183 protein-coding genes and 3 tRNA genes are annotated in these 230,686 nt (G+C 68.3%); 88 read left to right on the forward strand and 98 right to left on the reverse strand.

Annotated features, from left to right (window positions below; all coding sequences use genetic code 11):
- Positions 1–75 precede the first annotated feature (75 nt).
- Together LRA89_RS04830 and LRA89_RS04835 are read right to left on the reverse strand one after the other, a co-directional pair.
- Positions 76–2,397, reverse strand: coding sequence for a TonB-dependent receptor (locus tag LRA89_RS04830; protein ID WP_329958504.1), 2,322 nt, complete (start codon positions 2,395–2,397; stop codon positions 76–78).
- Between the two features lie 3 nt (positions 2,398–2,400).
- The gene (locus LRA89_RS04835) at positions 2,401–2,643 is read right to left on the reverse strand and encodes a hypothetical protein (RefSeq protein ID WP_230769234.1); all 243 of its coding nucleotides are present in this window, start codon (positions 2,641–2,643) and stop codon (positions 2,401–2,403) included.
- Between the two features lie 295 nt (positions 2,644–2,938).
- Here LRA89_RS04835 and LRA89_RS04840 point away from each other — a divergent pair, with 295 nt between their 5' ends.
- Positions 2,939–4,027 (forward strand): helix-turn-helix domain-containing protein, encoded by a 1,089-nt coding sequence (locus LRA89_RS04840; RefSeq protein ID WP_055762762.1) that lies wholly within the window; start codon positions 2,939–2,941, stop codon positions 4,025–4,027.
- Here LRA89_RS04840 and LRA89_RS04845 read toward each other — a convergent pair.
- From LRA89_RS04845 to LRA89_RS04860, 4 genes are read right to left on the reverse strand one after another with little or no spacing between them, the layout of a single operon-like run.
- Positions 4,018–5,262 carry a TolC family protein gene (locus tag LRA89_RS04845; protein WP_230769235.1) on the reverse strand — a complete coding sequence of 415 codons (1,245 nt, stop codon included), beginning with the start codon at positions 5,260–5,262 and terminating at the stop codon, positions 4,018–4,020. The genes LRA89_RS04840 and LRA89_RS04845 overlap by 10 nt on opposite strands.
- Positions 5,255–7,684, reverse strand: coding sequence for an ABC transporter permease (locus tag LRA89_RS04850; protein WP_230769236.1), 2,430 nt, complete (start codon positions 7,682–7,684; stop codon positions 5,255–5,257). Before LRA89_RS04850 ends, LRA89_RS04845 begins: the two co-directional genes overlap by 8 nt.
- Positions 7,685–7,700: 16 nt before the next feature.
- Positions 7,701–8,378: an ABC transporter ATP-binding protein gene (locus tag LRA89_RS04855; protein ID WP_230769237.1), complete on the reverse strand. Its 678-nt coding sequence runs from the start codon at positions 8,376–8,378 to the stop codon at positions 7,701–7,703.
- An 11-nt stretch (positions 8,379–8,389) separates the two neighbouring features.
- Positions 8,390–9,670: an efflux RND transporter periplasmic adaptor subunit gene (locus LRA89_RS04860; protein ID WP_230769238.1), complete on the reverse strand. Its 1,281-nt coding sequence runs from the start codon at positions 9,668–9,670 to the stop codon at positions 8,390–8,392.
- A gap of 141 nt (positions 9,671–9,811) precedes the next feature.
- Here LRA89_RS04860 and LRA89_RS04865 point away from each other — a divergent pair, with 141 nt between their 5' ends.
- The 4 genes from LRA89_RS04865 (at position 9,812) to LRA89_RS04880 (ending at position 13,659) form a co-directional block, all read left to right on the forward strand.
- The gene (locus LRA89_RS04865) at positions 9,812–10,999 is read left to right on the forward strand and encodes a sigma-54-dependent transcriptional regulator (protein WP_230769239.1); all 1,188 of its coding nucleotides are present in this window, start codon (positions 9,812–9,814) and stop codon (positions 10,997–10,999) included.
- 145 nt (positions 11,000–11,144) lie between these two features.
- Complete coding sequence (locus LRA89_RS04870) at positions 11,145–12,269, forward strand: sensor histidine kinase (RefSeq protein WP_230769240.1); 1,125 nt, start codon at positions 11,145–11,147, stop codon at positions 12,267–12,269.
- Positions 12,270–12,279: 10 nt separating this feature from the next.
- Complete coding sequence (locus LRA89_RS04875) at positions 12,280–13,116, forward strand: toxic anion resistance protein (protein ID WP_230769241.1); 837 nt, start codon at positions 12,280–12,282, stop codon at positions 13,114–13,116.
- Positions 13,117–13,182: 66 nt separating this feature from the next.
- Positions 13,183–13,659 carry a hypothetical protein gene (locus LRA89_RS04880; RefSeq protein ID WP_230769242.1) on the forward strand — a complete coding sequence of 159 codons (477 nt, stop codon included), beginning with the start codon at positions 13,183–13,185 and terminating at the stop codon, positions 13,657–13,659.
- A 110-nt stretch (positions 13,660–13,769) separates the two neighbouring features.
- On the opposite strand, the gene LRA89_RS04885 is transcribed toward LRA89_RS04880, so the two are convergent.
- From LRA89_RS04885 to LRA89_RS04935, 11 genes are all read right to left on the reverse strand, one after another.
- A complete protein-coding gene (locus tag LRA89_RS04885) occupies positions 13,770–14,561 on the reverse strand; it encodes an AIM24 family protein (protein ID WP_055762782.1) in 792 nt (263 codons plus the stop codon).
- Positions 14,558–15,496, reverse strand: a complete 939-nt coding sequence (locus tag LRA89_RS04890; protein ID WP_055762784.1) for an HpcH/HpaI aldolase/citrate lyase family protein — start codon at positions 15,494–15,496, stop codon at positions 14,558–14,560. The genes LRA89_RS04885 and LRA89_RS04890 overlap by 4 nt, the downstream gene beginning before the upstream one ends.
- Complete coding sequence (locus tag LRA89_RS04895; RefSeq protein WP_230769243.1) at positions 15,493–16,599, reverse strand: cysteine protease StiP family protein; 1,107 nt, start codon at positions 16,597–16,599, stop codon at positions 15,493–15,495. The genes LRA89_RS04890 and LRA89_RS04895 overlap by 4 nt, the downstream gene beginning before the upstream one ends.
- Positions 16,589–17,338 carry a hypothetical protein gene (locus LRA89_RS04900; protein ID WP_230769244.1) on the reverse strand — a complete coding sequence of 250 codons (750 nt, stop codon included), beginning with the start codon at positions 17,336–17,338 and terminating at the stop codon, positions 16,589–16,591. The genes LRA89_RS04895 and LRA89_RS04900 overlap by 11 nt, the downstream gene beginning before the upstream one ends.
- Positions 17,335–18,438, reverse strand: a complete 1,104-nt coding sequence (locus LRA89_RS04905) for a phosphoribosyltransferase domain-containing protein (RefSeq protein ID WP_230769245.1) — start codon at positions 18,436–18,438, stop codon at positions 17,335–17,337. The genes LRA89_RS04900 and LRA89_RS04905 overlap by 4 nt, the downstream gene beginning before the upstream one ends.
- Positions 18,432–19,571, reverse strand: coding sequence for a trypsin-like peptidase domain-containing protein (locus LRA89_RS04910; protein ID WP_230769246.1), 1,140 nt, complete (start codon positions 19,569–19,571; stop codon positions 18,432–18,434). Before LRA89_RS04910 ends, LRA89_RS04905 begins: the two co-directional genes overlap by 7 nt.
- Positions 19,572–19,590: 19 nt before the next feature.
- Positions 19,591–20,166: a TerD family protein gene (locus LRA89_RS04915; RefSeq protein WP_230769247.1), complete on the reverse strand. Its 576-nt coding sequence runs from the start codon at positions 20,164–20,166 to the stop codon at positions 19,591–19,593.
- A gap of 29 nt (positions 20,167–20,195) precedes the next feature.
- Positions 20,196–20,774, reverse strand: a complete 579-nt coding sequence (locus LRA89_RS04920) for a TerD family protein (protein ID WP_230769248.1) — start codon at positions 20,772–20,774, stop codon at positions 20,196–20,198.
- 19 nt (positions 20,775–20,793) lie between these two features.
- Positions 20,794–21,987 (reverse strand): TerD family protein, encoded by a 1,194-nt coding sequence (locus LRA89_RS04925; protein ID WP_230769249.1) that lies wholly within the window; start codon positions 21,985–21,987, stop codon positions 20,794–20,796.
- Between the two features lie 40 nt (positions 21,988–22,027).
- Positions 22,028–22,612 carry a TerD family protein gene (locus LRA89_RS04930; protein ID WP_230769250.1) on the reverse strand — a complete coding sequence of 195 codons (585 nt, stop codon included), beginning with the start codon at positions 22,610–22,612 and terminating at the stop codon, positions 22,028–22,030.
- A 110-nt stretch (positions 22,613–22,722) separates the two neighbouring features.
- On the reverse strand, positions 22,723–23,757 hold the full coding sequence (locus LRA89_RS04935; protein ID WP_230769251.1) for an ATP-grasp domain-containing protein: 1,035 nt from the start codon (positions 23,755–23,757) through the stop codon (positions 22,723–22,725).
- Positions 23,758–23,917: 160 nt separating this feature from the next.
- Between LRA89_RS04935 and LRA89_RS04940 the strand changes: the two genes are divergently transcribed.
- Complete coding sequence (locus tag LRA89_RS04940; protein WP_230769252.1) at positions 23,918–25,015, forward strand: DUF5694 domain-containing protein; 1,098 nt, start codon at positions 23,918–23,920, stop codon at positions 25,013–25,015.
- A 186-nt stretch (positions 25,016–25,201) separates the two neighbouring features.
- On the opposite strand, the gene LRA89_RS04945 is transcribed toward LRA89_RS04940, so the two are convergent.
- The 9 genes from LRA89_RS04945 to LRA89_RS04985 all read right to left on the reverse strand — a co-directional run bounded on the left by LRA89_RS04945 (position 25,202) and on the right by LRA89_RS04985 (position 33,696).
- Positions 25,202–26,134, reverse strand: coding sequence for a right-handed parallel beta-helix repeat-containing protein (locus tag LRA89_RS04945; RefSeq protein ID WP_230769253.1), 933 nt, complete (start codon positions 26,132–26,134; stop codon positions 25,202–25,204).
- 227 nt (positions 26,135–26,361) lie between these two features.
- Positions 26,362–27,237, reverse strand: a complete 876-nt coding sequence (gene mmsB / locus LRA89_RS04950; RefSeq protein ID WP_230769254.1) for a 3-hydroxyisobutyrate dehydrogenase — start codon at positions 27,235–27,237, stop codon at positions 26,362–26,364.
- 56 nt (positions 27,238–27,293) lie between these two features.
- A complete protein-coding gene (locus tag LRA89_RS04955) occupies positions 27,294–28,070 on the reverse strand; it encodes an enoyl-CoA hydratase (RefSeq protein ID WP_230769255.1) in 777 nt (258 codons plus the stop codon).
- Positions 28,071–28,193: 123 nt separating this feature from the next.
- The gene (locus tag LRA89_RS04960; RefSeq protein WP_055762820.1) at positions 28,194–29,231 is read right to left on the reverse strand and encodes an enoyl-CoA hydratase/isomerase family protein; all 1,038 of its coding nucleotides are present in this window, start codon (positions 29,229–29,231) and stop codon (positions 28,194–28,196) included.
- Positions 29,228–30,367 (reverse strand): acyl-CoA dehydrogenase family protein, encoded by a 1,140-nt coding sequence (locus LRA89_RS04965; RefSeq protein ID WP_230769256.1) that lies wholly within the window; start codon positions 30,365–30,367, stop codon positions 29,228–29,230. Before LRA89_RS04965 ends, LRA89_RS04960 begins: the two co-directional genes overlap by 4 nt.
- Positions 30,364–30,753: a RidA family protein gene (locus LRA89_RS04970; protein WP_230769257.1), complete on the reverse strand. Its 390-nt coding sequence runs from the start codon at positions 30,751–30,753 to the stop codon at positions 30,364–30,366. The genes LRA89_RS04965 and LRA89_RS04970 overlap by 4 nt, the downstream gene beginning before the upstream one ends.
- A complete protein-coding gene (locus tag LRA89_RS04975; RefSeq protein WP_230769258.1) occupies positions 30,750–31,685 on the reverse strand; it encodes a polysaccharide deacetylase family protein in 936 nt (311 codons plus the stop codon). Before LRA89_RS04975 ends, LRA89_RS04970 begins: the two co-directional genes overlap by 4 nt.
- Positions 31,682–32,152 (reverse strand): hypothetical protein, encoded by a 471-nt coding sequence (locus tag LRA89_RS04980; protein WP_230769259.1) that lies wholly within the window; start codon positions 32,150–32,152, stop codon positions 31,682–31,684. Before LRA89_RS04980 ends, LRA89_RS04975 begins: the two co-directional genes overlap by 4 nt.
- Positions 32,153–32,157: 5 nt before the next feature.
- Positions 32,158–33,696: a CoA-acylating methylmalonate-semialdehyde dehydrogenase gene (locus LRA89_RS04985; protein WP_230769260.1), complete on the reverse strand. Its 1,539-nt coding sequence runs from the start codon at positions 33,694–33,696 to the stop codon at positions 32,158–32,160.
- A gap of 172 nt (positions 33,697–33,868) precedes the next feature.
- Here LRA89_RS04985 and LRA89_RS04990 point away from each other — a divergent pair, with 172 nt between their 5' ends.
- On the forward strand, positions 33,869–34,147 hold the full coding sequence (locus tag LRA89_RS04990) for a DUF2798 domain-containing protein (protein WP_230769261.1): 279 nt from the start codon (positions 33,869–33,871) through the stop codon (positions 34,145–34,147).
- Positions 34,148–34,151: 4 nt separating this feature from the next.
- On the opposite strand, the gene LRA89_RS04995 is transcribed toward LRA89_RS04990, so the two are convergent.
- Together LRA89_RS04995 and uvrB are read right to left on the reverse strand one after the other, a co-directional pair.
- Positions 34,152–35,174 carry a glycoside hydrolase family 5 protein gene (locus LRA89_RS04995; protein ID WP_230769262.1) on the reverse strand — a complete coding sequence of 341 codons (1,023 nt, stop codon included), beginning with the start codon at positions 35,172–35,174 and terminating at the stop codon, positions 34,152–34,154.
- Positions 35,175–35,429: 255 nt separating this feature from the next.
- On the reverse strand, positions 35,430–37,634 hold the full coding sequence (gene uvrB, locus LRA89_RS05000) for an excinuclease ABC subunit UvrB (protein ID WP_230769263.1): 2,205 nt from the start codon (positions 37,632–37,634) through the stop codon (positions 35,430–35,432).
- A gap of 440 nt (positions 37,635–38,074) precedes the next feature.
- On the opposite strand from uvrB, the gene LRA89_RS05005 reads away from it, so the two are divergent.
- Positions 38,075–39,406, forward strand: coding sequence for an amidohydrolase (locus LRA89_RS05005; RefSeq protein ID WP_230769264.1), 1,332 nt, complete (start codon positions 38,075–38,077; stop codon positions 39,404–39,406).
- 6 nt (positions 39,407–39,412) lie between these two features.
- Here the strand turns inward: LRA89_RS05005 and glsA are convergent, their stop codons facing one another.
- The 5 genes from glsA to gspL form a co-directional block, all read right to left on the reverse strand.
- Positions 39,413–40,324 (reverse strand): glutaminase A, encoded by a 912-nt coding sequence (gene glsA, locus LRA89_RS05010; protein ID WP_230769265.1) that lies wholly within the window; start codon positions 40,322–40,324, stop codon positions 39,413–39,415.
- Between the two features lie 228 nt (positions 40,325–40,552).
- Positions 40,553–41,779: a type II secretion system F family protein gene (locus LRA89_RS05015; RefSeq protein WP_055762847.1), complete on the reverse strand. Its 1,227-nt coding sequence runs from the start codon at positions 41,777–41,779 to the stop codon at positions 40,553–40,555.
- Between the two features lie 127 nt (positions 41,780–41,906).
- A complete protein-coding gene (locus LRA89_RS05020) occupies positions 41,907–43,388 on the reverse strand; it encodes a GspE/PulE family protein (RefSeq protein WP_055762850.1) in 1,482 nt (493 codons plus the stop codon).
- The gene (gene gspM, locus LRA89_RS05025; RefSeq protein ID WP_230769266.1) at positions 43,385–43,879 is read right to left on the reverse strand and encodes a type II secretion system protein GspM; all 495 of its coding nucleotides are present in this window, start codon (positions 43,877–43,879) and stop codon (positions 43,385–43,387) included. Before gspM ends, LRA89_RS05020 begins: the two co-directional genes overlap by 4 nt.
- On the reverse strand, positions 43,876–44,958 hold the full coding sequence (gspL, locus tag LRA89_RS05030; RefSeq protein WP_230769267.1) for a type II secretion system protein GspL: 1,083 nt from the start codon (positions 44,956–44,958) through the stop codon (positions 43,876–43,878). The genes gspM and gspL overlap by 4 nt, the downstream gene beginning before the upstream one ends.
- Before the next feature lie 34 nt (positions 44,959–44,992).
- On the opposite strand from gspL, the gene gspG reads away from it, so the two are divergent.
- The 5 genes from gspG (at position 44,993) to gspD (ending at position 49,349) form a co-directional block, all read left to right on the forward strand.
- Positions 44,993–45,478: a type II secretion system major pseudopilin GspG gene (gene gspG / locus LRA89_RS05035; RefSeq protein ID WP_268934894.1), complete on the forward strand. Its 486-nt coding sequence runs from the start codon at positions 44,993–44,995 to the stop codon at positions 45,476–45,478.
- A 74-nt stretch (positions 45,479–45,552) separates the two neighbouring features.
- Positions 45,553–46,053, forward strand: coding sequence for a prepilin-type N-terminal cleavage/methylation domain-containing protein (locus tag LRA89_RS05040; protein WP_230769268.1), 501 nt, complete (start codon positions 45,553–45,555; stop codon positions 46,051–46,053).
- Complete coding sequence (gene gspI / locus LRA89_RS05045) at positions 46,050–46,535, forward strand: type II secretion system minor pseudopilin GspI (RefSeq protein WP_268934895.1); 486 nt, start codon at positions 46,050–46,052, stop codon at positions 46,533–46,535. The genes LRA89_RS05040 and gspI overlap by 4 nt, the downstream gene beginning before the upstream one ends.
- 2 nt (positions 46,536–46,537) lie before the next feature.
- On the forward strand, positions 46,538–47,299 hold the full coding sequence (locus tag LRA89_RS05050) for a type II secretion system protein N (RefSeq protein WP_230769270.1): 762 nt from the start codon (positions 46,538–46,540) through the stop codon (positions 47,297–47,299).
- A gap of 10 nt (positions 47,300–47,309) precedes the next feature.
- The gene (gspD, locus tag LRA89_RS05055; RefSeq protein WP_230769271.1) at positions 47,310–49,349 is read left to right on the forward strand and encodes a type II secretion system secretin GspD; all 2,040 of its coding nucleotides are present in this window, start codon (positions 47,310–47,312) and stop codon (positions 49,347–49,349) included.
- Between the two features lie 677 nt (positions 49,350–50,026).
- On the opposite strand, the gene LRA89_RS05060 is transcribed toward gspD, so the two are convergent.
- Positions 50,027–52,519: a PhoX family protein gene (locus LRA89_RS05060; protein WP_230769272.1), complete on the reverse strand. Its 2,493-nt coding sequence runs from the start codon at positions 52,517–52,519 to the stop codon at positions 50,027–50,029.
- Positions 52,520–52,689: 170 nt separating this feature from the next.
- Here LRA89_RS05060 and LRA89_RS05065 point away from each other — a divergent pair, with 170 nt between their 5' ends.
- From LRA89_RS05065 to LRA89_RS05075, 3 genes are read left to right on the forward strand one after another with little or no spacing between them, the layout of a single operon-like run.
- Positions 52,690–53,250 (forward strand): hypothetical protein, encoded by a 561-nt coding sequence (locus tag LRA89_RS05065; RefSeq protein ID WP_230769273.1) that lies wholly within the window; start codon positions 52,690–52,692, stop codon positions 53,248–53,250.
- Positions 53,247–53,699: a hypothetical protein gene (locus LRA89_RS05070; RefSeq protein ID WP_230769274.1), complete on the forward strand. Its 453-nt coding sequence runs from the start codon at positions 53,247–53,249 to the stop codon at positions 53,697–53,699. The genes LRA89_RS05065 and LRA89_RS05070 overlap by 4 nt, the downstream gene beginning before the upstream one ends.
- Complete coding sequence (locus LRA89_RS05075) at positions 53,687–54,109, forward strand: hypothetical protein (RefSeq protein ID WP_230769275.1); 423 nt, start codon at positions 53,687–53,689, stop codon at positions 54,107–54,109. The genes LRA89_RS05070 and LRA89_RS05075 overlap by 13 nt, the downstream gene beginning before the upstream one ends.
- On the opposite strand, the gene LRA89_RS05080 is transcribed toward LRA89_RS05075, so the two are convergent.
- The 6 genes from LRA89_RS05080 to lepA form a co-directional block, all read right to left on the reverse strand.
- Complete coding sequence (locus LRA89_RS05080; RefSeq protein ID WP_230769276.1) at positions 54,100–54,795, reverse strand: hypothetical protein; 696 nt, start codon at positions 54,793–54,795, stop codon at positions 54,100–54,102. The two genes, LRA89_RS05075 and LRA89_RS05080, sit on opposite strands and share 10 nt — an antisense overlap.
- 58 nt (positions 54,796–54,853) lie before the next feature.
- Positions 54,854–55,474 (reverse strand): ATP-binding cassette domain-containing protein, encoded by a 621-nt coding sequence (locus LRA89_RS05085; RefSeq protein WP_230769277.1) that lies wholly within the window; start codon positions 55,472–55,474, stop codon positions 54,854–54,856.
- Positions 55,464–56,153 (reverse strand): molybdate ABC transporter permease subunit, encoded by a 690-nt coding sequence (gene modB / locus LRA89_RS05090; RefSeq protein ID WP_230769278.1) that lies wholly within the window; start codon positions 56,151–56,153, stop codon positions 55,464–55,466. The genes LRA89_RS05085 and modB overlap by 11 nt, the downstream gene beginning before the upstream one ends.
- Entirely contained in the window at positions 56,153–56,911 is a 759-nt protein-coding gene (modA, locus tag LRA89_RS05095) for a molybdate ABC transporter substrate-binding protein (protein ID WP_230769476.1), read from the reverse strand. The genes modB and modA overlap by 1 nt, the downstream gene beginning before the upstream one ends.
- Before the next feature lie 67 nt (positions 56,912–56,978).
- The gene (locus LRA89_RS05100) at positions 56,979–57,320 is read right to left on the reverse strand and encodes a phasin family protein (RefSeq protein WP_230769279.1); all 342 of its coding nucleotides are present in this window, start codon (positions 57,318–57,320) and stop codon (positions 56,979–56,981) included.
- A 471-nt stretch (positions 57,321–57,791) separates the two neighbouring features.
- Positions 57,792–59,600: a translation elongation factor 4 gene (gene lepA, locus LRA89_RS05105; protein ID WP_230769477.1), complete on the reverse strand. Its 1,809-nt coding sequence runs from the start codon at positions 59,598–59,600 to the stop codon at positions 57,792–57,794.
- A gap of 164 nt (positions 59,601–59,764) precedes the next feature.
- Between lepA and LRA89_RS05110 the strand changes: the two genes are divergently transcribed.
- Positions 59,765–59,841 (forward strand) — tRNA-Pro (locus LRA89_RS05110).
- Positions 59,842–60,010: 169 nt separating this feature from the next.
- Entirely contained in the window at positions 60,011–61,108 is a 1,098-nt protein-coding gene (locus tag LRA89_RS05115) for an extracellular catalytic domain type 1 short-chain-length polyhydroxyalkanoate depolymerase (RefSeq protein ID WP_230769280.1), read from the forward strand.
- Between the two features lie 162 nt (positions 61,109–61,270).
- On the opposite strand, the gene LRA89_RS05120 is transcribed toward LRA89_RS05115, so the two are convergent.
- From LRA89_RS05120 to LRA89_RS05130, 3 genes are all read right to left on the reverse strand, one after another.
- Complete coding sequence (locus tag LRA89_RS05120; protein WP_230769281.1) at positions 61,271–62,299, reverse strand: phytase; 1,029 nt, start codon at positions 62,297–62,299, stop codon at positions 61,271–61,273.
- Positions 62,299–65,073, reverse strand: a complete 2,775-nt coding sequence (locus LRA89_RS05125) for a TonB-dependent receptor (protein ID WP_230769282.1) — start codon at positions 65,071–65,073, stop codon at positions 62,299–62,301. The genes LRA89_RS05120 and LRA89_RS05125 overlap by 1 nt, the downstream gene beginning before the upstream one ends.
- A gap of 205 nt (positions 65,074–65,278) precedes the next feature.
- On the reverse strand, positions 65,279–67,678 hold the full coding sequence (locus LRA89_RS05130; RefSeq protein ID WP_230769283.1) for a TonB-dependent receptor: 2,400 nt from the start codon (positions 67,676–67,678) through the stop codon (positions 65,279–65,281).
- A 124-nt stretch (positions 67,679–67,802) separates the two neighbouring features.
- Here LRA89_RS05130 and LRA89_RS05135 point away from each other — a divergent pair, with 124 nt between their 5' ends.
- Positions 67,803–69,455 carry an alkaline phosphatase D family protein gene (locus LRA89_RS05135; RefSeq protein WP_230769284.1) on the forward strand — a complete coding sequence of 551 codons (1,653 nt, stop codon included), beginning with the start codon at positions 67,803–67,805 and terminating at the stop codon, positions 69,453–69,455.
- A 409-nt stretch (positions 69,456–69,864) separates the two neighbouring features.
- On the opposite strand, the gene LRA89_RS05140 is transcribed toward LRA89_RS05135, so the two are convergent.
- Complete coding sequence (locus LRA89_RS05140; protein ID WP_230769285.1) at positions 69,865–70,740, reverse strand: NmrA family NAD(P)-binding protein; 876 nt, start codon at positions 70,738–70,740, stop codon at positions 69,865–69,867.
- Positions 70,741–70,823: 83 nt separating this feature from the next.
- On the opposite strand from LRA89_RS05140, the gene LRA89_RS05145 reads away from it, so the two are divergent.
- Positions 70,824–71,702, forward strand: coding sequence for a hypothetical protein (locus LRA89_RS05145; protein ID WP_230769286.1), 879 nt, complete (start codon positions 70,824–70,826; stop codon positions 71,700–71,702).
- Here LRA89_RS05145 and LRA89_RS05150 read toward each other — a convergent pair.
- Entirely contained in the window at positions 71,624–72,844 is a 1,221-nt protein-coding gene (locus LRA89_RS05150; RefSeq protein ID WP_230769287.1) for a glycosyltransferase family 4 protein, read from the reverse strand. The two genes, LRA89_RS05145 and LRA89_RS05150, sit on opposite strands and share 79 nt — an antisense overlap.
- The gene (locus LRA89_RS05155; RefSeq protein ID WP_230769288.1) at positions 72,841–73,890 is read right to left on the reverse strand and encodes a glycosyltransferase family 4 protein; all 1,050 of its coding nucleotides are present in this window, start codon (positions 73,888–73,890) and stop codon (positions 72,841–72,843) included. Before LRA89_RS05155 ends, LRA89_RS05150 begins: the two co-directional genes overlap by 4 nt.
- Before the next feature lie 82 nt (positions 73,891–73,972).
- Here LRA89_RS05155 and LRA89_RS05160 point away from each other — a divergent pair, with 82 nt between their 5' ends.
- The 3 genes from LRA89_RS05160 (at position 73,973) to LRA89_RS05170 (ending at position 77,730) form a co-directional block, all read left to right on the forward strand.
- Positions 73,973–76,042, forward strand: coding sequence for an HAD-IIB family hydrolase (locus LRA89_RS05160; RefSeq protein WP_230769289.1), 2,070 nt, complete (start codon positions 73,973–73,975; stop codon positions 76,040–76,042).
- Entirely contained in the window at positions 76,039–76,884 is an 846-nt protein-coding gene (locus LRA89_RS05165; protein WP_230769290.1) for a glycosyltransferase family 2 protein, read from the forward strand. The genes LRA89_RS05160 and LRA89_RS05165 overlap by 4 nt, the downstream gene beginning before the upstream one ends.
- A gap of 276 nt (positions 76,885–77,160) precedes the next feature.
- On the forward strand, positions 77,161–77,730 hold the full coding sequence (locus LRA89_RS05170) for a hypothetical protein (protein ID WP_230769291.1): 570 nt from the start codon (positions 77,161–77,163) through the stop codon (positions 77,728–77,730).
- Here the strand turns inward: LRA89_RS05170 and LRA89_RS05175 are convergent.
- The gene (locus tag LRA89_RS05175; RefSeq protein ID WP_230769292.1) at positions 77,691–78,728 is read right to left on the reverse strand and encodes a glycosyltransferase; all 1,038 of its coding nucleotides are present in this window, start codon (positions 78,726–78,728) and stop codon (positions 77,691–77,693) included. The genes LRA89_RS05170 and LRA89_RS05175 overlap by 40 nt on opposite strands.
- Positions 78,729–78,933: 205 nt before the next feature.
- Here LRA89_RS05175 and LRA89_RS05180 point away from each other — a divergent pair, with 205 nt between their 5' ends.
- Complete coding sequence (locus tag LRA89_RS05180; protein WP_230769293.1) at positions 78,934–79,704, forward strand: hypothetical protein; 771 nt, start codon at positions 78,934–78,936, stop codon at positions 79,702–79,704.
- Positions 79,705–79,708: 4 nt separating this feature from the next.
- Here the strand turns inward: LRA89_RS05180 and LRA89_RS05185 are convergent, their stop codons facing one another.
- The 3 genes from LRA89_RS05185 to galB form a co-directional block, all read right to left on the reverse strand.
- Complete coding sequence (locus LRA89_RS05185; protein WP_230769294.1) at positions 79,709–81,139, reverse strand: hypothetical protein; 1,431 nt, start codon at positions 81,137–81,139, stop codon at positions 79,709–79,711.
- Positions 81,140–81,164: 25 nt separating this feature from the next.
- On the reverse strand, positions 81,165–82,775 hold the full coding sequence (locus tag LRA89_RS05190; protein WP_230769295.1) for an inorganic phosphate transporter: 1,611 nt from the start codon (positions 82,773–82,775) through the stop codon (positions 81,165–81,167).
- A 163-nt stretch (positions 82,776–82,938) separates the two neighbouring features.
- Entirely contained in the window at positions 82,939–85,623 is a 2,685-nt protein-coding gene (gene galB / locus LRA89_RS05195; RefSeq protein WP_230769296.1) for a beta-galactosidase GalB, read from the reverse strand.
- Positions 85,624–85,922: 299 nt separating this feature from the next.
- On the opposite strand from galB, the gene LRA89_RS05200 reads away from it, so the two are divergent.
- The 3 genes from LRA89_RS05200 to LRA89_RS05210 all read left to right on the forward strand — a co-directional run bounded on the left by LRA89_RS05200 (position 85,923) and on the right by LRA89_RS05210 (position 90,861).
- On the forward strand, positions 85,923–86,945 hold the full coding sequence (locus LRA89_RS05200) for a glycoside hydrolase family 43 protein (protein ID WP_230769478.1): 1,023 nt from the start codon (positions 85,923–85,925) through the stop codon (positions 86,943–86,945).
- 159 nt (positions 86,946–87,104) lie between these two features.
- A complete protein-coding gene (locus LRA89_RS05205; RefSeq protein ID WP_230769297.1) occupies positions 87,105–90,329 on the forward strand; it encodes a TonB-dependent receptor in 3,225 nt (1,074 codons plus the stop codon).
- A 154-nt stretch (positions 90,330–90,483) separates the two neighbouring features.
- Positions 90,484–90,861 (forward strand): hypothetical protein, encoded by a 378-nt coding sequence (locus LRA89_RS05210; protein WP_230769298.1) that lies wholly within the window; start codon positions 90,484–90,486, stop codon positions 90,859–90,861.
- On the opposite strand, the gene LRA89_RS05215 is transcribed toward LRA89_RS05210, so the two are convergent.
- Positions 90,814–91,773, reverse strand: a complete 960-nt coding sequence (locus LRA89_RS05215) for a M48 family metalloprotease (protein WP_230769299.1) — start codon at positions 91,771–91,773, stop codon at positions 90,814–90,816. The two genes, LRA89_RS05210 and LRA89_RS05215, sit on opposite strands and share 48 nt — an antisense overlap.
- Between LRA89_RS05215 and LRA89_RS05220 the strand changes: the two genes are divergently transcribed.
- From LRA89_RS05220 to LRA89_RS05230, 3 genes are all read left to right on the forward strand, one after another.
- The gene (locus LRA89_RS05220; RefSeq protein ID WP_230769300.1) at positions 91,772–94,384 is read left to right on the forward strand and encodes an O-antigen ligase family protein; all 2,613 of its coding nucleotides are present in this window, start codon (positions 91,772–91,774) and stop codon (positions 94,382–94,384) included. The genes LRA89_RS05215 and LRA89_RS05220 overlap by 2 nt on opposite strands.
- 105 nt (positions 94,385–94,489) lie before the next feature.
- Positions 94,490–95,200: a polysaccharide biosynthesis/export family protein gene (locus LRA89_RS05225; protein ID WP_230769301.1), complete on the forward strand. Its 711-nt coding sequence runs from the start codon at positions 94,490–94,492 to the stop codon at positions 95,198–95,200.
- Positions 95,201–95,223: 23 nt separating this feature from the next.
- Positions 95,224–97,446: a GumC family protein gene (locus LRA89_RS05230; protein WP_055760793.1), complete on the forward strand. Its 2,223-nt coding sequence runs from the start codon at positions 95,224–95,226 to the stop codon at positions 97,444–97,446.
- Positions 97,447–97,456: 10 nt separating this feature from the next.
- Here the strand turns inward: LRA89_RS05230 and LRA89_RS05235 are convergent, their stop codons facing one another.
- From LRA89_RS05235 to LRA89_RS05255, 5 genes are all read right to left on the reverse strand, one after another.
- The gene (locus LRA89_RS05235; RefSeq protein WP_230769302.1) at positions 97,457–100,672 is read right to left on the reverse strand and encodes an error-prone DNA polymerase; all 3,216 of its coding nucleotides are present in this window, start codon (positions 100,670–100,672) and stop codon (positions 97,457–97,459) included.
- Positions 100,673–100,912: 240 nt separating this feature from the next.
- The gene (locus tag LRA89_RS05240) at positions 100,913–102,463 is read right to left on the reverse strand and encodes a Y-family DNA polymerase (RefSeq protein WP_230769303.1); all 1,551 of its coding nucleotides are present in this window, start codon (positions 102,461–102,463) and stop codon (positions 100,913–100,915) included.
- A complete protein-coding gene (locus LRA89_RS05245) occupies positions 102,357–103,136 on the reverse strand; it encodes an ImuA family protein (RefSeq protein WP_230769304.1) in 780 nt (259 codons plus the stop codon). The genes LRA89_RS05240 and LRA89_RS05245 overlap by 107 nt, the downstream gene beginning before the upstream one ends.
- A 360-nt stretch (positions 103,137–103,496) precedes the next feature.
- Entirely contained in the window at positions 103,497–104,381 is an 885-nt protein-coding gene (locus LRA89_RS05250; RefSeq protein WP_056496443.1) for a transglutaminase family protein, read from the reverse strand.
- A complete protein-coding gene (locus LRA89_RS05255) occupies positions 104,381–106,867 on the reverse strand; it encodes a circularly permuted type 2 ATP-grasp protein (RefSeq protein WP_230769305.1) in 2,487 nt (828 codons plus the stop codon). Before LRA89_RS05255 ends, LRA89_RS05250 begins: the two co-directional genes overlap by 1 nt.
- Positions 106,868–107,082: 215 nt before the next feature.
- Here LRA89_RS05255 and LRA89_RS05260 point away from each other — a divergent pair, with 215 nt between their 5' ends.
- Positions 107,083–107,613, forward strand: coding sequence for a hypothetical protein (locus LRA89_RS05260; RefSeq protein ID WP_230769306.1), 531 nt, complete (start codon positions 107,083–107,085; stop codon positions 107,611–107,613).
- A gap of 4 nt (positions 107,614–107,617) precedes the next feature.
- Here the strand turns inward: LRA89_RS05260 and LRA89_RS05265 are convergent, their stop codons facing one another.
- Positions 107,618–108,547, reverse strand: coding sequence for an L-threonylcarbamoyladenylate synthase (locus LRA89_RS05265; RefSeq protein ID WP_230769307.1), 930 nt, complete (start codon positions 108,545–108,547; stop codon positions 107,618–107,620).
- A 68-nt stretch (positions 108,548–108,615) separates the two neighbouring features.
- Between LRA89_RS05265 and LRA89_RS05270 the strand changes: the two genes are divergently transcribed.
- Entirely contained in the window at positions 108,616–110,337 is a 1,722-nt protein-coding gene (locus tag LRA89_RS05270) for an acyl-CoA dehydrogenase (RefSeq protein WP_230769308.1), read from the forward strand.
- A 15-nt stretch (positions 110,338–110,352) separates the two neighbouring features.
- Here the strand turns inward: LRA89_RS05270 and LRA89_RS05275 are convergent, their stop codons facing one another.
- The 3 genes from LRA89_RS05275 to LRA89_RS05285 form a co-directional block, all read right to left on the reverse strand.
- A complete protein-coding gene (locus LRA89_RS05275) occupies positions 110,353–110,550 on the reverse strand; it encodes a hypothetical protein (protein ID WP_055760813.1) in 198 nt (65 codons plus the stop codon).
- Between the two features lie 149 nt (positions 110,551–110,699).
- Positions 110,700–111,059 carry a GntR family transcriptional regulator gene (locus LRA89_RS05280; protein WP_055760816.1) on the reverse strand — a complete coding sequence of 120 codons (360 nt, stop codon included), beginning with the start codon at positions 111,057–111,059 and terminating at the stop codon, positions 110,700–110,702.
- Between the two features lie 38 nt (positions 111,060–111,097).
- A complete protein-coding gene (locus LRA89_RS05285) occupies positions 111,098–111,679 on the reverse strand; it encodes a nitroreductase family protein (RefSeq protein ID WP_230769309.1) in 582 nt (193 codons plus the stop codon).
- Positions 111,680–111,820: 141 nt separating this feature from the next.
- Between LRA89_RS05285 and LRA89_RS05290 the strand changes: the two genes are divergently transcribed.
- The 5 genes from LRA89_RS05290 to LRA89_RS05310 all read left to right on the forward strand — a co-directional run bounded on the left by LRA89_RS05290 (position 111,821) and on the right by LRA89_RS05310 (position 120,762).
- Complete coding sequence (locus tag LRA89_RS05290) at positions 111,821–113,452, forward strand: peptide MFS transporter (RefSeq protein ID WP_230769310.1); 1,632 nt, start codon at positions 111,821–111,823, stop codon at positions 113,450–113,452.
- 329 nt (positions 113,453–113,781) lie between these two features.
- Positions 113,782–114,201, forward strand: a complete 420-nt coding sequence (locus tag LRA89_RS05295) for a DUF2147 domain-containing protein (protein ID WP_230769311.1) — start codon at positions 113,782–113,784, stop codon at positions 114,199–114,201.
- Positions 114,194–116,797 (forward strand): bifunctional lysylphosphatidylglycerol flippase/synthetase MprF, encoded by a 2,604-nt coding sequence (mprF, locus tag LRA89_RS05300; RefSeq protein WP_230769312.1) that lies wholly within the window; start codon positions 114,194–114,196, stop codon positions 116,795–116,797. Before LRA89_RS05295 ends, mprF begins: the two co-directional genes overlap by 8 nt.
- On the forward strand, positions 116,794–117,549 hold the full coding sequence (locus LRA89_RS05305) for a virulence factor (RefSeq protein ID WP_230769313.1): 756 nt from the start codon (positions 116,794–116,796) through the stop codon (positions 117,547–117,549). The genes mprF and LRA89_RS05305 overlap by 4 nt, the downstream gene beginning before the upstream one ends.
- A gap of 165 nt (positions 117,550–117,714) precedes the next feature.
- A complete protein-coding gene (locus LRA89_RS05310) occupies positions 117,715–120,762 on the forward strand; it encodes a TonB-dependent receptor plug domain-containing protein (protein ID WP_230769314.1) in 3,048 nt (1,015 codons plus the stop codon).
- A 183-nt stretch (positions 120,763–120,945) separates the two neighbouring features.
- Here LRA89_RS05310 and LRA89_RS05315 read toward each other — a convergent pair whose 3' ends face one another.
- Both LRA89_RS05315 and LRA89_RS20455 read right to left on the reverse strand, forming a co-directional pair.
- The gene (locus LRA89_RS05315; RefSeq protein ID WP_230769315.1) at positions 120,946–121,920 is read right to left on the reverse strand and encodes a glycoside hydrolase family 5 protein; all 975 of its coding nucleotides are present in this window, start codon (positions 121,918–121,920) and stop codon (positions 120,946–120,948) included.
- A 77-nt stretch (positions 121,921–121,997) separates the two neighbouring features.
- Positions 121,998–122,126: a hypothetical protein gene (locus tag LRA89_RS20455; protein WP_268795705.1), complete on the reverse strand. Its 129-nt coding sequence runs from the start codon at positions 122,124–122,126 to the stop codon at positions 121,998–122,000.
- Positions 122,127–122,239: 113 nt separating this feature from the next.
- Here LRA89_RS20455 and LRA89_RS05320 point away from each other — a divergent pair.
- The 5 genes from LRA89_RS05320 to fghA all read left to right on the forward strand — a co-directional run bounded on the left by LRA89_RS05320 (position 122,240) and on the right by fghA (position 127,090).
- Positions 122,240–122,314, forward strand: a tRNA-Thr gene (locus tag LRA89_RS05320).
- A 150-nt stretch (positions 122,315–122,464) separates the two neighbouring features.
- A complete protein-coding gene (paoA, locus tag LRA89_RS05325; RefSeq protein WP_230769316.1) occupies positions 122,465–123,097 on the forward strand; it encodes an aldehyde dehydrogenase iron-sulfur subunit PaoA in 633 nt (210 codons plus the stop codon).
- Positions 123,094–124,053 carry an FAD binding domain-containing protein gene (locus tag LRA89_RS05330; protein ID WP_230769317.1) on the forward strand — a complete coding sequence of 320 codons (960 nt, stop codon included), beginning with the start codon at positions 123,094–123,096 and terminating at the stop codon, positions 124,051–124,053. The genes paoA and LRA89_RS05330 overlap by 4 nt, the downstream gene beginning before the upstream one ends.
- The gene (gene paoC, locus LRA89_RS05335) at positions 124,050–126,251 is read left to right on the forward strand and encodes an aldehyde oxidoreductase molybdenum-binding subunit PaoC (protein WP_230769318.1); all 2,202 of its coding nucleotides are present in this window, start codon (positions 124,050–124,052) and stop codon (positions 126,249–126,251) included. The genes LRA89_RS05330 and paoC overlap by 4 nt, the downstream gene beginning before the upstream one ends.
- Positions 126,251–127,090 carry an S-formylglutathione hydrolase gene (fghA, locus tag LRA89_RS05340; protein WP_230769319.1) on the forward strand — a complete coding sequence of 280 codons (840 nt, stop codon included), beginning with the start codon at positions 126,251–126,253 and terminating at the stop codon, positions 127,088–127,090. Before paoC ends, fghA begins: the two co-directional genes overlap by 1 nt.
- 86 nt (positions 127,091–127,176) lie before the next feature.
- Here the strand turns inward: fghA and LRA89_RS05345 are convergent, their stop codons facing one another.
- Positions 127,177–127,404, reverse strand: a complete 228-nt coding sequence (locus tag LRA89_RS05345) for a hypothetical protein (protein WP_230769320.1) — start codon at positions 127,402–127,404, stop codon at positions 127,177–127,179.
- Between the two features lie 134 nt (positions 127,405–127,538).
- Positions 127,539–128,237 carry a FadR/GntR family transcriptional regulator gene (locus LRA89_RS05350; protein WP_230769321.1) on the reverse strand — a complete coding sequence of 233 codons (699 nt, stop codon included), beginning with the start codon at positions 128,235–128,237 and terminating at the stop codon, positions 127,539–127,541.
- Positions 128,238–128,356: 119 nt separating this feature from the next.
- Here LRA89_RS05350 and LRA89_RS05355 point away from each other — a divergent pair, with 119 nt between their 5' ends.
- Genes LRA89_RS05355 through LRA89_RS05365 form a run of 3 tightly spaced genes read left to right on the forward strand, consistent with a single transcriptional unit; the run spans position 128,357 to position 131,468 of the window.
- Positions 128,357–129,973, forward strand: coding sequence for a sodium/sugar symporter (locus LRA89_RS05355; RefSeq protein ID WP_230769322.1), 1,617 nt, complete (start codon positions 128,357–128,359; stop codon positions 129,971–129,973).
- A complete protein-coding gene (locus LRA89_RS05360; protein WP_230769323.1) occupies positions 129,964–130,833 on the forward strand; it encodes a 2-dehydro-3-deoxygalactonokinase in 870 nt (289 codons plus the stop codon). Before LRA89_RS05355 ends, LRA89_RS05360 begins: the two co-directional genes overlap by 10 nt.
- Positions 130,830–131,468 (forward strand): 2-dehydro-3-deoxy-6-phosphogalactonate aldolase, encoded by a 639-nt coding sequence (locus LRA89_RS05365; RefSeq protein WP_230769324.1) that lies wholly within the window; start codon positions 130,830–130,832, stop codon positions 131,466–131,468. The genes LRA89_RS05360 and LRA89_RS05365 overlap by 4 nt, the downstream gene beginning before the upstream one ends.
- A gap of 137 nt (positions 131,469–131,605) precedes the next feature.
- Here the strand turns inward: LRA89_RS05365 and LRA89_RS05370 are convergent, their stop codons facing one another.
- The 5 genes from LRA89_RS05370 to LRA89_RS05390 all read right to left on the reverse strand — a co-directional run bounded on the left by LRA89_RS05370 (position 131,606) and on the right by LRA89_RS05390 (position 135,543).
- Positions 131,606–131,986, reverse strand: a complete 381-nt coding sequence (locus tag LRA89_RS05370) for a hypothetical protein (RefSeq protein WP_230769479.1) — start codon at positions 131,984–131,986, stop codon at positions 131,606–131,608.
- Positions 131,987–131,991: 5 nt separating this feature from the next.
- Positions 131,992–132,747, reverse strand: a complete 756-nt coding sequence (locus LRA89_RS05375) for an exonuclease domain-containing protein (protein WP_055760862.1) — start codon at positions 132,745–132,747, stop codon at positions 131,992–131,994.
- 64 nt (positions 132,748–132,811) lie between these two features.
- Positions 132,812–134,179 carry a phosphoglucomutase/phosphomannomutase PgmG gene (gene pgmG, locus LRA89_RS05380; protein WP_230769325.1) on the reverse strand — a complete coding sequence of 456 codons (1,368 nt, stop codon included), beginning with the start codon at positions 134,177–134,179 and terminating at the stop codon, positions 132,812–132,814.
- A 301-nt stretch (positions 134,180–134,480) separates the two neighbouring features.
- Positions 134,481–134,735 (reverse strand): J domain-containing protein, encoded by a 255-nt coding sequence (locus LRA89_RS05385; protein WP_056495886.1) that lies wholly within the window; start codon positions 134,733–134,735, stop codon positions 134,481–134,483.
- A 7-nt stretch (positions 134,736–134,742) separates the two neighbouring features.
- Positions 134,743–135,543, reverse strand: a complete 801-nt coding sequence (locus LRA89_RS05390; protein ID WP_230769326.1) for a division plane positioning ATPase MipZ — start codon at positions 135,541–135,543, stop codon at positions 134,743–134,745.
- Positions 135,544–135,623: 80 nt separating this feature from the next.
- Between LRA89_RS05390 and panC the strand changes: the two genes are divergently transcribed.
- Together panC and LRA89_RS05400 are read left to right on the forward strand one after the other, a co-directional pair.
- Positions 135,624–136,463, forward strand: a complete 840-nt coding sequence (gene panC / locus LRA89_RS05395; RefSeq protein WP_230769327.1) for a pantoate--beta-alanine ligase — start codon at positions 135,624–135,626, stop codon at positions 136,461–136,463.
- Between the two features lie 204 nt (positions 136,464–136,667).
- Positions 136,668–138,245 carry a GMC family oxidoreductase gene (locus LRA89_RS05400; RefSeq protein ID WP_230769328.1) on the forward strand — a complete coding sequence of 526 codons (1,578 nt, stop codon included), beginning with the start codon at positions 136,668–136,670 and terminating at the stop codon, positions 138,243–138,245.
- Positions 138,246–138,456: 211 nt separating this feature from the next.
- Here LRA89_RS05400 and LRA89_RS05405 read toward each other — a convergent pair whose 3' ends face one another.
- The 4 genes from LRA89_RS05405 to LRA89_RS05420 all read right to left on the reverse strand — a co-directional run bounded on the left by LRA89_RS05405 (position 138,457) and on the right by LRA89_RS05420 (position 144,547).
- Positions 138,457–138,648: a hypothetical protein gene (locus LRA89_RS05405; RefSeq protein ID WP_156349197.1), complete on the reverse strand. Its 192-nt coding sequence runs from the start codon at positions 138,646–138,648 to the stop codon at positions 138,457–138,459.
- A 10-nt stretch (positions 138,649–138,658) separates the two neighbouring features.
- The gene (gene ppdK / locus LRA89_RS05410; protein WP_230769329.1) at positions 138,659–141,319 is read right to left on the reverse strand and encodes a pyruvate, phosphate dikinase; all 2,661 of its coding nucleotides are present in this window, start codon (positions 141,317–141,319) and stop codon (positions 138,659–138,661) included.
- A 115-nt stretch (positions 141,320–141,434) separates the two neighbouring features.
- Positions 141,435–143,684: a glycine--tRNA ligase subunit beta gene (gene glyS, locus LRA89_RS05415; RefSeq protein WP_230769330.1), complete on the reverse strand. Its 2,250-nt coding sequence runs from the start codon at positions 143,682–143,684 to the stop codon at positions 141,435–141,437.
- Entirely contained in the window at positions 143,681–144,547 is an 867-nt protein-coding gene (locus LRA89_RS05420) for a glycine--tRNA ligase subunit alpha (RefSeq protein WP_230769480.1), read from the reverse strand. Before LRA89_RS05420 ends, glyS begins: the two co-directional genes overlap by 4 nt.
- 217 nt (positions 144,548–144,764) lie before the next feature.
- Between LRA89_RS05420 and LRA89_RS05425 the strand changes: the two genes are divergently transcribed.
- The 7 genes from LRA89_RS05425 (at position 144,765) to pth (ending at position 148,804) form a co-directional block, all read left to right on the forward strand.
- Positions 144,765–144,959 (forward strand): hypothetical protein, encoded by a 195-nt coding sequence (locus tag LRA89_RS05425; RefSeq protein ID WP_055760886.1) that lies wholly within the window; start codon positions 144,765–144,767, stop codon positions 144,957–144,959.
- A 364-nt stretch (positions 144,960–145,323) separates the two neighbouring features.
- Entirely contained in the window at positions 145,324–145,743 is a 420-nt protein-coding gene (locus LRA89_RS05430) for a hypothetical protein (RefSeq protein WP_230769331.1), read from the forward strand.
- Positions 145,740–145,943 (forward strand): helix-turn-helix transcriptional regulator, encoded by a 204-nt coding sequence (locus LRA89_RS05435; protein WP_055760894.1) that lies wholly within the window; start codon positions 145,740–145,742, stop codon positions 145,941–145,943. Before LRA89_RS05430 ends, LRA89_RS05435 begins: the two co-directional genes overlap by 4 nt.
- The gene (locus LRA89_RS05440) at positions 145,933–146,370 is read left to right on the forward strand and encodes a hypothetical protein (protein ID WP_230769332.1); all 438 of its coding nucleotides are present in this window, start codon (positions 145,933–145,935) and stop codon (positions 146,368–146,370) included. Before LRA89_RS05435 ends, LRA89_RS05440 begins: the two co-directional genes overlap by 11 nt.
- Positions 146,367–147,215 carry a TraB/GumN family protein gene (locus tag LRA89_RS05445; protein WP_230769333.1) on the forward strand — a complete coding sequence of 283 codons (849 nt, stop codon included), beginning with the start codon at positions 146,367–146,369 and terminating at the stop codon, positions 147,213–147,215. Before LRA89_RS05440 ends, LRA89_RS05445 begins: the two co-directional genes overlap by 4 nt.
- A gap of 254 nt (positions 147,216–147,469) precedes the next feature.
- A complete protein-coding gene (locus tag LRA89_RS05450) occupies positions 147,470–148,156 on the forward strand; it encodes a 50S ribosomal protein L25/general stress protein Ctc (protein ID WP_055760903.1) in 687 nt (228 codons plus the stop codon).
- An 81-nt stretch (positions 148,157–148,237) separates the two neighbouring features.
- On the forward strand, positions 148,238–148,804 hold the full coding sequence (gene pth, locus LRA89_RS05455; RefSeq protein WP_230769334.1) for an aminoacyl-tRNA hydrolase: 567 nt from the start codon (positions 148,238–148,240) through the stop codon (positions 148,802–148,804).
- Between the two features lie 150 nt (positions 148,805–148,954).
- On the opposite strand, the gene LRA89_RS05460 is transcribed toward pth, so the two are convergent.
- Complete coding sequence (locus LRA89_RS05460; RefSeq protein ID WP_055760908.1) at positions 148,955–149,230, reverse strand: hypothetical protein; 276 nt, start codon at positions 149,228–149,230, stop codon at positions 148,955–148,957.
- A 222-nt stretch (positions 149,231–149,452) separates the two neighbouring features.
- On the reverse strand, positions 149,453–150,172 hold the full coding sequence (locus LRA89_RS05465; RefSeq protein WP_230769335.1) for a metallophosphoesterase family protein: 720 nt from the start codon (positions 150,170–150,172) through the stop codon (positions 149,453–149,455).
- 289 nt (positions 150,173–150,461) lie between these two features.
- On the opposite strand from LRA89_RS05465, the gene LRA89_RS05470 reads away from it, so the two are divergent.
- The 9 genes from LRA89_RS05470 (at position 150,462) to LRA89_RS05510 (ending at position 160,836) form a co-directional block, all read left to right on the forward strand.
- Entirely contained in the window at positions 150,462–150,983 is a 522-nt protein-coding gene (locus tag LRA89_RS05470) for a glycosyltransferase (protein ID WP_230769336.1), read from the forward strand.
- A complete protein-coding gene (locus LRA89_RS05475) occupies positions 150,980–151,501 on the forward strand; it encodes a glycosyltransferase (RefSeq protein WP_230769337.1) in 522 nt (173 codons plus the stop codon). Before LRA89_RS05470 ends, LRA89_RS05475 begins: the two co-directional genes overlap by 4 nt.
- A gap of 204 nt (positions 151,502–151,705) precedes the next feature.
- Complete coding sequence (locus LRA89_RS05480) at positions 151,706–152,275, forward strand: polysaccharide biosynthesis/export family protein (RefSeq protein WP_055761539.1); 570 nt, start codon at positions 151,706–151,708, stop codon at positions 152,273–152,275.
- Positions 152,276–152,397: 122 nt separating this feature from the next.
- Entirely contained in the window at positions 152,398–153,705 is a 1,308-nt protein-coding gene (locus LRA89_RS05485; RefSeq protein WP_230769338.1) for an outer membrane beta-barrel protein, read from the forward strand.
- 77 nt (positions 153,706–153,782) lie between these two features.
- Entirely contained in the window at positions 153,783–155,915 is a 2,133-nt protein-coding gene (locus LRA89_RS05490; protein WP_230769339.1) for a GumC family protein, read from the forward strand.
- 123 nt (positions 155,916–156,038) lie between these two features.
- A complete protein-coding gene (gene cysD / locus LRA89_RS05495) occupies positions 156,039–156,950 on the forward strand; it encodes a sulfate adenylyltransferase subunit CysD (RefSeq protein WP_055760926.1) in 912 nt (303 codons plus the stop codon).
- Positions 156,950–158,872, forward strand: a complete 1,923-nt coding sequence (cysN, locus tag LRA89_RS05500) for a sulfate adenylyltransferase subunit CysN (protein ID WP_230769340.1) — start codon at positions 156,950–156,952, stop codon at positions 158,870–158,872. Before cysD ends, cysN begins: the two co-directional genes overlap by 1 nt.
- Positions 158,869–159,597 carry a 3'(2'),5'-bisphosphate nucleotidase CysQ gene (locus tag LRA89_RS05505; RefSeq protein WP_230769341.1) on the forward strand — a complete coding sequence of 243 codons (729 nt, stop codon included), beginning with the start codon at positions 158,869–158,871 and terminating at the stop codon, positions 159,595–159,597. The genes cysN and LRA89_RS05505 overlap by 4 nt, the downstream gene beginning before the upstream one ends.
- An 84-nt stretch (positions 159,598–159,681) precedes the next feature.
- Complete coding sequence (locus LRA89_RS05510) at positions 159,682–160,836, forward strand: SET domain-containing protein (RefSeq protein ID WP_230769342.1); 1,155 nt, start codon at positions 159,682–159,684, stop codon at positions 160,834–160,836.
- 5 nt (positions 160,837–160,841) lie between these two features.
- Here the strand turns inward: LRA89_RS05510 and LRA89_RS05515 are convergent, their stop codons facing one another.
- Entirely contained in the window at positions 160,842–162,698 is a 1,857-nt protein-coding gene (locus LRA89_RS05515; protein ID WP_055760936.1) for a CHASE4 domain-containing protein, read from the reverse strand.
- Complete coding sequence (locus tag LRA89_RS05520; RefSeq protein WP_230769343.1) at positions 162,695–164,590, reverse strand: putative bifunctional diguanylate cyclase/phosphodiesterase; 1,896 nt, start codon at positions 164,588–164,590, stop codon at positions 162,695–162,697. Before LRA89_RS05520 ends, LRA89_RS05515 begins: the two co-directional genes overlap by 4 nt.
- A 208-nt stretch (positions 164,591–164,798) precedes the next feature.
- On the opposite strand from LRA89_RS05520, the gene LRA89_RS05525 reads away from it, so the two are divergent.
- Positions 164,799–164,872: transfer RNA gene (locus LRA89_RS05525), tRNA-Gly, on the forward strand.
- A gap of 8 nt (positions 164,873–164,880) precedes the next feature.
- Here the strand turns inward: LRA89_RS05525 and LRA89_RS05530 are convergent.
- Together LRA89_RS05530 and LRA89_RS05535 are read right to left on the reverse strand one after the other, a co-directional pair.
- Complete coding sequence (locus LRA89_RS05530) at positions 164,881–165,966, reverse strand: ROK family transcriptional regulator (protein WP_230769344.1); 1,086 nt, start codon at positions 165,964–165,966, stop codon at positions 164,881–164,883.
- A 157-nt stretch (positions 165,967–166,123) separates the two neighbouring features.
- Positions 166,124–167,002, reverse strand: coding sequence for a DUF6528 family protein (locus tag LRA89_RS05535; RefSeq protein ID WP_230769345.1), 879 nt, complete (start codon positions 167,000–167,002; stop codon positions 166,124–166,126).
- A 112-nt stretch (positions 167,003–167,114) separates the two neighbouring features.
- Here LRA89_RS05535 and LRA89_RS05540 point away from each other — a divergent pair, with 112 nt between their 5' ends.
- From LRA89_RS05540 to LRA89_RS05570, 7 genes are all read left to right on the forward strand, one after another.
- Positions 167,115–169,820, forward strand: a complete 2,706-nt coding sequence (locus LRA89_RS05540; protein ID WP_230769346.1) for a TonB-dependent receptor — start codon at positions 167,115–167,117, stop codon at positions 169,818–169,820.
- A complete protein-coding gene (locus LRA89_RS05545; RefSeq protein WP_162236481.1) occupies positions 169,820–171,361 on the forward strand; it encodes a glycerophosphodiester phosphodiesterase family protein in 1,542 nt (513 codons plus the stop codon). The genes LRA89_RS05540 and LRA89_RS05545 overlap by 1 nt, the downstream gene beginning before the upstream one ends.
- Before the next feature lie 191 nt (positions 171,362–171,552).
- Positions 171,553–172,356 (forward strand): hypothetical protein, encoded by an 804-nt coding sequence (locus LRA89_RS05550; protein WP_230769347.1) that lies wholly within the window; start codon positions 171,553–171,555, stop codon positions 172,354–172,356.
- Positions 172,357–172,437: 81 nt separating this feature from the next.
- Positions 172,438–174,450 carry a threonine--tRNA ligase gene (thrS, locus tag LRA89_RS05555; RefSeq protein WP_230769348.1) on the forward strand — a complete coding sequence of 671 codons (2,013 nt, stop codon included), beginning with the start codon at positions 172,438–172,440 and terminating at the stop codon, positions 174,448–174,450.
- 63 nt (positions 174,451–174,513) lie between these two features.
- Complete coding sequence (gene infC, locus LRA89_RS05560; protein WP_055760955.1) at positions 174,514–175,047, forward strand: translation initiation factor IF-3; 534 nt, start codon at positions 174,514–174,516, stop codon at positions 175,045–175,047.
- Positions 175,048–175,347: 300 nt separating this feature from the next.
- Positions 175,348–175,794, forward strand: a complete 447-nt coding sequence (locus LRA89_RS05565) for a DUF1003 domain-containing protein (RefSeq protein WP_230769349.1) — start codon at positions 175,348–175,350, stop codon at positions 175,792–175,794.
- Positions 175,795–175,925: 131 nt separating this feature from the next.
- On the forward strand, positions 175,926–176,717 hold the full coding sequence (locus LRA89_RS05570) for a hypothetical protein (protein WP_230769350.1): 792 nt from the start codon (positions 175,926–175,928) through the stop codon (positions 176,715–176,717).
- Positions 176,718–176,734: 17 nt separating this feature from the next.
- On the opposite strand, the gene LRA89_RS05575 is transcribed toward LRA89_RS05570, so the two are convergent.
- From LRA89_RS05575 to LRA89_RS05595, 5 genes are all read right to left on the reverse strand, one after another.
- Positions 176,735–176,944: a hypothetical protein gene (locus LRA89_RS05575; RefSeq protein WP_230769351.1), complete on the reverse strand. Its 210-nt coding sequence runs from the start codon at positions 176,942–176,944 to the stop codon at positions 176,735–176,737.
- A gap of 39 nt (positions 176,945–176,983) precedes the next feature.
- Positions 176,984–179,740, reverse strand: coding sequence for a [protein-PII] uridylyltransferase (locus LRA89_RS05580; RefSeq protein ID WP_230769481.1), 2,757 nt, complete (start codon positions 179,738–179,740; stop codon positions 176,984–176,986).
- A gap of 20 nt (positions 179,741–179,760) precedes the next feature.
- The gene (gene grpE, locus LRA89_RS05585) at positions 179,761–180,318 is read right to left on the reverse strand and encodes a nucleotide exchange factor GrpE (protein ID WP_055760972.1); all 558 of its coding nucleotides are present in this window, start codon (positions 180,316–180,318) and stop codon (positions 179,761–179,763) included.
- A 19-nt stretch (positions 180,319–180,337) separates the two neighbouring features.
- The gene (gene hrcA / locus LRA89_RS05590; protein ID WP_230769352.1) at positions 180,338–181,378 is read right to left on the reverse strand and encodes a heat-inducible transcriptional repressor HrcA; all 1,041 of its coding nucleotides are present in this window, start codon (positions 181,376–181,378) and stop codon (positions 180,338–180,340) included.
- Between the two features lie 213 nt (positions 181,379–181,591).
- Positions 181,592–182,092 carry a DUF6438 domain-containing protein gene (locus tag LRA89_RS05595; protein ID WP_230769353.1) on the reverse strand — a complete coding sequence of 167 codons (501 nt, stop codon included), beginning with the start codon at positions 182,090–182,092 and terminating at the stop codon, positions 181,592–181,594.
- A gap of 115 nt (positions 182,093–182,207) precedes the next feature.
- Between LRA89_RS05595 and rph the strand changes: the two genes are divergently transcribed.
- The 3 genes from rph to LRA89_RS05610 are packed head-to-tail and all read left to right on the forward strand — an operon-like array spanning position 182,208 to position 183,839.
- Complete coding sequence (rph, locus tag LRA89_RS05600; RefSeq protein WP_056495808.1) at positions 182,208–182,924, forward strand: ribonuclease PH; 717 nt, start codon at positions 182,208–182,210, stop codon at positions 182,922–182,924.
- A complete protein-coding gene (gene rdgB, locus LRA89_RS05605; RefSeq protein WP_230769354.1) occupies positions 182,921–183,550 on the forward strand; it encodes an RdgB/HAM1 family non-canonical purine NTP pyrophosphatase in 630 nt (209 codons plus the stop codon). Before rph ends, rdgB begins: the two co-directional genes overlap by 4 nt.
- Before the next feature lie 55 nt (positions 183,551–183,605).
- On the forward strand, positions 183,606–183,839 hold the full coding sequence (locus LRA89_RS05610; RefSeq protein ID WP_200909810.1) for a hypothetical protein: 234 nt from the start codon (positions 183,606–183,608) through the stop codon (positions 183,837–183,839).
- A 259-nt stretch (positions 183,840–184,098) separates the two neighbouring features.
- Here LRA89_RS05610 and LRA89_RS05615 read toward each other — a convergent pair whose 3' ends face one another.
- Positions 184,099–184,662, reverse strand: coding sequence for a CAP domain-containing protein (locus LRA89_RS05615; protein WP_230769355.1), 564 nt, complete (start codon positions 184,660–184,662; stop codon positions 184,099–184,101).
- Positions 184,663–184,682: 20 nt separating this feature from the next.
- Between LRA89_RS05615 and hemW the strand changes: the two genes are divergently transcribed.
- Positions 184,683–185,831, forward strand: a complete 1,149-nt coding sequence (hemW, locus tag LRA89_RS05620; protein WP_230769356.1) for a radical SAM family heme chaperone HemW — start codon at positions 184,683–184,685, stop codon at positions 185,829–185,831.
- A 121-nt stretch (positions 185,832–185,952) separates the two neighbouring features.
- Here hemW and LRA89_RS05625 read toward each other — a convergent pair whose 3' ends face one another.
- The gene (locus LRA89_RS05625) at positions 185,953–186,348 is read right to left on the reverse strand and encodes a VOC family protein (protein WP_230769357.1); all 396 of its coding nucleotides are present in this window, start codon (positions 186,346–186,348) and stop codon (positions 185,953–185,955) included.
- Between the two features lie 141 nt (positions 186,349–186,489).
- On the opposite strand from LRA89_RS05625, the gene LRA89_RS05630 reads away from it, so the two are divergent.
- Complete coding sequence (locus LRA89_RS05630) at positions 186,490–187,485, forward strand: N(4)-(beta-N-acetylglucosaminyl)-L-asparaginase (RefSeq protein WP_230769358.1); 996 nt, start codon at positions 186,490–186,492, stop codon at positions 187,483–187,485.
- On the opposite strand, the gene nagE is transcribed toward LRA89_RS05630, so the two are convergent.
- The 5 genes from nagE to LRA89_RS05655 form a co-directional block, all read right to left on the reverse strand.
- Entirely contained in the window at positions 187,486–189,168 is a 1,683-nt protein-coding gene (gene nagE, locus LRA89_RS05635; RefSeq protein ID WP_230769359.1) for an N-acetylglucosamine-specific PTS transporter subunit IIBC, read from the reverse strand.
- Positions 189,165–191,672 carry a phosphoenolpyruvate--protein phosphotransferase gene (gene ptsP, locus LRA89_RS05640; RefSeq protein WP_230769360.1) on the reverse strand — a complete coding sequence of 836 codons (2,508 nt, stop codon included), beginning with the start codon at positions 191,670–191,672 and terminating at the stop codon, positions 189,165–189,167. Before ptsP ends, nagE begins: the two co-directional genes overlap by 4 nt.
- Before the next feature lie 76 nt (positions 191,673–191,748).
- Positions 191,749–192,876, reverse strand: a complete 1,128-nt coding sequence (nagA, locus tag LRA89_RS05645; RefSeq protein ID WP_056495791.1) for an N-acetylglucosamine-6-phosphate deacetylase — start codon at positions 192,874–192,876, stop codon at positions 191,749–191,751.
- Positions 192,873–193,934, reverse strand: a complete 1,062-nt coding sequence (locus LRA89_RS05650) for an SIS domain-containing protein (RefSeq protein ID WP_056495788.1) — start codon at positions 193,932–193,934, stop codon at positions 192,873–192,875. Before LRA89_RS05650 ends, nagA begins: the two co-directional genes overlap by 4 nt.
- A 36-nt stretch (positions 193,935–193,970) precedes the next feature.
- The gene (locus LRA89_RS05655) at positions 193,971–194,708 is read right to left on the reverse strand and encodes a GntR family transcriptional regulator (RefSeq protein ID WP_055761552.1); all 738 of its coding nucleotides are present in this window, start codon (positions 194,706–194,708) and stop codon (positions 193,971–193,973) included.
- Positions 194,709–194,909: 201 nt separating this feature from the next.
- Here LRA89_RS05655 and LRA89_RS05660 point away from each other — a divergent pair, with 201 nt between their 5' ends.
- The 7 genes from LRA89_RS05660 (at position 194,910) to LRA89_RS05690 (ending at position 209,926) form a co-directional block, all read left to right on the forward strand.
- Complete coding sequence (locus LRA89_RS05660) at positions 194,910–195,062, forward strand: hypothetical protein (protein WP_230769361.1); 153 nt, start codon at positions 194,910–194,912, stop codon at positions 195,060–195,062.
- Positions 195,063–195,255: 193 nt separating this feature from the next.
- Positions 195,256–198,024 carry a TonB-dependent receptor gene (locus LRA89_RS05665; RefSeq protein WP_230769362.1) on the forward strand — a complete coding sequence of 923 codons (2,769 nt, stop codon included), beginning with the start codon at positions 195,256–195,258 and terminating at the stop codon, positions 198,022–198,024.
- A 131-nt stretch (positions 198,025–198,155) separates the two neighbouring features.
- Positions 198,156–200,819, forward strand: a complete 2,664-nt coding sequence (locus LRA89_RS05670) for a beta-mannosidase (RefSeq protein WP_230769363.1) — start codon at positions 198,156–198,158, stop codon at positions 200,817–200,819.
- A complete protein-coding gene (locus LRA89_RS05675) occupies positions 200,816–203,401 on the forward strand; it encodes a glycoside hydrolase family 3 C-terminal domain-containing protein (protein WP_230769364.1) in 2,586 nt (861 codons plus the stop codon). The genes LRA89_RS05670 and LRA89_RS05675 overlap by 4 nt, the downstream gene beginning before the upstream one ends.
- A complete protein-coding gene (locus LRA89_RS05680; RefSeq protein WP_230769365.1) occupies positions 203,398–205,689 on the forward strand; it encodes a GH92 family glycosyl hydrolase in 2,292 nt (763 codons plus the stop codon). Before LRA89_RS05675 ends, LRA89_RS05680 begins: the two co-directional genes overlap by 4 nt.
- A gap of 35 nt (positions 205,690–205,724) precedes the next feature.
- Positions 205,725–208,034 carry a hypothetical protein gene (locus LRA89_RS05685; RefSeq protein WP_443024940.1) on the forward strand — a complete coding sequence of 770 codons (2,310 nt, stop codon included), beginning with the start codon at positions 205,725–205,727 and terminating at the stop codon, positions 208,032–208,034.
- Positions 208,031–209,926 (forward strand): alpha-L-fucosidase, encoded by a 1,896-nt coding sequence (locus LRA89_RS05690; protein WP_230769367.1) that lies wholly within the window; start codon positions 208,031–208,033, stop codon positions 209,924–209,926. The genes LRA89_RS05685 and LRA89_RS05690 overlap by 4 nt, the downstream gene beginning before the upstream one ends.
- Before the next feature lie 51 nt (positions 209,927–209,977).
- On the opposite strand, the gene galA is transcribed toward LRA89_RS05690, so the two are convergent.
- Both galA and LRA89_RS05700 read right to left on the reverse strand, forming a co-directional pair.
- Positions 209,978–212,881 (reverse strand): beta-galactosidase GalA, encoded by a 2,904-nt coding sequence (gene galA / locus LRA89_RS05695; RefSeq protein ID WP_230769482.1) that lies wholly within the window; start codon positions 212,879–212,881, stop codon positions 209,978–209,980.
- Positions 212,882–212,883: 2 nt separating this feature from the next.
- A complete protein-coding gene (locus LRA89_RS05700) occupies positions 212,884–213,633 on the reverse strand; it encodes a copper homeostasis protein CutC (protein ID WP_230769368.1) in 750 nt (249 codons plus the stop codon).
- Between the two features lie 357 nt (positions 213,634–213,990).
- On the opposite strand from LRA89_RS05700, the gene rplJ reads away from it, so the two are divergent.
- The 3 genes from rplJ (at position 213,991) to LRA89_RS05715 (ending at position 216,219) form a co-directional block, all read left to right on the forward strand.
- Positions 213,991–214,506: a 50S ribosomal protein L10 gene (gene rplJ, locus LRA89_RS05705; protein WP_055761025.1), complete on the forward strand. Its 516-nt coding sequence runs from the start codon at positions 213,991–213,993 to the stop codon at positions 214,504–214,506.
- A gap of 48 nt (positions 214,507–214,554) precedes the next feature.
- On the forward strand, positions 214,555–214,929 hold the full coding sequence (gene rplL / locus LRA89_RS05710; RefSeq protein WP_055761028.1) for a 50S ribosomal protein L7/L12: 375 nt from the start codon (positions 214,555–214,557) through the stop codon (positions 214,927–214,929).
- A 216-nt stretch (positions 214,930–215,145) separates the two neighbouring features.
- Positions 215,146–216,219: a TonB family protein gene (locus LRA89_RS05715; protein ID WP_230769369.1), complete on the forward strand. Its 1,074-nt coding sequence runs from the start codon at positions 215,146–215,148 to the stop codon at positions 216,217–216,219.
- A gap of 239 nt (positions 216,220–216,458) precedes the next feature.
- Here LRA89_RS05715 and LRA89_RS05720 read toward each other — a convergent pair whose 3' ends face one another.
- From LRA89_RS05720 to LRA89_RS05740, 5 genes are read right to left on the reverse strand one after another with little or no spacing between them, the layout of a single operon-like run.
- Complete coding sequence (locus tag LRA89_RS05720) at positions 216,459–217,877, reverse strand: M16 family metallopeptidase (RefSeq protein ID WP_230769370.1); 1,419 nt, start codon at positions 217,875–217,877, stop codon at positions 216,459–216,461.
- 1 nt (position 217,878) lies between these two features.
- Positions 217,879–219,273 carry a M16 family metallopeptidase gene (locus LRA89_RS05725; protein ID WP_230769371.1) on the reverse strand — a complete coding sequence of 465 codons (1,395 nt, stop codon included), beginning with the start codon at positions 219,271–219,273 and terminating at the stop codon, positions 217,879–217,881.
- Between the two features lie 33 nt (positions 219,274–219,306).
- Positions 219,307–219,543: a helix-turn-helix domain-containing protein gene (locus tag LRA89_RS05730; RefSeq protein WP_230769372.1), complete on the reverse strand. Its 237-nt coding sequence runs from the start codon at positions 219,541–219,543 to the stop codon at positions 219,307–219,309.
- A complete protein-coding gene (locus LRA89_RS05735) occupies positions 219,543–220,064 on the reverse strand; it encodes a DUF2975 domain-containing protein (RefSeq protein ID WP_055761043.1) in 522 nt (173 codons plus the stop codon). Before LRA89_RS05735 ends, LRA89_RS05730 begins: the two co-directional genes overlap by 1 nt.
- A 59-nt stretch (positions 220,065–220,123) precedes the next feature.
- The gene (locus tag LRA89_RS05740) at positions 220,124–221,293 is read right to left on the reverse strand and encodes a hypothetical protein (protein ID WP_230769488.1); all 1,170 of its coding nucleotides are present in this window, start codon (positions 221,291–221,293) and stop codon (positions 220,124–220,126) included.
- A 327-nt stretch (positions 221,294–221,620) separates the two neighbouring features.
- Here LRA89_RS05740 and rpoB point away from each other — a divergent pair, with 327 nt between their 5' ends.
- Both rpoB and rpoC read left to right on the forward strand, forming a co-directional pair.
- Positions 221,621–225,766, forward strand: a complete 4,146-nt coding sequence (gene rpoB / locus LRA89_RS05745) for a DNA-directed RNA polymerase subunit beta (protein WP_055761562.1) — start codon at positions 221,621–221,623, stop codon at positions 225,764–225,766.
- 123 nt (positions 225,767–225,889) lie between these two features.
- Positions 225,890–230,170, forward strand: a complete 4,281-nt coding sequence (rpoC, locus tag LRA89_RS05750; protein WP_230769373.1) for a DNA-directed RNA polymerase subunit beta' — start codon at positions 225,890–225,892, stop codon at positions 230,168–230,170.
- Positions 230,171–230,686: the final 516 nt, after the last annotated feature.

Below are 230,686 nucleotides of genomic sequence, written 5' to 3' on the forward strand. Positions count from 1 at the left end.
CTTTTGCAAGCTCAAGGAGTTCAAACGCATCGCCATGCGTGCCTGCAAAACAGATCGCAGCTTCGAGGCCATGATCTACCTCGTCGCAGCCGTCATCAACTCACGTTGAATCCCCACAGGCCCTAGGTTGTAGCTGTGCTTCGACAGTTTTTCGAGCGGCACCTGCTGCGGGATGTTCGTGCCGGGGCTGGCGAACGGGTTCGACACGTTGCTGTCGACATAGGTGTAGTTCGCCTGAAGCCCCAGACCGCTCAGCAGGCCGGGCAGGAAATCGTAGAATTGCTGATAGCCGATTTCCGCGCCCTTGACGGTGCCGTTGCCCGAATTGACCGTGGTGCCGACGTCGTAGGCGACGCCGTTATAGCTCTGCACGACGGTGCCGCCCGCCAGGAAGCCGTTGACCTTCTTGTAGAACACGCCGCCGGTCAACGATCCGGCCGATGCGAAATACCATTCGAGCGTCAGGTCGTAATTGTCCGATTCGATCGGGCGCAGCCGGGGATTGCCCGATCCGGCGCTCGGCCGGCCGGTGATCGGGTTGACCTGATTGGGGTTGTTGAGCGTCAGGTTGGTCGACAACTGGTCGAAGTTCGGCCGGGCCAGCCCCTTGGAAAAGGCGAAACGGGCCTGGAGTTCGTCGGTGAAGCGGGCGCGGACGTTGAAGCTCGGCAGCGCGCGGGTATAGTCGTTCACCACGCTGATCGGGCTGAGCACCTGCCGCGTGCCGCCGCCGGGCACCGCCACCGTCGCGAACTGGGTGCCGATCGAGGTCGCCTCGGTCTTGACCAGCCGGACGCCGACGCCACCGTCGATACGGATGCCGCCCAGTTCGCCGGCATAGTCGGCGACGCCCCAGACGGTGTAGGTCTTTTCGGTCTGTTCGTTCAGGTCGCCCGGGGTGAACGCATCCTTGGTGCGCGCGCCGAACAGCGCATACAGCGCCTTGGTCTGTGCCCAGACGCCGTCACCCGCCGGGAAGGCCGGATAGAGGAGCCCGTTGACCACCGTATTGCCGTCGAACCAGTTCTTGGACGGTCCCGGCATCGCCAGTTGCGGATTGCGGGTCAGCGGGATGAGCGCGGTGCCCGCCGGGGCCGAGCAGGACGGATCGGCGCCAAGCGCGCTCAGGCAGACACCGTTCCACGTACCGCGCAGGTTGATGGTATTGTCGGCATAGCGCGCGCCGCCGCGCAGCTTCGACAGGAAACTGCCCTCCATGTCATATTCGAGGTCGTAGGCGAGCGCCAACTGGTCGGCCTCGTTGCGCTGGAGCGAATCGGCGACGAACGGCGTGGTGTAATTCGCCGCGGTGTTGAGCAGCCCCGGATTGCGCACGTCCCAGCGCGGATATTTGCCGCGCAGGTCGAAGTCGACCGTGGTGGCGTGCGGCGTGGTCAGCGCGGTCTGCCCGGCCTGGGTATAGAGCGACAGGACGTGACCGTTACGGTCGGCGTTGTAATAGGACGTCAGATACTGGGCATCGAACGTCGCCTTCATCCGGTCGTTCACGTCCCATGCGACGTTGAACGTCATATTCTGGGTCGCGCTCCACAATTCCTGATCGAACCGGCCGGTTTCGAACGTCTGGTTGCGGATCGAGCCCGAGGTCGCATAGCCTTCGTCGTTCCAGGTGAAGGTGCCGCCGGGCAACGGATCGGTGACGTTGCGGTTGTTATAGTCGTAATAATAGGCGCCGGTGCGGTTGAACCAGTATTTGGTCCCCTGATACTGCGCCGTTACCAGCACCGCGTCGCTCGCCTGCCACTGGATCGCCGCCGCGACGCCCAGCCGCTTGCGGTCGCCGGTGTCGTCATAGATTTCGAAGCCGAACGGCACCTGCGCATTGGTCGGCGCGCCGGCGATGGTCGTGCCGGTCGGGATCGGCCCGAACGGTCCGGCGAGCAGGCCGTCCTGGCGATACTGGCTCTTGGAATAGACCGCGTTGAACAGCACGCCGATCTCGCCGATGCCGGTGTCATAGCGGTTGCTGTAGAGGCCCGAGATCGATCCGCCGAACTTGTCGACCCGGTCGTAGTAATTGCCCTTGGCGGTCATGCTGACGACCTGTCCCGCCGCATCGAACGGCTTGCGGGTGCGCAGGTTCACTGCGCCGCCGACGCCGCCCTCGATGATGTTCGACGGCGCGTTCTTGTACACGTCGATGCCCGAGAGCAGTTCGGGCGGCACCCCTTCGAGGTCGAGCGCCCGGCCGCCCGACGCCGAATAGCTGGCGCGGCCGTCGATAAAATTCTGCACCTGCGTCAGACCGCGCACGGTGATCGCCGGCTGCGTACGATGGTCGAAGTCGGTAGCACCTTCGCCGTAGCGGCGCTGGATCTGCACGCCGGTGATCCGCTGCAGCGCCTCGACGGTGTTCGCGTCGGGCAGCTTGCCGATGTCCTAGGCATTCACCGAATCGACGATCTGGTCGGCGTTGCGCTTGATCGCCTGTGCCGAGCGCAGACTCTCGCGCACGCCGGTGACGACGATCTCGTCGGCGTTCTCGCCGCGTTCGGCGACCTGCGCGGCGTTGAGCGAACCGCCCGTCGGGGCGTCCTGCGCCAAGGCGGGTTGCGCGAGCCCGGCGATACCGATCGCCGACAGCGATACGCCCAGACGAATGGATTTGGCGAATGCCTTCATCAGTGTCCTCCCCTATGCACCGGGTGGTCGCCGCGCGTGATCGCGCTGTCGCCCCCAGTTATCTGACATATTAATCCACCATCATCTATGTGACAATATATAATATTACATTACGTACGACTTGATTGAAAAACAGTCGCTCACTGGCGGCTTGTGCCGGACGGGACGTCGTGGCAGCGCGACCGGCGGAACCGGGGCTCGACCGCGGATAGCGACAGGGGCGACGCCGATGAATCGTGGAAACACCGCATCCCGTCCGGCCGGCCCGGGCATCCCGGCCGGCCTCGCCTGACCGATGGCCGACAGCGACCCGGTCCGGTGCGACGACCCGGCGATCCGACAGATCCCGCAGTTCGCGATTCCGCGTGACGGCGGGGACGCGAACAGTATCGCCGCCTTCGGGATGGCGGTGCGCGACGTGTTCCATATCGCGCGGGTCGACCCGGCCGATCCGGCCGAGGTCGAGACGTTGGCATGGCATCTGGGCACCGCGATGTTCGGCCGTTTCGCGGGGCCTGCGCTGCGGTTCGACCGGCCGGCCACGCTGGTCGCGAGCAGCGGGCTCGATCATCTGCTGGTGCAATATTACGAGACGGGCGGCTTCACCGGCGATGCCGGCGGCGAACCGGTCGCGGTGCGGGCGGGCGACATCTGCGTGTTCGACCTTGCCGATACGCTGTCGACGACGACCAGCGCGTTCCGCAATCTCAGTCTGCTGCTCCCGCGCGCGTCGATCGCGCCGATCGTCGGCGACATCGCCAGTCTGCACGGCATGGTGGTGCCCGCCGGTTCGGCGGTCGGCGGGTTGCTGTGCGACCATCTCCGTTCGGTCGCGCGACGCCTGCCCGGACTGACGACCGCCGAGGCGACGCTGGCGGCGCACGCCACGGTCACGCTCACGGCCATGGTGCTGGCAAGCGAGCGGCGGCGCGAGGGACGCAGCCGGACGCCGTCCTGCCCGCGATCGGCGTTGCTGCGGATCAACCGGTTGATCGATGCCGAGATCGGCAACCCCGCGCTCGACGCCGAGCGGATCGCGCATGTCGCCGGCGTCTCGCGCGCCGCGCTCTACCGGCTGTTCGCGCCGGCGGGCGGGGTCGCGCGGCACATCCGCCGGCGGCGGCTGAGCGGCGCGGCGCTGGAACTGGCCGATCCATTGCGCCGCGTGCGGGTGGGCGAGGTCGCGCAGCGCTGGGGCTTCGCCACCGATCGCAGCTTCAGCCGCGCGTTCCAGCAGGCGTTCGGCATCGCGCCCAGCGACGCGCGCGAACGCTGCCTTGCCTTCTTCACGCCGGGCAATGGCGCGAGCGAAACCGATCCGCGCGATTTCGCCGGATGGATGCGCTCGCTCCACGCCGCCGGGCCGGCCGGCGATCAGCCATAGGCGGCCGCATCGAGCCGGCCGGTCGCGCGCAGCAGCGCCGCCTGCGCGACCAGCACGTCGGCGCGCGCCGCGGCCACCGCCAGTTGCGCGGCGCGCAAGCTCTGGTCGGCGACGAGGATGTCGATCGTCGAGCGGAGGCCAAAGCCATATTCGGCGCGCACGCCGTTCAGCGCGACGTCGGCCGCCGCCAGCCCCTCGATATTGGCGCGCAGCCGGCCCTGCGCCGCGATCAGCGTCGCCCATGCGGCATCGCTCGCCCGGATCGCCTCGCGTTCGGCGGCATCGGCGTCGAAGCGCTCGGCGCGGTTCAGCGCCTCGGCCTGACGGACGCGCGCCGGCACCAGCCCGCCGGTCAGCAGCGGGATGCGCAGCGACAGGCCGGCGCTGGCGGCGGTGACGCCGCGCAGCCGGTCGTCGCGGTAGAGGCCGCCCGGCCCGACGCTGCCGGTCGCATCGATCGCGGGCGCGCGTTCGGCGCGGGCCTGATCGATCCGCGCCGCCGATGCCGCGACCACCTGCCGCTGGCGCAGCAGCAGCGGGTTGCCCGCCTGCGCCGCGTCGCGCGCGGCGTCGCGGGTCGCGGGCAGCGTGGCCGGGGGTGCGACCTCTGCCGACAGCGTGCCGGCGTCCTGCCCCACCGCCGCGCGGTACGCGGCGGCGGCCTGTGCCAGCGCGCCTTCGGCATCGGCGAGGTTGGCGACGACGCTGGCGCGCTGTGCTTCGAGTTGCGCGACGTCGGTGCGGGTCGCCTGCCCCAGCCCGTAGCGCGAGCGGGCCTCCGCCACCTGCCGGTCGAGCCGTTCGATGCCGACGCGCGCGACCTCGACCGCCTGCTGGTTGTAGAGCAGCGCGGCATAGGCGGTGACGACGCTTTCGAGGATCGCCGCTTCGGCATCGCGCAGGCCCGCCGCGCCCGCCGCCACGTCGCGGTTGGCGGCGCGGATGGCGGCGGCGGCGCGCCCGCCGGTCCAGATCGGTAGCGCGACGCTGGCCACCGCCGCGCCGCTGCCGCCCCCGTTCAGCCGGTCGTATCCGGTGCTGCCGCCCGCCGACACGACCGGCCGGGCGAGCGAACGCGCCTGTTCGGGGGTTTCGGCCAGCGCCGCCTGCCGCGCCTGCGCCGCCGCCAGTTGCGGGTTGGTGGCATAGGCGGCGGCGATCGCCTCGCGCAGCGTCTCGGCCGAGGCCGGCGTGGCGGTGCACAGCGCCAGCGCCGCGATCCACCCCCTATTCATGGCGCAGCGCCCATGCGGGGGCGGCACGGCTGGCGCGCAGCGATTGGCCCAGCACGGTCAGCACCGCGATCGTCGTGGCGAGCAGCGTCGCGCCAAGGAAGTAGAGCGGCGAGAGCGCAATGCGATCCTCGAAGCCGGTCAGCCAGCTTCGCATCGCCAGCCACGCGATCGGCCATGCGATGACGTTGGCGATCAGCACCGGGCGCAGGAACTGCCCGACCAGCAGCCGCACGATGTCGGTCGCCGATGCGCCCAGCGTCTTGCGGATGCCGATCTCCTTCACCCGCCGCTGCATGTTGAACGAGGCGAGGCCCCACAGCCCGACACAGCCGATCAGCACCGCCAGCCCCGCGCCAATCCCGAACAGCCGCGCCGCGCGATCGTCATCCTCATAGAATTGCGCGAGGCGGGTGTCGGCGGTGTCGCCGTTGAACGGCACCTGCGGCGCCATCCGCTGCCACAGCGACCGGACCGAGGCGAGCGCGGTGCGCGGATCGCCCGAGAAGCGGATCGTGGCGACCGTCGTGCCGAGCTTTTCGGGACGACGATAGTAGAGATAATAGGTCGGCGGGGTGGGCGAGCGCGGCGAGCCGAAGCGCAGATCGTCGACGACGCCGATGATGGTGCGCGGATTGCCACCGCCGACGGTCTTGCCGACGGCTTCCTCGGGCGAACGGAACCGCAGGCTGGCGAGCGCGCGGCGGTTGATGACGATGTTGAACCCGTCGGTCACCTTGTGCAGCTCGGCATCGTCCGCGCCGTGCGCATCGTCGAACAGCCGGCCGGCGATCAGCCGCGCGCCGTGCGTCTCGAAGAAGCGCGGACCGACGATGCCCCAGGTGAGCGACGGCCCCGATCCGGCGACGCCGGGCAGCGGTACGTTGTTGTTATTGTCCTCGCCGCTGCCACCGACCGCGAGATTGGCGATCGTCACGTCGCGGACCTGCGGCAAGGCGCGGATCGCGGTGATGATTCCCGGCTTGCTGCTGGCTTCAACCAGTGAATCCGCCAGCGACCGGACCACGAGCAGCCCGTCGCGCTGAAAGCCGAGGTCGGTCTGGCGGACATGACGGGTCTGCGCGAACAGGACGGCGGTGCCGATCATGAACGCGATGGCAAGGCCGAACTGCGCGACGACCAGCAGCTCGCGGATGCGGGTGCCCGCGCGACCGCCACCGGGCGACCGCGCCGACGCCAGCACCGCCGCCGCCGGAAAGCCCGAGAGCAGCAGCGCAGGGTATACCCCCGCCGCCAGCCCGACGATCAGCGTCAGCAGCACCAGCGCCGGTACGACCACCACGTACGGAATGGTGAGCGACAGCCCGCCCGCCGCATTGACCAGCGGCAGTCCGATTTCGGCGAGGATCAGCCCGACGAGCGAGGCGAGCGCGACGGTCAGCACCGCTTCGCCGAGGAACTGGCGCACCAGCGTCGCCCGGTCCGCGCCCAGCACCTTGCGCATCGCGACTTCGCGCGCGCGAAGGCCGGCGCGGGCGGTGGCGAGGTTCACGTAATTGACGATCGCGATCAGCAGGGTCAGGAACCCGACCAGCCCCAGCGTGACGATCGTCGTCTTGCGGCTGGCGCTGTCCTGCCCCTGGGGCACGAGATGGGCATCGGCGAGCGGCAGCAGTTTCAGTTGCTGGACCGCCGACGGCCGCTCGCCGGGGGCGGCCAGTTCCTTGCCGCGCCGGTCGACGAACGCGGTCAGCTTCGATTCGAACGCACGCGCCGCGGTAGAATCGGGAAAGCGCAGATAGGTGGCGAGCGACGCGCTGCCCCAATGATACCAGTTTTCCGACGTCGGGGTCCGAGGCAGCGGGATCAGGATCGTCAGCTTGAAATCGCTGTTATCGGGCAGGTCGCGGAATACGCCGCTCACCCGGTAGTTATTCGGCTGGTCGAACGCGACGACCATCGGCTGGCCGATCGGGTCGGTGGTGCCGAAATATTTGCGGGCGATGCTCTCGCTGATGACGACGTTGCCCGGCTGCGCCAGCACGCTCGCCGGATCGCCCTTCACCAAGGGGATGCGCAGCACCTGGAAAAAGCTCGGGTCGACCTGCGCCACATTCTCGCTGGTGGCACGGCCCGCGCGCAGCACGCTGCCGCCGTTCTCGCCGCCACGGATGCGGGTGCCGATCGTGCCCGGAAAATCCTCGCGCATCTGTTCGAGCAGGCCACCCATCGTATAGGGGTACGCCCCGTTCGCCGGGCTTTCGGGCAGGCTCCACACCGTCTGCACGACATAGGTCTTGTCATGGTCGGGCAGCCATTGCTCGAACCCCGTCTCGAAGCGGACATAGAGGCCGAGGACGAGGAAGACCGCAATGCCGATGGCGAGGCCGCCGATGTTGAGCGCACCATAGCGTTTGTGCCGGGTGAGCGAGCGATAGAGCGAGCGAAGCGCGAAGCCGTTCATGGTTCTCCCTTTCGCGTCAGAGCGCGCGCATGGCGCTGGCGACGATGCGGCCGTCGAGCATGTCGATCCGGCGCTTGGCCATGTCGGCATGGCTCGGCGAGTGCGTGACCATCACGATCGTCGCCCCTTCGTCGTTGAGCCCGGCGAGGATGTTCATCACCTGCTCGCCGTTCGCGGTGTCGAGGTTGCCGGTCGGTTCGTCCGCCAGGATCAGCTTGGGATCGCCGACGATCGCGCGGGCGATGGCGGCGCGCTGCTGCTGCCCGCCCGACAGTTGGTGCGGGAAATGGCGGGCGCGGTGGGCAATGCCGACCTTGTCCATCGCCGCTGCCACGCGCCCGCGTCGGTCGCCGGCATCGTGGCGATAGGCGAGGCCGAGCGCAATATTCTCCTCGATCGTCAGCTCGTCGATCAGGTTGAAGCTCTGGAACACGAAGCCGAGCGTACTGCCGCGAAACTTCGCCAGTTCCTTTTCGTCCATCGCCGCCAGATCGCGGTCGCCGAACAGATACTTGCCCCCCGTCGGCCGGTCGACGGTGCCGAGCGTGTTGAGCAACGTCGACTTGCCGCAACCCGACGGCCCCATGATCGCGACGAACTCGCCCGCCGCGATCGACAGGTCGATGGCGTGGAGCGCGGTCGTCTCGACATCGTCGGAGACATAGCGGCGTTCGATCTTTTCCATGCGGATCATGACAGTGCCTTTCAGCGGAGATTGAGGATGTCGCCCTTCACGGACGCGGTATTGCTGGTGACGATGCGGTCGCCGGGGTTCAGCCCGTCGAGCACCTCGACCTGTTCGGGATTGCGCCGGCCGGTGCGGATCGTCCGGCGGCGGGCATGCGCGCCATCGGCGTCGAGCACGAAGGCGCTGGTGCCGCCGCCCGATTGCAGCCAGCCGCCGACCGGCACGACCAGCGCGGGCGCGGTACTGCCGAGCGTAATGCGCGTGTCGATCGTCTGCCCGCGATTGAGCCCGGCGGGCGGGGGCGAGGCGAACAACAGCTCGACGCGGAAGCGGCCATCGGTGACTTGCGGCAGCACCTTGGCGACGCGCAAGCCCATGCGCTCGGCGCTCGCCGCCTGCCCCACCGCGACCCGGCCGAGATAATATTCGTCGACATCGGCGACGAGCTTCCACGACCCCTCGCTGTCGACCTGTCCCGCCGGATCGCCGGGTTTCAGCGCCTGTCCCGGTTGCAGCGTGAAGTTGGTCAGCCGCCCGCCGGCCGGGGCGCGTACGACCAGCGTGCCCAGCCCGGCGCGGACCGCCGACAGGTTACGTTCGAGCCGGGCGCGGGTGTCGTCGAGCCGCGCGCCTTGCGTCGCGGTGATCCGTGCTTCGGCAGCACCACCGCTCTGGAGCTGCGCCAAGCGCTTCTGCTGATAGGCGACTTCCTCGGCATAGCTTTTGACGCCGGCGTCGGAGACGAAGCCCTTGTCGTGGAGCTGTTCGCGGATCGACAGGTCGCGGCGCGCCTTGATGAGATCATAGTTCGCCTGCGCGATCTGTCCGGCGCGGTCGAGCCGGGTGCGCGCGATGCCGAGATCCTCGCCGGCGATGCCGCCCAACTGGCTGGCGATCTGCGCCTCGCGGGTCAGCACGTCGAGTTGCAGGCTCGGGTTGGCGAGCGTGGCGAGCGGCTGGCCCTCCGCGACCATCGCCCCGTCCTGCACCAGCAGCTTCTCGACCTGTCCGCCCGACAGCACGCCCACCAGCGTGGTCAGGCGCGGCGCGACGCTGGCGCGCACCGGCAGATAATCGGCGAAGGGCGCGCGCTGCGCGGTGCCCGTCTCGATCTGGTCGGCGGCGATGTCGGTCGATCCGCTGGCGGGCAGGAACCGCCACACCAGCACCGCCGCCGCCACCAGCAAAACGCCGGCCAGCAGCGCACGGTGCCGCCACCAGCCTTTGCGCGGTCGTTCGATCCGCCGGTCCATCGCCGCGCCCGGAGCGCCATTGGCATGTGCAGAGTGTTCGCTCATCATGCGGACACTGTCGCTGAAACCCGGGCAAAAACCTAAACCACTATGAACAATGGATTTTCACCGTCATCGCCCATCGGCGACCGTCCGGCGGCGGACGCACCGTCCACGAATGGACAGTCGGCGGACCCGTCAATCCTGTTGATCGACGATAATCCGGCGGTCGCCCGCGCGATGGAAATCGCGTTTCGCATCGCCGGCCACCGGCTCGACACGGTGGCCGGGCCGCAGGAAGCCTATTCGCGGCTGGCGCAGCGGCGCTATGGCGCGATCCTGCTCGACATGAACTTCACGCAAGGGTCGGCCGATGGTGAGGAGGGGCTGGCCTGCCTCAAGCGGATCGTCGCCGACGATCCCGGTGCCTGCGTGGTCGCGGTGACGGCGCACAGCGGCATCCGCATCGCGGTGGCGGCGATGCAGGCGGGCGCGCGCGACTTCGTGATGAAGCCGTGGCGCAACGCCGAACTGATCGCCAAGGTCGCGGCAGCGATGGCGCGCGTGCCGGTGGCGGCACCCGCGACGCCGCGCGGCGGTGGCGTGTCGCCGGCGATGCTGCTCGGCGAACATCCGGCGATGGCGCGGCTGCGCGAGCTGATCCGCCGGGTGGGACCGAGCGGCGCGGGCGTGACCATCACCGGACGGCCGGGCAGCGGACGGATGCTGGCGGCGCGCGCGCTGCACGCCGCGTCGGGCGACAACGGCGAGCCGCTGCGCATCGACCTGCGCGATGGTGCCGCATGGGACCGGCTGGGCGAGGCCGACGCCAGCGTGATCCTGCGCCATCCCGACCGGATCGACGCGGTGGCGCAGGACCGGCTGCTCGACCGGCTACCCGGCGGCGTCCGCCCGATCGCCATCGTTCAGGAGGTCGCGCTGCTCACCCCGGCGCTGCGCCGGCGGCTGGCGACCGTGGAGATCGCGGTGCCGCCGCTGGCCAGCCGGGGCGACGATGTGGTGCTGCTCGCCCGCCATTTCGCGCGCGATGCCGCCGAACGCTTCGGCCGGGGCGAAGTGCGGCTGACCCCGGCGGCCGAAGCGGCGATCCGCGCGGCACCATGGCCCGACGAGGTGCGCGGGCTGGCGCTGACGATCGAACGCGCGGTGCTGTTGAGCGACGACGGCGCGATCGACGCGGCGGCGGTCGTGCCGCCACCGCCGGTCGTCGTGACCGATCCGGGCGCGGAGGCGAATTTCGCGCTGTCCGATGCCGAGCGGGCGATGATCGAGGCGGCGCTGCGCGAACATCGTCACAACGTCACCCATGCCGCGACCGCGCTGGGGTTGAGCCGGGGCGCGCTCTACCGACGGATGGCGCGCTATGGGCTTTAGCAGCAAGGCTCCCCTCCCTGACAAGGGAGGGGTCGGGGATGGGTCGGCCCGCGAGGGAACGGCAGCACCCGCCTCAAGCCTACCCACCCCCGACCCCTCCCTTCTCAGGGAGGGGAGAGCATCAATCATCGGCCTGCGATCGGTCGTGCGCGCAATATTGCTGGTCACGGCGGGCGGGGCCGGTCTGTTTGCATGGCAACAGGGCGCATGGGGGTCGCTCGCTGGGGCGGCGCTGGTCGCGCTGCTGCTGACGCTGTCGGCCGGGTGGCGCGAGGCAGCGGTTTCGAGCGCGGCGGCCCCGGCACAGGGCGATGACGCCGGCAACCGGCTGTTGCTCGATGCCGCGCCGACGCCGATGATCGCGCTACACGACGGGCATGGCCGCGCGCTCAACCGCGCCGCACGGCGGCTGTTCGCGACCGACGACCGGATCGTCGCCCTGCCCCCGGCGCTGGCCGACCCCGAGTTGCGCGATGTCCGTCACGAGGGACGCCATTGGCGGATCGAGCGGGTGACGCTGAGCGACTCGCGGACGATCGCCACACTGATCGACGTCGAACAGGAAGCCCGTCTGGCCGAGGCGCGCGCCACCGCCGAGATGATCCATGTGCTGGGCCATGAACTGCTCAACGGCCTCGCCCCGATCACCTCGCTCGCCGACAGCGCGTTGCAGGCGATCGAGACGCCGGGGACCGATCCGGCGCTGCTGCACGAGATTATCGGCACGCTGGCAAGGCGCGCCGAGGGGCTGGAGCGGTTCACCACCGCCTATCGCACGCTCGCCCGGCTGCCGGTGCCGCAGCCGCGCGGCACCTCGCCCGCCGGACTGGCGGCGGACTGGGCGCGGCTGTTCGCGGGACGCTGGCCGGGGGTGCGGCTCGACCTGTCGGTCGCGGCCGACGCCGACTGGCCGCTCGACCGCGATCAGGTGACGCAGGCGGTCCTCGCGCTGCTCCAGAATGCGGCGGAAGCGGCGGCGGCCGGGCGACAACGGCCCGCATGGGTCGCGCTTGCTCTTTCGATCGAGGCGGCCGGGCTGACGATCGAGATCGCCGACAGCGGCGATGGCGTGGCCCCGGACGATGCCGCGCGCATTTTCCGCCCGTTCCACACCACCAAGGTCGACGGGACCGGGGTGGGGCTCAGCCTCGCGCGGCAGATCGCCCATGCCCATGGCGGCACGCTGGCGCTGGTGCCCGGCCTGCCGACGCGCTTCCATCTGACGCTGCCGCCGCGCGACCGAATTGCGGTCGGGGACGGCGACGTATAGAAATCGGGTCGTGCCCGATGCTTCCCCCACCACCGACGCCCGCGCGCTGCTACGGCAATGGCTGCATGCCGATGAGGACCGGGTGGTGCAGGCGATCGACGCGATCGGCCGGCGCGCGATAACCTCGGCGGCCGATGCCAGCGCGCGGCTGTCACGCGGCGCGATCCATACCGAGAGCGCCAAGACCGGTCTTGCCGAAGTTGAGGCGGTGGCGCAGGCGCTCGACACGCCGCCGCCGCCCTCGGGCTGGCGATCGTTGTTCGCCGCCCCTCCCGCACCGCCCGTGCCGGCGCGGATCGACGCGCTGGTCGAACGGCTGGCGCGCGAGCGCGATGGCGTCGCCCGGTCGATCCTGTCGCTGGAAACCGATCGCGACCGCTTCGCCGCCGCCGTCGCCGCGCTGGACGCGGCGGGCGCGCTGATCGCCGCGCTCCGCCCCGCGCTGGAAGCCGCCGCGCGCGAACTGCGCCACGACCGGCCCGAGCGCGCCGCGTTCCTGCGCGAGACAGCGACCGAAGCGCTGCTGGCGCGCGAACAGGACATCCTGACGCAGTCGGCGGTGACGCGGCAGGGGCTGCTGACGATCGGCATCCTGATCGACAGCCACGCCACGCTGGCGCAGGCGCTGGCCCGCGCGCAGGAAACCAGCGTCGCCGCGCTGCGCACCGCCGCCGCTGCGCGGGGTGCGGTGGCGGGCAGCCGGGCGCTGGCCGATCAGGCTCGGGCACTCGACCGGGCGGCGGCAGCGGCGGACGGCAGCACCCTGTCCGCCCCGGCGGCAAGCCGCGCGCTGGGCGAAGCGGTGATGCAGGCCCGCCGCGCGATCGCCGCGATCGAAGGGAACTAACTGCCTCTAGCGGCATCGTGTCACCATGCACTATCATGCGCGGGCACAGGCAACGGGACGTCGATTGTGACCGGTTTTCTCGACAAGCTCGCGACATGGCTCGGCGGTCCGCTGCCGCCGGCGACCGATGCGCCCGGACCGACGCCCGTGCCCGCCCGCGCCGGCATTCAGCCCGACGATCCGCGCCTGCCCGATACCTCGCGTCCGCTGGTCGCGCGGTTGCTGGGGCTGATCGACGATCTGGAGGCGCGCGCGGGGCGCGATGCGGTGCTGATCGCGACGCTGACCGAAATCCGCCAGATGCGCGACGATCACCTGCCGCGCCTAATCGCCAGCTATGCCGAGATTCCGCCCGCGCACCGCGCCGAAATCTTTCGCCAGACGGGTCGCTCGGCCAGCTACAAGCTGAACCAAGGGATCGAACGGATGGTCGAGCGGTTGCAGACGCTGTCGCGCTCGCTGGCGCAGGACGACCTCGACAGCTTCGCCGACAATCTGCGCTTCATCGAACGGCGCTACGGCGACGACGATCCGGCGCGATAATAGCCTTCGTCATTCCCGCGCAGGCGGGAAGCCATAAACGCCGACGTCGCGGCTTCATCACCAGCGTCAGCGTCTATGGGTCCCCGCCTGCGCGGGGACGACGAACAGGGTCAGCCCAGCCGCATCGTCGGCGTGAGCCACACCGTGCCGCGCCCACGGAACACGAACACCAGCCCCTCGCCGGTGCGCATCGCGTTGCGCAAGCCCCGGACCAGCGGGCGCAGTTCGACCTGCAACGTCGCGGTGTACATCAGCATCAGGTCGCCATCGACGATCAGCTCGTTCTGGCCGTCGAGCTCGATCACCTCGATCTCGTCGACCGGGACCGGCGATTCGATCGCGAACGCCCCCGCCCCGGTCAGCTTGGGCTGCATCAGCCCGTTGCCCGACATGATCCCCGATACCGACCGGTGGACATGGGTCGACACCGCGATGTTGGCGTCGCAGGCGTAAAAGGCTCCGTCGTCGAGGATCAGCGAATCCTGTGGCCCGTCCATCGCCGCGAGGATGAAATGCTTGGTCGTGACTTCGGTCCACACCTCGCCATGCCCGGCATAGCGGGTGGCAAAGGCACTTTCGCCCGAGCCGGCCGAGGTGATCGCGCGCGAGAAGAACCCGCCCGCACCGGCGTTCTTCTGCACGTCGACCTGCAACTTGCCGTGCGCATATTGCAGCGCGCCGGGTTCGAGCAGCGCCGCGCCGCCTTCCAGCACGATGCGGACCTGCCGTGCGCTGACCGGATGCGGCAGGTGGACGTGAATCCCTCCTTCCGCGCCGGCCCCGCCCGCGCCGGCGACCGTCATCGGCTGATGGCCGAGGCCGTGTGCCTTGCGGTTGAACTCATGAACCTCGAAGCGGACGCCGGGGCTCTTCTGTTCGTCGATCTTGCTGCGCGTGGTCATTGGTCCGTTCCTGCTATCAGACGAAGGGAATGGGCGTCGGCCACCCCGAACAGCGCGGCGCGACCGAGAAGCCGTTCGGCCCAGGCGGCATGGGTAGCGGGTTCGCACATCACCCCGTCGCACGCGAACACCGCCGGGGCGTCGTCGGCGAGGATCAGCCGCGCCTCGGCGACCTGTCGTTCGCACGGGGCCAGCGCGGCGTGGATCACCGCCACCTGATCGGGGTGGATCGCGGTCTTGGTGAACAGGCCGTGTTCGATGTCGCGGGCGATCTCGGCACGCAGCAGGTCGGCATCACCGAACTGTTCGAGCACCGGCGCGCTCATCGCGAAGCCCCATGGCACGAAGCTCGTGACCAGCATCGCGATGACCCCGCCCAATGGCCCGTCATAGGCGGTGCGGCCGGGCGTGCGCCGCAGCCCCATCGCGCGCAGCAGGTCGTTGCCGCCGATGCGCAGCGCGAGGATACGGTCCTGCACCGCCAGCAACTGGTCGCGCAACCGGCGGATTTCCTGCGGGTCGAGCGACTCGCGCGTCTCCAGCGTCGGCATCAGCCGGTGGCGATCGTGGAGCGGCAACGCCAGATACGCCGGCATCGATTCGGCATGCGCCTTGGGCACGACGAAGCCGGTCAGCCGCTCGACGCCGGGCATGCACAGGATGTGCCCCAGCATCGCCGCGTCGCGCGGGCGCACGAACAGCAGCGGTTCGGCCGGGCCACCCTCGCGGTTGCCGAGCGTGCGCAGGAAAGCCGCCAGCCGCGACATCGCCAGCGGCAGGTCGCTCTCGCGCACCGCATCCTCAAGGCAGATCACCGCCGAGCGCAGGCCGGCCACCCGGCGGTTGCCGAGCAGCACCTCGACCAGATCGGCACGGGTCGCGGGCAGATACAGCGTCGCGCCGAGTTCGAGCGCGGTGACGGGTCCATGGTTCATTGATCGTCCCCCAGCGAACGGATGATTGCGACCGCGCGATAACGGGAAGCGGCATCCAGCGGTTCGACCGGAATGCCGTGTTCGGTGGCGAGGTGGAGCAGATGCGCGACATCGGGGTCGGCCGCATCGCGCACCAGCAGTCGTTCGGGCATCCGCCGCAACAGCGCGCGTGTCGCCTCGGCGATGCCGGGTTTGATGCGGTTGCGGTCCTGCGTGCCGGCGCGCACCAGCAGGTCGGCCAGCATCGCCTCGCAGGCGTCGACGAGCGCCGGGCGGCGGGCGGCATGGCCATCGATCGGTTGCGGCAGCGCGGCGATGGCCAGCGGCGCCAGCGTATCGACGAACGCCTGCGACCGGTCGGCGGCGGCGAACTGCGGATAGGTGACGCAGGCGTGGAAATCGCCCGGGCCGACCACCGCGTCGTTCAGGATCGATCGGCTGACCAGCCCGGAAACGATGCCGTTGAGCAGGCCCGAGGCGATCAGATAATCATCATCGGTCGCGGCAATATCCGCCTGCCCCGCCGGATCGGCGATCACCGCCAGCGTCGGCGCGAACCCCATCGGCCGGTCGGCCAGAGTCGCGCGCAATTCGCCGCCGATCGCGCCCTTGCCAGTCCAGCCGTCGATGAACACCGCTTGGGTCGGATCGTGCCGCGCGGCGATATGCGCCAGCGCAACCCGGTCGATCCCGCGATCGCGGATGATGCTGACCGAATAATGCACCGCCGGGTGGCCGTGCGCGCGCAGCGTCCGCGCGAGCAGCACCCCGATCGGCGTACCGGCGCGGGCGAGCGATACCAGCACCACCTCACGTCCGTCCGCCCGCTCGGCCAAATGCGCGGCGAGGCTGGCGACATCCTGCGCCAGCCGCGCGCCGTTGCGCGCGAGCGCCGCGTCGTACAGCGCGAGATAGTCGGGACCGGGCACCCGTTCGGGAGCGATCATCTCCGAATAATGGCGCTTGCCCGACTGGATCGCGGCTTCCTTGTCCGCCACCGCCGTGGGGGCGAGCGCCACCGGTTTCATGAGGAAGGTGACGTCGGCGGGGTCATAGCTGCCCGAGAATGGCGCGGGGTCGACCCGGACCGCCTCAGCCGGCATCGAACATGCCCCCGGCAAGCTGCGAGCGCGGCGGCAGCATCGCGAAGTCGCACAGCGCCATGAACGGCGCATCGGTCAGGCTGTCGCCGATGCCGATCACCGGTGCGTCGGGGAAGCGCGCGCGAAGCCCCGGCAGGATGCGCGCCACCGCATGCGCTTTGCCCAGATAGGGCGGCATCAGCGCGACGTTGTTGCCGTTACGATGGTCGGTCCAGCCCGGCGGCAGCGCGGGCACCGCCGCATCGACGACGCCGAACAGCGCGTCGGCATCGGCATCGGCATGTTTGGCGAGCGCATAGAGCGCGAGATCGCCCTCCATCAGCACCCGCGCGTTGATCGGCACGTCGCGCAACGCCGCCTCGGCAGCGATGGCCGCCACCAGTTCGTCCAGCACGGCGCGATGTTCGGCGGCGCGCCCGGCGACGATCGCCGCCCATTCGGCATCGATCTCGCTCTCGTCGTTCAGGATCACCCCGCCATGCGCGCACACCGCCGCCTTGAACGGAATATGCGCGCGGCGCAGCGCGTCGAGGCTGCGCGCCGTCACCGGCACCAGATGCGTCGTCTCCGCCAGCCAGTCGAGGAAACGCATCTGCACCGGCGTCGCATAGCTCAGCGGCGATCCGTCCTTCGCGAAGCCCAGCGGGGTCAGCCGTTCGGGCGGCACCTCGGCCGGGCATTTGCGCAGCGTCTGGAACAGCGTGTCGTCGAGATCGACGAGCGCGATCGCGCGGATCATGCCGCCCATCCGATCAGCTTTGCGTTCAGCGCCGCGACCAGCGCGGGGTCGATCGTCGCCGCCCCCGTCTCGTGCGCGATCCAGTTGGTCCGCCCATCGGCGGGATCGGCGTTGTAGAGATAATTGGGCACGCCGGTTCCATAATTGTCGGTGAAACAAAGTTTGCTGGCCATCGCCCAGCCGATCCGCGCCGGGCTGCGGCTGGTCGCCTGCACGACCACGTCATGGCCCGCGTCGGCAAGCGTTTCCGCCAGACGGAACGGGGGATAGGTGAATTCGCCGGTGCCGATGATCCTGAGCGGGCCGGTGACGGGCGGCAACGGACCGATCGGCGGCGGCGCGGCGGCGCTGGTGATGCCGGTGCGCCCCATGTTGCGATGCGTCGCCAGGGTGCCGAGCGACGCGGCGGCCATGTCGAACGCGGCATCGGCCGGGGCGATGTCGCCCTGCGTCCATTCCAGCCGGCCGTGCAGCAGCGCGGCGATGGCCGTCGGGCGCGGCATCCGCACCTGCCAGTCGCGCCCGACCGACCAGTCGGTCAGCGTCGCGACGACGATCCGCTCGACGCCCGGCCATGCCGTCACCAGCGCCTGCGCCAGATTGGTAAGAGTGGTGCCGGTCGACACCTCGTCATCGACGATCACCAGCGTGCGCGGCGTCGGCAGGTCGGGGCGATAGATCAGATGCGCCGAGGCGTGGCTGTGCGGTTCCTCGAACCGGCACAGCAGCGGATGGTCGATCCGCTGGCGGGTCGAATGGAGGAAGTGAATATCCTCCCGCCCCAGCGCCGCGCGCAGTTCGCCATGGACCGTCTGGCCGAGGCACACCGCCGTTTCGGCGAGGCCGACGACCATCACCGGTCCGGGCAGGTCGGCGGGGATGCGCGCCACCAGATCGCGCACGCTGGCCCGCATCACCTGCGGGCTGGCAGGCAGATGCCGGCCGAGCACGCGCGACACGATCAGGAAGCCGCGTTTGGGGTTCTCACGCGCGGCGAAGGCACACAGGTCGTCCAAGGGCCATGCCGCCTCCTCGACCGCGATGTCGAGACGGCCGGTCGGCAATGCCACGCTGCGATGCGGGTTCGGGGTCGTCAGCACTGGCAGGCGATCCGCGCGATCGCGCTGCGGGTACGGGCCACCACCGCCGTCCGGCCGATCGGGGTCACGTCGTGCGCCATCTGTGGCTCCAATCCGTGAGAATCGAGAAAACTGAGGATCATCGCACCCTTGATGCCGAAGTTGATGTTTTCCGCGCTGGCCCCCGACCGGCGGATCCGGTCGAGGTTGAGCGAGGAGCTGACGAGGCCGATCAAATGGCCCGCCATGTCGAGAATCGGACCGCCACTGTTGCCGCTGGCGATCGGTGCGGTGAACTGAAACACGCTGCTGTCGTTGCCGATCCCGCACAGCGCGGCGATATTTCCCGCACTCGCCTGCGGCCCGGTGCCAAGCAGCCCCTGCAACGGAAAGCCGAGCGCCACGACATCCTCGCCCAGATGGAGTCCGACCTGCGAGCGGAACTGCGCGATCTGCATGAGCGGCGTGTCGACGCGGAGCAGCGCGAGGTCGTTGCGCGGATCGGCGAACACCATCTCCGCCGCCAGCGTCCGCCCGCCGACATGGACGCTGATCGTGCGGACGTCCTCGACGACATGCGCGTTGGTCAGGATGTGATGCGCTTCGATCGCGATGCCGCTGCCGCTTGACTGGCCGGAGCGGTCGCCGCGATCGGGCGTGTCGTCCTGCAACCGGGGGTTGAGCCGGTCGCACCACGCCCGGTCCAGCCCATAGGCGGCGGCGATGGCGGAGAGGCCGACCGCGAACCCCTGCCCGTTGGCGGCGATCCGCCAGCGGCCCTGATGGCGGTACAGCTCGATCAGGATCACCGCCGCCGCGGCCTGCCCGCCCGGATCGACCGCGAAGCGCAGCGTGTCGCTCGCGATGGTCAGCCGGGCGTCGATCGGGCGGTTGGCGGGATCGAACGCGATCAGCAGCAGCCGGTCGATGCCCGCCGGCAGCGCGGCGGGATCGATCCGCAGCCGTGTCGCCTCTTCGAACCCCACCCCGCTGCGCAGTTCGCGGGTGATCGAATCGATCGGCGCGAAGTCGGCCGCCGCCCGCCGGTCCGGCCCCAGCGCCACCAAAGCCAGCGGCGGCGGCGCACCGCCGGCCAGCACGAACGTGGTCGCGCCGGCCGCCGGTGCCCGTTCGCCCGCGATCAGATCACGCATCGCGGGCAGGTCCTTGCGGTCAGACGTTGACGCCGAACGACCGCGCCAGCGGCCCGAGACCCCCGGCGAAGCCCTGACCGATCGCCTTGAACTTCCATTCGCCATTGTGGCGATAGAGTTCGCCGAAGATCATCGCCGTCTCGGTCGAGGCGTCTTCCGACAGGTCGTAGCGCGCGAGTTCGGTGCCGCCATCGGCGTTCAGCACGCGGATGAAGGCGTTCGACACCATGCCGAAATTCTGGCGGCGGCCGTCGGCCTCGTGGATCGTCACCGCGAAGTTCAGCTTCGTGATCTCGGCCGGCACCTGATCGAGCGACACCGCGACCACCTCGTCGTCGCCGCTGCCCTCACCGGTGGTGTTGTCGCCCTGATGAACGACCGAGCCGCCGGCGCCTTCCTTGTTGTTGTAGAACACGAAATCGGCGTCGGAGCGGACCTTGCCGGCCTCGTCGGTCAGGAACACGCTGGCGTCGAGATCGAACGCGCTGCCGTCGGTGACGCGCGTGTCCCAGCCGAGCCCGACGCGAACCGCCTTCAGCCCCGGTGCTTCCTTGCTCAGGCTGACGTTGCCGCCCTTGGAGAGTGATACTGCCATGATGTTGTCCTTAGTTTGAACGCCCGGGGTCAGCCGATGTTGACGCCATAGTTGCGCGCCATCGGGCCGAGCCCGCCTTTATACCCTTGCCCCACCGCGCGGAATTTCCACTCGGCGTTGTGGCGATAGACTTCGCCGAAGATCATCGCGGTTTCGGTCGAGGCATCCTCGGCGAGATCATAACGCGAAATCTCGCGGCCGGTCGCATCGTTGACGATGCGGATGAAGGCGTTGGACACCATGCCGAAGCTCTGCCGCCGGCCCTCGCCCTCATGGATCGTCACCGCGACCGCGATCTTCTGCACATCGGCGGGCAGGCGGGAGAGGTCGACGGTCAGCGCCTCGTCGTCGCCGTCACCCTCGCCGGTGCGGTTGTCGCCGGTATGTTCGACCGACCCGTCGGCCGAACGCAGGTTGTTGTAGAAGATGAAATCGCCGTCGCTGCGCACCTTGTCGCCGACGCCCAGCAGGAACGCGCTGGCGTCGAGGTCGAAATCGGCCCCGTCCGTGACGCGCGTGTCCCAGCCGAGCCCGATCAGGATACGGGTAAGGCCGGGCTCTTCTTTCGACAGGCTGACGTTGCCGCCTTTGGACAGGCTTACCGACATTTGACTCTCCCTTGGTCGATCATTTGCGCCCCGCGACCCAGCGCAGGCCCCAGCCGAGTTGCTCGTCGAGCACCTGCTGGTCGCGGACATAGTCGACGATCCGCGTCACCTTCATCTGGCCACCGATATTCTCGATCAGCACGATGCCGCACAGGCGGCGGTCGTTGCGCCCCTCGGTCATGCGCACCTCGATCGGCGGCTGGTCGGGCATGGTGACGAGGACGACGCCGTCGGTCGCCTGCCAGTTGGGCACGCCTTCGTAGATATTGGCGAAGATGGCGATGCGGCGGATCGCGCTCCACTGGCCGCCGTTCACGCGGATCGTCTCGCCCTGCGACACGTCGCCGGTGCGGTCGTCGCCCGACAGCGCGATGAACGGCAGGCTGTTGTACGACCCGAAGCTGTTGCCGAGCGCCTGCACCACGCCCTTGCGCCCGTCGCTCAGCTCGTAGAGGCAGCCCAGATCGAGATCGATCGCGCTGCCGCCGCCGAAAAATCCCTTCTTGCCGCGCGACCAGTTGAGGTTGATCGTCACCTCGCCGAAGCTGCTCCCGCGCTTTTGCAGGCTGACGGTCTGCCCCTGTTTCTCCAGCGTCACTTTCGACAGGCTGATCGAAGGCGGCGGCGGCGGAGCAGGTGGCGGCGGTGGCGGAGCAGCGGGCGGCGGCGGCGGCGGAGCGGCGGGTTCCTCGGCGACGTCGATGCCGAACGAGCGCGCGAGCGGCCCCAAGCCGCCGTTGAACCCCTGCCCGACCGCGCGGAACTTCCACTGGCCGCCCCGGCGATAGAGTTCGGCCAGCATCATCGCCGCCTCGGTCGCACCTGCCAACGACGGGCGGAACGACAGCGTATCGCCGCCCTGCCCCGCCAGCGTGACGCCCACGCCCTGCAACATCGCCAGCGTCTGCCGCCGCGCGGTCGCCTCGTCGATCGTCACGCAGAATACGATCCGCTCGATGTCGCCCGAGAGCCGCGCCGGATCGATCGTGAACCGCCCGCCCGCGCCGGTCCTTGGCGCGAACCGCACCGAGCCGCCGTCGCCCTCGTTCTGGTTGTAGAAGATCATGTCGGCGTCGCCGCGCACCCGCCCGTTCCCGAGCAGCAGATAGGCCGAGCCATCCGCCTCCACGCCCGCCGGCGCGGTCCAGCCGAGATCGACGGTCAGCGTGCCGGGCGGCACGGCGGCGTTGCCGCCTTGTTGCAGTTCGGTCATGCCGGGTCCTGTTTCCGCGCGGTCCGGGTCATCGTCGGAATCACAGCGCGCCGGTGATCGCGCCCATCATCTCCTGGAACGTCCGGCCCGAGGTCCGCTCGCCCAGCGCCTTCATCTCCCAGCCGTCGCCGCTGCGCACCAGCTTGGCCATGACCTGTCCGGTATGCGACCCCGCCCCGCTGAGATCATAGCGCGCCAGTTCCTTGCTGTTGGTCGCATCGACCAGCCGGCAATAGGCGTTCTCGATCCGGTCGAAGCTGTCGCCGGTGAAGCTGTTGACGGTGAAGATCAGCGTCCGCACGCCCGGGGGCAGGCGCGTCAGATCGACCGCGATCGTCTCGTCGTCGCCATCGCCGGCACCGGTGCGGTTGTCGCCGCTATGGACGATGCTGCCGTCGTCGCTGGTCAGCTTGCGGAACCACACCACGTCGAGCTGCCGGCCCGACGCATCGAAGGCGAGGCACGAGGCGTCGAGATCGACATCGCCGCCCCCGCCGCCGCCGAACAGCCCGAGCAGCCCCTTGGCCTTGCGCACGTCCCAGCCGAGGCCCATCGCGACGCGGGTCAGCATGCCGCCACCCGATTTCTCGAGACGGACGCTCTGACCCTTCTGCAGACTGACCATCGGCTTCTTCCTCTCGTTGCGTCGCGTCACGGCGACCCTTGTGGGCGGGGATTATGACCGGCGCGCGACAGGCCGCAACCCCCGAAAGCGGCCGGAACGACAGGTAAATTTCACTGGCGGGGGTTTGACGGAGTCCCGCTTTTCTGCTGTGCGCGCGGCGTCGCATGGACCACCGCGACAACCTGCGCATCGATCGCTTCGTCGAATGCCTGCGCGGTGCCGGTGACGACATCGATCCATGTCGCGCAGAACGGAATCCCCACCGCATCACCGTAAGACGCCCCGCCGGCCGCGCGGCTGTTGATCTCGAGGATGCGCCACTGGCCCCCGGCGTCCTGCTTGTACTGGACGTTGAGCGCCCCGTGCAGGGCATGGCGCGCGACCAGCATCGTCGCATGGGCGATCAGCGGATGGCGCGTCTCGATCCGCTGGCGATTGGGATCGAGCTTGGTGCGCACCGCCGCCAGCAGCACCCGGCCATGGTCGGCGACGATGTCGACCGACGCCTCCAGCCCCGGCAGATGCTCCATCACCAGCAGCGCGAAGGTTTCCCCTTGCACCTCGGCATGGCGCAGCGCGTCGACGTAAAGTGCGGGCGCGATCCGGCGGGCATCGGGATCGGCGAGATGCGCCAGCGGCGTGGCCCCGTCGAGCGTCCAGTATCCCGCGCCATAGACGCCGCGCACCGGCTTGACGCACGCCGCCCGGCCGCCTCGCGTCAATGTGGCCACCGCCGCGTCGAAGCCGTCGGCGGTCGTTACCGCGATCGACGGGCAGCGATGCGGATCGTCGCCCAGCGACACGGTGAACGCCGCCTTGTCGTCGAGCAGGTCGAGCGTGGCGGCATCGGCCGCGACGTGCAGCGCGATCCCCGCCGCCGCGAACCGCTCGCGCTGCGCGGCGATGCCCGTGCGCCCCCGTCCGGCGACCAGATGCGTCACGCCGCGATCGATCGCGGTGGCGAGCGCCCATTCGACATAATCGGTCGCCCCGCGCGCCGGCTCGACCCAGAAGTCCGGCGCCACGTCGCGCACCGGCGCGTCACCGTCGATCGTGCTGACCGCGATGTCCAGCCCCGGCCGGGCGGCGACCATGTTCGCAATGACGTTGCGAAGCGAAAACGACTGATTGAACCAGATCTTCATCGGAACTTTCGGGGAAACATGCCGCACGATTGCGACGGCCCCCTATCGCGCGAGGATGCGACGGACGTCGAGAGGGGAAAGCACCATGCCAGGCACGCTTGCGTACCATCGCCGGGCACGATAGCGTATTATATTGGCAATACACATTGGGGGTTGATCCATGCCGTCGTTCCTGCCCGCCGCCCTGATCGGCGCGACCCTGTTGCTTGCCCCTGACGTCGCGGCGCAGGAATCGGGGTATCGACCGACCTTCCGCCCCGAAACGCTGAAACGGACCGGCACCGCCAATCCCAATATCGTCATGGTGCTCGGCACGACGCATCTGGCCAACCTGCCCAAAAGCTTCCAGCCGGCGGTGCTTGGCCCCCTGCTCGACCGGCTGGCGGCGTGGAAGCCGACCGCGATCGCGACCGAGGATCTCTCGGGGCTGCAATGCGACGCGCTGCGCCGCTATCCCAGCCGCTATGCCGAGACGGTCGAAACCTATTGCTACGACCCCACCCCCGCCAACACCGCGACCGGGCTGGACGTGCCCGCCGCCAATGCCGAGGGCGAACGGTTGGTCGCGGCGCTCGGCAAGGCACCGACCCCGGCGCAGCGCCGGCGGCTGGCGGCGGTGTGGCTGGCGGCGGGCGAGCGATTTTCGGCGCTGGTCCAGTGGCTACGCCTGCCCCCGCCCGAACGCCGCGCCGGCGACGGCCTCGACGCGCCGCTGGTGGCGATGTTGACCGAACTGGCCGGACGGCGCGGCGAAAGCAGCCAGATTTCCGCCGTCCTCGCCGCGCGCCTGGGGCTCGAGCGGACGTGGAGCGTCGACGACCACTCCGCCGACACGCAGGACGACCCCGATCCGGCGGTGCGCAAGGCGACGGACGACGCGGTCGTGCGGGCATGGGACAATCCCGCCTCGCGCCAGCGCCGTGCCAACGACGAACGGCTGACCGCCGACCTCGGCACGCCGGGCGGGGTGCTGGCGCTCTATCGCTCGATGAACGGACCGGACGCGCCCGCGCTGGTCTATCGGTCCGATTTCGGTGCGGCGCTGGCCGCACCCGCCGGGCTCGGGCGGGGCTATGTCGGCTATTGGGAGACACGCAACCTGCGCATGGTCGCCAACATGCGCGACGTGCTGGGCCGCACTCCCGGCACGCGGATGCTCGCGGTCGTCGGGGCCTCGCACAAAGGCTATTATGAGGCGTATCTGCACCAGATGCACGACGTGACGCTGGCCGACGTGATGCCGTTGCTGCGGGAGTAGGGTTGAGGTCCGACCGACATCCAACGAAATGCCGTCCCAGTCTGCTCCCCTCCCTGATAAGGGAGGGGTTGGGGGTGGGTCGGCCAGTTGTGAAGCGCTTACGTTTCCTCTCGGGCCTACCCACCCCCGGCCCCTCCCTTATCAGGGAGGGGAGCAGTTTTGCCGACGTTCCAGCCGAATTCGGTCCTACCGCGTCTCGAACTTGCGCACCCCCGCCCCCAGCCGGTTAACGCCGACGTTCACCCCGTCGCCAGTATAATCGGCGACGAACGCCGGGCTCTTGTCCACCCCCGGTGCCAGCGTCGCGACATTGTTCTCGACGCGGAGGCCCGTCGCCGGGAAGGTCCGCTTCTCCGCGCCGACGACGATGAAGCCGGTCCAGTTCTCCTTCGCCTTGCCCTGGACGAAGGTGTTGCCCGCGATCCGCCCGGTCGCCCCTTCGGGCAGGTCGATCATGTAGTTGGTCTTGGCCCCCCGGCTGTCGTCGAAGCTGCTGTCGGTGATGTCGATGCGCGGCGCGCGGATTTTCACGTAATGGCCGCCGGTCCCGCGCTCGAAGCGCGACCGGGTGATGGTGATCGACCCGTTGTTCGACAGATAGACCGAATGCGCGCAGTCGGTCGATTCGTCGCATTGGCCCAGACCAGCGAAGGTCGACCGGTCGATCACGATCCGCTGCCGCCCTTCGGGATTGCCGCCCAGAATGCCCTCCTGACTGTCGAGGAAGGTCGAGTTGACGACGGTCAGGTCGCCGATCTCGGTACGGATGCCCGCGCCATTGCCGTCGGGCACGCGGACGCGGCGGAACACGATGCCGTCGACCGTCGATCGCCGGCCGCGCAGCACGAACGTCGCCTTGTCCTCGCACGCCGCACCGTCGAAGATGACGCTGCCGGGGGTCCGCGCGCGATAGGTGATGTCGCCGCCGGTCTGCACCGTGCAGTCGCGGTAGGTGCCCGGCGCGATCAGGATGGTGACGGTGCCGTCGCGCACCGCGCTGACCGCCGCATCGATCGTCGCGAACCCCTGTCCGGTCTGCTCGATAACGAACGGTGCCGGGGTTTGCGCGGGCAGCGGCGCGGCGACGGCAAGCAGGGCGAGGGGCAGCAGACGGCGCATCGGACGGTTCCTGTCGCATAAGTGATCGTCCCGGACATGGGCGTTGCCGGTGGCGGGCGGCAAGGGGCGATCATCGTCTGTCCCTTGCTGGGACGACGCACGCACCAAATCGTCACCCCGGACTTGTTCCAGGGTCCACTTGTCCGCGAGCGCAGCCTTTCGACAGGAAGCACCACCGTCAGCCGCACGGTGAACCCCGGAACGGATCCGGGGTGACGACCTGTGAATCACCGCAGCGTCTGGATGATCCCCGAAAAATCGGTCGCGCCCTGTCCGTCCTCGACGAAGCGGCCGTAAAGTTCGGCCGCCCGCGCGCCCATCGGCGTATCCGCCCCGACGCCGGCGGCGGCCTGCATCGCGAGGCGCAGGTCCTTGAGCATCAGCGCCGCTGCGAACCCGCCCTGAAACCCGCGATCGGCCGGCGTCTCCGGCCCGACGCCCGCCACCGGGCAATAGCTCGTCATCGACCAGCATTGTCCCGAACTGACCGAAGAAATGTCGTAGAAGGTCTGCGCGTCCAGCCCCAGCCGTTCGGCCAGCGCGAACGCCTCGCACGTCGCGATCATCGATGCGCCGAGCAGCATGTTGTTGCACATCTTGGCCGCCTGTCCCGCACCGCTGTCGCCCGCGTGGATCACCGCCTTGCCCATGTCGGACAGGAACGGCTCGGCCTTGGCGAAGGCCGCTTCGCTGCCGCCGACCATGAAGGTCAGCGCGCCGGCATTGGCCGCCGCGATCCCGCCCGACACCGGCGCATCGACCGCGTGCAGCCCCTTCGCGCGCGCCGCCTGCGCCACGGATTTCGCGGTATCGACGTCGATCGTCGAGCAATCGATCAGCACCGCGCCGGTATCGACCGCCTCGAACAGTCCGCCGCCATAGACCTCGGCGACATGGGCACCGGCGGGCAACATGGTGACGACCGCCTGCGCCCCCGCCGCCGCCTCGACCGCACTCACGGCGGGCAGGCAGCCGGCGGCCTTGGCGCGCGCCAATGCGTCGGCCGACAGATCGAACGCGCGCACGTCATGCCCCGCCTTCGCCAGATTGGCGGCCATGCCCCCGCCCATGTTGCCGAGGCCGATGAAGCCGATCCGTGCCATGCTGCTCTCCCGTGTTTTTGTCCGCCTCCCGGCGGAAGGCGGTGCCAGCCCGATCCTTACCGCCCGGTCCAGTTGCCCGGCCGTTTCTCGACGAAGGCGGCCATGCCTTCCTTCTGGTCCGCCGTGCCGAACAGGCCGTGGAACAGGCGACGTTCGAACTGCACGCCCTGCGCCAGAGTCGTGTCGAACGCGGCGTTGACCATTTCCTTGTTCGCCTTGACCGCCAAGGGGGCCATGGCAGCGATGGTCTGCGCGGTCTTGACCGCCTCCTCGACCAGATCGTCGGCGGGAACGATCCGCGCGACCAGACCGCAGCGCTCGGCCTCTTCCGCACCGATCATCCGCCCGGTCAGACACATCTCCATCGCCTTCGCCTTGCCGACCGCGCGCGCGAGGCGCTGCGACCCGCCCATGCCCGGCGTCACGCCCAGCTTGATCTCGGGCTGGCCGAACTTCGCGCTGTCGGCGGCGAGGATGAAGTCGCACATCATCGCCAGCTCGCAGCCGCCGCCCAGCGCGAAGCCGGCGACCGCAGCGATGATCGGCTTGCGGGTGCGGGTGAACGCATCCCAGCCGCTGAAATGATCGCCGCCGTACATCGCGGCGAAGTCCATTTCCTGCATCTCCTTGATGTCGGCCCCGGCGGCGAACGCCTTGGCAGAGCCAGTGACGACCGCGCAGCCCTGCGCCGGGTCGGCATCGAACGCGCGCATCGCGTCCAGCAGTTCGGCCAGCACCTGTGCGTTCAGCGCGTTGAGCGCCTTCGGCCGGTTGAGCGTCACCAGCGTCACGGCACCCCGACGCTCGACAAGGATGGTTTCATACGTAGACATGGTGGCTCCAGTGCAATTCGTCATTCCGGCGCAGGCCGGAATCCATGGACGCGAGACTCCGGCGATAGAGCCGCGGCCGCCCGACACAATGGATTCCGGCCTGCGCCGGAATGACGAAGTGAGTCATCGCGGCTGCCATTCGTCGGCGGCATCCAGCGGCGCGAAGATGCGGTCGATCATGTGATCGCTCACCGCCTCCGGGGTCGCCGGGTCCCAGCGCGGCGCATGATCCTTGTCGACGATCACCGCGCGCACCCCCTCGACGATGTCGGGACGCTGGACGATGCGCGTGGCGACGGCATATTCCTGCCGCATCTCGTCCTCGAACGTCGGCATCGCCCTGCCGTCGAGCAGCAGTTTCAGCGACACCTTGCACGACAGCGGCGCGCGCTGGCGCAGGATGCCGAGTTGCTCGCCCGCCCACTCCCCGCCATCGGCGTCCAGCACGGACAGGATTTCCTCGAAATCGTCGCTGGCGAACAGCCGGTCGATCTCGCCCTGGCGCGACAGGATCGCCGCCTCGCCCGGTTCGCCCGACAATTCGCTCAGGATCGCCTCGGCAGCTTGCGGATCGGCAGCGATGCGGGCGGTGGCCTCCGCCACCCGCTCCGACGCCACGAAATGCGTGGCGAGGCCCAGCGCGAGCATCTCCGCGCCGTCGATCCGCGCGCCGGTCAGCGCCAGATACTGGCCGATCCGGCCGGGCAGGCGCGAGAGATACCAGCCGCCGCCGACATCGGGGAACAGCCCGATCGCGGTTTCAGGCATCGCGAAACGGCTGCGCTCGGTCGCGACACGCAATTTGCACGGCTGCGAAATGCCGACCCCGCCGCCCATCACGATCCCGTCCATGATCGCGATCACCGGCTTGGCATAGGTGAACAGCCGGTGGTTCAGCCGATATTCGGCGGCGAAGAACGCCCGCGCCTCTGCGCCGTCGGCGGCGCTGCTCGCCGCGATCATGCGGATGTCGCCACCCGCGCAGAACCCACGCCCCTCGGCATGGTCGATCGCCACCGCCTCCACCGCCGGATCGCCGCGCCAGTCCTCCAGCGCGGCGAGCATCGTGTCGCACATGCCATGCGTCAGCGCATGCAACGCCTCCGCCCGGTCGAGCCGGAGACGCCCGACCCGGCCGTCGATTTCCACCCGAACGCTCATTTGACCAGATCCCGTCCGACGATCATCCGCATCACCTGATTGGTGCCTTCGAGGATCGAATGGACGCGCAGGTCGCGCCAGAAGCGCTCGACCGGATAGTCCATGAGATAACCGTAGCCGCCATGGAGTTGCAGCGCCTGATCCACCACCTTCGATCCGGTGTCGGTGGCGAAGCGTTTCGCCATCGCGGCGAAGCGCGTCTTGTCGGGGGCGTTCGCGCTCACCTTCGCGGCGGCGGTGTAGAGCAGCGCGCGCGCCGCCTCCAGCTCGGTCGCCATGTCGGCCAGCGTGAACTGCGTGTTCTGGAAATCGGCGACGGGTTTGCCGAACTGCTGGCGCGCCTTGGTATAGGCCACCGCCTCGTCGAGACACCGCTGCGCCCCGCCGAGCGAACACGCCCCGATGTTGAGCCGCCCGCCGTCCAGCCCCTGCATCGCAATCGAAAAGCCCTGCCCCTCGGCACCGACCAGATGGGCGGCGGGAACGCGCACGGAATCGAGGATCACCGCGCGGGTCGGCTGCGAATGCCAGCCGAGCTTGCGTTCGTTCGCGCCGAACGACACGCCGGGCATATCCTTTTCGATGAGCAGGCACGAGATGCCCTTCGGCCCCTCCCCGCCGGTGCGGACCATCACCAGATACACCTCGTTCTCGCCCGCGCCCGAGATGAACTGCTTGGTGCCGGTGACGATATAGTCGTCGCCGTCGCGCACCGCCTTCGTCTTGAGCGCGGCGGCATCCGACCCCGACGACGGCTCGGTCAGGCAATAGCTCGCCAGCCTGTCCATCGTAACGAGGTCGGGAAGGAACCGCGCCTTCAATTCGGCCGAGCCGAAGGCGTCGAGCATCCACGCCGCCATGTTGTGGATCGAGATGAACGCCGAGGTCGACGGACAGCCATAGGCCATCGCCTCCATGATGAGCGCCGATTCCATCCGGCCAAGCCCGATCCCGCCCGACTCCTCCGACACATAGATCGCGGCGAAGCCCAGCTCGGCCGCCGCCTTGATCGTGTCGCGCGGGAAGATGTGCTGCTCGTCCCATTCGGCGGCATGCGGGGTGATCGCGTCGGCGGTGAACCGGCGCGCCAGTTCCTGGATCTCGCGCTGGTCGTCGGTCAGGTCGAACGGGTTCACGCTTCACTCTCCACTATCGCTTCGGCCTCGATCTCGACCCGCCATTCGGGTCTGAGCAGCGCGGCCACCACCAGCATCGTCGCGGCGGGCCGCGCGGTGCCCATCATTCGTCCATGCACCTGCCCGACCGCCCCGGCATCGGCCGGATCGGTCAGATACATCCGCGTGCGGACGACATCGTCGATCCGCCCGCCCAACTCGCCGATCGCCTGCGCGATGATCGCGAAGCATCGTGTCGCCTGCGCGGCGGCATCGCCCGGCGTGCTGCTGCCGTCCGGCTCGACCGGGGCGGTGCCCGACACGAGGATGCGGTCGCCCACCCGCACCGCGCGGGCAAAGCCGATCGCCGCCTCATAGGGCGATGCCGAGGCGGTCCGCGGCCTCACCGCCGCGTCAGCACGCGCGTGTCGAACGCCGCCTGTGCCGCCTTCGCGTCGCCCAGCGGCGGGCTGGCAAGGCCGCCGATGCCGCGGGTCTGCGCGATCTGCCCGGTCAGCGTGCCGTTGGCATGGGCCGGATCGGTCGCGACCCTGCCCAGCGGATCGGCATAGGCGGCATCCGCCGTCGCGATCGTCCAACCCTTCGCCTTCAACGCCTTCACGAAATCCTCGATGAACAGCGCGGCAATATCGGTTTCGTGCATCAGCATGACGTGGATCGGCTGGCGCGTGCCGAACACCTTCTGCGCATTGGCGTAATGCGTCTCGACGCCCTGCATCATCATGTCGACGTAGAGCGTGCGCAAGGCGGCCATGTCCATCGCCCGGCCTGCCTGCTTCGCGGCGATCGTCATCCCCTCCAACTGCCAGTCCGATCCGTCGAGCGTGACATAACCGTTGGCAAGCCCACGCGCCTTCAGCCCCGCGCGCACCGCGTCGCGCTTGACCTTGTCCGCGCCGCCTTCGTCGAGGAACGGATAGCGGAACCACGCGCGATAGCCCTCGCGCCCTTTCAGCCAGCGTTCGGCACGGTCGATGTCCGCCAGATATTGCTCGGGCGTCAGCTTGCTCAGGGCCGGATGGCTGTACGAATGATCGGCCAGCACATGGCCGGCGGCGACATAGTCGGTCAGCCGGTCGACCCCGTCGACGCCGTCCGCCGCATCGGCCAGATTGCCCGGATTGACGAAGAACGCCGCCTGGGTGACGCCCGCGCGGTGCAGCGCGGCGATCAGCTTCACCGTGCGCTGGTCGAGCGTCAGGAACGCGCCGGCCGATCGCGGCGCATCGTCGAACGTCAGCGCGATCCGCTTCTGCGCGGCGGCGGGCATCGCCGCCAGCAGCGCCGCCATCAGCATTCCGATCAACCGCCCTGTCATCCAACGTCTCCCCACGAAAAAACCGTCCGCAGATCGCAGCCCGAAGGCTCCTCGCCCTCCTGAAACAACCGCACCCGATCGATCGCAGCAAGCTGGCCCGGCGTGAAGCGGTTATCGCTGCGAAAATAGCCAGCGCCCCGCCGCCCGTTCCAGATCGCGACGACATGCCCGCGCTTGTCCCGCCGTTCGGCGAAACGGATCGCCCCGCCGCTCGTCCGGGCCGGCAGCGCACGCCCACCGGGACGCGATGCCCAGCCAACGCCGTCGACGGTCATCACGCCCCACGGCCCTTCCCAACGGAAGGTGCCGCCATGAATGCCGCCCTCCAGCGTCACGATGCGTTCGCCCGCCACCAGATCGACGATCGGCGCATAGCCGCAGAACCGCCCCGGCCCGCGCAATTCGCCTGCCGCTACCGGGGCGCTCGCCATCATCGTCGCAACCGTCGTCAGCGCCAGCGCCCGCACCGCCGTCACCCCATCGTCGGGATGACGAACGCATCCTGCGTCCGCGCCGCCGCGCCATCCTCGGCTTGGGTGCCGGACATCGATCCGTCGGGCCAGCGCTGGGTGATCGTCTTGACCCTGGTCCAGAAGCGCACGCCCTCTTCGCCGTGCTGGTTCATGTCGCCGAACGCACTGCGCTTCCACCCGCCGAAGCTGTGATAGGCCACCGGCACCGGGATCGGCACGTTGATGCCGACCATGCCGACGTTGACCCGCGCGGCGAACTCGCGCGCGGCATGGCCGTTGCGGGTGAAGATCGCGACGCCGTTGCCATATTGATGCTCGCTCGGCAGGCGCACCGCGCTCTCGAAATCGGGCGCGCGGACGATTTGCAGGACCGGCCCGAAGATTTCCTCGCGGTATGCCGACATGGCGGGCGTCACATGATCGAATAGCGTCGGCCCGACGAAGAAGCCGCGCTCATGCCCTTGCAGGCGGAACCCGCGCCCGTCGACGACCAGCTCGGCGCCTTCCTCGACCCCCTTGGCGATCCAGCTTTCGACCCGCGCCTTGTGCGCCGCGTTCACCACCGGGCCGTAATGCGCCTCGGGATCGGTCGACACGCCGACGCGCAGCGCGTGGATCGCCGGGATCAGTTTTTCGCGTAAGGCCTCGGCGGTCTTGTCGCCCACCGGCACCACCACCGGCAGCGCCATGCAGCGCTCGCCCGCCGATCCGAACGCCGCGCCCGCCAGATCGGCGACGACCTGATCGAGATCGGCGTCGGGCATGACGATGCCGTGGTTCTTGGCCCCGCCCATCGCCTGCACCCGCTTGCCCGCCGCGACGCCGCGCCGATAGACATAATGCGCGATGTCGCTCGACCCGACGAAGCTGACCGCGCCGATCGCGGGATGATCGAGGATCGCATCGACCACGGTCTTGTCGCCATGGACCACCTGCAAGATGCCCTCGGGCGCGCCCGCCTCGCGCATCAGTTCGGCGAGGCGCACCGGCACCGACGGATCGCGCTCGCTGGGTTTCAGGATGAAGGCGTTGCCGCACGCGATGGCGACGCCGAACATCCACATCGGGATCATCGCCGGGAAATTAAACGGCGTGATCCCCGCGCCGATGCCTACGGCCAACCGCATCGAATAGACGTCGATGCCCGGCCCCGCGCCCTGCGTATGATCGCCCTTCAACAGATGCGGCACGCCGCAGGCGAATTCGATGACGTCCAGCCCGCGCTGGATGTCGCCCTTCGAATCGGCGATGACCTTGCCATGCTCGCTCGACAGCAGTTCGGCGAGCGAATCCATGTTCGCCTCGACCAGTTCCTTGAAGCGGAACAGCACGCGCGCCCGGCGCTGCGGGTTGGTCGCGCCCCACGCCGGCTGCGCGGCAAGCGCGGCGGCGACCGCGCGCTCGACATCGGCGACCGCGCCCAGCCGGACATGCGCCTGCACCTCGCCCCGATTGGGATCGAACACCGCGCCGAAGGGTCCACCCTCGTCGCCCGATACCGCCGTATCGCCCGCGATCACATGATCGATGACCCGCATACACTCTCCTGCGATGGCGGCCCGTCCGGTCTGTCGCCGACTCAATCCCGCGTAATATTATTGCTTGTGACATAGCGGGGCGCGGCTGTCAGCGGGAAAACGAGCCGTGTCGCGCCGCGCCCGTCGGGGACGGACATGGAACCACGGCCACCGATCGACCGCTCTGCCGGCCATGTCGCACGCCACCGCCGCCGAACGCGCCCACGCCACCGTCCAGACCCGATCGCGGCTGCGCTACCGGCTGGTCGCCTCGGCAATCAACGGCGTGATATTTTCCACGCTGATCGGGGCGGTCGGCGCGCTGGTGCGGGTCGGCCCCGACCAGTTCTGGGGAGCATTTGCGCAAGGCGCGCCGATCGGCTTTGCCACCGCCTTTCCGGTGTCGCTGGTGGTCGTGCCGGTCGTCCAGCGGCTGGTCGACCGGCTGTTCGGACTCAATCCGCCCGACTGAGATTTCAGCGCATGATCGGGCTGGCGATCCGGTCGACCGCGGCGTCCAGCCAGCCGGTGTCGTCGCGATAAAGCTGGAACGTATTGGTATAGCCCCATGCGCAGCTCTGGATGCCGGCCGAGGCCCATGCGGTGCTGACGATCGGATAATAGCGCGCGCGCTGGTCCGCCGACCGGCCTTCCCATGCGCCATATTCGCCGACGAACGGCACGCGCCCGGTGCGCTTCACATAGGCCGCGACCTTGGCGATCGCCGCGTCGAGCTGCGCCAGATCCTGTTTGTCGCCATAGGTTTCCTTGACCTTTGGGGTCAGCCAGTCGGCCTTGTCCAACCCGAAGTTCGGCGGGTCATAGAAATGGAATGTCGGCACGACATGGGGATCGTCGGGGAAGGGCGAGGTCAGCATCGCGTCCAGCCCGGCCCATTCGGGACCATCGATCACCACCGGCCGCGTCGGATTGCTCTCGCGCACCGCCTTCAACGCCGGGGTCAGCACCGACAACAGATTGTCGGCACCCAGCTTGTCGTGCGGTTCGTTGATAAGCTCGAAATAGACGCTGTCGGGCGCGGTCCGAAATTCCTGCGCGACCTGTCGCCACAGTGCGGCGAAGCGCGGCGCCTGCCCCTTGGGATCGGTGAACAGTTCCTCATAATGGTGCATGTCGACGATCACCGCGATGCCGTTGGCGGTGGCAAGGTCGACGATATGCCGCACCCGCTGCAGGAAGGCGGGATCGATCGCATAGGGCGGCTTCGCAGCGGCATGCGCCGAGAAACGCACCGGCAGCCGCAGCCCGGTGAAGCCCTTCGCCTTGATCCGGGTCATGTCGTCGTCGCGGAACGCGCGGCCCCATGCGGTTTCGGTCGGTGCCTCCAGCATGTTCGACAGGTTGATGCATTTGCCGAGCTTCAACGCGGCACCCTTCGCGGGCACGGCGGCGGGTGCCGGCGCATAGCGCGGTTTGGGCTGGGCGGCGGCGGCGGTGGCCAGCGTCAGCGCAAGCGTGGCGGCAATGGTGTGGCGCATGAAATCCCCTCCGGTTGTTTTGCGCGGAAGGTGGCGCGGAGGGCGGCGATTGTCCAGCGTTGTCGGAAGTAACGATGATTGGTGGTCACGCTGGACGACCGTCGGCTTCTCCCCTCCCTGACAAGGGAGGGGTTGGGGGTGGGTAGGTCCGCGAGGGAAGGTACGCTTTCCACAACCGGCCGACCCACCCCCAGCCCCTCCCTTGTCAGGGAGGGGAGCAACGCCGCTGGCATTCCGGGCGAACGCCGACCGTTCCTACCGCCCCCGCCCGCCGCTGCCGGCCATGCGCATCGCCTTCTGCTTGCCATAGCGCGTCTTGCGCGTGCCGGGCTTGCCCTCGTTCGAGCGGCCCATGATCGGCGCCTTGTGTTCGGACGCGGGCAGGCCGAGTTCCTCGTTCTCGAGGCTGCGGATTTCGTCGCGCAGCCGCCCCGCCGTCTCGAATTCGAGGTTCGCCGCCGCCTCGCGCATCTGTTTTTCGAGGCTTTCGATATAGCTGCGTAGATTGTGGCCAACCATGTGGCGCGGGCCGTCGTCGTCGATCTCCACCGTCACCTGATCGCGCGAGGCGACGTCGGCGATGATGTCGCCGATCTGGCGCTTGATCGTCGTGGGCGTGATGCCGTGCGCCTCGTTATATTCGCGCTGCTTCTCACGCCGGCGATCGGTTTCGGCGATGGCGCGCTCCATGCTGCCGGTCATGCGATCGGCATAGAGGATCACCCGCCCGTCGACGTTGCGCGCCGCGCGGCCGATCGTCTGGATGAGCGAGGTTTCGCTGCGCAAAAACCCTTCCTTGTCGGCATCAAGGATCGCGACCAACCCGCACTCGGGAATGTCCAATCCCTCGCGCAGCAGGTTGATGCCGACCAGCACATCGTACACGCCCATGCGCAGGTCGCGGATCAGCTCGATCCGCTCCAGCGTCTCGACATCGCTGTGCATGTAGCGGACCTTCAAGCCCGCCTCGTGCATGAACTCGGTCAGATCCTCGGCCATGCGCTTGGTCAGCGTGGTGACGAGCGTGCGATAACCGTTCTTCGCCGTCTCCTTGGCCTCGTGGATCAGATCGTCGACCTGTTCCTCGACCGGGCGGATCGTGATCGGCGGATCGATCAGCCCGGTCGGACGGATGACCTGTTCGCTGAACACGCCGCCGGTCTGCTCCATCTCCCAACTGCCCGGCGTGGCCGAGACGCAGACGGTCTGCGGGCGCATCGCGTCCCATTCGTTGAAGCGCAACGGCCGGTTGTCGATCGCCGAGGGCAGGCGGAAGCCATATTCGGCCAGCGTGATCTTGCGCCGGTGATCGCCGCGCGACATGCCGTTGATCTGGCCGATCGTCTGGTGGCTTTCATCGACGAACAGCAGCGCGCTTTCGGGCAGATATTCGAACAGCGTGGGCGGCGGTTCGCCGGGCAGGCGGCCGGTCAGGAAGCGGCTGTAATTCTCGATCCCCGCGCATGATCCGGTGGCGGCGATCATTTCGAGGTCGAAGTTGGTGCGCTGCTCCAGCCGCTGCGCCTCCAGCAGCTTGCCCTCCATCACCAGTTCCTTGAGCCGCTCGGCCAGCTCGTGCTTGATCGCCTCGCCCGCCTGTTTCAGCGTCGGGCCGGGCGTCACATAGTGCGAATTGGCATAGACCCGGATCGAATTGAGGTTCGCGACCTTCTTGCCGGTCAGCGGATCGAATTCGGTAATCTCCTCGATGTCGTCGCCGAAGAAGGTGATCCGCCACGCGCTATCGTCATAATGCGAAGGGAAGAGTTCGAGGCTGTCGCCGCGCACGCGGAAATTGCCGCGCTGGAACGCGGCGTCGTTGCGCTTGTATTGCAGCGCGACCAGCTTGCGCACGATCTCGCGCTGGTCGACCACGTCACCTTTCTTCAGGTCGAAGATCATCGCCGAATAGGTTTCGACCGATCCGATGCCGTACAGGCACGACACCGACGCGACGATGATGACGTCGTCGCGTTCGAGCAGCGACCGGGTGGCGGAATGGCGCATCCGGTCGATCGCCTCGTTGGTCGAGCTTTCCTTTTCGATATAGGTGTCCGACCGCGCGACATAGGCTTCGGGCTGGTAATAGTCGTAATAGCTGACGAAATATTCGACGGCATTGTCGGGAAAGAACGACTTCATCTCGCCATAGAGCTGCGCGGCGAGGATCTTGTTCGGCGCGAGGATCAGCGCGGGGCGTTGCAATTCCTCGATCGTCTTGGCCATGGTGAAGGTCTTGCCCGAACCGGTGACGCCCAGCAGCACCTGATCGCGCTCCCCCGCCCGCGCCGCCGCGACCAATTCGCGGATCGCGGTCGGCTGGTCGCCGGCGGGTTCGTAGTCGGACTTGATGACGAAGCGCTTGCCGGCGTCGACCTTGACCGGCCGGCTGGGCCGGTGGGGGATGAAGGTCTGTCCGGTTTCGGGCTCGGACAGGTCGGTGCGGATCGTGATCGCCATGCGCCGGAATATGGGTGGCGCGGAACGGGACGGCAACATCTGCCTCGGTGTCGGGAGTGTGTTTCACGCGAAGGCGCAAAGGGCGCGAAGAAGGAGGTTGGGTTCACGCGGAGGCGCGGAGACGCGGAGGGGTTGCGCGATCGGCAAGCATCCGCCCCACCATCATCGTCACCCCAGCGCAGGCTGGGGTCTCCCGGTCGTAGAGCGCGCGCCTCGCCGCGGGAGATGCCAGCCTGCGCTGGCATGACGTTATCCGGCGGAAGACCTTCCACCGGTTCCGAGGCGCGCCGCCGTTCCGCGCATGCAACCTCCTCCGCGTCTCCGCGCCTCCGCGTGAACCCAACCTCCTTCTTCGCGCCCTCCGCGCCTTCGCGTGAACCAAACCCCCTCGACACACGCCCCAAAGCCGATAGCCTGCACGCCATAAGGGGACCCACATCATGCGCAAGCTCATCGCCACCGCCGCCTGCCTGCTCGCCGCCAGCCCAGCGATGGCTGAACCCGACTGGGCACCGGCGGTGCACGCCGATTACAAGACGTCGCTGGGCAGCATGTGGGACTGGTTCCACCGCAACCCCGAACTGTCGTTCAAGGAGGTCAAGACCGCCGAGCGCATGGCGACCGAGCTGCGTGCCGTCCCCGGCATGGTGGTGACGCCCGGTGTCGGCGGCACCGGCGTCGTCGGCGTCTTGAGGAACGGTGCCGGCCCGACCGTGCTGGTCCGCGCCGACATGGACGGCCTGCCGGTCGAGGAGAAATCGGGCCTGCCCAACGCCAGCAAGGCGCGGCAGGTCGGCGTCGACGGGGTCGAGGCGCCGGTGATGCACGCCTGCGGCCACGACACGCACATCACCTCGCTGGTCGGCACCGCCCGCCGGCTGGCCGCGCTGAAGGACCGGTGGAAGGGCACGGTGGTGTTCATCGTCCAGCCCGCCGAAGAGCGCGTCGGCGGCGCGAAGGCGATGCTCGCCGACGGCCTCTACTCGCGCTTCTCCAGGCCCGATTATGCGCTGGCGTTCCACGTCGCCGCCGGCCTGCCGACCGGGAAGGTCTCGGCATCGGAGGGCATCCAGTATTCGTCGTCCGATTCGGTCGACATCACCGTCCCCGGCATCGGCGCGCACGGCGCCAGCCCGCATGCCGGCAAGGACCCGGTGTACATGGCGTCGCAACTGGTGATCGCATTGCAGGGCCTCATCAGCCGCGAACGTCAGCCGCTCGAACCCGGCGTCATCACCGTCGGCTCGTTCCATTCGGGCCTGAAGCACAACATCATCAGCGACGAGGCGAAATTGCAGGTGACGGTGCGCGCCAACGACGAGGCGACGCGCAAGCAGTTGCTCGACGGCATCCGCCGCGTGGCGGCCGGCATCGGCACGCTGAACGGCATGCCCGCCGACAAGATGCCGGTGGTGAAGGTGATCGAGGGTACGCCGACGACGATCAACGACGCCCCGCTCGCCCGGCGGTTGAACGCGGTGATGGCGACGACGCTGGGCGCGGGTAATGTCGTGCCGTTCGAACAGACCGGCATGGGCGCGGAGGATTTCGCCGCCTATGTCCAGCCCGACATGCGCGTGAAGGGCTATTATTTCGCGGTCGGCGGCACGCCGGCCCGCGACATCGTGGCGGCGCAGAACGGCGGGCCGGCGGTGCCCTCGCACCATTCGCCGCTGTTCAAGGTCGCGGCCGAACCGGCGATCGTCACCGGCACGATCGCGATGACCGCGGCGGTGCTCGACCTGTTGGGGCCGGGCGCGGCGGGGCAGTAACGCCGCCTATCCGAACACCGACCAGTCGGCCTTGTCCGCCAGCAGTTCCAGCGCGCGGACGCCGAGGATCGAATTGCCGTGCCGGTCGAGGTTGTTCGACCACACGGCGATCGACGCGACCTGCGGCACGATGGCGAGGATGCCGCCGCCCACCCCGCTCTTGGCGGGCAGGCCGACGCGATAGGCGAAGTCGCCCGATCCGTCATATTGCCCGCTGGTCATCATCAGCGACAGCACGCGCCGCATCCGCTTGGCGCGCGCGTCGTCGCCCTCGTCGCCGGTCCGCGCGGTGCGGCTGAGGAACAGCCCGGCCTTCGCCAGCGCGCGGCAGTCGAGTTCGATCGCGCATTGATGGGCATAGCCTTCCATCACCGTATCAATGGCGCAGCGCAGATTGCCGTGATGTTTGGCGAAGCTCATCATCGCCCGGTTCAGGTCGCCGCTGTCGCGCGCGGTCGCCAGCACGTCGTCGTTCAGCACGACATGCGCCACCCCCGCCTCGCGCCCGATGAAATCGACGACCGTGCGGGGATCGCCGCCGTGATGTTCGGCAAGGATGTCGCACACCACCAGCGCGCCGGCGTTGATGAACGGATTGCGCGGCACGCCCTTGTTGCGTTCGAGGTCGACGATCGAATTGAACGGATCGCCCGACGGCTCGCGCCCGACCCGGTCGAACACCCCGTCGCCAACCGCCTCGAACGCCAGTTCCAGCGCGAAGACCTTGGCGATGCTCTGGAGCGGAAAGCGGATATGCGCATAGCCGCCGTGATGCACCGCACCGTCGGCGGTCGCCACCGCCATGGCGAACCAGTCCGGGCCATAGTCGAGGTCGGGCACGGCGGCCTTTTCGATCTTGGCAGCGTTGGCGGTGATCTCCTCCGTCACCTCGGCGACGATGCGGGCGAGATCGGTCACGGGCAATTCCTTGATGTGAAAGCGGTGAGGCGGCGGTAGCATGTCGCGCGGCGTCACGCGAACGGAGGTGGTGCCACAATCGGCACCCATCGATCCCGTCGCACTCCCGCGCAGGCGGGAGTCCATACACGCTGACCTCACCGATAGAACCGAAACGCCAGCGTTTATGGATCCCGCCTGCGCGGGAATGACGAAGCTTTACCGGACGCGCGCCAATATCGATGGCGCTCAGATCGTCACCAGATTGTTGAGGTTGATGATCGGCAGCAGGATCGCCAGCACCATCATCAGCACCAGCCCGCCCATCAGCAACAGCACCATCGGCTCGACCAGCGCGACCAAAGTCGCGACCAGCGCGTCCAACTCGCGCTCCAGTTCGCCCGACGCGCGGTCGAGCGCGGGGGCCAGCCGCCCCGACGTCTCGCCCGAGGCGACGATCGCGACCAGCATCGACGGAAAGATTTCCGCCTCCGCCATCGCCGCGCGCAAGCTCAGTCCCTCGCGCACCCGCGCGGCGACGGTCAGCGCCTTGTCGCGCACGAAGCGGTTGGGGGTGACGGCGGCGGCGGCGTGCAGCGCCTCGACCAGCGGCACCGCGCTGCCGACCAGCGTCGCGAGACTCCCGGCGAAGCGCGCGGCGTTGTGCTGGCGGCTGAACCGGCGGAACGGCGCGCGCGTCGCCAGCCGCCGGTCGAGCCGCAGCCGGTTGCCCGGCACCTTCCACCAGCGCGCACCGACCAGCACCAGCACCAGCGCGCCGATCGCGACATACAACCCGTAGTTCTGGATGAACGCCGACAGCGCGATCAGCGCCCGCGTCAGGAACGGCAGTTCCGCCCCGCGCGACACGAACACGCGGACGATGTCGGGCACGACATAGACCATCAGCAGCACCATCATGCCGAAGCTGACGGTGGCGAGCAGCGCCGGATACATCAGCGCCAACTGCATCTTCTGGCCATTGGCCTGCCGCGTCTCGACGAAATTGGCGAGGTGACTGAGCACGTCGGGCAACCGCCCCGACTGTTCGCCCGCCGCCACCGACGCGCGATAGAATTCCGGGAACGCCTTGGGGTGCCGCGCCAGCCCTTGTGCGAAACTGCGTCCGTCGAGGATCGCGGCACGCACGTCGAGCAGCAGCGCCTCGACCGCCGCATTGTCGGCCTGTCCGGCGACGATGCGCAGCGATTCCTCGATCGAAATGTCCGACCCGACCAGCGTCGAAATCTGCCGGGTCAATGTCGCCAGCGCCTTGGACGACACGCCGCGTCGGAACAGCCGGGGCAACTGGACGCCGCCCAGCTTCGGTCCCTTCTCCGCCGCTTCCTCGACCGACAGCGGCAATTCGCCGCGTTCGCGCAAGGCCGCGCGGGCGGCGGCGGGGCTCGACGCCTCGATCACGCCCTTGACGGTCGCCCCGCTGCGCGACGCCGCGCGATAGGCATAGGCGGTCATCGCGTGCTCGCCCTCTCGTCATTCCCGCGAAGGCGGGAATCCATAACCGCTACCGTATCGGCTGGAATCGTGACGTCAGCGTGTATGGGCTCCCGCCTGCGCGGGAATGCCGGAACATGCCCCATCGTCACGCCTCGTCGCGCACCACGCGCGCGACCTCCTCGACGGTGGTGATGCCGGCCTTCACCTTGGCGACGCCGTCGTCGAGCAGCGCGGGGTTGGTCAGCCGCGCGGCGCGTTCCAGTTCGGCTTCGGCGACGCCGTTGTGGATCATCGCCTGCAACCGGTCATCGACCGCCACGACTTCATACAGCCCGGCCCGCCCGCGATAGCCCTCGTTATGGCACGCCTCGCAGCCACCCTTGCGCCACAGCTTCTTGCCCGGCTTGATCGCCCCGCCCAGCAACACGCTGTCCGCCTCGGTCGCGCGGTCCTGCCACGCGCATTCGCGGCACAGCCGCCGCACCAGCCGCTGCGCGACCAGCCCGACCAGCATCGGCGCCAGCAGATAGCGTTCGACCCCCATGTCGATCAGCCGCGTGACCGATCCGATCGCGGTGTTGGTGTGGAGCGTCGACAGCACGAAATGCCCGGTCATCGACGATCGCACCGCCGTCTGCGCCGTCTCCTGATCGCGGATCTCGCCGACCATGATGACGTCGGGGTCCTGCCGCAGGATCGCTCGCAGGCCGCGTGCAAAGGTCATGTCGGTGCGCGGATTGACCTGCGTCTGCGCGATCCCGGCCAATTCGTACTCGATCGGGTCCTCGACCGTCATCACGTTGCGGCGGCGATCGTTGAGCCGGGTGAGCGCGGTATAGAGCGTCGTCGTCTTGCCCGAGCCGGTCGGCCCGGTCACGAGCAACAGCCCGTGCGGGCGTTCGAGCAGCCGGCCGAACACCGCCTCGTCACGTTCGGACATGCCGAGGCTGGCGAGGTCGAGCGCCATGCCGCCGCGTTCGAGCAGGCGCAGCACCACCCGCTCGCCATGCTGCGTCGGCATGGTCGAAACGCGCGCATCGACGTCGTGCCCGCCGATGCGCAGCGTGACGCGCCCATCCTGCGGCGTGCGCCGCTCGGCGATGTCCAGCTTGGCCATCACCTTGATCCGGCTGACCAGCAAGGGGGCGAGCGCGCGCGGCGGCTCGACGATGTCGCGCAGCACGCCGTCGATGCGGAAGCGCACGACGAGGCGCTTTTCCTGCGTCTCGACATGCACGTCGGACGCGCCTTCCTTGATCGCTTCCAAGAGCAGCGCGTTGATGAGGCGGATGACCGGCGAATCGTCGCGCGCGTCGAGCAGGTCGTCGACCGCCGCCGCGCTGTCGGCCAGCGCCGCCAGATCGGTTTCGGCCAGTTCGATGTCGGCGGCGGTGGTGGCGCTGCCGCCATAGCTTGCCTGCAATGCGGCATCGAACGCCGCGTCGGCGACCGCGACGAACGGCACGCCGGGTGCCACCCGCTGCACCTCCAGCATCGCATCGAGCGTCGCATCGGCGCGGTGGAGGCACTCCATGCCGGCCGCACCCAGCCGGATCAGCACGCCGCCCTTGCGCGCATAGCCATAGGGCAGCCGCACCGGTTCGGCGCGCAGCAACGTGTCGGTCATGGGCGGAACCCGATGGTGGCGTTGACCCGGCCCGATGCCGATCCGCGCTGCATCGCCACCCGTTCGATCCCGATCGTGCTGGTGCGCGCGACCTCGCTCAGCCACGTCACCACCGCCGGATAGGGCGCGTCGGTCAGCGTCGCGGTGATCCCCGTGGCCCCGAGCGCGATCGCCGGTTGCAGTTGCTGCGCGGCGGCGGCGTTGGTGATGATCGTCTGCGGCGTGCCCGCCGCGACCGTCTGCGGGGCGCTCTCCAGCCGCCCGGCGGCGCGGACCCGCGCCATCAGCGTCTCGGCCTGGCGGATGTCGGCGCGGGCCTGCGCGCGCGCCGCCTGCACCGGCTTCACCACGCCGTAGACCAGCACCGTGCCGGCGATCAGCACCGCCAACGTGCCGACCAGCACCCGCTCACGGCCGGTTAGTCCCTGCCACCAGCCGTCGAACCGCGCCAGCGCCGCCTCGATCCGGGCATTGCGTCGCACCACGATCATGCCCCCCTCGCCACGATGCGCAAGGCCCCGCCGGGGCCGTTCGCGACCTGCGCGGCGATACCGGCGGCCGACAACGCGGCGCGGACCCGGTCGGCCATGCCGGTCTCGGGCGATTCGCACTCGATGGTCAGCGCATTCCCCTCGAACGTCATGCCCCGCACGATCAGCGTCGCGCCGATCGGCGTCAGCGCGCCACCCACCCGCGACAGCAGCGGCACGAAGCGGTTGGTGCCATTGGCGCGCGGCAACAGGTCGGCGACCCGCGTCGCGAAATCGTCGCCGCCAGTCGGCACATTGGGCGCGGTCGTCACAACCAGTTGCTGGAGCGCCGCCTGCCGCCGTTCGGCGATCCGCTGGAGCATCAGCGTATCGGCGATACCGATCACGCCATGCGCCAGCGCGGCGAGCCCAAGGATCATCGCCACCTTGCGCGCGGTGCTGGGCAACGGCCCACGCCGCCGGGCATAGATGCCCTGCCGCAGATCGATCGGCGCGGCCGCGACCCGTTCGGGCAGCGCGGCGGCGGGAAAGGCGCTGCCCTGCCCCGCCATCGCTTCCGGCAGCGGATCGCCGCTCGCCTGCACCGCCGGCTTGCCCGCAGCGCTCCACGCCGCGACCAGCATCGCCTGCCCCATGGCGAAGGCGGTGCCATCGGCCACCCGCACCAGCGCACGGCCGTCGCGCAGATCGACGCTCCACCCCTCGACCGGGGCCGGCAGCACCAGCGCGTCGGGCACGAACGCCGCCCCGCCGATCCCGGCGGCTTCGGCGATGGCGATCCATTCGGCCATCACCGCGTGGCGCACCACCGCGACCAGATAGCGCTTGTCGCCGATCGCCCCGCCCAGCACCAGATGCACGGCGTCGATCGGATCGGCGATGCGGTCCTCGATCGCGAAGGGCAGCGCCGCCAGCCGCTTCGCCCGACTGGGCAGCGGCAGGTCGACGCCGAGCAGCAACACCGACTCGCTCGGCACGAGCAAGGTTGCGGGTCCGGCGGCATCGACTACTATGGCGTGGCCGCCGGCGATCGCCCACACGCCGGCGGCCGGACCGGCGGGGGCGGGTTCGATTGTCACAATGGCTTCATCGTGGGGACGCATTGGGGCGTGGATGCGCATCATATTCCGAAAGTTTCGTGACACCTTGGCCGCGAACCCCGCCGCCCGCAAGGTTTCTGTCCCTGACTGTGAGGCTGGCCTGACGCTGGTCGAGATGATCGTCGTGCTGGCGATCATCGCGCTGGTCGCCGCCCTGATCGTCCCCAACGTCATCAACCGCCCCGATCAGGCGCGGGTGACGACGGCGGGCACCGACATCAAGTCGATCTCCGCCGCGCTGAAAATGTACCGGCTCGACAACGGCGATTACCCGACGACGACGCAGGGGCTGAAGGCGCTGGTCGAAAAGCCTTCGCAGCCGCCGGTCCCCGGTGCCTATCCGCCCGACGGCTATCTGTCGCAGATGCCGCAGGACCCATGGGGCAACCCGTATGTCTATGAATCGACCGGCGGACGCTTCGCGATCAAATCGCTCGGCAAGGACGGCAAGCCCGGCGGCACCGACCTAGACGCCGATATTGACGGGACAACGCGCTGAGCGACGCCCATCGCCTCGTACCCCATGGTCGTCATTCCCGCGCAGGCGGGAATCCATACACGCCGGCGTCGCGCATGAATCGCGACCGTCAGCGGCAATGGACTCCCGCCTGTGCGGGAGTGACGAGGGAGCACGCCCAGAGCGGCATGACGCTCATCGAAATGCTGATCGTCCTCGCGATCATCGGCGTGGCGGCGGGCGCGGTCAGCCTCGGCATCGGCTCGGCCACCCGCGCGCCCAACGTCGAGGCGGAGGCGCGGCGGCTGGCGACGCGGTTGCAGGCGGCGGCCGACGACGCGATGCTCGGCGACCAGTTGATCGCCTTCACCATCGAACCGCACGGCTATGGCTTCGCGCAGATGGGGGCAAAGGGCCTGACCCCACGCACCGACGATGCGCTGGCGTTCCACAAACTGCCCGGCGGCATGGCGATGACGCTGTCGGTCGCCCCGCCGGTGATCCTCGGCGTCGACGGCACCGGCCAGCCGCTGTCGGCGACGATTACCGGCGGCGACCAGACATGGCAGGTCGACTATGACGGCATCACCGCGCATGCGGTGAAGGTGGCGTCGTGACGACTGGTCGCCTCACTCCCCTCCCTGACAAGGGAGGGGCCGGGGGTGGGTCGGCCCGCGAGGGAGCGCCGGCACCCGCCCCAAGCCTACCCACCCCCAACCCCTCCCTTGTCAGGGAGGGGCGGAATGATGACCAGTCCGGCTTTTCTTTGATCGAGGCGATGGTCGCGCTGGCGGTACTGGCGATCGCCACGGTAGGGCTGATCGGCGCGGTCGAGCAGCATATCGATTCGACCCGCGGCGTCGAACGGCGTGCGATCGCGATGTGGGTGGCCGAAAACCGGCTCGCCGATTTGGAAGTAGGGACGCCCGAGGCGAATGGCGAACAGGTGGACATGCTCGGGCGCAACTGGAACGTCGCGGTGAGCCGCGTGGCCACCGCCGATCCCGACCTCGACCGGGTGACGATCACCGTCGCGGCCGCCGGGGAAAGCGCCCCGCTCGCCCGGCTCGACGGCTTCCTGCGCGGGGACGGCGCATGATCGTGATCGAACGCCTCCGCCTGCGCGACACGACCCGCGCGCTCGACATCCTCGCCGGAGTCGCCATCGTCTCGGTCGCGATCGCCTTAGCCGGGCTCGTCTGGCGGATCGCGGGGCACGCCGACAGCGGCGCGATCACCCTGCCGTCCGACGCCCGCGCCCGCGCGGTCGTGGTCGACACCGGCCCGGCCATCGCGTGGAACCCGTTCGGCAGCCCGACCGCCGCCGACGCTACCGCCGCCACCTCGATCCAGGCGGTGTTGAAGGGCGTGGTGTCCGCCCGCCCCGTCGAACTGTCGGTCGCGTTCGTCGCGATCGGCGCCGAACCACCCAAGCCGTACCGCGTCGGCGACGCCGTCGCCGGGGCGGCGATCACCGAAATCCGGCGCGACCGCATCATCCTGAACAACGCCGGCCGGCTCGAATTTCTGGCCTTTCCCGATCCGTTCGGACAGGCGACACCGGCACCCGGCGCGGCACCGGCACAACCCGCGCCCGGATCCCCCGTCGCACCCCCTGCACCTACCGCGCAGGCGGTCCTCTCGCGGCTCAACGCCACCCCGGTCGCCGGCGGCTATGCCATCGGGGCCAACGCCCCGCCCGGCATGCGTAGCGGCGATGTCGTCCAATCGGTCAATGGCGCGGCCATGACCGACCAGTCGGCGGTCAACGCCGCCATCGCCAGCGCCGGTACGTCGGGGCAGGCCCAAGTCACCATCCTGCGCGACGGCAAACCGATCACCGTCACCGTTCCCCTTCGCTAAGGCTATTCCCGTGCGTCACCCGCTCCGTATCGCCATCCTCACCCTCGCCGCGACCAGCCTGTCGCCTGCCCTCGCGCAAGCGCCGCAGGCCGCCGACATCGTCGTCAACATGCGCGGCGTCGAGATCGCCGACGTCGCCGACCAGATCAGCCGCATCACCGGCCGCACGCTGATCCTCGACCCGACGGTCAAGGGGCAGGTGACGGTGACGTCGGCCGAACCGCTCAGCCCGGCGGGCGTGTGGGAGCTGTTCCAGTCGGTGCTGCGCGCCAACGGCTTCGCCGCCGTGCGATCGGGCGCGGCATGGCGGATCATTCCGCAGGCGAACGCGGTGCGCGACGGCGGGGTGCGTGCGCGCGGCGTCAGCGGGCAGGAACTGACGACGCGGATGGTGCGCCTGTCCAACGTCCCCTCGGCCGATGCGGCGCGGATCGTCCGTCCGCTCGTCGCCAGCTTCGGCAGCGTCGAACCGCTGACCCAGCCCAATGCGATCGTCGTCACCGACTATGCCGACAACGTTCGCCGGATCGAGGCGCTGGCCCGCTCCTTGGACGGCGGCGGCGGATCGACCTTCACCACCATCACGCTCCAGAACGGCAACGCCGCCGACATCGCGACGACGATGCAGGGCGTGCTGGGCGAAGGCGGCGCACGGGTCGCGGGCGATGCGCGCAGCAACACCATCCTCGTGCGCGGCACGCCGGCCGCCGTCGCCGAGGCACGCCGCATCGCCCAGTCGCTCGACGCCCGCGGCGGCAGTGCCAGCATGGCGACCCGCGTGTTCCGGCTGAACTATGCCGATTCGGAAAGCGTGACCGAAGTGCTGCGCGGTATCCTCGGCCAGCAGCAATCCGCCTCCAACCCGGTCGCGCGCAGCCTGTCGACCATGTCGCAACGCAACAATGCCGGTGCGGCGCTGTCCGGCCTGATCGCCAACGGCGGGGCGAGCGCCGCCGGGCTGGCAGCGGCGGCGAACGGCGGCGGCACGCTGTCCGGCGGCACCGCCCAGATCGGCCAGAACCAGCCGACCCAGACGGCGCAGGGCTTCACCACCCCCGACATCACCGTCCAGCCCGCGCCCGACATCAACGCGGTCGTCGTGCGCGGCACCCCCACCGCCATCGCCCAGATCGAACGGCTGATCCCGGACCTCGACGTGCGCCGTCCGCAGGTGCTGATCGAGGCCGCGATCGTCGAGATCTCGGGCCGCGACGCCGAACAGCTCGCGGTGCAGATCGGCACCGCCGGCGCGGCGCTCAATCAGGTGAGCGGCGTCGGCACCTCGTTCGGCAACGCCGGCGCGTCGCTTGGCCAGATCCTGAGCCTGCTGGGCGTGCCCGCCGCCGGACTGCTGACCGGCGGGCTGACCGGCAATGTGTCGATCGGCAACGACTTCTCGGTTCTGGTGCAGGCGCTCAGCACCTCGACCAAGGCGAACCTGCTTTCGACCCCGCAGATCACCACGCTCGACAACAAGCTGGGCGAACTGGTGGTGGCGCAGGAAGTGCCGTTCGTGACGGGCTCCATCCTGACCGGCAACGGCACCGCCAATCCGTACACCACCATCGAGCGCAAGGACGTCGGCATCACGCTGCGCGTCATTCCGCGCATCAACGCCGGCGACACGATCCGGCTGGAAGTCAGTCAGGAAGCCTCGGCCTTGTCGGCGACGCAGCTCAGCACCGCCGCCGACCTCATCACCCAGAAGCGCTCGACCACCACGACGGTCCTCGCCGACAACGGCCAGACGATCGTGCTGGGCGGCCTGACCAGCGACGATTACAACCGCGTGCGCAGCCAGGTGCCGGTGCTCGGCAGCATCCCGATCCTCGGCGAACTGTTCAAGGGCCGCAGCGAAATCCGCGAGAAGCGCACGTTGTTCGTGTTCCTCAAACCCACCATCCTGCGCGACGGTGCCGACGCCTCGGCAGCGGCAAGGGCACGCTACGACCGCCTGCGCGGCGAGGAAGTGCTGCAGGGCGAAAAGCGCAGCCTGCTGCTCAACCCGCCCGCCCCGCGCCTGACGCTGGAGATCGACGGGATTTATTGAGGGGGGCGGTCGCTCGCCCCACCCCCGACGTCACCCCGGACCCGTTCCGGGGTCCACTGCTCCGCGAATGCTGTCGATCGAGGCTCAATCGCACCGATCGCCGCGCCGTGGACCCCGGAACGGGTCCGGGGTGACGAGAGAGCCTCGAGCAGCCGATCCATCCCTATCGACCCGCGCGTCATCCCGGCGAAAGCTGGGATCTCCGACAATTGGCGCGCGATAGAAACCGCTGGAGGCCCCTGTCTGCGCCGGAGCGACGTTGTCGGGCAAGATGGATCAACCGCCAGCCGCCTCTGTCCTACACCCCCCGTTCCGGCGCAGAGCAGCGCCTATGAAACGGCCACGCCCCCTGCCCAGCCCGACACCGTCACCCCGGACCCGTTCCGGGGTCCACCGCTCCGCGCACGCCCCCGCCAGCGGTTCCGGCAACGGGTTCGACTCCGCGCAAGCCCTGCGAACCATTCGCAACCCATGCGTCGCAAGTGTAAACTTTGGACGCGCGACAAACCGCGCCACGGGCAAAGCCCGCGACGTCGAACGGCGCTCCCCGCGCCGCCGGCCGCGCGCGCCTAATGCGGCGCTGTGCCGCTTCGCTGCACCTCGCCCGGCGCGCCACAACAAAACGGGCGGCGGCCCCTCGACCCCCGCCCGTCCATTTTCGCCGTATTGGCAGGTACTTACAGCGCGACCACGCCGCCGTCTTTCTTGGTAATCACGACGGTCGCCGACCGCGGACGGCTGCCCGCCGTCGTCGCCGGCCAGATGCTGGTGCTGCGCAACAGGTCGCCGTTCTCGCCGGGGTGCTGGATGTTGACGAACAGCGAGCGGCCATCGGGGGTCGAATCGACCCCGGTGATCTCGCAGCCGACCGGCCCGACCAAGAAGCGGCGCAGCGTCGTGCCCGGTGCCTTGCCGATCCGGGTGGTCGCCGTGCTGGTCGCCGACGCGCCGGTGTTGGTGATCGTGCGCGTGCCGCCATCGCCCACGCTGCCCGGCATCGCCGCCAGCATCATGCAGTTGGTGACGTCGGTATAGGCACCGTCGTCGGTCTGGATCCACAGCACCGGCGTCACCTGGCCCGAGGCGTTCGACGCGCGACCGAACCACAGCCCATCGGGGCTGGAGAAGTCGTTGGTCGCGTCGAGCGACGACAGGTTGATGTTGGTCGCATCAAGGTCCGCGCCGGCACCGAAGGCATAGACGTCCCAGGTGAACGCCGTCGCCTCGGTCGTGTCGCCGCGTTCGCGCAGGCGGACGATATGACCGTTGGCATTGCCGGTCGAGCGCGTGCCGTTGGTGCGCGGATCGATGTACGAGCGCGGGTTGGCGGCATCGACCTGCCCCGGCGCGCGCGACGAGTTGTTGGTCAGCGTGCAGTACATCTCGCCGGTCGCGGGATTGACGGCGGTCCATTCGGGCCGGTCCATCCGCGTCGCGCCGACCGCGTCACCGGCCAGCCGGCAATGGGTCAGCACATCGGCCTGATCGGCAAAGGCATAGAGCGGGTTGGAAGCGTTGAGGCCGTTCTGTCCGAACACCAGCGCGATCCACTCGCCCGACCCGTCGGCATTGAACTTCGCGACATAGAGCGTGCCGGTATCGAGATACTTGTCACCGGTCGCCAGACGGCTGGTCGCCGCCGCATCCGCCGCCGCCCATGGCGTGGCCGATACGAACTTGTAGATATATTCGTTCTGCGCATCGTCGCCCATGTAGAAGGCGGGGCGGACGCCGGCGAAGACCCGGCCCGGCCACACGCCTTCGTGATTCATCCGGCCGAGCGCGGTGCGCTTGCGGGGGGTCGCGGCGGGATCATAGGGATCGATCTCGACGCACCAGCCATATTGGTTCGGCTCGTTGCGGAAGTCGCCGGTGCCGTTGGTCGGCTGGCTCACGTCGAGCGTCGCGTTGAACTTGCGGATCAGCGTCTGCCCCGCGACCTGCTCGGCCGCCGTGGTCCAGCCATAGTTGCCGGCGCGCAAGGCATCGCCGCTGCCGGTGTTCAGTCCATAGCGGGTGAACGCCTGCACCGCCCGGGCGCCCAGCACCGCCGTACGCCGGGCATTGTCGCCCGCATCCCGCCGGAAATAGCCTGCCCAATTCTCCTCGCAGGTCATGTAGGTTTCCCACGGCATATGGCCGTTGGCGCAATTATTGATCGTGCCGCGCCCGGCGGTGCCATCGGTCGAATAGGCGGTATAGAGCAGCGCGCTGCCGCGCACCGGGCCGCTGAAGCTGGTCGGGGTATAGGGGGTGATGCGCCGGTTGAGCGGCGATCCCTGGACATAGCTCCAGCCGCCGGTCGACGCGCGGGTCACTTCGACCACCGATACGCCGTGGCACTCCATCTCCTTGACCACCTCGGCGGTCGGCCGCACGCCGTTCGTCAGCGTGACGCCATTGGGGTGGAGATACTGTTCCGAGATATTCTCGTGGTTCATCACCAGCACGCCGCGCGTCGAGCTGGTCGCATCCTGCGCGGTGCCGCTGGCGGCGAGGCCGAAATAGCTCATGCCGTCATGGTGATCGCCCGCCCGCGCCGAAAAGCCGGTGTCGGTGCCGTTGTTGGCATAGGCTGCGGTCGCGGCGTTCAGCGGATCGCCCAGCCGGTACAGCACGGTCGCGTCATAGCCATCGGGAACGACCAGCGCATCGGCAAGGCTCTTGCCCACGGCGGCGAAGCCCAATGTCGCGGGCGACACGGCGACGGTGATGTCGGTCGTGCTCGCCGCACCCTTCACGTCGGTCGCCGAATAGCGGAAGACGAGGTTGGTCGTCGCGGCGACGGCGGGCGCGATGAAGGTCGCGGTGCCGGTGTTCGCGTTCGCCAGCGCGACCGTCGGGCCGGATACCTGCGTGAACGCTTGGGCAACGATCGCGTTATCGTCGGTCACGATGCCGGTCAGCGTCACGACGCGGCCGCCGCTGGTCGCCCCGCTCGACGAACCGCCGACCACCGGCGGGATGTTGTCGATCCCGTCGCCCTTGTCATCGCACGCGGCGAGCAGCGAGCCGCCGAACACCGCGACCGCCGCCGTCGACGCGCCGTTGCGCAGCGCCTGCCGCCGCGAATAGCGCCGCTCGACCAGATCGTGCAGGCTCGGGCCGGCGCTGGGATTGGTTTCGATGTCGCCGTCGGAATAGCCGACGACCAGATTGGTATCGCTCATGATTTCCCCGCTAAGTCCCGGACCATCGGTCGCGCCGATGCCCTCCATTTTTCAGCGTTGGCGTATTCATGCGACACGACGGTTGCCGATCGAAGGCAGTTGGATGGCGGAATGACGACGGTTTCGTGACGTGCTTGTGCCGCGCCCGGCGGCAGGCGTAGGAGCGGACGATGGCCGCCGACCCCCTGCCCGCCAACGACGACGCTCCCCGCACGCCCAGCCTGTTCGACCGCGCGGTCGCGGCGGCACGGCGGCGGCCAGACGCTGCGCCGGTCGAACCCGCGCCAGCGCCGCGCCGCGCCGTGCCGTTCGATCGGCCGGCGCTGGCAGTCGCCTGCGCGATCGTCATCGCCCCCCTGCTCACCTGGGGCGGGGCGACGTGGCTGGCGGCATCGGCCCGCGCCGATGGCCGCATCGCCGCCGCCCGCGCCGCACCGGCCATCGCCGCGCGCGATGCCCGTAGCGCCGCGCTCGCCACGCTGACGCAGACATGGTCGCGGCAACCGCTCGGCGCGACGATCGAGGGCATCGCCCGCGCGCTGCCCCCCGAAGCCTCGCTCGTCCGCGCCGAAGCCGATGCGGCCGGCCGGCTGTCGCTCGACATCGTCACCCCCGATCCCGACCGGCTGATCGCCGCGCTGCGCCGCGATCCCGCGCTCGCCCGGCTGCGTCCCACCGCGCAGAAGCGCGTCGACGGCCGGATGCAGGTCACGCTGGAGGCGCTGCGATGAACCCCCGCCCGATCCTCGCCGCCGTCGCGCTCGCCGCGGTGCTCGCGCTTCCGGCCGTGCGGGCGCTCGCCGATCTCGATCGGGCCAGAGGGTGGCGCGATACGATGCGGGCGGCGGCCACCGCGCCGCCGCCGCCACCGGTCGCCGTGCCCGCCGCCGCCTTTCCGGCGAACGACGCGGCCGACGCCCGGCGGCGGCTGGCGGCGCGGGTGCAGGCGGCGGCGCGCAGCGGCGGCGTCCTGGTCGAAGCGATCGGCAGCGATGGCCCCCGGCCACCTGCGCTCGCTACGCTGACGCTGCGCGCATCGGGGCCGGAAAAGGCGATGCTGGCGTTCGTCGACACGCTGGAGCGCGGTGAACGGCCGGTGCGGCTGCACCGCTGGCAATTGACCCCGGTGCCCGGCGGCATCCGGCTGATCGGGCGGGTGGTGGCACCATGGCGCGGGTGACCCGGCCACAGGGGATCGCCATCGCGGCGGTCGCGGCGGCGATCCTCGTGCCGCTCTGGCTGTTGCAGCCCTCCGGCGGCAGCCCCGCGCCCGACCGTTTCGAGCAGGAGCCATTCGCCGCGCCGCCAGCGCCCCCGCCGCTGCGCGCGGCCTTCGCCCGTCCGCTGTTCGCCGCCCCGGTCCTCGATGGCGCACCACCGGCCGATGCACCGCAACTGATCGGCATCATCGGACGGCTGGGCCGCGACGCGGTGGCGCTGGTGCGTGGCAGCGACGGCACCCGCACGCTCGCCCCCGGCGACAGCGTCGATGGCTGGCAGTTGCGCAGCCTCGCGATCGACGCCGCCTATTTCACCCGCGGCGGACAAAGCGCGCGGGTGGCGGTGCCGGGCAGCGACGATCAGCGATAGCTGAGTCGTATCCGCGTCTCGTTGCCAAAAGTCCGGTCGGCCAGTGGCGGGCGATAGGATTGTGTGCGCAGCGGCAATGCCACCGGCCCACCCGGCGCATCGGCCACCGCGCTGGCCAGCGGGCGTTCGACACGGTGATAGAAGTTGAAACGGCTGCTGGCGCATCCGCCCGCAAGGTCGAACACGCCGATCAGCGGCAGTGCGAGGATCGACGCCTGCGCCTTGCCCATCGCCACCGCTACCTGGCATTGCGCGCGCAGGTCGCCCAGCCGCCGGTCCTCGATCCCCGTACCCGGCGACAGGACCAGCGGACGCAGCGACAGCGCCTGTGCCGCCGTCCCACCGCGCAGGAACCAACGTCCTTCCGGGATCGCCGGCAGGGCGAAACGGCCGTCGCTGTCGACCGTCACCGGCAGTTGCCGCGTCCCGTCGGTCAGCACCAGTGCAAGATCGTTCGCCGCCACCCGCTGCCCGCCGCGCCACAGTTCGAACCGCAGCGTGGCCGCCGGGGCCAGCGCAGCGCGATCCTTCGCCAGCCGCCGCTGAGCGATGCGCAACAGTTTCGCATCGACCTGCAACGGCTTGCCCGGCGCGGTGACGACGATGTCGGGACCATCGGTTTCCTGTGCCGCCACCGGTGCCGGTGCCGTCATCACCAGTACCACACCCGCCACCATCACCCGCATCGCCGAACTCCCGATCGTTTCGGCGCCGTCATCCTGGCCGATTGCGGCGGGATGATGGTCACATCCGCACGATCCGCGTCGCCAGCCGTTCGGCCTCCGCCAGATCATGGGTGACGTACAGGATCGGCAGGGCGAGCGCATCGCGCAGTCGCTCGATCGTCGCCATCACCTCCTCGCGGCGCGCCCGATCGAGCGAGGACAGCGGCTCGTCCATCAACAGGAACCGCGCGCCCGACAGCAGCGCGCGTCCGATCGCCACCCGCTTCGCCTCGCCGCCCGACAGCGTCGCCGGCCAGCGACGCAGCAGATGCCCCAGCCCCAGCAACGCGACCATATCGTCATAACCGACCGGTGGCGTTCCCCGGCCCATGCCGTAGCGCAAATTGGCGGCGACCCGCCGGTGCGGGAACAGGCGCGGTTCCTGAAACACATAGCCGCAGCGCCGCCGCGCGACCGGCACGTCGATCCCCGCCGCCGCATCGAACAATGTCTCACCGCCGACGCGGACATGGCCCGCCGCCGGTCGCAACAGCCCGGCGACCATGTTCAGCACGCTCGACTTGCCGACCCCCGACGGGCCGAACAACACGGTCAGGCCGGTGTCGCGACCGTCGTCAGGCACGACCGCGCCGACCACTGCCTCACCCAGCCGCACGGTCACGTCGATCTCAAAGGACATGGACCCGCCGCCCCCCGCGTCGCACCAGCCATTCGGACACGATCAGCGCGACCAGCGACAGCGCGACCGACAGGCCCGCCAGCCGCACGACGCTCGCCTCGGCACCCGGCACCTGCAACGCGCTGTAGATCGCCAGCGGCAGCGTCGCCGTTTCGCCCGGCACGTTGGAGACGAAGGTGATCGTCGCGCCGAACTCGCCGAGCGCGCGGGCGAACCCCAGCACCATGCCGGCCAATACGCCGGGCAGGCTGAGCGGCGCGGTGACGCTCCAGAACACCCGCCAGCGCGACGCGCCAAGCGTCCGCGCAACGCTTTCCAGCCGGCGATCGACGCCGTCAAGCGACAGGCGGATCGCCCGGACCATCAGCGGCAGCGCCATCACCCCGGCGGCGATCGCCGCGCCGGTCCAGCGGAACAGCACGCTGGCATCGAACCATGCCAGCAGCCACCGCCCGACCGGTCCCTGCGGCGCGAACGCCAGCAGCAACAGCCACCCGGTCACGACCGGCGGCAGCACCAGCGGCAGGTGGACGATCCCGTCGAGCAGCACCCGCCCCGGAAACCGCCCCCGCGCCAGTGCCCATGCGATCGCATAGGCGACCGGCAAGGTGGCGAGCATCGCCACGCCGCCGATCTTCAACGACAGCGCGACGATCGCCCATTCGCCCGCATCGGGCATCAACGCGCGGCGAAGCCGTAGCGCACGAAGACCGCCTTGCCCGCCCCGCTGACGAGGAACCGGCGAAAGGCTTCTCCCTCGGGATTACGCGACGCCTTCAGCCGCGCGATCGGATAGACGATCGGCGGATGGCTGGCGGCCGGGAACACTGCGACGACCCGCACCCTGGCCGATGCCTTCGCATCGGTCGCATAGACGATGCCGAGCGGCGCCACGCCACGTTCGACCAGCGCCAGCGCCGCGCGGACATTCTCGGCGCGCACCACCAACGGGGCGACATCGTTCCACGCGCCCAGTCGTTCGAGCGCGGCCTTGCCATAACGCCCGGCGGGGACCGCAGCGGGATCGGCCATCGCCAGCCGCCCCTGCCCCAGCGCTTGCCGCAGGTCGACGCCGGGCCGCAGCGCGATCCGCACGGTGCTGGCCCGGGGGGCGACCAGTACCAGTCGGTTGCCGAGCAACGTCACGCGCGTGGCGCTCGCCAGCACGCCACGCGCGGCGAGATAGTCCATCCATTCCATATCGGCCGACACGAACAGATCGGCCGGTGCCCCCGCCGCTGCCTGTCGCGCCAGCGCCGAACTGGCCGCGAACGACAGCACCGGGCGGGGATGCCCGCGTCGTGCCCAGACATCGGCGGCGGCATTCATCGATTCCTGCAGGCTGGCGGCGGCAAGCACCGTCGCCGGACGCCGCTGCGCCATTGCCGGCGTGCCAGCCGTCACGGCCAGCGCCAGCCACGTCAGGAATCGAATCATCATGCCTCCCGTTCCGCCGAACCATAATCCGGCGATCGGGACAACGCACCTCCGACGGTTGCGTTGCTCAGCCCTGGCCGCCTGTCGGGCCGCCCATCTGGCCAACCGCGTTGCGGCCGAACTGGGCGATCAGCTCGCCGACCTCGCGCGCCTGCGCCATCGACCGCTCGCCCTGCGCGCGCAGATACTCGGACTGAATCCGCATCACTTCGTTGATGTCGTTCGCCTGTGCCGCCGCGCGCATCGCGCGGAATGCTTCCTGCGTATTCGATTCGGCTTGCGACAGGATGCGCAGGCTGAACTGCGATCCCTGATCCGCCATCTGGCTGCCCGCCGCGCGCATCCGCTCGCCCGCATCCTGCATCGCGGCCGTCGCGCGATCGGCGGCATTGGTCGTCTGGTCGTTCATCATCCTCTCCTGCTTACTTGGTTAAAGCGACGTTTGAAGATCGGGTTTGTTCCTTTTGTGACATGATTCCATCAGGAAGCCGCGACGGGCGTTCCCGCATTTCCGTAGGGTTCGGTTGCGGTGCAGCATGGAAGTTGCCGTAATATCCATCATCGTAAAAAACGATCATGTTAATTCGAAAGTCGGGTTTGCATTCTACGGTACGATCACCCAATAACGTTGGTAGAGATTAACCAGGACAAAGACGAGGAGCCGAGGATGCACGCGAAATTTTCCGGGCGCACGACTATCGCCACGATCGCCGGGATGACGATCGTGGGCTGGGCCGGCGTGGCGCTGATCGTTCAGGTGGTGATGCACGTCGTCGTCTGACGATGTCGCCAACGCTTGACGCCAGACGGCCCCGGCGCGTGCTCCCTTCGCGCCGGGGCCGTTCTGATTCAGGGTCGGCCTTGATCGGCGGTCAGGCGATCAGTTTTCGTCGCCCATGCGCAGCGCGGCGATGAACGCTTCCTGCGGGATGCTGACCGAGCCGTACTCGCGCATCTTCGCCTTGCCCTTCTTCTGCTTGTCGAGCAGCTTGCGCTTGCGGCTGGCGTCGCCGCCATAGCATTTCGCGGTCACGTCCTTGCGCATCGCGCTGATCGTCTCGCGCGCGATCACCTTACCGCCGATCGCCGCCTGAATCGGGATCTTGAACAGGTGGCGCGGGATCAGTTCCTTCAACCGCTCCACCATGCCGCGTCCGCGCACTTCGGCGGTGCCGCGGTGGACGATCATGCTGAGCGCGTCGACCGGCTCCTCGTTGACGAGGATGCTCATCTTGACGAGGTCGCCCTCACGATAGCCGATCTGTTCGTAATCGAAGCTGGCATAGCCCTTCGACAGCGATTTGAGCCGGTCATAGAAATCGAACACCACTTCGTTGAGCGGCAGTTCATAGGTCGCCTGCGCCCGCCCGCTGACATAGGTCAGGTTGAGCTGGATGCCGCGCCGGTCCTGACACAGTTTCAGGATGCCGCCGAGATATTCGTCGGGGACATAGATCGTCGCCTTGATCCACGGCTCGCTGATCGTCTTGATCTTGTTGACGTCGGGCATGTCGGCGGGATTGTGCAGGTCGATCTGCGTGATGCCGGCCGGATCGGGATGGGTGAATTCGATCTGATACACCACCGACGGCGCGGTGGTGATGAGGTCGAGGTCATATTCGCGGGTCAGCCGCTCCTGGATGATCTCCAGATGCAGCAACCCCAAAAACCCGCAGCGGAAGCCGAAGCCGAGCGCCGCCGAGCTTTCCATCTCGAAGGTGAAGCTGGCGTCGTTCAGGCGCAGCTTGCTGATCGATTCGCGCAGCTTGTCGAAGTCGGCGGCATCGACCGGGAACAGGCCGCAGAACACCACCGACTGGACTTCCTTGAACCCCGGCAGCGCCTCGGCGGTCGGCCGCCGCGCGTCGGTGATCGTGTCGCCGACCATCGTCTGCGCCACTTCCTTGATCTGCGCGGTGATGAAGCCGATCTCGCCGGGGCCGAGGTCGGGCAGTTGCTCGATCTTCGGCCGGAACGCGCCAACGCGGTCGACGAGGTGCGTCGTGTCGGCGTTCATGAACTTGATCTGCTGACCCTTGCGGATCGACCCGTCGATCACCCGGATCAGGATGACGACGCCCAGATACGAGTCGTACCAGCTATCGACCAGCATCGCCTTGAGCGGCGCGCTCGCATCGCCCTTGGGGGCCGGAATCTGGTCGATGATCGCGTCGAGAATCTCGTCGATGCCGATCCCCGCCTTGGCCGACGCCAGCACGGCGCGGCTGGTGTCGAGGCCGATCAGGTCCTCGATCTCGGCCTTGACCTTTTCTGGCTCGGCGGCGGGAAGGTCGATCTTGTTGATGACCGGAATGATCTCGTGATCGTGCTCGATCGACTGGTACACGTTGGCCAGCGTCTGCGCCTCGACGCCCTGCGCCGCGTCGACCACCAGCAGCGCGCCTTCGCACGCCGCCAGTGACCGCGAGACTTCATAAGCGAAGTCGACATGGCCCGGCGTGTCCATCAGGTTGAGGACATGGCCCTTCCACTCAAGTCGCACGGTTTGCGCCTTGATGGTGATGCCGCGTTCCTTCTCGATGTCCATATTGTCGAGCACCTGCGCCGACATCTCACGCTCGGCGAGGCCGCCGGTACGCTGGATCAGCCGGTCGGCGAGCGTCGACTTGCCATGGTCGATATGGGCGATGATCGAGAAATTACGCAGTTTGTCGAGCGGAGTGGCCACGGTCACACAATCGATAAGAGAAAGTCGACCCGCCCCGTAGCAGCTTCGCGCCCAAAGCCAAACAGGTGGACATGCGAATCCCGCTTGCAGCCCCCGCATCCCCCCGCTATAGGCGCGCCTCCAAGCAACGGCAGGCGCCTTTCGACGCCCCGCCGATACTCCGTCGGGGAGTAGCTCAGCCTGGTAGAGCACTGCCTTCGGGAGGCAGGGGCCGGAGGTTCGAATCCTCTCTCCCCGACCATTTGGACCGCCGCGATATGCGGCTCCCTTACAGCATATCGGCAGGCCGGGCGGCAGACGGCTGTCCTGTATCCATCGCATTGCCTATTGTGCAGCGCAGCATGGTCGCCATATCCTTTGGCGAAGGCATCGGTCCCAAGGGTGCCGTGACCTTGTGAGGTAGACGAACCATGCGACCGATTTCCGATACGATCCAGCGACTTGCCAAAATGCAGGCAGGCGGCATGGCGCACGGCACGCCCGACCGGCTGCGCGAGCTGGGACCGTTCCAGCCCAATCCCGGCAATCTGCGCGGGCGGCTGTACGTGCCCGATACGATCGCGCCCGGCGCGGCACTGGTGGTGGCGCTGCACGGCTGTACCCAGACCGCCGCCGCCTACGATCACGGCACCGGCTGGTCGACGCTCGCCGATCGCGAAGGCTTCGTCGTCCTGTTCCCCGAACAACAGCGTGCCAACAACGCCAACCTCTGCTTCAACTGGTTCGAGCCGGCCGATATTGCCCGGTCGGGCGGCGAGGCGGAATCGATCGCGGCGATGATCGATGCGGTGCTCGCGCTGCACCCGATCGACCCCACGCGGGTGTTCGTCACCGGGCTGTCGGCCGGTGGCGCGATGAGCGCGGTGATGCTGGCGACGTGGCCCGACAAGCTGGCCGGCGGCGCGATCATCGGCGGCCTGCCCTATGGCGGGGCGACCGGCGTGCCGCAGGCGCTCGACCGGATGCGCGGGCACGGCGCACCGACCGATGCAGCGGCGACGGCGGCGGTGCGCGCGGCGGCGGCCGGCGTGCCAGGCGCGCCGCGCGTGTCGGTATGGCATGGCAGCGCCGACACGACGGTCGTCGTCGGCAATCTCGACCGGCTGGTCGGGCAATGGCGCGGCGTCCATGACCTGACCGCTGGCCCCGATGCCGTCGCCAAGGGAGCGAACTGGGAACATCGGAGCTGGAACGGCCCCGACGGCACCGCGCTGGTCGAGGAATGGCGCGTGGCGGGCATGGGCCACGGCGTACCGATCGATCCGTCGAGCGGCATCGGCGCGGCGGGACCGTTCATGCTCGACGTCGGCCTGTCGAGCACCGAGGCGATCGCGCAGTCATGGGGTTTGACCGGAACCCCGGCCGCTTCGGCGACGACGGTCGCGACGCCCGCCCCCGCCCCGCGCGTCCGCCGGCTGGAACCGGTGGTCGAGGAACGCCAACCCGTTGCGGGCGGCGTACAGGCCACGATCGAACGCGCGCTGCGGGCTGCCGGGCTGATGCGCTAAGCATCGGATCGGGTTCACGCGGAGGCGCCGAGACGCGGAGGCGGTGCATCCTGCGGCGATAGCCGCCCGTCTTAACCGACGTTTGCAAGAAGGGTGCGGCTATCGCCGCACACGCAACCCCTCCGCGTCTCCGCGCCTTTGCGTGAACCAATCTTCCGACCGTCAGCGCAGCCGCAGCGCCCGCTTCACATCCCGCCACGACACCAGCTTGAAATTCTGCGTTTCGGGCGCATTGTCGCCGTCCTGGGCTACCATCAGCCCTTGGGGAAAGCGCGGCCCGAAATTGCCGGCGATCAACTCGATCCCGTCGGTGTCGCTCGTCCCGTCGATCGTGCCGCCACCGATGCGGAACCGCCCGGCATAGGACAGATCGGGCAGGCGATAGAGGCTATAGGCATTGTCGCCCTGGCTGCTGACGACCAGATAGCCGCCCCGCCGCCCCTCGGGCGCGATCGCCAGCCCTTCGGCATCGGCGACCAGCGTCGTGCCGTCGACCTTCGCGACCGGCGTCGCGGTGGTCGGCGCGGCGGGATCGGCGTCGAACCGCCACAGCCCGACATCCTCCTCGGCGACATAGAGCGTGGCCGTACGGTCATCGACCACGCAGCCCTCGGACTGGCTGCCGAGCTTCATCGACCGCACCGTCCGCACCACCGGCGGCTTGCCCGGCGGCAGGTCGATCGCGACCTGATCGATCCGCCCGTCCTTCATCACGACGAAGCCGAACAGCGCCTTGTCCGCCTTGCGGGTCCACAGGCACATGCCATAGGCCTCGCCCGCACCTACGGGAAAGCGCCCCATCGGCACCAACCGCCGCGCGACCGTGTCGAGCGTGAACAACGCCACATGCGCCTGCGCTTCATCGGCGCGGTCACTGGCCACCGCGATCACCCGGCCGCCGACGTCGCGCAGATCGACGTTGTTGAGTCGCGCGGCGGGCGTGAAGCTCAATCGCTTGCCCGACAGGTCGTAGACGTGGATGCCTGCCTTCTTGTCGGTCCCGATCACCAGACTGGCGGCGGGGTTGCGCCGGTTGCGCCAGATCGCGGGATCGTCGGCGGCATCGGCGGCGGTGTCGACCGGATCGGTTTCCGCTACCGCCGCGACCATCGGTGCTGCGGCGGGCGTCACCACCGGCGGCGGCGTCACCGCACATCCGCCGAGCAGCAGCGCAAGGAATGCGGCGCGCATCAGAACGTCACCCGTACGCCGGCCTGATAGCGCCGGCCAAAGGTTTCATGCTCGATCGTATAGCGGGTGTCGCCAACGTAGCGGCGGCCCGGCCCGTTCAGCAGGTTGCTGAAATTGCCATAGAGTTCGACGTTCTGGTTGATCGCGTAGCGGACCGACGCATCGAGCTCGTTGTCCTTGGCCCAATAGAAATCGCCGCCGTCGACACCGCGCACCACGCCGTTGATCGTCTGGAAATCGCCCAGATCATCGAGCCAGCGCGAGCGGTTCTGATACTGGACCCGTGCCGAGAAGCCGTATTTTTCGTAATAGACGCCGAGGTTGTAGACCGCGTCCGATGCGCCGGGCAGCGGCACGCGGCGGCCATCGGGGGTTTCGGCGCGGCTGCGGTTCAGCGTCGCGTTCATCTGCACGCCGAAGCCACCGACCCAGTCGGGCAGGCCAAGGTCGGCGACGAACGGATCGAGCTGCTGCTGGATTGCGCCTTCGATGCCGAGGATCGATCCGTCGCCGCCGTTGTCGATCGTCGAATAGACATATTGCGAGCGGTCGACACCGTTCGCGTTCAGCACGTCGCTGCCGAACGTTCGCGTCGTATCGAACAACACGTCGCGCAGCCGCTTGTAATAGGCACCGATCGACAGGAAGCCGCGCGGCAGGACATAATATTCGACATAGGCATCGACGCCCATCGCCTTTTCGGGCTTCGCGTCGGGATTGCCGCCCGACACGGTAAGATTGGCGTCGTTGAACGTCAGATTGGGCCGTAACTGGTCGTAATCGGGCCGCGCCGCGCCGGTGTTGAACGACAGCCGCGCCTTCATCCGGTCGTTGACGTCGTAATTGATGTGGAGGCTCGGATAGACGAGCGTGATGTCCCGCTCGACGCTGATCGGGGTGGTGACGCCGGTCGCGCCGTTGATCGTGGCGGCCGACGAATTGTTGCGGATATGCTCGATCCGCGCGCCGCCGATCACATTGCCCCAGTCGGTGGTGACGGTCGCCATGGCATAGGCCGAATAGATGCGCTCGTTCACGTTGTAGAGATTGGCGGTCTGGTCGCGATAGACCCCGACCTTCTTCGCCCGCTCGACGAGGTCGAGGAGCTTGTCGCGCCCGAAATACTGGAAGGTGTAGCCGAGCGGAACCTGACCCTGAAACCCGCCGGGGATCGCGATCTGGTCATAGCCGGTCGGGATGCCCGCCGCGGCGAACTGCGCCGCGTTGTTCAGTTCGAGCAGGCGTTCGTCGACCGACTTGGTGCGATCGTCGAAACGCAGGCCCGCGGCGATCGTCGTGCGGTTGCCGAGCAGGCCGTCGATGTCGTGGCTTACGTCGAGCCGCGCGGTATACGCCTCGGTCGTATCGGCGGCGTAGAGCGAGCGCAGGCGGCTGAGCGTGCGCGGGAAATTCTCGATCGCGCTCACCCGCTCGCCGCGACCCAGCGTGCCATTGGCATTGCGGATGGTGCGGTACAGCTCGACCTTCGCCAGTTGCGGATCGGTCAGGTCATAGGCGACGGTCAGCCGGTTGGCGGCGTTCGCGCCGTTGCTGCCGAACGAAGGGCTGTCGTAGTTGAGCTGCGCCGGCTGGGTCCGGTCGTCGATCGAGCGGGTATAGTTCGCGCGCCACGATACGCGCCACGTATCGAGGTCGTGGTCGCCGCCCAGCGTGTTGGTGAACACCGACTGCTTGTAGGCGCGAACCGTGAAGTTGGAGTTCAGGTCGATGCCATAGACGGTACCACGCAGCGGCGTGTTGCCGGTGCAGACATCGGCATAGCCGGTGGTGCCGGCCGCCGGCGTCGCGTTGACGGCGCAGGACGCGGTCCCGGCCGGGGTGCGCGATTGCTGGTCGTCGAGATCGAAGATATAGTTGTTGCGCTGCTCGTCATCCTGAAACGCCGAATAGATCGTCTCGGCGAAGATGCGGTTGCCCGCCGACGGCTCCCAGTCGAGCCGGGTCGACAGCGAATAATTCTTGCGGACGAGGCGATAGAGCTTGTTCTCGGTCTCGCGCGCCCAGATGCGGTCGCCGAAGCCGGGGCGGGCATCTTCCTTGACCGCTTCCCAATCGGTTTCGAAATTGTCGGTCACCATGCCGCGCCGGTACATCGTCGCCGACGACACGATGCCGAATTCGCCGATGCCGGTCTCGAACCGGTCGGACACGACCAGCGAGCCTTCCCATTCGCGGCGGTCGCCTAGCTCGACATAGCCGACGCCGGCCTTGCCCGCGACGAACAGGCCGTTGTGGTCGAACGCCGAGCGGGTGATGATGTCGACGTTACCCGAAATCGTCTCGCCGACCATGTCCGGCGTCACCGCCTTGCGGACGACGATCTGCTTGGCGATCGCCGAGGGGATCGAATCGAACCGCGCGGCGCGGCCTTCGGGGCTGACGACGTTGACGCCGTCGAACGACAGCGTGGTCCAGCGCTTGGGCGCGCCACGCAGGTTGACGTAGCGCGCCTGCCCCTGATCGCGCTCGACGCCGACACCGGGCAGGCGGCTGATCGCCTGGGCGATATTCTGGTCGGGCAGACGGCCGACCGCGTCCGACGCGATGACCGACACGAGCGCCGGGCTGTTACGCTGGATTTCGAGCGCGGCGGATTCGGATTCGGCGATCGGGCGCGATCCGCGCACAACGATTTCCTGATCCTCCTCGGGCACGGCGGCCGGATCGGCGGCAACCACGACGACCGGCTCGTCGCGCGGTGCGGCGAACGCGCTCACGGGAACGAAAGCGGCACCGGCGAGGAGCGCGCGCACGAAAACGGCCCGACCGGACCGCGACCACATACCAACCATGTCTGTTTCCCCATTCGAGAACGTCGTCGCGCTCTCTCGTTGGGGTGGCCCTGCCCGGCCGGTTTGGCAGAATGGTTACGCGATCGTTGCGTAATCATTACAATCGCGGCTGTTGCCAATCGGCAACAACCGGTGCGGGAAGCAGGCCGCCTCCCGCACCGTGCGATCAGAAACGCGCGCCGACCTCGACGCCATAGAAGCGCGGCTCGCCCCGGATATAGGTGGGCACGCCGAAGCCGCCGCCGGTGTTGCCGCCGTCGATCAGATAGCGCTCGTTGGTCAGGTTGCGGGCGAAGCCGCCGATCAGGAAGCGCCCGTCGCGGCCGATCTCGACGCCGGCACGCGCGTTGACCAGCGTATAGCCGCCCTGCGCGATCGTCGGATTGTTCGGCAGTTCGAAGAACACGCGCGAGCGATAGGTGACGCTCGGCACCGCATACAGCGTCAGCCCGCCCAGCGGCACCCGCAGGTTCGCGCCACCCGAGGCGGTCATGTCGGGCTGGAGACGGAAGCGATTGCCGGCGAACACGCCGTTGGTCGCGTCATTGCCGATGCCGCCGTCGAGATAGGCGAAGGTCCCGAACAGCGACAGGACGCGCCCGATCGCGAGATTGCCTTCCAGCTCGACGCCGAGGTTGTCGGCCGACCCGGCCGAACGGGTGGTCGTCACGCCATTCTCGGTCACGCTGACCTGAAACCCGTCATAGCGTTGGTAGAAGACCGATGCCGCCCCGCTGAACGGCCCGACCCGTCCCTTGATGCCGCCTTCGTAATTCCACACCAGCTCTTCGGGCACGATCTGCAGTGCGGGAACGACGGCGGCGGTCGCTGCCGTGCCGGTTCGCGCGGCGGCCAGTTGCACCACCGGCGAGCGGCGGCCCTTGCTGACCGTCGCGTACAGGTTCACCGCATCGCTCAGGCGGAACAGCGCGTTGAAGCGCGGCAGTACGGCGGCGAAGCTGCGTTCGGCCTCGAACTTCGCACCCCCGGTGCTGGCGGTGCCGAGCAGGCTGGTGAACACCCCCGCCCCGGCAAGGATGCGCGAGAAGGGCTGGACCGAGCTGTACTGCGACTGGCGATTTTCGATCAGCACCCGCGCGCCGGCGGTCAGCTCCAGTTGCGGCAGCGGCAGCCATGTCGCGTCGGCGAACACCGAATAGGTATCGTTGTTGCCGTAATTGGCGAATTCCGACGCATAGGGCAGCACGGTGGCCGCCCCCCGCGTCAGCAGCGCGGTGGCGCGCGTCGCCGGAATGGTGCCGTTGGCGGCGACGCAGCCCGCGCCGGTGGGCACGCCCGCCGCGTTCAGCCCGGCACGGACGCCGGCATAGGCCCCGGCGACCGAACAGGCGAGATAGGTGCCTTCCTCGGTTGAGAAGGGCACGCGCTGAAAGCCGTTTTCGAAAAAGGCGTTCCAGCCGAACGAGGCGCGTGCCTTTTCACCGGTGAAGGCGAAGCGGCCTTCGTGGCTCCACTGGTCGCCTTTCGCGTCCTCGGCGAATTCGAGATACCATGCCGGGCCGCCATCGGCGTCGAACGTTTCGAGGCTGTTGAAGCGGCGATAGCCATTGACGGTGGTAAAGACGACGCCCGGCGCGAGGTCGACCTGCACCGTCAGGTTCGCGTCATACACGTCGCGGTCGAGCCCCAGCTTGCGCTTGCCCAGCACCTCGGCGCTGAGCGGCGACCCAGACAGTTCGGCAGTGCCATAATCGCCGGTCCGCCCGCCGGTCGGCGCGAACGCGCGGCTCTTGAACGCGGTGCCCGGATTGCGCTGCCCGTCATAGGTGAGGACGAGGTCGGCGGTGACGGCGGGGGTCGGCGTCCAGCGCAGCGATCCGCGAATCCCGCGCTGGTCCTGCCCGTTCAGATCGTCCTGATCGACCCGGCCCTGATTCTGGTTCGGGATGGTCGCATCGCCCGCGATGTTGCGGACATAGCCGTCGCGGTACTTATACGCGAACGCCAGCCGCCCGGCGAGCGTGTCGTTGCCCGCGTTGAGAACCCCCGACACCTGCGTCCGGTCGAAATTGCCCCGGGATGCGGCGGCTTCCACCGAGAACCCAGGGCGCGGCCGCGCGGAAATAATCGATACCGCGCCGACGGCGGCGGCGGTGCCGAACAGCGTCGCCTGCGGCCCCTTCACCACCTCGATCCGTTCGAGATCGAACAGGTCCTGATACGCCCCGCGCGACCGGCTGATGTCGACGCCGTTGTAATAGAAGGTGACGCGCGCGCCCTGCTGCGCCGATCCCGAATCCGACGTGATGCCCCGGATCACGAAGCCCGGATTATTGGCGCTCTGCTCCTGGATGACGAGGCCGGGGATATATTGCGCGACATCGGCCAGCGTCGATACGCCGAGGTCGGCCATCCGCTTGCCGGTGATGGCGGTGACGGTGAGGGGTACATCCTCGATCCGCTGCTCCATCTTTTGCGCGGTCACGACGATCTCGGCGGCACTATCGGCATCGTCGGATGTGCGCGGCTGGATATTGGCCTGCGCGAAGGCGGTGGTCGAACAACCAAGCGCGAGCAGCGCGACGAGCGGACGCGAGAACGACATGCAATATCCCCCTAATGATGGCGCCGCCTCTAGGGGGAAGGAATGACAGTCCGGTTACGTCATCGACCTGTCGTATCAGCGACATAGGGGGCGGCTATCCCGTTTCTGCCAAGGTTTGCCGCCCATGACGATCAACCGCCGCACCGCCCTTCGCACCATCGGCGGCAGCGCCGCGCTCGCGCTGCCCGCCGTCACGGCCCGTGCCGCCACCCCGCCCGCGCGGTTCGAGCATGGCGTGGCGAGCGGCGATCCGGCGGCGGACGGCGCGATCCTGTGGACCCGCGCGACGCCGCCCGCCGGCGCGACGGGGGACATTCCGCTCGACTGGCATGTCGCCACCAGCGAGCAGGGCACGCCGGTCGCCAGCGGCCGCGCCACCGCCCGCGCCGCCCGCGATTTCACCGCCAAGGTCGAGGTCACGCGGCTGACCGCCGGGCGCGATTATTGGTACTGGTTCACGTGCGGTGACGGCACCCGTTCGCCGACCGGCCGGTTCCGCACCCTGCCGCGTGGGCGCACCGCCGATGTCGTGCTGGCGGTGGTGTCGTGCCAGTTGTATCCGGGCGGCTATTGGCACGCCTATACCGCGATCGCCGCCGAACCCCGGCTGGACGCGGTGCTGCATCTTGGCGACTATATCTATGAATATGCCCCCGACGGATACGGCGCCGACATCGGCCGCAAGCTGAACCGCCTGCCCGAACCGGCGCACGAGATCGTCACCCTCGCTGATTATCGCACCCGCCATGCGCAGACCAAGCGCGACGCGGCGATGCAGGCGGCGCACGCCCGCGCGGCATTCCTCTGCGTGTGGGACGATCACGAAAGCGCCAACGACGCCTGGGTCGGCGGGGCCGAGAACCACGACCCCGTGACCGAGGGCGACTGGGGCAAGCGCAAGGCGGCGGCGATGCAGGCCTATTTCGAATGGATGCCGATCCGCGATCCCAAGCCGGGCCAGCCATGGGCGGCGATCAACCGCGCGTTCGACTTCGGCGATCTGGCGACGCTGGTGATGGTCGAAACCCGCCTGCTCGCCCGGTCGGAACAGGCCGCGCCCAAGGGGGCCGGCATCGCCCCCGACGATTATGCACGGATGATGGCGATCCGCGCCCGCCCCGACCGCGACCTGCTGGGCAAGGGGCAGCAGGACTGGGTCGAGGCGCAACTGGCCCGGTCGGTCGCGGCGAAGCGGCCATGGCAGCTCCTCGGCAATCAGGTGGTGATGGCGCGCGTCCCCGGCCCCGACATTGCCGCGGCCCTCGGCGATGCCGGCTATGCCGAGTTTCTTGCCAAGGCACCCGCCGCCTATCGCGACCGGATCGCCGAGGGGCAGGCATCGTACAAGGCCGGCCTGCCGTTCAACTTCGATAGCTGGGACGGCTATCCCCCGGCGCGCGAGCGGCTCTATGCCGCGTTCCGCCGGGCGGGGTCGCGGCCGATCGTGCTGTCGGGGGACAGCCATGCTGGCTGGGCGAACGACCTGCACGACGATGCCGGCCGCCTCGTCGCCGCCGAATTCGGCGCGACCGCGATCTCCAGCCCGTCCTATGGCTCGGTCCTGCCCGGCATCGGCACGATCATCGCCGATGGCAGCCCCGAAGTCCGCTACTGCGATCAGGACCGCAAGGGCTATCTCCTGCTCACCCTGACGCCAACGCGCGCGCAGGCGCAGTTCCGCACCGTGTCGAGCGTCACCGAACCGACGTTCACCACCGAAACCACCGCGCGCTGGTCGGTCGCGGCGGGCAGCGTCGCGCCGATCGTCGAGGAGTAGGACTAGGGCCGATCGACATTCAACGAAATGGCTTCCTGATCTGCTCCCCTCCCTGACCAGGGAGGGGCTGGGGGTGGGTCGGCCCGAGAGGAAACGGTAGCGCTCCACAACCGGCCCACCCACCCCCAAACCCCTCCCTTGTCAGGGAGGGGAGCCGCCAAGCGCCATCGTCTGGCTGAATGTCGATCGGCTCTAGGGCCGATCGACATTCCGTCGGCCGTGACGTCAGCAACGACCATTTCCGTCACCCCGGACTGGTTCCGGGGTCCACCGTGCAGCGATTGATGCCGCTCGAGGCACTTGCGACAGCGTGTGCGGCCAAGTGGACCCCGGACCAAGTCCGGGGTGACGAAGGAGGATGGCGTTTTCGACTACCAACTGCACCGGAATAGCGGAATGTCGATCCCCACTAGCCCCGCAACACGTCGCGCAGATCGGTCCACGCGACGGCATAGCGCGCGTTGTCGGTCGGGGCCGATGGCGCGCGCCCGTCGAACATATTGTGGAGATACTGCATCCCCTGCCACGCCGGGAACACCGAGGTGCGATCGGGGAACAGCCGCCGCGTCACTCCGATCAGCCGGGCAAGGCCGTTCAGCGATCCGGCGCGCAGCACGCCATAGCGCTTGCCCGTCACCTCGCCCATCACCCCGGCGAGGTCGCGCGCGCTGACGCTCGCCCCGGCGATGTGCAGGTCGCGTGGTGCTGCGGTATCGAGCGCGGCGGCGGCGGTATAGGCGGCGACATCGTCCTTGGTCGTCAGCGCGAAGCGGGTGTCGGCATCGCCCCAGTACAGCACCCGCCGTACCGGCCGCTGGATCAGCGGCATCTGCCCATTGAGCATATCGGCGAACGCGCCGTTGAAGATCGAGGTGGCGAGAATCGGCGCGGTGTCGAGCCGGGTGCGAAAGGCGCGGCGCAGATCGAAGTTGCGATTCGTGCCGGTCGGCAGCGCGGTATAGTCGATCGAGAAGTCGGATGGCACGAACCGCGCCGCCCCGCCCCCGATCGCGGCATCGAGCAGCCGGGTCTGCGTATCGAGGATCGTCTCGCCCAGACCGTTCAGCGCCGACACCACGCAGCGCGCATCACGGCACGCGCGGACCAGCGCCGCCGCATCGTCATAGTCGACGGCGACGACCTCAGCGCCGGCCGCCGCCAGCACGGCGGCATCGGCCCCCGGCCGGACCAGCGCGCGCACCACCGCACCGCGCGCGAGCCCCGCACGGACGATCCGCCCGCCCAGATCGCCGTTCGCACCGGCGACAACGATCGTTTCTGTCACATCCTTGCGTATCATTGCGGTTAGCGAACCACCCTGCCGTCCGTGCGTTCCCTACGCGCATCACCGCGAAACGGGAACAGCCATTGGACGAAGCGATCACCGGGCCCCGCTGCCCGATCTGCGGCAACGATCGCTGGCATGCCCGCCCGCTGCCCGAATGCACCCACTGCGGCCTCGCCGTCGCCGGTCTGCGCTTCGACGCGGTCGCGCTGCGCGAGGCGATCCGCGCGCATCTGGCGGGGGGACCCATGACCGGCTTCATGCTCGAACCTCATGCCCGGCGCAACGCGGCATGGGCGCTGGGGATGGTGTGGCAGGCGGATGGCTGGCGCCCGGCCACGCCACGCTCGCCCGACGTGACGCTGGGCATCATCGCCCGCGCCAGCGACAGCGACACGGTGGCTGCGATGCTCGCGGCGCTGCGGCCGACGTTCCTCAAGGCGATCGTCGTCCTCGACGGCACGATTGGCGATGCCGCCACTCTCGCCATGCAGGCGCGCGGCGTGCAGGTCATGGCGCATCCGCTGGGCGGCGACTTCGCCGCGCAACGCAACCGGGTGCAGGCGCTGGCGGACGGCTGGGTGCTGCACCTCGACACCGACGAACGGCCCGACGATGCCCTGCTCGGCGCGCTCGGCTGGCTGACGGCGGCGGCCGATCGCGACGGTCTGTGCGCGCTCGGCCTTGCCCGGCGCAATCTGGTCGACGGGGTGCAATCGGCGCTGTGGCCCGACATCCAGTACCGGCTGGTGCGCAGTAACGTCCGCTTCGCCGGCCGGGTCCACGAACGCCCCGAGGTGCCGTTCGAGCGGACCTCGCTGGCGCTGACCGGCGCGATCGATCACCGGCTGGACCGCGCCCGCGTACTCGCACGATCGAAAGTCTATGAGGCGATGTCCGCCGGGGCCGGCCGCCCGGGCGACGAAGCCGCCTTGCTCCGCCCGTTCACCGCGGCGACGTAGGCCGCCGCCGTTTCCGTCGCCAGGCTCGTCCGGGTGAAGCGCCCCGCCGCCACCCGCGCCGCCGCCGACAGGGCGGCGCGCAACCCGCCGTCGCGCAGCATCCGCCGCAACACGTCGCCCAGCGCCACCGCCGTGCAATTCTCCGCCAGCAGCCCCGCGCCGCTCTCACCCACGAACAACCGCGCGCTCGGGTCCTCGCCGCACGCCGCGATCGGCCGGGCGAACATCATCGCCTCCTGATACACCAGCCCGAAACTTTCGTAGCGCGACGGCGCGACCACCATGTCCGCCGCCGCCAGTTGCGCGTGCAGCGTCTCGTCGTCGACCCGGTGAAAGGAGTCGATCCGGCGCAGCGCCGCCGGCGGCAGTCCGTCCAGCTCGTGGCGATGCAGCCCGATCACCGTCAGCCGGAAATCGGGCAGCGCCCCGGCATCGGCCTCCGCCGCCAGCGCGGGCAGTGCGCCGATCAGCGCATCGGTTCCTTTACGCGGTTCGTTGCGTCCGACGAACAGCATCCGCAGCACGTCGTTGCCCGGCGGATAGGATGCCGCCTGCCCCGCCGCGACGATCGCCGGGTCGAGGCTCAGGCCGATCACCGCATGCCCCGGCCCCGGCGGTGCCGTGCGGTACAGCGCGGCGATCTTCGCGCCATGCGCCGCGGTGTTGGAGATGAGCCCCGCCGACGCGCGTGCCGCCATCGCCTCCACCATCACCGCCCCCCGCCGATCGATCCGGTCGCGCAGGGTTACGGGCGGGGCGGCGCTGGTCGCGACCGGCGTGGAATTGCGCGTGACATAGGGCACCGGCCCGGTCAGCGCGATCCATAGCCCCGGCGCATACCAGTTCGTCCCCTCGACCACGTCGAACGGGCGTTCGGCATGCAGCCGCCGCACCGTCCGCGCGATCATCGCCGGGCCGCACAAATGGCCGATGCCGGGCCAGCGCCGGACCCACGCCAGCCAGCCGCCGCCGCCAGCGCCGACCACCTCGACCGCGCCATCTTGCTCACGCCCCGACCGGTCCATCGTGACAACGCGCACGTCATGCCCCGCATCGGCCAGCGCCTGCGCGATCTCGCGCGCGGCGCGCGACAGGCCGCTCTTCTCGGGCGGATAGGCCCAGGTGACGATGCCGATCCTCATCTGAGCGCGATCAACTGGCGGTAGAGTGCGACATAGTCCTCGGCCATCCGCCGGGCGGTGAAACGCGCCTCGAAGCGTTCGCGCACCCGCGCCCGGTCGAGCGTTTCGATCCGCTCCAAGGCGGCGACCGCCTCGTCCTCGCTGCCGACGACGAAGCCGGTAACGCCCTGCTCCACCACCTCACGCGCGCTGCCCCGGTCCCATGCGATCACCGGCGTGCCGCACGCCATCGCCTCGATCATCACCAGCCCGAACGGCTCGGGCCAGTCGATCGGGAACAACAGCGCCGCCGCCTCGCCCAGCAGCGCCTGTTTGGCGCGGTCGTCGACCTCGCCGACATGGACCGCGTCGTCGCCCAGCAACGGCGCGACGCTGTCGGTGAAATAGCGCGGGTTGCCGACGTCGATCCCCCCGGCCAGCCAGATCGGTCGCCCGGCGGCACGCGCGACGCGGATCGCGACGTCGGGCCGTTTCTGGTCGGTCATCCGCCCGATGAAGGCGACGCCGCGCCCGCCCGGCCCGGCGCGGAACCGTTCGGGCGGAATGCCGTGGTGGACGATGCCGGCGTGGTTCGACCGGGGCAGGTCGCGCGCCTGCGCCGCCGAGATCGCCGCGACCGGCAGGTCGGGAAAGCTGCGAAAGAACAACTGCCGGTCCAGCTCGTCCAGCCGCCAGTGGACCGTCGTCAGGCTGCACCCGATCCGGTCGCCTAGCACCGCCGCATGGGCGAACTCGCCGTGGCAATGCACCATGTCGAACCGGTCGAGATAGCGCCGCAGGATGCCCAGTTGCGCCGCCTCCAGCGCGGCGGGAACCCCCGGCGCGACCGTGCCGTGATGTTGTTCCAACGTGCGCAGGCTGGGGTGCGCCGACAAATGCTGCGCGGTGGTGATGCTGTCCGACGGCGCGATCAGCGTCACGTCATGGCCCATCGCCACCAATGTCTCGGTCAGGTCGGACACGACCCGTTCGGTGCCGCCGGTACGGCCCGGCGGGGTGGGGTAGATCACCGGGGCGACCTGCGCGATGCGTAAGGGGGCGGGCATTCCACGGGCGGAACCATCCGCTTGCGCGACGGTTCCGTCAGGGTGGTCCCAACACCACGTATTTAAACGGGAAAGTTCCGTAATGTTCATCCTACATCTTGCGTTGCAGGGCTGTCTTCGTGCGCGCGAGGTGGAATATGGCGTTACGGCCGACACCGGCGGCCACATCCGCTACCTGCTCGATCTGGTCACGGCCGGCGGGCGGCATCCCGACATCGAACGGCAGGAAATCGTTACCCGTGCCTTTCGCGGCGGACCTGCCGGCGAGCGCTATTGGCGCGCGATCGAACCGATCGATGCGACGACCCGCCTCGTCCGCCTGCGCTCGGCGAGCGACGCCTATATGGCCAAGGAGGCATTGTGGGCCGAGCATGAAACCACGGTCGACGCGCTGGTCGCGCATATCGCAACGCTCGACCGCCGGCCCGACCTGATCCATGCCCATTATGCCGATGCCGGCGCGGTGGCGGCGGCGATCCGGGACCGGCTCGGCATCCCCTATCTGTTCACTGCCCATTCGCTCGGCCGGGTCAAGCGGACTGCGTTCGGCACCGATTGCGCCGAGACGCAGGGCATCGACCGCCGCATCGCGATCGAGGACCGCGCGATCGCCGGGGCCGCCGCGATCATCGCCTCCTCGCGCGACGAGGCGGAGGTGCAGTACGCCGGCTATCCGAGCTACGATCCCGGCCGCATCCGCATCATCCCGCCGGGCAGCGATCTCGCGCTGTTCGCCGGCACCTGCACCGATACGCTGGTCGACGCCCGGATCGACCGGTTCCTCGCCGATCCGACCAAGCCCGCGATCCTCGCCATCGCCCGGCCGGTCAGCAAGAAGAACCTCGCCGCCCTCGTCCATGCCTATGGCCGGTGCCCCGCGCTGCAGACCGCCGCGAACCTCGTCATCGTCGCCGGCACCCGCGACGATCCGCGCAGCCTCGAACCCGAACTCGCCGGCAACATGGCCGAACTGTTCGCGCTGATCGACCGCTACGACCTGTATGGATCGGTAGCACTTCCCAAGAGCCACGCGCCGCACGAAGTCCCGGCGATCTATGCCTATGCCCGCGCGCGGCGCGGCGTGTTCGTCAACCCCGCGCTCAACGAACCGTTCGGCCTCACCCTGCTCGAAGCCGCCGCCTCGGGCCTGCCGCTGGTCGCGACCGACAGCGGCGGGCCGAACGACATCATCGAAGGCTGCGGCAACGGCATCCTCGTCGATCCGCGCGATCCGCATGCCATCGGTCAGGCGGTGCTGAAAATCCTGTCCGACGACATGCTGTGGGACCGGTATTCGCAGGCCGGGGCGGTCGCGGCCAGGCTGTACGACTGGGACGGCCATGTCGAACGCTATGTCGAACTGGCGCAGGCGGTCATCGCCCCGCCGGCCCCGGTGATGGAGTCGCCGCGCCTGCTGCTCGTCTCCGACATCGACAACACATTGCTCGGCGAAGCGGAGGCCGCCGCCGCGTTCAACCTGTGGCACGGCGACCAGCGCGACATGGCGTTCGGCATCGCGACGGGGCGCAGCCTGCACAGCGCGCTGGCGATCCTCGCGCAGAACCATGTCGCGCCGCCCGCCGTCATGATTACCTCGGTCGGATCGGAAATCTACCACCACGTCCACGGCGGCGTCTATGCCCGCGACGATGCGTGGACCCGGCGGATCGACGCCGGCTGGGACCGCGCCGCCATCGCGCGGCTGCTCGCCACCGTCGCCGACCTCCGCCCGCAAAGCCCGCTCGAACAGCGCAGCCACAAGCTCAGCTATTTCACCGGCGGCGAGGCGGACATCACCGAACGGGTGCGCGACCTGCTCGCCGCCGCCGGCGTCACCGCCTCGGTGATCCACAGCCACGGCCGCTATCTCGACGTGTTGCCGCTCGCCGCGTCGAAGGGCACGGCGGTCGAATATGTCCGCCAGCACCATGGCCTGCGCCCCGATCAGGTGATCGTCGCGGGCGACAGCGGCAATGATGTCGAGATGCTGCGCGCCTGCGCCCGATCGATCATCGTCGGCAATTATTCGGACGGCCTGGCGCAGCGCGCCGACCTCGCGCACAGCTATGTCGCGCGGACCGGCTATGCGTTCGGCATCATGGAAGGCGTCGCCCATTTTCGCGCGCAGCCCGACCGGCGGCTGATCGCGTGATTTCGGTCTGCACGCTGGTGCGCGGCCGCGAGGGGCATCTTGCGCAGTTGCTCGCTGGCATCGCCCGTCAGACCCGTGCGCCCGACGAAATCGTCATCGCCTATATGCAGGATGCCGCGCCGTCGGGCCTGCCCGATCCCGGCGTACGGTTGCGCGAGATATTCGTCCCCGGCGATCCGATGCCGCTCGCCCGCGCGCGCAACGCCGCCGCTGCCGCCGCACAGGGTGACACGCTGATCTTTCTGGATGTCGACTGCATCCCCTCGCCGACGCTGGTCGAACGCTATGCCGCCGTGCTCGCCGACGCGCCCGGCGTCTGTCTCGGCGAAGTCCGCTATCTGCCGCCCGGCCCGGTCGATCCAGCGACCTTGCCGCACATCGGCGAGCGCCACCCCGCCAAACCGGCGCTCGCCGACGACGAGGTCCGCCCGGTGCCGAGCCATGGCGAACTCTGGGGCCTGTCGTTCGCCCTCCCCCGCCTCGCATGGGATGCGGCGGGCGGCATGGACGAGGGCTATGTCGGCTATGGCGGCGAGGAAACCGACTTCGCGTGGCGGCTCCATGCGGCGGGCGTGCCGATGGCATGGGTCGGCGGCGCGGTCGCATGGCATCAGCATCACGCGGTCCACGTCCCCCCGCTCCACCAGTTCGACCCGATCCTGCGCAACGCCGCCCGCTTCCGCGAACGCTGGGGCCGGTGGTGCATGGACTATTGGCTCGGCCAGTTCGCCGCCGCCGGGCTGATCCGCTGGACCGCCGACGCGACCGCGATCGAACGCCTGCGCGATCCTACCCCCGCCGAAATCGCCGCCAGCCGGCGCGGGGATGCGTTGTTCAGTTAGCTGGGATCGGCATTCAGCCAGACGTTGGCTTTTGGTGGCTCCCCTCCCTGAAAGGGAGGGGTTGGGGGTGGGTCGGCCCGAGAGGAAACGTAAGCGCTCCACAACCGGCCAATCCACCCCCACCCCCTCCCTTTCAGGGAGGGGAGCAGATTGGGAAGCCATTCCGTTAAATGTCGATCCGACCCAGGACCGAATCCACCAAATCTGCATGCCGGCTCGATACCCGCCGCACATCGTCCGCCTATCGTCCGATCGATCACGACGATGGAGGTTCCGATGCGCACGGTCCGGCGACCCACCTTTCCCTGGCGGCTTCTCGGATGGGGCGGCCTCGCCGGTCTGTTGCTGCTGCCATGGGCGGCGGGCGCACCATGGACGCCGGCGGATTACGGCTTCGCCGCCGCGATGTTCGCCGCACTCGGCGGGATGATCGAGCTGGCGGTGCGCACCTCGGGCAACCCTGCCTATCGCGCGGGCGCGATCGTCGCGATCGGCACCGCCTTCCTGCTGCTATGGAGCAACGCCGCGGTCGGCCTGCTCGGCGACGGGGATAATCCGGCCAATGCGGTGTTCCTGATCGTCCTCGCCATCGCCATCCTCGGCGGGCTGTTCGTCCGGTTCGGCAGCGCCGGCATGGTCCGCGTGATGCAGGGCACCGCGCTTGCCCAGTTGCTTGCCGGCACGCTCGGCTGGACCTTGGGCTGGGCCGCGCCGGGCGGGCAGGGCGTGTATGAAGTCACGCTCGGCATCGCCCTGTTCGGCACGCTCTGGCTGGTCGCCGCGGGATGTTTCGCCCGCGCCGCGCGTCACTCCGCCCAGAGCCGTACCGCCAGCCCTTCGATATAATCGGCGGCATGGGCGGCGGCGGCGGGATCGTACAGCGCCGCCAGCGCCGCCGGATCGAGCGCCTTCGCCGCGTCGAGCAGCCCGCGCCAGGGGCTGAGCGACCCCGGCCAGCGGTGTAGCGCCACCGCCGCGCCGACCTCGGCCAGCCGGTCGGCCTTGCGCGTCTGTTCGGCGAAATAGCGCCATTCGGGCGCGCAGATATAGGGCCGGCCGACCCGCGCGATCTCGTGCACCGTATTGTCCCCGGCCGACGCGATGACGACGTCGGCCGCCGCGATATGATCGGTGACGTTCGCGACCCAGCCCTTCTCCACCAGATTGCCGAAGTCGGTTTCATGCCCCTCGCGGTGGACCGGCCCGATCACCAGCCACAGCGCATCCGGCACCGCCCGCGCCGCCATCGTCAGCGGGGCATAGGGCGTCCCCGCCCCGCCCCCGCCGGTCAGCACCAGCACGACCTCACGCGCCGGATCGATCCCGAGCCTTGCCCGCGCCTCGGCTTTCGATGGCACCGGATCGGTCGTGGTACACAGGCCGCCGGTGTAGCAGGTCTTGGCCCGCGCCCAGTCGGGGAAATCATCCTGCTCGATCGCCTGATCGAACGGCGCCAGCAGCCCGACGCACGCCTGATAGGCACCCAGATGCCCCGGATCGGTCCGGTCGCCGTGCATGCGGATCTTGATCGCCGGCACGCTCGCGATCCGCGCCATCAGCGCGATCTCCGCCGACACGTCGACCACGAACAGCGCAGGGCCGACATCGTCGAGATGGTCGAGGATCGTGCGCATCGTCCGCCGCGTCGCATCGACGCCCAAGGGCACGCAGTGCAGCACCTCGGGCGTCGGCTGGTCGAACAGCGCCCGCGTCGGCACCGGCGCACCGATCATGTTGGGCAGTTCGATCAGCTCGACCGGCCGGTCGAACCCGTCGAACAGATCGGGCCGCGCGCACAGGATCGTTACCCGACGTGTCGCCGGCAGTTCGCGGATGATCGCCATCGCGCGATTGGCGTGTCCGCGCCCTTGATGATGGATGAATAAGGTGATCGGCCGTGTCGTCATATATCCCCCGGAAAACCCGACTATCGACAGCGGCGTACGCTGCGTTCCGGCCGGGGAACCCTTGTTCGCACCCGGCGTATCCCGCATAGCTAAGTTATTGCGGTAGCGCAACAATTTCCGATCCGATCGCTAGGAATTACCCATGTCCGAACCCTGGACCAGCCCCCGTCCCGGCCTGTCGCTGCTTCGGCGTGGGCACGCCCCGATCCGGGCGATCCAGGTCTATGGACAACGCTGTTCGGGCACCAACGTGCTGATCCGCTCGATCGAGGCGAACCTCGGGCCCGCCGCCTTTACGGAAAGCTGCGGTTTCAAACACTGGTTCGTCCCCGAACAAGTGTTGTTCCCACGCGACGTGATGGTGCTGGTGATCGCGCGCGATGCCGTAGACTGGGTACGCAGCCTGCACCGCCAGCCATGGCACGCGCATCCCGATCTCAAGGCGCTCGGCTTCTCCGACTTCATCCGCGCGCCGTGGCACAGCTATTGGGACCGGGAATTCTGGGGGGTCGACGCCGATCATCCGGTGCTGGGGCGCGAGATGCTGCACGAACGCTGCCCCATGACCGGCGACCGGTTCGCCAACCCGCTCGCCAAGCGGACCGCGAAGCTGCGCCACTGGAGCGAGCTTGGCGACCGCGCGCACCATGTCGCGCTGCTCGGGCAGGATGCGTTCCTCGCCGACCCGCAGGGGGTGATCGACGCTCTGGCGGCGGCCACCGGCCTCACCCGCAGCGAACCCTTCGTGTCGCACGACAGCTACAAGGGGCAGGGTTTCCGCAAGTTCGTGCCGACCCGCTACGATCGGGTATCGGACGCGGACCTTGCCCATATCCACGCATGGCTCGACCCGGACGTGGAGGCGCGCTTCGGTTTCGACATCCCTGCGGCCCAGGCGCAGGCCGCCGAATAAACGATCAGGCGGGCCGCCGCCGCACGAGCAGCACCAGCACCGCCAGCATCGGACCCGCCACCACCGCCCAGATCGCCAGCCCCTGCCACGGGGTATAGCCCAGCCATTCGTCGGCGACGGTGCGCAGATAGCCCGGATTGAACCGCTCGACGAACACGCCGTCGCGCACCGCGCGCTCGACGCTGCCCGGCGCGGTGATCTCGGCGCTGGCGATGGCCATGTTGAGCACGATCGATCCGGCGAGCAGCGCCGCCACCGCCAGCCGCGACCAGCGCAGCGCTCTCGCCCAGAACATGCCGATGCCGAGGCACAGGAACCCCACGGCGGGCAGCGCATGGCGCGGACCCGTAGCATTGCCGCCGTCCCAGTAATAATAGGAAGCGTTGATGAGGAACGGCAGGACCGCCCCGCCCAGCGCCAGCCATCCGACCGCACGGGTGCGCGCATCGGCGATCAGCATCGCGATACCGAACGGCGCGACGATCAGGATCGGCGCGACCCACAGCATGCCCCGCCGCTCGCCGAAGGTCAGTTGATACAGGACATCGGGCTTGGGATAGGTCAGCCCGAACAGCCCCTCCTGCATGCCCGCAAAATCGGTGACGCCCGAATAGCCGAGGCGAAACACCGTCCCGAACGCGAACCAGTTGTAGCCGACCAGCAGCAACAGCGCGCTCGCCCCCGCCACCAACACGATTCCCGCCGCCCGGCCCTGTTCGGCGCGGTTCCGGTCGCGCAGGCGCCATAGCGCGTACAGCCCGACCGGCAGCCCGGCGATCAGCGCCGAATGCTCGATCAACACCGCCCAGCCCAGCGCCAGCCCGGCAACCAGCGGATAGCGCCACGGGATCGCGGGCGACGCGCTCCCCCGCCACACCGCCCAGCCGGCGATCACCAGCAACGCCGCCACCGGCGCATGGCCGAAGATCGTCGTCGACCATCCCCAGACGGTGGTGCCCAGCCCATAGCTCAGCGCCGCGACCACGCCCGCGCCCGCATCATCCATCAGGCCGCGCACCCAGCCATACAGCAGCATCGCCGCCAGCGCGGTAAGGCCCGCGCAGACCAGCGCCGCGACCAGCCGGATGCGGATTTTCAGGAAGCGGTTGAAGCCGGGGTCCTCGAACGCCGGGGTATAGTCACTCGACTTCACCCCCGACACCCGGTCGGCCACCGCGACGACCGGCAGCGCGAGCAAGGTCATGCCCGGCGCCTTGTCCGAATAATAATGCTCGCCGAACCGTGCCTTGTCGATCGTCATCGGCGCATAGCGATCGATCGTCGCATCGCCCTGTTCGACGATCGCGATCGCGGCGAACATCCGCACCGCGTTGTTCGGATTAAACTCCCAAGACCCGAACCATGCGCACGAAAACCATGTCAGCAGCAGGATCGCCCAGGCGACGGGATCGCGCTGCAACGGCGGGGTCGGCATGGTCCTGCGTTCCCCGCCGCCGAAATCAGAACAGCTTGTTGAGCAGGAAGTACAGCGACCCCGACAGCAGCACCGACACCGGCAGCGTCAGCACCCATGCCATCAGCAGGTTGCGCACCGTCGCCATCTGCAACCCCGACCGGTTGGCCGCCATCGTTCCGGCCACGCCCGACGACAGGACATGCGTGGTCGACACCGGCAGGCCGAGGCTGTCGGCACCGAAGATCGTGCCCATCGCCACCAGTTCGGCCGACGCGCCCTGCGCATAGGTCAGGTGGGTCTTGCCGATCTTCTCGCCGACCGTCACGACGATCCGCTTCCACCCGACCATGGTGCCGAGCCCGAGCGCGAAGGCGACCGCGACCTTCACCCACAGCGGGATGAAGCGCGTGCCCGAATCGAGCGAGCCGCGATATTCGGTCAGCACCTGCTTGTCGGCGTCGGTCAGCGCCAGCGCATTCTCCTTCGACAGCCGCTTGATCGCTTCCGACGTCAGATACATGTCGTTGCGCATGTTGCCGCTGACGGCGGCGGGCACCTTGGCCAGACGGCCATATTCGCGGACCTGCTGGTCGATCGCGCCGATCATCGTCGACACGGCGGGCACGGTGTCGGCGGCGATCTTGTGCGAGGCGATGTAGCTTTGCGCCCGGGTGCGGGCGGCCGCTTCTTCGGGCGCGGCCTGCACCTGCGCACGCGGGCCGAGCACGCGGAGCGCGGCGGCGCTGTTGGTGGCGAACTGCGCCTCATATTGCGCGGGCACCGCGCGGTTGAGCGCATAGGCGGTGGGCACCGTGCCGATCAGGATCAGCATGATGAGCCCCATGCCCTTCTGCCCGTCGTTCGATCCGTGTGCGAAGCTGACGCCGGTGCAGGTGAAGATCAGCAGGCAGCGAATCCATAGCGGCGGCGGCGTATCGGCGACCGGTGCTTCATACAGCGCGCGGTTGCGCACCAGCGTCTTCATCGCAAGGAACAGCAACGCCGCCACGCCGAAACCGATCGCTGGCGATACCAGCAGCGCCTTGCCGATGTCCGCCGCCTTGTCCCAGTCGACGCCGGCCGAACCGCTGCGCCCCTGGATGATCGCATTCGCCACGCCGACGCCGATGATCGATCCGATCAGCGTATGCGACGACGACGACGGAATGCCGAGCGCCCAGGTGGCGAGGTTCCACACGATCGCCGCGATCAGCAACGCGAACACCATCGCGAACCCCGACGCCGAGCCGGCGCCAAGGATCAGCTCGACCGGCAACAGCGAGATGATCCCGAACGCCACCGCCCCCGTCGACAGCAGCACGCCGAGGAAATTGAACACCCCGGACCACACGACGGCGACATGCGCCGGCATCGAATTGGTATAGATCACGGTGGCGACCGCATTGGCGGTGTCGTGGAAACCGTTGACGAATTCGAAGCCGAGCGCGATCACCAGCGCCAGCAACAGCAGCGCGAAGGGCATCAGCGTCAGCGGATCGACGCTGACGGCGGCGGCATCGCGATAGACGTTGTAGAACACGTATCCGAGCGCGGCGATGATTGCCACAACGAACCCAAGGGAACCGGCACGACCGAAATTGTCGTCCAGTTTCGGGCCGGGGCGTCCATCCCGCTCCAGCGCTGCGCTCGTCATCGATATTCCCCTGCCGAATGAACGGGTCGTCCTATCGACGAAGTGTGACAGCTTCACACCGCCCGGGTGTCGGCATCGCGCCGGGCGAGCGGCCCATAGCGGATGGATCAGGCTTTGGCGATATTGTTCGGTCGCATCGCCGGCACCCCGCCGGCGGCCGCGATCAGCCGGGCGGAACCGGCGTGATGACGACCCGCGCCGGGACCAGTCCGTCGGCCTCGGCGATCAGCGTGATCGGCCCGCGCGCGCCTTCGTCGGCGCGGACGATCGCCAGCGCCTTGCCGTTGAAGGCATGCCGCACCGCCGAGGGAAAGGCGGTCAGGTCGGTCGGATCGCCGTTGTCGGTCGCGACCAGCACGCCCGGCCCCTCCACCCGGAAGCGGACCGGCGGCTTGGCCGCCGGCGCGATTCGCTGCGCCGCATCGACCACGTCGAGCGTGACGAAGGCGAGGTCGCGGCCGTCCGCCATGATCCGGTTGCGATCGACGCTGGCCTTCAACGCGGTCGCCGCACCGGTCGTCGCCACGGTTTCGCTCGCCCATGGCTGGCCGTTCTTCCACGTCACGACCTTCACCTCGCCCGGCTGGTACGTCACGAAATCCCAGCGGAAGCGATAGGCATAGGGCGCGCGCTTCACCCGGCCCTGCGACACGCCGTTCACGAACAGCTCCGCCTCGTCCGCCGAGCTGAACACCTGCACCGGCGTCACCTGACCCTCGCGGCCGGGCCAGCTCCAGTGCGGCAGGATATGCGCGAATTTCAGGGTGGGCCGCCAGCGCGCCTGATACAGCCAGTAGCGGTCCTTCGGAAAACCGGCGAGATCGACGATCCCCGAATAGGAGCTGCGCGAGGTATAATAGGGCGTCGGCTCGCCCAGATAATCGAAGCCGGTCCAGACGAACTCGCCCGCGACCCCCGGATTCTGGTCGATCGCCGACCATTCGCGGTCGGGCGTCGATCCGAAATCGGCGGCGTGCAGTTCATACGCGCTCACCTGATGCGTTACCGGATCGCCGCCCGAGCCGGGGCGTACCGGTCCGCTGACGCTGCCCGACACCGGGAACAGATACTCGCCGCGACTGCTCAGCGCCGACGCGCTCTCGCTCTCGAACAATACCTTGGTCGGGAATTTCGCGCGGAAACCGGGATATTGCCCCGGCAACGTGCGGATGCCGCCGCCCTGATAGTTGATGTTGATGACGTCGACTTCGGCCGGAAGCGGCATGTCGGGCTTGGCATAGTTCATCGCGGTCGTCGTCGGCCGCGTATCCTCCTGCCGCACGATCGACACCAGTTCGCGTGCGATCTTCGCCCCCTCCTCGCCGGTATATTGCTCGCCCACCTCGTTGCCGACACTCCACAGCATGATCGACGGGTGGTTGCGGTCGCGCCGCAGCATCGCGCGCAGATCGGCTTCGTGCCAGTCGGGAAAGATCAGGTGGAAATCGAGCGGGGTCTTCTTGCGCTCCCACGAATCGAACACCTCGTCGATCACGAGGAACCCCATGCGATCGGTCAGTTCGAGCAGCCCCGGCGCCGGCGGATTGTGGCTCAGCCGGATCGCGTTGACGCCCATCTCGCGCAGGATTTCCAACTGCCGTTCGGCCGCGCGCATGTTGAACGCCGCGCCGATCGCGCCGAGGTCATGGTGGTTGTTGACGCCGTTCAGCGTCACCGCCTCGCCATTGACCAGAACGCCCCGCGCCCCTTCGAACCGGATGTCGCGCACGCCGAAGCGTGTCTCGTAGCTGTCGACCAGCCGTCCGTTCAGCCGCACCTGCGATACCGCGACATAGCGGTTGGGCGCCTGTGTCGGCGGCGGTCCCCACAGCCGCGGATGGGCGATGGTGGTACGCCCGTCGAACCGGGCGGTCGCCTTTGCCGCCACCGTCTGCCGCACCGGCGCGATCCGCGCCACCGCCTTGCCCGTGCGCGCGCCATTGGCGTCGAGTGCGTAGAGGTCGCTCGTCACCTCGACGGTCGCGGGGGTCGTATCGTCGTTGTCGACGCTCAGCGCCAGCGTGACCTCGGCCGCCTCCTTCGACACGCTGGGCGTCCGCACGACGCTGCCCCATTGCGCGACATGCACTGCCCGGGTCTTTACCAGCCACACGTCGCGGTAGAGGCCGGCGCCGGGATACCAGCGCGCCGATTCGGGCGGATTGTCGAGCCGGATCGACAATTGGTTGCGCTGGCCCGGCACGACATAGGGCGTCAGGTCGAGCCGCCAGCTATTATAGCCATAGGGCCAGCCGCCGACGAGATGCCCGTTCAGCCAGACGGTGGCATAGGCCATCGCCCCCTCGACATCGAGGAACACCGATTTGCCGCGATCGGCGGCGGCGATGTCGATCGTCCGGCGATACCATGCCGGCCCCCAGGTCCTGAGCCGCCCCATGCCGCCATAGGGGCCGTCCTTCAGAAACGGTCCGGCGATCGCCCAGTCGTGCGGCAACTGCACCCGCTGCCACGCGGCATCGTCGAAGGTCGCACGGACATAGGGGACGTCGCTGCCCGGATCGCCCGCCGGCCGGACATGGCGCTTCGCCGGATCGGCGATGAAGGCATTGGCGCTGGGCAGGATCCACGGTTTCAACACCCGCTGGTTCGCCGCGTCGACCACGACCGCCGCATCGGGCATGGCGTCGGCGACCTTGCCGTCGGCGCTGCGCTCGACCACCGGCCGCACGTCGTACCGCAGGTCGACGGTGTTCCCCGCCGGATCGCCTTGCTGGAACCGCCACTCGTCCAGCCGGATGCGTTGCGTCTGGGCCTCGGCGACCGGACTGACCAATATTGTCAGCGCGATCGCGCAGGCGGCGTACCGATGATCGGGATACCGCGGCATTGTCTCTCCTTGGGCCGGATTATTTCTCGTTACCGCTATCATCCCCGGCGATCGACCGATCGTCAACCTGCCATATGCCGTCCGTGGTTTGGCATCCGCCCGTTATATTGTAAGACCAATGACCACGCCATCCCAGGCGAACGCGACCTTGCCCAACCGGCGGTGATAGCGCTAACGATCGGCCTGACCACCGGCGATGGCGGCGATCAGGAGAGACGATGACCAGAATGACTTGGGCGGCGACCATGTCCGCCGCGATGCTCGCGTCGTGTACCACCACGGCCCCGACCCCGCCCGTAATGGCCAGTGCCGCCGCCCCCGCCGCGCGGTCCGATCCGGCGCGCTATCTGTCGCAGCCGCTGGTTAGCGAAATCTACACCGCCGACCCCTCGGCACATGTGTGGAACGGCAAGATCTACGTCTATCCCAGCCACGACATCGACGGGCCGACCCCCGAGGACGATCTGGGCGCGCATTTCGAGATGCGCGACTATCGCGTGATGAGCATGGACCGCGTCGGCGGGCCGGTCACGCTGCATCCGGTCGCGCTCGACGTGGCGCAGGTGCCATGGGCCGCCAGCCAGATGTGGGCGCCCGATGCCGCGAAGAAGGGCGATACCTATTATCTCTATTTCCCGGCCAAGGACCGGCAGGGCGCGTTCCGCATCGGCGTCGCCACCTCGAAATCGCCGACCGGCCCGTTCGTGCCCAACCCCCAGCCGATCAAGGGCAGCTTCTCGATTGATCCGGCGGTGTTCACCGACGACGATGGCCGCAGCTATATGTATTTCGGCGGAATCTGGGGCGGACAGTTGCAGCGCAACACCACCGGCACCTACGACCCGAACGGCTCCAAGACCGACCTGAGGGCCGACGACAAGCCGGCCCTCATGCCCAAGGTCGCCGCGCTCGACGGCAGCATGACCGAATTCGCCGAGGCCCCGCGCGACGTCGTGATCCTCGATCCGCAGGGCAAGCCGCTGCTCGGCGGCGATCACGACCGGCGTTTCTTCGAAGCGTCGTGGATGCACAAATATAACGGCAAATATTATTTCAGCTATTCCACCGGCAACACGCACTACATCAACTATGCGATCGGCACCTCGCCCTACGGACCGTTCACCTATACCGGCCGCATCCTCGATCCGGTCGAGGGCTGGACGACGCACCATTCGATCGTGAAGGCGAACGGCAAATGGTGGCTGTTCTATGCCGACACGCAATTGTCGGGACAGACGCGGCTGCGCAACGTCAAGGTGACGGAACTGACCTATAATCCCGACGGCACGATCGTGACGATCGACCCGATGCGCCGTCGCTGACCCGGCCGGCTGCCGCCCGGTTTCGGCCGGGCGGCACGCCAGACCGGTTGCGGCAAGACGATTCATACAATTGGTCTAGCCAGTTGACGCAACCCATCTGATAGCGCTACCACCTTTCCATCAGACCGCGAATCCGCGGCGTCATTGGGGAGAGGTTTCATGGCCACCACGGGTTTGTTGCGTCGCGCGGGTTCGCTCTCGATGCTGTTGCTGGGCACCACCGCCTGGCCGGTGCTGGCGCAGACCACCACCCCGCCGACCGCTACCGTCGTCACCGAAACCACCGCCGCCGAGGCGCAGGCACAGGATGGTGCCGGCGCGACCCAGCCGACCGCGATCGATTCGACCGCGCAGGCCCCGGCCGACCCGTCCACCACCGGCAATGACGACATCGTCGTCACCGGCTACCGCGCGTCGCTGACCAGCCAGACCAACGCCAAGCGCAACTCGATCGGCTTCACCGACACGATCTTCGCCGAGGACATCGGCAAGTTCCCCGACACCAACATCGCCGAATCGGTCAACCGCATCCCCGGCGTGACCATCAGCCGCGAAGTGACCGGCGAAGGCGCCAACGTCGCGATCCGCGGCCTTGGCACCAACTTCACCCGCGTGCTGCTGAACGGCGCGCCGGCGGCGATCGCCTCGGTCCGCTTCGATGCGCAGAGCACCAACCGCGAAGTCGACCTCGACCTGATCCCGACCGAGCTGTTCACCCAGTTGACCGTCAGCAAGTCCCCGACCGCCAGCCAGATCGAAGGGGGTGCCGCCGGCACCGTCAACCTGCGTTCGGCACGGCCGTTCGACAATCCCAAGCCCTATATCAGCTATGGCCTTCAGGGTTCGAAGGTCAGCACCGCCGACAAATGGGGCTATCGCGGCCATGTGCTGGCCAGCGCGACCTTCGGCGACTTCGGCATTCTCGTCGGCGGCGCGGCGGTCAAGAACCAGTTCCGCGTCGACGGGTTCGAGACGGTCGGCTGGACCAACCCCAATCTGACCGCCGCACAGAGCAGCTCGGCGACCCGCAACGCGACCGGCGGCGGCAACTTCACCATTCCGACGACCGTCCCCGCCAATGCCGGCAACGGCCTGATCGCCGGTACGGTGATCGATCAGGCGTTCCTGCTGCGCAACAATCCGGGTGCGACGATCGACCAGATCGACAACGGCATCCTGCCGCGCCTCGGCCGTCCGCGCACCGAAATCGGCGAACGCACCCGCTACAACGGTCTCGTCAGCCTCGAATGGCGGCCGAGCGACGCGCTGCACTTCTATGTCGATGGCATGTACGCCAAGCGCGATACCGAATTCACCCGCACCGCGATGAACTGGGCGGTGCGCAACGGCGCGGCGATCCCGCTCAACACCACCTATGACAAGACCGACTGTTCGGCCGGTTGCACCGTCACCGGCGGCACCTATGCCAATGCGCAGTTCTTCCTCGAATATCGCCCCTACAAGGACACGCAGGACTATTGGGGCGTGAACCCCGGTGCCGAGTTCGTCGTCAACGATTTCATCAAGGGCGACCTGCAGGCCAACTACACGCAGAGCAACTTCCGCCGCGAAAGCCCGACCTTCCTCGTCATCACCCCGCCGAGCAGCGGAACGACCGTCACCTACAAGAACGACGGCGGCATTCCGTCGATCACCAGCAACGTCGATCTCAACAATCCGGCCAATTTCGGCTGGGCGGGCGGCGGCCGCGTCAACCTGAACGGCGAGGAGCGCAAGACCGAGACGCGCGGCATCCGCGGCAGCCTGTTGTTCGGCGACGAAAAGCGTTTCAGCGTCCGCGTCGGCGGCGCCTATGACGACGTCAGCCGCCGGATCACGCCGTTCGACAACACCATTCCGTGGCAGGCCGCGATCTGTGGCAACAACCCCAGCGTGGTGCTGCCCAGCCCGAACCGCCAGCCGATCTGCGACGGCGCCAACGTGCCCGGCACGGTCGCACCCTCGGGCTATCCGACCTATCCGGCGTACGGCACGGCGGCGACCGTCGGCGGCGCGCCGCTCGTTTATCGCGGGTCGATCATCCCGACGGCGGCGGTCCCCTCCTATCTGCTGCCCGGCGACAATGGCTTCGTCACCGTCGACTGGAACAAGGTGAAGGCGGCGACCGGGTACGACCAGTTGCTCGCCGGCGCGACCGAGACGGGGGCGGGCAGCAGCGGCGCCAACGGCGGCCTGATCCGCGAAAAGGTGACGGGCACCTTCGTCGAGATGAACGGCGTGTTCGACGTGGGTGACGAGGATACCATCCGCCTGAACGGCGGCGTGCGCTATGTCCGTACCGAACAGGTCGTCGGCGGGCGCACCACCGTGCCCAATCCGCTCAACACGCGGAACGGCGTGACCTGCCCGGGCAGCAGCGCCAACAACTTCGCGCTCGACGGGTCGTGCTATGCGCCGATCATCAACTTCACCGAGACGAACCGGCTCTATTCCAACTTCCTGCCCTCGGCGAGCATCGCCTACAACTTCGGGCGCAAGGCGGTGGCGCGCGGCTCGATCTCGCGGACGATGACCCGGCCCGATCCGAACCAGCTCCTGCCAGGCGCCAGCTTCGTCCAGCCCTCGGCCGACGTCGGCACGCTCGGCAACAACGCGCTTAACCCGTATATCTCGGACAATATCGACCTCGGCTTCGAATATTATACCGGCGGCGAAGGCGTGATCGCGGTCGCGGCGTTCCGCAAGTCGATCACCGGCTTCACCATCAACGGCGTCAACACCGTTCCCTTCTCGACGCTCGAACCCTTCGGCATCACCTTCTCGTCGCTGACGCAGGCGCAGCAGCAGGCGCTGATCGATCGCGCCCGCCCCTCGGGCATCGCCCCCGAACAGGTGCTGATCCAGATCCAGCAGCAGGTGAACGCCAACGGCAAGCTGAAGGTCAACGGTCTGGAATTCCAGATCACCCAGCCGCTCGACTTCCTGACGCGCCATATCGGCGTCGAGGGCTTCGGCGTGCAGGGCAACCTGACGCTGATCGACCAGAAGGGTGAAGGCACCGGCGCCCCCGCCGTCGCGCTAGGCGTCGCCCCCACCACCTATACGCTGACCGGCTATTATGAGGGCAACGGCCTGTCGACGCGGCTGACCTACACCTACAACGAAGGGTCGCAGGGTTCGGGGCTGAACCAGAACGGCATCACCAACGGCGCGATCTTCGGCCGCAACTATGGTCAGCTCGACTTCTCGGGCAACGTCGACCTCGGCAAGATCCTCGGCAACGACTATCTGCCGACCGTCGTCGTCAACGTCATCAACATCACCAAGCAGGCGCAGGCGAGCTACTTCCAGTTCCCCAACGCGACCTTCAACGAATATAATCCCGGCCGCACGCTGCTGGTCGGCATCCGCGGCCGCTTCTGATCGGTCCGGTTCAACCCTTCCCTCCCCTGACGTGGTCGGCATCCATGCCGGCCACGTTTTTTTATGCCGGATGACCGAAACGTCACGATCCGGCCAGCCGGCGGTAGCATCCGGCGCGTCAGATGGTCCGGTGTGGGCGGCAGGGAGCCAGGCGATGCAGAGCACGGCAGAACGAACCAACCGGTCGGATACCCCCCGGACCAGCCACCGCCGGCGCGCCAGGCCGCTCGACGAGCGCATCTGCCACATGATCTGCCCGATCGCCGCGGCGATGGTCGGCGTCTGCCTGACCGGGATCGGGCTGCTTCACGTCACCCTGTCGCTGCACCGCCAGCACAGCTTCGCCGACGACCTGCTCTCGATCGATGCGCTGACGTTCCTGATCGCGACGCTCAGTTCCTATTTCGCGATGCGGACCCAGTCGGCACGGCGGCTCCACCGGCTGGAACGGATTGCCGATGCGACGTTCATCACCGCGATGCTGCTACTGACGGCGGCCTGTTTCATCATCACCTATGTGCTGAACGCCTGACCCGTCCCCGGCCAGCACCGCGCGCAACGCGGCGATACGGACGGCGGTGGCGGGATGGTCGCGATCGAGCCAGTCGATCCGCCCGCGCGACACCGCCTCCAGCAGCGGGATCGCGGCGGCGGGCGCAAAGCCGGCATCGACCATGATCGCCACCGCCAGCCGGTCCGCCGCCAGTTCCTGCGCCCGCACGTCCACCCGGTCGCGTGCCGCGCGGCGCGCCGCGACATGGCCGAGCAGGATGTGCGCCATCTCGTGCGCCATCGCAAAGGCGAGCGCATCGTCCCGCGACGCAAGCCGCGCGAGGCCGGACGTGACCGCGATATAGCGCCCGTCGGCGCGGGCGTTGACCCCGTCCTCGATCGCGACCGCAAAACGCGCCGCGCATCCCGCATCGCCGGCCAACATCAGCGACAACGCCTGCCCGTCGCGCCGGATACCGATCGTTACCGGCCCCCGCGCCAGTGCGCCGGCCAGATAGTCGACCATCCGTTCGGTCCGGTCGAACGAAGCCGCCGCGCCGATCGCATCGCGCGCGAAGCCGGTCAGGTCGCGACCGTCGATCGCGACGATCTCATCGCCCGCCCGCACCCCGGCCCGCGCCGCCGCGCCGTTCGCCACGACCGCGCGGACGCCGAAACCATCGCCCAGTCCCAGCGACTTGGCGATTGCGGCACGGTCGCTTTGCGCATATCCGCCGATGTCGTGGAGTATCAGGCCGGACATCTTTTCGGGTACCGCGCAGCGCGCCTGTGCGCCGCGCGCCAGACGATAGCCGATCGTGGCGATGCGGGTTTCCAGTGCCAGATCGTCGTCGACCGGTGACGCTCCGGCCGATGCCGGCATCGCGATCATGCACAGCACGAGCGCGATCCATCGCCACCACGGCGCGAACAATCTGGAACGGATGACCATGGCCCGCAGCGCCTCCTTCGCCGGCGGATCGCACGCCCCGCGTCGATCCGCAAACCTTCCCTATCCGGATGCCGGCGGGACGGACGACCGCGCGTGGCGGGGTGAGGTCGTGCCGCTCGTCTATCTCGCCTTCGTCCTGCTGCTGGGTGGCGGCGGCACCTATTATCCGCTGGTCGAAACGGCGATCGAATGGGCCGCGATCGGCGTGATCGGCTGGTCGGCGCTGCGGCTGCGCCATGCCGCGATCGGCCCGTTCGGCAAGGCGTTGCTGGCGCTCGCCGCGCTCGCGCTGCTGCTGCCGCTCGCGCAACTGATCCCGTTGCCATGGAGCATGTGGAGCACGCTGGGCGGGCAGGAACAGGCCGTCGCCATCTACCGCATCCTCGGCTGGGAAGGCGTATCGCGACCGCTCAGCCTCTCCCCCGATGCCACGCGGGCGACGCTGCTCGCGCAACTGCCGGCGCTGGCCGCGCTGCTGGCGGTGCTGGGGCTGTCATGGACCGCACGGCTCGTTGCGTTGCGTATCGTCGTCGCAATCGCGCTGCTCGGCATACTCGTCGCCGCGCTCCAGATCGCGGCCGGGCCGGATGCCGCGCCGCTGCTCTACGACACCGCACACCGCGGCTATGGCGTCGGGTTGTTCGTCAACCGCAACCATCAGGCGGTGTTCCTGCTGGTCGCGATGCTGGTATCCACCGTCCCCGGCGTGCTGGTTCCCGATCGGCGCGGCGTGGGCGGCATCGGCCGCCTGCCGTTCCCCGCGCTCCTCGCGATCGTCGCCCTGCTGGCGATGGGTGTGCTGGCCAGCGCGTCGCGGACCGCGCTGCTGCTCCTGCCGCTGGCGCTGGCCGGCGCGCTGCTGCCCTTCGTCCGCCGGGTGCGACACGGTCGCTGGCTGCCCGCGACGATCGGCGTCGCCATGGTCGCGGCGGTCGCGCTGTGGTTCACCCCGCTGGTGCAGGGCGTCCTCGCCCGCTTCGCGACGGTCGGGGAGGAAGATCGCTACAACTACTGGGACAACAGCCTGTTCGCGCTGCGCCAGTCGCTGCCATGGGGCACGGGCTTCGGCAGTTTCCAGACGGTGTATCCCGTCGTCGAACCGCTCGACCAGATCCAGTTCCTGACCGTGCCGCACGCGCACAGCGACTATCTCGAACTGGCGATGGAGGGAGGCGTGCCCGCGCTGGCGCTGGCGCTGGCCGGACTGGTGCTGGTCGGCTGGGGACTGGTCGCGGCGTTGCGCACGGACGGGGCCGATGCCACGACCCGGCGCGGCGTGGCGATCGGGGCCACCGGCGGCATCGTCATGCTGCTGGCGGGATCGATCGTCGATTTCCCGCTGCGGATGAGCGCGCTGCTGACCTTGTTCGCGGCACTGGTCGCGCTGCTCGCGCCACCGGCGGTCGCGCCGGCACGCCGGCGCAGTGGCATCGCGTGGCGTATCGTCGTCGCGGTCGTCCTGCTGGGCGCTGCATGGCAGGCGCTGGCGCAAGGATTGTCGCAGCAACTGATGCACGGCCGGCAAGGGGCCGCCGCCGCGCAGGTCGCGCCATGGTCCGGCCGGGCGTGGGCGATGGTCGCCGCGCAGCACCCGCTTCCCGCACAGGCGGCGGCGGCGGAAGCCGCCGCGCAGCGCGCGCTCGCCATCCGGCCGATGGACGCGGTCGCGGTGCGGGTCGCCGGGCTGGCCGCCATCGCGCGGGGCGATACCGCGACCGGACAGACGCTGCTACGACAAGCGGCGCAGCTCGGCTGGCGCGACGCACCGACGCAATTGTGGCTGGTGCGCGAGGCGATCAACGCCGGTGCGTTCGACTTCGCGCTCGAACGGATCGACGCGCTGCTGCGCCAGCGGCAACTGGCGCCGATCCTCTATGCGCAGATGAGCCGGCTGTTCGATCTGCCCGAGGGCCGCAGCGCGATCGCTCGTCGGCTGGCGGAGAAACCCGGCTGGCGGCAAGGGTTCCTCAACACGCTCGCACGCGGCGCCCCCGACCGCGTCGACGCGCTGGCCGCCTTCTATGGCGATCTGGCGCGGGCCGGCGTGCCGGTTCGCACCGACGAGGTCCGGCTGACGCTGTGGCGACTGGCCGAGGCCGGCGACATGGTCGCTGCCGAACGGCTGTGGCGGATCGCCGGGGGCACCGGGCGGATCGGCAATGGCGGGTTCGATGCTCCGGCCGGCGCATTGCCGCCCGCCGCACCGCCGTTCGACTGGCGCGCGCCGCCCGCCGCCGGGGTGCGCGTCGCGATCGGCGAGCCCGACCAGCCGTGGAACGGACAGGCGGTCGAGATCGCCGCCGATGCCGGGTCCGCCGGCACGCCGCTGGCGCAGCGGACCCGGTTGCTGCCCGGTACCTACCGGCTGGGCTTCGTCCTGCGCAGCGACGGTCCGCTCCCCGCGCTCGACTGGATCGTCGCGTGTGGCGACGCGCCGCCGGTCGCGGCGACGCTGCCCGCACCGGTCGCGGATCGTGGCTGGCAACGCTACGCCGGGACCTTCCGCCTGCCCGGTGGGTGCGACGACAGCGAAATGCGCGTCCGGCTGGGCGAGACGAACCGGGCGGTATCGGCATGGATCGACGACGTGACGCTTGCCCGGACCGGCTGATCGACCGCACCACACCCACCAGATGCGCATGATCGCGTGGGTTGCGGTATGCGGCCGTCAAAAAGAATGATACGGCCTGCACCGGGGTTTGAGCGGGATGATGGAATGACGCTTGGGGTAGCTTCTCGGCGACGAGCGTCGCTGACGGCGGTACTATGTCTGGTGGTCGGCGGGTGTTCGGGGCCGAACATCGGGCCGAACGTGCGGTCGGGCAGCGCGGCCTATGAGGTGATACCCGCACCGGTCGGCGAACTGACCGCGCAGGACTATCGCATCGGGCCGCTCGATTCGGTCGACATCACCGTGTTTCAGGAAGGCGACATCTCCAGCAAGGGCGTCGTCGTCGACGCCTCGGGCGATCTGTCGATGCCGCTGATCGGACGGATTCATGCCGGGGGGCTGACCACGACGCAGCTCGCCGAGGTGATCCGCCAGCGTCTCGGCGCACGCTTCTACGTCAATCCGCAGGTCAGCGTCGTCGTCTCCAGCTCGGTGTCGCAGCGCATCACCGTGCAGGGACAGGTGACGGAACCCGGCATCTACCCGATCCAGGGCGCGACCACGCTGCTCGACGCGATGGCGCTCGCCAAGGGCGAAACCGAGAATGCCGCGCTGAACGAAGTGCTGGTGATCCGCTATGTCGAGGGCAAGCGGATGGCGGCGGTGTTCAACGTCGCCCGCGTCCGTCGCGGCGACGATCCCGATCCGGCGATCCTCGCGCGCGACGTGGTGATCGTCGGCAACAGCAACCTCAAGAAGATCTGGCACGACACGCTGCGCGCCGCGCCGCTGTTCGGCGTCTTCACCCAATTCTGACGCTCGGGAACCAGGACCAGGCGATGATGCAACAGGCGACCGGCGGATTCGATACCGCCCCCGACCGGACGATCGGTCCGCGCGACACCGGCCGGCACGCAGCCGCGGCCGGCGACGATCCGTCGTTGCTGCCCGATGCGGAGGACGAGGCGGGTTTCGATCCGCGCGCCATCTGGGCGGTGGTCTATCGCAACCGGCTGGTGATGATCCTGATCGTCGCGCTGGCGCTGGTGCTGGGCGTCGTCTCGATCATGGTGACGCCGCGCATCTATCAGGCGCGCTCCAGCGTGCAGATCGATCAGCAGGTCGCCAAGGTGCTCGGCACCGAGGATTCGGAACCGGCCACCGCCGGCGGCGACGCCGACCGCTTCCTCCAGACGCAGGTCGACGTCATCAACAGCCGGGCGATGGCCAAGCGCGTGTCCGACAGCCTCGGGCTGGCGGCGAACGACGCCTTCCTCGAATCGATGGGCGGCCGGGCCAAATTGCCGGTACCGGGCGAACGTCGCATCGATCAGGTGCTCGACACGCTCCAGAACAATCTGAACGTCGACCTGCGCCGCAATTCGCGCGTGGTCGGCGTCCAGTTCAAGAGCCGCGACCCCGCCCTCGCCGCGCGCATCGCCAACAGCTATGCGAACAATTTCATCGAGAGCAACATCCAGCGCAAATTCTCGACCTCGGCCTATTCGCGTGAGTTCCTCCAGAATCAGCTCGGGCTGGCCAAGGGGCGGCTGGAAGCATCGGAGCGCTCGCTCATCAACTATGCCCGGTCGGCGCAGTTGATCGACGCCAGCACCGGCGCGCGCCGGACCGGCCAGCCCGATGGTCCGCAGTCGCTGGTGACGGCGAACCTCGTGCAGTTGAACGAAAGCTATGCGACCGCCGCCGCCGCGCGGGTGCAGGCGCAGCAGCGTTACGAACAGGCACGCGCCACGCCGCTGCTCTCACTGCCCGACGTCTTGTCGAACCCGGCGGCGCAGGAGATGCTGCAACGCCGCGCCGAACTGAACGGACAGCTCAACCAGCTTCGCGAACGATTGAAGCCCGATCACCCGACCGTGATCCAGGCGACGGCACAGCTCGACGCGCTCAACGCGCAGTTGAACCAGCTCGCCGGCAGCATCCTCGCGTCGATCCGCAACCAGTATCTGACCGCGCAGCGTCAGCAGGACGCGATCGACCGGCAGGTGTCGGGGCTGAAGAGCGCGACGCTCGCCGAACAGGATCGCGGCGTACAGTACAACATCTTCAAGCGCGAGGTGGATACCAACCGCCAGCTCTACGAAAGCCTGCTCCAGCGCTTCAAGGAAGTGAGCGCCGAAGCCGGTGTCGCGACCAACAACATCACGCTGGTCGACAGCGCCGAAGCACCGCGCCGGCCGACCTCGCCGCGCCCGCTCGTCAACATGGCGCTGGCGCTGGTGGCGGGCGTGTTCCTTGCTGGCCTCTATGCCTTCGGGCGTGAGCGGCTGGACGATGCGATCCGCGATCCGCGCGATGTGGAGACGAAGCTGCACCTGCCGCTGCTGGGCGTCGTGCCCGAACAGGAGGAGGGCGATCCGCTGGTCGCGCTGCGCGATACCAAGTCGGAGATCGCCGAGGCCTATTACGCGATCCGCACCTCGCTCGAACTGTCGTCGAACCAGGGGCTGCCACGCTCGCTGCTCGTCACCAGCAGCCAGATGGCGGAAGGCAAGTCGACCACCTCTTATGCCCTCGCCCGCGATTTCGCCTCGATCGGGCACAAGGTGCTGCTGGTCGATGCCGATCTGCGGCGGCCGTCGCTCCACCGGCTGATGAACATGAGCGCGGCCGACAAGGGCCTGTCGACCGTGCTCGCCCGGATGACCCCGGTCGAGGATGCGGTAGTGTCGACCGATACCGACAATCTGTCGTTCCTCCCCGCAGGCCCCTTGCCGCCCGATCCGGCCAATCTGTTCGCGGGCACCGTGCCGGCCGATCTGCTGGCGAAGCTCGGCGAACGGTACGACCTGATCGTGCTCGACGGGCCGCCGGTGCTGGCGCTGGCCGATGCGACCGCGCTCGCGTCGTCGGCTGCCGCGACGGTCATCATCGCCGAGGCGGGTGGCGCGCATTACGGGCAGGTGCGCAACGCCATCACCCGGCTGGTGCGCGCGCAGGGCCATGTGCTCGGCTGCATCGTCACCAAGTACAACCGCCGCAAGTCGGGCTATGCCGCGACCGGCAATTATTACCGCTACGATTACCGCGCGAAGGAATAGCGCGGGCGGCTCAATGGAAATCGCGCGACTTCGGCACCAGCCGGACGTCGCGCGGATGGCGCGCCGCCGGCGGGCGGGCGCCATCGCCGCTGCCGCTCCGGGGCGTCATTGGCCCGTCGCCCAGCGTATCGAGCAGCGTGCTGCCGTCCCACACCCGCGCGCCCATCAGGTGGACGACGCCCTCGGGGCTGCGCTGCACTTCGCCCTCCACCAGCATCAGCCGCGCGCCCATCACCTCGCGGCGATACGCCTCGAACAGTCGCGCCCACAGCACGACGTTGACGATGCCGGTTTCGTCCTCCAGCGTGACGAAGATCGCATTGCCCTTGCCCGGGCGCTGCCGCACCAGCACCAGCCCGGCGGTGGTGCAGCGCGTACCGGCCTTCGCCGCCCCCACCTGCGCGCAACTCGCCACCCGTCGCCGCTCCAGCCGCTCGCGCAGGAAGGCGAGCGGATGGCCTTTGAGCGACAGGCGCAGCGTCTGGTAATCGGTCACGACCTGTTCGACCGGCGGCATCGCCGGCAACGCCATCGCCAGTTCGATCCCCAGCTCAGCAGCGCGGGCATGGGCGAACAGCGGCAGTTCGGCATCGGGCGTCCGCCGCGCCTCCCATAATGCCTCGCGCCGGTCGAGCCCGATCGAACGGCACGCATCGGCATCGGCGAGCAGGCGCAGCGCGCGTTGCGGCAGCCCGGCGCGCCGGGCCAGTTCCTCGACCTGCGCGAACGGCCGCGCGGCGACGATCGCCTCGGCCCAATTTGCCCGGAACCCGTCGATCTGGCGAAACCCCAGCCGTAGCGCCTGCCCGCCATCTTCCAGCGTATTGTCCCAGTCGCTCACGTTCACGTCGATGTCGCGCACCGCCACGCCATGATCGCGCGCGTCGCGCACGATCTGGGCCGGGGCATAGAAACCCATCGGCTGCGAATTGAGCAGCGCGCAGGCGAAGGCGGCGGGATGGTGGCATTTGATCCACGACGAGACATAGACCAGCCGCGCGAACGACAGCGCATGGCTTTCGGGAAAGCCATAACTGCCGAACCCCTCGATCTGACGGAAGCAGCGCGCGGCGAACTCGGCTTCGTAACCGCGCGCGACCATGCCGTCGATCATCTGCTGGCGAAAGCTGTCGATCGTGCCGACGTTGCGGAACGTCGCCATCGCCCGGCGCAGCCGGTTCGCGTCGGCCGGGGAAAAGGCGGCGGCGGTGATCGCCAGCTTCATCGCCTGTTCCTGAAACAGCGGCACGCCGAACGTCTTGCCGAGCAGGACTTCCAGTTCGCGCGGATCGTGCGGCGGCTTGGGCGAGGGATAGGTGATCGCCTCCCTGCCCGATCGTCGCCGGAGATAGGGATGGACCATGTCGCCCTCGATCGGCCCCGGCCGGACGATCGCCACCTGCACGCTCAAATCGTATAGGTCCCTGGGTTTCAGGCGCGGCAGCATGTTGATCTGCGCGCGGCTCTCGACCTGGAACACGCCGATGCTGTCGCCGCGCTCGAGCATGGCGTACACTGCGGAATCGTCGGCGGCGAGATCGACGGTCAGGTCATGGTCGCCAAGGTCGTGGGCACGCAGCAGCGCGAACGCCTTGCGGATGCAGGTCAGCATGCCGAGCGCCAGCACATCAACCTTCATCAGCCCCAGCGCGTCAATATCGTCCTTGTCCCATTCGATGAAGGTCCGCCCCTCCATCGCGCCATTGTGGATCGGCACCATCTCGTCCAGCCGGCCCTGCGTCAGCACGAAACCGCCGACATGCTGCGACAGGTGGCGCGGAAATTTCAGTATCTGGTCGACCAGTCCGCGCAGTTGCGCGATCTGCGGGTCGTCCACGTCGAAGCCCGCGCTGGCATAGCGCCGCGCCTCCATCTCCCCGGCGAAACTGCCCCAGACGGTGCTGCCCAGCCGCTGGGTCACGTCGCGGGTCAGGCCGAGCACCCGGCCGACCTCACCCACCGCGCTGCGCGGGCGGTAATGGATGACGGTCGCGGCGATCCCGGCGCGCTCGCGGCCGTAACGGCGATAGATATACTGGATCACCTCCTCGCGGCGTTCATGCTCGAAATCCACGTCGATGTCGGGCGGCTCGCGGCGTTCCTCGGACACGAAGCGCGAGAACAGCAGGTCGTGGCTGCTGGGATCGACCGAGGTGACGCCCAACAGGAAGCAGACGATCGAATTGGCGGCAGAGCCGCGCCCTTGGCACAGGATCGGCGGATCGCACGATCGCGCGAAGCGGACGAGGTCGTGGACGGTCAGGAAATAATAAGCGTAGTTCTGGCTGCGGATCAGTGCGAATTCTTCGTCGAGGCGGCGGCGCACGCTGTCGGGAAAGTCGGTGCCATAGCGTTCGTGCGCGGCGGTCAGCACCAGATGTTCGAGCCAGTCCTGCGCTTCCCACCCCGGCGGCACCGGTTCGTGGGGATATTCATATTGGAGGTCGTCGAGCCGGAAGGCGATCCGCGCGAGAAAGGCAATGCTTTCCGTCACCGCCTGCGGGCAATCGCGGAACAGCCGCGCCATTTCGGCGGGGCCTTTCAGATGGCGTTCGGCATTGGCGGCAAGGCGGCGGCCGGCGGCGGCGATCGTCGTGCCCTCGCGGATGCAGGTCAGCACGTCGTGCAGCGGGCGCTGGGCCGGTTCGGCATAGAGCGCGTCGTTGGTGGCGATCAGCGGCACGCCCAGCCGCGCGGCCAGCGCGATCCGCGCCGCCAGCCGCCGCCGGTCGCGCCCGCCACGCGGCATCGTCACCGCCAGCCACACCCGGCCGGGGCAGATGTCGCGCAACCGGGCGAGCAGCACCGGATCGCCATGGGTCACGATCAGCAACAGCCCGTCGTGATATTCGAGGAGATCGGCGAGGCGCAGGTGGCACTCCCCCTTGCGCGCGCGCAGATTGCCGGTGGTGAGCAACCGCGTCAGCCGGCCCCATGCGGCACGATCGACCGGATAGGCGACGATGTCGGGCGTGCCGTCGTCGAACACCAGCCGCGCGCCGGAGACGAGGCGGAAGTCGACATCGGGCAGGCCCGCCGCCGCCATCTTCTCCCGCGCTTGCCTGAGCGCGACATGCGCCTGCACCACGCCGGCCACCGTGTTGCGGTCGGCGATGCCGAGTCCGCTCAGCCCGAGCGTGATCGCCTGTCCCACCATGTCGGCGGGATGCGACGCCCCGCGCAGGAACGAGAAGTTCGTCGCGGCGATCAGTTCGGCATGGGCCATGGCGTCAGCGGGACGGGCCAAAGTTTACAAAGTTTACACTAGTGGCGATGGTGCGCGCGCCGGCGGCGCAGGGGATGACGTGAGGATCAAGCCGTTCTACCCGCCCGCCTGCCACACCATATTTCGTCCTTCCCGCGAAGGCGGGAATCCATATGCGTCGACGGTTCGACCCTGTCCGCAGCGTCGGCGTGAATGGATTCCCGCCTTCGCGGGAAGGACGGCGGGCGGCGGGCCATTCGATCACGCGAACACCCCATGGACATACCACGCCGGGTCCGCCGTCTCGCGTTCGTACAGGCCGTGACGGAAAATCCAGTAGCGCCGCCCGCGCACGTCCTCGACCCGGTAATAGTCGCGGGTGCGCGCCTTGGCTTGCCCCCGCCGCCACCATTGCGCGGCGATCCGTTCCGGCCCCTCGAACCGGATCACGTCATGCTGTGCGCGGCGCCAGCGGAAGCGGTGGGGGGGACCGTCGGGCACTTCGGCCATCACCTCGATCCGTTGCGGCGGGTCGAACAGGTGGATCGGGCGGAGCGGCGGCTCGCCCGCCTCGGGCACGTCCCATGCGACCGGGGCCGGCGCGGCGTCCTGCGCGACGATCGTCAGTACCCCCTGTTCAGGCAGATGGCTGTCACCCGGGCGTACCCGCGATACCCGGCCGCGGCCCAGCCGGGTGCTGAGCCGGTCGACCAGCGCGGCCATCGCCTCCTCGCTCACCGTGCCGCCCTCCAGTTGCAACTGGGTGGGAATAAGCGGTTCGAGCGCGGGGACGCTCAGGCGGAGCATGTCGAAGCCGAAGCCGGGATCGAGCGGATCGGCGAGGCTTGCGATCCGCTCGCGCATCAGCCGCAGGATCGTCGGCGGTTCGCGGACCGGCAGCCCGCTGTCGACCGCCAGATCGCGCGTCGCGCCATCGGCCCGGTAGAGCCGCACCGCGAAGCGCCGCCCGCCGCGGTCGCGCGCAACCAGTTCGGCCTCTGCCTCGGCGGCAAGTTCACCGATCGCTGCCAGCACATCGGCGTCGCGCGCGATCGGTTCGGCGAAGCGCCGCTCGAAGAACAGCGCGGGCAGCGCGCGGCGCGGGCGCAGCCGCTGGTCGGCCTCGCCCAGCAGGCGTTGCAAGGCGGCGACCGTCTCCTCGCCGAAGCGCGCGGCGATCGGCGCGGTCGGGCGGCTCGCCAGATCGCCGATCGTCTTGAGCCCCGCCCGGCGCAGCGCCACCGCGATCTCGTCGTCCAGCCGCAGCGCCGCCACCCCCAGCCGGCGGATCGCCGCCGCCTCGCTGGCGGCCGGGGTGTGCTGGAACCGCGCCAGCGCCTGCGCCGCATCGGGCGTGTTGGCCAGCGCATGGCGCAGCGTGCCCGCCCGGGCGAACCGCGCCTCGACCTCGGCGACCAGCGCGCCCTCTCCGCCCCACAGATGCGCGCAGCCGGTGATGTCGAGCGTCACCCCGTCGCCGCCGTCGAGCGCCACCATCGGCGTATAGCGCTCGCACGCATCGGCCAGCGCCTCCAGCCAGCCGTGGTCGGCGAAGGGATCGGCATCGACGACGACCAGTTCGGGCAGCAGCGCGCGGGCGTCGGCCAGCGTCATGCCCGGTGCCAGCCCCCTGTCCGCCGCGACCGGATCGACAGCGGACAGGCGCAGCGCGCCGCGTACCGCCTCGACACAGGCAAGCGGCGTATCATCCGCTACGGCGGCGTGCGATTGGCGCCGCAACCGGTCGGTGGGCAGGAACGGCCACCACAGCGCCAGATGGCGCCTGCGGGGCGGTGAAGAGGGTCTGGTCACGGTTCCACTCCACTTGCCAGCGTCCCTCGGCCCCCCGGCCGCGCTGGCGCAACAATTCAATATCGAGCGTCGGATGCCCCGGCGCATTGGCCGCCAGCGGCTGCGACGCGCAGGATCGCACCGCCCAGCGGGTGTCGGCGGCACTCGCCACCGGCGTCGCGGCGATGCGCAGCAGCAACGTCGTTACCCCGCTTTCCTCCGCGGCAAGCGCGAGGCGGCGGCTGGCGGTCAGGTCGAGCACGCGGGGATCGCGGTGCAGTTCGACCACCGCGACGCCGACCCCGCCACAGCGCACCACGTCGGCGGCGGCGCGCAGCAGTTCGAGCGGCCCGGGCAACAGCACGATCAGCAGCCGGGCGGGATCGACGCCGATCTCGACCAGCCCCGGCGCATGAAGATGCCCGCCGGAGCGCACCGCCGCTTCCTCGCGCAGCCAAACGATGCCGCCGCCAAGGCGAATCGACACCATGCCGGCAAATCCGGTAGCGCTGCCGCCGTCGCCCGACTCGAGCGCGAAGATCTCGTGCAGCCGCCCGCGCGCGATCCCGCCGCCCAGCGCCGCATCCATGTCGGCATGACCGGTTGCCACCTGCACCGCCTGTACCGACTCGACGCGCCGCTCGATCGCGGCGATGCGACGCTTGAGGGTCAGGAGGGGCGACTCTTCGTTCATGATTTGTTCTTTATCGCCTGACCCGCCGGGGTTCGTCAATCGGGGATGGGCGTGGGGCTGTTCACGCGAAGGCGCGAAGGCCGCGAAGAAAGCAGAAGGATTGTTCGCGCAGAGACGCGGAGGCGCAGAGAGGGTACGCTTGCGGTAGCACCCTTCGTGTCCAATCATACCTTCCGTCATTCCCGCGAAGGCGGGAATCCATACACGCTGACGTCTGTGTAAATGCCCGAACGGCAGCGGCTATAGATTCCCGCCTTCGCGGGAATGACGAACATAATGTGCCATCGACACACCATCTCTGCGCCTCTGCGCGAACAATCCTTCTGCTTTCTTCTTCGCGGCCTTCGCGTGAAACCACCCTCACCCGATCGGCAACGGCTCCACATCGACCGAAACGTGCATCGTCTGCGCGCCCGATCCCAGCACCACGCCGTCGATCGGGGCGATGTCGGCATAGTCGCGGCCGATCGCCATCACGACATGGTCCTCGGCCATCCAGATGCCGTTGGTCGGATCGACCCCGACCCAGCCGAGCACCGGCCCGGCCCAGATCAGCACCCACGCATGCGTCGCATCGGCCCCGACCAGCCGCTCCTGCCCCGGCGGCGGCAGCGTGCGCAGATAGCCCGAGCAATAGGCCGCCGGCAGCCCGGCCGCGCGCAGCCCGGAGAGCATGATCTGCGCGAAATCCTGACACACCCCGCCGCGCTTGGCGAAGGCTTCGGCGATCGGCGTGTCGACCAGCGTTGCGGTCGGATCGAAGGCGAAGTCGCGCTGGATCGCCAGCGCCAACGCGATCGCCGCGTCGAGCACCCCGCGCGTGTCGGCCAGTTCGGCCGCGCACCAGCCTGCGATCGCGGGATCGAGCGGCACGTGCGACGAGGGAAACAGATAGCTCGCCGGGCTGGCCGGCCCCGCGTCGCGCACCGCCGCCGCCAGATCGCGCACCTCGGCGATCGTCGGGTCGTCCGCCGAGGGCATCGGGATCGGCCGGTCGACCCGCACGGTCGCCCGGCTCTCGATCGTCAGCGTGCGTTCGGGCCGTTCGACCACCAGCCGGGTGACGTTGGCGAGGCCCGCCTGCGCGCGCGCCGGGGCGGTATGGCCGCCCGGTTCGACGACCAGCGCATAGTCCTCCAGCTCCTGTCCCGACCACAGGATCGGGCGCAGCCGCAGGTTACAGCGTGCATAGCCCGCCGCCTCCTCGTAATCGAAGCGGGTGACATGGCGAATGGCATAGCGCATCATGCGAGGGTCAGCCCGGCTTCGCGCAGCGCCTGCGCGCCTTGCAGGAAATAGCGGGTGGCGATGGCGTCGGACAGTTTCTGCAACTGCTGGTTGATCTCTAGCACCCAGCCGCGATCGATCCGGTCGGCCGCCCCCATGGCGATGCCGGCGGTCAGCCGCGCGGCGATGCGCTGTTGCGGTTCGGCCAGCCCGGCATCGTTCAGCACCGGCAGCTTCGCCAGATGCCCGACGATCGTCTCCACCTGAAACGCGAGGCCGCGCGGATTGCCGGGGTCGAGCGCGATCAGGTCGATTACCGGCACCCGCGCGAAGCCGATCAGATAGCGCTGGCGATAGCTGATCTGGCTGTCGGCCAGGTCGAGCAGCGTCGACAGGTCCTCGCCGCTCGCCCGGCGCAGGTCGACCGCGAGCAAGGTGCGCGTGGTGGCCAGCGCGCGTTCGATGCGACGGCCCAGATCGTGGAACCGCCACGCATCGGTCCGCCCCATATGTTCGGCCGACAGCCCGGCCAGCGCGGCATAGCGGCGCTGCAACGTGCCTGCCCGGTCGAGCAGCGTGCCGCCGACCGGATGCGGCGCATCGAGCAGCCGCACCATGTCCGCCGACAACCGGTCGCGCGACACCGCGCCGATGCTGGCGGCCAGCGCGTTGACCGCGCGCACGCTGCCCCAGCCGTCGACCGCCTCCATCGCCGCGCGCGCGAAATCGACGAGGTCGCGGCGGCGGTGACTGGGCGGGCGGGGTGCCGCTCCGGTATCGGCGATGATCGTCACCAGCCGCTCGACCGTCTCGGGGGCCAGCGCCGCGCCGGTATCCGCCGAGATCGAATGGCCGAACAGCACGCGGATGACGCCGAGCAGCGCCTCGCCGCGTTCGAGATACCGCCCCAGCCAGAACAGATTGTCGGCGACCCGGCTGGGCAGCGTGCCAGGGTTGCGGCGCAACTCGACGCTGTCGGTCGGTTGCAGCAGCGAGACGGGCGCGACCGGATCGGGACCATGGACGATGACGTCGGCCGACCACGACCCCTCACCCATCACCGCCGCGCGCGGATCGGGCTGATCGCCGATGCGGACGAATCCGCCGGGCAGCACCTGCCATTCGCCCGCCGCGTCGCGCGCGGCGAACACGCGCAAGCTGAACGGGCGGGGTTCGAGGCCCTCGCCGCAGCCGGTCGGCATCGTCGAGAGTTGCGCGACCTCCTGCCCGATATAATCCTGCGGCCGCAGCGCCATCGCCGCCGCCAGCCGCTCGCGCTGACCCGCATCCAGCGTCGCGCCGAGTACCGGGCCGCCATCCAGCCCCAGCACGCCGGGCACGAACGCCGGGCCGACGACCAGTTGGTCGAGATTGTCCAGCACCCGCGCCCGGTCGGCGGCATCGCCGCACCACCATGTCGGGACGGAAGGCAGCGCCGGATCGCGGCCGAGCAGGTGCCGGCCGATCGCGGGCAGGAAGGCGGCGAATGCGGGCGATTCGAGGACGCCCACCCCCGGCGCGTTGGCGATGACGACATTGCCCGCCGCCATCGCATCGACCAGGCCCGGCACGCCGATCGTCGAGGTCGAATCGAACGCCAGCGGATCGATGAGCCGCGGATCGAGCCGCCGCCACAGCGCGTCGATCCGCTTGAGGCCGGCGATGGTGCGCACGTACAACTGGTCGTCGCGCACCGCCAGATCGGCGCCCTCGACCAGCAGGAAGCCCAGATAGCGCGCGAGATGCGCCTGTTCGGCATAGCTGGGGTTGAGCTTGCCCGGCGTCAGCAGCCCGATGCGCGGTTCGGCGCGGCGGCACGCGGCGGCGATCCCGGCGCGCACCCCGGCGAAGAACGGCGCGTGCCGCTCGACGTTCAGCCGCGCGGGCAGCGCGCCCAACGTCCGCCCCATCGCCAGCCGGTTTTCCAGCGCATAGCCCGCCCCCACCGGCATGCGGACATGATCGGCCAGCACGCGCCAAGTGCCGCCGGGATCGCGCGCGAGATCCATCGCGATGAAATGCAGTTGATGCCCGCCGGGCGGCACCAGCCCGACCATCGGGCGCAGGAACAGCGGCGATCCCGTCACCAGCATCGCCGGCAGCACGCCGTCGGCCACCAGCCGCTGGTCGCCATGGATGTCGGCGACGATCGATTCGAACAGTCCGGCACGTTCGGCGACGCCGTGGGCGATGCCCTGCCATTCGGCCTTGCCGATCAGCAGCGGGACCGGCGAGAGCGGCCAGCGCCGCTCCTCGCTCTCGCCCGCCACGCGGTAGACGGTGCCGATGTCCTCGGCATGACGCTGCGCCCGTTCGCGCGCCGGGGCCATCGTCTCGCCCGACAGCGTCGCCAGTTCCTCGAACGCGATCGCCCATGCCGCGCGGTCGCCCTCGCTCGCGTCGCACAGCATGTCGCCGCGCGGCGCGCGGGCGCAATAGTCGCGCACCCAGCGTTCGGCGGTCACGCCCGCGTCCAGCAGTCCGTTGTTCGCGTGGATCGCCATGCGCTCCCCCAATCCCTGCACCTCCAAGCATGGGCGGCGGAAAGGCGCAACCGCTTTGGGGTATGCGGCGTACCGGTGCAGGATCGAAAAACGCGGCACGCGGTCGTCGTGCAACGCAGGGTGCCCGAAGCGCGGCGTTCGGCAGAGTCTGTGGATGGCTCGACCAAACGACGCGGGCAGTTCCCAAAAATGCGGGAGTCCGTCAGAACGGACCCATGCCCGTCGTCGAGTTCGAGAACCGCAAACAACGTCCGCTTGTCCTGTCGATCGAACCGACAGGTGATCGGATCGAGGTTCCGCCGCTTGGGCGCGCCGCCATCCGCTATTCGCTGCCCGAACATGCAGAGGATCGTTACCATGCCGCGATCGGCGAACACAGGATCGACGTCTGGTGCGACGCAGGGGACTATGAGGTCGACATCGTTCCCCCGTCGCCATCGGACCGATTGCTGTGGGCGATTTGCGTGGAACTTGGCTACTGCGGTGGTGTCGTCGATGGCGAGCCCGTTACCGTAACCGACCTGATCCCTTCGGCGGGTGTACTGACCGCCGAAGAATTTGCAGAGCTGGTGATACGGGCGGACGGCTGGCCCGCGTCAAGCCCCCTGCCGGACAACGCACTACGACGGCTTCAGACGAAGTTTGTCGAATGTTTCGGACGAACCTCGGTCGAGGCGGACGTGTTTCATCGCGTCACCCGGCGACCGTTCGATCGTGATCCTGCACAGCAGCGATATACAGCCTGAATGGCTACACCGCCGCCCGCCGCAACCGGTCGTTGATCGCCGCGCCCAGCCCGTCCTCCGGCACCGGGGCCACCGCGATCGACCGGGCATCGCTCCGGTCCGCCCGGTGCAGCGCATCGAACAGCGCCGCCGCCGCCTCGCTCAGATCACCGCTTGCCGACAGCGTGGCGTCGCCCGTCACCGCGCCGAAGCCGATCCGCCATTCGCCTGCGCGCCACCCGGTCGCGTTCAGGCGCAGCGGCTTGCCCGGTGCGTAATGGCTGGCGAGCTGGCCCGGTGCCTCGATCCCCGCGCCCGCGCCGCCGACCGGCACGCCCAACAGCCCGGCGACGTCCTCGCGCGCGATCGGGCCGGGGCGTAATTGCCGCACCGCGCCGCCGACACAGGCGATGATCGTCGACTCCAGCCCCCGCGCGGTCGGCCCGCCGTCGATCACCAGCGGTATCCGCCCGTCGAGGCTGCGCAGGACATGCCCGGCGCGGGTCGGGCTGATCGATCCGCTGGCATTGGCCGATGGCGCCGCCAGCGGCTTGCCGCATGCCGCCAGCAACGCCTGCATCGCATCATGCGCCGGCACGCGCAGCGCGATCGTCGGCAATCCCGCCGTCACCAGCGAGGCGATCCCCGTATGCTCGCGCAGCGGCAACACCAATGTCAGCGGCCCCGGCCAACAGGCATCGGCCAACCGCGTGGCATGGTCGTCGAACACCGCCAGCGCCTCGGCCGCCACCCGGTCGGGCACATGGACGATCAGCGGATTGAACGACGGCCGTCCCTTGGCCGCATAGATGCCGGCGACGGCGCGCGAATCGGTGGCGTCGGCGGCGAGGCCATAGACCGTTTCGGTCGGCACCGCGACGCAGCCCCCGTCCGCGATCACCGCCGCCGCCGCTGCGATCCCCGCGCTGCCGTAAGGGAAGGTCCGGGTGGTCATCGAGGGATTTGGAAGCGCCATGATTTGGGGGCTATAGCCTATCGCAAAACAGAAACGAGAGAGGGCAAATGGACCTGACCCCCGCCACCGCCGAACAGCGGTTCGCGCTGACCCATGCCGCCGGTATCGAGGGGCTCGCGCAAAGCGAACGCTTCGCCGAGGCGACCCCCGACATGCTCGACGCCATCCTCGACGGGATCGGCCAGTTCGCGGCGGGCGAATGGCGGCCGCTCGACCGCGCGGGCGATAGCGTCGGTGCGCGCTGGACGCCGCAAGGGGTGGTGATGCCCGATGGCTACCGCGCCGCCTATCAGGCCTATGTCGCGGGCGGATGGGGCACGATCGGGTCGCCGGTCGACCATGGTGGACAGGGCATGCCGTTCGCGGTCGCCACCGCCGTCCTCGAAACGCTCGGCACCGCCAACATGGGGTTCGCGCTCGCCCCCACCCTTACGGTCGGCGCGGTCGAGGCGCTGGTCCATCACGGCAGCCCCGAACAACAGGCGCGCTACCTGCCGCACCTCGCCACCGGAGCATGGACCGGCACGATGAACCTGACCGAGCCACAGGCCGGATCGGACGTCGGCGCGCTCGCGACCCGCGCCGAACCGGCGGAGGGTGGCAACTGGCGGATCACCGGCACCAAGATCTACATCTCGTTCGGCGATCACGACATGGCCGACAATATCGTCCACCTCGTCCTCGCCCGTACGCCGGGGGCGCCAAAGGGGACCAGAGGCATCTCGCTGTTCCTCGTTCCCAAATACCGGCTGAACGCGGACGGGACGCCGGGCGAGCCGAACGACATCCGCGTCGTCTCGATCGAACACAAGATGGGGCTGCACGCCTCGCCCACCTGCGTCCTGTCGTTCGGCGACAGTGGCGACTGCATCGGCGAGCTGATCGGCGGCGAGGGCGGCGGCATGCGCGCGATGTTCACGATGATGAACAACGCCAGGCTGAACGTCGGTCTGCAAGGCGTGCAGGTGGCCGAGGCGGCGACGCAGCGCGCGATCGCCTATGCCCGCGACCGGGTGCAGTCGGCGCGCGCCTCGGCACCGGGCGCACCGGTCGCGATCATCGAGCATCCCGACGTGCGCCGCATGCTGCTGCGGATGACCGCGCAGACGATGGCGGCGCGCGCGCTGGTCTATTACGCTGCCGGACAGGTCGATCGCGCGACGCTGGGGATGGCGGGGGCCAAGGCGCGGCTCGACCTCGTCACTCCGCTCGCCAAGGCGCACGGCACCGACATCGGCTGCGAGGTCGCCAGCCTCGGCATCCAGGTCCATGGCGGCATGGGCTATATCGAGGAGACGGGGGCCGCGCAGCATTTCCGCGACGCGCGCATCACCCCGATCTATGAGGGCACCAACGGCATCCAGGCCGCCGATCTGGTCGGACGCAAGCTGGTCGGCGACGGTGGCGCGGGGCTGGAGGCGCTGTTCGCCGAGATGGCGGGCGAGGTCGGCCATGCCGCGCTCGCCGACCTGCTGGGCGATACCCGCGCGGTGGCGCGCTGGATGCTGGAGGCGGATACCGACGACCGGCTGGCGGGCAGCTATCCGTTTCTCACCATGGTTTCGACCACGGTCTGCGGCTGGCTGCTCGAACGGCAGTCGCGCGCGCTGGACGATCATGGCGATCCCGACTTCGCGGTCCGCAAGCGGGCGGCCGTCGCCTTCTACCTCGATCGGATCGTGGCCGAAGCGCGCGGCCTCGGCATGGCGGCGATGGCCGGGGCGGCGGGCCTCTATACCCTGACGGCGGAGCAGTTCGCGGCGCGCTGAGGCGCGCCGCCGGCGTCAGGCGGCGATGCCCGGCCGGGTTAGCAGGTGCGTCGGGCGCACCGCGTTGTTGATCGGCAACGTGTCGCCGCAACAGGCGCATTCGGCGATCACCCGTCCGACGTTCCACTGCGACGCGCCGCAGGTCGGGCAGTTATTGTGACCATGTAGCGCAAAGACCGGCACCCGCGTGCCGATGACGACCGTTCGGTCCATGGCGTTCTCCCTGAGCGGGGAGGAACGTCGCGTGCGCGTCACGGTTCCGTAACGAAGCCATAGGAAGAACCGGATCGGGGACAAGGGTTCCGCTCGTACAAAGTCGTTGGCCGATTGCCGACCACGGCCGACCGCAAACCGGCGCCGGATCAGGCGATCGCCCGATCCTCCAGCAGCGCGCGGGGGTCAAGCCCCAACAGGTCGATATGCTGGCGGATACGCGGCCAGTGTCCGGTCAGGAAGCGTTCGCGCTCGGCCACGCACAGCCGCTCGACCGCGCCGGGCAGCACGAACATGCCCACGCCGCGCCGGACCTCGACATAGCCGTCGTCCTGGAACGTCTGATAGGCCTTGGCGACGGTCAGCGGGTTCGCGCCATGTTCGGCGGCGAAGGCCCGGACCGAGGGCAACTGGTCGCCCGCGCGATAGTCGCCGCGCAGGATCGCCGCTGCGACGAGCGCGCGCAGGCGGAGATAGACGGGCGTGTCTTCATGGTCGATCGCTGTCATGCTGGATTAATACAGCAACCACCGCCGAAGTCCATCGTTCATCCGGCCCAGCGAGTACCGATCCGCGCCATGTCAGGACGCGGCCGCTCGTCGAGCGGGCGGCCGGGCGACCCGAAATAGAAGAATCCGACGATGCGCTCGCCCGCACCGCCAAAGGCATCGCGCACGGTCTCGTTCTCCGCCGCCCAGCCGGTCAGCCAGCTACCGACATAGCCCAGCGCATGGCCGGCATGCAGCAGGTTCATCGCCGCCGCCCCCGCCGACAGTTCCTGTTCCCAAAGCGGGATGTGGCTTGGGATGACCGGCGCGGACAGCATGACGACCAGCGCCTCGCCCTCGTGCGCGAACCGGTCGCAGGCGTCCAGTTGCGCCTCGGTCGCTTGGCGGTTGGCGGCGGTGAAGGCGTCGCGCAGCAACCGCGCCAGCGCCTCGCGCCGGTCGTTCGGCACGATCACGAAGCGCCACGGCGCCAGCTTGCCGTGGTCGGGCGTGCGCGCGGCGATGGCGATCATCCGGTCCAGTTCGGCGTCGTCCGGCCCCGGCGCCACCATGTCGCGCGGCTTGCCCGACCGGCGGGTGATAAGGTGGGCGAGCAGCGACGAGCGATCGTTGAAGGTCATGGCGCGGCAGGTAGGCACTGACGCCACCACGCACAATGCGCTTGGCATTGCCGTTTTCGCCGTTAGGCTCGCGCCATCCGCGAACCCCAGCGCCGTACCCGGCAGCAGGGACGCCTATTTGTTTCGGGGGATGCGAGTACCGTGTTTGGCCTACCCATTATTCCATCGATCGCGGCGGGGTTCCTGATCCTGCTGCTGGCGCTGGGCGGTGTCGCCGCTGCGTCGAAGGGCGAAGAGTTCGCCGGCCATCCCAAGGGGCTCTACGTCCTGTTCTTCGCCGAAATGTGGGAGCGCTTCTCCTACTATGGCATGCGTGCGCTGCTGATCTTCTACCTCACCAAGCACTGGCTGTTCGGCGACAGCCAGTCCACGCTGATCTACGGTGCCTATACCTCGCTGGTCTATATCACCCCGGTACTGGGCGGCTATCTCGCCGACCGCTATCTGGGGCAGCGCAAGGCGGTGCTGTTCGGCGCGGTCGTCCTCACCATCGGCCATCTGCTGATGGCGTTCGAGGGGCAGAGCGGCATCACCGATCCGCTGGTCAAGCAGGCCGATCCGGCGATCAACATCTTCTGGGCGGCGCTCGCCTGCATCATCGTCGGTTCGGGCTTCCTGAAGGCGAACATCTCGGTGATCGTCGGGCAGCTCTACAGCCGCACCGATGTGCGCCGCGATGGCGCCTACACCATCTTCTACGTCGGGATTAACGTCGGCGCGGCGCTCGGCGTCATCTTCGCGGGCTATCTCGGCGAAACCTATGGCTGGTCCTACGGCTTCGGCGCGGCGGGCATCGGCATGCTGCTGGGGCTGCTGGTGTTCGTGCTCGGCAAGCCGCTGCTGAAGGGTCAGGGCGAGGCTCCCCGCCCGCTCGCCAAAAGCACCGAATGGACGCTGTACGCGCTCGGCCTCGCCTCGATCGGCGTCATCTGGGCGCTGATCCAGTACAATTCGGTCATCGAGACGCTGCTGATCGTCTCGGGTGTCGCGCTGCTCGGCTATGTCCTGTTCGAATCGTTCAAGCTGCCCAAGGAACCGCGTGAACGGATGTTCGCCATCCTGTTCCTGATCGCGCTCAACCCGGTGTTCTGGGGCCTGTTCGAACAGGCGGGTGGGTCGCTCAACCTCTATACCGACCGCTATGTCGATCGCGGCGGGGTGCCCGCATCGCTGTTCCAGTCGATCAACTCGATCTACATCGTGATCTTCGGTCCCATCTTCGCAGCACTCTGGGTGGCGCTGGGCAAGCGCCGGGTCGAACCCTCCGCCCCGGCCAAGTTCGCGCTGGCGCTGCTACAGGTCGGCTTCTCGTTCCTAGTGTTCGTCTGGGGTGCGCGGAGCGTCGGGCCGGAAATCGCGACGCCGGTGCTGTTCGTGTTCCTGATCTACTTCTTCCAGACCACCGGCGAGCTGTGCCTGTCGCCCGTCGGCCTCTCGGCGATGAACCGGCTGGCGCCCAAGCACCTCGCCAGCCTCATCATGGGTGCATGGTTCTACATGACGGCGGTCGGCAATTTCGTCGCGGGCAAGATCGGCGAGGCGACCGGCGGCGAAGGCGGCGAGATGACCAAGGAGGGCACGCTGTCGGTCTATGCGACGATCGGCTGGTGGACGATCGGCATCGGGCTGGTCGTGCTGCTGCTCTCGCGGTTCGTCACCCGCTGGATGCACCTCGGCTCACTGTCGGACGAGGTGGACCATTCGCTCGCCGGACAGGCGGAGATCGGCGAACCCAAGGCGGCGGGCGTCGACGTGTGGAAGGAACAACGCTGATCCCGGCTACGGCTACGGCCGGCTGGCTTACAGACCCCCGCCCCGGCCGACCGGGGCGGGGGTTTTTGTTTGAAGCCGCCCCCACAACTTGCCCGTCATTCCCGCGCAGGCGGGAATCCATACACGCCGACGATCCGGCAGGAGTCGAAACGGTAGCGTCTATGGATTCCCGCCTTCGCGGGAATGACGATGAGCTGGAATTGATTTCGGTCCGCTCAGCCAAACGTCGCGCCTTCGCGCTCCAACATTACCGATTGTTCAGCGCGCGCTGACCCTGCGGCAAGCTGCGCCCGGGCAAAAGTGTCCTCATGAACAACGGGGGCGCGACGATGAAACGGTGGATGGCTTGGGGCGCATCGCTGACGCTCGGGCTGGCCAGCCCGGCGCTGGCCGCCGACGCGGTGCCGGTGGGCGACTGGATCGGGCCGCATGCCGATGTCGCGGTGCGGACCGGTCCGTGCGGGACGATGCTGTGCGGCCGGGTGGTGTGGGCCAGTCCATCGGCGCGCGCGCATGCCGGCGATGGTGGCATCACCCGGCTGATCGGCACCGAACTGCTCGAAGACTATCGCAGCGACGGCACGCATGGCTGGCGCGGCACGGTGTTCGTCCCCGACCTCGGCACCCGCTTCGCCTCGCGGATCGAACAACCCGCGCCCGATCGCCTGCGGATCGCGGGCTGCATGCTTGGCGGGCTGATCTGCCGCAGCCAGACGTGGCACCGGATCGATCGGCTGCCCGGTGCCTGACCCCCGCGCCTTCCTCGCCCGCCATCGCACCGCGATCGGCATCCTGCTGGTCGCCGCGCTCGTCGCGCTGGGCTTCACCGCGCTGGAGACGCTGACCCGCGAAATCCGCTTCGACGACGTGGCCCATGCGATCCATGCGCTCTCGCCGGTGCGGGTCGTCCTCGCGCTGCTGTGTACCGCGGGCAGCTATCTCGCGCTCACCTTCTACGACGTGCTGGCGCTTCGCGTCATCGGCCGGCCGCTGCCGTGGCGCACCGCCGCGCTCGCCTCGTTCACCAGCTATACGCTCAGCCACAATCTCGGCCTGTCGCTGCTGACCGGCGGGTCGGCGCGCTACCGCATCTACAGCGGCGCGGGGCTCGACGGGCCGGATGTCGCCCGCGTCGTCGCGGTGGCCAGCGGCACCTTCTGGGCCGGGGTGGTCACGGTCGGCGGCGTAGCACTCCTCCTCCATGACGGCGCGCTGACGCTGGCGGGGTGGACGCTGGGGCAAGGCGCGACCCGGGCGCTGGGCATGGGCGTTCTCGCGCTCACCATCGCGCTCCTCGCCGGCTGCGCCTTCGCCCCCCGCCCGCTCCGCCTGTTCGGCATGGCCGTTCCGCTGCCCAGCCTCGCCCAAGCGCTGGCGCAGATCGGCATCGCCGTCGTCGACATCGCCTTTGCCAGCACGGCGCTGTTCGTGCTGATCCCGGGGGGACAGGCCGCGCTGCTGCCCGCCTTCATCCTCGCCTTCACCCTCGGCATGGTCGCGGCGGTCGTCACCCACGTTCCGGGCGGCATCGGCGTGTTCGAGGCGGTGGTGCTGGCGGTGGTGCCGGTCGATCGCGCCACGCTGTTCGCCGCGCTGATCGCCTACCGCGTCGTCTATTATCTGCTGCCGCTCGGCCTCGGTGTCGCGCTGCTCGCCGTGTATGAAGGCGCGCGGCGGCGGCACAGCCGGTGGCTGACCGGCCTGCGCGCGGTCGCCACCGGCGTGGCCCCGCTGGCGCTCGGCGCGGCGACGTTTCTGGGCGGGGCGATGCTGCTGCTGTCGGGCTCGCTCCCCTCGATCCACGGGCGGATGGGCGACCTCGCCGATCTGCTGCCATTGCCGCTGATCGAGGCGAGCAACGTCGCGGCCAGCCTGATCGGCACCACGCTCCTGCTGCTCGCTCCGGCGCTCTACCGCCGCCTCGATGGCGCGTTCGTCGCCGCCCGCACGCTGTTGATCGCAGGGGCGGTCTTTTCGCTCGGCAAGGGGATCGATTACGAAGAGGCCTGCGTCTGCCTGATCCTCGTCGCGCTGCTGCAATGGACGCGCAGCGCCTTCTACCGCCGCACCACGCTCACCAGCCAGCCGATCGCGCTGCCGTGGCTGGCATCGATGGTGGCGGTGATCGGCCTGACGATCTGGTCGGGGTTCTTCGCCTATCGCCACGTCCCCTATTCTGACGACCTGTGGTGGCGCTTCGCGCTCTACAGCGATGCGCCGCGCTTCCTGCGCGCGCTGCTGGGGGTCGCGGTGGTGCTGGCGGCGGCGTGCGTCTGGCGGCTGATGGCCCCGTCGCGCGTCCGCGCGGGGTTGCAGGCGAGCGTCGCCGACCAGCGCAGCGTCCGCGACATTCTGGATCAGGCGGTCCGCACCGATGCGATGCTCGCGCTGACCGGCGACAAACGCTTCCTGCTGTCGGCGGAGGGCGATGCGTTCCTGATGTATCAGGTATCGGGCGCGAGCTGGATCGTGATGGGCGATCCCGTCGGCCCGCGTGCCGCATGGGGCGAGCTGTTGTGGAACCTGCGCGATCTCGCCGACCGCGAACAGGGCCGGCTGCTGCTCTACGAAGTCTCCTCGCCGGTGCTCGACATCGCGATCGGCATGGGGCTGACCATCGTGAAGTTCGGCGAGGATGCGGTGGTCGACCTCACGGAGTTCACGCTCGACACCCCGCGTCTGCGCACGCTGCGCAAATCCGAACGCGCGGTGGCACGCAAGGGCGCGGTGCTGGAGATCGTCCCCGCCGCGCGGCTCGATACGATCCTGACCGAGATCACCGAGGTTTCCGACGAATGGCTGCGGATCAAGGGCCAGCAGGAAAAGGGGTTCAGCCTCGGCCATTTCGATCCCGCCTATCTCGCCCATTTCGACATGGGGCTGGTGCGGATCGACGGGCGGATCGTCGCCTTCGCCAATCTGTGGCTCACCGCCGGCCGCACCGAAGCCTCCGTCGACCTGATGCGCCACCGCGAGGATGCGCCGGGGGGGACGATGGATTTCCTGATGGTGAACCTGATGCTGTGGGCGAAAGGACAGGGCTATGCCCGCTTCTCGATCGGCATGGCGCCCTTGTCAGGGATCGAGGACCGCCGGCTGGCCCCGGCATGGGCCAAGGCGGCGGCGTTCGTGTTCCGGCATGGCGAGCGCTTCTACGGCTTTCGCGGCCTGCGCACCTACAAGGAGAAATTCGCCCCCGCATGGGAGCCGCGTTACATTGCGGGGCCGACCGGCGTCGCGCTCCTGAAAGGATTGCGCGACCTCTCGCGCCTGATCGGCCGGCCGCAGCCCGCCGCGCCGTTCCCGCCCGCCGATGCCCGGTTCGATCTTGAGGAGGCCCTATGACCCGCTCCCCCCGTCAGCGGCGCGGCGCTCGCCGTCGTATCCTCGGCTGGTCGGCGCTCGCCGCCGGGCTGCTGGTGCTGCTGGCGCTCGCCGCCCCCGCGCTGCACCTGATCGACAATCACGCGCTGCGCCTGTTCCGCGGCAACGGCGAGCGCAACCCGAAGGTCGTGGCGGTCTATCTGTCGGGCGACATGGGGCTGCGCTTCGGGCTCGGCGCAAAGGTCGTCCCCGCGCTCGCCGCGCACGGCATCCCGGTGGTCGGCGTCAGTTCGCCCGTCACCTTCGGCACGCGCCGCAGCCGGGCGGAGGCCGACGCGATCGTCGCCAACGCCATCCGCACCGCGATGGCGCGGACCGGCGCGACCCGCGTACTGCTGATGGGCCAGTCGTTCGGCGCCGACATCGTTTCGGCGGTGGCACCCGACCTGCCCGCCGACCTGCGCCCGCATATCGCCGCGATCAACGTCGTCGTGCCGGCGCAAAGCGTGTTCTTCCGCTCGGACCCGACCGGCATCCTCTATCACGGCACCCCCGACGCATGGCCCTCGGCGGGAATGCGGCGGCTCGACTGGGCACCGGTCATCTGCATCCATGGCCGCGACGAGCGCGAGAGCCTGTGCCCGACGCTCGCCGGCACGAAGGCACAGGTGATCGGCCTGCCCGGCGGACATTTTCTGCGCAACGACGACAAGCTGGTCATCGCCACCATCCTCGCGGCGCTGCGCTCCGCAGATCCGACGATACTGCGTTGATCCTGCTCATCCTTTCGACGGTGTGATAGAAGCGCAACATGCGCATATGAATTGTATCATATTGTTTCCATAACGCTTTACGAGCCTGCCGCACTTGCACACAAGTTGCACCAAGGCCGGGCGATACGGGGGTATCGCCATCGTTGCCGGGAGGAAATTCACGATATGACGACCATCACCGGTCGCTCGCGCCTCGTCGCGGGTGCCGCTACCCTGTCGCTTGCCGTCGCGCTGATCGCCGGCCCCGCCGCTGCCCAGACGACCCCGGCCTCGCCCGGCGCGCTGGAAGCGCAGGCACAGGCCACCGACCCCACGACCGTGCAGGGCACCGCCGATCAGGGTGAGGGCGACACCATCGTCGTCACCGGATCGCTGCTGCGCCGCACCGACACCGAAACCCCCTCGCCGGTCACGGTGCTGACGTCGGACACGCTGGCCAAGGCCGGCATCACCAACGTGTCGGACGCGATCCGCTCGATCTCGGCCGACAGCGCCGGATCGATCGGCACCGGATTCCAGAGCGGCTTCTCGGCGGGCGGCTCGGCCGTGTCGCTGCGCGGCCTCGGCGTCTCCTCGACGCTGGTGGTGATCGACGGGCTGCGCTCGGCCAACTTCCCGCTGAACGACGACGGCCACAACGCCTATGTCGATCTGAACTCGATTCCGTTCAGCCTCGTCGACCGGGTCGAGGTGCTCAAGGACGGCGCATCGTCGACCTATGGCGCGGATGCGATCGGCGGCGTCGTCAACGTCATCCTCAAGAAGCAGTTCACCGGCGTCGACGGCCTCGTCGAAGGCGGCATCGCCGAGCGTGGCGACGCCTCGCACCAGCGCGTCCACCTGACGGTCGGCACCGGCGACTATGAAGCCAATGGCTGGAACGTCTTCGTCAACGGTGAATATCAGCGCGACGGCCGCGTCTCCAACTCCAGCCGCGGCTTCCCGTACAACACGCAGGATCTGACCCGGATCGGCGGGCTAGACAACAACGCCAGCGACAGCTCGATGACGGTCAACGTGCCGACCGCCTATGTCGCCCGCGTCCGCCAGAGCGACCTCAACAACCCGCTGTCGGGTCAGGCCGGCGCACCGCTGTCGAACCAGTATCAGGCGCTGGGCCTCGGCAACTGCGCGCGCGATACCTTCACCGTCAACACGACCGCAGTGCAGGGCACCGGCTGCAAATACGATCTGGTCGACAAATATCGCCAGATCCAGCCGCTTCAGGAGCGCTATGCCCTGAACGCCCGCCTGAGCGTCCGCCTTGGCGACAACGTCGAGGGCTACATCACCGCGATGTACAGCCGCAGCGACGTGAGCATCAAGGGTACGCCGGCCGCGATCCGCGCAACGCAGCCGTTCGGTGCCGCGCCCTCGGTCGCCTCGTCGAATCCGGGCATCGTGCTGCCGGTCTATATCTGTTCGGCCGGCACCAACTGCGCGACCGCCAGCGACCGCCGCCTGAACCCGAACAACCCGTTCGCCACGGCGTACGCCAACGATCCGAACAACGGTGCCGCGCGCATCTATTATCTGTTCGGCGACATTCCGGCGGGCAGCGACCGCAAGAACGAGGTCTATCGCGCCGCCGCCGGCCTGAACGGCAGCTTCGACGACGACCGTTTCGGCTGGCGGGTCGAGGGCGTCTATGCCCGCGACGAGATGGAGATCACCCAGCACGGGCTGCTCAACATCGCCCAGACGCTGCGCGCGATCAACACCGGCTCGTACAACTTCGTCAATCCGCAGTCGAACAGCCAGGCGGTGCGCGACACCATCGCCCCCGACAAGACCACCCCGTCGTTCTCGACGATGGCATCGGTCGACGCCTCGCTGACCGCGCGGCTGTTCGACCTGCCCGGCGGCCCGCTGCAGGTCGCGATCGGCGGTCAGGTGCGGCGCGAGACGCTGGAGAACAACAACCAGAACGTGAACCTCGACACCTATGGCCTGACGACCGCCTCGGCGTTCGGCGCGCATACCGTGTCGGCGGCCTATTTCGAGGCGGACATGCCGCTCCTCGAAAAGCTCGATGTGAACGTGTCGGGCCGCTACGATCATTATTCGGAAGGTTTCGGCCGCTTCTCGCCCAAGGTCGGTTTCAAGCTGACCCCGGTGCGCGAACTGGCGTTCCGCGGCACCTATAGCCAAGGGTTCCGCGCCCCCACCTTCGCCGAATCGGGCGCGCGCAGCCAATATGCCGGCTTCGTCACCACTACCCCGCCGTGCAACTTCATCCTCCAGCACGGCGGCACCGGCACGGCGGCGGCCTGCTCGGCCAACGGCAATCCGTACAACCTGTCCTATTCGCTGGGTCGCGGCGTCGCCGGCAACCCGGCGCTCGAACCGGAAACCTCGCGCAGCTTCACCGCCGGCGTGATCTTCCAGCCGGTGCCGTGGTTCAGCTTCACCGCCGACTATTACAACGTGAAGAAGAAGAACCTGATCGTCACCGGCCCGCTGGTCGGCAAGGCGGTCGAGGCGTACTATAACTCGGCGAATCTCGCGGCGGCACAGGCGGCGGTCGCGGCGATCGGCCAGGGCTATTCGGTCAACAGCGTCGACGGCACCGATCCGAACTTCCCCAACGCCCTCCCGCGCGTGCTCATCATCAACGTGCCCTATGTGAACGCCAATTATGCCGTCACCGAGGGCATAGATCTGGCCGCCACGATCACCGCGCCGATCACCGACACGATCAAGTTCACCAGCCGCGTCGAAGTGACGCATATCTTCGAATACAACCTCGTCACCGGCACCGGTGCGGGCGACGTGCAGAACTATGCCGGTACGCTCGGACCATATGACCTGTCGTCGGGCAACGGCACGCCCAACTGGCGCGGCAACTGGCAGAACACGATCGACTTCGGCCAGTTCGCGCTGTCGGCGACCACCTATTACACCGGCCGTATCCAGTCGGTGTCGGAGGATCAGGGGCTGCCGCGCATCTGCGATACCGGCAACCTCTACACCCGCTCGTCGCCGCAGGATCAGACCTTCTGCTACGTCAAGCGGTTCATCAACGTCGACCTGAACGGCACCGCCAAGGTCAGCGACAATTTCTCGTTCTTCCTGAACGTGAAGAACCTGTTCGACGTGAAGGCTCCGGTCGCCCCGGCCGCCTATGCCAGCGCGCCGAACTTCCTGACGACGTGGCACTATGCCGGCCTGATCGGCCGCCAGTTCCGCGCCGGTGCCAGCTTCCGGTTCTGATCGGACGCCAGTTGCAACGAGAAACGGCGGTCCCTGCAAAGGGGCCGCTGTTTTGCGTTTTGGTCCATCTTCTCCCCTACCTGGAAGGGAGGGGTTGGGGGTGGCTTGGCCCGCGAGGGAACGCCGGCACCCGCCCCAAACCTACCCACCCCCAGCCCCTCCCTTGTCAGGGAGGGGGGCAGGCTACCGCGCGATGCCGCGCAGATGCCCCCGCACCAGCCGGCCCGATTCGGTCAGCTCATCCTCGCGCCACTCTGCCACGCCTTGCGTCGTCGGCTTCAGGATCGCCGACGCCTCGTCCTTGTTCGCGACCGACCAGTTCAGATAGCTGACGCCGTTCCTCGCGCACCATTTCCACCATGCCCGCGTCTCGGCCGCATCGATCGGAGCATCGCCGTTGGCGGCGGTAGTGCCATATTCGGTGACGAACAGCGCGATGCCACGCTTCAAGGCCATATCCGCCTTGGCGCGCAGTTCCGCCTTGTGCGTCGCGGCATAGAAATGCAGCGTATAGGCGACATTGGCGAAGGGCAGCGGATCGGCCGCCGCCTCGTCGACATCCTGCGACCAGCTTCGCGTTCCCGCCACCACGAAGGCTTGCGGATCGATCGCGCGGATCGCGCCGATCACTTTGACATGATAGGGTTTCAGCACGTTCGCCCAGCCATGCTCGGGCAGCGGTTCGTTATACGTCTCGTAGATCAGGTTCGGCACGCCGCGATATTTGGTGGCGATGTGCGAGAAGAACCGCACCGCGTCGTCGGCGCGCGGCTGGTGCGCGTGCCAGTCGACCACGACATAGATGCCTTGCGCGATCGCCGCGTCGATCACCGCCTCGGCGCGCGCCGTTTCCGCCGCCGGTTGCGTATCGTAGCCGCCCGACTGCGCGCCGATCGCCGCGCGGACCGCGCTCACCCGCCAGTCGCGCACCAGCCATGCGACCGTCGCCGGATCATAATAACGCGGCTGCCACTGGCTCCAGAACAGCGACATGCCCCGCACCGCATAGGGCTTTCCCGCGGCATCGACCACGCGGTTGCCCTTGACCGCCAGCCGCCCATGCAGCGCGACCGGTGATCCGGCCGGCGCGGCCGCCGGGGCGGCGCATGCCCCCTGCCCCAGCACCATCATGACGAGCAACAGCCACCATCCGCGCATTCCAGCCTCCTCCACCCGTCGTTTGACGACAGCGGTGTCGGCAGTCAGCCACGCTGTCAATGGCACCCCGCCCGGCGTCAGTCGGCGGGGCGCTCCGGCGCGGCGGGCGGCGGCACGGCCTCCTCGCCACGCGCCTGCGCCTTGCGGCGGCGCAGGTTCTGGCGCAGCGCCTGTGCCAACCGGTCCTTGCGTTCGTCGTCGCTCATGCAGCGTCCTTTACGCTTTTTACCGGCAAACTGACAACGCATCGCTTGACAATACCGCCCACCCCTGCACATAGGCGCCTCCCGCAGTCGAGGGGTTCCCCCCGGCTTGCAGTGCTGCCGTAGCTCAGTGGTAGAGCGCATCCTTGGTAAGGCTGAGGTCGTGAGTTCAATCCTCACCGGCAGCACCATTTTTTCCTGATATTCTCCCCGAGGGGGAACCCCGGACGGGTCGGATCGATAGCGTACCGGATACGGCGCGGTTTCGATGCGTTACGCCCGTGATGACCGGTGCCATGCCGGCCGTATCCCGTCGTCCGTCTGTCTTTCAGGAATCCCCCATGCCCGGTCCCGGCGATCTAGAAGTTTCCCGTCGCGGCGTGCTCGTCGCCGGCGCGGCCTCGGCGGCGCTCACCGCCGTGCCGGCCGCCTCGGCGCAGGGCGCACCCCTCCCCGCGCCGACGATGCTGCCCGTCACGCTGGAGGTGAACGGCCAGCGCCGCGAGCTGACGCTCGACACGCGCACCACGCTGCTCGACGCGCTGCGCGAGCATCTGAAGCTCAACGGCAGCAAGAAGGGCTGCGACCATGGCCAGTGTGGTGCCTGCACCGTGCTGGTCAACGGCACGCGCATCAATAGCTGCCTGACGCTGGCGGTGATGCACCAGGGCGACAAGGTAACGACGATCGAGGGGCTGGGCCGCCCCGGCGCGCTGCACCCGATGCAGGCGGCATTCGTCAAGCATGACGGTTATCAGTGTGGCTATTGCACCCCGGGGCAAATCTGCTCGGCGGTCGCGGTGCTCGACGAAATCCGCAAGGGCGTACCCAGCCACGCGACCGCCGACATCACCCGCCGCTCCCCGCTCGACGCGACCGAGATGCGCGAGCGGATGAGCGGCAACATCTGCCGCTGCGGTGCCTATTCCAACATCGTCGATGCGATGACCGACGTCGCGGGAGGACGCGCATGAGGGCCTTTACCTACGAACGTGCGACCAGCCCGGCGCAGGCCGCCGCCGCCGTCGCGAAAGCCCCCGGCGCGCGTTTCATCGCCGGCGGCACCAACCTGCTCGACCTGATGAAGCTGGAGGTGGAGACGCCGCCCCATCTGGTCGATCTGCGCGATCTGGGACTGAACAAGATCGAACGCACGTCGGACGGCGGCCTGCGCATCGGTGCGCTCGTCACCAACACCGATCTGGCGAGCCACGACCGCGTCCGCCGCGACTATGGCGTGCTCACCCGCGCGATCGTCGCCGGGGCGAGCGGACAGCTCCGCAACAAGGCGACGACGGCGGGCAATCTGCTCCAGCGGACCCGCTGCCCCTATTTCTACGACACCGATCAGGCGTGCAACAAGCGCAAGCCCGGTTCGGGCTGCGCCGCGATCGGCGGCTACAGCCGGCAACTGGGCGTCATCGGCACCAGCCAGCATTGCATCGCCACCTATCCCGGTGACATGGCGGTCGCGATGCGCGCGCTGGGCGCCAACGTCGAGACGGTCGATGCCGGTGGCGCGACCCGCACCATTTCCCTGGGCGAGTTCCACCGCCTGCCCGGCGACACGCCGCACCTCGACACGGTGCTGAAACCCGGCGAGCTCATCACCGCCGTTACCCTGCCGCGCCCGGTGGCGGGCACGCATGTCTATCACAAGGTCCGCGACCGCGCCTCCTATGCCTATGCGCTCGTCTCGGTCGCGGCGATTATCCGCCGCGACGGCACCGGGCAGGTTGCGATCGGCGGCATCGCCCCGCGCCCGTGGCGGGTCGAAGCGGCCGAGGCCGCGCTGCCGCAGGGTGCCAAGGCAGTAACCGCCCGCCTGCTCGCCGATGCCCGCCCGACGAAGGACAATGCGTTCAAACTGCCGCTGGTCGAGCGCACGCTCGCCGCCGTCCTCGCCGAAGTGAAGGAAGCCCGCGCATGAAGTTCGATTCGCCCGCAGGCACGAACCCGATCGACCGGATGCAGGTCATCGGCAAGCCGACCGACCGGATCGACGGCAAGTTCAAGACTACCGGCACCGCGCCCTATGCCTATGAACGCCACGATGTCGCCGCCAACCAGGCCTATGGCTATGTCGTCGGCAGCGCGATCGCCAAGGGGCGGATCGGCGGCATCGACATGGCCGACGCGCGCCGTGCGCCCGGCGTGCTGGCGGTCGTCACCGCCGCCAATGCGGGCAACCTGGGCAAGGGCGACATGAACACCGCCCGCCTGCTCGCCGGGCCGGAAATCGAACATTATCATCAGGCGGTGGCGCTGATCGTTGCCGAGACGTTCGAACAGGCGCGCGCCGCCGCCAAGCTGCTGCGGGTCGATTATGTCCGCGCGCAGGGCCGCTACGATCTCGCCGAAGCACTCAAATCGGCCCCGCTCGAAGGTGCGGACAGCGGCGCGCCGATCGGCCGCGTCGGCGATTTCGACGGTGCCTATGCCGCCGCTCCGGTCAAGCTCGACGCCGAATACACCACCCCCGACCATAGCCATGCGATGATGGAGCCGCATGCCTCGATCGCGGCATGGAACGGTGACGAGCTTACCGTCTGGACCTCCAACCAGATGATAAACTGGGGCAAGGGCGACGTCGCCAAGACGCTCGGCATTCCCAAGGAGAAGGTCCGGCTCGATTCGCCTTACATCGGCGGCGGCTTCGGCGGAAAGCTGTTCGTGCGCGCCGATGCGGTGCTGGCGGCGCTCGGCGCGAAGGCGGCGGGGCGACCGGTCAAGGTCGCGCTGCAACGCCCGCTCATCATCAACAACACCACCCACCGCCCGGCGACGATCCAGCGCATCCGCATGGGCTGCACCGCCGACGGCACGATCACCGCGATCGCGCATGAAAGCGGATCGGGCGACCTGCCCGGCGGCGGTCCCGAAGCGGCGGTCGCGCAGACCAAACTGCTCTATGCCGGGGCCAACCGGCTGACCGCGATGCGCCTCGCCGTCCTCGACCTGCCCGAAGGCAATGCGATGCGCGCGCCGGGCGAGGCCCCCGGCCTCATGGCGCTCGAAGTCGCGATGGACGAGATGGCCGAGAAGCTGAAGCTCGACCCGATCGAGTTCCGCATCAAAAACGACACGCAGGTCGATCCCGAAAAACCCGACCGCCCCTATTCGCAACGCCGGCTGATCGAATGCCTGCGCACCGGGGCGGAACGCTTCGGCTGGAACCGGCGACAGACGACTCCGGCATCGGTGCGCGAGGGCCAGTGGTTCATCGGCATGGGCGTAGCCAGCGGCTTTCGCAACAATATGCTGATGAAGTCGGCGGCGCGCGTCCGGTTGGAAACCGATGGCCGGATCACCGTCGAAACCGACATGACCGACATCGGCACCGGCACCTACACCATCATCGCCCAGACCGCGGCGGAAACGATGGGCGTCGGGCTCGACCGGATCAACGTCCGGCTGGGCGACAGCCGCTTTCCCGTCTCGGCCGGATCGGGCGGGCAATGGGGTGCGGCCAATTCGACGGCGGGTGTCTATGCCGCCTGCATGAAGCTGCGCGAACAGATCGCGGCGAAGCTCGGCCTGACCGGCGACGTCGATTTCACCGGCGGACAGGTGACGGGCGGCGGGCGCGCCATGGCGCTGGCCGATGCCGCGCGCGGCGGCGCGATCACCGCCGAGGACGGCATCGACTATGGCGACATCGCCAAGCGCACCGCGCAGGCGACCTTCGCCGGCCATTTCGTCGAGGTCGCGGTCCACGGCTTCACCGGCGAAACCCGCATCCGCCGCATGCTGGCGGTCTGCGACGCCGGGCGCATCCTGAACCCGAAGGCCGCGCGCAGCCAGGTGATCGGCGGCATGGTAATGGGCGCGGGCGCGGCGCTGATGGAGGACCTCGCGGTCGACAAGCGCTTCGGCTTCTTCGTCAACCATGATCTGGCCGGCTATGAAGTCCCGGTCCATGCCGATATTCCGCATCAGGAAGTGGTGTTCCTGGGCGGGGCCGACCCCTATTCCACGCCGATGAAGGCCAAGGGTGTCGGCGAACTCGGCATCTGCGGCGTCGGCGCGGCGGTGGCCAATGCGATCTACAACGCCTGCGGCGTGCGGATACGCGACTATCCGATCACCCTCGACAAGATGCTCGACAAGCTGCCATCACCCGCCTGATGGAAACCATCTCGACCACGCGCGCCCATGGCGGCACCCAAGGCGTCTACGCCCACGCCTCGACCGCGACGGGCACGGCCATGACCTTCTCGGTCTATGTCCCGCCCCTGGCGGAGGGGCAGCGCGCGCCGGTGCTGTGGTATCTCTCGGGCCTCACCTGCACCCACGCCAACGTCACCGACAAGGGCGAGTTTCGGGCGGCCTGCGCGCAGCACGGCATCGCCTTCATCGCCCCCGACACCTCGCCGCGTGGCGAAGGGGTGCCCGACGACCCGGAGGGTGCGTGGGACTTCGGCCTCGGCGCGGGCTTCTACGTCGATGCGACCGAGGAGCCATGGGCCGCCAACTACCGCATGCGCTCGTACATCGAGGACGAGCTGCCCGCGCTGATCGCCGCCGAATTTCCGTTGCTCGATTGCAGCCGGCAATCGATCATGGGCCATTCGATGGGCGGCCACGGCGCGCTCACCCTTGCCCTGCGCAACCCCGACCGCTTCGCCTCGGTCAGCGCCTTCGCCCCGATCGTCGCCCCGTCGCAGGTGCCATGGGGCGAAAAGGCCTTGGCCGGCTATCTCGGCACCGATCGCAGCGCATGGCGCGGCGCGGACGCCGTCGCGCTGATCGAGGATGGCACGCGGATCAACGACCTGCTGATCGACCAGGGCGACGCTGACCCGTTCCTTGAAGAGCAGCTCCGCCCGCAGCTACTGGTCGACGCCTGCGAAAAAGCCGGCATCGGCTGCACGCTCCGCATGCAGCCGGGATATGACCACAGCTATTACTGTATCTCGACGTTCATGCCCGACCACATCGCTTGGCATGCAGAACGGTTAGTATAAGGCGTAAATCCATAGCGGATCGTCGGCGAACGCCCAATCCTGGTCCTCGAGCGATGCTTCACGCCTCCCTGAAAGCGGTTGCCCATTCAGCTGTGCCGCTTCGCGATCACTAGAAGCGAAAATAGCGCGGGCACAAAGAAGATGGCGAAAGCCAACAAGTCCGCGTTGGGATAGCCGAGCCGGTTTAGCGTCATTTGCTCTAAGAGGATCGCCGTAACGGTCGGGATGATTATGGCCGCCATCACCGCGAACCCCTTCCAGTGGCAAGGCACGTAACTCCAAGCCACCTTCTCGAACCAGACTTCGCGCTGCAAAGGTCACCTCTGAACGGCTGCTGTGGCCATCTTAGGGCCGAAAGCTGCCGGGCTGCAAACCGCCAAAATCCCGCCATTCAGCCGCCGCGCCAAAGCGACTGCCCGCAAACTGACGATCCGCACGACTCTCCAACCTACCCAGCCCCCGGCGCATCGATCAGATCCAGCACGTCCCCGATGATCGCCCGCATCGCGCCCCGCGCCGCCACCGGATCGCGCGCGATGATCGCCTCGGCCACCGCCGCATGCTGCTCGATGCTCGCCGACCTCCCGACGATGGTGTTGGTGAAACGGATCGAGGTGCGCAGCGCCGTCGCCACCGTCTCGCGGAACTGGGCGTAGAACGGGTTCTTCGCCGCCAGCAGCACCGCGACATGAAACGCGATGTCGGCGTCGAGCGGATCATCGTCCCCCCGCTCCGCCGCGACCATCCGGTCGAGCCCCGCCGCGACCCGCGCATGATCGGCCTCGTCGCCCATCACCGCCGCCAGCGCCGCCGCCTCGGGCTCGATCGCGACGCGCAACTGGTTGAAGTGGCGCAGCAGCTCGACCGAAAACTGCCGGTCGAGCAGCCAGTGCAGCACGTCGGGATCGAACAGGTTCCACGCCGCCGCCGGGCGCACGATCGTCCCCTGCCGCGGCCGGGCGCTCACCAGCCCCTTGGCGGTCAGCATCTTCACTGCCTCGCGCGTTACCGACCGGCTGATGCCGTGCGTCTTGGCGATCTCCGCCTCGGTCGGGAACGGCCGCGCGTCATATTCGCCGGTGACGATCGCGCGCCCGAGCAGGTCGAGCGTCGCCCGCGTCAGATTTCCCCCCGGCATTCCGCTCATCCGCGCCGCCATGCCACTCTCCTCCCGCCGTGTTTCGTTGCTTCGCACTGGACAACCTCCAATCGTCGTATAATTGTCCTGCTCCAAGTCCGCCAGCGTTGCGGAGAGGGGGAGGAACCATGCGCCTGTCGACGATCGATCTGATCGTGGTCATCATCTACGCGATCGGCATCTTCGGTCTTGCGCAGTGGGTGAGCCGCGACAAGGGGGGACATGAAAAGGATAGCTCGGACTATTTCCTTGCGTCCAAATCGCTCCCCTGGTGGGCGATCGGCGCATCGCTGATCGCGGCCAACATCTCGGCCGAACAGATCGTCGGCATGGCAGGATCGGGCTATGCCATCGGCCTTGCCATCGCGTCCTATGAATGGATGGCGGCGCTGACGCTGTTGATCGTCGGCAAATTCTTCCTGCCGATCTTCCTGCGCAACGAAATCTACACGATGCCGCAGTTCCTCGAACAGCGGTACGGCCCGTCGATCCGCACGCTGATGGCAGTGTTCTGGCTGGCGCTCTACGTCTTCGTGAACCTCACCTCGATCATCTGGCTCGGTTCGATCGCCGTAACGCAGGTGGCGGGCGTGGATCAGACGGTGGCGCTGGTCGGCCTCGGCCTGTTCGCGCTGCTCTATCAGTTGAAGGGTGGCCTCAAGGCGGTGGCACTGACCGACATCGTGCAGGTCACGCTGCTGGTATTCGGTGGTCTCACCATCTCCTACCTCACCCTGTCGCAGATCGGCGGCGAGGCCGGCGTGCTGGGCGGCTTCCACGAACTGACCCGGCGCGCGCCCGAGAAGTTCGACATGATCCTGTCGGCGGACAATCCAAATTACGACAAATTGCCCGGTCTGTCGGTGCTGATCGGCGGGATGTGGATCGCGAACCTGAGCTACTGGGGCTTCAACCAGTATATCATCCAGCGCGCGCTCGCCGCCAAGTCGTTGCCCGAGGCGCAGAAGGGCATCGTCTTCGCCGCGTTCCTCAAGCTGCTGATGCCGCTGGTGATCGTGGTGCCCGGCATCGCCGCCGTGGTGCTCGCGCCCGATCTCACCAAGGCCGACGAAGCCTATCCCACGATGATGCGGCTGCTCCCTTCGGGGCTGCTCGGTCTCGTCTTCGCCGCGCTGATCGCCGCGATCATCGCGTCGACCGCGTCCAAGATCAATTCGATCGCGACGATCTTCACCCTCGACCTCTATGCCAAACGCACCAGCGAAAGCGGGGCGATGGACAAGGCGCAGGAACGCAAGCTGGTGCGCATCGGCCGCATCGCCGCCAGCGTCGCGATCCTCATCGCGATCGTCACCGCCCGCCCCCTGCTGGGCAAGGAAGATGAGGCGTTCCAGTACATCCAGAATTTCTCCGGCTTCTTCACGCCGGGCATCACCGTTATCTTCCTGCTGGGATTGTTCTGGAAGAAGGCCAGCGAAGCGGGAGCGATGACTGCAGCATTGGCATCGTTCTTCCTCTCGCTTTTCATGTGGTTCGACTGGACAAAAATTCCCTCATTCTCGGGACTGGCGGTGATGAATGCCATCCCGTTCATGGACCGCATGATGATCGTGTTCTTCGTCGCGCTCGTGTTGGCGATGCTGGTTTCGCTTGTTCGTCCCGCGACAGCCGGGGCTGACCGGATCAATACCCGCGACGTCTCCTACGCGACCTCGACCGGCTTCAACGTCGCCGGCGTCGGCGTCATCCTGATCCTCATCGCGCTGTACGCGACATGGTGGTGAGCCCGTTCCTCGCCCTCGACTGGGGCACGACCAACCGTCGCGCCTACCGGATTGAGGACGGGAGGATCACCGCCGTCGCCCGCTCGCCCAAGGGTGTCTCGGCGATGGCCGCCGCCGACTACGAGCAGGAACTCGCCGCGATCCGTGCCGAACTGGGCGACCTGCCCGTGCTGATGGCGGGGATGGTCGGCTCGACGATCGGCTGGCAGGTCGCGCCCTATGTCGCGGTTCCGGCAAGCATCGCCGACATCGCCGCGCAGCTCCACCCTATCGACGGTCGCACCGCGATCGTGCCGGGACTGTCGTTCACCAACGGCACCCACGGCGACGTGATGCGCGGCGAAGAGGTGCAGTTGCTCGGCGCCGCCCTCGCCGGACAGGTGCCCGCCGACGCGCTGCTCTGCCAGCCCGGCACCCATTGCAAATGGGTCGAGCTGACCGACAATCGCGTCACCGGCTTCACCACCGCGATGACCGGCGAACTCTTCGCGCTGCTCAAGGGCGGCGGCGTCCTCGCCCCGCAACTGGCAGCACCGGTGAGCGCGGACGACGCCTTTCGCGACGGTGTGCGCGAAGGGGCCAGACGCGACCTTGCCGCCAGCCTGTTCGGCATCCGCGCCGCGCACGTCCTCGGCCTGCGCCCCGAGCACCAGGCCGCCTCCTACGCCAGCGGCGTCCTGATCGGCAGCGACGTTGCCGCCCGGATCGGCGACGGCCGCGACGTCCACCTCGTCGCCGACGGCGATCTCGCCACCCTGTATGCCACCGCGATCGAGACATTGGGCGGCCGCGCCATTGTCAGCGGCTGCGAGGATGCCTTTATCGCCGGTATCACCGCCATTCGAAAGTTGTCCGCATGAGCCACCTCGCCACCTTCGACGCCGCCTTCACCCGTTGCCCGCTGGTCGCGATCCTGCGCGGCGTCCAGCCGCACGAGGTAGACGCGATCGGCGACGCGCTGCTCGATGCCGGCTTCACCATCGTCGAAGTACCGCTCAACTCGCCCGACCCGTACGAGAGCATCACCCGCCTGTCGCAGCGGCTGGCCGGCTATGCCGTCGTCGGCGCGGGCACCGTGCTGACGCTCGATCAGGTGGGCCAGGTCGAGGCGGCGGGCGGCACGCTCATCATCTCGCCCAACGCCAACCCCGCCGTCATCGCGGCGGCAGCGGACCGCGGGCTGGTGGCGATGCCCGGCATCGCGACCCCGACCGAAGCCTTTGCCGCCTTGGAAGCCGGTGCCGCCGCGCTGAAACTGTTCCCCGCCGAAGCCGCCAGCCCGGCGGTGATGAAGGCGATGCGCGCCGTCCTGCCACGCGACGTGCGGATGCTGCCGGTCGGCGGCATCGTGCCGTCGGTGCTGGCCGACTGGCACAAGGCGGGCGCGGCGGGCTACGGCCTCGGCTCGGCGCTTTACGTCCCCGGCATGGACGCCGAAACCGTCGGCGAGCGCGCCCGCGCCTTCGTGGCGGCATGGAAGGCGCTGGAGCAGTAACGCTTTGCCAGCGGCGGTATCACCGGAGCGCCCAAAACGTCACCCCAGCGAAGGCTGGGGTCTCCCGGTGACAGCGCGGAACAAGCGCCGCACGAGACCCCAGCCTTCGCTGGGGTGACGATCCGATCGGAAGGCATCTACACCCCGAACAGCTCGACCTCGCCCACCTCGATCACCGGGACTTCCCACGGATGCGCGTCGGCCATCGCCGCCAGCACCGGCCCCAGATCGGCCCCGATCGCGGCATAGCTTTTGACGACCACGCACGGCACCACCTCGGCCTGCCCGACCCGCCCGGTCGTCGGCTTCGCGCCTTCGCCCGGCACGAAGCTTTCCAGACCGAACCCCAGTTCGACCACGCCGCGATACCCACCGATCGCGCCCAGCACGTCGCTGCCGCGCACCAGCGCCACGATCGCCGCCAGTGCCGGTTCGTCGGCGATCGCCGCGCCGTCGCCTGCCTGCATCCGCGCGAGGCCGACCGCCGATACCGGGCAATGCACCCGCACCACCCGCATCCGGCTCACAGCAGCAGCCAGTCGTTGCGCTTGCGCTTCACCTCGCCGCCGCCCTGCCGCCGCGCCAGTTCAGTCTGCGCGGTATAGCGGACGTCCTCGTCCCGGTCGGTCAGGAACGAATCGAGCGAATCATCGTCGATCTCGGTCCATTCGCGCCCACGATCGGGGCCATAGCGCACGCGCGGCAACAGCCCCGGTATCCGCGACCATTCGATCAACTGCGCGAGCGACGCTTCGTTCAGCATGTCGCGCAGGTGGAATGCGGTGACATAGGCATCGGGAAACGCCCGGTGCGCCGGCAGCCCGCGTTCATGGACCATGCCGTGGGGTTTACGCCAATAGCGCAGCATCTGGTTGGAGAATCCCGGCGAATCGGGCCACAGCCGCAGCGCGCATTTCCACGTGCAGATCCAGTCGGCACCGTGGGTCAGTTGCGACGTGCAGAATTTCTGTTCGAAATCCGCGCGATGCGCCGCCAGCGCGATGCGCCGCGGATAGGGATCGAGCACCCGGCGCGCGATGTCCTGCCACCACGGCGCATCGGCCACCTCTTCGTCGAGGATATGGTGGACCGCCTGCGTCACCGCCGGGATCGGCCGGCCGGGATTCACGAAATGCTGCCCGCCCTCGCCATGCAGTTCCCAGCGGCCATCCTCGCCCAGCGCCACATCCTGCCAGCCGACCTCGCACACGCCATGCGCGGGCGGGGCCTGCCCCGTGGTTTCGAGGTCGACGACACGAATGATCTGCGGCTGGGCCATGGCGCCCAGATGGCAACTACCGCCACGAAAAGCCAGCCTGCGCGGCGGATCGGTGCGCCGCCCGCTACCCGCGCGTCACGCCGGACAGCGCCAGTTGCCCGTCGATCTGCGCCAGCAACCGCGCCAACCCCTCGGGCGTGGCGGACTCGGCGCGCGCGGTCAGCACGTCCTGCGTGTTCGACGCGCGCAGCAGCCACCAGCCGTCGGGCGTCGTCACCCGCGCGCCATCGGTGCGGTTCACCGCGACCCCCGCCGCATCCAGCCTGCCCAGCACCTCATCGATCACCGCGAACTTGCGCGCCTCGTCGACCTGAAAGCGGAGGTCGGGCGTGTCGACCATCACCGGCATTGCCCCGCGCAACTCGGTCAACGAACGGCCCGACAGGTGGATCGCGCGGATCAGCCGCACCGCGGCATAAAGCGCATCGTCGAACCCGTAATAGTCCTGCCCGAAGAAGAGATGCCCCGACATCTCGCCCGACAAGGGCGAGTTCGTCTCCTGCATCCGGCGCTTGATATGGCTGTGGCCGGTCTTCCACATGCAGGGGGTCCCGCCCAGCTCGGCGATACGGTCGAACAGCCCCTGCCCCGCCTTCACATCGGCGATGATCGTGGCACCGGGCAGTTCCTTCAGCAGCGGTTCGGCGAGGATCGCGAGCAACTGGTCGGCCCACACCACCCGGCCCGCGCCATCGACCGCGCCGATCCGGTCGCCATCGCCATCGAACGCCAGTCCGAAATCGAGCCGCTTGTCGGCGACAAGCCGCCGGAGATCGGCAAGGTTCGCCTCCTCGGAAGGATCGGGATGATGGTTGGGAAAATTGCCGTCCGCATCGGTGAACAACAGATGATGCTCACCCGGCAGGAGCTGCACCAGCTTCTCGATCACCGGGCCGGCGGCACCATTGCCCGCGTCCCAGCCGATACGGTAACTGCCCCCGGCATAGCCGGCCATCAACCGACCGACATAGTCGTCCTCGACGACATGGTCCAAAACGGTGCCGTCGCCTACCTCCCAGTCGCCCGCCGCCGCCATGCGGCCCAGCGTCTGGATGTCCTCGCCGAAGAACGGGCGATGCTGCGCCACCATCTTGAAGCCGTTATGGTCGGCGGGATTGTGGCTGCCGGTTATCTGGATGCCGCCATCCACCTCCAGCACTGCCTCGGCATAATATAGCATCGGCGTCGGCCCCAGCCCGACGCGCACCACATCGACCCCGCTCGCGATCAACCCCGCGACCAGCGCCGCCTCCAGCGCGGGCGACGAAAGCCGCCCGTCACGCCCCACCACGACGCGCGTGCCGCCAGCGCGCCGGACGATCGTCGCGAAACTCCGCCCGAGCGCATGGGCATCCGCCGTCCCCAGCGTCTTTCCCACGACTCCGCGAATGTCATACTCGCGCAGCGACGTCGGGTGGAAGTGGTGGCGCATGCTGGTTTCCCCGGCCGTGGCGGCTCATCGACGAGCCATGAGAAGAAAGTCTGGTTCTCGCGGAGGCGCGGAGGAAGGAAGAAGATTTTTCGCGCAGAGGCGCAGAGGCGCAGAGAGGTTGCAGGCGTGACGGCTGTACCGATCCGGCGAAGCCTCTCGCTGGCTGGCCCCGAAATGGAGAGCCGCTATCGCGGCAGATGCAACGCCTCTCCGCGCCTCTGCGCCTCTGCACGAAAAACCCTTCTACTTCTTCCTCCGCGTCTCCGCGCCTTCGCGTGAACCCACCTTCTTCCGACCCGACCTAATGCCGCAACCGCCCCAACAGCACATCCCGCGCCGCATTGATCCGCCGCGCCAGATCGGCCGACCCGCCGCGATCGGGGTGGACCGCCTGCATCAACCGCCGGTGCGCCGCGCGGATGTCGGCGACGCTCGCGTCCTTGCCGAGCCCCAGGATCGCCCGCGCCTCCGCCTCGCCGCCGACCTTTTTGGGCTTGGCGCGCAACCACAGCCAGAAGGCGAGGATCGCCGCGACGATCAGGACCAGTTTCAGCATGGACGGTTCAGGCCGCCGCCGGAGCCGAGGCGGTGGTTTCGGGCAGTTGCAGCCCGCCCATCATCTCGCGCAGTTCCTGCCGTGCCGCGACATGCGCCAGCCCCATCTCGCCGAACTCGCCGCGATCGAGCATGGTGAGGCCCGAGGGAAACAGCTCGCGATAGACCACCCGTTCGGACAGTCCCGGCACGGTGCGAAACCCGACCCGCTTCGACAACTGGGTGATCGCTTCCGACACGCGGCGCATGTTGCGCGCCTCGATATGCTGCAGGCGGTTGCGCAGCACGATCCAGTCGATCGTCGATCCATCGGCGCGCGCGCGGTGCTTGCGCGTCTCCCAGATCAGTTCGGAATAGAAGCTCGGCCGCGTTACCTTGAACGTGTCGGGGTCGACATGGCCGATCAGGTCGAAGTCGACGAAGCTGTCGTTCATCGGCGTGACCAGCGTGTCGGCGTTGGTGACGGCGATCCGCGCGAAGCGGTCGTCGCGCCCTGGCGTGTCGATCACCAGGAAATCGGCATGTTCGGTCAACCGCCCCAGCGCGTCGTTGAACCTGTCGAGACTCTCGCCGTCATGCGTCTCGTATACTGGCATCGGCAGGTTGCGGCCGGTGCGCTTCATCGTGTCGCGCCGGTTGTCGAGATAGCGCCCCAGCGTGCGCTGGCGATGGTCGAGGTCGAAACACGCGACCCGCGCGCCGCGCGCCGCCAGCGCGATCGCGACATGGACCGCCGTCGTCGACTTGCCGGTGCCGCCCTTCTCGTTGGCGAACACGATGACGTGCAACCGATCCGTGCCCTCGTCCAACTTTACGCCCATCCTTGTTGAAACCCGGCGACTTGCCCCATAGAAGCCGCTCCCCCGTCCATATCGAAGGGCCATCGGCCGTGCAAATTATCCGTCGGTTGGAGGCGCTTCGCCAAGCCCTCGATCTGTATGCCCACGCCGGCGAGGGCGTCGCGCTGGTCCCCACCATGGGCGCGCTCCACGCCGGGCACATGGCGCTGGTCGATGCCGCGCGCCGCCGCGCGCCCCGCACCGTCGTCTCGATCTTCGTGAACCCCAAACAGTTCGGCCCGGGCGAGGACCTCGCTCGTTATCCACGGCGCGAGGCGGCCGACGCGCAGATGCTGGCCGACCACGGCGTCGACATCCTGTGGGCGCCCGAGGTGGACGAGATGTACCCGGCCGGGTTCGCCACTACCGTTTCGGTATCGGGGGTGAGCGAGGTATTGGACGGCGCGCACCGCCCCGGCCATTTCGACGGGGTCGCCACCGTCGTCGCCCGGCTGTTCGGGCAGGTGCGCCCGGTCGCCGCCTTCTTCGGCGAAAAGGATTTCCAGCAACTGGCGGTGGTCCGCCGCATGGTCGCCGACCTGAGCCTGCCCGTCGAGATCGTCGGCGTGCCGACCCAGCGCGAGGACGACGGCCTCGCCCTGTCCTCGCGCAACATCTACCTCGATGAAGCCGAACGCGCCCGCGCCGTGGCACTCCCCCGCGCGCTGGGCGTCGCCGAACGCGCGCTCTCGCGCGGCGACGATCCCGCCAGCGCGGTGGCCGGCGCGCTTGCCGCGCTCACCCGCGCGGGCTTCGACCCCGACTACGTCGCGCTGGTCGATGCCGAAACGCTGCGCGATCCGGTGCGTGGCCGCCCCGCCCGGCTGCTGGCGGCGGCGCGGCTCGGCACCACCCGCCTGATCGACAATATCGCGGTGGATTTCGACTGAAGGGGAAGCGGAAGACCCTCATCGTCATTCCCGCGAAGGCGGGAATCCATAGACGCTGACGCTGCGATTCTGATCCGATCAGTGCGTTTATGGATTCCCGCCTTCGCGGGAATGACGGGGGAAGCCTACATTCCAAAAGCGGGACGCCCACGGCGTACCCACCCCCTTGGCCCGGCCGTCCCCCACCGCCTACACCGCAACCCCATGATCCCCGACGAAGCAGACATTGTGGTCATCGGCGCGGGATCGGGCGGATCCGCCGTCGCCGGTCGCCTGAGCGAGCGCACCGACCTCACCGTCGCGCTGCTCGAAGCGGGGGGCCGCAACGACGACTGGCGCACGCGGATGCCATCGATGGTCGCGGCCCCGCCGCGCGCCGCGCGCTATTCGTGGCGCAGCGTGCCACAGCCCGGACTGAACGGCCGCCGCAGCCATCAGCCGCGGGGAAAGGGCCTCGGCGGATCGTCGGCGGTCAATGCCATGCTTTATGTCCGGGGCCACGCCGGCGATTACGACGGCTGGGCGGCGCTCGGCTGCCCCGGCTGGAGCCATGACGATGTCCTGCCATGGTTTCGCGCCGGCGAAGCCAACACGCGCGGGAGCGACGCATGGCACGGCGACGCCGGCCCGCTGCCGGTCTCCGACCAGCGCGATCCCGACCCCGGCACCGCCGCCTTCCTCGCCGCCGCCGCGCAGGCCGGCCTTCCCGCCAACCCCGACTTCAACGGCCGGCACCAGGACGGCGCCGGTCTGTATCAGGTGACGCAGGCGCGCGGCGAACGCTGGTCCGCCGCCCGCGCGTATCTGACGCCGCGCGCCAACCTGTCGATCGGCACCGATGCGCTGGTCGAACGCATCCTGTTCGAAGACGGTCGCGCATGGGGTGTCGCCTATCGCCATGGCGGGCGGCGGCGGATCCTGCGAGCGCGCGGCGGGGTGGTGCTGGCCGGCGGCGCGTTCGCCACGCCGCAACTGCTGATGCTGTCCGGGCTGGGGCCGGCGCAGCACCTCGCCGATCATGGCATTCCGCTGCTGCGCGACCGGCCCGCGATCGGCAGCGATCTTCAGGACCATCTCGACTACAGCGCCTGCTTCACCACCGCCGCGCCGCATTTTCGCCGGGGCACCCCGCCCGGCCGGATCGCCGCCGCCCATGCGCTGCTGCGCTGGGCGACCACCGGGCGCGGTCCGGGCACCACCCCTTATGCCGAGGCCGGCGCATTCCTGCGCACCACCCCCGACGCGGCCGTCCCCGACATCCAGCTCCATTTCGTCGTCGCGCCCATCGAGGATCACGGCCGTACCCGGATCGCCTCGCACGGCTTCGCCTGTCGTGCCTGCCTGCTGCGGCCCGACAGTCGCGGCACGGTACGGCTGGCGACGCGCGACGCGGCGGCGATGCCGCTGATCGATCCCGCCTATCTCTCCGCCCCGGACGATCTCCCCCGGCTGATGGCCGGCGTCCGCGCGATGTACCGCATCCTCCACGCCCCGGCGCTGGCCGCGTTGGACGGCCGCGATCGCTGGCCGTTCGACGATGCCATGACGCTCGAAGCGCTGATCCGCGCCCGCGCCGACACCCTCTATCATCCCGTAGGCACCGCCCGCATGGGGAACGACGACGACGCCGTCTGCGATCCGCAATTGGCGGTACGCGGCGTCGAGCGGCTGTGGATCGCCGACGCCTCGGTCATGCCGCGCATCATCGGCGGCAACACCAACGCCGCGACGATCATGATCGGCGAACGCGCCGCCGACTGGATCGCACGCGCGCTGCGGTAGGGGTTGAATCTGCCAACGCGGGTATGGTGCCGGATCGACATTCAGCCAGACGGCGGCTCCTGCATCTCCCCTCCCTGACAGGGAGGGGTTGGGGGTGGGTAGGCCGGTTGTGGAGCGCGCACGTTTCCTCTCGGGCCGACCCACCCCCGGCCCCTCCCTTGTCAGGGAGGGGAGCAGATTCGGACGGCATTTCGTTGAATGTCGATCCCGCCTAGAACGTCACCCATTCCGGCCCGCCGGGCGACACCACATCCTCGACCTTGTCACCGATCTTCGTCACCGCCAGCAACAGCGCGATCACGACGATCAGGTCGATGACGATCACCGCCCCCCAGACAAAGGCCGGATGGAACGGGCCGATCCGGTCGAACCCGTCGCGCGTCACGCCCGCCGCATCCCTCATCTGGCCCCCCTCACTTGGCCAACGCCGCCTGCGCCGCCGCCAGCCGGGCGATCGGCACGCGATACGGGCTGGCCGACACGTAATCGAGCCCGACCTTCTCGCAGAACGCGATCGACGCCGGATCGCCGCCATGCTCGCCACAGATGCCGAGCTTGATGTCGCCCCGCGTCTTGCGCCCGCGCTCGGCGGCCAGTTCGATCAGCTCGCCCACGCCCTCGACATCGATCGAAACGAACGGATCGCGCGCGTAGATGCCCTGCTCGACATAGGCGCCGAGGAACCGGCTGGCATCGTCGCGGCTGACGCCCAGCGTCGTCTGGGTCAGGTCGTTGGTGCCGAACGAGAAGAATTCGCCCACCTCGGCGATCTCGCCGGCCTTCAATGCCGCGCGCGGCAGCTCGATCATCGTGCCGACCAGATATTCGATCCGCCGTCCCTTGTCGGCGAACACCGCCTCGGCCGCCTTGTCGACCACCGCCTTCATCAGCTCCAGCTCGCGGCGGGTGCCGACCAGCGGGATCATCACCTCGGGGATCGGCGCATCGCCCGATTTCTCGGCGACGATCACCGCCGCCTCGAAGATCGCGCGCGCCTGCATCTCGTAGATTTCGGGATAGGTCACGCCCAGCCGACACCCGCGATGCCCCAGCATCGGGTTGAACTCGTGCAGTTCGGCCGCCCGCCGCTTCAACTGCTCGACCTCGATTCCTGCAGCCTGCGCCACCTCGGCGAACTCGGCTTCCTCATGCGGCAGGAATTCGTGCAGCGGCGGATCGAGCAGGCGGATGGTGCAGGGCAGCCCGACCATCACCTCGAAGATCTCGACGAAGTCGCTGCGCTGTTCGGGCAGCAGCTTGTCGAGCGCGGCGCGACGCCCCGCCTCGTCCTCGGCGAGAATCATCTGCCGGACCGAGGTGATGCGCGACTGTTCGAAGAACATATGTTCGGTGCGGCACAGGCCGATGCCCTCCGCGCCGAAATCGCGCGCGGTGCGGCAATCGAGCGGGGTTTCGGCGTTGGCGCGCACCTTCAACCGGCGGACGCCATCGGCCCATTCCATCAACGTGCCGAAATCGCCGGCCAGCTCGGGCTGGACGGTCGCGACCGCGCCCGCCATCACCTCGCCGGTCGCGCCATCGATGGTGACGATGTCGCCTTCGCGAATCTCCCGGCCGGCGACCTTCATCACCCCCGCCTTCGCATCGATCGAGATCGACCCCGCGCCCGACACGCACGGCCGCCCCATGCCGCGCGCGACGACGGCGGCGTGGCTGGTCATCCCGCCCCGCGCGGTCAGGATGCCACGCGCCGCGTGCATGCCGTGAATATCCTCAGGGCTGGTTTCGGTGCGGATCAGGATCACCGCGTCGCCCGCGTTCGACCGGCGCTCCGCCGTATCGCTGTCGAACACCGCGATGCCGCTCGCCGCCCCCGGCGACGCCGGCAGCCCCTTGGTCAGCACGTCGCGCGTCGCGTTGGGGTCGAGCGTCGGGTGGAGCAACTGGTCGAGCGCCTGCGGATCGACCCGCGCGATCGCCTCCTCGCGGGTAATCAGCCCTTCCTCGGCCATGTCGACCGCGATCTTGAGCGCCGCCTTGGCGGTGCGCTTGCCCGAGCGCGTCTGGAGCATCCATAGCTTGCCCTGCTGCACCGTGAATTCGATGTCCTGCATGTCGCGGTAATGCCGCTCCAACCGGTCGAACACGGCGGCCAGTTCGGCATAGGCCTCGGGCATCGCCTCTTCCATCGACAGCGGCTTGGCGTTCGCCCCCTCGCGCGCCGCCTTCGTCAGATATTGCGGGGTACGGATGCCCGCGACCACATCCTCGCCCTGCGCGTTGATGAGGAATTCGCCGTAATAGGCATTGTCGCCCTTCGCCGGATCGCGGGTGAAGGCGACGCCGGTGGCGCTGGTGTCGCCCATGTTGCCGAACACCATCGCCTGCACGTTGACGGCGGTGCCCCAGTTGGCCGGAATGTCGTTCAGCCGGCGATACACCTTCGCACGATCCGCCTGCCACGATCCGAACACCGCGCCGACCGCACCCCACAACTGGTCATGCACGTCCTGCGGAAACGGCTTGCCCCACAATTCCTCGACCAGCGCCTTGTATTCGGCGACCAGCGCCTGCCAGTCGGCGGCGGTCATCTCGGTATCGAGATAATAGCCGCGATCTTCCTTGGCGATCTCCAGCGCTTCCTCGAACCGGCCATGGTCGAGTTCGAGGACCACGTCCGAATACATCTGGATGAAGCGGCGATAGCTGTCCCATGCGAAGCGCGCATCGTCCGACACCTGCGCCAGCCCCTCGACCGTGCGGTCGTTGAGGCCGAGGTTGAGCACCGTGTCCATCATGCCGGGCATCGACACCCGCGCGCCCGAGCGCACCGACACCAGCAGCGGATCGCTTTCGTCGCCGAAGGTCTTGCCGGTGATCCCCTCGATATGGGCGATGCCGGTCGCGACCTCGTCGCGCAGCGAGTCAGGGAACGCCTGCCCTTCGTCGTAATAGCGGGTACACATCGTCGTCGCGATGGTGAACCCCGGCGGCACCGGCAGGCCGATAGAGGCCATCTCGGCCAGGTTCGCGCCCTTGCCGCCCAAAAGCGTCTTGTCGCCCGATCCGCCGTCCGACACCCCGCCGCCGAAGCGATAGACATACTGGGTCATGCTGCCGTGCAATCCTCATGCTGTCCGCTGGATCGGGCACAGGCCCGCAGCGGGGTATCGTGATTCGCGAGCCTCAAAGGCCATGGCGTCCCGTTAAACGGGTTAAACCGTCAGGTCATCCCTCGATTTTGGCAAAGTCGGCAACGCTATGCACCGCGCCACGCACCCTTGCCAGCAACGCCAGCCGCGCGGCGCGTTTCGCCGGATCGGCATCGTTGACCGTCACCTCGGTAAAGAACGCATCGATCGGCGCGCGTAAGGAGGCCAGCGCCGCCATCGCCTCCTCGAACCGCTCGCCTTCGATCGCGGCGGCCGCGCGCGGCTCGGCCGCATCGAGCGCGGCGATCAACGCCGCCTCGGCCGGTTCGGGGGCATAGTCGCGGGCGACCTCGCCCTCGACCGGGCCTTCCTTCTTCAGAATATTCGCCGCCCGCTTGTACCCGGCGAGCAGGTTCGCGCCGTCCTCGGTGGTGACGAACCGCTGGAGGCCATGGACGCGCGCGAGGAGGCGGATGAGATCCCGCTCACCGCCAATGTCGTCGTCGCCCCCCAGCATAACAATAGCGTCGATGATGTCATGCCTGACACCATTACCCCGTTGCTGAACCTTGAGACGATCGACAAGGAAATCATAAAAATAGTCGCGAGCGACGACGATACCGATATTATAGGGTCGGTTAAAACCGGCAAATGCCACGTCAAAAAGATCATAAGCGGACCTTCGAAGAACATTCTCTTGCAACAACGCAAGAATGCCAAGCGCGGCTCGCCGAAGTGCAAACGGATCTTTCGAGCCAGTTGGCCGCTCGTCAACTCCGAAGAACGAAACAATCGTATCCAGCTTATCCGCCAGCGCCAGCGCCACCGTCACCGGCGCAGTCGGAACATCATCCCCCTGCCCGACCGGCTTGTAATGGTCGCGCACCGCCTCGGCCACCTCACGCGCCTCGCCCTGCGCGGCGGCGTAATAGCCGCCCATCAGCCCCTGCAATTCGGGAAACTCGCCGACCATGCCGGTGACGAGATCGGCCTTCGCCAACCTGGCGGCACGCTCCGCCATAACGGCGAGCGCCTCCCTCTCCCCTTCAGGGGAGTTCCGGGTCGGTTGTGCCCCCGGCACAACCTCAACAGCGCGGGGCGCTGTTGACCCGGAACTGGTCGGGGAGAGGGGCGTGTCCACGAGCGCCGCGCTGGAAGTAGAAGAGGTCCCCTCTCCCAACCCTCTCCCCTCAAGGGGAGAGGGCTTTATGACGCCCGACTCGACCAGCCAGCGCGCCAGCTTCGCCACCCGCTCGACCTTGTCGGCGACCGTGCCGAGTTTCTCGTGAAACACGATCTTCGCAAGCTTGGGTCGCAGCGCATCGAGCGGCGTCCGCAGATCGGTCTCGTAAAAGAACTTCGCGTCGGACAGCCGTGCCGCCAGCACCTTGGCGTTGCCCGCGACGATCCGCTCGCCGCCATCGGCCGCGTCGATGTTCGCGGTGCAGACGAAGGCATTCGCCAGCCGCCCCTCGCCATCGCGGCACACGAAATATTTCTGGTTCACCCGCGCGGTTAACTGGATCACCTCGGGCGGCACCGCCAGATAGGCAGCGTCAAAGCGCCCGATCAGCGGCACCGGCCATTCGGTCAGCCCGGCATTCTCCGCCAGCAGTCCCTCGTCCTCGACTAGCTCCAGCCCCGCGCCGCGCGCCGCCATCTTGGCACCAACCGCGATGATCGCCGCGCGCTCGTCCTGATCGACGATCACATGACAGGCGCGCAATTTCTCGACGTAATCGCCCGCCGACCCAATCGTAATCTCACCCGGGTGATGGAAGCGATGCCCCAGCGTCATCGCCCCGCTGCTCACGCCCGCGACCTCGCATGGCACCACGTCGCTGCCGAACAGCGCGACGATGCCCTGCAACGGCCGCACCCAGCGCGGACTTTCGGGGCTGAGCGACACCGCGCCCCAGCGCATCGACTTGGGCCACGGAAACGCCCGCACGATCGCCGGGATCGCCGCGCCCAGCACGTCGGCGGTCCGCCGCCCCGGCACCTCGGTCACGGCGAACAACACGCCGTCACGCTCGGTCAGCGCCTCGCGCGTCAGCCCGGTCTTGCGCAGGAACCCTTCGAGCGCCTGCGGTGGCGCGGACGCACGCGGCCCCTTCACTTCCTCGCGCACCGCCTGCGTGGCCTCGGGCAGGTCATGCGCGATCAGCACCAGCCGCCGCGGCGTCGCATAGGTGGTGATACGTGGGCTCGCGATCCCCGCCTTGGCGAGCTCGGCGACGAACAGCTTGGCCAGATCCTCGCGCGCACGCGCCTGCATCCGCGCCGGAATCTCTTCGGAGCGCAGCTCCAGCAGGAAATCGCTCATGCCACCCACCCCGGAAAGCGTGCCTGCCATTCGGGCGTCCGCATCTCGATCCACTTCTGGCACGATCCCTTCGCCAGATCGCGGACGCGCGCGATATACGCCTGCCGCTCGGCGACCGAGATCACGCCGCGCGCACCCAGCAGGTTGAAGATATGGCTCGCCTCGATCGCCTGTTCATAGGCCGCGATCGGCACGTCGGCGGCCAGCGCATTCTCACACTCGGCCACCGCCTTGCGGAACAGGTCGAACAGCGACTCGGTGTCGGCGACCTCGAAATTCCACTTCGACATCTGCTTCTCGTTTTCGAGAAACACGTCGCCATAGGTCACGCCGGAATCATTGAACGCCAGGTCGTACACGCTGTCCTTGTCCTGGATATACATGGCCAGCCGCTCCAGCCCATAGGTCAGCTCGCCCGCCACCGGCTTGCAGTCGAACCCGCCCATCTGCTGGAAATAGGTGAACTGGGTGACTTCCATCCCGTCGCACCACACTTCCCAGCCCAAGCCCCATGCGCCCAGCGTCGGCGACTCCCAGTCATCCTCGACGAAACGGATGTCGTGGTGGGTGAAGTCGATCCCGATCGCCGCCAGCGATCCCAGATACAGTTCCTGCAAGTCGGGCGGCGAAGGCTTCAATATCACCTGATACTGGTAATAATGCTGCAACCGGTTCGGGTTTTCGCCATAGCGGCCGTCGGTCGGGCGACGGCACGGCTGGACGAAGGCGGCGTTCCACGGTTCGGGCCCCAGCGCCTTTAGCGTCGTCGCCGGGTGGAACGTCCCCGCCCCCATGCGCATGTCATAGGGTTGCAGGATCACGCAGCCCCGATCGCTCCAATAGTCGTGGAGGGTCAGGATCATCTTCTGGAAACTGAGCGGGGCGGACACGGAGCCTCGTCGCGTAAGGGAAAACAGGCCCCAGCGCCTAGCGCCTGCCCGCCGCGCGGGTCAAGCGACCCCCGTGTCACGATCACACGATATTATGTCAGGTTGTATTGACAATAAGCGCGAACCACTCGATACATAGTCAGGTAAGCACGACACAATGTCAGCATTCAACGACACAGGGGATTATCCGATGGCATCGCAACCGGCACGACGCAGCCCCAGCCTGCTGGCGATCGGCTTCTTCATCCTCGTGGTGTTCCAGGGGGTGAAGCTCGATCTGCCGCGGGTCGTCACCGTGCCGCTCCCGGTCGCGGTCGATACCGCCCACGGCATCGCCATCGCCGCGAAACTGGGCGACGCCGCGATTTCGCTGAGCTGGCGCTGACAGACTCCGCGACAAGAAACACCACCCCAACCCCATCGTCACCCCGGACCTGTTCCGGGGTCCACCGTCCCGCAGACGCACCCGACGTTGCCTTGTTGGAACCGTAGACCCCGGAACAAGTCCGGGGTGACGAAGGAGGGGAAAAGACCCGCCCTTTCCGTCATCCCGGCGAAGGCCGGGATCCATGGACCCGAAACGCTGCGACAAGAAGCGCCACTCCACCCCCATCGTCACCCCGGACCCGTTCCGGGGTCCACCGTTCCGCAGACGCACCCACCGTTGCTGTCACGGCACCGTAGCCACCGGCACAAGTCCGGCGTGACGACCGAACAAAAAGCCCCACCCCCATCCGAAAGGCCCCCGCATGCCCGACCCCCAATGGGGCGAACGCCGCGCCACCGCCCGGCAACGCGCCCGCCGGCGCTGGATCGCCGGTATCACCGCCGTGGTCCTCGCCTCGCCCTTCGCGCTCCACCATGGATCGAAACATTATGCGGCAAGTGGCGGCGCGATGCCCGACGGCCGGTTCCCGCTGTGGATACCGATCCTCTACTGGCTCCTCGTGGTCGCGATCGCGATCGCCGGCGTGATCCGCCTCTACCGTACCAGCGACGAATTCGAACGCCGCCGCCTGATCGACGGTTTCGCGGTCGGCGGGCTGTTGCTCGGGCTGCTCGTCCCGCCGCTCTTCTTTCTCGATTTGAGGTTCGGCCTTATCTACGCATGGCTGGCGGCACTCCTCGCCGGCCTCGCCACCTTCACGCTGCGCCGGTCCACGCCATGAAGAACCGGCTGAAGGTGCTGCGCGCCGAACGCGACTGGAGCCAGGCCGAACTCGCCGGGCGGCTCGACGTGTCGCGGCAGGCAGTGAACGCGATCGAGACCGGCAAGCATGATCCCTCGCTCCCGCTCGCCTTCCGCATGAGCCGATTGTTCGCGCTGCCGATCGAGGATATTTTCGAGGATGATGTCGATGCACGATAACTGGGCCACCACGCGCGAACGATCCCGCAAGCGGCGGCGGTGGCAATGGGTCGGACTGGCGGTGGTTCTCGTCGTGCTGGCACCGATCGCCGCGTCGTTCGGGCTGGGGCTGGTCGAAGGCATCTGGTCGGTGCGTGATCCGGGGACGAGCGTCGGCACGCGCGACCATATCGGCTATGTCGGCGTCGCGATGACGATGCTCGTGGCACTCGCCGTCCAGTATCGGCTGTGGCGCGCGGCCGACGAGGTCGAACGCGGTCAGATCGCCACCGCGCTGTCGCTCGCCGCGATCGTCGCGTTGACCACCTTGCCCGTCCTGTCGCTGGCGCAGCGTCCGCTCGGCCTGCGCAACCCGGCGATGATCGGCTGGGGGCTGGCCGCCGCGACGCTGATCGCCACGCGGATCGTCCAGCGGCTGCGCGGATGATTGCCCGCCTGGCTGCCGCGCTGCTCTACTGGGTCGCGCTGGCCAGCCCGCTCGCCGCCCCGCTGCCGCTCACCCCGGCGCTGTGGGTGGCGCGGGGGAACGGCGCGACGGTATGGCTGTTCGGAACGGTGCATCAGCTACGGCCGGCCATGCCATGGCTGACCGGCCGGGTCGCGCAGGCATTTGCGGCGAGCGACACGCTGCTGCTCGAACTGGTCGCGCCCACGCCCGTCGAAACCGCCGCCACGCTGGCGGCGGTCGCGCAGCCACAGCCGCTTCCTGCCGATCTGCGCCGCCACCGCGACGCCCGCGCGGCGGCGCTGGGCTTTCTGCCCGGCTCGTTCGACCGCCACGGCGCATGGTTCGCCGCGACCTCGATCGGTGGCGCGCGGCTGGCGCGCGCCGGCTACACCAGCACCCCCTCCCCCGAAACGCTGCTCGCCCGGTTGGCCGGACGCACCGGCAAGCAGGTCGTCGGGCTGGAAACCCAGCGCACCCAACTCGGCATGTTCGCTGCGCTGCCGGCATCGGTACAGCGGCGGATGTTGGCGCAGGCGCTGTCGGGGGACGGCGTGGCGACGATGGACCGGCTGGTCGCCGCATGGGGGTCTGGACAGGTGTCCGCGCTCCGCACCTTGCTCGACACCGACATGGCGGCCGCCGGCCCGGCGTTCCGCGCGACCCTCCTCGACCGTCGCAACGCCGCCTTCGCATCCGCCATCCGCCGGCGGATGACGCCCGCGACGACATTGTTCGTCGCCATCGGCACCGGGCATCTGCTGGGTCCCGGCGGCGTGCCCGCGCGCCTCGCCGCCAGCAGCATGGTGATCGAACGGGTGCAATAGGGGCGGATAACCCGCTTTTTCCCGACCCTGTCCTACACCGGCCGGTGCCACTATTCCTTGTTCCGCCCTGCCGTTCCGGGCCGCCGGTCGGCGGCACCGTACCGACGTCGCTAGTGTAAACTTTGTAAACTTTGCCGCGCTTGCCTTTTTTGCCATTCTCGCCTAGTCGCCCGCGCTTGTCCGTTACGCCGGGGTCATCCCTGGAGGTCCGGCGCGGCCAATATCTGCAACACCGTATCTTTAAGGAAGACAAGATGAGCGACACGCTGCACCTGTCGGCCGAGACGCGCGACCGGGTTGGCAAGGGAGCCTCCCGTGCCCTGCGTCGCGATGGCCGCGTCCCCGCCGTGATCTATGGCAACAAGGAAGAGCCCCAGGGCATCCACCTGAACGCCCGCGAACTGATGAAGCAGCTCATGACGGGCCACTTCATGAATTCGGTCATCATGGTCGACGTCGGTGGCAAGAAGGTGCGTACGCTGGCCAAGGACGTCGCGTTCGACGTCGTCTCGGACCAGCCGATCCATGTCGACTTCCTGCGCATCTCGAAGAATGCGACCGTGACCGTTGCCGTGCCCGTGACCTTCGTCAACGAAGACGAAGCCCCCGGCATCAAGCGCGCCGGTGGCGTGCTGAACGTCGTGCGCCACGAAATCGAACTGGTGGTCGAAGCGTCGAACATCCCGACCGAGATCGTCGTCGATCTGACCGGCCGCGAAGTCGGCGACTCGATCCACATTTCGGAAGTGTCGCTGCCGAACGGTGCCGAACCGGCGGTCGAGGACCGTGATTTCACCGTCGCCACCATCGTGCCGCCGACGGTTCCGACCGCCGCGGACGAAGCGCTCGACGCCGAAGTCGCCGAAGCACAGTCGGCCGAAGCCGCTGCCGAGGCGGAAGCCGAAGCGGCCGCCGACGAAGAGGACAAGGCCGAGGGCTGATCCGCCCTTTCGCCGGTATCTTGATGGAGCGGGGCGGCCGGACACGGCGGCCCCGCTTCTTCGCGTTTGGAGGCTAAGTGTATGAAAATATGGGCAGGTCTGGGCAATCCAGGGCCGCAATATGCGATGCACCGCCACAATATCGGCTTCATGGCCGTCGATTCGATCGCCGAGGTCCATGGCTTCGCCGCCCCCCGGCGTGGCTTTCAGGGCTGGGTCCAGGAAGGCCGGATCGGCCCGGACAAGGTGCTGTTGCTCAAACCCGGCACCTGGATGAACGAAAGCGGCCGGGCGATCGGCGAGGCGATGCGCTTCTACAAGCTCACTCCCGCCGACGTGACCGTGTTCCACGACGAGCTCGACCTCGCCCCGTTCAAGCTGAAGGTGAAGACCGGTGGCGGCCATGCCGGCCACAACGGCCTGCGTTCGACCGACCAGCACATCGGCCCCGACTTCCGCCGCATCCGACTGGGCATCGGCCATCCGGGCCACAAGGACCGGGTAACGCCGTACGTTCTCGGCAATTTCGCCAAGGCCGAACTGGACGACCTGACCGACCTGCTCGGCGCGGTCGCCGCCGAATCGCCATGGCTGGCGGCTGGCGACGACGTCCGCTTCATGAACGAAATCGCCCGCCGCATGGTCTAGGCACGACTGCGACTACCAGACCAACGCGACCGGCGACTCGCTCGCCAGAACTCCGGCGACCAGCGCCGGACACGACAACGGCGCCGCAGCCTGTTGCTACGACGCCGTCGCTACCGTTCGATCAGCGAGCCTGACCGGCCCGCCCGTCGCTTAGTTCGGGCTCGAGTCGCTACCGCCACTGGCCGCGACGACGATGATCGAGATGAGCACGATGCCGCCGATGATCGCCGGGATCAACAGGCCACCGGCCGCAATGAACTCGGCGTCCTTGGCAACCTTGCGCTTCGCCGGAGCGGTCATCGACTGCACCGGGGCATTCACCGCCGGGAACGCCGCGCTGCCCGCGCGCTGGCCTGCCATCGCGACCGTCGAACCGGCCATCACATATCCCGCAAGCGCGATTGCGAGCGCACCCTTCTTCAGCATCGTTCGCCTCCCGTTGCGCGCGCATCGATGATGTTGCGGCGCGAAAATCATGTCCCCCGGTACTGCATCCGGGCATTTGCGTCAACCACGGCACCTATTTTTGCACTGCCGCAAAACAAGCATCGCGAAAGAATAACCATGGGCCGTGACGATCCGTTCCCGATGAGGTCCCGAATTTCAATGTACTCCGCGCGAGGTAAACAAGCGGTTAGGGAGCACCGTTCATGCGCCGACCGTCAGCACTTCGCTGCGATCACCTTCCAGATATATCGCCGACAACCGTCCGGTCCGATAGGCACCGGTATCGATTCCGATGCGGTTGGGGCGAATCTGCACCGTCGGCTCGATGCTGTGGCCATGCACGATCACCGCGCCGTGATCGCTTTCATCGTACAGAAAATCGTCGCGAATCCACAACAGGTCCTCGCGGGCCTGCCGCCGCAACGGCACGCCGGGACGAACCCCGGCATGGCAGAAGAAATAGTCGCCCGACTGCGCGGTGAGCGGCAGTCGCTGCATCCACTGCACCCATTGCCGCGGGATCGCCACGCGCGCCCGGCGCAGGAAATCGCGCATGTCGTCGTCCGGCCCCGGCGGATTGATGCCGAAACTGCGCAGCGTGTCGCGCCCGCCGACGTTCAGCCACCCGCGCAGCGTGGCCATATCGCCGGCCAGCGCGCGCAGCATCGCTTCCTCATGATTGCCCTGCAGGACGATCACCCGGTCGCTACGGGTTTGAAGATCATGAAGAAATTCGAGGACCTTGGCGCTGTTGCCACCACGGTCGATCAGATCGCCGATGAACATCAGGTGGAGCGACTCCACCGGCGGCAACCTTGCCGAATGGTCACCGATCACATCGACCATTTGGCGCAGCAGATCGTAGCAGCCATGAATATCGCCGACAGCATAGATACGTTCGCCTGAATCCGTGCTTGGCAAGGCTGCGGTTCCCGATATAGCGTGAGGTAAGGGGTTATTTGGGGGAAGAGACGGGTCGCGTCTATGCCGGGTACGACAAGGCGGTCAATGCACGGCAGCGAAGCGCCGGACGCATGATTTCACCGCCGGGTTCAAGCGGCAGCGCATCGTCGATATTGCCGATATGGTTGCAGCGGAAAGGCCCGGGTGGAACGCATGGCACACGATCGCCGGCACGCTTGCGTCTGACCCGGACCGCCATGGCCTGTGTCCCAAATCCGGGCCCGTGCTATCGCTGCGGACCGATTCGATGATCGATCCCGCCATAGCCGACGGGATCGCCATAGCTGGCGCCCCTCGTCGCTCCGACCAGCTCGTCACCCGCCCGCGTGTCCTGCTGGTCGCATCGGCCGGCGGCCACTGGATCGAACTGGCACGGCTCAGCGCGGCGTTCGAGGGCTGCGAGTGCCAGTTCGTCAGCACCGCCGGCGGCATGGTCGCGCCGGACGATGGCGCGCCGGTGCTACAGATCAGGGACAGCTCGCGCGACACGTTGCCCGACATGTTGCGCAGCGTTCGCGCCATCTGGAAGATCATCCGCGAGCACCGCCCCGACATCGTCGTCTCGACCGGCGCCGCACCCGGCGCGATCGCGCTCGTCCTCGCCAAACTGCATGGCGCGCGCACCGTGTGGATCGACAGCATCGCCAATGGCGACGAACTGTCGATGTCGGGCCGGGCGGTCCTGCCCTTTGCCGATCTTCGACTGACGCAATGGGCGCATCTGACGAAGCGCTATCGTCACCTGCGATATTTCGGACAGATATTGTGATTTTGCTGTCGGTCGGCACGCAGTTGCCGTTCGATCGCCTCGTCCGGGCTGTCGATGACTGGGCGCTCGCTACGGCGCGCGACGATGTCGTCGGCCAGATCGGTCCTTCGAGCTACCGGCCGCAAACGATCCGCGCGTTCGACTTTCTCGACCATGGACGCTTCCGCGCGCTTCAGGCGGACTGTTCGCTGATGGTCAGCCATGCGGGCATGGGATCGATCATCACCGCGATGGAACTGGGCAAGCCGATCATCCTGCTCGCCCGCGATCACCGGCTGGGCGAACATCGCAACGCGCACCAGACGTCGACCATTCGCCACTTCGCCCAGCTTCCCGGCGTCTATGCCGCGCGCGATACCGCCGAGGTCGTGGCGCTGCTCGATCGGGCGGATACGCTGCTTGCCCGCCCGAGTGCCAGTACCAGCGCTCCGCCCGAATTCACCGAGCGGCTGGCCGACTGGCTCCATACCCCGTCTCGCCCCACCTTGTTGCAGCGGATCGCGCGGCGTCTGCGATAGCTGCTGGCTACGGGCCGCTCCTTGCACAGACAAGGCCGGGCATCGCCGCGCGGAACACTGGATCAGCGGCAATATTCATACCAAGGAACAACGCGATTCCGGCCTGTTCCGCCATTTTGCGGCGGGCCGTGTTCTTGTAAATGCCCGGACGTACCGATACAGGACATATGTCGGGGCAGGTAAACAAGGCGGGTGCGCGTGAAGATGAAAGCGGTTTTCGGCGGCGCCATGATTCTTGCGCTGGCCGCCTGTTCGAGTTCGGAACCCCCGCCGCTGTCGAGCGGCGACCGGTATGTCGCCGATGCCAATCCTGCCGAAGCCTATCCGCTCGGTGCGGGGGACAAGATCCGCCTGACCGTGTTTAACGAACCGACCCTGTCCGGCGAGTTTTCGGTCGGCACCGACGGTCAGTTGTCGCTGCCGCTGATCGGCAACGTGCCCGCGCTCGGCAAGACCACCGGCGATGTTGCCGCGCTGGTCCAGGGCATGCTGGCGGACGGCTATCTGCGCTCGCCGCGGGTCGCCATGGAAGTCATCAACTACCGGCCGTTCTTCATTCTCGGCGAAGTCCGTGCGCCGGGCGAATATCCCTATGTCAGCGGCCTCACCGTCCTGAACGCGGTGGCGACCGCCCAGGGCTTTACCCCGCGCGCGCGCCGGTCATGGGTCAATATCCGCCGCTTCGGTGAGCAGGCCGAGCTTCGCTACGAACTGACGCCGAACCTGCGCGTCTGGCCGGGCGACACCATCCGCCTCGCCGAGCGCTATTTCTGAGTCGACGTGGCGCAAGCCGGATCGCGCGGGCCGACCGTCCCGCTCCATCGTCCGGTGACCAACCGGCGGGGAGGTGTCGCATGCGCGGGGAAGTGAAGCTCGTTCCGTCGAATTCATACCGCTTGAAGCCATGGCAGCGTGCGGTGTTGTCGAGTGCGATCGGCACACCGGCGGTATTGGCGGGTGGCGCGGCACAGGCGCAGTTAAACCCGTCGCTGATCCGCACCGTCGTCCTGCCCGATTTCAGCCGCGACCGGAACCAAGGCGTTACCGAGCGCGCCCGCCCCGATTTCGACGCGATCGGCGTGCAGGTCGGCTCGTTCCTCATCAACCCGCAATTGTCGGTAGCGACCGGTGCCACCAGCAACGTGCTGCTGACCGACGCCGATCGTCGCGGCGATATTTACACGGTTTACGAGCCGGCGTTGCGGGTCGCGTCGAACTGGTCGGTCCACCGGATCGCGCTGGATGCGGTCGGCGACATACGGCGCTACGCATCGACACCGGCCCGCAATCAGGACGCAGGCTATGTCAATGCCCAAGGCCGGCTAGACGTCAGCCAGCAGATCACGGTCGTTGGAGAAGGACAGATCAGCCGGGTGTTCGAATCACCCTTCTCCGACGACTTGGTCGTCAACCAGACCTATTTCTCGCACTTCACGCGAAGCAGCGCGTCGATGCGCGGCATCTACGCCAGCGGGCGACTGCGCGCGACGGCGATCCTCGACCACAGTGACTACAGCTTCGCGCCGATCCGGTTCACCGATGGCCGCACAGGATCACAGTCGTTCCGCGACCGGACGATCGATCGGGGAACGGCGATCGCGGAATATGGCGTGACGCCGACCGTCGCCTTCTACGCCCAAGCGGTGTACGACCGGACGCGCTACCCCAATCTGCTGGCGGGCAATCTGGCCAACCGCGATTCGAACGGCACGACGGTGATCGGCGGCGTGAGCTTCGACATCGCCGGCCTGATGCGCGGTGCCGCCGGGATCGGCTATACCTCGCGCAACTATCTCGCGGCGCGGTTCAACGATGCCAGCGGCATCTCGCTGCAGAGCCGCCTCGATTTCTTTCCGACCGAACTCACCACGGTCGGTGTGTCACTCCAGCGTCAGATCCAGGATGCGAACCTGGGCAACGGTAGCGCGTTCATCGACAACCGCATCGGCCTCAACGTCGACCACGAACTGCTGCGCAACCTGATCCTGAGCGCCAACGCCAATCGCATCCGGCGCAGCTATTTCGAGAATGACGCGCAGACCAACGTCACCCAGGCAGGCGCTTCCGCCCGGTTTCAGATGACCCGGTCGCTCAGCTTCGACCTCAACACATCTTATGGCGCGGTGGTGCCGGTCGGTGGCCTGCGCCTCGGCGTGAAGTCCACCGAATGGCGCGGGCAGGTTTCCGTACGGATACGGCGGTAACGGCGATCCGGTTTTTGTGATATGGAATGATATGGTGCGGAACCTTTTCGGGAATCGCACGTGGGGAATGAGCCAGAATGAAAGTTTCCAACGCAGCGGCCGGATATGAAACGCGGTTGGCCGACGTGGTCCGCACCGCGAAGGACGTCATCCGCCGCCGCTATCTGACGCTGGCGGCGATCACGCTCGCCGTGACGGCGATCGGTGTCTTCCTGACGCTGAGGATCACCCCGACCTATCAGGGTGTCGCGAAGATCCAGATCGATCCGTCGCGCAACCCGCTCACCCGCAACCAGAGCGAGGCGAACGCCCAGTTGGCGAGCGAGGCGATCGAAACCGAAGTGACCAACCTCGGCTCGATGGATCTTGTCCGCACCGTCGTGCGCCGCCTGAACCTCGTGAACCATCCCCAGTTCCGCGGCATCTGGCAGGCGCGTGCCGAAAAGACCGGGCCTGTGTCCGATACGGAAAAGGTCGAAATGGTCGCCGCCGCCGTGCGCAGCGACGTCAGCGTCTCGCGCGACAAGCTGACCTATATCCTGCTCGTGCGCTACAGCTCGCCCGATGCGGACATCGCCGCCAAGGTCGCCAATGCGATGGCCACCGCCTATCTCGACAACAAGGTGGGCAGCCGTATCGGCACCGCCGAGCGCCAGTCGAAATGGTTCGAATCGCGCATGGCCGATCTGGTGCAGGAAGTCCGCGTCGCCGACGAGCGCGTCGCGCAATATCAGGCACAGGCCGGCATCGTGCGCGGCGCATCGAACAATTCGGGCACGATCACCGACCAGCAGGTCGGCCCGCTCTCGGTCCAGCTCGCCAGCGCCGAATCGATCGCCGCCGAAGCACGCTCGAAACAGACCTCGGCGCAGCAACAGGTCAGCCGGGGTACGCTCGACACGGTATCCGATGTGCGCAATTCGGCGACGGTGCAGGATCTGCGCCGCCAGCGCGCGCTATTGATGCAGGCGAGCGCCGAAATGGAAGGCCGCTACGGCAACCGTCATCCCGACTATCTGAAGGTCCGCGATCAGCTCGAAGGGCTCGACAAGCAGTTGGCCGAAGAATCGCGCCGCGTCGTCAGCTCGCTGCGCTCCGATGCCGACGCCGCCGATGCGCGTGCCGCCAGCCTGCGCTCGTCAATGCGCGCGCTGGAGGAGCGTCAGGCGAACAATGCCCGCGCCTCGGTGATCGCCGCCAGCCTGCAACGCGACGCCGACAGCAAGCACGCCGCCTATGACCGGCTGTCGCAGCTTGCGCTCGAAAGCCGTCAGGCGGCGCAGAACTCGATCGCGCAGGCGCAGATCATCGAAGCCGCGCAAACGCCGCGTGCCCCAAGCTGGCCGAACAAGCCGCTGCTGTTCATGGTGTCGTTCCTCGTCGGCCTTGCCGCCGGTATCGCGGTCATCACCACGCAGGAACTGATGGTGTCGGGGCTGCGCACCGTCGAGGAGGTCGAGGAGAAGCTGGGCGTCCCGCTGCTCGCCGCGATCCCCAACGTGCGCAAGAACACGCGACCGGCGAATCTGCTGATCGAAAAGCCGACGTCGCAGTTCGCCGAGGCGCTGCGCAACGCCCGCGCCTCGATCCTCGGTGTCCGCGAAAAGGACCGGCCGCAAATCATCGCGCTGACGTCGGCACTGCCGTCCGAGGGCAAGACCACCACGTCGCTCGGTCTGGCCCGCACGATGGCGATCAGCGGCGATCGTACGATCCTCGTCGATGCCGACGTCCGCCGTGCGATGCTGCGCAACATCCTCGACACCAGCAGCACCGGTCCGGGCATCGTCGAGGTGCTGCATGGCGAAGTCGGGCTCGATGAGGCGATCCAGCCGAGCGGTGTCGAGAATCTCGACCAGATCCTCGTGCAGAAGCCGTATTTCAGCTCGGAGAACATGTTCGGCAGCGGCCAGATGCAGACGATGCTCGACGAGCTGAGCAAGCGCTACGACACGATCATTCTCGATCTTCCGCCGCTCGTCGGTCTGGCCGATGGTCGCTTCATCGCCGCGCTGGCCGATGCGGTGGTGCTGGTCATCAAGTGGGATACGACTCCGGCCGATGCGGTCATCTCGGCCGCCGACCATCTGAAGTCGGACGGTGCCAATCTGGTGGGGGCCATGTTCACCATGGTCGACCAGAGCTCGAAGGCGGCCGGTGCCTATTATTACTACACCAAGCAATATTCGTCCTACTATCAGACCACCTGATCGGCGGTCGGGGGAGCGGGTCGACGCGGCCCCTCCCCCACCGATGGCAAAGCAGAGCTGGCGGGCAGGCGCAGTAATGCTTGCTTTGTCCCACGGTCCCGCGCCCCTACCTGAAGGGCGATCATGACCGAATTTGCGACCCTCACCCATCTCCAGCGGCTGGAAGCCGAGAGCATCCACATCCTGCGCGAAGTCGTCGCCGAGGCCGAACGCCCGGTGATGCTCTATTCGGTCGGCAAGGATTCGGCGGTGATGCTGCATCTCGCCAAAAAGGCGTTCTTCCCCGCGCCCCCGCCCTTCCCGCTGCTGCATGTCGACACGACGTGGAAATTCCGCGCGATGTACGATCTGCGCGACAAGGCGGCACGCGATGCCGGCATGGAGTTGCTGGTCCATCGCAACCCCGACGCGGCGGCGCGCGGCATCAACCCGTTCGACCATGGCAGCCTCCATACCGATCTGTGGAAGACCGAAGGGCTGAAGCAGGCGCTCGACCACTATGGTTTCGACGCCGCGTTCGGCGGTGCCCGGCGCGACGAGGAAAAGAGCCGCGCCAAGGAACGCATCTTCTCGTTCCGTTCGGCCAATCACCGCTGGGACCCGAAGGCGCAGCGGCCCGAGCTGTGGCACCTCTACAATGCGCGCAAGGCGAAGGGGGAGTCGATCCGGGTGTTCCCGTTGTCGAACTGGACCGAGCTCGACATTTGGCAATATATCCTTGCCGAGAAGATCGAGATCGTGCCGCTCTATTTCGCCGCACCCCGCCCGACCGTCGAGCGCGACGGCATGTTGCTGATGGTCGACGACGACCGGTTCCGGCTGAACCCCGGCGAAGTGCCGGTCGAACGGTCGATCCGCTTCCGCACGCTTGGCTGCTATCCGCTGACCGGCGCGGTGGAGAGCGAGGCGGCGACGCTCACCCAGGTTATCCAGGAAATGCTGCTGACCACCACCTCGGAACGACAGGGCCGCGCGATCGACCGCGACGCGGGATCGGCGAGCATGGAAAAGAAGAAGCAGGAGGGGTATTTTTGATGACGACCGCCCCCGCCTATACCCCCGATGCGCTGATCGCGGCCGACATCAATGCCTATCTGGCGCAACACCAGCGCAAGTCGCTGTTGCGCTTCATCACCTGCGGCTCGGTCGACGACGGCAAGTCGACGCTGATCGGGCGGCTGCTCTACGACAGCAAGATGATCTTCGAGGATCAGTTGGCCGCGCTGGAAAGCGATTCGAAGCGGGTCGGCACGCAGGGTCAGGAGATCGATTTCGCGCTGCTGGTCGACGGACTTGCTGCCGAGCGCGAGCAGGGCATCACCATCGATGTCGCCTATCGCTTTTTCGCGACCGAGAAGCGCAAGTTCATCGTCGCCGATACGCCGGGCCACGAACAATATACCCGCAACATGGTGACGGGCGCATCGACCGCCGACCTCGCCGTCATCCTGATCGACGCGCGCAAGGGCGTGCTGACCCAGACCCGGCGGCACAGCTATCTGGCGCACCTGATCGGCATCCGCCACATCGTGCTGGCGGTGAACAAGATGGATCTGGTCGGCTACGACCAGTCGGTCTTCGAGCGGATCGTCGCCGACTATCGCGACTTTGCCGAATCGATCGGCATCGCCGGCTTCACCGCCATTCCGCTGTCGGGGTTCAAGGGCGACAACATCACCGCCCCCTCCCCCCATACGCCATGGTATGACGGCCCGGCGCTGATCGAGCATCTGGAAAGCGTCGAGCTGGACGGCGAGGCTGCCGCGCGCAAGGGCTTCCGCCTGCCGGTACAATGGGTCAATCGTCCCAACCTCGACTTCCGGGGCTTTGCCGGCACGATCGCCGGGGGCATAGTGCGGCCGGGCGATGCGGTGCGGGTGCTGCCGTCGGGGCGGACCAGCCATGTCGCACGGATCGTGACGATGGACGGCGATTTGGCCGAGGCGGTCGCCGGCCAGTCGGTCACGCTGACGCTGACCGACGAGGTCGACTGTTCGCGCGGCGACGTAATCGCCGCCGCCGACACCCCGCCGCAGGTCGCCGACCAATTCCGCACGACCATCGTGTGGATGGACGGCGAACCGCTGCTGCCGGGCCGCGCCTATTGGCTCAAGACAGCGGCGGGCACCGTCTCGGCGACGGTACAGGCCCCGCGCCACGCGATCGACGTCAACACGCTGGCCGAACTGTCGGTCCGGACGCTCGGCCTCAACGACATCGGCGTGGCCGACGTGTTCACCGACCGCGGCATCGCCTTCGAGCCTTACGGCGAGAACCGCGAACTGGGCGCGTTCATCCTGATCGACAAGATCAGCAACGCGACGGTCGCGGCGGGCATGATCGATTTCTGCCTGCGCCGCAGCCAGAACGTCCATTGGCAGTCGGTCGACATCACCCGGCAGGCGCATGCCGCGCAAAAGAACCAGAGTCCGAAGGTGCTGTGGTTCACCGGCCTGTCAGGATCGGGCAAGTCGACGATCGCCAATCTGGTCGAGAAGAAGCTCCACGCACTCGGCAAGCACAGCTTCCTGCTCGATGGTGACAATATCCGCCACGGCCTGAACCGCGATCTGGGCTTCACCGATGCCGACCGGGTCGAGAACGTCCGCCGCGTCGGCGAAGTGGCGAAGCTGATGGCCGATGCCGGGCTGATCGTGCTCACCGCGTTCATCTCGCCGTTCAGGGCCGAGCGCGATCTTGCCCGGTCGATGCTGCCGGCGGGTGAGTTCGTCGAGGTGTTCGTCGATACGCCGCTCAGCGTTGCCGAAGCGCGCGACGTGAAGGGGCTGTACGCCAAGGCGCGCAGCGGCGCGCTGGCCAACTTCACCGGCATCGACAGCCCGTACCAAGCGCCGCTCCGTCCCGACATCCATGTCGACACGACGCGTGAAAGCCCCGAGGCGGCGGCCGAGCGGATCGTCGAGCATGTGCTGGGCATCTGGGCGCCCACGCTGTGAGCGACGCGCTGCTCGCCAGTGCGATCGCGGCGGAAGCGGGCAAGCTGCTGCTGGCGATCCGCGCCGAAGGGGCCGAGCACGGCAAGACGCTCGGCGATCGTGGCGATCGCATGGCGAACACGCTGATCCTCGAGCGGTTGCGTGCCGAGCGGCCGGGCGCGTTCATCCTGTCGGAGGAGTCGGCGGACGACAAGTTGCGCTGCGGATCGGCGGAGACGTGGATCGTCGACCCGCTCGACGGGACGCGCGAATATGCCGAGGGGCGTGACGACTGGGCGGTGCATGTCGCGCTGGCGGTCGAGGGACGGGCGATGACCGGCGCGGTGGCGTTGCCAGCACTCGGGCTGGTGCTGGCGACCGAGCCCGCGCCGTTCGTGCCGCCGCCCCCGCCGCGTCGGCGGATGGTCGTCAGCCGCACCCGCCCCGCCCCCGAAGCATTGGCGGTTGCCAAAGCGCTCGACGCCGCGCTGTTGCCGATGGGATCGGCCGGGGCCAAGGCGATGGCGGTGGTACGCGGCGAGGCCGACATCTACCTCCATTCGGGCGGGCAGTATGAATGGGACAGTTGCGCGCCGGTCGCGGTGGCGCTCGCCGCCGGGCTGCACGCCTCGCGCATCGACGGCACGCCGCTGCGCTACAATTGCCATGATACGTGGCTGCCCGACCTGCTGATCTGCCACCGGGGCGATGCCGACCGCATCCTCGCGCTGATCTCCGCCGGCTGACCGCGGCGCACATTCGTACGATCAGATCCGAACGCCGCTGGACGCTGTTAACCCACCTTGATAACGTTTCGGTAAGGGGGACGTGTGGGGATCGATCCGTGGATCATGGTGGCGCTCGTCGCGAACATCGCAGGCTATGCGGTGTATCTGCGCGCGCTGCGGCGTGATCTGGTCGAACCCAATCGCGCCTCGTGGCTGATCTGGAGCATCGGCACCGGCGTCGAGGCGGCGACCTATGCCGCGGTCAACCCCCGCGCGCTCCAGACGATCGTCCTGCTCGTCTCGGCGCTTGCCTGCATCCTCGTGATGCTGGGCATCTGGCGGCGGTCGGCATGGGCCTCGCCCAGCCGGAGCGAAACGGCCTGCATCGTCGCCAGCCTCGGCGCGCTGGTCCTGTGGCTCGGCTTCCGCGATGCCTTCTGGGCGCATATGCTGGTGGTGGCGGCAGTGCCGGTCAGCTTCTGGCCGACATGGGTCGCCGCCCGTGCCGATCCGCAGCGCGAACGCTCACCGGCATGGGGGCTGTGGACGATCGGCGACCTTGCCACGCTGCTGGTCGCGCTGGGTGTCGCGCATGGGCGCAGCGTCGGCGAACTCGCCTATCCGATCGTCGAGCTGGCGTCGCATGCGGCGGTATGGGGACTGGTGCTGTGGGGCACTCGCCGGCGCAGCGCGCGCGCGCTGACAGCGACCGCCATCGCCGAACGGTTCCGCGTCGGCACCAATCATCTCGGCAAGGCGGTGTTCGCCAATACCGCCATCCGCGAGGGTGCGCGGCTGTTCCCCTTCACCGGCCCCCGCCTGCGTGCCGCGCGGGTGCCGCAGCAATTGCTGGGCAACAGCGACCGGTATGTTCAGGTAACGCCCGATGAATATATGGGGCCGTCAGGGCGGATCGACGACCTCGTCAACCATAGTTGCGATCCCAACGCGGGGCTGCGCTTCGCCGACGACGGCGTCTGGCTGGTCGCGCTGCGCGACATCGCGGCGGGCGAGGAAGTGGCGTGGGACTATTCGACCACGCTCAGCGAGAGCAACTGGCACATGCTGTGCCAGTGCCGCGCCCCCGAATGTCGCCGGGTGATCGGCAATTTCGCCGGCCTGCCGCCCGAGCGACAGGAATGGTTCCGCGCCAAGGGGGTCGTCGCCCCCTATCTGCGTCGGCGCGACGACACGACCCTGCCCGATGCGTCGCCATCAGTCGCGGTCGGCGCGGGCAAGGCGTCGATCGGCTTTTGATTCGATCAGGCGGCAGCGCTCGCCTGCATTGCCTCCGCCGCCTGTAGCGTCAGTACCGCATGCGCCCCGCACCCCGGTCCCTCACTCTCCAGCCGCAGCGCGCCGCCCATCGCGACCATCGAATTGGCGCACCAGTGCAGCCCGAGGCCGCCCGACTTGTGCGACCGCGTCGAATAGCCGCGCTGGAACAGCAGCGCAGCCGTAGCCGGGTCGAAGCCTTCGCCGTCGTCCGAAATCGTCACGGTCACGTCGTGCTGCGCCTCGGCGATCGTCACGGTGATCTGCCCCCCCGCCCCGATCCGCGCGGCGATCGATTCGGCCGCGTTGCCGAACAGGTTGCCGATCACCTGGCTCAGAATCACCCGGTTGGCGAGCACCCAATAGGGCTGTGCCGGGAACGAGAAGGCGATCGAATGTTCGCCCGAATAGCGGGCAATCGCGGCGTTGCGCGCGACGATGTCGGTCACGTCGCACGGGTCGAGCGGCGGGCGTTCATGCGCCGCCTGCTGCTGCTCGCCGATGATGTCGAGGACATTGTGCAACGCCGCCCGCCCGATCTCGAGCTGGGCCATGCGCTCGATCCGCGCCGCGCTCGCCGCCTGCGTGGCGGCGGTGATGAACCCGGCCAGCTTGCGCCGCCGTGCCGGGACCACATCGTCGTTGGCCAATTCGGCCACCGCCCGGTCGAGCAGCGCGCGGTCGGCGACCGGTGGCTGGATGAGGCCGTGCGACAGGATCGTGCTGATCGGCGACAAGGCGTTGCGGACATTGTGCATCACCGCCACCGCGCTTTCCGACCGGCCGAGGCGGAACGACTGCGCCTCTAACTGTTCGGACAGGTCGTTCAACTGGCGCAGCATCGCGTTGAAGCTGGTGACGAGCGAGCCGATCTCGTCGTCGCGCCGTTCCTCGCGCAGCACGCGCATCGTGCCCGACGCGCGGACGTCGTGCATGTGCCGTTCGATCCGCGCCAGCGGCCGCAGCACCAGCCGCGCGACGATCCGCGTCAGCACCAGCAGCATGAGCGCAAGCAGCAACACCGTGCCCCCGACCGCCAGCCACAGCATCTGCCGGCCGAGCAGCGTCAGATCGCGCGGCACGGTGAAGGCGGCATCGGCGACCGGGCGACCGTCCGCTCCGGCGATCGGCACCGCGATCGACAGGGTACGCGGCCGCGTGGTCATCCGCCACGCCGTCCCTTGCGTATCGGAGCGGATAACGGCGGGAAGCTGCACCAGCGCCGCCAGTTGCTTCGAGGACATGGCGCGGGCCATCAGCACGAAACCGCGTGGATCGCCGCTGCCGTCGCTGCGCCGGACGCGCGCGACGCCGATCGCGCTCAGCCGGTCGCCCAGCCGGATATAGAAGCTGGCCGAACTGCGCGGCCCCAGTTGCGCGTCGAGATCGATCCCGCCGATCGCCTTCACCAGTTGCGCGCGCATCGCCGGCACGTCACGCCCCGCCGCCTGATCGACCCAGCGCGCGATCACGATGCGGCGGTCGGGCGCGACATAGGCCATACCGTCCATGCCGAGATTGGCCATCGCCAGCACCGAAAAACTGTCGCGCTCGAACGCGGCACTGGGCGCGGCCATATAGGCATAGCTGTCGTTCCAGTCGCCATAGTCGCGCGACGCGCTTTCGACCTTGCCGGCGAATTCGCGCAGCGCCGCGCGGGTCCGCTCGACATGGCCCTGCACCGCCTGCTCCTCCAGCCGGTCGAAACTGGGGGTGATGACCGCGGCCAGCATCACCATGATCGCGACCGCGCCGATCACGCCCGCGGCACTCAGCATCCAGATGAGCTTGCCGCCGAGCGAGCGCGGACGGGGCAGCCGCACCCGCCGGAACCGCGCGGTCATCCGCCGTAGGTGCCGGTGGCGGGCAGCGCCGCGCCGGTCAGGCCGTTGTTGGCAAGCTCGATCGCCACCGGGCCGGCAACCGGGCGCGAGAGATAATAGCCTTGCAGATGCGAACAGCCGGCAACCCGCAGCGCCTGCACCTGCGCATCGGTTTCCACCCCTTCGGCCACGACTTCGAGGCCCAGCGCGCGGCCGAGATGGATGATCGAATGGACGATCGCCGCGCTCTCGCGCTCGCGGCCCATGCCGTCGATGAAGCTGCGGTCGATCTTCAGGCAATCGAGCGCGAACTTGCGGATGTTGTACAGCGACGAATAGCCGGTGCCGAAATCGTCGAGCGCGATGCGGAAGCCCATCTGCCTGAGCTTGTAGAGCGTTTCCGCCGCGCGTTCGGCATTGTCGAAGATCGCGGTTTCGGTGATCTCGATCTGCAGCCGGTTGGGCGGCAGGCCGGTATGCTGCACCTTTTCGAGCACATGGCCGACGAAATTCTGCCGCCGAAACTGGCGGGGGCTGAAGTTGACCGAGACATATTGCCCCGGCCAGTTGGGCAGCATGGCCAGCGCGGTATCGAGCACCCAGTCGCCCAGCTCGTGGATCAGGTTCGATTCCTCGGCGATCGGAATGAACATCGCCGGGCTGATCGCGCCATAGGTCGGGCTGTTCCAGCGCAGCAGCGCCTCGAACGCGACGACGTCCAGCGTGTTGCGCGACACGATCGGCTGATAGACGAGGCTCAGTTCGCCATTGGCGATCGCTTCGGCAAGGCCACTTTCGATCTGGCGGCGGAAGCGGATCGATTCGTCCATGCTGTCGTCGAACACGCGCACCACCCCGCGCCCCGAACGCTTGGCTTCGTTCAGCGCGAGGTCGGCGCGACGCATGACGTCGACGGGTTCGCGCCCGGTATCGCCTTCGACGATGACCACGCCGACCGACGCCGCGCCCTGCACCGAATGGCCGAACACCCGGAAACTGGTCGAACAGGCAAGGACCAGCCGCTCGCAGCGCATCACCGCATCATCCTCGCCGGTGACGGGCATCAGCACGCCGAACTCGTCGCCGCCCAGCCGGGCGACGAATCCTTCGCCCGCGACCTGTTCGGTCAGGATCGTACAGGTCATGCGGATCAGCTCGTCGCCCGCCAGATGGCCGAGCGTGTCGTTGACCAGCTTGAACCGGTCGAGATCGATCATCGCCATCGCGAAGGTCTCGGCCCCACGCACCTGTTCGGTCAGCGCGCGCAGGAACGCGAGGCGGTTGGGCGCCTCGGTCAGCACGTCGTGGTTGGCCATGTGGATGGCCTTGCTCTCGTTCGCCGCCAGTTCGAGCGCCTGTTCCTCCAGTTGCTCGACCTTCGCCGCCAGCGCGGCGCGCATGTCGGCCAGTTCGCGGTCGGACTGCCAGCGGTGCGACAGCGCGGTCGCCATCTGGCGGATTTCCTCCACCTCGAACGGCTTGGCGAGATAGAAGATCTTGTCCGCCGGGCCGGCGGCGCGGCTGATCTCCAGCGGGGAGAAGTCGGAATAGCCGGTGACGATCACGATCTGCACATCGGGGTCGAGCGCGCGGATGCGGGTCGCCGTCTCGCGCCCGTCGATGCCGGGCGGCATCCGCACGTCGATGAACGCGACGGCGAAGCGATCACCCTCCGCGATACCGCGTTCGACCGCCGCGACCGCGTCCAGCCCCTGGGTATGGTGGATCAGCCGGAAATCGGGCTCATCGGCCGCGACCGTCGCCTCGACGTCGTCGAACAGCTCGGCGGCCATCGCGCCCAGCATATCGGCGGTGTCGTCGCGCCGGAACGACCGGCGATAGGCGTCATGGACCGCCGATTCGTCGTCCACGATCAAGATCCGCACTATGCCCGCTCCCGTCTCGAAACTCATGGGTATCGAGGTAGGCGGACAGGGTTAAATGCGGGTTAAGCAGGGTTCGTAACCGCGATGCCCTGCCCCGCCGACAGGACGGACCGCCGCCGGGCGCCCGATCGCCACCCCCTGCTTGCACCCGACGGAACAACGCGATAAGGCGCACGCATCGCTGGTGGAAACCATAGCGATCGACGGCGGGACCGCATGGCGCTCCCCACCCGTTGCGGGTGTAGCTCAATGGTAGAGCAGAAGCTTCCCAAGCTTACGACGAGGGTTCGATTCCCTTCACCCGCTCCAACCGACCGTCAGTCAGGGCTTATCCCGTCGGGATCGAAGAACGCGGCGCGCAGCGGCAGGGTCGCGGCGCCGATCGCGGCAGCGTCGCCGTCGATGACCGAGGATATGATCCGGGGGGCAGGCCGGTGATGGCCGCGGCGTTCCGGGTTGGTGAAGCGGACCCGATCGATGATTCGCGCGGCCAAGGCGGGGGGCAGGCGTCCGCCCAGCACGATCATCGCCGGGTCGGCCACTGCCGAGATCGCGGACACCACCAGATCGAGCGAGGGGATGCTGCGGTCGAGCCAGACGCCGACCGCCGGATGGTCGACGTCGAACGCGGCGAGCATCGAATGCAGGTCGGGATAGGCGGTCCCCATCGCGGCGAAGGTCAGCCGTAGCGCCTCGAGGTTCGGCTGCGGCCAGTCGACCGGCAGGATCGACGCAAATTCGCCGGCGTTGCCATGGCTCCCACGCAACGGCAGCCCCTGCGCGATGATGCCGCCGCCGAACCCGGCCGAGAAATAGAGATAGGCGAAGTCGCGCACGCTGCGACCGTGGCCGAGCATCGCCTCGCCGATCGCGGCGACGTTGCCGTCGTTGTCGATCCACACCTTTTGCCCGAGCGCGTCGGCCAATATCGTGTCGAGTGGGACCAGCGCCCATGGATCGAGCAGCCGTGGCGGGTTGAGCCGCGCGCCATCGCCGATGAAATAGCCGGTGACGCCAATCCCGATGCCGACCAGCGTCGCCGGATCGCGGCCTGCGTCGGCGACGGCATGGTCGATCATCCGGCGGATCTGGTGGCAGGCGCGATCGATGCCGGTGTCGACCAGCCGCTCGGTCCGCGCCGCCTCAACGGTGCCGGCCAGATCGAGCAGCACGAGCGAGACGGCATCGGTCATCACCGACAGCCCGACCGCGAACGCCGCGCCCCCCTCCAGCGCCAGCTTGGCGGCGGGCTTGCCGCGACCGGCGGCGATCGGGGCGGCTTCGTGCAACAGGCCGCGCGCGATCAGCGGTTCGACCAGCCGGGTGATCGAATGGGGGGCAAGCCCGGTCAGTCGTGCAAGGTCGGCGCGGCTGGAAGGCCCCAGCCGCGACAGCAAATCCATGACCAGCCGTTCGTTGGCGGTCGCGGTCCGTCGGCCATCGTCCCGAAGAAAATGGGCTGGAAACGCCCCGGCGGTGATCCCGTTCATCGGCCTGAAAAGCGGCGTCGGCGCACCGCTGTCAAGCACGACCGTATCGGGATCGCCGCCGGGCCGGCGCTCAGCGGAGCCAGCGGACCTTGTAGAGCCGCATGCCCGGCGTTTCGATCCGACGCGGCGCGGCCATGGCGCGGTTGGCGACGGTGAAGCCGTGCGCCCACCAGCTTTCCTCGGCCTGCACCCATGCGGTCGCACGGGCCGACACGCTGACCGACTTGACCTTCAGCTTCGGGTTGAGCGCCGCGATCGGCGTGAACCGGCCGCGCGCCGGATCGAAGGTCCATGCGCCATCGTCGGTGGTGACGACATAGCCGCCATCGGGAGTCGGCGACAGGTCATGCCCGTCGCGCCGCCCCGGCAACGTCCAGCGCTGCGTTTCGACGAGTTGCGGGGTGGCCGCGCGCGGATCGAACGAGAACGCCTGCACCATGTCGTGCGACAGCGCGAACAGCCGCTTGCGGCGGGCGTCCCACACCGCGCCATGGCCCGAGGGCAGCGGCAGGGTGAGCAGCGGGGTTTCGCTCTGCGACAGGCGGTAGAGTTCCAGCCGGTCGCCGCGCGGATGGATCGACAGCGCGACGGCGGCATAGCCGCCGGGCAGCAGGTCGGCCGAATGCGCCATCGGCGCGGTCGCGCGGAACCGGACCTTGCCGGTCGCCCGGTCGACCAGCACCACCCCGCCGGTCGAGGCGGTGACGAGGATCGCCCGGCCACCGTCGACCGGCTTGCAGTCGTCGATATGCGCCAGCAGCTTCGTGCGATAGGCGGCGGGCAGATCCTCGGCCGCCGCCGCGCTCCAGCGCCAGGTTTCGACCACCGATTCGCCGCTCACCCGATATTCGCGAATCTGATCGTCGCCACAGGCATAGAGCCGCTCCGATGCGGCGGCGGGTCCGTGCGCCATCATCCCGGCAAGCGCCATCAGCATCTTCGACGTCATCATTTTTCCCGTTCCCATCCAATCATGTTTGCGTCTTCCCATACCGTCACAGTTATGTCACCTATAGTGAATAATAACCGCCCGACCAGATCGGGGATAGAGGGGAAACACCATGAAACTGTTCGTTACGACACGCGCGATCCTGTTGCTGTCATCGGCCATCGCCGCGCCCGCCATGGCGCAGGGCGTGCCGCCCGCGCCCGCCGCCGGCACGCCGCAGGACGAGGCCGAAGGCGAGATCGTCGTCACCGGCGCGCCGCTTCAGGCGCTGCGCGAGATCGAGGCGAAGCGCACGATCGCCGTCATTTCGGACAGCATCAGCGCCGACGAGATCGGCACGCTGCCCGACTTCGGTCTGGGCGAGGCGCTGACCCGCGTGCCGGGTGTTTCGACCGTGCAGAACAACGCGCGCGGCGAAGCGCAATTCCTGTCGATTCGCGGCCTCAACGCCGACTACAACCTCGTCCAGATCGACGGCGTGACGCTGCCCGCCAACGAGGTCGGCCGCCGCAACGTCTCTCTCGACGTCATCCCCTCGTCGCTCGCCTCACGGGTCGAGGTGTACAAGTCGGTCAACGCCGCGATGAACGGCAACGCGATCGGCGGGGTTGCCAACCTGCGCACGCGCAGCGCGTTCGACAATGGCGGCAAGGGCTTCCTCGGCGGGCGTTTCGACATCGGCACCTGGGACTATCGCCGGGTCCGCGCCGATGCGACCCCGTCGGGCCAGGCCGAACTGATCGCCGCCGCCACCTTCGGCCCCGAGCGCAAGTTCGGCTTCGTCGTGTCGGCCAGCTATTTCCGCCGCGACTCGGCCTCGCTCAATTCGGCGACCGACAATTATCTGTATTTCGATCCGGCGACGGGCGGGCGGCTGACATCGCCGGCGAACGACGTGTCGAATGCCCTCGTCGCGCCGGATCGCCGCCGCTGGCTGCACTATGACAACGTCCGTCAGCGCTACGGCGCGTTCGGCAAGCTGGAATTCGACGACCATATCCTGTTTCGCGCCGCGTTCACGCTGGCCGACTTCCGCCACACCAACGACGAGGAGCGCCAGTCGAACATCGTCATCGCCAATACTGCGGTGACGGCGGCCACCAACCGCTACACCAACTTCGCCGACGTGACGGCAAGCGGCGGATCGGTGGCCAATGCCAATGCGCAGGTCGATCTGGCGCAGTTCGCCCAGCAACGCCGGGTGCGCTACGGCGACTTCCATGCCGAACTGACCCCCGCCGACACCGTCCGTGCCGATTTCGGCGTCAACTATGCGGTGTCGACCTATCGTCAGGATGCGACGCTCGCGACCTATCGCATCGCCAATACGCCGAACCTCGCCTATCGCTATGCGATCACGCCCGGCGACTTTCCCCGCTTCACCTTCGCCAATGCCGGCTATGCCTTCGATCCGGCCAATTACCGCCAGTTCGAATATGGCACGACCGCCGACAACAACCGCGAACGCGCGCTGACCGCGCAGGCCAATCTGGGCGTCAACATGACGGCCGAAGAACGTGGCTGGGGCGTCCAGACCGGAGCCTATGCCCGGTTCCTCAACCGCCGCTACGATTTCACCGTCCTGAATTTCCGCCCGCTGTCGACGAGCAATTTCCTGCTGTCGGCAGTCGACGATCCCGATGCGCGCTTCTCCGCCTATAACAGCGGCAACCAGCCGATGCTGTTCGTCGACCCCCGGCTCGCCGCCGATTTCTTCGCCGCCAACGGCAGCGGCTTCAGCGCGAATACCGCCAACACCTCGGCCAGCCTGACGCCCGACTATTCGCTGGGCGAGGACATTCTCGCGGGCTACGTCATGACGCGCTACGCGACCGATGCGATCGAGGTGACGAGCGGAGTACGCTACGAACAGACCGACCTGCGCACCACCTCGACCTCCAGCAACACGCGGGCCGGCGTCACCAGTTTCGTGTTCGGTCAGCGCGAGCAGGATTACGGCTATTGGCTGCCCTCGGCACAGGTGAACTGGAACGTCAGCGACCGGTTCAAGCTGCGCGCCGCCGCCAGCCGGACGCTCGGCCGCCCCAATTACGACGATCTGGCGGCGCGCGAGGTCGTGTCGATCTTCTCGCAGGCCGATGGCGGCGGGCGGACGATCACCAGCGGCAATCCCGACCTGAAACCGCGTCTTGCCAGTAACTATGACATCAGCGCCGAATTCTATGTCGACCGCGACATCCTGTTCTCCGCCGGGCTGTTCCTGAAGGACATCCGGAACGAGATCCTGACCGCGCGCAATCAGGCGATCGAGACGGTCGACGGCACGCCCACGCTGGTCACGCGCATCCGTCCGGTCAACGGCAGCACGTCGCAGATCAAGGGGGTGGAGCTGAACGCGGTGGTGTCGCGGATGCGCTTCCTGCCCGGCCCGCTCGCCGGCTTCGGCTTTTCCGCCAACGTCACGCTGCTCGATCCGACGCCGCCGAGCGTGGTGTCGCCGAACGGCCTGGGCACGCGGCAATTGTCCGGCCTGTTCGAAAGCGCCAACACCGTCGCCAACGCCAAGCTGTTCTATACCGCCGGACCGGTGCAGGTGCAGGGTGCGTGGAACCACCTGTCGCCCGTCCTCTTCTCGGTTTCCACGTCCGATCCGTTGCAGGACCGGCGCTATGCGACCAGCGACCTGTTCGACGCGCAGATCCGCCTGAAGCTCGACCGTCGCTTCACCATCGTGGCGCAGGGCAAGAACCTGACCAACTTCCGCCCGCAGCGCCTGTTCGGACCGGGCTTCGGACTGCTGCGCGAGGAGATCAACAACGGGCGCGCCTTCTACATCGGCGCGCTGGTCCGCTACTGATGCGGTACACGGTCCTGCTGCCGTTGCTCGCGCTGGCGGCGCCCGCCGCCGGGCAACCTTATCTGGCCGGGCCGGGCGTCGCGTTGCGCGACGTCCTGCCGCAGCCGCCCGTGACCGGATCAAGCGAGGACGCAGCCGATCGCGCGACGTTCCGGGCGACCCGGTCGCAGGAGGGCACGCCGCGCTGGCGACAGGCGATCGCGGACGTCGATGAAAGCACCCCCGCCATGCTCGCGGACTTCACGGCGGCGGCGGGCCAGCCGCTGTCGCTCGAGGCGACGCCGGTGCTGGCAAGGTTGCTGACGCGGATGCGCGGCGACGTGGCGGCGGCGGTGAACGTCGCCAAACGCGGTTATGCCCGCCGCCGCCCGTTCCTGGTCGATGCCGGTGCGATCTGCCAGCCGCGCGCCGCGCTGGAGAACAGCTACGATTATCCCTCGGGCCATACGGCATGGGGCACGTCGGTCGCGCTGGTGCTGGCCGAACTGTTGCCCGCGCGGGCGAGCGACATCCTCGCGCGGGGCCGGGAATATGGCGAAAGCCGGATCATCTGTGGCGCGCATAATGCCAGCGCGGTCGCCGCCGGGCGGCAGGCGGCGGCGGCGATGGTCGCTCGGCTGCACGGCGATGCCGGATTCCGGCGTGACCTCGACGCCGCGCGGCGCGAGCTGGACCCGGCGTTGCGCATCATGGCACGGATCGCCGATCCCGCCGCCGGCCCGGTCGTGATCGCCCATCGCGGCTGCCATGCCACGATCAGGGGCCTGGGCAGCGCACCCGAAAACTCGCTGGCGGCGCTGGAGCATTGCGTCGCCAAGGGGATCGACGTGATGGAAACCGACGTGCGGATGACGCGCGACGGGCATCTGGTGATGATCCACGACGCCACCGTCGACCGGACGACCGACGGGCACGGCCGGGTCGCCGACCTGACGCTCGCGCAGATTCAGGCGCTGCGGCTGCGCGACGATCTCGGCGGGGCCGGTGCGGCGCTGACCGACCGCCGGGTCGTGACGCTCGACACGATGCTCGCGGCGGCGGCGGGGCGGATCGTCCTCAACCTCGACGTCAAGGATTCGGTTTACATCGAAGTAATCGAGGCGGTGCGGCGCGCCGGGGCCGAGGGGCGGGTGCTGGTGAAGGCGACGGCGGGGATCGCCAGCCCGCCGCTCGCCGGGCTGGCGCCCTATGCCGCCGTCCCGTTCATGCCGATGCTGTCGGGCACCACCGATCTGGCGCAGGTGATCGAACGCCAGTCGCAGGCGACGGTCCGCCCGGTCGGCTATGAGATTCCGCGCATGGCGCTGTCGGACCTCGCCAGTGTCGTGGAAGCCGCGCGCAAGGCCGGCGGGCGACTGTGGGCGAACAGCCTGTGGGAAGGCTTCGTGAGCGGCATCGGTGGCGATACCGCCGCGCTGGCCGATCCCGATGCGGTATGGGGGCGGCTGATCCGGGGCGGCGTCTCGATGATCCAGAGCGATCATCCCGCCGAACTGCACGATTTCGTCGTCGGCCGGGCGCGTTCGGCTGCGGCGCATTGAGTGGCGGTGCCAGCCCGCTCCCCCTCCCCGCCACCCATTCAGGATACTTGCGTGGGTGGCGGGGAAGGGGAGCGGGCTGGCACTGACCCGAAACTCGCACTTTCGCGAGTTTTCAAACCGACTCCGAACCGTCCGCCGCGCCGCATGATTCCCGTCGCCCGCCGGTCGCGCCTGCGCTAAGGGCCGGTCCGGTGGCGACGCAGGTGATTCAGGAACGATATTCCGCGCAGGCGCCCGTACCGCTGCGCCGGCGCGTGGCGACGCTGGCGCTGGTCGTCGGCATCCACCTGCTGATCCTGTGGCTGCTGCTGCACATCGCGCCGACGATCATGTCGCCGCCGCCCGGCCCCGAATCGGCGCTGGTGGTCGACATGCTGCCCGCCGACCGGGTCGCCCCGGCCGCCGCCCCGGCGAAACAGGCGGCGCGCAAGGCGGCATCGGGCAGCGCCGCGACCGCAGCCCCGGTCGAGCGGGTCGCCCCCCCGCCCGACATTCCGCCGCCCCCGCCGGTGCCGACCGCGCCCAGCGACGACATCTGGTCGCGGGTGATCCCGATGACCGGGCGCGACTTCGCCCGTGCCGCGATCGCCCCGGGCAAGAGCGCGGCGACCGAGGGGGCCGGGAGCGGTGCCGCCAAGGGCGACAGCGGCGATGGCGACGCGGTGGCCGATGCCGGCGGCGGCAGCGGCGGCGGCGACCGGCTCTATGCCGCCGACTGGTATCGCCGCCCGACCCATGCCGAGCTGTCGACCTATCTGTCGCCGCGCGCCCAGCCCGGCTGGGGCGAGATCGCGTGCCGCACCATCCCGAACAATCAAGTCACCGACTGCCGCGAGATCGGCCAGTCGGCGCGGGGATCGGGGCTGGCCGGCGCGGTGCGGCAGGCGGCGTGGCAGTTCCGCATCGTGCCGCCGCGCGTCGGCGGCAAGCCGCTGATCGGGGTGTGGGTCCGCATCCGCATCACCTATTCGGACAAGGGCGCGGCGGTGGAGTGAGGCCGCCGCGCATCCTTGCCCTCCCCCGCCCCAACGGCTAGTCGGCAGGCGTTTACCTTCCTCGCACACCGGGTCGCTTCCATGTCCGCATTGTTCCGCATCACCCTCCCCGACGGCGCCGTCCGCGAGGTGACGCCGGGCACTACCCCTGCCGACATCGCCGCCGCGATCTCGCCGGGGCTGCGCAAGGCGGCGATCGCCGCCAGGGTCGACGGACAGGTGCGCGATCTCAACCGCCCGTTCGACGGCGACGCCGCGCTGGCGCTCGTGACCGCGAAGGACGAGAGCGACGCGCTCGAACTCCACCGCCACGACTTCGCGCACGTTCTGGCCGAAGCGGTGCAGACGCTCTATCCCGGCACGCAGATCACCTTCGGCCCGGCGACCGACGACGGCTTCTACTATGACTTCGCCCCCGCGCCGGGCCGCGGCATGTTCACCGACGAGGATCTGCCGCTGATCGAGGCCGAGATGCGCCGGATCATCGCGCGCGGCGAAAAGTTCGTGCGCGAGGTCGTGACGCGCCAGCAACTGATCGACCGCTGGACCGCACAGGGCGAGACGTTCAAGGCCGAGTGGGCCGCCGAACTGCCCGAGGGCGAGGAACTGACGATCTATCGCCAAGGCGAATGGCTCGACATGTGTCGCGGGCCGCACCTCGAATCGACCGCCAAGCTCGATCCGGCGGCATTCAAGCTGACCCGCGTGTCGGGGGCCTATTGGCGCGGCGATCAGAAGAACGCGATGCTCAGCCGCATCTACGGCACCGGCTGGCTGTCGAAGAAGCAGCTCGACGCGCATCTGACGCGACTGGAGGAGGCCGCCAAGCGCGACCACCGCAAGCTGGGCGCGGAAATGGACCTGTTCCATCTCCAGAGCGAGGCGCAAGGGTCGGTGTTCTGGCACCCCAAGGGCTATATGATGTGGCGGCAGCTTGAGGCGTATATGCGCCGCCGGCTCGACGCGACCGCCTATCAGGAAGTGAAGACGCCGCAGTTGATGGACGCGCGGCAATGGGAACAGTCGGGCCACTGGGGCAAATATCGCGAGAACATGTTCGTCGTTCCCGACGAGATCCCCAATACCGAGGATGAGGGCGCGATCCTGAGCGGCGATGCCGATCTGATGGCATTGAAGCCGATGAACTGCCCGGCGCACGTCCTGATCTTTCGTCAGGGGATCAAGTCGTACCGCGACCTGCCGATCCGCATGGCTGAATTCGGCTGCTGCCACCGCAACGAGCCGCACGGCGCGCTCCACGGCATCATGCGCGTGCGCCAGTTCACGCAGGACGACGCGCACATCTTCTGCCGCGAGGATCAGTTGGTGCAGGAGGTCCGCGACTTCTGCGAGCTGCTCGACTCGGTCTACCGCGATCTGGGTTTCACCGACTATGCGGTGAAGCTGGCGCTGCGCCCGGACAAGCGCTTCGGCTCCAACGACATGTGGGACAAGGCCGAGGCCGAACTGCGCGAGGCGGTGCTGTCGTCGACCCTGTCCGACGACATCAAGGACAAGTTCGAGGAACTGCCCGGCGAAGGCGCCTTCTATGCCCCGAAGCTGGAATTCCACCTGACCGACGCGATCGGTCGGACGTGGCAGGTCGGCACGATCCAGTCGGACCGGGTGCTGCCCGAACGACTCGACGCGACCTATGTCGGCGAGGACGGCAACCGCCACCGCCCGGTGATGCTCCACCGCGCGATCCTCGGCACGTTCGAACGCTTCCTCGGCATCCTGATCGAACATCACGCCGGGCGCATGCCGATGTGGCTATCGCCGGTACAGGCGGTGGTGGCGACGATCGTGTCCGACGCCGACGACTATGCCAACGAGGTCGCCGCCGCGCTGAAAGCCGCCGGCATCCGCGTCGAAACCGACCTGCGCAACGAGAAGATCAACTACAAGGTGCGCGAACATTCGCTGGCCAAGGTCCCGGCGCTGGTGGTGGTCGGCAAGCGCGAGGCGGAGGAACGCACCGTCGCGCTGCGCCGTCTGGGCAGCCAGGGACAGCAGGTAATCGCGCTGGACGAACTGGTCGCGATGCTCCGGCAAGAGGCGCTGGCACCCGATCTTGCGCGGAACCTTTCGTAACCGCGCAAGATTGATTATATAGGTCTTTGGTCAACTACAGGAGCAGCACCTATCCGTCCGCCCATGATGCGACGCCCCAATGCGCCGCCGCCGATGAACGGCCCCCGATTCAACGAATTCATCCAGTCGCCCAAGGTCCGCGTGATCGACCATGAGGGTGAGAATCTGGGTGTGATGTTCACGCGCGCCGCCATCGAGGCCGCTGCCGAGGTCGGGCTCGATCTGGTCGAGGTATCGCCGAACGCCGATCCGCCGGTCGCCAAGTTCCTCGACGTCGGCAAGTTCAAGTACGAGGCGCAGAAGAAGGCGAACCTCGCCCGCAAGACCCAGAAGACGCAGGAGATCAAGGAGATCAAAATGCGTCCGAACATCGACGATCATGATTATGATACGAAGATGAAGAAGGTCGAGGAATTCATCGGCGAGGGCGACAAGGTCAAGGTGACGATGCGCTTCCGTGGTCGCGAGCTGAGCCACGGCCAGCTCGGCATGGCGGTGTTGCAGCGCGTTGCCGAGGCCCTGCACGAGATCGCCAAGGTCGAAGCCTATCCGCGCATGGAAGGCCGCCAGATGCTGATGGTGCTCGCGCCCAAGTAAGCCTCTGCCGCCGGTTTCCGGTCGCTTCGAAAAACCGTCATGTCCCCACGCGCGGACATGACGGTTTTTTAATGTCTCCGTTGCTTGACGCCCGCCGCCGCCGGGCGCATCTGCCCGCCCGAACGGTCCCGCCGTGGTCCGTTCGACTCCGCCAACGTCCCGAGAATGGGTCCATGTCCGACAACGATTCCAGTCGATCGACCGCGCCGCATCGGCCGCTTCCGCCACTCGCCTGATCGTTTCGGGGGGTGCGCGCGAACCGGCCGATGCGGCCGGTCGTCCCGCGCGAGGTACTCCCCGATGAACACCACCCTCCGGTTCCTGACCGATCCCTTCCGCCGTGCCGTGCCCGTGCGCGATCCCAATGCCGCGTTCGACGACACGATGACGCTGGGCGAACGCCTTGCCGACCGGGTCGCCGCGATCGGCGGGTCGTGGGGCTTCATCTCGTCGTTCTGCCTGTTCCTGATCGGCTGGGCGGTGCTCAACACGATCGTGCTGGGGACACGCGCGTTCGATCCGTTTCCGTTCATCTTCCTCAACCTGATGCTGTCGATGCTGGCGGCATTGCAGGCGCCGATCATCATGATGAGCCAGAACCGGCAGGCGGCGAAGGACCGGCTGGAAGTGCGGCTCGATTACGAAACCAACCTGCGGGCCGAGGCGCAGATCAACCGGTTGCTCGAAGAGGTCGCCGCGATCCGCGCCGAACTGGCGGGCGCGACGCCGGTGCGACAGGTCGCCTGACGCACCGGAAACCTTGGCCGACATATTGTTTTGGGACGATCGTCGGGGCCGCGTATACTCGCGCCGCGATGCGTGGGGGGCGGCAACGCGACTCGCCGGTACAGGTCCTGGCCGCAATCTCGGAGGATTGCATGAGGCATCTTGGTTTGGGCGTCGCATTGGCGGCGATCGTTCTTCCCGCGGCGGCATCGGCGCAAAGCGTGTTCGACGGACGGTGGCGGGTCGATCTGGGCAGCACCCAGATTCCGACGAAGCCGTGGGTCCTGACGCTGAACAAGACCGGCTATCGCTGTGTCAGTTGCAGCACGCCATGGGGCATTCCCGCCGACGGAAGCTTCCACCGCGTCGCCGGCCAGAACTATTTCGACGAAGCCGCGCTGAAACAGATCGATCCGCGCACCGTCGAATTCCACTATCGCAAGGGCGGGCGACTGGTCGAAACCGACCGGATCAGCGTGTCCGCCGATGGCAAGACGCTGACCTCGGTCGATACCGACCTTGCCACCGCCAATGGCCAGCCCGCCATCTATCGCAGCACCGCACGGCGGAGCGCGGCGGGCGCGCCCGGATCGCATGTGCTGGGCGGAAGCTGGGTCACGACCTCGTTCGACAAGGGGTCCGACAACACGATGACGGTGACGATGCGGCTGGAGGGCGATCGTTTCTCGTTCGCCGACGGCACCGGATCGCACTATGTCGCGACGTTCGGTGGCCCACCGGTCAAGGTCGAGGGCGACATCGCCGGGCGGATGATCGCGGCCAGGCGGCTCGGTGCCCATGCGGTCCAGCTCGATTCGTCGATCGGCGGCAAGGCGGACAGCCGGATGATCGTGACGGTTACGCCGGACGGCAAGAAGATGAACGTCGAATCGACCAATCTGAAGCAGGGCACGACGGCCCGCTTCGTCGCCTACAAGCAATGACCCCGGCCGGGGGTGGCTCAGTCGCCGCCCCCGCAGCCTCCGCCGTCGCTGCCGCCGCAATCCGACGATCCGCCGTTGCCCCCGTCGCTCCATGCGCCGTCGGAGACGAACCAGTCGCCGCCGCTGGCTGCACGGCGGGGCCGGTCGCGATGAATCCAAGATGCGATGAAGGCGGTGGCCAGCACCACGGCGATGACTGCGATCAGCAGCAGGAACGGCAGGTCCATGGCCGGATGCTGCCCCAATCCCCATCGATCCGCAAGGGATTAAACGAAGCCCGCGAACTCCTTGCCCGCCGCCGCGTCGAGCATCCGCCGCTCCAGCGATTTCAGCCGCAACTGCCCGGTGATCCGGTCGCCGGTCAGATCGGTGACGTAAAAGGTGTCGACCGCGCGTTCGCCATAGGTCGCGACATGCGCCGAATGCAGCGTGACCTTCGACTGGAACAGCGCCTGCGCCAGATGGTGGAGCAGCGCCGGCCGGTCGCGGGCATTCACCTCGATCACGGTGAAGCGGTTCGATGCGGCATTGTCGATCAGCACGTTCGGCTCGATCGGGAACGCTTCGGCGCGCGGCCGCGACAGCGGCTTGGCGGCCAGCCGGTCGCCCAGCTTCATCCGGTTGGCGAGCGCGTCGCCGATCGTCTTCTTCAACCGTTCGAGCTGCCCCGCCTCGTCGAACGGCCCGCCCAGCGGATTCTGGACGAGGAAATTGTCGAGCGCCATGCCGGTGCGGGTGGTGTGGATACGCGCGTCGATGATGTTGCCGCCGGCCGCATGGATCGCCCCGGCGATGCGATAGAACAGCCCGGGGTGATCGGCGGCATGGACCGTCACCAGCGTCGCGCCGCGATCCTCGTCGACGCTGGTTTCGATCGACAGGCGGATGTCGCCGGCGTGATCGACCATCCGTGCGTTGGCGACGATCACGTCGTCGGGCTCGGCGATCCAATAGGCCGGCGGCAGGTGGCGGACATAGGCGGCCAGCGTCTCGCGGTCCCAGCCGAGCGCCGCGCGCAGCGTCTCCTGCTTCTCGGCGATGCGCTCGTCGCGGCCACGCTGCTTGTGGCCGAGGCGCAGGACCTCTTCCGCCGTTTCGAACAGGGTGGTGAGCAACTGGCGCTTCCACCCGTTCCACGTCCCCGGCCCGACCGCGCGAATATCGACGACGGTCAGCACCAGCAGCATGCGCAGCCGCTGCGGCGACTGCACCACGCCGGTAAAGTCGAGGATCGTCTTGAAATCGCTCAAGTCGCGCTTGAACGCGGTGGCCGACATCAGCAGGTGGTGGCGCACCAGCCATGCGACCGTCTCGGTTTCGGCCGGGGTGAGCCCCAGGCGCGGGCACAGCCGCTCGGCGACTTCGGCGCCGAGGATCGAATGGTCGCCGCCGCGCCCCTTGGCGATGTCGTGGCACAGCACCGCGACGAACAGCGCGCGCCGCTGCACGATCCCGCCGAACAGCGCGGTGGCGAGCGGGTGCTCGTCGCGACAGATGCCGCGCTCGACCTGCGACAACAGCCCGATCATGCGGATGGTATGCTCGTCCACCGTATAGTGGTGGTACATGTCGAACTGCATCTGCGCGACGATGCGGCCGAAATCGGGAATGAACCGGCCGAACACCCCCGCCTCGTTCATCCAGCGCAGCACCAGCTCGGGATCGCGCGGGGAGGTCAGCACGTCGAGGAACAACTGGTTGGCGCGCGGATGTGAGCGGACGTGCCCCGCGAGGCGGGCATCGCGCGACGCCGCGCGCATCGCCAGCGGATGGATTTCGAGGCTGTGGAGATCGGCCAGCGCGAAGATCTCGATCAGCCGGACCGGGTCCTCGGCGAAGAAATTGTCCTTGGGCAGCGCGAGGCGCCCGCGATCGAGCACGAAGCCATGCAGCCGGCGCGGCCGCCGCCGCAACCGGGGCAGGCCGAACCGGCTGCCGCGCGCGGCATAGGTTTCGTCGAGATGGCTGAGGAACATGCCGGTCAGGTCGCCGACCCGCTTGGCCTGCAGGAAGTAGAACTGCATGAACCGTTCGACCCGCGATTTGCCGACCCGGTCGCTGTAGCGCATCCGCGTCGCGATCTCGGTCTGCACGTCGAAGGTCAGCCGCTCCTCGGCCCGCCCGGTGATGAGGTGGAGGTGACAGCGCACCGCCCACAGGAAATCCTCGGCGCGATTGAACTTGCGCAGCTCGGGCGCGCTCAGCAACCCGGCGTGTACCAGATCGGCGGCGCGGCGGACGTTATAGGCGTATTTGCCGATCCAGAAGAGCGCGTGAAGGTCGCGCAGGCCGCCCTTCCCCTCCTTCACATTGGGTTCGACGACATAGCGGGTGTCGCCCATCCGCTTGTGCCGCGCGTCGCGTTCGGACAGCTTCTCGGCGATGAAGGTCCGCGCGGTCCCTTCCTGCACCTCCGCCTTGAAGCGGCGCGCCGCCTCGGCATAGAGCGCGGTGTCGCCCCAGACATAGCGCGCCTCGACCAGTGCGGTGCGCACCGTCGCGTCGCCCTTGGCCTGGCGCACCATCTCGTCGAGCGAGCGCGACGAATGGCCGACCTTCAGCCCCAGATCCCATAGCGCGTAGAGCAGCGATTCGATGACCTGTTCGGACCATGGCGTCTGCTTCCACGGGGTCAGCACGCCGATGTCGACGTCCGAATGCGGGGCCATCTCACCCCGGCCATAGCCGCCGACCGCGATCAGCGTCATCCGCTCGGCGGCGGTCGGGTTGGGGTTGGGATGGACCCGGCCGACGATCACCTCCGACAGCGCCAGAAGGATGACGTCGGTCAGCCACGCATAGGCCGCCGCCGTTTCCAGCCCGTGACCCGGCCGGTCGCGAAAGCGCCGTTCGATCTCGGCGCGGCCGCGTGCCAGCGCGTCGCGCAGCACGGCGGTCGCCGCGCGGCGCAATGCCGCACGGTCGCTGTCGTCGGGGATCGCCGCCAGTGCCGCCGCCAGCGCCTGCGGATTCGCGATCGCCTGGGGATCGGGAATCCGTTCGAAGCGCGGCGGCGTCGCCAGATCGGTCGGGGCGGGGTCGGTCAGGCGTCGCCCTCCGGCGCCTTGGCCACGCCGACCAGCGCTGGGCGCAGCAACCGGTCGCGGATCATGTAGCCGGTCTGGATTTCCTGCACGACGGTGCCGGGGGCGGCATCCTTCGACGGCACCTCGAACATCGCCTGGTGGCGGTTCGGATCGAGCGACTCGCCGACCGCGTTCATCTTCGTGATGCCATGGCGGCTGAACACGCTCTCCAGCTCGCGGCCGGTCGCTTCCAGCCCGGTGACGAGGCCCTTCATCCGCTCCTCGCCGCGCAGATCGTCGGGGATCGCCGACAGCGCGCGGGCGAGATTGTCGGCGACCGACAGGATGTCGCGCGAAAAGGCGGTCGCGGCATAGGCGCGGGCATCGGCCACTTCCTTTTCGGCGCGGCGGCGGACGTTCTGCAGATCGGCACGGGCATAGAGCACCTCGGCCTGCGCATCGGCCAGCTTCGCTTCCAGCTCGGCGGCACGATCCGCCTCGGCGACTTCGGGCGCGGCCTCGGCGGTGGCTTCGCGCAGGTCGGCGGTATCGTCGTTCGCGGGAGTATCGGTCATTCCACTCTCTTCTTACTCATCAACCAAGAAGCCGCGCCAGCGTCGCGGCAGTAAAATCCACCATGGGCACGACACGCGCATAGTTCAACCGGACGGGGCCGATCACCCCCACCACGCCGACCACGCGCCCGTCGAGCGCGCGCACCGGCTTGGCGATCACCGACGATCCGGTCAATGCGAACAGCTTGTTTTCCGACCCGATAAAAATACGCGCAGCATCGCCGCCCTGTGCCGATTCGAGCAGCCGGGCGATCTCCTCCTTGCCCTCCAGCTCGTCGAGCAACTGCCGCACCCGGTCGAGATCGCTCGACGCCGCCTCGTCGAGCAGCCGCGCCTGCCCGCGCACGATCAGCACCGGGCGGTGGCCGCCGTCCTCGCTCCATACCGCCAACCCACGTTCGATCAGCACGCGCGCGGTGGCATCCAGTTCGGCGCGCTCCTGCCCGATCTCGGCAAGGATGCGCGCGCGCGCCTCCCCCAACGTCATGCCCGACAGGCGGGCGGTCAGGTAATTGGCCGCCTCGGCCAGCGCCGCCGAACCGGTGCCGGGGACAAGATCGACCACGCGATTCTCGACCGATCCGTCCGCCCCGACCAAGATGGCCAGCGCGCGATCGGCCGACAGCGGCACGAACGACACCTGCCGCAACACCGGCTCGCGCTTGGGCACCAGCACGAGGCCAGCGCTGGCCGACAGGCCGGACAGCGCGGTCGCGGTGGCGGCGAGCGCTTCCTCGACCGGCCCGGCACTCTGGACCTGCGCGGAGAGCGCGGCGCGTTCCTGCGCCGACGGCTCCATCGCGTGCATCATGCCGTCGACGAACAGGCGCAGCCCGCTCTCGGTCGGCATCCGCCCGGCGCTGACATGTGGTGCTGCGAGCAGCCCGGCTTCCTCAAGATCCTGCATCACGCCGCGAATCGAGGCTGGCGACAGGTTCAGCCCCGACAGTTGCGCGATGGTGCGCGATCCCACCGGCGTGCCCGTAGACAGATAGGAATCGACGACGATCCGAAACACGTCGCGCGCCCGGTCGGTCAGTTCGTGGATCGGCTGGGCCATGCCCTGAATGTAGGGGGAAGATCGCGGCGGCGGAACCCTTAACAGGCTGTTTGAAAACTCGCGGAAGGGCGAGTTTCGAGGCGGTGCCGGCCCGCTCCCCCACCCGACCACCCATCAAGGATACGCTGTGGGTGACCGGGAGGGGGAGCGGGCCGGCACCGCAAAACGCGCATCGACGCGTTTTCAAACGGATTCCAAGTCTCCCCCCACCGATCAACCGGCCTTGATATAGCTCGCGACCGGCAGTTCGCTGATCGCGCCGCGCAACGCCTCGCCGGTCCGGCCGCCGTCGGCAGCACCACAGCCGTAATAATAGGACAGTTTCTGCGATGCGCCGCTGAGTTCGCTCCACCGCACCTCGACCGAGGGCATGTCGGTCGGCGCATTGCCGCATCCCGGCTGGCCCGGTTGCAGCAGCCGGTCGCCCTGCGCCGGACGATAGGGCTGGAGCTTGGCGGCGAAGGCGCGATATTGCGCGGGCGTCGCCTGGAACGATCGCACGCCACTGACGGCGGTGAAGCGCTTGCCCTCGAAGGTGCCGCGCCCGTCGGGCTGGATCGTCACCATATAGACCGGACAGGTGCCAAAACACGGCGAGGTTTCGTAACTGATCGTCTCACGCTCGATCGCGACCGGCTTGCCCCCCTCGGTATTGCCGATCGCCATCACGCAGCCGCCCAGCAGCGGCACCAGTCCCAAGGCGATGATCTTCATGGTCGTCCTCCCGTTGGCGCATCGTTTCGCGCGCGTATCGTCGATACCGCGGCGTGACTGGCGCGGGGATGAACGGACCGCTAGGGCATGTCGCCAAGTTTTCCAGGAGAATCCCATGCGCCCCTCCGGCCGCACCCCCGACGAAATGCGCCCCATCACGATCCAGACCGGCTATACCCGCCATGCCGAAGGGTCGTGCCTGATCGGCTTCGGCGACACCCGCGTGCTGGTGACGGCGTCGGTCGAGGAGCGCCTGCCGCCATGGCTGCGCGGTAAGGGCGAGGGCTGGATCACCGCCGAATATGGCATGCTGCCGCGCGCCACCCACACCCGCGGCAGCCGTGAGGCAGCCAAGGGCAAGCAGTCGGGCCGGACGCAGGAAATCCAGCGGCTGATCGGGCGTTCCCTTCGAGCGGTGGTCGACCTGAAGGCGCTGGGCGAGCGGCAGATCACGCTCGATTGCGACGTATTGCAGGCCGATGGCGGCACCCGCACCGCCGCGATCTCGGGCGCATGGGTGGCACTGCGGCTCGCGGTCGACGGGCTGCTGCGCGAGGGCAAGCTGAGCGTCGATCCGATCAGCCGGCAGGTCGCGGCGATCAGTTGCGGCATCCACAATGGCACGCCGGTGCTCGACCTCGACTATATCGAGGATTCGGCCGCCGACGCCGACGCCAATTTCGTGCTGACCAGCGACAACAACATCGCCGAGGTGCAGGCGACCGCCGAAGGCGCCTGCTACGACGAGGAAGCATTGCTCCGCCTTCTCCGCCTCGCCCGCATCGGTTGCGGCCGAATCTTCGCCGAACAGCTCCGGGCAACCGGCCGGTGAGCGGCGAGGGCAAGGACCCCCAGGCGATCCGCAAGCTTGCCCCCGGCAAGCTCGTCATCGCCAGCCATAACCCGGGCAAGATCCGTGAGATCGCGGCGCTGCTCGGCCCGTACGGCGTGACGCCGATTTCGGCGGGCGAACTCGACCTGCCCGAGCCGGAAGAGACCGGCACGACCTTCGTCGCCAATGCCGAGTTGAAGGCGTTGCAGGCGGCCGACCTGTCGGGCCTGCCCGCGCTGGCCGACGACAGCGGCCTGTGCGTCGAGGCGCTGGGCGGCGATCCGGGCATCTTCTCGGCGCGCTGGGCCGGGCCGTCGAAGGATTTCGACGCGGCGATGCGGCTGGTCGAGGAACGGATGCAGGCGACCGGTCCCGATCACAGCCGCGCCGCGCATTTCGTCTGCGCGCTGGCACTGGCGTGGCCCGACGGCCATGTCGAATGGTTCGAGGGGCGGGTCGACGGCACATTGGTATCGCCACCGCGCGGCGCCAACGGCTTTGGCTATGACGCGATGTTCCAGGCCGACGGCATGGCGCAGACCTATGGCGAGATCGATCCCGACCATAAACATGCGATCAGCCACCGTGCCGATGCGTTCGCGCAACTGGTACGCGCGGTATTCTGACGGAACGGCCGGGGCTGCCGGGGCATTGATCCCGGCAGCCGACAGGGAGCCTGATGTGAGTGATGAAACCGTGAAGATCCGCCACCGCGAAATCGCGGTCGAACATCTGCTGTTCTGGACGATGCGCTATGTCGAACGGCGACTGCCCGGCCTGCTCGACTCGCTCGACCTCAGCCTCGACAAGCTCGGCGACCCGTCGCACGGCGAGGACAAGAACGACGACAAGGTCCGCCACATCGCCGCCAAGATCGTCGCCGGCGCACGCGAGGACATGAAGGACGGCGAGTAACGCTGCTCGGAACCGATCAAGGTTCCATCGTCACCCCGGACCTGTTCCGGGGTGACGATAGCGGCAAAGGGGTCGAACCGCCCTAGGACCGATCGACATTCAGCCGGACGGCGGCTCAGGTGCCTCCCCTCCCTGACAAGGGAGGGGCCGGGGGTGGGTCGGCTGCTAAGGAAACGTACGCGCTCCACAACCGGCCAACCCACCCCCAACCCCTCCCTTGTCAGGGAGGGGAGCAGATTGGGTTGAATGTCGACCCGCCCTAGAACGCCCGCTGACCGACGATATTGCCGGCGGGCACGTAACGGCAGGCGATGAAATCGTCCTTCGCATTGCTCGCCTCGGCGCAGCCATAGCGCTGCGTCGTGCGCCACAGGATCTGGGTATAGTGCGCCACGTCGCCGAAATTGCCGGTGTTCGACGACGCCGGCACCGCGACCGGCAGATAATAGCGCTTCTCCGCCACCCAATGCCCCACCATCTCGTCGTAGCGATAGGCGCCGCGCGTGCCGGTCCACAGGTTCTCGCCCTGTTCGGGCGTCCCGCGCGGCTGTGGCGAATGCTCGAACTTTCCCGTCCGCGCCATCTCGCTGGCATAGCGCTTGGCATCGGCCGCCAGCGCCGGGTCCCACACCAGCGGCGGCAACCCCGCCTCGGCGCGCGCGGCACGGTGGCCCGCTTCCATCGCCTGTCGCAGCAGCGCCGCGCCGCGTGGCGCGACACCATCGAACGCGCGCGGTTCGACCACCCGTTCGGGGCCGCTCGCCGGCACCGCCGAACATCCCCCCAGCAGCAGCGCCGCCGTCAATATTTGTATCCCACGCATACGCCCCATATGGGGCACGCATGTCTGCCGACCAACCGCCACTCGCGCTCTACGTCCACTGGCCGTTCTGCGTGTCGAAATGCCCCTATTGCGACTTCAACAGCCATGTCCGCGAGCGGGTGGATCAGGACGCATGGGCAAGCGCGCTGCTCGCCGATCTGGCGCATGAGGCGGCGCTGCTGCCCGGACGCCGGCTCGCCTCGATCTTCTTCGGCGGCGGCACGCCCTCGCTGATGCCGCCCGCCACCGTCGCGGCGATCATCGACGCCGCCTGCCGCCTCTGGCCGCCGCTGCCCGACCTGGAGATCACGCTGGAGGCCAATCCCTCCTCGGTCGAGGCGGCGCGCTTCGCCGAGATCGCCGCCGCCGGGGTCAACCGCGTGTCGCTGGGCGTGCAGGCGCTAGACGATACCGCGCTCGCCTTTCTCGGCCGGGCGCATGGCGTCGACGAGGCATTGGGCGCGCTCGCCATCGCCCAGCGCCATTTCGCGCGGGTCAGCTTCGACCTGATCTACGCCCGCCCGGGTCATTCGCTGCCGGCATGGGAGGCCGAACTCGCCCGCGCGCTGTCGTTCGGCACCGAACATCTCTCGCTCTATCAACTGACGATCGAACCCGGCACCCGCTTCGCCACGCTGGCCGCCAAGGGCGAACTGACCCTGCCCGACGTCGACCTCGCCGCCGACCTGTTCGAGATGACGCAAGGAATGACCGCCACCGCCGGCCTGCCGCTGTACGAAATATCCAACCATGCCCGGCCGGGCGCGGAGAGCCGCCACAACCTCACCTATTGGCGCTATCGCGACTATGCCGGCATCGGCCCCGGCGCGCATGGCCGGCGCGGTGGCATGGCGACGCAGCGCCATCGCAAGCCCGAAAACTGGATCGCCGCCGTCGCGCGCAACGGCCACGGCACCGAACGCGAGGACGCGCTGACCCGCCAAGAGCGCGTGACCGAAGCGCTGGTGATGGGGCTACGCATGGCCGAGGGGATCGACCTTGCCCGGATCGCCCGGCTCGGCGAACGGACCATCGGCGAGGTCGTGCAACTCGATCGGGTCGAAACGCTGATCCGACAGGGGCTGCTCGCCCATGACGGCGACCGGCTGGCGCTAACCCCGGCCGGCATTCCCGTGCTCGACGCGGTCCTGCGCGAGATCGCGGTCTAGGCCCAATCGACATTCAGCTCTGAGCGGCATGCGGCTCGGCGTTTTGGGTCGAACGCACTGTCCTCTCCGTCACCCCGGACTTGTTCCGGGGTGACAGTACGGCGAGGAAGGTCGACCCGGTTCAAGCTGCCGGGTCCATCCATACCGGGCCGAAGCCATGGCCGTCGGGGTCCTCGAACGCGCGGCTGTACATAGTGCCCTCGTCCTCCGCCCCATGCACCTCGCGCCCGCCCGCCGCGAGCGCGGCTTGCGTGATCGCATCGACCGCGTCCCGGCTGTCGAGGCCGAGCGCGATCAGCGCGCCGCTGGCGGCATGAGCGTCGGCGACCGGCTTGTGCGCCAGCGTGGCGTAGAAATCGCGCTCGAGCAGCATGATCCGCACGGTATCGATCCAGATCATCGCCGCGGCATGCGGCCCCGACAGCCGGTCGTCCCTCACCATGCCGATCGCCTGATAAAAGGCGCTCGACCGGGCGACGTCGGCGACGGGCAGGCTGATGAAGAGCGACCTCGGCATATGCTTCCTCCCACGGCAGCGGACGGCAGGATCGTCGCGCAACCATCGCCCCCGGACAAGCGATGAATCCCGCCTTGTCGCTTGCGCCCGCCGCACCTGCCCAGCACAGTCGCGCACCGACCGTATCAAGCAGGAACCGCCATGCCACCGATCACCCGCCGCACCGCGATCGCCGGCCTCGCCGCCGGCGGCACCGCCGCCGCCCTTCCCGCCCGGCCGCGCGCGGCCACACCGTTCCGCATCGCTTCGACCTGGGACTTCGGGGTGGCGGCCAATGATGCGGCGGTCGCGCGCTTCCGCGCGGGCGGCACCCTGATCGACGCACTGGAAGCCGGCGCGAAGGTGCCCGAGGCGGATCTGGCCAATCATTCGGTCGGCAAGGGCGGCTATCCCGACCGCGACGGCATCGTCACGCTCGACGCGGTCATCATGGACGATCGCGGCCATGTCGGCGCGGTCGCCGCGATGGAGGACATCGCCCACCCCATCTCGGTCGCGCGCGCGGTGATGGAGCGCACGCCGCACACTTTTCTGGTCGGCGACGGCGCACGCCGGTTCGCGCTGGAAAACGGCTTCCGGCCCGAAAAGCTGCTGACGCCGGAGGCCGAGGCCGAATGGCGCAAATGGCTGCAAACGTCGAAATACGCGCCCCAGGCGAACAGCGAGAACCGCCGTACCCCGCTCGGCGGGCCGCTCGACCATGACACGATCGGCATGATCGCCCGCGCCCCCGACGGCGCGCTCGCCGGGGCCTGCACCACCTCGGGCATGGCGTTCAAGCTGCACGGCCGGGTCGGCGACAGCCCACAGGTCGGCAGCGGACTGTTCGTCGAGGGTGGCGTGGGCGCGGCGACCGCGACCGGGCTGGGCGAGGAAGTCACCCGCATCGCCGGCACCGCGCGCGTCGTGTCGTCGATGCGCGCCGGCCTGTCCCCCGCCGCCGCCTGCCGCGAGGCGGTCGAACATATCGCCCGGCTGCGTGGGACCGCGCTCGACGGGGTGCAGGTCGGCTTCCTCGCGATGGACCGCGCCGGGCAGGTCGGCGCGTTCGCGCTGCTGCCGGGCTTCACCTATGCGGTGGCGGGCGACGACGGGCGCAGCACCGTCGTCAAATCGGCCAGCCTGCGCCCCGCCTGATTACGGGAGCAGGTGGACGATACCGGGCGCCACCTGCACCGCCGCGCGAACCCCCGGCACGCGCGCCAGCGCGCCCACGTCGACCGGCTGGCGAAGCTCGACGCGGATGCGGCCGGCCAGCATCGTCGCCTTCGCCACCGCCGCCGCGCCACCCAGCGCCGCCAGCACGTCGGCCGCCAGCGTGACCGGCGGTTCGGCGGCGGGAGCGACCGCGGCAACCGTCACCGGTGCGGTGCCGATGGCGTTGCCCGCCTCGCGGATTTCCTCGGCGACCTGATCGGCGACAGGGCCGACGATCACCTGCACCGCGCGCGCCGACGGGCGCAGCACGCCCATCGCCCCCAGCGCCTTCAACGTAGCCTCGTCGACCATCGCCTGATCGACGACCAGCAGCCGCAGCCGGGTGGTGCAGGCACCGATGCTCGACAGATTGGCCATGCCGCCCAGCGCCGCCAGATAGGCCGCCCCGCGCGGCGTCTCGGCCCCGCCTGCCGCCGGTCCGGCAACCGGCGCGCCCGCGTCGCGCCCCGGCGTCTTGAGATCGAAACGGACGATGAAGAAGCGGAACACGCCGTAATACAGCGCGAAATAGACGAGGCCGACCGGCAGCAGCAGCAGCGGCTTCGTCGCCTTGCCATAGTTCAGGACATAATCGAACAACCCGGCCGAAAAGCCGAAGCCGAGCTTCACCCCCAGCCAGTTCATCACCGCCATCGACAAGCCGGTCAGCACCGCATGGACCCCGTAGAGGACGGGGGCGAGGAACATGAACGAGAATTCGATCGGCTCGGTCACGCCGGTCAGGAAGCTGGTGAGCGCGAGGCTGAGCAGCATGCCGCCCACCGCCTTGCGCCGTTCGGGCAACGCCGACCGGTACATGGCAAGGCACGCGGCGGGCAGACCGAACATCATGACGGGGAAGAACCCGGCCATGAACGCCCCGGCATTTGGATCGCCGGCAAAGAAGCGCCGCAGATCGCCCGTCGTCCCCTCGAAATCGCCCAGCACGAACCACGCGACGTTGTTCAGGATGTGGTGCAGCCCGGTGACGAGCAGCAACCGGTTGAGCAGGCCGAAGCCGAACAGCCCGAAGCTTCCCGACGCCACCAGCCCACGGCTGGTCAGGTCGAGCCCGGTGCTGATCCCGCCGAAGCTCAGCCCCACGATCGCGGCGATGGCGATGCCGGCCAGCCCGCTGACGATCGGCACAAAGCGCCGCCCGCCGAAGAAGGCGAGATATTCGGGCACCTTGATCGTGGCGAACCGGTTGTAGAAGCTGCCGCCGATCAGGCCGGAGACGATACCGATCGGCACGTCGAGCTTGGCAAACGCCTTGGCCTTCCACGCGGCGGACAGTGTCGCGGCGATGCCCTCCTCGAACCCCTTCGTCACCTCGGCCGGCACGGTCAGGAATACCGGACCGCCGTTCTTGACGACCAGATAGCAGACCACCCCGGCAAGACACGCCGCGCCATTGCCGTCGCGGGCGATGCCGCACGCCACGCCGATCGCGAACAACAGCCCCAGATTGGCGAACAGCGCATCGCCCGCCGCCGCCAGCAGGCCGATGTCGAGCAGGTCGGGCTGGCCCAGCCGCAGCAGCAGCCCGGCCACCGGCAGCACCGCGATCGGCAGCATCAATGCCCGGCCGATCGGCTGGAGCAGTTCGATCATCGACCTCATGCGGCTTGCTCCTTCAGGAAATCACGAACCATCGCGCGCACCTCGCCCGCCGATGCGGCGGCAAGGGCGCGGGTTGCCAGCGCGTGGCAGCGATCGATCGACAGGGTGCGCACCAGCGCCTTGAGTTCGGGCACGAAGCGCGGTGCCGCCGACAATTCGGTGATGCCGAGGCCAATCAGCAACGGCACCGCGAGGCCATCGGACGCAAGGCCGCCGCACACCCCGACCCAGCGGCCATGGCGCGCCGCGCCTTGCGCGGTGTGCGCGATCAACTGCAACACGGCGGGGTGCAGCCCGTCGATCCCGGCGGCGACCGCCGGATTGCCGCGATCCATCGCCAGCGCATATTGGGTCAGGTCGTTGGTGCCGATCGACAGGAAGTCGGCATGGCCCGCAAGCGTCCCCGCCGTCACCGCCGCCGCCGGCGTCTCGACCATGATGCCGACCTCGACCCGTTCGGCGATGCCCATCTCGCCGCGTAACCGGTCGACGACCGCGCGGACCGCGACGATCTCGGCAACGCTCGCCACCATCGGGATCATGATCCGGCACTGCCCGACCGGCCGGACCGACAGGATGCCACGCAACTGCGCCTCAAGGATCTCGGGCATCGCCAGCGCGACGCGGATGCCGCGCAGCCCCAGCGCCGGATTCTCCTCCGGCGCGATCGGCAGATAGGGGGCGGGCTTGTCCCCACCGACGTCGAGCAGCCGCACGATCAGCGGTCGCCCGTCGAGCACCCCGGCAATCTCGCCGTACAGCGCCGCCTGTTCGGTCGCATCGGGCGCGGTGTCGCGTTCGAGGAACAGGAATTCGGTGCGCAACAGCCCCGATCCTTCCGCACCGTTCGCCATCGCGATCCGCGCATCCTCGACCGAGCCGAGATTCGCGAACGCCTCGATCCGCACGCCGTCAGCGGTGCGGCACGCCTCACCCGCCGCTGCCAGCGCCGCCGCCGCCGCATCGGCACGCCGCCCGGCGATGGCGCGCGCTTCCATCAGCACGGCTTCGGGCGGATCGACATGGACCACGCCGCCATCGGCATCGAGGATCAACGTCGTTCCGTCCGCGACGTCCTGCAACGCCGCGCCGATCGCGACCAGCGCGGGCAGCCCCATCGTCCCGGCAAGGATCGCGACGTGCGAGGTCGGCCCGCCGCGCTCGATCGCCAGGCCGACGACCGCGGCGGGATCGAGCGCCATCACCTGCGATGGCAGCAGATCGTCGGCGAGCAGGATCGTGCCCGGCGCGAACGCCAGCGCCGCTGTCTCCGCGCCCGTCAGTTCGGCCAGCACCTGCCGTTCGAGGTCGAGCAGATCGTCGGCCCGCTCGGCCAGCCGGGGATCGCCCAGCCCTTTCAGCACCATCGCCTGTGCCCGGGTCGCGCCCCGCCACGCATGGCCCGCATCCTGTCCGCCGACGATCCCGCGATCGGCTTCGGCGCGCAGGTCGTCGTCGTCCAGGAACGCGATATGCGCCGCGCGGATCGCCGCCCCCGCCCCGGTGCCCGGTGCCGCCGCCAGTCGCGCCCGCACCGCGCCCAATGCGCGTTCGAGCCGCTGCGCCTCCACCTCAATGCCCTGCCCGTCGACCGGCACCTCGATCTCGGCGACGCGCAGCCAGCGCGCGGTGCCGATCGCATAGCCCGCCGCTGCCAGCGTACCGCCAAGCTGCCCGGCGGGCAGGTCGCGCAATCGTGTCGGGGCGGGCGCGATCGGTGCCGGCGGCGGTGCGTCGAGCGCCGTCGCCTCGCCCATGCCGCCCTCGATCAGCGCGACCAGTGCCGCGACCGCGTGCGCCGCGTCCGCGCCGCTCGCGCGGACCTCGATCACGTCGCCATGCCGAATGCCGAGGCCGAGCAGCCCGACCGCGCCGCGCGTCGTCGCCTGCGCGCCGCCCTTCGCCAGCCAGCTCGTCGCCGAAAAGCCCTTGGCGACGTCGCCGATCCGGGCGGCGGGCCGGGCATGGATGCCATGCGCCATCGGCACGCGAACCTCGGCGGAGATCAATTCGCCGCCCGTCTCCGCCACCGCCTCGCGCGCCGCGACCGGCTCCAGCGTCAGCACCACGTCGCCGGGTTCGACCATCCGCCCGCCGCCGTGCGCGACGATGCGGAACGCATCGCCATTGGTGACGAGGATCGGGGTGACGACCGACGGCGCGGCGCACACGATCGCGTCGAGATCGAACTCGATCAGCACCTGCCCCTGTGTCACCCGCTCACCCGGCGCGACGCGCGCGGTGAACGGCGCGCCGCCCAGTTGCACCGTGTCGATGCCGATGTGCATCAACAGCTCGACCCCGCCGGTCCCGCGCAACGTGATCGCATGGCCGCCGGAATGGAGCGTCAGCACCTCGCCGTCGCACGGTGCGTGCAGGCTGGTGCCGACGGGATCGATCGCGATGCCGTCGCCCAGCATGCGCCCGGCGAACACCGCATCGGGCACCTCGTCCAGCGAACAGGCCCAGCCCTTCATGGGCGCGGTCAGGCGGATGGCGGTCATGGGCGGCCTCTTGCTTGGGTGGACCCACCCCCCGGTCGGTCGCTGCCCGTTGACGATGTTCCGGCGCTACCGCCGGTCAGAAGACGCGGACGCCACCGATCCAGGTGCCGCGTACGGTCAGGTCGGGGGCCAGCCAGACGAAGTCGGCGTTGCCGCCGACGATCAGGCTGCCGATCCGGTGCGACAGGCGCAGGAACGCGGCGGGATTGGCCGATGCCATCGCCACCGCGTCGACCAGATCGACGCCCAGCGCATGGGTGTTGGCCACCGCCTGCGCCATGTCGAGATCGCAGCCGGCCAGCGTCCCGTCGGGGCCGACGCACACGCCGTTCTCGACATGGATCGGCCAGCCGTTCAGCACGAATTCCTTGGTATCGGCCCCCACGGTCGGCATCGCGTCCGTCACCAGCATGAACCGGTCGTGCGGCCGCGCCGCCAGCGCCACGCGGATCGCGGCGGGGTGGAGATGCGCGCCATCGACGATCAGCCCGGCATAGACGCTCCGGTCCTCCAGCACCGCGCCGACGACGCCCGGATCGCGGTGCCGAAGCGGCGACATGGCATTGTAGAGGTGGGTGACGCCGCGCGCACCCGCATCGATCGCGGCGCGCGCCTGTTCATAGGTCGCGTCGCTATGGCCGATGCTGACGATCACGCCCGCCGCGACCAGCCGCCCGATCGCCGCCGTGTCGTTGCGTTCGGGGGCCAGCGTCACCATCACCACGCCCTTGCGCGGGCGGGTCAGCAACTCGATCGCCGCATCGTCCAGCGCGCGGAAATGCGCCGCATCGTGGATGCCCTTGCGCACCGGGTTCAGGAACGGCCCTTCGACATGGATGCCGACGACGCCGGGCACCCCCTGTTCGATCGCCGCATCCACCGCGTCCAGCGCGGTCGCGACGACGTCCAGCCGGTCGCTGATGAGCGTGGGCAGGAACGCGGTGGTGCCATAGCGGGCATGCGCCGCGCCGATCGCGGCGATCCCCTCGACACTCGGCGTGTCGTTGAACAACACGCCCCCGCCCCCGTTCACCTGCGTATCGACGAAACCGGGCACCAGCCAGCCGCCGCCCAGGTCGATCGTCTCGGCCGCGCCATCGACATGGAAGTCGGCGATCCGCCCGTCCTCGACCCGGAACGCGCACGATGCGCCGTCGCAGCCTTCGGCGAGCACGCGCCCGCCGTGAAAAACGAAGCCGCTCATCGGGTTTCGGTCACTTTGCGCAGGTGCGGCGGCGCGTCGGGGTTCAGGCCCCGCCGCCGCGACACGGTTTCGATCATGCGATAGAAGCTCTGGATCATCAGGATCGGTTCGATCGCGGGATGGCTGCGCAATACGGGCGGATGGCTGTCGTCGCTCGCCGCATCGGCCAGATGCACCGCAGCCCCCCGCCCGGCGAACTCCGCCGCCGCCGCGCGTACGTCGTCGCCCGCCTCGTCCGACGTCGCGAAGCCCAGCAACGGAAAGCCGTCGTCGATGATCGCCATCGGCCCGTGGCGCACCTCGGCGCTGCTGAACGCCTCGGCATGCAGTGCCGACGTTTCCTTCATCTTGAGCGCCGCTTCCTGCGCGATGCCGAAGCTGTAGCCGCGCCCGATCACGAACAGGTTGCGCGCCGCCACCAGCGTATCGACCACCGCACTCCAGTCGAGTGCGAACGCCTGCTCCAATTGCGCCGGCGCGGCATCCAGCGCGTCGAGCAGCGCCCGGTCCTCGCTCCAATGCGCGGCGACCGCCGCCAGCCCGGCGAGCGACGCGATGAACGACTTGGTCGCCGCGACCGACGTTTCCGCGCCGGCCGACAGCGGCAGCACGACATCGGCCAGCGCAGCGAGCGGCGCGTCCTCGACGTTCACCAGCGCCACGACCCGCGCGCCGGCCGCCTTGTAGCTCTCGACGGTGCGCAGCAGGTCGGGGCTGCGGCCCGATTGCGACACCGCGATCACCAGCGCGTTCATCCGCTCCATCCGCGTCGCATAGACCGACGCGACCGACGGCGCGGCGCTGGCGACCGGCACGCCGCACAGCGTCTCGATCAGATATTTGCCATAGGTCGCGGCATGGTCCGACGATCCGCGGGCGCAGGTGACGACCAGCGCCGGCGGATCGGCGCGCAACTGCGCGCCCAGATCAGCCAATGCCTGCGCGTTGCGTGCCAGGAAGCGGGCGACCGCCTGCCCCCCCTCGGCCGCCTCGCGGTGCATCGCGGTCGGTTCATGGGCGGCGGTCTGGGCCGGGTCGGCCGACAGGATGGACGTCATATACCCCCTAGAGTGCTCCGACCCGGACTGCCCGGATCAGCTCGCGTTCAGTTCGGCGACCACGTCATAGGCGTCGCCACGATAATAGGACTGGGTGAACTCGACCGTGTCGCCATCGGCCAGAAAGCCGCGACGTTCGATGAACAGCCCGGCATGGCCGGTCTCGACGCCCAGCCGCCGCGCCTGTTCGGCGGGAAAGGCCATCGCGCGCAGCCGTTGCAACGCGCGCACCGGCCGGCATCCCGCCGCCTCCAGCGCGGCATAGAGCGAATCGCCCACCGCATCGACCGAGGGCAGGCAATGCCCCGCGATCGTCGCATATTCGACCGCCATCGGCACGTCGTCGGCATAGCGCATCCGCTGGAAGCGATAGACCGGCGTGCCGGGCGACAGGCCGAGCGACATCGATTCCTCGGGCGTCACCAGCCCCGCCGACTTCGATACCCATTCGCTGGCGGGCACGCGCCCGCGCGCCATCATGTCCTCCGAAAAGGACGACAGCTTGGAAAAGCTCTTCTCGACCCGCGCCGCGACGAAGGTGCCCGCCCCGCGCCGCCGCACGACCAGTCCTTCGTTGGCCAGCCCCTCGATCGCCTTGCGCACGGTGATGCGTGACACGTCATATTCGGCGGCCAGCTCGCGTTCGGGCGGGATCACATCGTCCTGCACCAACACCTTTCGTTCGATCGCGGTACGAACCAGTTGCTGGAGCTGAACATAGAGCGGGGCGTGCGCGTCATCGCGCAGCCGCCCCACCCGCTCATAGAAACTCATGCCGACGCCCTTCGAAACCATCTGCCGCGCAGCGTAGGGGGTGGCTTGGATATTCACAACCGATACGCATAGGTATGTTTTTGGTATTGGGCAATTCGGTTTTTTGGCCTGCTTCGTCCCTGCGGCATCCTATCGCGACTGCCCGGTGTCGACGCTTCGCCCGACATGACACCGCTCCCCCGGCCATGTCGCCTCATACCAATGGATCAGAACACCGCCGTCCGCATGTTTCCGGCGCATTTCGCCACCAGCGCCCATCATCGGCCCGTTGAAATTTCGCTGCGCCAATGCGGCACTTACGGCACGAAAACCAAACTCCGCCGCATCGATCACGAACAAATTTCTCACCAGTGATGTAGGTTTTCATTTTTATGTAGATTTTATGATCTAAATTGGTCACACTCCGATCGACCAAAAAGAGCCGACATGGTACCAATATGGAACCAATGCTCGGCCAATTGTCGTGTTGCGCAAGCGTTGCCGCATCGTCGCGGCCATTCGGGGGGGCGCATTACCGCGCCCGGACATTGCAAAGGGGATCGGGTCCATGGCTTTCTCGCGTTACGCATATCTCGCCACCACCGCGCTCGTCGCGCTGGCCGCGCCGGCCATGGCGCAGACCGCGCCGACCACGGCGGGTGACGACGATCTCATCACCGTCACCGGCATCCGCAAGTCGATCGCGGACTCGATCGCGACCAAGCGTAACGCCGACTCGATCGTCGACGTCATCTCGGCCGAAGACGTCGGCAAGCTGCCCGACAGCAACATCGCCGATTCGCTCGCCCGCCTGCCCGGCGTCACCGTCGACCGCCAGTTCGGCGAAGGCGAGCAGCTTTCGATCGCCGGCACCGAACCCGCGCTCAACCGCGTCACGATCGACGGCCACTCGGTCGCCTCGGCCGACTGGGGCGGCAACCCGTCCGACCGGTCGAGCCGCAGCTTCAACTATTCGCTGCTGTCGCCCACGATCATCAGCCAGGCGGTGCTCTACAAGACGCCCGAGGCACGGCTGCAGGAAGGCGCCATCGGCGGCACCGTCGACATCGTGACGCGCAAGCCGCTCGACCTGAAGTCGGGCACGATCGCGGCGACCGCCGGCGGCGAATACAACGACCGGGCAAAGCGCGGCAGCTTCCGTGGTTCGGCGCTGTATAGCTGGAAGAACGCCGACGAGACGATCGGCTTCCTCGGCTCGATCAGCTACGACAAGGAACAGTTGAGCCGTGCCGGCGTCGCCAGCTACTGGTATCGCACCGGTGCCGCGCTGCTCGAAAGCTATCCCAAGGACGCGAACGGCAACATCATCTATGCCGGCCCGAACGGCACGGTCGCCAGCGGTGCCACGATCAACGGTTCGCGCCCGAACGCGGCGACGATCTCGGCGTTCAGCGCGTCGCGCTATGCCTCGTTCCTCGCCCGCGAATTCTTCAAGCAGGAGCGCGAGCGCATCAGCTTCAGCGGCGCGATCCAGGCCAAGCCGACCGACGATCTGACCGTAACCGGCACCGCGCTGGTCATCCGCGGCAATTACGACAACGTGTCGAACTCCGAATATACCTATGGCTTCGAAGGATCGCGGATGACCGCGGCAACCTTCGTTCCCGGGCAGAACGGCCAGCCGGGCATCGTCGATTCGGCGACCTTCACCGGCATCACCTCGGGCACCGGCTCGACCGGCCAGCTCGACACCTATTATCGCCGCACCCGCCTCAAGAACGACTCGGTCTCGCTGCTGGTCGACTGGACGCCGGGCGAGTGGAGCATCACCGGCAACGTCGGCGCCACCCGCGCGACCGGCGGCAAGGACCCCGAATATCTGCTCGACTTCCGTACGCAGCAGGGCTTCACCGCCGGCGCGAACGGCCGCAACACGCAGGTCAACTGGAACTCGCCGGCGAGCGACCCGACCAAGTGGCTGAGCAACTTCACCGCCAACGGCGGCGAGAACATCACCGCTCCCGATGGCCGCCGCTTCTTCGGTCGCCAGATCGGCGGCATCCCGCTCCAGTCGGGCTTCACCACCGACAGCGAGATCTTCGGTGAAGTGAACGTCAAGCGCGACGTCGAATTCGGCCCGATTAAGGCGATCCTGTTCGGTGGCCGCTATGCGTCGCACCTGAACGGCAACACGACCTACAGCAACGCCGTCTACACCAACCAGAACTACACGCTGGCCGATCTCGACTTCTATGTGCAGGACAAGAACCTGTACAACGGCCTCGGCACCTCGGGGAACGGCACGCCCTATGCCACGCTGGACAAGGACGGCATTCTCGCCGCGCTGACGAAGTACGGCAATTTCACGGCCGATCGCGGTCTGTCGACCAGCGAATACTGGCGGGTCCGTGAAAAAATCGCCGCCGGATACGTTCAGGCCAATTTCGAACTGGGCCAGTTCCGCGGGAACGTCGGCGGACGGCTGGTCAACACCCGCGACGAATCGAGCTTCTTCATCTCGAGCGGCGGCCGCACCGCGCCGACCCGCGTGAACAGCGACGAAACCCGGTTCCTGCCCGCCGCGAACCTGATCTACACCGCCAGCGACGAAGTAACGCTGCGTGCCTCCGCCGCCAAGGTGATCGCCCGCGCTCGGTACGGCGATCTGGCCGGTTCGGTTTCGCTGACCGACACGTTCGTCGGCACCGACGGTCGTGCCAACGGCACCGGCAGCGGCGGCAACCCCGACCTGAAGCCCTATGCGGCGACCAACTATGGCCTGTCGGCCGAATGGTATTTCGCTCCGGCCAGCTTCCTCGCCGCCGAATTCTTCTACCGCGACATTTCCAACTATGTCGGCAATGCGGTGGATGAGGGTGTCGAGTTCACGAACACCGCCACGGGCCGCAGCGGCGTGTATGCCATCACCCGTCCCGTCAACGGCGGCAAGGCATCGGTCACGGGCTTCTCGCTGTCGGGCAACACCAACATCGCCTATGGCTTCGGCGTGCAGGGCAGCTACACCTTTGCCGATGCGGAAACCCCGTTCGCCAACGGCCTGCCGTTCCTGTCGCGGCACACCTTCACGATCGTGCCGTATTTCGAGGAAGGTCCGTTCCAGGCGCGCGTCAGCTACAACCGCCGGTCGAAGTATTTCTATCGCTTCGGCCGTCAGGCAAGCTCGGACTATACCGATCGCTATCGCCAGCTCGACGCGCAGATCAGCTATGCCGTGACCGACGGGATCGGCATCACGGCGGCGGCATCGAACCTGCTCGACGAAACCTACTATCAGTACAGCAGCACGCCCGACGCCCCCACGTCGATCTACAAGAACGGCCGGGTTTTCTCGCTCAGCGCCACGTTCCGCATGTAACCTGCGGGGCTGAACGATCCGGGAGCATCGGCGATGCTCCTGGGGGTACGCGGCCCCGGCTTTGCCGGGGCCGTTTTTGTTTTAGAACGTGACGGCCGGTCGATTCGGACCGCCCCATGGAGAGTATCCGCGTGAGCCAGCGTGTCCTTGAGCCCTCGACCCATCGGCGCAGGACGACGGGGCGCACGATCGCCCTGCTGCTCGCCGTCGCCCCCGCCGCGCTCGTCGCCGCCCCGCGCCAGACGATCCCGCTCGAGCGCGGCTGGCAGGTCCGCCTCGCGCCGGGCGATGCGGCGGCAAAGGATCATCCGAAGGCCGCGCGCTGGCTCCTCGCCACGGTGCCAGGCTATGTCCAGACCGACCTGATCGCGGCACGGATCACGCCCGACCCGTTCGTCGGCCTGAACGAAGCGACGATCCAGTGGGTCGGACGCAGCGACTGGGACTATCGCGGAACCCTGAACGCTTCCCCGGCGCTGCTTGCGCGGGGCCACGTCGACCTCGTGTTCGACGGGCTCGACACCTTTGCCGAGGTCTTCGTCAACGGCACGAAGCTGCTCGCCGCCGACAACGCCCATCGCCGCTGGCGCGCCGATGCCAAACCGTTACTGCGCGCCGGCGCGAACGAGATCCGCATCGCGTTCAAATCGCCGCTCGGCGTGCTGAAACCGGTGGTGGCGGGCATCGCCAATCCGCTGCCCGGTGAATATGATTCGACCGCCGGCGACGAACCCGAAGGGCGGCAGACCTCGCCCTATATCCGCAAGCCCAAATATCATTACGGCTGGGACTGGGGTCCGCGCATCCTCAACGTCGGCCCCAATGGCGCAGTCAAGGTCGACGCATGGGACGACGCCCGGATCGAGACGCTGCGCGTCCAGCAGGAAGCCGTCACCCCCGCCGAGGCGCGCCTGACCGCTGAAGTGCTGATCGTCGCCGATCGCGCCGCGACCGTACAGGTCGACGCGAGCGTGACCGGCCCCGGCGGCACCCCCGTCCGCGCCAGCCGCACGGTACAGGTCGTCGCCGGTGAGAACCGCGTCGCCGTTCTCCTCGCCATCGCGAACCCGCAACTGTGGTATCCGGCGGGCTATGGGGCGCAACCGCTCTACACCGTCACCATCGATGTCAGCCTCGACGGCGAGGTGATCGACCGTCAGCAGCGCAGCACCGGCATCCGCACCGTCGAGCTGGTCCGCGAAAAGGACGCGCTGGGGCGCGGTTTTCTGCTCAAGGTCAACGGCATCCCGATGTTCGCCAAGGGCGCGAACCTGATCCCGTTCGACAGCTTCGGCCCGCGCGTCACCGACGCACGGATGCGGTCGATGCTGGCGGATGCAAAGGCCGCCAACATGAACATGATCCGCATCTGGGGCGGGGGGATGTATCTGCCCGACAGCTTCTTCGACGCGGCCGATGCGCTGGGGCTGATGATCTGGTCCGACTTCATGTTCGGCGGCGCGGTCACGCCCTATGACCGCGACTTCCGCGAAACCGTGCGGATCGAGGCCGAGGAACAGGTCGACCGGGTGCAGGCGCATCCCTCGATCGTGCTGTGGTCGGGCAACAACGAAGTCCTGTCGGGCTGGGAGACGTGGAGCGACCGTACCGCGTTCAAGGCGCGGGTGGGGCCGGAGGAGCGCGAGCGCGTCGGCGTCGGCATGGCGATCCTGTTCAACCAGGTGCTGCGCGACGCCGCCGAACGGCGCGACGCCGACGTGCCCTATTGGCCCGGCAGCCCCAGCAGCAATTACGACGGCAAGCCCGATCAGGACGGCGACGGCGACCGCCATTACTGGGACGTATGGGGCGGCAAGAAGCCCGCGACCGCCTATCTCGATAGCTGCCCGCGCTTCATGTCCGAATACGGGCTGCAGGCGATGCCCGACATGGCGACGATTGCCCGCTTCGCGAAACCGAAAGATTACGCGATCGAATCGCCGGTCATGAAGGCGCACCAGAAGTTCCTGAAGGGCGAGGGTCAGGGCCGCCTGCTCGACTATATCCGCATGCGCTACCGGGAGCCGCGCGACTTCGCCGACTTCGTGTATCTGAGCCAGGTGATGCAGGCCGACGGCATCCAGTTGGGCGCGCTCCACCACCGCGCCTGCCGCCCGGTCACGACGGGATCGCTCTACTGGCAGTTGAACGACGTATGGCCCGGCGCGTCATGGTCGAGCATCGACTATTACGGCCGGTGGAAGGCACTGCACTTCGCCGCGCGGCGGTTCTTCGCCCCCGTCGCCATCGCGGCGGCGCGCAAGGAGAACGGCAGCACCAGCGTCACGCTGATCTCCGACGCGACGCAGCCGGTCGCGGCGCGCTGGATCGTGCGCACCATCGACGTCACCGGCCGCGAACTGGCGCGGCGTGAGAATGCGGTGTCGCTTGCCCCGCTGTCGGCGACCGGGGTCGGCACCTTCACCGATGCCGACCTGTTCGGCACCGCCGACCGTCGCACCGCCTTCGCGGTCGCCGAACTGGTGATCGACGGGCGGGTCGCCTCGCGCAGCCTCGTCGCGGCACTGCCCGAAAAAGCGATGGCGCTGCCCGATCCGGGCTTCGTCACCCGCTGGTCGAGCGCGGAGGGCCGCCCGAGCCTCACCATCACCGCCACCCGGCTGGCGCGCGCGCTGTGGATCGACTTCGGCACGCTGCCGGTACAGGCGTCGGACAATTTCCTCGACCTGCTGCCCGGCGAAAGCGTTACCGTCACCATCACCGGCAAGGCATCGACCGCCAGCCTGAAACGAGCGCTGCGGCTGCGAACGCTGGGCGCGGAGAAAGCGAAATGACGATCCTCCTCGCACTCCTCGCCGGTGTTGCCGAACCGGACCCGCAGATCGCCGCGACCATCGCGGCGATGACCCCGGCGGAAAAGGCCGCGCAACTGCAAAGCAGCGCCCCCGCACAAGGCGATGCCCTGCCCGCCTACGACTATTGGAACGAGGCGCTGCACGGTCTGGCGCGCAACGGCGTGGCGACGGTGTTCCCGCAGGCGATCGGGCTGGCGGCGACATGGGATGCGCCGCTGATGGAGCGGATCGGCACCGTCGTGTCGACCGAGGCCCGCGCCAAATATAATGCGCTGCCCGGCAAGAACCGCCGGCGCTACGAGGGGCTGACGATCTGGTCGCCCAACATCAACATCTTCCGCGATCCGCGCTGGGGTCGCGGCATGGAAACCTATGGCGAGGACCCGGTGCTGACCGGCGGCCTCGCGGTCGGCTATGTCCGGGGATTGCAGGGGCCGGACCCGCTGCAACCGCGCGTGATAGCCACCCCCAAGCACTTGGTCGCGCACAGCGGCCCCGAAGCCGGGCGCGACGCCTTCAGCGTGCAGACCGCGCCCTATGACATGGAGGCGACCTACCTCCCCGCGTTCCGCCGCGCGATCACGGAAGGGCAGGCGCAGTCGGTGATGTGCGCCTATAACGGCGTGCACGGCGTGCCGGTCTGCGCCGCCGACTGGCTGCTGAACGACCGGTTGCGCGGCGACTGGAGCTTCACCGGCCTCGTCGTGTCGGACTGCGACGCGATCGGCAACATCGCCCATTATCAGCGCTATACCCTCGACAACGCCGCCGGCTCCGCCGCCGCGCTCAACGCCGGCATGGACCTCAATTGCGGCAGCGCCTATGCCGCGCTGCCCAAGGCGCTCGAACGCGGCCTCACGACACAGGCGATCATTGACCGCGCGCTCACCCGCACCTTCGAGGCGCGCAAGCGGCTGGGCGATGCGTTCGGTGCCAAAAGCCGCTGGGATTCGATCCCGGCCAGCGCGCTCCACACCCCCGCCAACCGCGCGCTGGCGCTGGAGGCGGCGCGCAAGTCGATCGTCCTGCTCGAAAACAACGGCGTCCTGCCGCTGAAACGCGGTGCGCGGATCGCGGTGATCGGCCCCAACGCCGACAGCCTCGACGTGCTGGAGGGCAATTACAACGGCACCCCCGCCGATCCGGTGACGCCGCTCACCGGCATGCAGCAGCGCTTTGCCGTCGCCTATGCCCAAGGCGCGACGCTGGCCGACGGCGTACCGCTCCCCGTACCCCAGACCGCGTTCGGCGCGGGGCTGAAGGCGGAATATTTCGCCGATCCGGCGATGACCGGCATGCCCGTGGCGACGCGCACCGACCGCACGATCGACTTCAACTGGCGGCGCACCAGCCCGCTCACCCCTCTGCCGGTCGATCGCTACGGGGTGCGCTGGACGGGCAGCCTCACCCCGCCGGGGCCGGGGCGCTACACGCTCAGGATCGACATCAACCGCTGCTGGGACAAATGCACCGGGCGCGACAGCGTGAAACTGTGGATCGACGGGCGCGACGTGCTGACCAGCACCGCCACCGGCGCGGCGGTCGAAGGTGCCGCCAACGACAGCAAGTCCGAACGGATGGAGGCGACGCTCGACTTCACCGATACCGCGCCAAAGCCGTTCCGCCTCGACCTCACCCACGCCGGCACCGACGACAGCATCCGCCTGACGTGGGTCGCCCCTGCCGAGGCGCAACGCGCGCAGGCAGTCGCCGCCGCGCGCAACGCCGATGCGGTCGTCGCCTTCGTCGGCCTGTCGCCGGCGGTCGAGGGCGAGGCACTGCGCCTCGAAGTCGCTGGCTTCTCGGGCGGCGACCGCACCGACATCGCGCTGCCGCCCACGCAGACCGCGCTGCTCGAAGCGGTCAAGGCGACGGGCAAGCCGCTGGTCGTCGTGCTGTTGTCGGGCAGCGCGGTCGCGCTCGAATGGGCCAAGGCCCATGCCGACGCGATCGTCGCCGGCTGGTATCCGGGCGAGGTCGGCGGCACCGCGATCGCCGACGTGCTCGACGGGACGACCAACCCGTCGGGCCGCCTGCCCGTCACCTTCTATGCGAAGACGAGCGACCTGCCCGCCTTCGTCGATTACAATATGAAGGGGCGGACCTACCGCTATTTCGATGGCACGCCGATGTGGGGCTTCGGCTTCGGCCGGAGCTACACCAGCTATGGCTATAGCGATGCGAAGGCCCCCGCCACGCTCGCCGCCGGCCAGTCGCTCACCGTAACCGCGCGCCTCGCCAACACCGGCAAGCGCGCGGGCGAGGAAGTGGCGCAAGCCTATCTGATCGCACCCGACGCGCTCAACCGCATCGGCGCGTGGAACGATCCGGTGCTGCGCCACAGCCTCGTCGGCTTTCAGCGCGTCGCGCTAAAACCGGGCGAGGCGAAGACCGTGACCTTCACCCTCGACCCGCGCCTGCTCAGCACCGTCGCGCTCGACGGCAAGCGCGCGGTGCGGCCGGGGCAATATCGCCTGTTCGTCGGCGGCGGCCAGCCCGGCGCGACGCCGGGACAGGAAGTGACGTTCACCATCACCGGCACGCAGGAGCTGCCCAAATGACGATGCTCTCGCGGCGAACGCTGCTCGGCAGCAGCGCCGGCCTTGCCGTCTCGGCATCGCTCCCCGCGGTCGGCGTGGCCGCCCGCACCCGGCCCGACCTGTTCATCGGCACCGGCGGCGACGGCCATACCTTCCCCGGCGCGACGATGCCGTTCGGCATGGTGCAACTGTCGCCCGATACCGACACGACGCGCTGGGAAACCTGCTCGGGCTATCACAAGAGCGACACCTCGATCCTCGGGTTCAGCCACACCCATTTGTCGGGCACCGGCATCGGCGACATGCTCGACGTGCTGGTGGTGCCGACACGCGGACCGGTGCGACTGGAAGGCGGACCGCGCGACAACCCCGACGCAGGCTATCGCCAGCGTTTCTCGAACGAGGTCGCCGAGCCCGGCTATTATGCCGTCACGCTCGAAAGCGGGGTCCGTGCCGAACTGACCGTGACCGAACGCACCGGCATCCAGCGGCATCGCTTCCCTGCAGGCCCCGCGCATATCCTGATCGACATGTCGCATCTGGTGATGGAGGGGCCGAACCAGCGCCCCTATATCGACGATGCCGCGCTGACGCTGGAGGCCGATGGCAGCATTACCGGCACCCGCCGCGTGTTCCGCTGGGCCAAGGGGCGGCGGATCTTCTTCGCGATGCAATTGTCGCGCAAACCCGACCGCGTCGAATTCTTCGGCGACGGCGACGCGCCCGCCGGCAGCACGGGCGTGAAGGGCAACCGGGTCAAGGCAGTGCTGCATTATGCCGACGCCGGCAGCGCCCCGATCGTGATCCGCACCGGCATTTCGACCGTCGACCTGAACGGCGCGAAGGCCAATCTTGCCGCCGAGGCGAAGCATTGGGACTTCGATCGCTACGCCCGCGCCGCCCGCACCGCATGGGCGCGCGAGCTGGACCTGATGACCTTCGAGGGCGGCACGCAGGCGCAGCGCACCGTCGCGTCTTCAGCACTCTATCACGCCTCGATCGGGCCGACATTGTTCTCCGACGTCGACGGCCGCTACATCGGGCTCGACCGGCAGGTGCATAGCGTGCCGAAGGGTGAGGCGGCGTACAGCGCCTATTCGCTGTGGGACACCTATCGCGCCTTCCATCCGTTGCAGACGCTGATCCGCCCGGCGCGCACCCGCGAGTTCGTCGGCGACCTGATCCGCCAGACGCAGCAGAGCCCGTTCGGCCCGCCGGTCTGGCCGTTGCAGGGCGTGGAAACCGGCACGATGATCGGCTGGCATGCCGTCCCCGTGCTGGCCGAGGCGCGCGCCAAGGGCGTGCCCGGCGACTATGCCGCCGCATGGGGCGGGGTGAAGAAGCGCTCGTTCGACTGGTCGACCCCCAATCTCGACAACAGCATCGGCGTGCAGCCCTATGACGAGCTGGGCTATGCCCCGGCCGACCGCATCTTCGAGAGCGTGTCGAAAACGCTCGAATATGCCTATGACGATTATGCCGGCGCGTGCATCGCCGATGCGGCGGGCGATGCCGCCGGCGCGGCGCGGCTACGCAAACGGTCGGGCAACTGGCGCAACGTGTTCGACGTGAAGACCGGTTTCGCCCGCGCCCGCCTTGCCGACGGACGCTGGGCCGAACCCTTCGCCCCCAACGGCATCGCCCACAGCAAGAAATGGCGCGACTATACCGAGAGCAATAGCTGGCAGGCGACGTTCCTGAACCAGCACGACATCCCCGGCCTGATCGCGGCGATGGGCGGCGATGCCGCGTTCGAGGCGAAACTCGACGGGCTGTTCAACGCCTCGTCCGAACTGCCCGCCGATGCGCCGCCCGACATCTCGGGGCTGGTCGGGCAATATGCCCATGGCAACGAACCGAGCCACCACGTCGCGTACATGTATGCGTATTGCGGCGCCCCGTGGAAGACGCAAGCCATGGTCCGCCGGCTGCTGACCGAAATGTACCACGACCGCCCCGACGGCATCATCGGCAACGACGACTGCGGCCAGATGAGCGCATGGTATCTGCTCTCGGCGCTCGGCTTCTATCCGGTCGATCCGGTCAGCGCGGTCTATGTCCTCGGCAGCCCGCTGTTCGACCGCGCCGTGGTGCGCGTCGGCGGGGGCAGGCGGCTGGTGGTCGAGGCGCGCGGCAACGCCCCCGACCGGCCCTATGTGCAGGCGGTCCGCTGGAACGGCCGGCCGTGGACCAAGAGCTGGATCGCGCATGCCGATCTGGCGAAGGGCGGCACGCTGTCGTTTGACATGGGCGCGACGCCCAACAAGGCATTCGGGTCCGCGCCCGGGGACCGGCCGGGGCGGCGTTGATCGCCGCGCTGCTCCTCGCCGCCGCGCCGGTCACGGTGCCGCTGAACGCTGCCTGTGTCGAGGGCACCGACCCGGCGGCGCAAGTGCTACGCGAACGGCTGGCGGAGCGCGGGGCGGTATGTCCCGCCCCGTCGTCATTCCGGCGAAAGCCGGAATCCACGGATGGGGTGAGTTCAGCGAAAGAGCCGGGAACACCCGACACAATGGATTCCGGCCTTCGCCGGAATGACGGGGGGCGCGGGGTGACGATTCGCTTCCTCCCCGCGCGCCTAGCCGCCGAAGCCTTCGCGATCGACACCACGCCGACCGCCATCACCATTCGCGCCGCAACCACCCGCGCCCGGCTCTATGCCGCCGGCTGGCTGCTGCGCCACACCGACGCCCTGACGCTCACCGCCCCCGCCCACCTGACCGACGCGCCCGCGACCACGATACGCGGCACGCAGATCGGCTACCGCGCCAAGAACAACAGCTATGATGCGTGGGACCTGCCCATGCTCACCCGCCGGATCGAGGATTTCGCGCTGCTCGGTGCCAACCGCATCCAGTTCGTGGCGCCGGTGTCCGACGATGCCACCACCTCGCCGCTCTCACCGTTGCCCGCCACCGAGACGCTGGTCGCGCTCAGCGCCGCCACCCACCGCCTCGGGCTGGACACGGCACTCTTCTATCCGGCGCTGCGCGACTATGCCAAGGCCGGCAACGCCGACGCCGAGGCAGCCGACCTCACCGCACTTCTCGCGAAACTGCCCGCGCTCGACGCGCTCTACATCCCCGGCGGCGATCCCGGCCACACCGCGCCCGCCGACCTGTTCCCGCTCGGCGAACGCCTCGCCACATCCTTGCGCCGGCGCTTCCCCAAGGCCGAACTGCTGCTCTCGACGCAGGGGTTCGACGCCACCGGGCTGAACGCCTTCCACGCCGAACTGGCCAAGCGTCCACGCTGGCTGTCGGGCCTGTTCGTCGGTCCGCAGACCCGCGACAGCCTCGCCACCCATGTCGCGCGCGTGGGCGGAGCCTACCCGCTTGAGGTCTATCCCGACACCGCGCACACCATGCACGCGCAATTCCCGATTCCCGACTGGCACCCCGCCTTCGCGCTGACGCAGGGGCGCGAGCCGGTGAACCCCCGCCCCGCCGCCACGCAGCGCATCTTTCAGTATCTCCGCCCCGGCAGCCGCGGCTTCGTGACCTATAGCGAAGGCGTCAACGACGACTGGAACGTGACCCAGTGGTTCCGCCTCGGCTGGAAACCCGCCACCGCATCGAACGAGATCGCCGCCGACTACGCGCGGATGTTCGTCGGCGACTTGGGTTTCGCCGCCGTGCCGATGGCGCTGGAGGGCAACTGGCGCGGCGATCCCGCCGCCAATGCCGGGATCGACGCGACGCTGACGCTGGTCGAACGCCTCCGCCCGGCGGCCTGGGCCGACTGGCGGATCGATCTCTATCGCTACCGCGCGACTTATGACGCGCTGGTCCGCCACCGCTTGATCGCCGCGCGCGAGCGCGAGGGCGAGGCGCGCTGGACGCTGCGACAGGCCACCGCCACCGGTGCGGAGGCCGCCGCCGTCGCCGCGCGCTTCGCCTATGCCCGCAGCGAACCCGCCATCGTTGCGCCGCTGCGCGCCGACCTCACCACCATCGCCGACCGGCTGTGGCAGCGTGCGCGGATGCAGCTATCGGTCGTGCGCCACGGCGCATCGCACTGGGAACGCGGCGCGAACCTCGACCGCGCCGGTATCGCGCTGAACGATCGCACCGCCGTCGAAGCCGGTATCGCCGCCGCCCTGTCCCTGCCCGACGCCGCCGCCCGCCTCCACGCGATCGGCGATCCGTGGCGCAACCGCGACATGGCGCTGTACGACGATCTCGGCGATCCCCTGAACGAGCCGCATCTTGTCCGGGGGCCGGGTTTCGACGCCGATCCGCAATCGCTGGAAAGCGCGATCGACGGTATCGCCGACCATATCCCCGACGAGGGCTGGCGCATGGCCGACCTCAGCTATGCCGAGGGACTGTACGAAACCCCGGTCCGCCTGCGCTACACCGGGCTGGAGCGCAACCGTCGCTACCGCCTCGTCGCGCGCTGGGCGGGCGAGGGCTATGCGCTGCCAATGCGGCTGATGGGCGACGACACCGAACTCCACCCCTATCGTGCCCGTACCGCCAACCCCGAAACCGTCGAGACGCCGATCCCGCAGGCGCTCACCGCCGATGGCGCGCTCACGCTCGAATGGCACCGCCCGCCCGGCATCGGCGGTGGCGGGCGCGGCCATCAGATCGCACAGACCTGGCTGATCCCCGAACCCCTCGAACCCCATGCTTCCGGAGCACCGCAATGACCCTTTCCCGCCGCAGCCTGATGGGCAGCAGCCTGATCGCCGGCGCCGCCGCGTGCAGCCCGGTCCGTCCCAACGGCGGTGCCGCCCCCCTCCCCGCGCCATGGGGGGCGACGCCGTCGCCGCGTCAGCTCAAATGGCATGATCGCCGCCAGTACGGCTTCATCCATTTCTCGATCAACACCTTCACCGACAAGGAATGGGGCTATGGCGACGAGGACCCCAAGCTGTTCAACCCGACCGACTTCGATCCCGACCAGATCGTCGCGGCGGCCAAGGCGGGGGCGCTGACCGGCCTGATCCTCACCGCCAAGCATCACGACGGCTTCTGCCTGTGGCCGACGATGCTGACCGAGCATTGCATCCGCAATTCGCCCTACAAGCAGGGCAAGGGTGACATCGTCGGCGAACTGGCGGCGGCATGCGCGCGCGGCGGGATCGATTTCGGCGTGTATCTCAGCCCCTGGGACCGCAACCGCGCCGATTACGGCACGCCCGCCTACATCACCTATTATCGCGCGCAACTGACCGAACTCTGCACCCGCTACGGCAAGCTGTTCGAGGTGTGGTTCGACGGCGCGAACGGCGGTGACGGCTATTACGGCGGCGCGCGCGAGACGCGGCGGATCGACGCCCCGGCCTATTACGACTGGCCCTCGATCGTGAAGCTGGTCCACGACCTGCAACCCGATGCCTGCACCTTCGATCCGCTGGGCGCCGACATCCGCTGGGTCGGGAACGAGGACGGCCACGCCGCCGACCCGTGCTGGCCGACGATGCCCGACCATCCGTACGATCAGGCCGAGGGCAACACCGGCGTGCGCGGCGCGCCCCTGTGGTGGCCGGCCGAAACCAACGTCTCGATCCGGCCCGGCTGGTTCTACCACGCCGACGAGGATGCGCAGGTCAAGACGCCGCAGAAGATCATGGAAATGTACGACCAGTCGGTCGGCCATGGCACCACCTTCCACCTCAACCTGCCGCCCGACCGGCGCGGCCGCATTCCCGATCGCGACGTCGCCAGCCTCACCGCGTTCGGCGACGCGATCCGCGCGACCTTCGCGACCGATCTGGCGGCAGGCGCGGTCGTCACCGCCAGCGCCGATGCCGGGGGGAGCGCGCGCAACGTCAACGACGGCCGGCTCGACACCTTCTGGCTGGCCCCGGCCGATGCACGCGATGCGACCATCATCCTCGACCTGCCGCCCGGCCGCGGCTTCGACACCATCCGGTTGCAGGAATGGCTACCGCTCGGCCTGCGCGTCACCCGCTTCGCGATCGACGTGTCGGACGGCGGCGACGTGTGGACCACGGTCGCCGAAAAGGACATGGTCGGGCCGCAGCGCCTGATCCGCCTGGGCACGCCGATCGCCCCGCGCCGCGTCCGCTTCCGCACCATCGCCGCCGAGGCCGGCCCGGCGCTGCGCGAATTCGCGCTGTTCCGCTCGGTCGCACCCGCCACCCTGCCGCCCGCGCGCAACAACGATCCGAGCATCGTCGATCGCACCGGCTGGCGCGTGACCACCGCGAGCGCGCCCGGCGGCGCGGCGATCCTCGACGCTTCCCCGCGCACCGCATGGATCAGCCCGGCCCCCGCCAGCCTGACGATCGACATGGGTCGTTCGGAGACACTCGCCGGCTTCACCCTCACCCCCACCCGCCACATCGATCCGCAGGCCGCCCCGCCGATGCGCTACCGCGTCGAAACCAGCGTCGACGGGCGGATATGGACGCCGGGCGGCGAAGGCGAGTTCCAGAACATCAACTACGCCCGCGCGACGCAGCGCCTGCCCTTCCCGACCCCACGGCCTGCGCGCTACCTGCGCTTCGCCTTTCCGCAACCGGCGGTCCCCGCCCCGGCGATCGCCGTCGCCGAGATCGGCGCGTTCCGGTAAGGCTGCAACGCCGCGATGTTGCCCTTTCGAGGGGAACATCGCGGCCCACCGCTACCCCTTCGTCAGCACCCGCACCACGCCGGTGATTCCCGACGGCTGGTTCGCCGCCGCCTCCACCAGCACCGCGACCGTCTTCGCGCCCGCCGGAATCGCCACGTTCACTGGCCCCGGTGCCGCCTCCGTCTTGGTGGCGACCAGCCGGCCGTCGGCGTAGATCTTCGCCAGCCCGGCGATGGCGGCGAACGCGAGGACGCCGCCCTCCGCCATCACCCGCCGCCGCACCGGAATGGCGGCGCGATACAGGCGGAAGCTGCGCGCCGGTTCGGGCGGGGTCGGCGTGCCGCTGCGGGTGAACGCCCAGCTATTATTGTCGTCGGCGGACGGGGCCAGCGCCGGATCGGGGCTGGCGGCGAATGCCGGCGAGCGTCGCCAGCCGGCGATGAACGCCCCGCCCGGCGTCGCCGCCACCTGCGCACGCGGTTCGGCGGCGATCCGCGGGATCGTCAGCCGCGCGGCACGCAAGCCCTCCGCCTGCGTGACGATCGTGACCGTGCCGCGCCCGACCTCCGCCTGCACCAGCATCTGCGCGAGGCCGTTGAACAGCGCGCGCGCCGGGGCCTTTTCGCTCTCATGGCTGTTGGGATTGCCGTTGCCCACCCCGATCAGCGTCGCGCCCTCGACCGTGAAGCGCGTCGCCCGGTTCTCGGTCGGGACATGCCGCCCCTGCGCATCGACCGCGTCGATCGTGACCGCCACGACATCCTCACCATCGCCCAGCATCGTGGCCCGCGCCGGCGTCAGCCGCAGCGCCACCGCCGGCCCCGCCGTCTCATGCACCGCGCGCGCGACCTCGCGCCCGCCGCGCAGCGCCACCGCCTCGATCCGCCCCGGCGCATAGGGCACGGTAAAGGCGTTGCCCATGATCCGGTCGACCGCCTGTTCGCCGACCATCCGCCCGTTGAGCACGACCCGCACCCGATCGGCGTTGCTCGTGACGAGCAGCTCGACCGGCTGTCCCTCACGTCCGGGCCATGTCCAGTGCGGCGCGATGCCGACGACCGCCTCGTCATCGATCCAGTGGGCGCGGTGGATGTCATAGGCGGTCTTGGCGAAACCGCACAGGTCGAGGATGCCGAAGAAGCTGGCGACGCTCGGCCAGGTGAACGGCGTCGGCTCGCCATGATAGTCGAACCCGGTCCACACGAACCCGCCCGCGACGAAGCGGCGTTTGGCGATCTCCGCCCAAGCCTGCCGGTGCGTCGCGCCCCATGGTGCGGCCTCGGTATCCATCGACGTCATGACGTTGGCCGCCTTGTCGGTCGCATAGGCGCCGCGCGTCATATAGGCGCTGGTATCCTCCGACGAGGTGCTGGGCTTGGCGGGGTTCAGCGCGTGGAACTTGTCGTAATCGCCCTGATAATAGTTGAACCCCATCACATCGACCACGCTCGACACGTTCTGCGGGTCATAGAAGCTACCGTTCATCGCCGCCGTCACCGGCCGGCTGCCGTCGAGCGCATGGACGCGCGCGGCCATCCGCCGCACCATCTCGACGCCCGCCTCGGTGCCCTGCATCGGCTCCTCGTTGAACACCGACCACAGGATGACACTCGGATGGTTGCGATGCGCCCGCACCAACCATTCGAGCTGCGCCATATTCTCGGGCGCGGGATTGAAGACGCGGTTCTCGTCCATCACGACGAACCCCATCCGGTCGCACAGATGATAGAAGGCATCGGCCTGCGCATTGTGCGAACAGCGGATGGCGTTGACGCCGGTGTCCTTCATCCGCTGCAACCGCCATTCGAGCAGCGCGTCGGGCACCGCCACCCCGACCCCGGCATGGTCCTGATGCAGACACACGCCCTTCAGCTTGACCGGCTTGTCGTTGAGGAAGAAGCCTTGATCCGCATCGAAGCGGATCGTGCGGAAGCCGACGGGCACGCGCCGTTCGTCGCGCCCGCCCGCCGCCTCGCTCGTCACCCGCACCGCATACAGCGTCGGCGTCTCGATCGACCACAGAGCCGGCTGCGCCACCGGCAGCGTCAGCGCGACGCTGGCCTGCCCGAGCGGCGTCACCCTCGCCTGTCCGGTGGCGGTGGCGATGACCTTGCCCGCCGGATCGATCAGTTCCGCCGTCACGCTCGCCGTCGCCTCGCCGCGCGCGATGCTTTCCAGCGTTACCGCAACCGGCACCTGCCAACCGCCGTCGCCCCGGCGCGGGTCGCAATGCACCCCGTCGGTCGCGATCGATACCGCCGATCGCTTCGCCAGCCACACGTCGCGGTAGAGGCCGGCCCCTTCGTACCACCAGCCTTCCATCTGCGTCGCATCGACGCGCACGGCGATGACGTTCAGCTCGTCGCCGAACCGCGCGAACGGCGTCAGGTCGATGGTGATCGCATTGTAGCCGGAGAAGTTGCGCGCCACGACGCTGCCGTTCACCCAGATCGTCGAGGCGGTGGCGATCGCGCCGAAATGCAGCTCCAGCCGCTTGCCGCGATCCGCCGGATCGAGCCGCAGCGTGCGGCGATACCAGCCGATCCCGCGCGGACGATACCCCTGCGACACGTTCGCGCTTTCGACGAACGGTTGCGCCGATGCCCAGTCGTGCGGCAGCGTGACCGACGCCCAGTCGCTGTCATCATGGTCCATCGCCGCCGCCCCGCGCGCATTGCCGGCCTTGGCGTTTAGATAGGTCGCGTCATGCGTCAGCGGCGCGGGCGGCACGATGTCGCCCTCGTGGAACAGCCACCCCCGATTAAGCAGCGCGCACGATGGATCGACCACCGGCAACCGCGCCGGCACGCCGCCGCGTGGTGCCAGTCCGTGCGGCAACCCCCGCAACCCCGCACCGCGCGGCGCGGCGTGCAACGGCAACGGCAACGGCAGCCCCACCACCGCCAGCGTCCCGGCCGTACCCCCCAGCAGCGTGCGGCGATCGATCGTTCCCATCGTCATTCGCTCTCTCCCCGATCGATCGCATCGCGCAGCGCGGCGACCGTCGCCCGGTCGGTCCGTGCCAGCGGCGCGGCAAAGCCCAGCGCGACGACCTTCACATCGTCCTGCGTCACCGGCATCCCCGCCGACGCATGGACCTCGCTCGCCCCGGTCGCGACCAGCAGCGCGACGACATTGTCCGGCCGCACGCCCGATCCCGGCATCACCACGATCCGTCCGGCTGCACGGGCCTGCATCGCGCGGATGACCGCCGCGCCGTCCACCGCCTTCACCGCGCCGCCCGACGTCAGGATTCGCGCGAAGCCCAGCGCCACCGCCGGCTCGACCGCCGCGACCGGATCGGGCAGCAGGTCTACCGCGCGGTGCAGCGTCAGGTCGATGTCGTGCCGCTCCCGACGCACCGCCGCCACCCAGTCACCCAGCACGTCCATGTCGAGCGCCCCGCCGCGCACCGCGCCGAACACCAGCCCGTCGACCCCGGCCGCGATCAGCGCCCGCGCATCGGCCAGCGCGGTCGCGACCTCGTGCGGGTCATAGGCGAAGTCGCCCGCGCGCGGCCGCACCATCGCATGGACGCGCACCCCCGCCGTCCGCGCGACGCCCACGACCTGCGCCACCAGCCCCGGCGACGGCGTCAGCCCGCCCACCGACAGCGCCCCGCACAGCTCGATCCGCTGCGCGCCGCCGGCGACCGCCGCCTCGCATCCGCCCAGGCTGTCGATGCAGATTTCCAGCAGTGTCGGCATCGTTCCCCGGCGAACATCGTTTCACCGAGCTATGAAGCGCGGGCGGGCAAGGTCAACCCCGTCCGCTACCTTGACTCCCCCGTCGATCGCGATTAGGCGCGCCCTCAAGCGTCGTACCCGGATTCGTCCGCACGACGTCCGTCCGAGACAGCAGGTGCGGGTTTCCCGCTTAATGTCCTGCCGAGGCGGGGAATGTGTTGCAAATGCCCGCGCGGTTTCGCGTGGGCCTGCCATGGGCATCTGCCGTGGCGACCATACCCCTTCACGGACTTTTCGCCCCGTTCGTCGTCCTCACGGCGAGCGGATCGTTCGCGGGCATATCCGGCACCCGGATACGCCCCAGTTAAGGAGAACGGCATGGATCGCACTCAGAAGAGTGAAGCCGTCGCCGAGCTGAACCGCACCTTCAACGAGGTCGGCGTGGTGGTCGTCACCCGCAACCTCGGCATGACCGTCGCGCAATCGACGGGCCTGCGCAACAAGATGCGTGATGCCGGCGCGAGCTACAAGGTCTCGAAGAACCGTCTTGCCCGGATCGCAGCCGAAGGCACGCCGTACGCGGTGATCGCCGACCTGCTGACCGGCCCGACGGCGCTGGCGACGTCGACCGATCCCGTTGCCGCGGCACGGGTCATCAACGACTTCGCCAAGACGAACGACAAGATCGAGATCGTCGGCGGCGCGATGGGCGGCCAGTTGCTCGACGCGGAAGGCATCAAGGCTCTGGCCTCGCTGCCCTCGCTCGACGAACTGCGCGCCAAGATCGTCGGCCTCATCGTTGCCCCGGCAACGAAGCTGGCGACCATCACCCAGGCTCCCGCGGCACAGATCGCCCGGGTCCTGTCGGCATATGCGGAGAAGGACGCAGCCTAACCGGCGGCTTCCTCATCAACACAACCTTTCTGATTTACGGAGAATATCATGGCTGACCTCAACGCAATCGTCGACCAGCTGAGCGAACTGACCGTCCTCGAAGCAGCCGAGCTGTCGAAGCTGCTCGAAGAGAAGTGGGGCGTTTCGGCCGCCGCTGCCGTTGCAGCACCTGCCGCCGCCGGTGGCGCCGCTGCCCCGGTCGCTGAAGAGCAGACCGAATTCGACGTCATCCTGACCGGCGACGGCGGCAAGAAGATCAACGTCATCAAGGAAGTCCGTGCGATCACCGCGCTCGGCCTGACCGAAGCGAAGGCGCTGGTCGAAGGCGCGCCGAAGGCCGTCAAGGAAGGCGTGTCGAAGGACGAAGCCGCCAAGATCAAGGCGCAGCTCGAAGCCGCCGGCGCGACCGTCGAAGTCAAGTAAGCCGCAGGCGGGACAGCGGAGCCAAGGCTCCGCTATCTCCGCCAAGGCCGGCCGGCGGGCCGCAAGGCCCGACCGACGGGATGGAATTAACTTCCATCCCGGCTTGGCAGGAAAGAGGGGTGGTTCCATCCCGGAACCGCCCCTTTTTTCGCGCCCGCAAACCCCAACCCCGACAACGACTTGCGCCTGTCATGAAACCGCGACACCATCGCGCCCATGACCGCCGCCCTCGCCCTGTTCTTCGCCACCGCCGCCCCGCTCGCCCCGGTCATGGCCGATCCGCCGCGACAGCAACTGCTGCGCTGGCAAGTCGACCCCATCCGCTGCGGCGCGCGCCGCGTCACCCCGCTCGCGCCGATCCGCCCGCTATCCGGCCTCGTCTGGGGCAAGGCCGATCCGCAGGCCATCACCTTCACCTTCCGCATCGACGCCACCGGCCGCGCGCTGTCGATCGCCCAAACCCCCAAACGCTACGCGCCATCGAGCGAGGACCTCGGCCCCGCGCTCGCCGCCGCGCGCTTCACCCCCGGCGAGACGCTGGCCGATTGCGCCGTCACCTATCACGCCGAAGCGGTGCCGTTCGCGCGGGCCGATCCGGTCGAGCTGATGGCCTATACCCTCGACCCGATCAGCGGCCGCCTGCCGCGCGAGGGGTGGGACCGGATCATGCCGCCGGGCAGCGACTGCCTGCGCCCGCCCTACTCCAAACCGCTGCTCACCGCCTTTCCCGACTATGACCGCATCCCCGGCACCCCCGGCGAGCGAAGCTGGTCGATGACCGGCTACGACCTGACCGCGAAGGGCAGGCCGGTGAACGTCCGCACCGTCGCCGGCACCGCCAATGCCCCGCTCGACGCCGCCGCGCGCAAGGCGGTCGCCGCGTCGCGCTTCACCGCCGGCGCGCGCACCGGCTGCCTGCTGCCCCATTCGCGCGCGGCCACGCCGCTGCCCGCCCCGGTCGCGCCCGAGGAAGCCAGCTTCGGCGCGAAACCCAACTGCCCCGCCGCGCCATGGGCCCAACCGCCGCGTCTCACCTATCCCCGTCCGTGGAACCGCCGCTCGATCGAAGGCTGGGCGGTCGTCACCTACGACGTCGCGCCATGGGGCGAGGTCGGCAACGTCCGCGTCCTCGCCAGCGAACCCGCCGAGGCGTTCGGCGAACAGGCGATGCAGGTCGTCCGCTCCGCCCGCCGCGCCCCCTCGCCCACCGGGGCGAGCGGCTGCATCGACCGGGTGATGTTCAAAATCCGCCCGACCAACGAGCCCGCCGACGCGGAAGCGGTCGAGTAACGGTCGATCCACCCCGCTTGAACCAGACGTCATCCCGGCGAAGGCCGGGATCTCCCCGTGACAGCACGCAGCAGGAGCCGCCGGGACGACGCTTCTGGCTGGCTGAATGCAACAACAAACTCCCCTCCCTGACAAGGGAGGGGTCGGGGGTGGGTAGGCCCGCGAGGAAACGTACCGGTATCCCCCCAAACCGACCCACCCCCAGCCCCTCCCTGTCAGGGAGGGGAGCAGCCCCCGGATTACGGCACCGTCACCGTCTGCACCGGCACGCCCTTCAATTCCGGGAGCGCATCCAGTTGCGGCTTCACGCTCGCCAGGTCGCCGACCACGACCAGCGTGAACTTGTCGAGCGGGAACGCCTGCGCGACCGACTGGCTGAACTGCGCGTCGGTGACGGCCATCGTCGCCGGGACATAGCGGTCGAGCCAGTCGGCGGGCAACCCCAGCGCGTCGCGCGTCGCCAGTTGCCCGATCAGCGACGAACTGTCCGAATTGCGCAGAACGAACAGCCCGGCGTTGTAGCTGCGCATCCCCGCCGCTTCCTCAGGGGAAGGCGGCGTCGTCTGGAGCGTGCGGATTTCCTTGAACACCTCCTTCAACGACGCGCCGGTGACGGCGGTGGTCACATCGGCGTCGAAGCTCCACTGGGCATCGCCCGGACGCTGCACCGTTCCCGATCCCGGCGAATAGGTATAGCCCTTGTCCTCACGGATGTTGCGGGTGATCCGTGACGAGAAGCTGCCACCGAGCAGCGCGTTGCCGACGCGCAGCGGAATGTCGCCTTCACTCCCGGCCAGCGGCGCGCTCCACGCGAGGCGGATCGTCGACTGCGGTGCGCCCGGACGGTCGACCAGCACGACACGCGGCCCCGCCGCTTGGCGGGGCACCAGCGACAGCCGCTCCGGCCCCTGCGCCCAGTCGCCGAACGCGCGGGCCACCGCCGCCTTCACCGCCGCCGCGTCGAACCGGCCGGCGATATAGAGATGCGCGCGCCGCGCGCCGAAATTGGCGGTATAAAACGCCTTCGCCTGTTCGAGCGTATAGCCGTTCAGTTGCGCGGTCGTCGGCAGGATGCGGCCATAGGGATGGTCGCCATAGGTCGCCCGCGCCAGCGCATAATCGGCCAGTATCCCTGCCTGTGCCAGCGACTGGGTGAGCGATCGCGCGCGGTTCGCCTTCACCCGCGCGAAATCGGCGGCGGGAAAGGTCGGGCGACGCGCGACATCGCCGACCAGCGCGACGGCGGCGGGAGCGAATTCGCTCAGCGCCCCCATGTTGATCGCGGTGCCGGTGGACGACACGCCGACGCCCAGATTGCCGCCCATGCCGGCAGCGGCGGTGGCGAGCGCTGCGGAATCGCGGGTCCCCGCCCCTTCCTTCAACATGTCGCCCGCCAGATCGGCGAGCCACGGATCGCGCCCTTCGTCCAGATTGCCGGCGAACACGCGCAGCGACACCGCGACCTTGGGCGCGTTGCCATAGGGGATCAGCGTAACCTGCATGCCGTTGGACAGGGCATAGGTTTCGCTGGCCGGCACCTTGAACGCTTTGGGGGCACCGATCGGCGGCGCGGGCAAGGCCGCCGGCGGGGTGGCCGTCTGGGCGGCGAGCGGGGCGGCGACGATCGCCAGCCCGGCGAGGAGGATCGAACGCTTCATCTCACTTGGCTCCCTTCGCGGCGGCGGCGCCGGGGACGATGGTGTAGATCGACCGGTTGGTCGGCCGGAGATAGTCCTGCGCGGTCTTCTGGATCAGCGCGGGCGTCACCTTGGCGAAGCCGTCCTCGATCCGGTTCACCGCCTGCGGGTCGTTGTCGAACAGCGCATAGACCGCGAGCAGATCGATCAGGCCGACGCGCGTGCCGCCGTCGACCGACGAATACAGGTCGGAGCGCAGCTTGGTCCGCGCCCGGTCCAACTCGGCTGCGCTGACCGGGGTGGTGCGCAGATTCTCGATGACCGGATCGATCGCGGCGCGGATCTGCGCGTCGCCGAACTGCGGGTCATGGGTGAAGTTGAACGCCCACAACATCGGCCCGTTGTAATTGTACATGCTGCCCAGATACGCATTGATCCCGCCGCCCAGATCACCGGTGATGCCGGTATCGGCCTTCAGCTTGCGCGCGAGGCGGCTGTCGTCGCCCTGCAGCAATAGCTGGTCGATCAGCCCCATCGCATACCATTCGGGCGTGCCACGCGGCGGCATGTGGTATCCGACCGCGAACCCCGGCTTGGGGGCCAGTGCGTCGACGCGGGACCGGGTCTTTTCCGCCGTCTGGCGCGGTTCGGTGAGGTCCGGGAGCACCACCGGCGCGCCGCGTTGCAGCGGGCCGAAATATTTGCGGACCATCGCCTCGGCCTGCGCGTAGTCGATGTCGCCCGCGACCACGAGGACGGCGTTGTTGGGACGATAGAAGCTGCCGAAGAACTGCGTCGCGTCGGCCACGGTCGCCGCCTCGATCTCTTTCAGATCGCCGTAGAAATTATGGCTGTTGTGCCAGTTGGTGTTGGCCAGCATCGGCAGGTCGATCCACGGCCACGTCCCATAGGGCTGGTTGAGGACGTTGACCTTCACCTCGTTGCCCACCACGCCCTGCTGGTTCTTGAGCACCGCATCGTTGATGACCGGCCGCGCCATCCGGTCGGCCTCTAGCCACAGGATGCGTTCCAGCGCGTTCGACGGCGCGATCTCGAAATAATTGGTGAAGTCGAACCGGGTCGATCCGTTCAGAATGCCGCCGGCGTTGCTGATCGTGCTGACGAACACGCCCTTGGGCGCGTTCTGCGACCCCTGGAACATCAGATGTTCGAACAGATGGGCGAAGCCGGTGCGCTCGCGCGGTTCGACGCGGAAACCGATCCCGTAATAGACGCCGACCGTGACCGTGGGGGCCAGCGTGTCGCGCGACAGCACGACCTTGAGGCCATTGGGCAGCGTGACATAGCGCATGTCGATCGCCAGCTTGGCCGGTGCCGCCGTGGTCGTCGCGCGTGGCTGCGCCAACACACTCGCCGGCAACGCGCACAATGCCGCCCCCAGCAGCATTGCCTTCATTCCTCGCATCATATCGTCCCCCCTGGTCGTGGTTCAGTCGTCGGGCGCGTCCCCCATGCCATCCCCGGCCGCTTCGTGAACGAGGATGTCGCCGGGCTGGCAGTCGAGCACGCGGCAGATCGCGTCGAGCGTCGTGAACCGGATCGCGCGCGCCTTGCCGGTTTTCAGGATCGAAAGGTTGGCGAGCGTAATGTCCACCGCCTGCGCCAGTTCGGTCAGCGTCATCCGCCGGGCCAGCAGCACCTCGTCGAGACGGACGAGTACCGCCATCAGACCGTGCCCTCAAGGTCTTCGCGCAGCGCCGCCCCTTCGGCGAACACGCGCGCGAGGATGAACGCGACCAGCACCGACAGCCAGCCACCGATCGACAGCGTCGATCCGCCCGCTTCGATCCCCAGCCCGTCGAACCGCCGCACGATCAGCGCCAGCGGGAAATCGAGCAACTGGATCGCCAGCAGCGCCCACCCGATCAGCGCCACCCGCCGCGCGTTGGGCGACGCGAACGTCTCGCCGATGCGCACCGTGCCCATCACCGCCGACAATCGCGAGAAGATGACATGCGCGGGCACCGCCGCGACGATGCCGAGCAGCAGCAGCCAGCGCACCCCGGCGATCACCGCGCCGGCGTTCGCGGCGGGATATTTGGCGGCGATCTTGGCGGCGAACGCGGCGTGCAGCGGCACGCTGGCGACCAAGGCGATGGCAAAGACGGCGGCGAAGACGATATTGAGCACCAGCAGCACGCGCAGCACCAGCACCGTGAACCGCAATATCCGATCGCGCCGTGCCATGCCGCCCCCCCGGTCCGTCACCGCGATGCTATCGCCTGCGTCGATTGACGGCAAGCGCGTCAGCTCCGCCGCACCTCGCCGTGGAGCCGTGCCTCCAGCCGGTCGATCATCCGGTCGCCCTTGTCCATGAAGATCGGCGCGAGCTTGCCCGACGGCAGCGTCGGCCCGATCAGGAAAGCGGCGGTGGTGCGCGATTCGCGCCCGTCGCTCCAGCGATAGCGCGCGTCGATCGCCATCAGCGGCACGAAGAACGGCCGCTCGCGCGAGGTGACGACATGCAGCGCTGCCTTGGGCAACGCCATCGTCGCCTCCAGATGGCGGCGCTGTCCGGCGGGCAGCGCGAACGGGTCGAGCCCGCGCGGCTCGGTGTTACCGAAGAACGCGGCGAGCTGGTCGTCCTGGCGCGGATTGGCGGTGAGCAGCAGCGTGGCGATCCGCACTTCCTCGACGCCGATCGACGTCGGATTGCCGACCGTCAGGTCGAAATCGAGCAGCGCATTGTCGGCATCGGTCCCGACGCGCAGCGGCGCGAGCTGGAATTCGAGGAAGCCGCGCGGCGGCTCGGGCGCGACGGGCGCGGCAGGCACGACCGGAGCGGCCGGCACGGCGGGCGCGCGAACCGGTGCCGGAGCGATCGGAGCGATCGGTGCCGGGATCGGCGCGGGCGGCTCCGGCGTGGCGAGCGGCGGCACGACCGGTTGCGGCGCGACCGGTGCGACATCCTCGACCGTTTCCACCCGTGGCCTGCGCCGCAGCCGCGTCGCGATCAGCGCGGCCACGCCCGCCACCGCGATGCCGGCCAGAAACCATACCCACCACGGCATCGCCGCATCGCCGGACGCGGGAACGGGCGTAGCCGCCTCGGGCGTCGCGACCGGTTCGGGCGACGGGGTCGCGATGACCGCCGGTGCCTCGGTCGCCACCGGCACGGGAGCCGTCTCGACCGGCGGTGCCGTCACCACCGGCACCGTGCGCGGCGTCGCGGTGGGCTGCGGCACCGGATCCGCGCGCGGCGCGGGGACAGGACGCGCGACCGGCGTGGCCCGGACGACCGGCGCGGCGCGCGGCGTCGGCGTCACGCGCGGCGTCGGGGTCGCCGTTGGAGTCGGCGTCGCCACCACCGGCGGGGTGATGTCATAGATCGGGATGTCGCCCGCGCCCGGCGGGGTCTGTTGTGCGGGCACGGCAAGCAGCGCGGCCGCCGCCGCGATCGTCGGATACAGGATCATGCCCGCCCTCAACCGGGGTTTTGGGGGCCACGTCACGCGCCGCGACGCCCGGTTGCGACGAAACGAGCGTTCGATACGTCGAACCGTTGGCGGCGCCGACGCGGTTTGACTCCGCCCGATACGCAGCGTATAGGCCGGCTCTGCTTCAGGACCGGGAAACAATGCGTCGTCGCGCGGGCGCATTGCAGGTATGGACCTTTAGCCATTGCAGGACGCCCGAAAAGCTGCGGCCCCACCCGGGGTGACGCGGCTTTCGTCGTCCGTTCCGCACGCCAGTCCGGCCGGCACCGGGCACCGAAATTGAACCAGTACGAGGCCAACCAACCTATGGCGACCAAGGCAAGCACGAGCGGCACGCACAAGCGCCGCATCCGCAAGGTGTTCGGCGACATCCACGAAGTGGTGCAGATGCCGAATCTGATCGAGGTGCAGCGCGAGAGCTACGAACAGTTCCTGCGCAGCGATCCCTCGATCGGCTATGTCTCGGGGCTGGAAAAGACGCTGCGGTCGGTGTTCCCGATCCGCGACTTCGCCGGCACCGCCGAGCTGGACTTCGTGACCTACGAACTGGAAAATCCCAAGTTCGACGTCGAGGAATGCCGTCAGCGCGGCATCACCTATGCGGCACCGATGCGCGTTACCCTCCGCCTGATCGTGTTCGAGGTGGACCAGGATACCGAGGCCCGGTCGGTCCTCGATATCAAGGAGCAGGACGTGTACATGGGCGACATGCCGCTCATGACCGAGAACGGCACCTTCTTCATCAACGGCACCGAGCGTGTGATCGTGTCGCAGATGCACCGCTCGCCGGGCGTGCTGTTCGATCACGATCGCGGCAAGACCCATGCGTCGGGCAAGTATCTGTTCGCCGCGCGCGTCATCCCGTATCGCGGCTCGTGGCTCGATTTCGAATTCGACGCCAAGGACATCGTCAACGTCCGCATCGACCGCAAGCGCAAGCTGCCGGTCACGTCGCTGCTCTATGCGCTGGGCATGACCGGCGAGGACATCCTCAACCACTTCTACAACCGCGTCACCTTCGTGCGCGGCGAAGGCGGCTGGCGCATTCCGTATGCGCCGGAAAACTGGCGTGGGCAGAAGCCGTCGTTCGACATCGTCGACGCGAACACCGGCGAGGTCGTGTTCCCGGCGGGCACCAAGATTTCGCCGCGTCTGGCGAACAAGGCGGGCAAGGACGGCCTCGCCGAACTGCTGATCCCGACCGAGGAAATCTTCGGCCGCTACAGCGCCTATGATCTCATCAACGAGACGACCGGCCAGATTTATATCGAGGCGGGCGACGAAGTGTCGGCCGAGAATCTCGAACTGCTCGACCAGGCGGGCATCGAGCGGATCGAACTGCTCGACATCGACCATGTCTCGACCGGCCCGTGGATCCGCAACACGCTGAACGTCGACAAGGCCGAGGAGCGCGAGCAGGCGCTGTCGGACATCTATCGCGTGATGCGCCCCGGCGAGCCGCCGACGCTCGAAACCGCCGAATCGCTGTTCGCCGGCCTGTTCTTCGATCCCGAGCGCTACGACCTGTCGGCCGTCGGCCGCGTGAAGCTGAACATGCGCCTCGACCTCGACACGCCGGACACGGTGACGACGCTGCGCAGCGAGGACATCCTCGAAGTCGTCAAGACGCTGGTCAACCTGAAGGACGGCAAGGGCGAGGTCGACGACATCGACAACCTCGGCAACCGTCGCGTCCGCTCGGTCGGCGAGCTGCTCGAAAACCAGTATCGCGTCGGCCTGTTGCGCATGGAGCGCGCGGTCAAGGAGCGCATGTCGTCGGTCGATGTCTCGACGGTCATGCCGAACGACCTCATCAACGCGAAGCCCGCCGTCGCGGCGGTGCGCGAGTTCTTCGGCTCGTCGCAGCTCTCGCAGTTCATGGATCAGACCAATCCGCTCTCCGAAGTGACGCACAAGCGTCGCGTCTCGGCGCTCGGGCCGGGCGGTCTGACGCGCGAGCGCGCAGGGTTCGAGGTCCGCGACGTTCACCCGACCCACTATGGCCGTATCTGCCCGATCGAAACGCCGGAAGGCCCGAACATCGGTCTCATCAACAGCCTCGCGACGTTCAGCCGCGTCAACAAGTACGGCTTCATCGAAACCCCGTACCGTCGCATCGTCGACGGCAAGGTGACGAACGACGTCGTGTATCTCTCCGCCATGGAAGAGCAGAAGCACACCGTCGCGCAGGCGTCGGCGACGCTGAACGAGGACAGCAGCTTCGCCGAGGAACTGGTGTCGGCCCGTCAGGCCGGCGAATTCCTGATGGCGCTCCCGGAAAACGTCACGCTGATGGACGTCAGCCCCAAGCAGCTCGTCTCGGTCGCCGCATCGCTCATTCCGTTCCTGGAAAACGATGACGCCAACCGCGCGCTGATGGGCTCGAACATGCAGCGGCAGGCCGTGCCGCTGGTGAAGGCCGAAGCGCCGTTCGTCGGCACCGGCATGGAAGAGACGGTCGCGCGCGATTCGGGCGCGGCGATCTCGGCCAAGCGCGCGGGCGTGGTGGATCAGGTCGATGCCGCGCGCATCGTGATCCGCGCGACCGGCGAGGTCGATGCGGCCGAAAGCGGCGTCGACATCTACACGCTGATGAAGTTCCAGCGCTCGAACCAGTCGACCTGCATCAACCAGCGTCCGCTGGTGAAGGTGGGCGACGTGGTGAAGGCCGGCGAGGTCATCGCCGATGGTCCGTCGACCGAGTTCGGCGAGCTGGCGCTGGGCCGCAATGCGCTGGTCGCGTTCATGCCGTGGAACGGCTACAACTACGAGGATTCGATCCTCATCTCCGAACGGATCGTGAAGGACGACGTGTTCACGTCGATCCACATCGACGAGTTCGAGGTGATGGCGCGCGATACCAAGCTCGGGCCGGAAGACATCACCCGCGACATTCCGAACGTGGGTGAAGAGGCGCTGCGCAATCTCGACGAGGCGGGCATCGTCTACATCGGTGCCGAGGTCGAGCCGGGCGACATCCTCGCCGGCAAGATCACGCCGAAGGGCGAATCGCCGATGACGCCGGAGGAAAAGCTCCTCCGCGCGATCTTCGGTGAAAAGGCCAGCGACGTGCGCGACACCTCGCTGCGTCTCCCGCCGGGCGTGTCGGGTACGGTCGTCGACGTCCGCGTCTTCAACCGTCACGGCATCGACAAGGACGAGCGCGCGATGGCGATCGAGCGCGAGGAGATCGAGCGTCTGAAGAAGGACTCGGACGACGAGCGCGGCATCCTCAACCGTGCCACCTGGTCGCGTCTGCGCGAGATGCTCGAAGGGCAGACCGCGACCGCCGCGCCCAAGGGCGTCAAGAAGGGCGTGGTCATCGACCGCGACCTGCTCGACCAGATCGATCGTCACGAATGGTGGCGGTTCGCCGTCGCCGACGACGCGGCGCAGGGCAATCTCGAAGCGATCAAGGCGCAGTATGACGAAGCGGTGAAGCGCATCACCGACAAGTTCCACGATCGCCGCGAGAAGCTGGAGCGTGGTGACGAGCTGCCGCCGGGCGTGCTCAAGATGGTCAAGGTGTTCGTCGCGGTGAAGCGCAAGCTGCAGCCGGGCGACAAGATGGCCGGCCGTCACGGCAACAAGGGCGTCATCTCGCGCATCCTGCCGCAAGAGGACATGCCGTTCCTCGAGGACGGGACTCCGGTCGACCTCGTGCTCAACCCGCTGGGCGTGCCGTCGCGCATGAACGTCGGGCAGATCTTCGAGACGCATCTGGGCTGGGCGGCGCGCAACCTCGGCATGCAGGTCGCACGCTCGCTGCGCGACTGGCGCGAGGCGAACCCGGACGCGGTCGGCGGCGAGATGCCGGCGGCGGTCAAGGATCGGCTCAAGGAGATCTACGGCGATCACTATGCCGAAGACATCGACAGCCGTTCGAACGAGCAGCTCCACGAACTGGTGCAGAACATCAGCACGGGCGTGCCGATGGGCACCCCGGTGTTCGACGGCGCGCGCGAAAGCGACGTGTCGGACATGCTGGAACTCGCCGGGCTGCACAGCTCGGGCCAGTCGATCCTGTTCGACGGGCGCACCGGCGACCAGTTCGACCGGATGGTAACGGTCGGCATCATCTACATGCTGAAGCTGCACCACTTGGTCGACGACAAGATCCACGCGCGGTCGATCGGGCCGTACAGCCTCGTCACCCAGCAGCCGCTGGGCGGCAAGGCGCAGTTCGGCGGCCAGCGCTTCGGGGAAATGGAAGTGTGGGCGCTCCAGGCCTATGGCGCCGCCTACACGCTCCAGGAAATGCTGACGGTGAAGTCCGACGACGTGGTCGGCCGCACCAAGGTCTATGAAGCGATCGTCAAGGGCGACGACACCTTCGAGGCCGGCATCCCCGAAAGCTTCAACGTGCTGGTCAAGGAAATGCGCTCGCTGGGCCTCAACATCGAGTTGAGCAGCCTGGAAGAGAAGGACGGCCTGGCCGAGGCGGCGGAGTAACCCTCCTACTCCCTCTCCCCTTCAGGGGAGAGGGTCGGGGAGAGGGGCAGAATATCTGCCCTCTCCGCACTTCCCCTCTCCCAACCCTCTCCCCTGAAGGGGCGAGGGCTATGAGGTAAGATCATGAACGAACTGACCAATTTCGCGAACCCGGTGGCCAAGCCGGAGACCTTCGACCAGATCCAGATCGGCATCGCCTCGCCGGAGCGTATCCGCTCGTGGTCGTTCGGCGAGATCAAGAAGCCCGAGACGATCAACTATCGCACGTTCAAGCCCGAGCGTGACGGCCTGTTCTGCGCGCGCATCTTCGGTCCGATCAAGGATTACGAGTGCCTGTGCGGCAAGTACAAGCGCATGAAGTACAAGGGCATCGTCTGCGAAAAGTGCGGTGTCGAAGTCACCGTGTCGAAGGTCCGCCGTGAGCGGATGGGCCATATCGAACTGGCCGCGCCCGTCGCGCACATCTGGTTCCTGAAATCGCTGCCGTCGCGCATCGGCCTGCTGCTCGACATGCAGTTGAAGCAGCTCGAGCGCGTGCTGTATTTCGAGAGCTACATCGTGATCGAGCCGGGCCTGACCGCGCTCGACAAATATCAGCTCCTGACCGAAGACGAACTGCTCGACGCGCAGGACCAGTATGGCGAGGACGCCTTCTCGGCCGGCATCGGCGCGGAAGCGGTCAAGCAGATGCTGATCGACCTCGACCTCGAAGGCGAGAAGCGCGACCTGCTCGAAGAGCTGGCCGTCACCAAGTCGGAACTGAAGCCCAAGAAGATCATCAAGCGGCTGAAGGTCGTCGAGAGCTTCCTCGAATCGGGCAACCGTCCCGAATGGATGATCCTCGACGTCGTGCCGGTCATCCCGCCCGAACTGCGCCCGCTGGTGCCGCTCGACGGCGGCCGCTTCGCCACCTCGGATCTGAACGACCTCTACCGCCGCGTCATCAACCGCAACAACCGGTTGAAGCGCCTCATGGAACTGCGCGCGCCGGACATCATCGTCCGCAACGAAAAGCGCATGTTGCAGGAAGCGGTCGACGCGCTGTTCGACAATGGCCGTCGCGGCCGTACGATCACCGGCGCCAACAAGCGTCCGCTCAAGTCGCTGTCCGACATGCTCAAGGGCAAGCAGGGCCGCTTCCGCCAGAACCTGCTGGGCAAGCGCGTCGATTATTCGGGCCGTTCGGTCATCGTGACCGGTCCCGAACTCAAGCTGCACCAGTGCGGCCTGCCGAAGAAGATGGCGCTCGAGCTGTTCAAGCCCTTCATCTACGCGCGCCTCGACGCCAAGGGCCTGAGCATGACGCTCAAGCAGGCAAAGAAGTGGGTCGAGAAGGAACGCAAGGAAGTCTGGGACATCCTCGACGAGGTGATCCGCGAGCACCCGGTCATGCTGAACCGCGCGCCGACGCTCCACCGTCTGGGCATCCAGGCGTTCGAGCCGGTGCTGATCGAGGGCAAGGCGATCCAGCTTCACCCGCTGGTCTGCTCGGCGTTCAACGCCGACTTCGACGGCGACCAGATGGCCGTCCACGTTCCGCTGAGCCTCGAGGCACAGTTGGAAGCGCGCGTCCTGATGATGTCGACCAACAACATCCTGTCGCCCGCCAACGGCAAGCCGATCATCGTGCCGTCGCAGGACATGGTGCTGGGCCTCTATTACCTGTCGATGGAAAAGACGAACGAGCCGGGCGAAGGCATGCTGCTGGGCGACATGGCGGAGGTGCACCAGGCGCTCCACGCCGGTGCCGTCACGCTGCACACCCGGATCACCAGCCGCGTTCCGCAGACCGACGAGGCCGGCAACCAGTATCTCAAGCGCTATGAGACGACGCCGGGCCGCATGCTGCTGGGCGAAACCCTTCCCAAGTCGCACAAGGTCCCGTTCGAGACGGTCAACCGCCTGCTGACCAAGAAGGACGTCGGCGACGTCATCGACGAGGTGTATCGCCACACCGGCCAGAAGGAGACGGTGCTGTTCGCCGACGCGATCATGGCGCTGGGCTTCCGTCATGCGTTCAAGGCCGGCATCTCGTTCGGCAAGGACGACATGCTGATCGCGCCGGACAAGGACAAGCTGGTCGACGAAACGCGCGACCAGGTGAAGGACTTCGAACAGCAGTATCAGGACGGCCTGATTACCCAGCAGGAGAAGTACAACAAGGTGATCGACGCCTGGAGCCGTTGCGGCGATCAGGTGGCGACGTCGATGATGGACGAGATCAAGGCGGTCCGCCGCTTCGAGGACGGTCCCGACAAGGGCCGCGAGAAGCCGATCAACTCGATCTACATGATGGCCCACTCGGGTGCCCGTGGTTCGCAGGCACAGATCAAGCAGCTCGCCGGCATGCGCGGCCTCATGGCCAAGCCATCGGGCGAGATCATCGAAACGCCGATCATCTCGAACTTCAAGGAAGGCCTGACCGTCCTTGAATACTTCAACTCGACCCACGGCGCCCGCAAGGGTCTGGCCGACACCGCGCTCAAGACGGCGAACTCGGGCTATCTGACCCGCCGTCTGGTCGATGTGTCGCAGGACTGCGTCATCATCATGGAAGACTGCGGCACGCAGCGCGCGCTGGAAATGCGCTCGATCATCGAAGGCGGTGCCACCATCGCCTCGCTGGCCGAACGCATCCTCGGCCGCACCACCGCCGAGGACGTGACCGATCCCAAGACGGGCGAAGTCGTGTTCCCGACGGGCACGCTGCTCGACGAACCGATGGTCGCGCGGATCGAGGCGATGGGGCTTCAGGCGATGAAGATCCGCTCGCCGCTGGTCTGCGAAGCCAAGGTCGGCGTCTGCGGCACCTGCTACGGCCGTGACTTGGCCCGCGGTACGCCGGTCAACATCGGCGAGGCCGTCGGCGTCATCGCGGCGCAGTCGATCGGCGAACCGGGTACGCAGCTCACCATGCGTACCTTCCACATCGGTGGCGCGGCGCAGCTCAACGAGCAGTCGAACCTCGAAGCGCCGGTCGACGGCACGGTCGAATTCCGCGACCTGCGCCTGATCGAAGACCAGCGTGGCCGCCGCGTGGTGCTCAGCCGCTCGGGCGAGATCGCGATCGTCGACATGGACGGCCGCGACCTCTCGGTCCATCGCATCCCCTATGGTGCCTATGTGCTGTTCGACGATGGCCACATCGTCTCGCAGGGCGACCGTATGGCGGAATGGGATCCGTTCACCGCGCCGCTCATCACCGAAACCGGCGGTACGGTGAAGTTCATCGATCTGATCGAGAACAAGACCGTCACCGAGCGGGTCGACGAAGCGACCGGCATCGCCCAGCGCGAGATCATCGAATATCGCGTGACGACCAAGTCGAAGGAGGATCTGCGGCCGCGCATGACCCTGCTCGACGCCAACTCGGGCGAGGCCGCGCGCTACATGCTGGCACCCGGCGCGACCCTGTCGGTCGAGGACGGTGCGCAGGTGCAGGCGGGTGACGTTCTTGCCCGTGTCGCCCGCGAATCGGCCAAGACCCGCGACATCACCGGCGGTCTGCCGCGCGTCGCCGAATTGTTCGAAGCGCGTATCCCGAAGGAAGCGGCGATCATCGCCAAGGTTTCGGGCCGCGTGATCTTCGGCAAGGATTACAAGGCGAAGCGCAAGATCGGCATCCAGCCCGAGGATGGCGGCGACGTCGTCGAATATCTGATCCCCAAGTCGAAGGTGATCGACGTTCAGGAAGGCGACTACGTCAAGCGTGGCGACAACCTGATCGGCGGTTCGCCGAACCCGCACGACATTCTGGAAACGCTCGGCATCGAGCCGCTGGCCGAATATCTCGTCAGCGAAATCCAGGGCGTCTATCGACTCCAGGGCGTGAAGATCAACGACAAGCACATCGAGACGATCGTCCGTCAGATGCTGCAAAAGGTCGAGATCACCGACGGCGGCGACACCACGTTGCTGGCGGGCGAACAGCTCGACCGTGACGAGATGGACGAGGCCAACGCCAAGCTGGAGCGCGGTCAGGCTCCGGCACAGGGCAAGCCGGTGCTGCTCGGCATCACCAAGGCCTCGCTCCAGACGCGCTCGTTCATCTCGGCCGCCTCGTTCCAGGAAACGACCCGCGTCCTCACCGAAGCATCGGTGCAGGGCAAGATCGACAGCCTGAACGGCCTGAAGGAAAACGTGATCGTCGGCCGGCTCATCCCGGCGGGCACCGGTGCGGGCATGAACCGCCTGCGCGTGGCCGCCACGTCGCGCGACGTGGCGCTGCGGGCGCAGCAAAAGGCGCTGGCCGGCTTCGTCGCGCCGCACTCGGCCAAGGAAGAGCACGCCGCCGAACTGGAACGCTCGGCCCGCGACGGTCAGGGTGCGGCCGATCCGCTGGCCGAGGTCGTGCCCTCGGGCACCGGCACCGACGCCGATGCGGGCGAGTATCTGAACGACTGATCGTTCGGGACAGCATGACGTGACAGGCCGCCGTCCGGGCAACCGGGCGGCGGCTTTGTTTTGGGGGATGCGGCAGCGCTGCAATCACCGGCCAGCGCTCGAAAACCGGCGGCCGTCCCGAACGCACCCCCTCCGCGCCCTTCGCGCCTCCGCGTGCCCCCAACCCGCGATCTACGTCAGGCGGCCCGGCTCGCGGGGATCGCCCGCACGCCCGGCAAGCGCGCGTTCGGACACAACCCTGTCCTACACGGCATCGACCGGCGCATACTCGCCCGATGCCCGGCCCTCACCGCACACAGATCGTCACCCCGGAACCGTTCCGGGGTCCACCGATCCACCAGCGTCATCGCCGGCCATGGTTGCGAACCAATCGCAACAAACGTGCGGTGAGTGTAAAGTTTGTAAACTTTGGGGGGAATTGGGCAAATACCGGATGCCGCTCAGGGCAAGGCTTCCGGTGTAGAACGGCGCTGCCCGCGCTGCCGGCCAGACCGATCGACATGCAACGAAGCGCCC

Source organism: Sphingomonas sp. Leaf4 (assembly GCF_920939515.1).
Lineage (GTDB): Bacteria > Pseudomonadota > Alphaproteobacteria > Sphingomonadales > Sphingomonadaceae > Sphingomonas.

Excerpts from the sequence above, each read along its gene's own strand:
- LRA89_RS04835 (WP_230769234.1), bottom strand. The coding sequence starts at position 2,643 with ATGAAGGCATTCGCCAAATCCATTCGTCTGGGCGTATCGCTGTCGGCG.
- LRA89_RS04840 (WP_055762762.1), top strand. The coding sequence starts at position 2,939 with ATGGCCGACAGCGACCCGGTCCGGTGCGACGACCCGGCGATCCGACAG.
- LRA89_RS04845 (WP_230769235.1), bottom strand. The coding sequence starts at position 5,262 with ATGAATAGGGGGTGGATCGCGGCGCTGGCGCTGTGCACCGCCACGCCG.
- LRA89_RS04850 (WP_230769236.1), bottom strand. The coding sequence starts at position 7,684 with ATGAACGGCTTCGCGCTTCGCTCGCTCTATCGCTCGCTCACCCGGCAC.
- LRA89_RS04855 (WP_230769237.1), bottom strand. The coding sequence starts at position 8,378 with ATGATCCGCATGGAAAAGATCGAACGCCGCTATGTCTCCGACGATGTC.
- LRA89_RS04860 (WP_230769238.1), bottom strand. The coding sequence starts at position 9,670 with ATGAGCGAACACTCTGCACATGCCAATGGCGCTCCGGGCGCGGCGATG.
- LRA89_RS04885 (WP_055762782.1), bottom strand. The coding sequence starts at position 14,561 with ATGACCACGCGCAGCAAGATCGACGAACAGAAGAGCCCCGGCGTCCGC.
- LRA89_RS04890 (WP_055762784.1), bottom strand. The coding sequence starts at position 15,496 with ATGAACCATGGACCCGTCACCGCGCTCGAACTCGGCGCGACGCTGTAT.
- LRA89_RS04895 (WP_230769243.1), bottom strand. The coding sequence starts at position 16,599 with ATGCCGGCTGAGGCGGTCCGGGTCGACCCCGCGCCATTCTCGGGCAGC.
- LRA89_RS04900 (WP_230769244.1), bottom strand. The coding sequence starts at position 17,338 with ATGATCCGCGCGATCGCGCTCGTCGATCTCGACGACACGCTGTTCCAG.
- LRA89_RS04910 (WP_230769246.1), bottom strand. The coding sequence starts at position 19,571 with ATGCGTGATCTGATCGCGGGCGAACGGGCACCGGCGGCCGGCGCGACC.
- LRA89_RS04915 (WP_230769247.1), bottom strand. The coding sequence starts at position 20,166 with ATGGCAGTATCACTCTCCAAGGGCGGCAACGTCAGCCTGAGCAAGGAA.
- LRA89_RS04920 (WP_230769248.1), bottom strand. The coding sequence starts at position 20,774 with ATGTCGGTAAGCCTGTCCAAAGGCGGCAACGTCAGCCTGTCGAAAGAA.
- LRA89_RS04925 (WP_230769249.1), bottom strand. The coding sequence starts at position 21,987 with ATGACCGAACTGCAACAAGGCGGCAACGCCGCCGTGCCGCCCGGCACG.
- LRA89_RS04930 (WP_230769250.1), bottom strand. The coding sequence starts at position 22,612 with ATGGTCAGTCTGCAGAAGGGTCAGAGCGTCCGTCTCGAGAAATCGGGT.
- LRA89_RS04935 (WP_230769251.1), bottom strand. The coding sequence starts at position 23,757 with ATGAAGATCTGGTTCAATCAGTCGTTTTCGCTTCGCAACGTCATTGCG.
- LRA89_RS04940 (WP_230769252.1), top strand. The coding sequence starts at position 23,918 with ATGCCGTCGTTCCTGCCCGCCGCCCTGATCGGCGCGACCCTGTTGCTT.
- LRA89_RS04945 (WP_230769253.1), bottom strand. The coding sequence starts at position 26,134 with ATGCGCCGTCTGCTGCCCCTCGCCCTGCTTGCCGTCGCCGCGCCGCTG.
- mmsB (WP_230769254.1), bottom strand. The coding sequence starts at position 27,237 with ATGGCACGGATCGGCTTCATCGGCCTCGGCAACATGGGCGGGGGCATG.
- LRA89_RS04955 (WP_230769255.1), bottom strand. The coding sequence starts at position 28,070 with ATGTCTACGTATGAAACCATCCTTGTCGAGCGTCGGGGTGCCGTGACG.
- LRA89_RS04960 (WP_055762820.1), bottom strand. The coding sequence starts at position 29,231 with ATGAGCGTTCGGGTGGAAATCGACGGCCGGGTCGGGCGTCTCCGGCTC.
- LRA89_RS04975 (WP_230769258.1), bottom strand. The coding sequence starts at position 31,685 with ATGACAGGGCGGTTGATCGGAATGCTGATGGCGGCGCTGCTGGCGGCG.
- LRA89_RS04985 (WP_230769260.1), bottom strand. The coding sequence starts at position 33,696 with ATGCGGGTCATCGATCATGTGATCGCGGGCGATACGGCGGTATCGGGC.
- LRA89_RS04990 (WP_230769261.1), top strand. The coding sequence starts at position 33,869 with ATGTCGCACGCCACCGCCGCCGAACGCGCCCACGCCACCGTCCAGACC.
- LRA89_RS04995 (WP_230769262.1), bottom strand. The coding sequence starts at position 35,174 with ATGCGCCACACCATTGCCGCCACGCTTGCGCTGACGCTGGCCACCGCC.
- uvrB (WP_230769263.1), bottom strand. The coding sequence starts at position 37,634 with ATGGCGATCACGATCCGCACCGACCTGTCCGAGCCCGAAACCGGACAG.
- LRA89_RS05005 (WP_230769264.1), top strand. The coding sequence starts at position 38,075 with ATGCGCAAGCTCATCGCCACCGCCGCCTGCCTGCTCGCCGCCAGCCCA.
- LRA89_RS05015 (WP_055762847.1), bottom strand. The coding sequence starts at position 41,779 with ATGACCGCCTATGCCTATCGCGCGGCGTCGCGCAGCGGGGCGACCGTC.
- LRA89_RS05020 (WP_055762850.1), bottom strand. The coding sequence starts at position 43,388 with ATGACCGACACGTTGCTGCGCGCCGAACCGGTGCGGCTGCCCTATGGC.
- gspM (WP_230769266.1), bottom strand. The coding sequence starts at position 43,879 with ATGATCGTGGTGCGACGCAATGCCCGGATCGAGGCGGCGCTGGCGCGG.
- gspG (WP_268934894.1), top strand. The coding sequence starts at position 44,993 with ATGCGCATCATATTCCGAAAGTTTCGTGACACCTTGGCCGCGAACCCC.
- LRA89_RS05040 (WP_230769268.1), top strand. The coding sequence starts at position 45,553 with ATGAATCGCGACCGTCAGCGGCAATGGACTCCCGCCTGTGCGGGAGTG.
- LRA89_RS05060 (WP_230769272.1), bottom strand. The coding sequence starts at position 52,519 with ATGAGCGATACCAATCTGGTCGTCGGCTATTCCGACGGCGACATCGAA.
- LRA89_RS05065 (WP_230769273.1), top strand. The coding sequence starts at position 52,690 with ATGGCCGCCGACCCCCTGCCCGCCAACGACGACGCTCCCCGCACGCCC.
- LRA89_RS05070 (WP_230769274.1), top strand. The coding sequence starts at position 53,247 with ATGAACCCCCGCCCGATCCTCGCCGCCGTCGCGCTCGCCGCGGTGCTC.
- LRA89_RS05075 (WP_230769275.1), top strand. The coding sequence starts at position 53,687 with ATGGCGCGGGTGACCCGGCCACAGGGGATCGCCATCGCGGCGGTCGCG.
- LRA89_RS05080 (WP_230769276.1), bottom strand. The coding sequence starts at position 54,795 with ATGCGGGTGATGGTGGCGGGTGTGGTACTGGTGATGACGGCACCGGCA.
- LRA89_RS05085 (WP_230769277.1), bottom strand. The coding sequence starts at position 55,474 with ATGTCCTTTGAGATCGACGTGACCGTGCGGCTGGGTGAGGCAGTGGTC.
- modB (WP_230769278.1), bottom strand. The coding sequence starts at position 56,153 with ATGCCCGATGCGGGCGAATGGGCGATCGTCGCGCTGTCGTTGAAGATC.
- modA (WP_230769476.1), bottom strand. The coding sequence starts at position 56,911 with ATGATTCGATTCCTGACGTGGCTGGCGCTGGCCGTGACGGCTGGCACG.
- LRA89_RS05100 (WP_230769279.1), bottom strand. The coding sequence starts at position 57,320 with ATGAACGACCAGACGACCAATGCCGCCGATCGCGCGACGGCCGCGATG.
- LRA89_RS05115 (WP_230769280.1), top strand. The coding sequence starts at position 60,011 with ATGCGACCGATTTCCGATACGATCCAGCGACTTGCCAAAATGCAGGCA.
- LRA89_RS05120 (WP_230769281.1), bottom strand. The coding sequence starts at position 62,299 with ATGCGCGCCGCATTCCTTGCGCTGCTGCTCGGCGGATGTGCGGTGACG.
- LRA89_RS05130 (WP_230769283.1), bottom strand. The coding sequence starts at position 67,678 with ATGTCGTTCTCGCGTCCGCTCGTCGCGCTGCTCGCGCTTGGTTGTTCG.
- LRA89_RS05135 (WP_230769284.1), top strand. The coding sequence starts at position 67,803 with ATGACGATCAACCGCCGCACCGCCCTTCGCACCATCGGCGGCAGCGCC.
- LRA89_RS05150 (WP_230769287.1), bottom strand. The coding sequence starts at position 72,844 with ATGAGGATCGGCATCGTCACCTGGGCCTATCCGCCCGAGAAGAGCGGC.
- LRA89_RS05155 (WP_230769288.1), bottom strand. The coding sequence starts at position 73,890 with ATGCCCGCCCCCTTACGCATCGCGCAGGTCGCCCCGGTGATCTACCCC.
- LRA89_RS05160 (WP_230769289.1), top strand. The coding sequence starts at position 73,973 with ATGTTCATCCTACATCTTGCGTTGCAGGGCTGTCTTCGTGCGCGCGAG.
- LRA89_RS05170 (WP_230769291.1), top strand. The coding sequence starts at position 77,161 with ATGCGCACGGTCCGGCGACCCACCTTTCCCTGGCGGCTTCTCGGATGG.
- LRA89_RS05175 (WP_230769292.1), bottom strand. The coding sequence starts at position 78,728 with ATGGCGATCATCCGCGAACTGCCGGCGACACGTCGGGTAACGATCCTG.
- LRA89_RS05180 (WP_230769293.1), top strand. The coding sequence starts at position 78,934 with ATGTCCGAACCCTGGACCAGCCCCCGTCCCGGCCTGTCGCTGCTTCGG.
- LRA89_RS05185 (WP_230769294.1), bottom strand. The coding sequence starts at position 81,139 with ATGCCGACCCCGCCGTTGCAGCGCGATCCCGTCGCCTGGGCGATCCTG.
- LRA89_RS05190 (WP_230769295.1), bottom strand. The coding sequence starts at position 82,775 with ATGACGAGCGCAGCGCTGGAGCGGGATGGACGCCCCGGCCCGAAACTG.
- galB (WP_230769296.1), bottom strand. The coding sequence starts at position 85,623 with ATGCCGCGGTATCCCGATCATCGGTACGCCGCCTGCGCGATCGCGCTG.
- LRA89_RS05200 (WP_230769478.1), top strand. The coding sequence starts at position 85,923 with ATGGCCAGTGCCGCCGCCCCCGCCGCGCGGTCCGATCCGGCGCGCTAT.
- LRA89_RS05205 (WP_230769297.1), top strand. The coding sequence starts at position 87,105 with ATGGCCACCACGGGTTTGTTGCGTCGCGCGGGTTCGCTCTCGATGCTG.
- LRA89_RS05210 (WP_230769298.1), top strand. The coding sequence starts at position 90,484 with ATGCAGAGCACGGCAGAACGAACCAACCGGTCGGATACCCCCCGGACC.
- LRA89_RS05220 (WP_230769300.1), top strand. The coding sequence starts at position 91,772 with ATGGCCCGCAGCGCCTCCTTCGCCGGCGGATCGCACGCCCCGCGTCGA.
- LRA89_RS05215 (WP_230769299.1), bottom strand. The coding sequence starts at position 91,773 with ATGGTCATCCGTTCCAGATTGTTCGCGCCGTGGTGGCGATGGATCGCG.
- LRA89_RS05225 (WP_230769301.1), top strand. The coding sequence starts at position 94,490 with ATGACGCTTGGGGTAGCTTCTCGGCGACGAGCGTCGCTGACGGCGGTA.
- LRA89_RS05230 (WP_055760793.1), top strand. The coding sequence starts at position 95,224 with ATGATGCAACAGGCGACCGGCGGATTCGATACCGCCCCCGACCGGACG.
- LRA89_RS05235 (WP_230769302.1), bottom strand. The coding sequence starts at position 100,672 with ATGGCCCATGCCGAACTGATCGCCGCGACGAACTTCTCGTTCCTGCGC.
- LRA89_RS05245 (WP_230769304.1), bottom strand. The coding sequence starts at position 103,136 with ATGAACGAAGAGTCGCCCCTCCTGACCCTCAAGCGTCGCATCGCCGCG.
- LRA89_RS05250 (WP_056496443.1), bottom strand. The coding sequence starts at position 104,381 with ATGCGCTATGCCATTCGCCATGTCACCCGCTTCGATTACGAGGAGGCG.
- LRA89_RS05255 (WP_230769305.1), bottom strand. The coding sequence starts at position 106,867 with ATGGCGATCCACGCGAACAACGGACTGCTGGACGCGGGCGTGACCGCC.
- LRA89_RS05260 (WP_230769306.1), top strand. The coding sequence starts at position 107,083 with ATGCCCGTCGTCGAGTTCGAGAACCGCAAACAACGTCCGCTTGTCCTG.
- LRA89_RS05265 (WP_230769307.1), bottom strand. The coding sequence starts at position 108,547 with ATGACCACCCGGACCTTCCCTTACGGCAGCGCGGGGATCGCAGCGGCG.
- LRA89_RS05270 (WP_230769308.1), top strand. The coding sequence starts at position 108,616 with ATGGACCTGACCCCCGCCACCGCCGAACAGCGGTTCGCGCTGACCCAT.
- LRA89_RS05275 (WP_055760813.1), bottom strand. The coding sequence starts at position 110,550 with ATGGACCGAACGGTCGTCATCGGCACGCGGGTGCCGGTCTTTGCGCTA.
- LRA89_RS05280 (WP_055760816.1), bottom strand. The coding sequence starts at position 111,059 with ATGACAGCGATCGACCATGAAGACACGCCCGTCTATCTCCGCCTGCGC.
- LRA89_RS05285 (WP_230769309.1), bottom strand. The coding sequence starts at position 111,679 with ATGACCTTCAACGATCGCTCGTCGCTGCTCGCCCACCTTATCACCCGC.
- LRA89_RS05295 (WP_230769311.1), top strand. The coding sequence starts at position 113,782 with ATGAAACGGTGGATGGCTTGGGGCGCATCGCTGACGCTCGGGCTGGCC.
- LRA89_RS05305 (WP_230769313.1), top strand. The coding sequence starts at position 116,794 with ATGACCCGCTCCCCCCGTCAGCGGCGCGGCGCTCGCCGTCGTATCCTC.
- LRA89_RS05310 (WP_230769314.1), top strand. The coding sequence starts at position 117,715 with ATGACGACCATCACCGGTCGCTCGCGCCTCGTCGCGGGTGCCGCTACC.
- LRA89_RS05315 (WP_230769315.1), bottom strand. The coding sequence starts at position 121,920 with ATGCGCGGATGGTGGCTGTTGCTCGTCATGATGGTGCTGGGGCAGGGG.
- LRA89_RS20455 (WP_268795705.1), bottom strand. The coding sequence starts at position 122,126 with ATGAGCGACGACGAACGCAAGGACCGGTTGGCACAGGCGCTGCGCCAG.
- paoA (WP_230769316.1), top strand. The coding sequence starts at position 122,465 with ATGCCCGGTCCCGGCGATCTAGAAGTTTCCCGTCGCGGCGTGCTCGTC.
- LRA89_RS05330 (WP_230769317.1), top strand. The coding sequence starts at position 123,094 with ATGAGGGCCTTTACCTACGAACGTGCGACCAGCCCGGCGCAGGCCGCC.
- paoC (WP_230769318.1), top strand. The coding sequence starts at position 124,050 with ATGAAGTTCGATTCGCCCGCAGGCACGAACCCGATCGACCGGATGCAG.
- fghA (WP_230769319.1), top strand. The coding sequence starts at position 126,251 with ATGGAAACCATCTCGACCACGCGCGCCCATGGCGGCACCCAAGGCGTC.
- LRA89_RS05350 (WP_230769321.1), bottom strand. The coding sequence starts at position 128,237 with ATGAGCGGAATGCCGGGGGGAAATCTGACGCGGGCGACGCTCGACCTG.
- LRA89_RS05355 (WP_230769322.1), top strand. The coding sequence starts at position 128,357 with ATGCGCCTGTCGACGATCGATCTGATCGTGGTCATCATCTACGCGATC.
- LRA89_RS05360 (WP_230769323.1), top strand. The coding sequence starts at position 129,964 with ATGGTGGTGAGCCCGTTCCTCGCCCTCGACTGGGGCACGACCAACCGT.
- LRA89_RS05365 (WP_230769324.1), top strand. The coding sequence starts at position 130,830 with ATGAGCCACCTCGCCACCTTCGACGCCGCCTTCACCCGTTGCCCGCTG.
- LRA89_RS05370 (WP_230769479.1), bottom strand. The coding sequence starts at position 131,986 with ATGCGGGTGGTGCGGGTGCATTGCCCGGTATCGGCGGTCGGCCTCGCG.
- LRA89_RS05375 (WP_055760862.1), bottom strand. The coding sequence starts at position 132,747 with ATGGCCCAGCCGCAGATCATTCGTGTCGTCGACCTCGAAACCACGGGG.
- pgmG (WP_230769325.1), bottom strand. The coding sequence starts at position 134,179 with ATGCGCCACCACTTCCACCCGACGTCGCTGCGCGAGTATGACATTCGC.
- LRA89_RS05385 (WP_056495886.1), bottom strand. The coding sequence starts at position 134,735 with ATGCTGAAACTGGTCCTGATCGTCGCGGCGATCCTCGCCTTCTGGCTG.
- LRA89_RS05400 (WP_230769328.1), top strand. The coding sequence starts at position 136,668 with ATGATCCCCGACGAAGCAGACATTGTGGTCATCGGCGCGGGATCGGGC.
- LRA89_RS05405 (WP_156349197.1), bottom strand. The coding sequence starts at position 138,648 with ATGAGGGATGCGGCGGGCGTGACGCGCGACGGGTTCGACCGGATCGGC.
- ppdK (WP_230769329.1), bottom strand. The coding sequence starts at position 141,319 with ATGACCCAGTATGTCTATCGCTTCGGCGGCGGGGTGTCGGACGGCGGA.
- glyS (WP_230769330.1), bottom strand. The coding sequence starts at position 143,684 with ATGAGCGATTTCCTGCTGGAGCTGCGCTCCGAAGAGATTCCGGCGCGG.
- LRA89_RS05420 (WP_230769480.1), bottom strand. The coding sequence starts at position 144,547 with ATGATCCTGACCCTCCACGACTATTGGAGCGATCGGGGCTGCGTGATC.
- LRA89_RS05425 (WP_055760886.1), top strand. The coding sequence starts at position 144,765 with ATGGCATCGCAACCGGCACGACGCAGCCCCAGCCTGCTGGCGATCGGC.
- LRA89_RS05430 (WP_230769331.1), top strand. The coding sequence starts at position 145,324 with ATGCCCGACCCCCAATGGGGCGAACGCCGCGCCACCGCCCGGCAACGC.
- LRA89_RS05435 (WP_055760894.1), top strand. The coding sequence starts at position 145,740 with ATGAAGAACCGGCTGAAGGTGCTGCGCGCCGAACGCGACTGGAGCCAG.
- LRA89_RS05440 (WP_230769332.1), top strand. The coding sequence starts at position 145,933 with ATGCACGATAACTGGGCCACCACGCGCGAACGATCCCGCAAGCGGCGG.
- LRA89_RS05445 (WP_230769333.1), top strand. The coding sequence starts at position 146,367 with ATGATTGCCCGCCTGGCTGCCGCGCTGCTCTACTGGGTCGCGCTGGCC.
- LRA89_RS05450 (WP_055760903.1), top strand. The coding sequence starts at position 147,470 with ATGAGCGACACGCTGCACCTGTCGGCCGAGACGCGCGACCGGGTTGGC.
- pth (WP_230769334.1), top strand. The coding sequence starts at position 148,238 with ATGAAAATATGGGCAGGTCTGGGCAATCCAGGGCCGCAATATGCGATG.
- LRA89_RS05460 (WP_055760908.1), bottom strand. The coding sequence starts at position 149,230 with ATGCTGAAGAAGGGTGCGCTCGCAATCGCGCTTGCGGGATATGTGATG.
- LRA89_RS05470 (WP_230769336.1), top strand. The coding sequence starts at position 150,462 with ATGATCGATCCCGCCATAGCCGACGGGATCGCCATAGCTGGCGCCCCT.
- LRA89_RS05480 (WP_055761539.1), top strand. The coding sequence starts at position 151,706 with ATGAAAGCGGTTTTCGGCGGCGCCATGATTCTTGCGCTGGCCGCCTGT.
- LRA89_RS05490 (WP_230769339.1), top strand. The coding sequence starts at position 153,783 with ATGAAAGTTTCCAACGCAGCGGCCGGATATGAAACGCGGTTGGCCGAC.
- cysD (WP_055760926.1), top strand. The coding sequence starts at position 156,039 with ATGACCGAATTTGCGACCCTCACCCATCTCCAGCGGCTGGAAGCCGAG.
- cysN (WP_230769340.1), top strand. The coding sequence starts at position 156,950 with ATGACGACCGCCCCCGCCTATACCCCCGATGCGCTGATCGCGGCCGAC.
- LRA89_RS05515 (WP_055760936.1), bottom strand. The coding sequence starts at position 162,698 with ATGACCGCGCGGTTCCGGCGGGTGCGGCTGCCCCGTCCGCGCTCGCTC.
- LRA89_RS05520 (WP_230769343.1), bottom strand. The coding sequence starts at position 164,590 with ATGAGTTTCGAGACGGGAGCGGGCATAGTGCGGATCTTGATCGTGGAC.
- LRA89_RS05530 (WP_230769344.1), bottom strand. The coding sequence starts at position 165,966 with ATGGATTTGCTGTCGCGGCTGGGGCCTTCCAGCCGCGCCGACCTTGCA.
- LRA89_RS05535 (WP_230769345.1), bottom strand. The coding sequence starts at position 167,002 with ATGACGTCGAAGATGCTGATGGCGCTTGCCGGGATGATGGCGCACGGA.
- LRA89_RS05540 (WP_230769346.1), top strand. The coding sequence starts at position 167,115 with ATGAAACTGTTCGTTACGACACGCGCGATCCTGTTGCTGTCATCGGCC.
- LRA89_RS05545 (WP_162236481.1), top strand. The coding sequence starts at position 169,820 with ATGCGGTACACGGTCCTGCTGCCGTTGCTCGCGCTGGCGGCGCCCGCC.
- thrS (WP_230769348.1), top strand. The coding sequence starts at position 172,438 with ATGTCCGCATTGTTCCGCATCACCCTCCCCGACGGCGCCGTCCGCGAG.
- infC (WP_055760955.1), top strand. The coding sequence starts at position 174,514 with ATGATGCGACGCCCCAATGCGCCGCCGCCGATGAACGGCCCCCGATTC.
- LRA89_RS05565 (WP_230769349.1), top strand. The coding sequence starts at position 175,348 with ATGAACACCACCCTCCGGTTCCTGACCGATCCCTTCCGCCGTGCCGTG.
- LRA89_RS05570 (WP_230769350.1), top strand. The coding sequence starts at position 175,926 with ATGAGGCATCTTGGTTTGGGCGTCGCATTGGCGGCGATCGTTCTTCCC.
- LRA89_RS05575 (WP_230769351.1), bottom strand. The coding sequence starts at position 176,944 with ATGGACCTGCCGTTCCTGCTGCTGATCGCAGTCATCGCCGTGGTGCTG.
- grpE (WP_055760972.1), bottom strand. The coding sequence starts at position 180,318 with ATGACCGATACTCCCGCGAACGACGATACCGCCGACCTGCGCGAAGCC.
- hrcA (WP_230769352.1), bottom strand. The coding sequence starts at position 181,378 with ATGGCCCAGCCGATCCACGAACTGACCGACCGGGCGCGCGACGTGTTT.
- LRA89_RS05595 (WP_230769353.1), bottom strand. The coding sequence starts at position 182,092 with ATGAAGATCATCGCCTTGGGACTGGTGCCGCTGCTGGGCGGCTGCGTG.
- rph (WP_056495808.1), top strand. The coding sequence starts at position 182,208 with ATGCGCCCCTCCGGCCGCACCCCCGACGAAATGCGCCCCATCACGATC.
- LRA89_RS05615 (WP_230769355.1), bottom strand. The coding sequence starts at position 184,662 with ATGCGTGGGATACAAATATTGACGGCGGCGCTGCTGCTGGGGGGATGT.
- hemW (WP_230769356.1), top strand. The coding sequence starts at position 184,683 with ATGTCTGCCGACCAACCGCCACTCGCGCTCTACGTCCACTGGCCGTTC.
- LRA89_RS05625 (WP_230769357.1), bottom strand. The coding sequence starts at position 186,348 with ATGCCGAGGTCGCTCTTCATCAGCCTGCCCGTCGCCGACGTCGCCCGG.
- LRA89_RS05630 (WP_230769358.1), top strand. The coding sequence starts at position 186,490 with ATGCCACCGATCACCCGCCGCACCGCGATCGCCGGCCTCGCCGCCGGC.
- nagE (WP_230769359.1), bottom strand. The coding sequence starts at position 189,168 with ATGAGGTCGATGATCGAACTGCTCCAGCCGATCGGCCGGGCATTGATG.
- ptsP (WP_230769360.1), bottom strand. The coding sequence starts at position 191,672 with ATGACCGCCATCCGCCTGACCGCGCCCATGAAGGGCTGGGCCTGTTCG.
- nagA (WP_056495791.1), bottom strand. The coding sequence starts at position 192,876 with ATGAGCGGCTTCGTTTTTCACGGCGGGCGCGTGCTCGCCGAAGGCTGC.
- LRA89_RS05650 (WP_056495788.1), bottom strand. The coding sequence starts at position 193,934 with ATGACGTCCATCCTGTCGGCCGACCCGGCCCAGACCGCCGCCCATGAA.
- LRA89_RS05655 (WP_055761552.1), bottom strand. The coding sequence starts at position 194,708 with ATGAGTTTCTATGAGCGGGTGGGGCGGCTGCGCGATGACGCGCACGCC.
- LRA89_RS05660 (WP_230769361.1), top strand. The coding sequence starts at position 194,910 with ATGGATCAGAACACCGCCGTCCGCATGTTTCCGGCGCATTTCGCCACC.
- LRA89_RS05665 (WP_230769362.1), top strand. The coding sequence starts at position 195,256 with ATGGCTTTCTCGCGTTACGCATATCTCGCCACCACCGCGCTCGTCGCG.
- LRA89_RS05675 (WP_230769364.1), top strand. The coding sequence starts at position 200,816 with ATGACGATCCTCCTCGCACTCCTCGCCGGTGTTGCCGAACCGGACCCG.
- LRA89_RS05680 (WP_230769365.1), top strand. The coding sequence starts at position 203,398 with ATGACGATGCTCTCGCGGCGAACGCTGCTCGGCAGCAGCGCCGGCCTT.
- LRA89_RS05690 (WP_230769367.1), top strand. The coding sequence starts at position 208,031 with ATGACCCTTTCCCGCCGCAGCCTGATGGGCAGCAGCCTGATCGCCGGC.
- galA (WP_230769482.1), bottom strand. The coding sequence starts at position 212,881 with ATGGGAACGATCGATCGCCGCACGCTGCTGGGGGGTACGGCCGGGACG.
- LRA89_RS05700 (WP_230769368.1), bottom strand. The coding sequence starts at position 213,633 with ATGCCGACACTGCTGGAAATCTGCATCGACAGCCTGGGCGGATGCGAG.
- rplJ (WP_055761025.1), top strand. The coding sequence starts at position 213,991 with ATGGATCGCACTCAGAAGAGTGAAGCCGTCGCCGAGCTGAACCGCACC.
- rplL (WP_055761028.1), top strand. The coding sequence starts at position 214,555 with ATGGCTGACCTCAACGCAATCGTCGACCAGCTGAGCGAACTGACCGTC.
- LRA89_RS05715 (WP_230769369.1), top strand. The coding sequence starts at position 215,146 with ATGACCGCCGCCCTCGCCCTGTTCTTCGCCACCGCCGCCCCGCTCGCC.
- LRA89_RS05720 (WP_230769370.1), bottom strand. The coding sequence starts at position 217,877 with ATGAAGCGTTCGATCCTCCTCGCCGGGCTGGCGATCGTCGCCGCCCCG.
- LRA89_RS05725 (WP_230769371.1), bottom strand. The coding sequence starts at position 219,273 with ATGAAGGCAATGCTGCTGGGGGCGGCATTGTGCGCGTTGCCGGCGAGT.
- LRA89_RS05730 (WP_230769372.1), bottom strand. The coding sequence starts at position 219,543 with ATGGCGGTACTCGTCCGTCTCGACGAGGTGCTGCTGGCCCGGCGGATG.
- LRA89_RS05735 (WP_055761043.1), bottom strand. The coding sequence starts at position 220,064 with ATGGCACGGCGCGATCGGATATTGCGGTTCACGGTGCTGGTGCTGCGC.
- LRA89_RS05740 (WP_230769488.1), bottom strand. The coding sequence starts at position 221,293 with ATGATCCTGTATCCGACGATCGCGGCGGCGGCCGCGCTGCTTGCCGTG.
- rpoB (WP_055761562.1), top strand. The coding sequence starts at position 221,621 with ATGGCGACCAAGGCAAGCACGAGCGGCACGCACAAGCGCCGCATCCGC.
- rpoC (WP_230769373.1), top strand. The coding sequence starts at position 225,890 with ATGAACGAACTGACCAATTTCGCGAACCCGGTGGCCAAGCCGGAGACC.